232 protein-coding genes, 6 tRNA genes, 5 pseudogenes and 2 riboswitches (2 of these 245 cut by a window edge) are annotated in these 226,361 nt (G+C 66.8%); of the genes and pseudogenes, 125 read left to right on the top strand and 118 right to left on the bottom strand.

The window, feature by feature from the left end; genetic code table 11:
• The 4 genes from K6L26_RS07215 to K6L26_RS07200 form a co-directional block, all read right to left on the bottom strand.
• A protein-coding gene (locus K6L26_RS07215) for a flavin-containing monooxygenase (protein ID WP_064896861.1) crosses the window boundary here: on the bottom strand, positions 1–478 show its 5' portion. Its footprint begins 1,367 nt before the window's first position; 478 of the gene's 1,845 nt are visible here — the first part of the coding sequence; its start codon is at positions 476–478; the stop codon falls past the left edge of the window.
• Entirely contained in the window at positions 475–1,647 is a 1,173-nt protein-coding gene (locus K6L26_RS07210) for an LLM class flavin-dependent oxidoreductase (RefSeq protein WP_003881896.1), read from the bottom strand. Before K6L26_RS07210 ends, K6L26_RS07215 begins: the two co-directional genes overlap by 4 nt.
• A gap of 65 nt (positions 1,648–1,712) precedes the next feature.
• Positions 1,713–3,128: an aromatic ring-hydroxylating oxygenase subunit alpha gene (locus K6L26_RS07205; protein ID WP_064896863.1), complete on the bottom strand. Its 1,416-nt coding sequence runs from the start codon at positions 3,126–3,128 to the stop codon at positions 1,713–1,715.
• Complete coding sequence (locus tag K6L26_RS07200) at positions 3,128–3,973, bottom strand: SDR family NAD(P)-dependent oxidoreductase (protein WP_064896865.1); 846 nt, start codon at positions 3,971–3,973, stop codon at positions 3,128–3,130. The genes K6L26_RS07205 and K6L26_RS07200 overlap by 1 nt, the downstream gene beginning before the upstream one ends.
• Positions 3,974–4,127: 154 nt before the next feature.
• Between K6L26_RS07200 and K6L26_RS07195 the strand changes: the two genes are divergently transcribed.
• Genes K6L26_RS07195 through K6L26_RS07175 form a run of 5 tightly spaced genes read left to right on the top strand, consistent with a single transcriptional unit; the run spans position 4,128 to position 10,276 of the window.
• Positions 4,128–5,738 (top strand): SMP-30/gluconolactonase/LRE family protein, encoded by a 1,611-nt coding sequence (locus tag K6L26_RS07195; RefSeq protein WP_064896867.1) that lies wholly within the window; start codon positions 4,128–4,130, stop codon positions 5,736–5,738.
• Between the two features lie 4 nt (positions 5,739–5,742).
• Positions 5,743–6,480: a GntR family transcriptional regulator gene (locus K6L26_RS07190; protein WP_064896869.1), complete on the top strand. Its 738-nt coding sequence runs from the start codon at positions 5,743–5,745 to the stop codon at positions 6,478–6,480.
• Position 6,481: 1 nt separating this feature from the next.
• Entirely contained in the window at positions 6,482–8,038 is a 1,557-nt protein-coding gene (locus tag K6L26_RS07185; RefSeq protein ID WP_064896871.1) for an AMP-binding protein, read from the top strand.
• A 1-nt stretch (position 8,039) separates the two neighbouring features.
• The gene (locus K6L26_RS07180) at positions 8,040–8,813 is read left to right on the top strand and encodes an SDR family NAD(P)-dependent oxidoreductase (protein WP_064896873.1); all 774 of its coding nucleotides are present in this window, start codon (positions 8,040–8,042) and stop codon (positions 8,811–8,813) included.
• Positions 8,810–10,276: an acyl-CoA synthetase gene (locus tag K6L26_RS07175; RefSeq protein WP_064896875.1), complete on the top strand. Its 1,467-nt coding sequence runs from the start codon at positions 8,810–8,812 to the stop codon at positions 10,274–10,276. Before K6L26_RS07180 ends, K6L26_RS07175 begins: the two co-directional genes overlap by 4 nt.
• Positions 10,277–10,289: 13 nt before the next feature.
• Here K6L26_RS07175 and K6L26_RS07170 read toward each other — a convergent pair whose 3' ends face one another.
• A complete protein-coding gene (locus tag K6L26_RS07170) occupies positions 10,290–11,363 on the bottom strand; it encodes an NAD(P)H-dependent amine dehydrogenase family protein (protein ID WP_064896878.1) in 1,074 nt (357 codons plus the stop codon).
• 19 nt (positions 11,364–11,382) lie between these two features.
• Entirely contained in the window at positions 11,383–12,171 is a 789-nt protein-coding gene (locus tag K6L26_RS07165) for an SDR family NAD(P)-dependent oxidoreductase (RefSeq protein ID WP_064896880.1), read from the bottom strand.
• A 195-nt stretch (positions 12,172–12,366) separates the two neighbouring features.
• Here K6L26_RS07165 and K6L26_RS07160 point away from each other — a divergent pair, with 195 nt between their 5' ends.
• The 12 genes from K6L26_RS07160 (at position 12,367) to K6L26_RS07110 (ending at position 22,406) form a co-directional block, all read left to right on the top strand.
• On the top strand, positions 12,367–13,092 hold the full coding sequence (locus tag K6L26_RS07160; RefSeq protein ID WP_064896882.1) for a hypothetical protein: 726 nt from the start codon (positions 12,367–12,369) through the stop codon (positions 13,090–13,092).
• Positions 13,093–13,102: 10 nt separating this feature from the next.
• Complete coding sequence (locus tag K6L26_RS07155) at positions 13,103–13,711, top strand: TetR/AcrR family transcriptional regulator (protein WP_047038646.1); 609 nt, start codon at positions 13,103–13,105, stop codon at positions 13,709–13,711.
• A 112-nt stretch (positions 13,712–13,823) separates the two neighbouring features.
• Positions 13,824–15,356, top strand: a complete 1,533-nt coding sequence (locus tag K6L26_RS07150; protein WP_221852868.1) for a nitric oxide reductase activation protein NorD — start codon at positions 13,824–13,826, stop codon at positions 15,354–15,356.
• Between the two features lie 31 nt (positions 15,357–15,387).
• Positions 15,388–16,191 carry a CbbQ/NirQ/NorQ/GpvN family protein gene (locus K6L26_RS07145; RefSeq protein ID WP_221852867.1) on the top strand — a complete coding sequence of 268 codons (804 nt, stop codon included), beginning with the start codon at positions 15,388–15,390 and terminating at the stop codon, positions 16,189–16,191.
• Between the two features lie 17 nt (positions 16,192–16,208).
• Positions 16,209–16,337, top strand: a complete 129-nt coding sequence (locus K6L26_RS31880; protein ID WP_019349228.1) for a hypothetical protein — start codon at positions 16,209–16,211, stop codon at positions 16,335–16,337.
• Positions 16,334–17,032, top strand: coding sequence for a hypothetical protein (locus K6L26_RS07140; protein WP_047038649.1), 699 nt, complete (start codon positions 16,334–16,336; stop codon positions 17,030–17,032). Before K6L26_RS31880 ends, K6L26_RS07140 begins: the two co-directional genes overlap by 4 nt.
• An 11-nt stretch (positions 17,033–17,043) precedes the next feature.
• Positions 17,044–17,457: a hypothetical protein gene (locus tag K6L26_RS07135; protein WP_019347707.1), complete on the top strand. Its 414-nt coding sequence runs from the start codon at positions 17,044–17,046 to the stop codon at positions 17,455–17,457.
• Positions 17,458–17,468: 11 nt separating this feature from the next.
• On the top strand, positions 17,469–18,689 hold the full coding sequence (locus tag K6L26_RS07130) for a cytochrome P450 (RefSeq protein WP_064896888.1): 1,221 nt from the start codon (positions 17,469–17,471) through the stop codon (positions 18,687–18,689).
• Positions 18,686–19,735 carry an NAD(P)H-dependent amine dehydrogenase family protein gene (locus K6L26_RS07125; RefSeq protein ID WP_064896890.1) on the top strand — a complete coding sequence of 350 codons (1,050 nt, stop codon included), beginning with the start codon at positions 18,686–18,688 and terminating at the stop codon, positions 19,733–19,735. Before K6L26_RS07130 ends, K6L26_RS07125 begins: the two co-directional genes overlap by 4 nt.
• Positions 19,728–20,786, top strand: coding sequence for an NAD(P)H-dependent amine dehydrogenase family protein (locus K6L26_RS07120; RefSeq protein WP_064896892.1), 1,059 nt, complete (start codon positions 19,728–19,730; stop codon positions 20,784–20,786). Before K6L26_RS07125 ends, K6L26_RS07120 begins: the two co-directional genes overlap by 8 nt.
• Positions 20,783–21,196, top strand: a complete 414-nt coding sequence (locus K6L26_RS07115) for a VOC family protein (protein ID WP_064896894.1) — start codon at positions 20,783–20,785, stop codon at positions 21,194–21,196. Before K6L26_RS07120 ends, K6L26_RS07115 begins: the two co-directional genes overlap by 4 nt.
• Positions 21,189–22,406: a cytochrome P450 gene (locus tag K6L26_RS07110; RefSeq protein ID WP_064896896.1), complete on the top strand. Its 1,218-nt coding sequence runs from the start codon at positions 21,189–21,191 to the stop codon at positions 22,404–22,406. The genes K6L26_RS07115 and K6L26_RS07110 overlap by 8 nt, the downstream gene beginning before the upstream one ends.
• 7 nt (positions 22,407–22,413) lie before the next feature.
• Here the strand turns inward: K6L26_RS07110 and K6L26_RS07105 are convergent, their stop codons facing one another.
• From K6L26_RS07105 to K6L26_RS07085, 5 genes are all read right to left on the bottom strand, one after another.
• Positions 22,414–22,863, bottom strand: a complete 450-nt coding sequence (locus tag K6L26_RS07105) for a type II toxin-antitoxin system Rv0910 family toxin (protein ID WP_019347713.1) — start codon at positions 22,861–22,863, stop codon at positions 22,414–22,416.
• A 3-nt stretch (positions 22,864–22,866) separates the two neighbouring features.
• Complete coding sequence (locus K6L26_RS07100) at positions 22,867–23,046, bottom strand: antitoxin (protein WP_064896898.1); 180 nt, start codon at positions 23,044–23,046, stop codon at positions 22,867–22,869.
• A 58-nt stretch (positions 23,047–23,104) separates the two neighbouring features.
• Positions 23,105–25,597, bottom strand: coding sequence for a cation-translocating P-type ATPase (locus K6L26_RS07095; protein ID WP_064896900.1), 2,493 nt, complete (start codon positions 25,595–25,597; stop codon positions 23,105–23,107).
• Positions 25,598–25,663: 66 nt separating this feature from the next.
• Entirely contained in the window at positions 25,664–26,779 is a 1,116-nt protein-coding gene (locus tag K6L26_RS07090) for an MBL fold metallo-hydrolase (protein WP_047038655.1), read from the bottom strand.
• A 1-nt stretch (position 26,780) separates the two neighbouring features.
• Entirely contained in the window at positions 26,781–27,515 is a 735-nt protein-coding gene (locus K6L26_RS07085) for an enoyl-CoA hydratase (RefSeq protein WP_036392158.1), read from the bottom strand.
• A 26-nt stretch (positions 27,516–27,541) separates the two neighbouring features.
• On the opposite strand from K6L26_RS07085, the gene K6L26_RS07080 reads away from it, so the two are divergent.
• Both K6L26_RS07080 and K6L26_RS07075 read left to right on the top strand, forming a co-directional pair.
• Positions 27,542–29,014 (top strand): carboxyl transferase domain-containing protein, encoded by a 1,473-nt coding sequence (locus K6L26_RS07080; protein WP_064896902.1) that lies wholly within the window; start codon positions 27,542–27,544, stop codon positions 29,012–29,014.
• A gap of 97 nt (positions 29,015–29,111) precedes the next feature.
• Positions 29,112–29,948 carry a type IV toxin-antitoxin system AbiEi family antitoxin gene (locus K6L26_RS07075; RefSeq protein ID WP_221852866.1) on the top strand — a complete coding sequence of 279 codons (837 nt, stop codon included), beginning with the start codon at positions 29,112–29,114 and terminating at the stop codon, positions 29,946–29,948.
• 52 nt (positions 29,949–30,000) lie between these two features.
• Here the strand turns inward: K6L26_RS07075 and K6L26_RS07070 are convergent, their stop codons facing one another.
• The 6 genes from K6L26_RS07070 to K6L26_RS07045 form a co-directional block, all read right to left on the bottom strand.
• Positions 30,001–31,995 (bottom strand): YhgE/Pip domain-containing protein, encoded by a 1,995-nt coding sequence (locus tag K6L26_RS07070; protein WP_064896906.1) that lies wholly within the window; start codon positions 31,993–31,995, stop codon positions 30,001–30,003.
• Between the two features lie 14 nt (positions 31,996–32,009).
• Entirely contained in the window at positions 32,010–32,750 is a 741-nt protein-coding gene (locus K6L26_RS07065; protein WP_019343361.1) for an ATP-binding cassette domain-containing protein, read from the bottom strand.
• 223 nt (positions 32,751–32,973) lie between these two features.
• A riboswitch (M-box (ykoK) riboswitch) is annotated at positions 32,974–33,145 on the top strand.
• A gap of 444 nt (positions 33,146–33,589) precedes the next feature.
• The gene (locus tag K6L26_RS07060) at positions 33,590–33,988 is read right to left on the bottom strand and encodes a hypothetical protein (RefSeq protein ID WP_064896908.1); all 399 of its coding nucleotides are present in this window, start codon (positions 33,986–33,988) and stop codon (positions 33,590–33,592) included.
• Positions 33,989–33,991: 3 nt separating this feature from the next.
• The gene (locus K6L26_RS07055) at positions 33,992–35,938 is read right to left on the bottom strand and encodes a primary-amine oxidase (protein ID WP_064896910.1); all 1,947 of its coding nucleotides are present in this window, start codon (positions 35,936–35,938) and stop codon (positions 33,992–33,994) included.
• Complete coding sequence (locus tag K6L26_RS07050) at positions 35,935–37,398, bottom strand: APC family permease (RefSeq protein WP_064896912.1); 1,464 nt, start codon at positions 37,396–37,398, stop codon at positions 35,935–35,937. Before K6L26_RS07050 ends, K6L26_RS07055 begins: the two co-directional genes overlap by 4 nt.
• A gap of 82 nt (positions 37,399–37,480) precedes the next feature.
• Positions 37,481–38,980: an aldehyde dehydrogenase family protein gene (locus K6L26_RS07045; protein ID WP_064896976.1), complete on the bottom strand. Its 1,500-nt coding sequence runs from the start codon at positions 38,978–38,980 to the stop codon at positions 37,481–37,483.
• Between the two features lie 268 nt (positions 38,981–39,248).
• On the opposite strand from K6L26_RS07045, the gene K6L26_RS07040 reads away from it, so the two are divergent.
• Positions 39,249–40,688, top strand: a complete 1,440-nt coding sequence (locus tag K6L26_RS07040) for an APC family permease (RefSeq protein WP_064896914.1) — start codon at positions 39,249–39,251, stop codon at positions 40,686–40,688.
• A complete protein-coding gene (locus K6L26_RS07035) occupies positions 40,685–41,437 on the top strand; it encodes an IclR family transcriptional regulator (RefSeq protein ID WP_064896916.1) in 753 nt (250 codons plus the stop codon). Before K6L26_RS07040 ends, K6L26_RS07035 begins: the two co-directional genes overlap by 4 nt.
• A gap of 54 nt (positions 41,438–41,491) precedes the next feature.
• On the opposite strand, the pseudogene K6L26_RS07030 reads toward K6L26_RS07035, so the two are convergent.
• Positions 41,492–41,740, bottom strand: a pseudogene (locus K6L26_RS07030) (IS30 family transposase); the annotation flags it as partial.
• A 1-nt stretch (position 41,741) separates the two neighbouring features.
• Here K6L26_RS07030 and K6L26_RS07025 point away from each other — a divergent pair.
• Positions 41,742–42,512, top strand: a pseudogene (locus K6L26_RS07025) (asparaginase); the annotation flags it as partial.
• Here the strand turns inward: K6L26_RS07025 and K6L26_RS07020 are convergent.
• Complete coding sequence (locus tag K6L26_RS07020) at positions 42,509–44,125, bottom strand: AMP-binding protein (RefSeq protein WP_064896918.1); 1,617 nt, start codon at positions 44,123–44,125, stop codon at positions 42,509–42,511. The pseudogene K6L26_RS07025 and the gene K6L26_RS07020 overlap by 4 nt on opposite strands.
• A complete protein-coding gene (locus K6L26_RS07015; protein ID WP_064896920.1) occupies positions 44,122–45,819 on the bottom strand; it encodes an AMP-binding protein in 1,698 nt (565 codons plus the stop codon). The genes K6L26_RS07020 and K6L26_RS07015 overlap by 4 nt, the downstream gene beginning before the upstream one ends.
• 59 nt (positions 45,820–45,878) lie before the next feature.
• On the opposite strand from K6L26_RS07015, the gene K6L26_RS07010 reads away from it, so the two are divergent.
• From K6L26_RS07010 to K6L26_RS07000, 3 genes are read left to right on the top strand one after another with little or no spacing between them, the layout of a single operon-like run.
• On the top strand, positions 45,879–46,718 hold the full coding sequence (locus K6L26_RS07010) for a LuxR C-terminal-related transcriptional regulator (RefSeq protein ID WP_064896922.1): 840 nt from the start codon (positions 45,879–45,881) through the stop codon (positions 46,716–46,718).
• Between the two features lie 52 nt (positions 46,719–46,770).
• Positions 46,771–47,889 (top strand): epoxide hydrolase family protein, encoded by a 1,119-nt coding sequence (locus K6L26_RS07005; RefSeq protein ID WP_064896978.1) that lies wholly within the window; start codon positions 46,771–46,773, stop codon positions 47,887–47,889.
• 16 nt (positions 47,890–47,905) lie between these two features.
• Positions 47,906–49,213 (top strand): DUF1254 domain-containing protein, encoded by a 1,308-nt coding sequence (locus tag K6L26_RS07000; RefSeq protein WP_064896924.1) that lies wholly within the window; start codon positions 47,906–47,908, stop codon positions 49,211–49,213.
• 26 nt (positions 49,214–49,239) lie between these two features.
• Here the strand turns inward: K6L26_RS07000 and K6L26_RS06995 are convergent, their stop codons facing one another.
• The 3 genes from K6L26_RS06995 to K6L26_RS06985 are packed head-to-tail and all read right to left on the bottom strand — an operon-like array spanning position 49,240 to position 54,890.
• The gene (locus K6L26_RS06995) at positions 49,240–51,081 is read right to left on the bottom strand and encodes an ABC transporter ATP-binding protein (RefSeq protein ID WP_064896926.1); all 1,842 of its coding nucleotides are present in this window, start codon (positions 51,079–51,081) and stop codon (positions 49,240–49,242) included.
• On the bottom strand, positions 51,078–52,973 hold the full coding sequence (locus K6L26_RS06990) for an ABC transporter ATP-binding protein (protein WP_221852865.1): 1,896 nt from the start codon (positions 52,971–52,973) through the stop codon (positions 51,078–51,080). Before K6L26_RS06990 ends, K6L26_RS06995 begins: the two co-directional genes overlap by 4 nt.
• 36 nt (positions 52,974–53,009) lie before the next feature.
• Positions 53,010–54,890: an ABC transporter ATP-binding protein gene (locus tag K6L26_RS06985; protein ID WP_036392119.1), complete on the bottom strand. Its 1,881-nt coding sequence runs from the start codon at positions 54,888–54,890 to the stop codon at positions 53,010–53,012.
• An 85-nt stretch (positions 54,891–54,975) separates the two neighbouring features.
• Between K6L26_RS06985 and prrA the strand changes: the two genes are divergently transcribed.
• On the top strand, positions 54,976–55,695 hold the full coding sequence (gene prrA / locus K6L26_RS06980; protein WP_076112068.1) for a two-component system response regulator PrrA: 720 nt from the start codon (positions 54,976–54,978) through the stop codon (positions 55,693–55,695).
• A 4-nt stretch (positions 55,696–55,699) separates the two neighbouring features.
• Positions 55,700–57,040: a sensor histidine kinase gene (locus K6L26_RS06975; protein ID WP_019344026.1), complete on the top strand. Its 1,341-nt coding sequence runs from the start codon at positions 55,700–55,702 to the stop codon at positions 57,038–57,040.
• A gap of 17 nt (positions 57,041–57,057) precedes the next feature.
• Here the strand turns inward: K6L26_RS06975 and arfC are convergent, their stop codons facing one another.
• The 4 genes from arfC to K6L26_RS06955 form a co-directional block, all read right to left on the bottom strand.
• A complete protein-coding gene (arfC, locus tag K6L26_RS06970; RefSeq protein WP_064896930.1) occupies positions 57,058–57,687 on the bottom strand; it encodes a channel accessory protein ArfC, sunset domain variant in 630 nt (209 codons plus the stop codon).
• A complete protein-coding gene (gene arfB / locus K6L26_RS06965; RefSeq protein WP_019349024.1) occupies positions 57,684–57,839 on the bottom strand; it encodes a channel accessory protein ArfB in 156 nt (51 codons plus the stop codon). The genes arfC and arfB overlap by 4 nt, the downstream gene beginning before the upstream one ends.
• 11 nt (positions 57,840–57,850) lie before the next feature.
• Entirely contained in the window at positions 57,851–58,906 is a 1,056-nt protein-coding gene (gene arfA, locus K6L26_RS06960; protein ID WP_064896932.1) for a channel-forming protein ArfA/OmpATb, read from the bottom strand.
• Positions 58,907–59,024: 118 nt separating this feature from the next.
• Positions 59,025–59,387, bottom strand: coding sequence for an FKBP-type peptidyl-prolyl cis-trans isomerase (locus tag K6L26_RS06955; protein ID WP_019349026.1), 363 nt, complete (start codon positions 59,385–59,387; stop codon positions 59,025–59,027).
• Between the two features lie 31 nt (positions 59,388–59,418).
• On the opposite strand from K6L26_RS06955, the gene K6L26_RS06950 reads away from it, so the two are divergent.
• Both K6L26_RS06950 and K6L26_RS06945 read left to right on the top strand, forming a co-directional pair.
• On the top strand, positions 59,419–59,667 hold the full coding sequence (locus K6L26_RS06950) for a DUF2630 family protein (RefSeq protein ID WP_076112070.1): 249 nt from the start codon (positions 59,419–59,421) through the stop codon (positions 59,665–59,667).
• Positions 59,668–59,677: 10 nt separating this feature from the next.
• Complete coding sequence (locus K6L26_RS06945; protein WP_064896934.1) at positions 59,678–61,234, top strand: phytoene desaturase family protein; 1,557 nt, start codon at positions 59,678–59,680, stop codon at positions 61,232–61,234.
• Between the two features lie 16 nt (positions 61,235–61,250).
• Here the strand turns inward: K6L26_RS06945 and K6L26_RS06940 are convergent, their stop codons facing one another.
• Both K6L26_RS06940 and K6L26_RS06935 read right to left on the bottom strand, forming a co-directional pair.
• Positions 61,251–61,679 carry a MarR family winged helix-turn-helix transcriptional regulator gene (locus K6L26_RS06940; protein WP_019348750.1) on the bottom strand — a complete coding sequence of 143 codons (429 nt, stop codon included), beginning with the start codon at positions 61,677–61,679 and terminating at the stop codon, positions 61,251–61,253.
• Positions 61,669–63,123, bottom strand: a complete 1,455-nt coding sequence (locus tag K6L26_RS06935; RefSeq protein WP_064896936.1) for an MFS transporter — start codon at positions 63,121–63,123, stop codon at positions 61,669–61,671. Before K6L26_RS06935 ends, K6L26_RS06940 begins: the two co-directional genes overlap by 11 nt.
• Positions 63,124–63,632: 509 nt before the next feature.
• Here K6L26_RS06935 and K6L26_RS31960 point away from each other — a divergent pair.
• Together K6L26_RS31960 and K6L26_RS06925 are read left to right on the top strand one after the other, a co-directional pair.
• Positions 63,633–63,806 (top strand): GNAT family N-acetyltransferase, encoded by a 174-nt coding sequence (locus K6L26_RS31960; protein ID WP_308204252.1) that lies wholly within the window; start codon positions 63,633–63,635, stop codon positions 63,804–63,806.
• Between the two features lie 81 nt (positions 63,807–63,887).
• On the top strand, positions 63,888–64,352 hold the full coding sequence (locus K6L26_RS06925; protein WP_064896938.1) for a YbaK/EbsC family protein: 465 nt from the start codon (positions 63,888–63,890) through the stop codon (positions 64,350–64,352).
• Between the two features lie 55 nt (positions 64,353–64,407).
• Here K6L26_RS06925 and K6L26_RS06920 read toward each other — a convergent pair whose 3' ends face one another.
• The 4 genes from K6L26_RS06920 to pdxH all read right to left on the bottom strand — a co-directional run bounded on the left by K6L26_RS06920 (position 64,408) and on the right by pdxH (position 68,595).
• On the bottom strand, positions 64,408–65,712 hold the full coding sequence (locus K6L26_RS06920; RefSeq protein ID WP_019343535.1) for a citrate synthase: 1,305 nt from the start codon (positions 65,710–65,712) through the stop codon (positions 64,408–64,410).
• 93 nt (positions 65,713–65,805) lie between these two features.
• The gene (locus K6L26_RS06915) at positions 65,806–66,477 is read right to left on the bottom strand and encodes a TetR family transcriptional regulator (RefSeq protein ID WP_043367784.1); all 672 of its coding nucleotides are present in this window, start codon (positions 66,475–66,477) and stop codon (positions 65,806–65,808) included.
• A gap of 81 nt (positions 66,478–66,558) precedes the next feature.
• Entirely contained in the window at positions 66,559–67,875 is a 1,317-nt protein-coding gene (locus K6L26_RS06910; protein ID WP_064896940.1) for an MFS transporter, read from the bottom strand.
• A gap of 30 nt (positions 67,876–67,905) precedes the next feature.
• Positions 67,906–68,595 (bottom strand): pyridoxamine 5'-phosphate oxidase, encoded by a 690-nt coding sequence (pdxH, locus tag K6L26_RS06905; protein ID WP_036392096.1) that lies wholly within the window; start codon positions 68,593–68,595, stop codon positions 67,906–67,908.
• 41 nt (positions 68,596–68,636) lie between these two features.
• Between pdxH and K6L26_RS06900 the strand changes: the two genes are divergently transcribed.
• The 7 genes from K6L26_RS06900 to K6L26_RS06870 all read left to right on the top strand — a co-directional run bounded on the left by K6L26_RS06900 (position 68,637) and on the right by K6L26_RS06870 (position 74,385).
• A complete protein-coding gene (locus K6L26_RS06900) occupies positions 68,637–69,755 on the top strand; it encodes a citrate synthase 2 (protein WP_064896942.1) in 1,119 nt (372 codons plus the stop codon).
• A complete protein-coding gene (locus tag K6L26_RS06895; RefSeq protein WP_019343530.1) occupies positions 69,752–70,366 on the top strand; it encodes a maleylpyruvate isomerase N-terminal domain-containing protein in 615 nt (204 codons plus the stop codon). Before K6L26_RS06900 ends, K6L26_RS06895 begins: the two co-directional genes overlap by 4 nt.
• Before the next feature lie 121 nt (positions 70,367–70,487).
• The gene (locus K6L26_RS06890) at positions 70,488–70,940 is read left to right on the top strand and encodes a VOC family protein (protein ID WP_064896980.1); all 453 of its coding nucleotides are present in this window, start codon (positions 70,488–70,490) and stop codon (positions 70,938–70,940) included.
• 56 nt (positions 70,941–70,996) lie between these two features.
• Positions 70,997–71,614, top strand: a complete 618-nt coding sequence (locus K6L26_RS06885) for an ECF transporter S component (protein WP_019343528.1) — start codon at positions 70,997–70,999, stop codon at positions 71,612–71,614.
• Positions 71,611–73,095 carry an ABC transporter ATP-binding protein gene (locus K6L26_RS06880; protein WP_064896944.1) on the top strand — a complete coding sequence of 495 codons (1,485 nt, stop codon included), beginning with the start codon at positions 71,611–71,613 and terminating at the stop codon, positions 73,093–73,095. The genes K6L26_RS06885 and K6L26_RS06880 overlap by 4 nt, the downstream gene beginning before the upstream one ends.
• On the top strand, positions 73,092–73,847 hold the full coding sequence (locus tag K6L26_RS06875) for an energy-coupling factor transporter transmembrane component T family protein (RefSeq protein WP_064896946.1): 756 nt from the start codon (positions 73,092–73,094) through the stop codon (positions 73,845–73,847). The genes K6L26_RS06880 and K6L26_RS06875 overlap by 4 nt, the downstream gene beginning before the upstream one ends.
• Positions 73,834–74,385 (top strand): nucleoside/nucleotide kinase family protein, encoded by a 552-nt coding sequence (locus tag K6L26_RS06870; protein ID WP_064896948.1) that lies wholly within the window; start codon positions 73,834–73,836, stop codon positions 74,383–74,385. Before K6L26_RS06875 ends, K6L26_RS06870 begins: the two co-directional genes overlap by 14 nt.
• Here the strand turns inward: K6L26_RS06870 and K6L26_RS06865 are convergent.
• Together K6L26_RS06865 and K6L26_RS06860 are read right to left on the bottom strand one after the other, a co-directional pair.
• Complete coding sequence (locus tag K6L26_RS06865; protein ID WP_064896950.1) at positions 74,382–76,040, bottom strand: 4Fe-4S binding protein; 1,659 nt, start codon at positions 76,038–76,040, stop codon at positions 74,382–74,384. The genes K6L26_RS06870 and K6L26_RS06865 overlap by 4 nt on opposite strands.
• Positions 76,041–76,079: 39 nt before the next feature.
• Entirely contained in the window at positions 76,080–77,096 is a 1,017-nt protein-coding gene (locus tag K6L26_RS06860; protein WP_047038674.1) for an AurF N-oxygenase family protein, read from the bottom strand.
• A gap of 315 nt (positions 77,097–77,411) precedes the next feature.
• Here K6L26_RS06860 and serC point away from each other — a divergent pair, with 315 nt between their 5' ends.
• Positions 77,412–78,518: a phosphoserine transaminase gene (gene serC, locus K6L26_RS06855; RefSeq protein WP_019346690.1), complete on the top strand. Its 1,107-nt coding sequence runs from the start codon at positions 77,412–77,414 to the stop codon at positions 78,516–78,518.
• Positions 78,519–78,598: 80 nt separating this feature from the next.
• Positions 78,599–79,417, top strand: a complete 819-nt coding sequence (sepH, locus tag K6L26_RS06850) for a septation protein SepH (RefSeq protein ID WP_036392082.1) — start codon at positions 78,599–78,601, stop codon at positions 79,415–79,417.
• An 82-nt stretch (positions 79,418–79,499) separates the two neighbouring features.
• Here the strand turns inward: sepH and K6L26_RS06845 are convergent, their stop codons facing one another.
• Genes K6L26_RS06845 through K6L26_RS06835 form a run of 3 tightly spaced genes read right to left on the bottom strand, consistent with a single transcriptional unit; the run spans position 79,500 to position 81,045 of the window.
• Positions 79,500–79,775 carry a DUF2537 domain-containing protein gene (locus K6L26_RS06845; RefSeq protein WP_019346692.1) on the bottom strand — a complete coding sequence of 92 codons (276 nt, stop codon included), beginning with the start codon at positions 79,773–79,775 and terminating at the stop codon, positions 79,500–79,502.
• 20 nt (positions 79,776–79,795) lie between these two features.
• The gene (locus K6L26_RS06840) at positions 79,796–80,617 is read right to left on the bottom strand and encodes a TrmH family RNA methyltransferase (RefSeq protein ID WP_019346693.1); all 822 of its coding nucleotides are present in this window, start codon (positions 80,615–80,617) and stop codon (positions 79,796–79,798) included.
• Positions 80,614–81,045: an Rv0880 family HTH-type transcriptional regulator gene (locus K6L26_RS06835; RefSeq protein WP_019346694.1), complete on the bottom strand. Its 432-nt coding sequence runs from the start codon at positions 81,043–81,045 to the stop codon at positions 80,614–80,616. The genes K6L26_RS06840 and K6L26_RS06835 overlap by 4 nt, the downstream gene beginning before the upstream one ends.
• A gap of 85 nt (positions 81,046–81,130) precedes the next feature.
• On the opposite strand from K6L26_RS06835, the gene K6L26_RS06830 reads away from it, so the two are divergent.
• Positions 81,131–81,394 carry a DUF2530 domain-containing protein gene (locus K6L26_RS06830; protein ID WP_019346695.1) on the top strand — a complete coding sequence of 88 codons (264 nt, stop codon included), beginning with the start codon at positions 81,131–81,133 and terminating at the stop codon, positions 81,392–81,394.
• A 9-nt stretch (positions 81,395–81,403) separates the two neighbouring features.
• On the top strand, positions 81,404–81,856 hold the full coding sequence (locus K6L26_RS06825) for an SRPBCC family protein (protein ID WP_019346696.1): 453 nt from the start codon (positions 81,404–81,406) through the stop codon (positions 81,854–81,856).
• Between the two features lie 3 nt (positions 81,857–81,859).
• Here K6L26_RS06825 and K6L26_RS06820 read toward each other — a convergent pair whose 3' ends face one another.
• Positions 81,860–82,645, bottom strand: coding sequence for a DUF3027 domain-containing protein (locus tag K6L26_RS06820; RefSeq protein WP_043369497.1), 786 nt, complete (start codon positions 82,643–82,645; stop codon positions 81,860–81,862).
• Between the two features lie 150 nt (positions 82,646–82,795).
• On the opposite strand from K6L26_RS06820, the gene K6L26_RS06815 reads away from it, so the two are divergent.
• Together K6L26_RS06815 and K6L26_RS06810 are read left to right on the top strand one after the other, a co-directional pair.
• A complete protein-coding gene (locus tag K6L26_RS06815; RefSeq protein WP_234788486.1) occupies positions 82,796–84,406 on the top strand; it encodes an MFS transporter in 1,611 nt (536 codons plus the stop codon).
• Positions 84,403–84,915, top strand: coding sequence for a DUF2771 domain-containing protein (locus K6L26_RS06810; protein ID WP_064896954.1), 513 nt, complete (start codon positions 84,403–84,405; stop codon positions 84,913–84,915). Before K6L26_RS06815 ends, K6L26_RS06810 begins: the two co-directional genes overlap by 4 nt.
• On the opposite strand, the gene K6L26_RS06805 is transcribed toward K6L26_RS06810, so the two are convergent.
• Both K6L26_RS06805 and K6L26_RS06800 read right to left on the bottom strand, forming a co-directional pair.
• A complete protein-coding gene (locus K6L26_RS06805; protein WP_064896956.1) occupies positions 84,912–85,934 on the bottom strand; it encodes a glutathione S-transferase family protein in 1,023 nt (340 codons plus the stop codon). The genes K6L26_RS06810 and K6L26_RS06805 overlap by 4 nt on opposite strands.
• 83 nt (positions 85,935–86,017) lie before the next feature.
• Positions 86,018–86,428 carry a cold-shock protein gene (locus K6L26_RS06800; RefSeq protein ID WP_064896958.1) on the bottom strand — a complete coding sequence of 137 codons (411 nt, stop codon included), beginning with the start codon at positions 86,426–86,428 and terminating at the stop codon, positions 86,018–86,020.
• A gap of 162 nt (positions 86,429–86,590) precedes the next feature.
• Between K6L26_RS06800 and K6L26_RS06795 the strand changes: the two genes are divergently transcribed.
• From K6L26_RS06795 to K6L26_RS06780, 4 genes are all read left to right on the top strand, one after another.
• Positions 86,591–86,983 carry a YccF domain-containing protein gene (locus K6L26_RS06795; protein WP_064896960.1) on the top strand — a complete coding sequence of 131 codons (393 nt, stop codon included), beginning with the start codon at positions 86,591–86,593 and terminating at the stop codon, positions 86,981–86,983.
• Positions 86,980–88,053, top strand: coding sequence for a GTP 3',8-cyclase MoaA (gene moaA, locus K6L26_RS06790; protein ID WP_064896962.1), 1,074 nt, complete (start codon positions 86,980–86,982; stop codon positions 88,051–88,053). The genes K6L26_RS06795 and moaA overlap by 4 nt, the downstream gene beginning before the upstream one ends.
• The gene (locus K6L26_RS06785) at positions 88,054–88,317 is read left to right on the top strand and encodes a MoaD/ThiS family protein (protein WP_019346703.1); all 264 of its coding nucleotides are present in this window, start codon (positions 88,054–88,056) and stop codon (positions 88,315–88,317) included. It abuts the gene before it with no gap.
• 248 nt (positions 88,318–88,565) lie between these two features.
• Positions 88,566–88,750, top strand: a riboswitch (cyclic di-AMP (ydaO/yuaA leader).
• A gap of 8 nt (positions 88,751–88,758) precedes the next feature.
• A complete protein-coding gene (locus tag K6L26_RS06780) occupies positions 88,759–89,562 on the top strand; it encodes a transglycosylase family protein (protein ID WP_064964354.1) in 804 nt (267 codons plus the stop codon).
• A gap of 16 nt (positions 89,563–89,578) precedes the next feature.
• Here the strand turns inward: K6L26_RS06780 and K6L26_RS06775 are convergent, their stop codons facing one another.
• From K6L26_RS06775 to K6L26_RS06760, 4 genes are read right to left on the bottom strand one after another with little or no spacing between them, the layout of a single operon-like run.
• The gene (locus K6L26_RS06775) at positions 89,579–90,007 is read right to left on the bottom strand and encodes a molybdenum cofactor biosynthesis protein MoaE (RefSeq protein ID WP_019345943.1); all 429 of its coding nucleotides are present in this window, start codon (positions 90,005–90,007) and stop codon (positions 89,579–89,581) included.
• Positions 90,004–90,486 (bottom strand): MogA/MoaB family molybdenum cofactor biosynthesis protein, encoded by a 483-nt coding sequence (locus K6L26_RS06770; protein ID WP_036392048.1) that lies wholly within the window; start codon positions 90,484–90,486, stop codon positions 90,004–90,006. The genes K6L26_RS06775 and K6L26_RS06770 overlap by 4 nt, the downstream gene beginning before the upstream one ends.
• Complete coding sequence (gene moaC / locus K6L26_RS06765) at positions 90,486–90,956, bottom strand: cyclic pyranopterin monophosphate synthase MoaC (RefSeq protein WP_081281512.1); 471 nt, start codon at positions 90,954–90,956, stop codon at positions 90,486–90,488. The genes K6L26_RS06770 and moaC overlap by 1 nt, the downstream gene beginning before the upstream one ends.
• Before the next feature lie 2 nt (positions 90,957–90,958).
• Positions 90,959–91,156 (bottom strand): hypothetical protein, encoded by a 198-nt coding sequence (locus K6L26_RS06760; protein ID WP_019345946.1) that lies wholly within the window; start codon positions 91,154–91,156, stop codon positions 90,959–90,961.
• Between the two features lie 58 nt (positions 91,157–91,214).
• On the opposite strand from K6L26_RS06760, the gene K6L26_RS06755 reads away from it, so the two are divergent.
• The 3 genes from K6L26_RS06755 to K6L26_RS06745 are packed head-to-tail and all read left to right on the top strand — an operon-like array spanning position 91,215 to position 96,663.
• The gene (locus K6L26_RS06755) at positions 91,215–93,473 is read left to right on the top strand and encodes a helicase-associated domain-containing protein (RefSeq protein ID WP_064896695.1); all 2,259 of its coding nucleotides are present in this window, start codon (positions 91,215–91,217) and stop codon (positions 93,471–93,473) included.
• Between the two features lie 44 nt (positions 93,474–93,517).
• Positions 93,518–94,954 carry an alpha/beta hydrolase gene (locus K6L26_RS06750; RefSeq protein WP_064896693.1) on the top strand — a complete coding sequence of 479 codons (1,437 nt, stop codon included), beginning with the start codon at positions 93,518–93,520 and terminating at the stop codon, positions 94,952–94,954.
• A gap of 59 nt (positions 94,955–95,013) precedes the next feature.
• Positions 95,014–96,663, top strand: a complete 1,650-nt coding sequence (locus K6L26_RS06745; RefSeq protein WP_019345439.1) for a DNA repair helicase XPB — start codon at positions 95,014–95,016, stop codon at positions 96,661–96,663.
• Positions 96,664–96,776: 113 nt separating this feature from the next.
• On the opposite strand, the gene K6L26_RS06740 is transcribed toward K6L26_RS06745, so the two are convergent.
• Positions 96,777–97,121: a cupin domain-containing protein gene (locus tag K6L26_RS06740; protein ID WP_064896691.1), complete on the bottom strand. Its 345-nt coding sequence runs from the start codon at positions 97,119–97,121 to the stop codon at positions 96,777–96,779.
• Positions 97,122–97,264: 143 nt separating this feature from the next.
• Here K6L26_RS06740 and K6L26_RS06735 point away from each other — a divergent pair.
• A pseudogene (locus tag K6L26_RS06735) lies at positions 97,265–98,284 on the top strand (YbfB/YjiJ family MFS transporter); the annotation flags it as partial.
• 42 nt (positions 98,285–98,326) lie between these two features.
• Here the strand turns inward: K6L26_RS06735 and K6L26_RS06730 are convergent.
• Positions 98,327–99,259 carry a LysR family transcriptional regulator gene (locus tag K6L26_RS06730; RefSeq protein ID WP_081281513.1) on the bottom strand — a complete coding sequence of 311 codons (933 nt, stop codon included), beginning with the start codon at positions 99,257–99,259 and terminating at the stop codon, positions 98,327–98,329.
• Between the two features lie 127 nt (positions 99,260–99,386).
• Here K6L26_RS06730 and K6L26_RS06725 point away from each other — a divergent pair, with 127 nt between their 5' ends.
• Complete coding sequence (locus tag K6L26_RS06725) at positions 99,387–100,100, top strand: SDR family NAD(P)-dependent oxidoreductase (RefSeq protein ID WP_064896699.1); 714 nt, start codon at positions 99,387–99,389, stop codon at positions 100,098–100,100.
• Complete coding sequence (locus K6L26_RS06720) at positions 100,087–100,464, top strand: YybH family protein (RefSeq protein WP_308204251.1); 378 nt, start codon at positions 100,087–100,089, stop codon at positions 100,462–100,464. Before K6L26_RS06725 ends, K6L26_RS06720 begins: the two co-directional genes overlap by 14 nt.
• Before the next feature lie 31 nt (positions 100,465–100,495).
• Here K6L26_RS06720 and K6L26_RS06715 read toward each other — a convergent pair whose 3' ends face one another.
• Positions 100,496–100,882 carry a hypothetical protein gene (locus tag K6L26_RS06715; RefSeq protein ID WP_064964355.1) on the bottom strand — a complete coding sequence of 129 codons (387 nt, stop codon included), beginning with the start codon at positions 100,880–100,882 and terminating at the stop codon, positions 100,496–100,498.
• Positions 100,883–101,008: 126 nt separating this feature from the next.
• Positions 101,009–101,998 carry an LLM class F420-dependent oxidoreductase gene (locus tag K6L26_RS06710; protein WP_064896683.1) on the bottom strand — a complete coding sequence of 330 codons (990 nt, stop codon included), beginning with the start codon at positions 101,996–101,998 and terminating at the stop codon, positions 101,009–101,011.
• 56 nt (positions 101,999–102,054) lie between these two features.
• Here K6L26_RS06710 and K6L26_RS06705 point away from each other — a divergent pair, with 56 nt between their 5' ends.
• Together K6L26_RS06705 and K6L26_RS06700 are read left to right on the top strand one after the other, a co-directional pair.
• Positions 102,055–102,480, top strand: a complete 426-nt coding sequence (locus K6L26_RS06705) for a pyridoxamine 5'-phosphate oxidase family protein (RefSeq protein ID WP_064896681.1) — start codon at positions 102,055–102,057, stop codon at positions 102,478–102,480.
• Positions 102,481–102,484: 4 nt separating this feature from the next.
• Positions 102,485–103,078 (top strand): class I SAM-dependent methyltransferase, encoded by a 594-nt coding sequence (locus K6L26_RS06700; RefSeq protein WP_019345448.1) that lies wholly within the window; start codon positions 102,485–102,487, stop codon positions 103,076–103,078.
• Between the two features lie 34 nt (positions 103,079–103,112).
• Here the strand turns inward: K6L26_RS06700 and K6L26_RS06695 are convergent, their stop codons facing one another.
• Positions 103,113–103,658, bottom strand: a complete 546-nt coding sequence (locus K6L26_RS06695) for a TetR/AcrR family transcriptional regulator (protein ID WP_019345449.1) — start codon at positions 103,656–103,658, stop codon at positions 103,113–103,115.
• Positions 103,659–103,734: 76 nt separating this feature from the next.
• On the opposite strand from K6L26_RS06695, the gene K6L26_RS06690 reads away from it, so the two are divergent.
• Both K6L26_RS06690 and K6L26_RS06685 read left to right on the top strand, forming a co-directional pair.
• Positions 103,735–104,928 (top strand): FAD-dependent monooxygenase, encoded by a 1,194-nt coding sequence (locus tag K6L26_RS06690; RefSeq protein WP_064896679.1) that lies wholly within the window; start codon positions 103,735–103,737, stop codon positions 104,926–104,928.
• A 9-nt stretch (positions 104,929–104,937) separates the two neighbouring features.
• Positions 104,938–105,360 carry a PPOX class F420-dependent oxidoreductase gene (locus K6L26_RS06685; RefSeq protein ID WP_064896677.1) on the top strand — a complete coding sequence of 141 codons (423 nt, stop codon included), beginning with the start codon at positions 104,938–104,940 and terminating at the stop codon, positions 105,358–105,360.
• A 153-nt stretch (positions 105,361–105,513) separates the two neighbouring features.
• Here K6L26_RS06685 and K6L26_RS06680 read toward each other — a convergent pair whose 3' ends face one another.
• The 3 genes from K6L26_RS06680 to K6L26_RS06670 form a co-directional block, all read right to left on the bottom strand.
• Positions 105,514–107,673, bottom strand: coding sequence for a 3-hydroxyacyl-CoA dehydrogenase NAD-binding domain-containing protein (locus K6L26_RS06680; RefSeq protein WP_064896675.1), 2,160 nt, complete (start codon positions 107,671–107,673; stop codon positions 105,514–105,516).
• 15 nt (positions 107,674–107,688) lie between these two features.
• Positions 107,689–108,900 carry an acetyl-CoA C-acetyltransferase gene (locus K6L26_RS06675; RefSeq protein ID WP_036392021.1) on the bottom strand — a complete coding sequence of 404 codons (1,212 nt, stop codon included), beginning with the start codon at positions 108,898–108,900 and terminating at the stop codon, positions 107,689–107,691.
• 227 nt (positions 108,901–109,127) lie between these two features.
• Complete coding sequence (locus K6L26_RS06670) at positions 109,128–110,234, bottom strand: alkene reductase (RefSeq protein ID WP_036392018.1); 1,107 nt, start codon at positions 110,232–110,234, stop codon at positions 109,128–109,130.
• A 55-nt stretch (positions 110,235–110,289) separates the two neighbouring features.
• Here K6L26_RS06670 and K6L26_RS06665 point away from each other — a divergent pair, with 55 nt between their 5' ends.
• Positions 110,290–111,456, top strand: coding sequence for a pyridoxal phosphate-dependent aminotransferase (locus K6L26_RS06665; protein ID WP_064896673.1), 1,167 nt, complete (start codon positions 110,290–110,292; stop codon positions 111,454–111,456).
• Here the strand turns inward: K6L26_RS06665 and K6L26_RS06660 are convergent.
• The gene (locus tag K6L26_RS06660) at positions 111,453–111,767 is read right to left on the bottom strand and encodes a WhiB family transcriptional regulator (RefSeq protein WP_036392939.1); all 315 of its coding nucleotides are present in this window, start codon (positions 111,765–111,767) and stop codon (positions 111,453–111,455) included. The genes K6L26_RS06665 and K6L26_RS06660 overlap by 4 nt on opposite strands.
• A 155-nt stretch (positions 111,768–111,922) precedes the next feature.
• Positions 111,923–112,372 carry a hypothetical protein gene (locus K6L26_RS06655; protein ID WP_064896671.1) on the bottom strand — a complete coding sequence of 150 codons (450 nt, stop codon included), beginning with the start codon at positions 112,370–112,372 and terminating at the stop codon, positions 111,923–111,925.
• A gap of 30 nt (positions 112,373–112,402) precedes the next feature.
• Here K6L26_RS06655 and K6L26_RS06650 point away from each other — a divergent pair, with 30 nt between their 5' ends.
• The gene (locus K6L26_RS06650) at positions 112,403–113,917 is read left to right on the top strand and encodes a sensor domain-containing protein (RefSeq protein WP_221852864.1); all 1,515 of its coding nucleotides are present in this window, start codon (positions 112,403–112,405) and stop codon (positions 113,915–113,917) included.
• Here K6L26_RS06650 and K6L26_RS06645 read toward each other — a convergent pair.
• Positions 113,914–114,831: an LLM class F420-dependent oxidoreductase gene (locus K6L26_RS06645; protein WP_047038929.1), complete on the bottom strand. Its 918-nt coding sequence runs from the start codon at positions 114,829–114,831 to the stop codon at positions 113,914–113,916. The genes K6L26_RS06650 and K6L26_RS06645 overlap by 4 nt on opposite strands.
• A 459-nt stretch (positions 114,832–115,290) precedes the next feature.
• Between K6L26_RS06645 and K6L26_RS06640 the strand changes: the two genes are divergently transcribed.
• Entirely contained in the window at positions 115,291–116,532 is a 1,242-nt protein-coding gene (locus K6L26_RS06640) for a hypothetical protein (protein ID WP_064896667.1), read from the top strand.
• A gap of 56 nt (positions 116,533–116,588) precedes the next feature.
• Here the strand turns inward: K6L26_RS06640 and K6L26_RS06635 are convergent, their stop codons facing one another.
• The 4 genes from K6L26_RS06635 to K6L26_RS06620 form a co-directional block, all read right to left on the bottom strand.
• Positions 116,589–117,032 (bottom strand): SRPBCC family protein, encoded by a 444-nt coding sequence (locus tag K6L26_RS06635; protein WP_036392004.1) that lies wholly within the window; start codon positions 117,030–117,032, stop codon positions 116,589–116,591.
• A gap of 64 nt (positions 117,033–117,096) precedes the next feature.
• Entirely contained in the window at positions 117,097–117,972 is an 876-nt protein-coding gene (locus K6L26_RS06630; protein WP_019346302.1) for a universal stress protein, read from the bottom strand.
• Positions 117,965–118,870, bottom strand: a complete 906-nt coding sequence (locus tag K6L26_RS06625; RefSeq protein WP_043369211.1) for a universal stress protein — start codon at positions 118,868–118,870, stop codon at positions 117,965–117,967. Before K6L26_RS06625 ends, K6L26_RS06630 begins: the two co-directional genes overlap by 8 nt.
• Before the next feature lie 58 nt (positions 118,871–118,928).
• Complete coding sequence (locus tag K6L26_RS06620) at positions 118,929–120,011, bottom strand: CaiB/BaiF CoA transferase family protein (protein ID WP_064896665.1); 1,083 nt, start codon at positions 120,009–120,011, stop codon at positions 118,929–118,931.
• A 17-nt stretch (positions 120,012–120,028) separates the two neighbouring features.
• On the opposite strand from K6L26_RS06620, the gene K6L26_RS06615 reads away from it, so the two are divergent.
• Positions 120,029–121,696: an alpha-keto acid decarboxylase family protein gene (locus tag K6L26_RS06615; RefSeq protein WP_064896663.1), complete on the top strand. Its 1,668-nt coding sequence runs from the start codon at positions 120,029–120,031 to the stop codon at positions 121,694–121,696.
• A 106-nt stretch (positions 121,697–121,802) separates the two neighbouring features.
• Positions 121,803–122,281, top strand: a pseudogene (locus K6L26_RS32010) (Hcp family type VI secretion system effector).
• Between the two features lie 16 nt (positions 122,282–122,297).
• Here the strand turns inward: K6L26_RS32010 and K6L26_RS06605 are convergent.
• Positions 122,298–122,738: an SRPBCC family protein gene (locus K6L26_RS06605; RefSeq protein ID WP_019346297.1), complete on the bottom strand. Its 441-nt coding sequence runs from the start codon at positions 122,736–122,738 to the stop codon at positions 122,298–122,300.
• Between the two features lie 33 nt (positions 122,739–122,771).
• Here K6L26_RS06605 and K6L26_RS06600 point away from each other — a divergent pair, with 33 nt between their 5' ends.
• The gene (locus tag K6L26_RS06600) at positions 122,772–123,119 is read left to right on the top strand and encodes a UBP-type zinc finger domain-containing protein (protein WP_043369209.1); all 348 of its coding nucleotides are present in this window, start codon (positions 122,772–122,774) and stop codon (positions 123,117–123,119) included.
• Here K6L26_RS06600 and K6L26_RS06595 read toward each other — a convergent pair.
• A complete protein-coding gene (locus K6L26_RS06595; protein WP_019346295.1) occupies positions 123,116–123,715 on the bottom strand; it encodes a TetR/AcrR family transcriptional regulator in 600 nt (199 codons plus the stop codon). The two genes, K6L26_RS06600 and K6L26_RS06595, sit on opposite strands and share 4 nt — an antisense overlap.
• A 289-nt stretch (positions 123,716–124,004) precedes the next feature.
• The gene (locus K6L26_RS06590) at positions 124,005–124,574 is read right to left on the bottom strand and encodes a YdcF family protein (protein ID WP_019346294.1); all 570 of its coding nucleotides are present in this window, start codon (positions 124,572–124,574) and stop codon (positions 124,005–124,007) included.
• A 278-nt stretch (positions 124,575–124,852) separates the two neighbouring features.
• Between K6L26_RS06590 and K6L26_RS06585 the strand changes: the two genes are divergently transcribed.
• The 4 genes from K6L26_RS06585 to K6L26_RS06570 are packed head-to-tail and all read left to right on the top strand — an operon-like array spanning position 124,853 to position 127,664.
• Positions 124,853–125,761, top strand: coding sequence for a TIGR04222 domain-containing membrane protein (locus K6L26_RS06585; protein ID WP_043369215.1), 909 nt, complete (start codon positions 124,853–124,855; stop codon positions 125,759–125,761).
• On the top strand, positions 125,758–126,624 hold the full coding sequence (locus tag K6L26_RS06580) for an MbnB/TglH/ChrH family RiPP precursor modification enzyme (RefSeq protein ID WP_064897128.1): 867 nt from the start codon (positions 125,758–125,760) through the stop codon (positions 126,622–126,624). The genes K6L26_RS06585 and K6L26_RS06580 overlap by 4 nt, the downstream gene beginning before the upstream one ends.
• Positions 126,621–126,803 (top strand): SCO6045 C-terminal-like domain-containing protein, encoded by a 183-nt coding sequence (locus K6L26_RS06575; protein WP_174551515.1) that lies wholly within the window; start codon positions 126,621–126,623, stop codon positions 126,801–126,803. Before K6L26_RS06580 ends, K6L26_RS06575 begins: the two co-directional genes overlap by 4 nt.
• Positions 126,804–126,842: 39 nt before the next feature.
• Positions 126,843–127,664, top strand: coding sequence for a L,D-transpeptidase (locus tag K6L26_RS06570; RefSeq protein ID WP_043369205.1), 822 nt, complete (start codon positions 126,843–126,845; stop codon positions 127,662–127,664).
• Here the strand turns inward: K6L26_RS06570 and K6L26_RS06565 are convergent.
• The gene (locus tag K6L26_RS06565; protein WP_064897108.1) at positions 127,661–129,211 is read right to left on the bottom strand and encodes a DUF4132 domain-containing protein; all 1,551 of its coding nucleotides are present in this window, start codon (positions 129,209–129,211) and stop codon (positions 127,661–127,663) included. The two genes, K6L26_RS06570 and K6L26_RS06565, sit on opposite strands and share 4 nt — an antisense overlap.
• A 576-nt stretch (positions 129,212–129,787) precedes the next feature.
• Between K6L26_RS06565 and K6L26_RS06560 the strand changes: the two genes are divergently transcribed.
• Positions 129,788–130,066 carry an SseB family protein gene (locus K6L26_RS06560; protein ID WP_054603973.1) on the top strand — a complete coding sequence of 93 codons (279 nt, stop codon included), beginning with the start codon at positions 129,788–129,790 and terminating at the stop codon, positions 130,064–130,066.
• Between the two features lie 26 nt (positions 130,067–130,092).
• On the opposite strand, the gene K6L26_RS06555 is transcribed toward K6L26_RS06560, so the two are convergent.
• A complete protein-coding gene (locus K6L26_RS06555) occupies positions 130,093–130,584 on the bottom strand; it encodes a hypothetical protein (RefSeq protein WP_047038938.1) in 492 nt (163 codons plus the stop codon).
• Between the two features lie 52 nt (positions 130,585–130,636).
• On the opposite strand from K6L26_RS06555, the gene K6L26_RS06550 reads away from it, so the two are divergent.
• Positions 130,637–130,996, top strand: coding sequence for a DUF2200 domain-containing protein (locus tag K6L26_RS06550; protein ID WP_064897106.1), 360 nt, complete (start codon positions 130,637–130,639; stop codon positions 130,994–130,996).
• Between the two features lie 122 nt (positions 130,997–131,118).
• Here K6L26_RS06550 and K6L26_RS06545 read toward each other — a convergent pair whose 3' ends face one another.
• The 4 genes from K6L26_RS06545 to K6L26_RS06530 all read right to left on the bottom strand — a co-directional run bounded on the left by K6L26_RS06545 (position 131,119) and on the right by K6L26_RS06530 (position 132,228).
• Positions 131,119–131,754, bottom strand: coding sequence for a nucleotidyltransferase domain-containing protein (locus tag K6L26_RS06545; protein WP_064897126.1), 636 nt, complete (start codon positions 131,752–131,754; stop codon positions 131,119–131,121).
• A gap of 175 nt (positions 131,755–131,929) precedes the next feature.
• A tRNA-Phe gene (locus K6L26_RS06540) sits at positions 131,930–132,003 on the bottom strand.
• Positions 132,004–132,042: 39 nt separating this feature from the next.
• Positions 132,043–132,119, bottom strand: a tRNA-Asp gene (locus K6L26_RS06535).
• 36 nt (positions 132,120–132,155) lie between these two features.
• Positions 132,156–132,228 (bottom strand) — tRNA-Glu (locus K6L26_RS06530).
• 135 nt (positions 132,229–132,363) lie between these two features.
• Here K6L26_RS06530 and K6L26_RS06525 point away from each other — a divergent pair.
• From K6L26_RS06525 to K6L26_RS06500, 6 genes are all read left to right on the top strand, one after another.
• Positions 132,364–132,439 (top strand) — tRNA-Lys (locus K6L26_RS06525).
• 482 nt (positions 132,440–132,921) lie between these two features.
• Positions 132,922–133,233, top strand: coding sequence for a hypothetical protein (locus K6L26_RS06520; RefSeq protein WP_019347778.1), 312 nt, complete (start codon positions 132,922–132,924; stop codon positions 133,231–133,233).
• Complete coding sequence (locus K6L26_RS06515) at positions 133,230–134,471, top strand: C40 family peptidase (RefSeq protein WP_019347777.1); 1,242 nt, start codon at positions 133,230–133,232, stop codon at positions 134,469–134,471. Before K6L26_RS06520 ends, K6L26_RS06515 begins: the two co-directional genes overlap by 4 nt.
• 41 nt (positions 134,472–134,512) lie before the next feature.
• Positions 134,513–135,067: a hypothetical protein gene (locus K6L26_RS06510; RefSeq protein ID WP_019347776.1), complete on the top strand. Its 555-nt coding sequence runs from the start codon at positions 134,513–134,515 to the stop codon at positions 135,065–135,067.
• A 148-nt stretch (positions 135,068–135,215) separates the two neighbouring features.
• Entirely contained in the window at positions 135,216–135,551 is a 336-nt protein-coding gene (locus tag K6L26_RS06505; RefSeq protein WP_221852863.1) for a DUF732 domain-containing protein, read from the top strand.
• Positions 135,552–135,641: 90 nt separating this feature from the next.
• A tRNA-Ile gene (locus tag K6L26_RS06500) sits at positions 135,642–135,715 on the top strand.
• A 107-nt stretch (positions 135,716–135,822) separates the two neighbouring features.
• On the opposite strand, the gene K6L26_RS06495 is transcribed toward K6L26_RS06500, so the two are convergent.
• Positions 135,823–135,966, bottom strand: a complete 144-nt coding sequence (locus tag K6L26_RS06495; protein WP_019347774.1) for a hypothetical protein — start codon at positions 135,964–135,966, stop codon at positions 135,823–135,825.
• A gap of 456 nt (positions 135,967–136,422) precedes the next feature.
• Between K6L26_RS06495 and K6L26_RS06490 the strand changes: the two genes are divergently transcribed.
• Positions 136,423–136,749, top strand: a complete 327-nt coding sequence (locus K6L26_RS06490) for a DUF732 domain-containing protein (protein ID WP_019348994.1) — start codon at positions 136,423–136,425, stop codon at positions 136,747–136,749.
• A 34-nt stretch (positions 136,750–136,783) separates the two neighbouring features.
• On the opposite strand, the gene K6L26_RS06485 is transcribed toward K6L26_RS06490, so the two are convergent.
• Positions 136,784–137,794, bottom strand: a complete 1,011-nt coding sequence (locus tag K6L26_RS06485) for an oxygenase MpaB family protein (RefSeq protein WP_043371227.1) — start codon at positions 137,792–137,794, stop codon at positions 136,784–136,786.
• Between the two features lie 80 nt (positions 137,795–137,874).
• Here K6L26_RS06485 and K6L26_RS06480 point away from each other — a divergent pair, with 80 nt between their 5' ends.
• Positions 137,875–138,459 carry a TetR/AcrR family transcriptional regulator gene (locus K6L26_RS06480; protein ID WP_019348992.1) on the top strand — a complete coding sequence of 195 codons (585 nt, stop codon included), beginning with the start codon at positions 137,875–137,877 and terminating at the stop codon, positions 138,457–138,459.
• Positions 138,460–138,468: 9 nt separating this feature from the next.
• Here K6L26_RS06480 and K6L26_RS06475 read toward each other — a convergent pair whose 3' ends face one another.
• From K6L26_RS06475 to K6L26_RS06465, 3 genes are all read right to left on the bottom strand, one after another.
• Positions 138,469–138,909: a hypothetical protein gene (locus tag K6L26_RS06475; RefSeq protein WP_019348991.1), complete on the bottom strand. Its 441-nt coding sequence runs from the start codon at positions 138,907–138,909 to the stop codon at positions 138,469–138,471.
• A gap of 155 nt (positions 138,910–139,064) precedes the next feature.
• Complete coding sequence (locus K6L26_RS06470; protein ID WP_036391938.1) at positions 139,065–139,493, bottom strand: hypothetical protein; 429 nt, start codon at positions 139,491–139,493, stop codon at positions 139,065–139,067.
• 133 nt (positions 139,494–139,626) lie between these two features.
• Complete coding sequence (locus K6L26_RS06465) at positions 139,627–140,079, bottom strand: hypothetical protein (protein ID WP_019348989.1); 453 nt, start codon at positions 140,077–140,079, stop codon at positions 139,627–139,629.
• Between the two features lie 191 nt (positions 140,080–140,270).
• On the opposite strand from K6L26_RS06465, the gene K6L26_RS06460 reads away from it, so the two are divergent.
• The 4 genes from K6L26_RS06460 (at position 140,271) to phoU (ending at position 145,820) form a co-directional block, all read left to right on the top strand.
• Positions 140,271–141,272 (top strand): acyl-ACP desaturase, encoded by a 1,002-nt coding sequence (locus tag K6L26_RS06460; RefSeq protein WP_036391936.1) that lies wholly within the window; start codon positions 140,271–140,273, stop codon positions 141,270–141,272.
• 47 nt (positions 141,273–141,319) lie between these two features.
• Positions 141,320–142,453 (top strand): tRNA dihydrouridine synthase DusB, encoded by a 1,134-nt coding sequence (gene dusB, locus K6L26_RS06455; protein WP_036392919.1) that lies wholly within the window; start codon positions 141,320–141,322, stop codon positions 142,451–142,453.
• Between the two features lie 237 nt (positions 142,454–142,690).
• Complete coding sequence (locus K6L26_RS06450; protein ID WP_081281790.1) at positions 142,691–145,066, top strand: LCP family protein; 2,376 nt, start codon at positions 142,691–142,693, stop codon at positions 145,064–145,066.
• 85 nt (positions 145,067–145,151) lie between these two features.
• The gene (phoU, locus tag K6L26_RS06445) at positions 145,152–145,820 is read left to right on the top strand and encodes a phosphate signaling complex protein PhoU (RefSeq protein ID WP_036391932.1); all 669 of its coding nucleotides are present in this window, start codon (positions 145,152–145,154) and stop codon (positions 145,818–145,820) included.
• Between the two features lies 1 nt (position 145,821).
• Here the strand turns inward: phoU and K6L26_RS06440 are convergent, their stop codons facing one another.
• The gene (locus tag K6L26_RS06440; RefSeq protein ID WP_019345618.1) at positions 145,822–146,340 is read right to left on the bottom strand and encodes a MarR family winged helix-turn-helix transcriptional regulator; all 519 of its coding nucleotides are present in this window, start codon (positions 146,338–146,340) and stop codon (positions 145,822–145,824) included.
• An 80-nt stretch (positions 146,341–146,420) separates the two neighbouring features.
• On the opposite strand from K6L26_RS06440, the gene K6L26_RS06435 reads away from it, so the two are divergent.
• The gene (locus K6L26_RS06435; RefSeq protein ID WP_064897102.1) at positions 146,421–147,395 is read left to right on the top strand and encodes a quinone oxidoreductase family protein; all 975 of its coding nucleotides are present in this window, start codon (positions 146,421–146,423) and stop codon (positions 147,393–147,395) included.
• 17 nt (positions 147,396–147,412) lie between these two features.
• Here K6L26_RS06435 and pstB read toward each other — a convergent pair whose 3' ends face one another.
• The 6 genes from pstB to K6L26_RS06405 form a co-directional block, all read right to left on the bottom strand.
• Positions 147,413–148,189, bottom strand: coding sequence for a phosphate ABC transporter ATP-binding protein PstB (pstB, locus tag K6L26_RS06430; protein ID WP_019345620.1), 777 nt, complete (start codon positions 148,187–148,189; stop codon positions 147,413–147,415).
• A gap of 9 nt (positions 148,190–148,198) precedes the next feature.
• Positions 148,199–149,113, bottom strand: coding sequence for a phosphate ABC transporter permease PstA (gene pstA / locus K6L26_RS06425; protein ID WP_036391927.1), 915 nt, complete (start codon positions 149,111–149,113; stop codon positions 148,199–148,201).
• Entirely contained in the window at positions 149,110–150,165 is a 1,056-nt protein-coding gene (gene pstC, locus K6L26_RS06420) for a phosphate ABC transporter permease subunit PstC (RefSeq protein ID WP_036391925.1), read from the bottom strand. The genes pstA and pstC overlap by 4 nt, the downstream gene beginning before the upstream one ends.
• Positions 150,166–150,219: 54 nt before the next feature.
• Complete coding sequence (gene pstS / locus K6L26_RS06415) at positions 150,220–151,356, bottom strand: phosphate ABC transporter substrate-binding protein PstS (protein ID WP_064897100.1); 1,137 nt, start codon at positions 151,354–151,356, stop codon at positions 150,220–150,222.
• Positions 151,357–151,477: 121 nt separating this feature from the next.
• Positions 151,478–152,356, bottom strand: coding sequence for a mycothiol synthase (gene mshD / locus K6L26_RS06410; RefSeq protein WP_064897098.1), 879 nt, complete (start codon positions 152,354–152,356; stop codon positions 151,478–151,480).
• Positions 152,353–153,141, bottom strand: a complete 789-nt coding sequence (locus K6L26_RS06405; protein WP_036392913.1) for a response regulator transcription factor — start codon at positions 153,139–153,141, stop codon at positions 152,353–152,355. Before K6L26_RS06405 ends, mshD begins: the two co-directional genes overlap by 4 nt.
• Positions 153,142–153,305: 164 nt before the next feature.
• On the opposite strand from K6L26_RS06405, the gene lmeA reads away from it, so the two are divergent.
• From lmeA to K6L26_RS06370, 8 genes are all read left to right on the top strand, one after another.
• Complete coding sequence (gene lmeA, locus K6L26_RS06400) at positions 153,306–154,121, top strand: mannan chain length control protein LmeA (RefSeq protein WP_019345626.1); 816 nt, start codon at positions 153,306–153,308, stop codon at positions 154,119–154,121.
• Complete coding sequence (locus K6L26_RS06395; RefSeq protein ID WP_019345627.1) at positions 154,118–154,540, top strand: thioredoxin family protein; 423 nt, start codon at positions 154,118–154,120, stop codon at positions 154,538–154,540. The genes lmeA and K6L26_RS06395 overlap by 4 nt, the downstream gene beginning before the upstream one ends.
• A gap of 29 nt (positions 154,541–154,569) precedes the next feature.
• Entirely contained in the window at positions 154,570–154,659 is a 90-nt protein-coding gene (locus K6L26_RS32005; protein ID WP_350222965.1) for an Ms5788A family Cys-rich leader peptide, read from the top strand.
• Between the two features lie 90 nt (positions 154,660–154,749).
• Entirely contained in the window at positions 154,750–155,232 is a 483-nt protein-coding gene (locus K6L26_RS06390; RefSeq protein ID WP_036391915.1) for a DUF4395 domain-containing protein, read from the top strand.
• A gap of 46 nt (positions 155,233–155,278) precedes the next feature.
• On the top strand, positions 155,279–156,115 hold the full coding sequence (locus tag K6L26_RS06385) for a sulfurtransferase (RefSeq protein ID WP_019345629.1): 837 nt from the start codon (positions 155,279–155,281) through the stop codon (positions 156,113–156,115).
• Between the two features lies 1 nt (position 156,116).
• Positions 156,117–156,419: a DUF1416 domain-containing protein gene (locus tag K6L26_RS06380; RefSeq protein ID WP_003884652.1), complete on the top strand. Its 303-nt coding sequence runs from the start codon at positions 156,117–156,119 to the stop codon at positions 156,417–156,419.
• Positions 156,420–156,678: 259 nt separating this feature from the next.
• Complete coding sequence (locus K6L26_RS06375; protein ID WP_019345631.1) at positions 156,679–157,362, top strand: heme-binding beta-barrel domain-containing protein; 684 nt, start codon at positions 156,679–156,681, stop codon at positions 157,360–157,362.
• On the top strand, positions 157,362–157,610 hold the full coding sequence (locus tag K6L26_RS06370) for a hypothetical protein (RefSeq protein WP_019345632.1): 249 nt from the start codon (positions 157,362–157,364) through the stop codon (positions 157,608–157,610). Before K6L26_RS06375 ends, K6L26_RS06370 begins: the two co-directional genes overlap by 1 nt.
• Positions 157,611–157,879: 269 nt before the next feature.
• On the opposite strand, the gene K6L26_RS06365 is transcribed toward K6L26_RS06370, so the two are convergent.
• Entirely contained in the window at positions 157,880–158,758 is an 879-nt protein-coding gene (locus K6L26_RS06365; RefSeq protein ID WP_047038957.1) for an aminodeoxychorismate lyase, read from the bottom strand.
• A gap of 67 nt (positions 158,759–158,825) precedes the next feature.
• Here K6L26_RS06365 and K6L26_RS06360 point away from each other — a divergent pair.
• Together K6L26_RS06360 and K6L26_RS06355 are read left to right on the top strand one after the other, a co-directional pair.
• Positions 158,826–159,921 (top strand): annotated as a pseudogene (locus K6L26_RS06360) (YgfZ/GcvT domain-containing protein).
• 264 nt (positions 159,922–160,185) lie between these two features.
• Positions 160,186–160,359, top strand: coding sequence for a DUF3073 domain-containing protein (locus K6L26_RS06355; protein ID WP_019342977.1), 174 nt, complete (start codon positions 160,186–160,188; stop codon positions 160,357–160,359).
• An 82-nt stretch (positions 160,360–160,441) separates the two neighbouring features.
• Here the strand turns inward: K6L26_RS06355 and purM are convergent, their stop codons facing one another.
• Together purM and purF are read right to left on the bottom strand one after the other, a co-directional pair.
• The gene (gene purM, locus K6L26_RS06350) at positions 160,442–161,533 is read right to left on the bottom strand and encodes a phosphoribosylformylglycinamidine cyclo-ligase (RefSeq protein ID WP_019342978.1); all 1,092 of its coding nucleotides are present in this window, start codon (positions 161,531–161,533) and stop codon (positions 160,442–160,444) included.
• Between the two features lie 61 nt (positions 161,534–161,594).
• Positions 161,595–163,130: an amidophosphoribosyltransferase gene (purF, locus tag K6L26_RS06345; RefSeq protein WP_019342979.1), complete on the bottom strand. Its 1,536-nt coding sequence runs from the start codon at positions 163,128–163,130 to the stop codon at positions 161,595–161,597.
• Positions 163,131–163,341: 211 nt separating this feature from the next.
• Here purF and K6L26_RS06340 point away from each other — a divergent pair, with 211 nt between their 5' ends.
• Positions 163,342–164,694: a hypothetical protein gene (locus K6L26_RS06340; protein WP_019342980.1), complete on the top strand. Its 1,353-nt coding sequence runs from the start codon at positions 163,342–163,344 to the stop codon at positions 164,692–164,694.
• Position 164,695: 1 nt separating this feature from the next.
• Here the strand turns inward: K6L26_RS06340 and K6L26_RS06335 are convergent, their stop codons facing one another.
• Positions 164,696–165,082 (bottom strand): sterol carrier family protein, encoded by a 387-nt coding sequence (locus tag K6L26_RS06335; RefSeq protein WP_036391900.1) that lies wholly within the window; start codon positions 165,080–165,082, stop codon positions 164,696–164,698.
• An 18-nt stretch (positions 165,083–165,100) separates the two neighbouring features.
• Between K6L26_RS06335 and K6L26_RS06330 the strand changes: the two genes are divergently transcribed.
• Together K6L26_RS06330 and K6L26_RS06325 are read left to right on the top strand one after the other, a co-directional pair.
• The gene (locus K6L26_RS06330) at positions 165,101–166,309 is read left to right on the top strand and encodes an MCE family protein (RefSeq protein ID WP_019342982.1); all 1,209 of its coding nucleotides are present in this window, start codon (positions 165,101–165,103) and stop codon (positions 166,307–166,309) included.
• Positions 166,310–166,370: 61 nt separating this feature from the next.
• A complete protein-coding gene (locus tag K6L26_RS06325) occupies positions 166,371–167,639 on the top strand; it encodes an APC family permease (RefSeq protein WP_036391895.1) in 1,269 nt (422 codons plus the stop codon).
• Here the strand turns inward: K6L26_RS06325 and K6L26_RS06320 are convergent.
• Genes K6L26_RS06320 through K6L26_RS06305 form a run of 4 tightly spaced genes read right to left on the bottom strand, consistent with a single transcriptional unit; the run spans position 167,560 to position 173,457 of the window.
• Positions 167,560–168,210 carry an Rv0804 family intramembrane glutamic endopeptidase gene (locus K6L26_RS06320; protein WP_085143256.1) on the bottom strand — a complete coding sequence of 217 codons (651 nt, stop codon included), beginning with the start codon at positions 168,208–168,210 and terminating at the stop codon, positions 167,560–167,562. The two genes, K6L26_RS06325 and K6L26_RS06320, sit on opposite strands and share 80 nt — an antisense overlap.
• Positions 168,210–169,937: an alpha/beta hydrolase gene (locus K6L26_RS06315; RefSeq protein WP_019346124.1), complete on the bottom strand. Its 1,728-nt coding sequence runs from the start codon at positions 169,935–169,937 to the stop codon at positions 168,210–168,212. The genes K6L26_RS06320 and K6L26_RS06315 overlap by 1 nt, the downstream gene beginning before the upstream one ends.
• Entirely contained in the window at positions 169,934–172,252 is a 2,319-nt protein-coding gene (purL, locus tag K6L26_RS06310) for a phosphoribosylformylglycinamidine synthase subunit PurL (protein ID WP_019346123.1), read from the bottom strand. The genes K6L26_RS06315 and purL overlap by 4 nt, the downstream gene beginning before the upstream one ends.
• Positions 172,249–173,457, bottom strand: coding sequence for a cation:proton antiporter (locus K6L26_RS06305; RefSeq protein WP_036391882.1), 1,209 nt, complete (start codon positions 173,455–173,457; stop codon positions 172,249–172,251). Before K6L26_RS06305 ends, purL begins: the two co-directional genes overlap by 4 nt.
• 62 nt (positions 173,458–173,519) lie before the next feature.
• Between K6L26_RS06305 and K6L26_RS06300 the strand changes: the two genes are divergently transcribed.
• On the top strand, positions 173,520–175,334 hold the full coding sequence (locus K6L26_RS06300; protein WP_221852862.1) for a thiamine pyrophosphate-requiring protein: 1,815 nt from the start codon (positions 173,520–173,522) through the stop codon (positions 175,332–175,334).
• A 39-nt stretch (positions 175,335–175,373) separates the two neighbouring features.
• A complete protein-coding gene (locus K6L26_RS06295; protein WP_221852861.1) occupies positions 175,374–175,604 on the top strand; it encodes a hypothetical protein in 231 nt (76 codons plus the stop codon).
• On the opposite strand, the gene K6L26_RS06290 is transcribed toward K6L26_RS06295, so the two are convergent.
• Together K6L26_RS06290 and K6L26_RS06285 are read right to left on the bottom strand one after the other, a co-directional pair.
• Positions 175,601–175,954: a VOC family protein gene (locus K6L26_RS06290; protein ID WP_221852860.1), complete on the bottom strand. Its 354-nt coding sequence runs from the start codon at positions 175,952–175,954 to the stop codon at positions 175,601–175,603. The genes K6L26_RS06295 and K6L26_RS06290 overlap by 4 nt on opposite strands.
• 34 nt (positions 175,955–175,988) lie before the next feature.
• A complete protein-coding gene (locus K6L26_RS06285; protein WP_221852859.1) occupies positions 175,989–177,248 on the bottom strand; it encodes a M18 family aminopeptidase in 1,260 nt (419 codons plus the stop codon).
• Positions 177,249–177,298: 50 nt separating this feature from the next.
• On the opposite strand from K6L26_RS06285, the gene K6L26_RS06280 reads away from it, so the two are divergent.
• Together K6L26_RS06280 and K6L26_RS06275 are read left to right on the top strand one after the other, a co-directional pair.
• Complete coding sequence (locus tag K6L26_RS06280; protein ID WP_019346117.1) at positions 177,299–178,330, top strand: Dyp-type peroxidase; 1,032 nt, start codon at positions 177,299–177,301, stop codon at positions 178,328–178,330.
• The gene (locus K6L26_RS06275) at positions 178,327–179,124 is read left to right on the top strand and encodes a family 1 encapsulin nanocompartment shell protein (RefSeq protein WP_036391867.1); all 798 of its coding nucleotides are present in this window, start codon (positions 178,327–178,329) and stop codon (positions 179,122–179,124) included. The genes K6L26_RS06280 and K6L26_RS06275 overlap by 4 nt, the downstream gene beginning before the upstream one ends.
• Positions 179,125–179,216: 92 nt before the next feature.
• On the opposite strand, the gene purQ is transcribed toward K6L26_RS06275, so the two are convergent.
• From purQ to K6L26_RS06260, 3 genes are read right to left on the bottom strand one after another with little or no spacing between them, the layout of a single operon-like run.
• The gene (gene purQ / locus K6L26_RS06270) at positions 179,217–179,891 is read right to left on the bottom strand and encodes a phosphoribosylformylglycinamidine synthase subunit PurQ (RefSeq protein ID WP_019346115.1); all 675 of its coding nucleotides are present in this window, start codon (positions 179,889–179,891) and stop codon (positions 179,217–179,219) included.
• Positions 179,888–180,127, bottom strand: a complete 240-nt coding sequence (gene purS / locus K6L26_RS06265) for a phosphoribosylformylglycinamidine synthase subunit PurS (protein WP_003879889.1) — start codon at positions 180,125–180,127, stop codon at positions 179,888–179,890. Before purS ends, purQ begins: the two co-directional genes overlap by 4 nt.
• A gap of 10 nt (positions 180,128–180,137) precedes the next feature.
• Entirely contained in the window at positions 180,138–180,797 is a 660-nt protein-coding gene (locus K6L26_RS06260) for an ATPase (RefSeq protein ID WP_245008699.1), read from the bottom strand.
• Between the two features lie 19 nt (positions 180,798–180,816).
• Here K6L26_RS06260 and K6L26_RS06255 point away from each other — a divergent pair, with 19 nt between their 5' ends.
• On the top strand, positions 180,817–181,455 hold the full coding sequence (locus K6L26_RS06255; RefSeq protein ID WP_055117737.1) for an MBL fold metallo-hydrolase: 639 nt from the start codon (positions 180,817–180,819) through the stop codon (positions 181,453–181,455).
• A gap of 1 nt (position 181,456) precedes the next feature.
• Here the strand turns inward: K6L26_RS06255 and K6L26_RS06250 are convergent, their stop codons facing one another.
• The 4 genes from K6L26_RS06250 to K6L26_RS06235 all read right to left on the bottom strand — a co-directional run bounded on the left by K6L26_RS06250 (position 181,457) and on the right by K6L26_RS06235 (position 184,981).
• Positions 181,457–183,127 (bottom strand): FAD-binding dehydrogenase, encoded by a 1,671-nt coding sequence (locus K6L26_RS06250; protein ID WP_064897059.1) that lies wholly within the window; start codon positions 183,125–183,127, stop codon positions 181,457–181,459.
• Positions 183,128–183,148: 21 nt separating this feature from the next.
• Positions 183,149–183,853, bottom strand: coding sequence for a DUF2334 domain-containing protein (locus tag K6L26_RS06245; RefSeq protein ID WP_064897057.1), 705 nt, complete (start codon positions 183,851–183,853; stop codon positions 183,149–183,151).
• A gap of 74 nt (positions 183,854–183,927) precedes the next feature.
• On the bottom strand, positions 183,928–184,416 hold the full coding sequence (locus K6L26_RS06240) for a glutathione peroxidase (RefSeq protein ID WP_019346110.1): 489 nt from the start codon (positions 184,414–184,416) through the stop codon (positions 183,928–183,930).
• A gap of 19 nt (positions 184,417–184,435) precedes the next feature.
• Positions 184,436–184,981 (bottom strand): TetR/AcrR family transcriptional regulator, encoded by a 546-nt coding sequence (locus tag K6L26_RS06235; protein ID WP_064897118.1) that lies wholly within the window; start codon positions 184,979–184,981, stop codon positions 184,436–184,438.
• An 85-nt stretch (positions 184,982–185,066) separates the two neighbouring features.
• Here K6L26_RS06235 and K6L26_RS06230 point away from each other — a divergent pair, with 85 nt between their 5' ends.
• Positions 185,067–185,513: a DoxX family protein gene (locus tag K6L26_RS06230; protein WP_064897055.1), complete on the top strand. Its 447-nt coding sequence runs from the start codon at positions 185,067–185,069 to the stop codon at positions 185,511–185,513.
• Here K6L26_RS06230 and K6L26_RS06225 read toward each other — a convergent pair.
• Positions 185,442–187,589, bottom strand: coding sequence for a S9 family peptidase (locus tag K6L26_RS06225; RefSeq protein ID WP_064897053.1), 2,148 nt, complete (start codon positions 187,587–187,589; stop codon positions 185,442–185,444). The two genes, K6L26_RS06230 and K6L26_RS06225, sit on opposite strands and share 72 nt — an antisense overlap.
• Positions 187,586–188,473 carry a phosphoribosylaminoimidazolesuccinocarboxamide synthase gene (locus K6L26_RS06220; RefSeq protein WP_064897051.1) on the bottom strand — a complete coding sequence of 296 codons (888 nt, stop codon included), beginning with the start codon at positions 188,471–188,473 and terminating at the stop codon, positions 187,586–187,588. The genes K6L26_RS06225 and K6L26_RS06220 overlap by 4 nt, the downstream gene beginning before the upstream one ends.
• Positions 188,474–188,503: 30 nt before the next feature.
• Between K6L26_RS06220 and K6L26_RS06215 the strand changes: the two genes are divergently transcribed.
• Both K6L26_RS06215 and K6L26_RS06210 read left to right on the top strand, forming a co-directional pair.
• A complete protein-coding gene (locus K6L26_RS06215) occupies positions 188,504–189,127 on the top strand; it encodes a hypothetical protein (protein ID WP_055117747.1) in 624 nt (207 codons plus the stop codon).
• A 104-nt stretch (positions 189,128–189,231) separates the two neighbouring features.
• Positions 189,232–190,125: a type IV toxin-antitoxin system AbiEi family antitoxin domain-containing protein gene (locus K6L26_RS06210; RefSeq protein ID WP_221852858.1), complete on the top strand. Its 894-nt coding sequence runs from the start codon at positions 189,232–189,234 to the stop codon at positions 190,123–190,125.
• Here K6L26_RS06210 and K6L26_RS06205 read toward each other — a convergent pair.
• The 3 genes from K6L26_RS06205 to purB are packed head-to-tail and all read right to left on the bottom strand — an operon-like array spanning position 190,076 to position 193,284.
• Positions 190,076–190,651: a DUF1707 SHOCT-like domain-containing protein gene (locus K6L26_RS06205; RefSeq protein WP_076211782.1), complete on the bottom strand. Its 576-nt coding sequence runs from the start codon at positions 190,649–190,651 to the stop codon at positions 190,076–190,078. The two genes, K6L26_RS06210 and K6L26_RS06205, sit on opposite strands and share 50 nt — an antisense overlap.
• A 9-nt stretch (positions 190,652–190,660) precedes the next feature.
• Positions 190,661–191,863, bottom strand: a complete 1,203-nt coding sequence (locus tag K6L26_RS06200) for a cytochrome P450 (RefSeq protein ID WP_221853345.1) — start codon at positions 191,861–191,863, stop codon at positions 190,661–190,663.
• Between the two features lie 2 nt (positions 191,864–191,865).
• Positions 191,866–193,284, bottom strand: a complete 1,419-nt coding sequence (gene purB, locus K6L26_RS06195) for an adenylosuccinate lyase (protein WP_036392895.1) — start codon at positions 193,282–193,284, stop codon at positions 191,866–191,868.
• Between the two features lie 50 nt (positions 193,285–193,334).
• Between purB and relZ the strand changes: the two genes are divergently transcribed.
• Positions 193,335–195,056, top strand: coding sequence for a bifunctional ribonuclease/(p)ppGpp synthase (gene relZ, locus K6L26_RS06190; RefSeq protein WP_019343077.1), 1,722 nt, complete (start codon positions 193,335–193,337; stop codon positions 195,054–195,056).
• Here relZ and K6L26_RS06185 read toward each other — a convergent pair.
• Both K6L26_RS06185 and K6L26_RS06180 read right to left on the bottom strand, forming a co-directional pair.
• Positions 195,053–196,507 carry an APC family permease gene (locus K6L26_RS06185; protein ID WP_019343076.1) on the bottom strand — a complete coding sequence of 485 codons (1,455 nt, stop codon included), beginning with the start codon at positions 196,505–196,507 and terminating at the stop codon, positions 195,053–195,055. The two genes, relZ and K6L26_RS06185, sit on opposite strands and share 4 nt — an antisense overlap.
• Before the next feature lie 10 nt (positions 196,508–196,517).
• The gene (locus K6L26_RS06180; protein WP_036391843.1) at positions 196,518–197,156 is read right to left on the bottom strand and encodes a TetR/AcrR family transcriptional regulator; all 639 of its coding nucleotides are present in this window, start codon (positions 197,154–197,156) and stop codon (positions 196,518–196,520) included.
• A gap of 126 nt (positions 197,157–197,282) precedes the next feature.
• On the opposite strand from K6L26_RS06180, the gene K6L26_RS06175 reads away from it, so the two are divergent.
• A complete protein-coding gene (locus K6L26_RS06175; protein WP_047039015.1) occupies positions 197,283–198,116 on the top strand; it encodes an alpha/beta hydrolase in 834 nt (277 codons plus the stop codon).
• On the opposite strand, the gene purD is transcribed toward K6L26_RS06175, so the two are convergent.
• Positions 198,113–199,381 carry a phosphoribosylamine--glycine ligase gene (gene purD, locus K6L26_RS06170; protein ID WP_047038976.1) on the bottom strand — a complete coding sequence of 423 codons (1,269 nt, stop codon included), beginning with the start codon at positions 199,379–199,381 and terminating at the stop codon, positions 198,113–198,115. The two genes, K6L26_RS06175 and purD, sit on opposite strands and share 4 nt — an antisense overlap.
• A 109-nt stretch (positions 199,382–199,490) precedes the next feature.
• Between purD and K6L26_RS06165 the strand changes: the two genes are divergently transcribed.
• Positions 199,491–200,726: a cytochrome P450 gene (locus K6L26_RS06165; protein WP_174551518.1), complete on the top strand. Its 1,236-nt coding sequence runs from the start codon at positions 199,491–199,493 to the stop codon at positions 200,724–200,726.
• A 38-nt stretch (positions 200,727–200,764) separates the two neighbouring features.
• The gene (locus K6L26_RS06160; protein ID WP_019344168.1) at positions 200,765–201,394 is read left to right on the top strand and encodes a TetR/AcrR family transcriptional regulator; all 630 of its coding nucleotides are present in this window, start codon (positions 200,765–200,767) and stop codon (positions 201,392–201,394) included.
• Positions 201,395–201,621: 227 nt separating this feature from the next.
• Here K6L26_RS06160 and K6L26_RS06155 read toward each other — a convergent pair whose 3' ends face one another.
• The gene (locus K6L26_RS06155) at positions 201,622–202,335 is read right to left on the bottom strand and encodes a M15 family metallopeptidase (protein WP_043368057.1); all 714 of its coding nucleotides are present in this window, start codon (positions 202,333–202,335) and stop codon (positions 201,622–201,624) included.
• 117 nt (positions 202,336–202,452) lie between these two features.
• On the opposite strand from K6L26_RS06155, the gene K6L26_RS06150 reads away from it, so the two are divergent.
• The 3 genes from K6L26_RS06150 (at position 202,453) to K6L26_RS06140 (ending at position 204,424) form a co-directional block, all read left to right on the top strand.
• Positions 202,453–203,328 carry an EspA/EspE family type VII secretion system effector gene (locus K6L26_RS06150; protein WP_019344171.1) on the top strand — a complete coding sequence of 292 codons (876 nt, stop codon included), beginning with the start codon at positions 202,453–202,455 and terminating at the stop codon, positions 203,326–203,328.
• Between the two features lie 68 nt (positions 203,329–203,396).
• The gene (locus K6L26_RS06145; protein WP_019344172.1) at positions 203,397–203,951 is read left to right on the top strand and encodes a sensor domain-containing protein; all 555 of its coding nucleotides are present in this window, start codon (positions 203,397–203,399) and stop codon (positions 203,949–203,951) included.
• Complete coding sequence (locus K6L26_RS06140) at positions 203,951–204,424, top strand: hypothetical protein (protein ID WP_019344173.1); 474 nt, start codon at positions 203,951–203,953, stop codon at positions 204,422–204,424. The genes K6L26_RS06145 and K6L26_RS06140 overlap by 1 nt, the downstream gene beginning before the upstream one ends.
• Before the next feature lie 25 nt (positions 204,425–204,449).
• Here the strand turns inward: K6L26_RS06140 and K6L26_RS06135 are convergent, their stop codons facing one another.
• From K6L26_RS06135 to K6L26_RS06115, 5 genes are read right to left on the bottom strand one after another with little or no spacing between them, the layout of a single operon-like run.
• Positions 204,450–205,676, bottom strand: coding sequence for a hypothetical protein (locus tag K6L26_RS06135; protein ID WP_019344174.1), 1,227 nt, complete (start codon positions 205,674–205,676; stop codon positions 204,450–204,452).
• Complete coding sequence (locus K6L26_RS06130) at positions 205,666–206,109, bottom strand: carboxymuconolactone decarboxylase family protein (RefSeq protein ID WP_003879857.1); 444 nt, start codon at positions 206,107–206,109, stop codon at positions 205,666–205,668. The genes K6L26_RS06135 and K6L26_RS06130 overlap by 11 nt, the downstream gene beginning before the upstream one ends.
• Before the next feature lie 11 nt (positions 206,110–206,120).
• A complete protein-coding gene (locus K6L26_RS06125; protein WP_019344175.1) occupies positions 206,121–207,002 on the bottom strand; it encodes an NAD(P)-dependent oxidoreductase in 882 nt (293 codons plus the stop codon).
• Entirely contained in the window at positions 206,999–207,751 is a 753-nt protein-coding gene (locus K6L26_RS06120) for an SDR family oxidoreductase (RefSeq protein WP_019344176.1), read from the bottom strand. The genes K6L26_RS06125 and K6L26_RS06120 overlap by 4 nt, the downstream gene beginning before the upstream one ends.
• Positions 207,752–207,770: 19 nt before the next feature.
• A complete protein-coding gene (locus K6L26_RS06115; protein ID WP_043368063.1) occupies positions 207,771–209,240 on the bottom strand; it encodes an aldehyde dehydrogenase in 1,470 nt (489 codons plus the stop codon).
• A gap of 188 nt (positions 209,241–209,428) precedes the next feature.
• On the opposite strand from K6L26_RS06115, the gene K6L26_RS06110 reads away from it, so the two are divergent.
• The 9 genes from K6L26_RS06110 to K6L26_RS06070 all read left to right on the top strand — a co-directional run bounded on the left by K6L26_RS06110 (position 209,429) and on the right by K6L26_RS06070 (position 216,853).
• Positions 209,429–210,037 carry a TetR family transcriptional regulator gene (locus K6L26_RS06110; protein ID WP_019344178.1) on the top strand — a complete coding sequence of 203 codons (609 nt, stop codon included), beginning with the start codon at positions 209,429–209,431 and terminating at the stop codon, positions 210,035–210,037.
• Positions 210,037–211,239 carry a cytochrome P450 gene (locus tag K6L26_RS06105; RefSeq protein WP_019344179.1) on the top strand — a complete coding sequence of 401 codons (1,203 nt, stop codon included), beginning with the start codon at positions 210,037–210,039 and terminating at the stop codon, positions 211,237–211,239. The genes K6L26_RS06110 and K6L26_RS06105 overlap by 1 nt, the downstream gene beginning before the upstream one ends.
• A gap of 53 nt (positions 211,240–211,292) precedes the next feature.
• Positions 211,293–212,102 (top strand): SDR family oxidoreductase, encoded by an 810-nt coding sequence (locus tag K6L26_RS06100; protein ID WP_019344180.1) that lies wholly within the window; start codon positions 211,293–211,295, stop codon positions 212,100–212,102.
• Between the two features lie 6 nt (positions 212,103–212,108).
• A complete protein-coding gene (locus K6L26_RS06095; protein WP_019344181.1) occupies positions 212,109–213,470 on the top strand; it encodes a lanosterol 14-alpha demethylase in 1,362 nt (453 codons plus the stop codon).
• Between the two features lie 10 nt (positions 213,471–213,480).
• Positions 213,481–213,687, top strand: a complete 207-nt coding sequence (locus tag K6L26_RS06090; protein WP_019344182.1) for a ferredoxin Fdx — start codon at positions 213,481–213,483, stop codon at positions 213,685–213,687.
• Positions 213,688–213,689: 2 nt separating this feature from the next.
• Positions 213,690–214,229 carry a nuclear transport factor 2 family protein gene (locus tag K6L26_RS06085; protein WP_036391821.1) on the top strand — a complete coding sequence of 180 codons (540 nt, stop codon included), beginning with the start codon at positions 213,690–213,692 and terminating at the stop codon, positions 214,227–214,229.
• Between the two features lie 92 nt (positions 214,230–214,321).
• Complete coding sequence (locus tag K6L26_RS06080; protein ID WP_019344184.1) at positions 214,322–215,455, top strand: NDMA-dependent alcohol dehydrogenase; 1,134 nt, start codon at positions 214,322–214,324, stop codon at positions 215,453–215,455.
• A 103-nt stretch (positions 215,456–215,558) separates the two neighbouring features.
• Positions 215,559–215,996 (top strand): nuclear transport factor 2 family protein, encoded by a 438-nt coding sequence (locus tag K6L26_RS06075; RefSeq protein WP_043368059.1) that lies wholly within the window; start codon positions 215,559–215,561, stop codon positions 215,994–215,996.
• Positions 215,997–216,025: 29 nt separating this feature from the next.
• Positions 216,026–216,853 carry an SDR family NAD(P)-dependent oxidoreductase gene (locus K6L26_RS06070; RefSeq protein ID WP_047038985.1) on the top strand — a complete coding sequence of 276 codons (828 nt, stop codon included), beginning with the start codon at positions 216,026–216,028 and terminating at the stop codon, positions 216,851–216,853.
• Here K6L26_RS06070 and K6L26_RS06065 read toward each other — a convergent pair.
• A complete protein-coding gene (locus K6L26_RS06065; protein ID WP_019344282.1) occupies positions 216,850–217,170 on the bottom strand; it encodes a hypothetical protein in 321 nt (106 codons plus the stop codon). The genes K6L26_RS06070 and K6L26_RS06065 overlap by 4 nt on opposite strands.
• 110 nt (positions 217,171–217,280) lie before the next feature.
• Here K6L26_RS06065 and K6L26_RS06060 point away from each other — a divergent pair, with 110 nt between their 5' ends.
• Positions 217,281–217,697 carry an HIT family protein gene (locus tag K6L26_RS06060; protein WP_064897110.1) on the top strand — a complete coding sequence of 139 codons (417 nt, stop codon included), beginning with the start codon at positions 217,281–217,283 and terminating at the stop codon, positions 217,695–217,697.
• On the opposite strand, the gene K6L26_RS06055 is transcribed toward K6L26_RS06060, so the two are convergent.
• Positions 217,657–219,090 (bottom strand): sensor histidine kinase, encoded by a 1,434-nt coding sequence (locus K6L26_RS06055; RefSeq protein ID WP_081281785.1) that lies wholly within the window; start codon positions 219,088–219,090, stop codon positions 217,657–217,659. The two genes, K6L26_RS06060 and K6L26_RS06055, sit on opposite strands and share 41 nt — an antisense overlap.
• Positions 219,091–219,121: 31 nt before the next feature.
• A complete protein-coding gene (locus K6L26_RS06050; protein ID WP_019344279.1) occupies positions 219,122–219,841 on the bottom strand; it encodes a response regulator transcription factor in 720 nt (239 codons plus the stop codon).
• A 95-nt stretch (positions 219,842–219,936) separates the two neighbouring features.
• Here K6L26_RS06050 and K6L26_RS06045 point away from each other — a divergent pair, with 95 nt between their 5' ends.
• From K6L26_RS06045 to K6L26_RS06035, 3 genes are all read left to right on the top strand, one after another.
• The gene (locus tag K6L26_RS06045) at positions 219,937–220,752 is read left to right on the top strand and encodes a hypothetical protein (RefSeq protein WP_064897036.1); all 816 of its coding nucleotides are present in this window, start codon (positions 219,937–219,939) and stop codon (positions 220,750–220,752) included.
• A gap of 22 nt (positions 220,753–220,774) precedes the next feature.
• A tRNA-Thr gene (locus K6L26_RS06040) sits at positions 220,775–220,849 on the top strand.
• Positions 220,850–220,895: 46 nt separating this feature from the next.
• A complete protein-coding gene (locus K6L26_RS06035; protein WP_043368095.1) occupies positions 220,896–221,300 on the top strand; it encodes an HNH endonuclease signature motif containing protein in 405 nt (134 codons plus the stop codon).
• A 203-nt stretch (positions 221,301–221,503) separates the two neighbouring features.
• Here K6L26_RS06035 and K6L26_RS06030 read toward each other — a convergent pair whose 3' ends face one another.
• The 3 genes from K6L26_RS06030 to K6L26_RS06020 all read right to left on the bottom strand — a co-directional run bounded on the left by K6L26_RS06030 (position 221,504) and on the right by K6L26_RS06020 (position 224,193).
• On the bottom strand, positions 221,504–222,649 hold the full coding sequence (locus tag K6L26_RS06030) for a glycoside hydrolase 5 family protein (protein WP_055117755.1): 1,146 nt from the start codon (positions 222,647–222,649) through the stop codon (positions 221,504–221,506).
• A gap of 89 nt (positions 222,650–222,738) precedes the next feature.
• A complete protein-coding gene (locus tag K6L26_RS06025) occupies positions 222,739–223,443 on the bottom strand; it encodes a cutinase family protein (RefSeq protein WP_019344274.1) in 705 nt (234 codons plus the stop codon).
• A gap of 96 nt (positions 223,444–223,539) precedes the next feature.
• Complete coding sequence (locus K6L26_RS06020) at positions 223,540–224,193, bottom strand: M15 family metallopeptidase (protein WP_064897034.1); 654 nt, start codon at positions 224,191–224,193, stop codon at positions 223,540–223,542.
• A gap of 102 nt (positions 224,194–224,295) precedes the next feature.
• Between K6L26_RS06020 and K6L26_RS06015 the strand changes: the two genes are divergently transcribed.
• Positions 224,296–226,361 carry the 5' portion of a xanthine dehydrogenase family protein molybdopterin-binding subunit gene (locus tag K6L26_RS06015; RefSeq protein ID WP_019344272.1) on the top strand. The gene runs 316 nt beyond the window's last position, so 2,066 of the gene's 2,382 nt are visible here — the first part of the coding sequence; the start codon lies at positions 224,296–224,298; its stop codon lies beyond the right edge, outside the window.

Genomic DNA, 226,361 nt, shown 5'->3' with positions numbered 1-226,361 from the left:
ACAGGCCGAAATGCTTGCCGATGTTGCGGCAGTGCTGGAAGATCTCTGCCCCGTCGGCGAACTTCTTGCTCGGCATGAAATCGAGTTCTTCGAGCAGCGGGATATAGCAGTAGGCGTCGTTGTCGCACTGGATTCCCGGGAAACGGTTCCAGTACCACACCCCTCCGAAGTCGCCGGCCATCTCGATGACGCGGATGCCCTCGACGCCGGCCTTCTTCAGGTACGCCCCGGCCAGTAGGCCGGCGAAGCCGCCGCCGAGGATGACGACGTCGGAGTCCTCCACGATCGGGTCCCGCTCCGTCGGAGTGGTGTACGGATCGACCTCGTAGAACTCGGCGAACTCACCTTCCAGCTCCAGATACTGATCGGCGCCCTCGGGCCGCAGCCGCTTGGCACGCTCGGCGGCGTACTTCTCCCGGATCGCGTCGATGTCGATGTCGGTCGGCGTATCGGTGGGTCCGCACGTACTTTCGGTCATGCGTTGGCCTTCTCCGGCAGAGCGGCCGGGTGCAGCGGGGCGGGCATGTCGTGCACCGCGGGCAGCACTTCGGCGGCGAACAGCTTGGTGGACTCCATGGCCTTCTCGTACGGCATGGTGCCGAACTGCGGAACGATGGTGACCTCGCAGAACGAGCAGGCCTCCTGAGCGGCCTTGAGCTTTTCGAACACCGTCTCGGGGGTGCCGATCAGCAGGTTGGAGGCGTGGTATCCGGGCGGGCCGCCCTTCTTCTGGTTGCCGACTTCAGACGCCAGCACCGCCGTCGCACTGGCCTCGCGAGCAGCGTAGGCCTCATAGCCCTTGACGCCCTTGAAGTTCGACGCATCGGCAAAGCCGTAGTGCACGTTGACGTCGCGGTTGGCGGTCCAGATCCACTCCTCGGTCTGGGCCACCTCGTCCTCGGAACCCACGCAATACATGAACATCACGTTCTTCGGCTGACAGGGGCCGAGGCCTTCTTCGGCGCGGAAGGTGTTGACCTTGCGCACCTCTTCACCGGCGTCGGTGATCGGCTTGTTGCCGACGAACAGCGGCACCATGCCGCGCCGGGACAGGATCTCCAGCGACTCCGCCGTCGAGGACGAGCTGTAGATGCGGTCGAAGAGGTCGGTGCTGATCGGCTCGGGGCGCAGCGACATCTCCGGGAAGCTGAAGATCTTGCCGTCATAGGAGAACCGCTCACCGGAGAAAGCCAGCTTGAGGATGTCTAGCGTCTCGTTGAAGCGGTCGCGGCTCTCCTCGCGGGGAACGCCGACCGCGGCGAACTCACCCTTCGACACCCCGCGGCCCAGGCCGATCGTGGTGTAACGCCCGTTGGAGACGATGTCGAGATAGGCGATCTGGGTGGCCAACCGGATCGGGTTCCACCACGGCACCACCGCCACGAACGTGCCCAGGCTGACCCGTTCGGTGCGCCCTGCGAAGTAGGTCAGGGCCTGAATCGGGTTGGGTGTCATGCCATATGGCGTGCCGTGGTGCTCGGGAAACCAGATCCCGTCGAAGCCGAGCGGCTCGGCGAGGTCGCCCAGGGCCAGCGCGGCTTGCACACACTTGTAGTCCGGCGTGGCCGGCGGGGTACTGAAGTCACCGGCGAGCACGCGCTCCCAGTCGTGGGAGTTCTGCGCCCCGGTACCCAAATTGACTTTCATTACGGCTCCTTATCGGGCGATTTGTGTGCATCTGGTAACGCTGAGCGTTACTGGATGCACCCAAATCACTGGATGTCGGTGGGCGCTCCGGTGCCCATGTACTTGGAAAGTTGGTAGTGCAGGTTGACGGTGCTGCGTTCGCGGTAGGGGTTGGGCAGCGTTCCGGGGAAACCGGCCGATTTCATGCCCTGTTGCACCGCCGCCATATTCGAGAAGTCCTGCGGCAGCACCGAGAGCCAGTTCGGTGAATCCTTCGGGGTGTAGGCCCATTCGGTCTGCGGCTCTTCGCCTTTCGGGTACAGCTCGAAGACGGCAACCTCGAAGATGCACTTGTCCGGGTTGTAGCTCGGGTCAGGCCGCGCGCTGTAGCACAACGCACTGGTCAGCCCCTGCCCCACTTGGAAGTTCGGGAAGATCTGCCAGGCCGTGCCGCTCTGCCCGAGGATGTCGGGCGGGATCACCGGCCAGATCACCCCACGTGCTTCGTCGTCGCGACGTGCCGAGGAAAGCCAGTGCTGCAGCACCTCGTCGGCAGGTGTTCCCTCGGGCAGCTCGTCGACCAGCCGCTTGGCGGCGTCCACCAGAGTTTGCGTGGTGGTCGCGTTGGTCTCTTCCATGGTGTAGACCTGCATCTCGGCGGTGGAGATGCGCGGATCACCGGTTCCCAACCGGATCTTGGACTTGGTCTCGTCCAGCCCTTTCGGCGCGTCGTAACCGATGTTGGAATGCCGGCCCTGCGCCTTGGCCCAGCCCTTGAACTCTCCGAACTTGTTGAACTCCGGATGGGTGGTGAACACGTGGTAGGTCTCGTTGAAGGCCTCCATCGCGACCTTCCAATTGCAGTCGAAGTACAACCACTTGCGCCACTTGTAGCGCATGTTCTCCAACCCGAACGGGTCGAGGATCTTGGCCGCCGGGTGTAGATAGTCGATCAACGGCTCGCAGTGCGGATCCATGTTGATGAACAGCCACCCGCCCCAGGTATCCACCTGCACGGGCGCCAAATGGGTGTTGCTCGGGGTGAGTTTGCCCTGCCAGTCGTCCTGTTCCCGAATGTGGGTGCAGGCTCCGTCCAGACCGTAGGTCCAACCGTGGAATCCGCACACGAACGACTTCCGGGCCCGGCCGGTCGCGTTCTTGGCCCCCTCGGGATTGTCGATGAGTTTGCGGCCGCGGTGCATGCAGACGTTGTGATGGGCAGTAAATTCGTTTGGCCCTGTCCGTACCACGATGATGGAGTCATCGAGAATGTCGTAGGTCAGGTAACTGCCGACCTCGGGCAGTTCCTCGACCCGGCCGACTTGCTGCCACACTTTGCGCCACAGTCGATCTCGTTCGGCACGGGCGTAATCCGCGGAGATGTAGGCCTCGACCGGGATGGTGGTCGGCGCAGACAGGTCCTCGGCGATCTCTCCGGTCGACCCGTCCGGTTCCGCGTCGATCTCCATCGCGGCATCCAGATCGGTTTCGGTATGGGCCATTAGATCCTCCTGATGGCTTCGCGGAAGTCGTCGTCCTTGAGGAACAGCGAGGTGTTGTCGGCGCCGAGATGGGTCCACCTCAAGTTGAGCCCGCCATCGACCAGGATGGTCTGGCCGGTGATGTAGCTCGAAAGATCCGAGAGCAGGAAAAGAATGGCCCCGGCCTGCTCCTCGGGGGTTCCACGCCGGCCCATGGCGATCGCCCTCTGGTCGCGATCGGGGTCGGCGTCGACATACGTTGCCGAGGCCGCGGTTTCGGTCACGCCGGGCGCGACGGCGTTGACCCGGATACCGTCTGCGGCCAGCTCGGCGGCCATGGTGCGGGTGGCGGCGACGATCGCGGCCTTCGCGGTGCCGTAGGCGACGTGATACGGCGCGGTGTTCATCCCGCTGATCGAGGACACCGAGACGATCGAGCCGGGATTGCCCTGCGACCGAATCTCAGCAGCCACCGCCTGGCTCATGAAGAACATGGTTTCCAGGTTGGCGGTGAACAATTCGCGCCAGTCGTCCCGTGACACCCGGGTGGCGGGCATCCAGGTGGACGGGGCCGCCCCGCCGGCGACATTGACCAGTCCGTACAACACGCCGTCCGCACTCCGGGCCGCATCGAGCACCGTGGCGATGCCCTCGTCCGTCGCTGCGTCGGCGGCCACCGTCACCACGTTCAGCCCCTTGTCGGCTAGCGGAGCGACGTGGGTATCGAGGTTGTCCTGCGAGCGGCTCACTGCCACGACCGTGGCTCCGGCCTCGGCCACCATCCGCGTGACGGTGGTGCCGATACCGCCACCGCCGGCGCCCGACACCACCACGACCCGGCCGTCCAGGCTGAGGGAACTGTCCATTCGCAACCCTTATCGGCTCAATTGTCCGGACAATAAATCAGACTTTTCATATTGGAGAACACTATTCCGCAGCATTTATTCGCCCGTCAAGGGTGGATTCCAGGATCTCGCCGCCTATTGTCTGGACTACAGCGAGTTGCTAACGTCCGAGGTCATGAGCGCCCTATCGGCAAATCCCGGCATCGCCAATGCGCGGTACACCGCAAACACGTCCGTGGCCGAGAACTGGACGCTGCAGCAGGTCACGGGCCCCAGTCGACTGTTCGGCGCGAACGGCTTGCGGACCGGCCCGGACGGCCGCATCTACGTCGCCCAGGTCACCGGCAGCCAGATCAGCGCGCTCGACCTCGACACCGGACTACTGGAAACCGTCAGCGCGAAGGGCGGCGAGATCATCGCCCCCGACGACGTGGCGTTCGATTCGGACGGCAATCTCTATGCCACCGAGGTGATGGACGGCCGGGTCAGTGTGCGCGCGTCCGGCGGCGCCACCCGCGTCCTGCGCGACGATATCCCCTCGGCCAACGGCATCACCTTCCATCAAGGCCGGTTGTTCGTCGGCGAATGCCGCGAAGGTGGCCGGCTCATGGAGTTCGACCTGGCGGGCGGGGCCCCACGCATCCTGCTGGAGAACGTGCCCTCACCCAACGCGATGGAGGTCGGCCCCGATGGGCTGCTCTACTTCCCGGTGATGGGCGCCAACGAGATCTGGCGCATTGATCCCAACGGCGGCGAGCCCGAGGTGGTGGCCGGTGGGCTCGGCGTGCCGGACTCGGTCAAGTTCGACGCCGACGGCTACCTCGTCTCCACCCAGGTCGCCAGCGGCCAGGTGCTGCGCATCGACCCCCGCAACGGAGATCAGACGCTATTGGCCCAGCTGACCCCGGGCCTGGACAACTGCACCTTCGTCGACGGCCGGCTCTTCGTCTCGAACTTCACCGGTGAGATCACCGAGATCCTGTCCGGCGGCAGCCAGTCGGTGTTGCCGGGCGGATTGAACTGGCCGCTGGATCTGGCAGTCGGCCCCGACGGGGACCTGTATGTCGCCGACGGCACCTACTTCTACCGGGTCGGCCCCGACGGAAGCCTGCAGACCGTCGCGATGCTGTTCTCCCCCGGCTATCCCGGCTTCCTGCGCGGAGTGATCGCCTCGGGCCCAGGCGAATTCATTGTCTCCACTGCCGCCGACGCGGTCGCACGCTTCCGCCCCGGAGCAAGCGACGACGAGGTGAGCCAGGTTCTGGCCGGCGGCATCGACCAGCCCTACGGCGTGGCGCAGGCTCCCGATGGCTCCGTGGTGGTCGTCGAACAGGGTGCGGGGCGGCTGCTCTCCGTACGTGATGGTTCCGTGAGCGTGCTGGCCTCGGGTCTGGACACCCCGGTCGGTGTGGTGATCGGACCCGATGGCGCGCCGCTGGTGTCGGTGGCCGGTGCGGTAGTGCGGGTGAGTGACGGAGGTGTCGCGCCGCTGGTCGACGGATTGCACACGCCGCACGGCATTCTCGTGCGCGGCGGTGTGCTCTACATCGTCGACTCGGGTAGCAAGGAGCTGATCAGCTATGACCTGGCCGATGCGGCCCGCACGACGATCGCCACCGGGCTGCCCGTCGGACCACCGCCGGGGGTGACGCCCAAGCCACTCAAGGGGATGCCGCCGTTCTCCGGTCCGCAGGGCCCGTTCGCCGGGATCACCGCGGGAACAGATGGGACGCTCTATATTTCGGGCGACGGCGACGGCAGCGTGCTGGCGCTGAGCCGGAGCTGACACCGTGACCATCACGCCGGCCGACCATCGCTACCTACAGGTCGCGCGCACCCTACGCAAGGAGATCGTCGACGGGGTGTACCCGGTGGGCTCGCAGTTGCCCACCGAACATGAGCTGTGCGAGCGCTTCGAGGTCAGCCGCTACACCGTGCGTGAGGCACTGCGGCGGCTGCGCGACGACAACCTCGTCACGTCGCGGCCGCGGGCCGGCACCACCGTGGCGCCCCGCGCCGCGACGAATACCTATGCCCAGGACGTGGTTTCGATCAACGACCTGTTGGCCTTCGCCACGGGCGCACAGTTCACCATCGAGTCCAACGCCATGGTGACGATCGACGGCGAACTGGCCGAACGCACGGGCCTGCCGCTCGGCGAGCAGTGGTTGGCCGTGCGCGGCTACCGGCAGTCCGATGACGAATCCGCACCGGTGTGCCGCACCGAGTACTACATCAACCGCAGCTTCGCCGCCGTGGGGCGCCTACTGCAACGCCATTCCGGTCCGATCTTCCCGCTGATCGAGGATCTCTTCGGGGTCAGCATCGTCGAGGTGCACCAGGAGATTTCGGCGATCGTCACCCCGCCCGAGCTCGCCGCGGGCCTCAAGGTCAGCGCAGGCAGCGCGGCCCTGCAGATGCAACGCACCTACACCACCTCCGACGGGGAGGTCGCCCAGGTCACCGTCAACACCCACCCGTCCGACCGGTTCCGTCACTCCATGACGATGCGCCGGGTCAAGGGCTGACGTGACCCGACGCGACGAGGCCCGTGCGGCCGACGCTTACGCCCGTGGGCTCTGGGTCTCCACCACCCTGGCCGACGCGCTGGCCGATGCAGCGCGTGAAACCCCCGACCGGGTGTTGGTGGTCGACGGCGACACCGCCCTGACCGCCCGCGAATTACACGACCGGGCACGGGGTCTGGCGACGCTGCTGACCGAGTGGATGCCGGCGGGCAGCGTGGTGTCCTTCATGCTGCCCAACTGGCACGAGGCGGCCATCATCTACCTGGGTGCCACGCTGGCCGGGATGGTGGTCAACCCGATTCTGCCTTCACTGCGGGACCGGGAACTGTGCTTCATCCTCGACGACGCGAACAGCCGGGCGATCTTCATCCCTGCCGAGTTCGGTGGCCACGACTACGCGGCGATGCTCACCCGAGTGGTCGGTCAGATGGCCACACCTCCGCAGGTGGTGGTGCTGCGCGGAGACCCGGGCCTGCACCACGCTTTCGATGCCCTGCCGGCGGCGTCCGATCGCGACCTGCCCGCACTGGACCCGGACGCCATCCGGATGATCATGTACACCTCGGGGACCACCGGGCGCCCCAAAGGCGTACTGCACAGCCACAACTCGATCCATGCGTTGATCAGCCAGCTGCGCGATCACTGGATGATCGATCCGGGTGACACTTTTCTGGTGCCGTCACCGATCGCTCACATCGGCGGCTCCATCTATGCCTTCGAGTGCCCGTTGCTGCTGGGCAGCACCGCGGTGTTGATGGAGCGGTGGAACGCCGCGGATGGCGTGACCCTGATGACTGAACGCAGATGCACCCACATGGCCGGAGCCACCCCTTTTCTGGAGCAGCTTCTGAGTGCCGCCGAAAGAGCCGACACCCGACTGCCTGATCTGAAGGTGTTCATCTGCGGCGGTGCGTCGGTACCGCCATCGCTGATCCGGCGGGCATCGGACTACTTCGACCGTGCCGTGGTCAGCCGGGTCTACGGCTCCACCGAGGTTCCGGTGACCACCGTGGGTTCTCTGGCACCAGGAGGCGTCGAGCATGCTGCCGAGACCGACGGGTGTCCCGGCATCGCCGAGATCCGGCTGGTCGACGGCGAGATCCGAGCCCGGGGCCCGCAGATGCTGCTCGGCTACCTGCATCCGGAAGACGAGATCGAATCCTTCGACGAGAACGGGTTTTTCCGTACCGGAGACCTCGGCAGGTGGGTGGACGGCGGCTATCTGCAAGTCACCGGACGGGCCAAGGATCTCATCATCCGCAACGGCGAGAACATCTCCCCCAAAGAGGTCGAGGACCTCCTGGTCGGTCAGCTCGGCATCGTCGAGGCCGCTGTCGTCGGCGTGCCCGACGCCCGCACCGGAGAACGTGCCTGCGCCGTACTGGTGACCGTGGACGCAAGCCGGCCCGATGTGGCCGACCTGGGCCGGCTGTTGGCGGACCGCGGACTGGCCCGGTTCAAGACACCCGAGCGAGTCGAAATCTGGGATGCGCTACCGAAGAACGACGCAGGCAAAGTGTTGAAACATCAGATTCGAGCCAGGCTGAAGGGTGATTAGTATGCAGGTCGCGATCGTCACCGGGGCCAGCAGCGGAATCGGATGGGGCTGTGCCACCGCACTCGCCGCGGCGGGCATGGCGGTGCTCGGCACCGGCCGCGACGAAGACCGGCTCGCCGAACTGGAACGTGCGATCGGTGATCCCGAGCGGGTGCAGACCGTCTCGGTCGACCTGACCGCCGAGGACGGACCGGCCCGGGTGGTCGAGGCCGCCGTACAGCGCTGGGGCCACATCGACTTCCTGATCAACAACGCCGGCGTGGGCAGCCCCAAACCGCTGCACGAGACTGACGACGAAACCCTGGACTACTTCCTGGGGATCATGTTGCGTGCGCCGTTCCGGCTGGCCCGAGATGTACTGCCGCACATGGCACCCGGATCGGCAATCATCAACGTCACCTCCACTTTTGCCGTGGTGGGCGGCTTGCGCGGCGGCGCGTACTCGGCGGCCAAGGGCGGGCTGACGGCGCTGACCACTCACATCGCCTGCCAGTACGGTGCGCAAGGCATCCGGTGCAATGCGGTCGCCCCCGGTGTCACCGTCACCCCGATGGTCGAGCAGCGGCTCAACGATCCCGGCTTCCGCAAGATGCAGACCGAGATGACCCCGCACACCCGCCTGGGCCGGGTCGACGACATCGCCGCCACCGTGGCCTTCCTGTGCTCCGAGGGCGGCAGCTTCATCAACGGGCAGACCATCGTCGTCGACGGAGGTTGGAGCTCGACGAAGTACCTGTCCGAGTTCGCACTCGGTTCGGAATGGATTGCCCGATGAATGTTTTCGCGGTGCTCGATCAGGCTGCGACCCGGTTCGGCGACCGGGGCGCTGTGTTCCTGGGTGAACGCCAGCTGTTCACCTGGGCCGAGCTACGCGACCGGGCGCTGCGACTGGCCACCTCGCTCAAAGCGCTCGGGGATCGTGGCACCAGGATCGCCGTGGCCAGCGAGAACCGGCCCGAGATCGTCGAGCTGATGTTCGCCATCTGGGCCGCCGAATGCGTGTTCGTGCCGATCAACTACAAGCTGCATCCCCGCGAGATGGCCGACATCGTCGCAGATTCCGGTGCCGCCCAGGTGTTCGCCTCGGCCAAGATCGCGGCCGGGCTGGACCTGGACATCCCGGTCGAGACGATCGGCACCGATTCCTACGAGGTATGGTTCGGCGCCACCCCGACCGCTGCCCCGACCACCGATCCGAGCACCCTGGCCTGGCTGTTCTACACCAGCGGCACCACTGGAAAATCCAAGGGCGCCATGCTGTCCCACCGCAACCTCATGGCGATGACGCTGGCGCACCTGGCCGATTTCGATGACCCGGACGAGAACTGCAGCCTGATCCACGGCGCCCCGATGTCCCACGGCTCCGGTCTGTACATCCCGCCCTACGTGCTGCGCGGCGCCCGCCAGGTGGTTCCCGAATCCGCCGCCTTCGAACCCGACGAATTCCTGGATCTGTGCGGCCATCACCCCGGCAGTAGTGCCTTTCTGGCTCCGACCATGGTGCAGCGGCTGATTCAGACCGGCCGGCCCCGCCCCGCCAACCTGAAGACTGTGGTCTACGGCGGCGGGCCAATGTACGTCGACAGCCTCAAGAAGGCGCTGGCCGCCTACGGCCCGATCTTCGTGCAGCTCTATGGGCAGGGCGAGGCGCCGATGACGATCACCGGGCTGCGCCGCCGCGACCACATCGAGGCGAACGACGCGACGTTGGGCTCGGTGGGTTATCCGCGCTCCGGTGTCGAGGTCGCCGTGCTCAACGAGGACGGCACCCCGGCAGCCATCGACGAGATCGGCGAGATCGCCTGCCGCGGCGACGTCGTCATGTCCGGCTACTGGAACAACCCCACCGCCACCGCCGCCACGCTCAAAGACGGCTGGCTGCACACCGGCGACATGGGCTCCTTCGACGCCCGCGGCTACCTCACCCTGCGCGACCGATCCAAGGACGTGGTGATCAGCGGGGGCAGCAACATCTATCCCCGCGAGGTCGAGGAAGCCCTGCTGGAACACCCCGATGTGGTCGAGGCCGGCGTGGTCGGCGCGCCGGATCCCGAGTGGGGTGAAGTGGTGGTGGCGTTCGTGGTGGGCGAGGTATCTCCCGCAGACCTGGACGCGCATCTACTGGAGCGCATTGCCCGGTTCAAGCGGCCCAAACGCTACGAGTTCATCGATGCGCTGCCCAAGAACAGCTACGGCAAGGTGCTCAAACGCGAACTGCGGGAGCGGCTCACCCCTTAGCGCAAGGCGTCCCTCACCACATCAGCCCGCGGATCAGCTCCGTCGGCGGGATATCCTCGGCGGCAATCAATCCCGCCGGTGCCCGGCACACCCAATCGATCGCGTTCACGACGCGAGCCGCCGTGGACACACAACCGGCATCGGTCACGTCGAGAACGGGATGCGACAGCTCGGTACTGACCTCGATGCGCGGCTCACCCTCGATGATCACCTTGTGCACGCCGGACTGCCCCTCGGGCGGATACTCCCAATCGGGTGCGGCGGCCGGGGTGAGACGGGTGGTGTGCTCGATCGTGATGATCGGATCGCCACCGCGCACACCTTCGGCGGCAAATCGAGTGCCGGCCAATTGCCCTGGCTCCACAGTCATCATCGTGCACTCGATGCGCTCGGTGGCGTACCACGGCTCGAACCGCTGACGAACCTCCTCGAGTTCCACACCGAGATGGTGGGCCAGATTCCGCACCAAACCGCCGAACATCGCCGTGATCACGCCCGGCTGGAAGGCCATCGGCAGAGCATCGTCCGGGCTGGTGCCGAAACCCATGGCGGTGCCGGTGTATTCGTAGTCGTCGTAGTTGCCGTAGTCGAAGATCTCCTTGACCGTCACCGACTCGGCACGAGTCACCAGGCTCAATGCGGCGTATGCCGCCGTGTCACCCGAATAACCGGGGTCGATACCGTTGACGTACAGGGACGAATTTCCCTCTGCGCACGCCTTTTCCAGCGGTCCGAGCAGCCAGTCGTCGGCTTGGCGCGGTGTCACCAGCCACACCATCGAGGTTCCGACGACGTTGATCCCGGCTGCCAGGAAACGTGACATCTGGTCGATGGCCTCCATCGGCCGGGTCTCCCCCAGAGCCGTGTAGACCACGCAGTCCGGCGCCAGGGCGATGAGCGCGTCGATGTCGTCGGTGGCGATGACGCCCGTCGGCTCACTGTGCCCACATAGGTCAGCGGCGTCGCGCCCGATCTTGTCGGGGCCGGCGGCATGGACACCGACCAGCTTCAGGTCGGGCCGGCCGATGATCGCCGCCAACGAATGCCTGCCGACATTCCCGGTCGAGAATTGGACCACTCTGCGCATCGTTGCGTTCCGTCCTCACTCAGTAGTCGGGAATCGGCAGCGGCGAGTTGTTCGACTCGATACCGCCGTCCACATGGAAGATAGCGTTGGTCGCGTAGCAGTCGCGGGTAGACAGGTACACACACAGCCTGCCCAGGTCCTCCACGTCGCCCAACCGGTGCAACGGGGTCGCCTCGTTCATCTTCTCCAGCGAACCCGGCATCATGTCCAAGCTGCCCTGCAGTCCCTCGGTCGCGAACGATCCCAACGCGATCGCGTTCACCCGGATCTTGGGCGCCAGCTCCTGCGCCATCGCGCGCGTCAACGCCTCAAGGGCACCCTTGGCCGTGCAGTAGGCGGTCAACGCCCGGATGCCGAACCGGGCCGAGCCCGAGGAGATGTTGACGATCGAGCCACGCCCGGCCTCGATCATGTGCCGTGCCACGAGCTGGCTCATGATGAAAGCCGAAGTGACACACCAATCGAACGTGTGCCTGAAGTCCTCGTCGGTGATGTCGAGGAACCGTGCGTAGGTGGATCCGCCGACGTTGTTGACGAGGATGTCGATCCGGCCGAACCTGTCCATCGCGGTGTCGACGACGCGCTCGCCGTCCGATCGACTCATGGCGTCGGCCACGAGTGCCAATCCTTTTCCACCGGCGGCCTCGATGCCGGAGATGGTGCTCACGATGTCGGACTCGGTGCGGGCGGTGCCGACCACCGTTGCACCGGCTTCAGCCAGCACTCGCGCGATGCCCTGGCCGACACCTTTGCCCGCGCCGGTCACGACCGCAACCTGTCCACCGAGGTCGAACTGTTCCATTGCCATCGGGGATCCCCCTCTTGTCGAGAACAGCCTTCATCTAACGGACCATCCTGACTTGCGTCAATGACCGGATCTCGGTTGCGGGCCTGAGATTTAGTTTCTACACGCTGTTTCGGCAGCCAAATACCGAAGTACACGGGTTCAGCCTCCGACAGAAGGTGGTTGACTGCGGTCTTTAACTGACTATAGTCAGCATTCATGAACGCCCCCGGTTCCGGCAGCACGAGCACGCGCCCCGTCGCGGGACCCGCCTCGGCGAGTGGGCTTGACGAACACATGGAGGCCTCTCGGCTCGCGCAGCGCCAGGCCGACAAGTGGCTGATCTCCGGCAGCCTGCTGATCGGCACCGCCGCACTCGGAATCTTCGGCCTCCCACTGTTCCTGCGCGGGGTCTGGCTGCTGCGCAAGGCCCAACGAGACGGGCTGACCGTGCGCCCGATGCTGGTCACCCTGCTCGGGTACCTCGTCATCATCGACGCCGCGATCAACACCGTCGGCTGGGCGCTGGACACCATGGCCAGCCACACCATCCTCGCCCGAATCCTGTTGAACGGGTGGGGCGCGATGTTCGATGCCGGCTACTTCTGGCACTACAACGAGCTGTGGATCGGTGGTGCGGCCGGTCCGGGAGAGAAGGCGATGGAAGTGGGGATGATCCTCACCGTCTTCACGATGCGGATCGCCGCCGGGATCGGCTTCCTACAGATGAAACGCTGGGGACACCAGTGGATGATCGTCACCTGCTGGATGGGTGTGCTGATCTGGTGCGTCTACGTGTTCAACATGACCATGTACGCCGACGTCCGCTACGCCGGCGTGGTGCTGCCGGTCGTCGGCTGGTGGCTCTACGACATCTTCTACATCACGCCGTTCCTGACCATCCCCTACCTGCACTCGGTCAACCGTGAGATCTTCTCGGACTGAGGGCGACACCGTGGCACCTCAGGTGAAACCATCAGCGCGCGAACAGCGTCGGCGGCAGACCCGCGAGCGCATACTCGGCGCAGCGATCGCCGAGTTCACCGCGGCGGGCATGGCCGGTACCGACGTCGGCGCCATCGTCGCCGCGGCCGGAGTGGCACACGGCACCTTCTTCTTCCACTTCCCCAGCAAGGAGCATGTGCTGCTGGAACTGGAGCAGCGCGAAGAGGCCCGCATGGCAGCCGACTTCGCTCGCATTCTCGACGGCCCGCACGACCTCCCGACCGCGCTGGGCCAGCTGGTGGAATTGGTCAGCACCCTGGAAAAGCGCTTCGGTCCGATTCTGTTCAAGGAGCTGCTGGCGCTGCATTTCTCACCAACCCGTCCGACCAAGGACGAATGGACCGACCATCCGGTGATCGTGCTGCTGGTGAGCGAGATCGAAAGAGCCTGCGGCGACGGCGAAGTCCACCCCGAGGTCGACGCGTTCTACAGCGCCACGTTCTTCCTGCTGGGACTTTACGGAGTGCTGACCACAACTGAACACGGCCAGGCACGGGACACGATGCTGGCCAAACTCGTGACAACCGCCCTCCGGGGCCTGACCAACAAGGAGGTCTGACATGGATTGGATCTGGGAGATCCTGCGCTATGTTGCTGCCTGGGGCGGAACAGGTTTGGTGATCTGGTTCTGGTACTGGATGTTCTCCAATCTCGGCACCTTCTGAATCACGATGTCCGAACTCTCCGATGCGCACGCCTTGGCGCTCGAGCGCAGTTGCGCCGTGACGGCCGTCGCCCTCAGTGGGCAGCGCCGCACCGGTGTTCGCCTCGTCACGGGCGCGCAGCGCGCCTTCAGCGTGAGTGCGGCGCTCGACTATGTTCACGTGCCCTATCCGAATCTCGCTCGGGACTGGACCCGACGAACTTTCACCTGCGGTGTGGCACTGCAATGTTCGCCTTCCAAGGACCGGCTCGCCGGCTATCGACTCAACGAACTCTCTACTCGCGAACTGCGCGCCCTCACCATCGTCGAAGCTGGGGTCTCCCTCGGCTGGGTCGCGCAGAACTGGCCCGGGCTGCTCGGTGAGATCCAAAAGTTGGCACCCGCGTTGGAAGCGTTGCCCGCGACGTTGGATGCCGACGAGATGCTGCGCCGCGCAGTCGAAGCGGCGCGCGATGGCGACGTTCCCGACGCTCCCGCGATCGCAGGCCGGCTACCACGAGCCTTCACCACTCCACACGGCTTGACCGACAAGCTGCGCCGCAGTTTCGGCAGGATGCCATGGACCACGACGCAGAAGCGCCTTCCCCGACCGTATTCCGTGCCGGTGGGTGGTGACGGCGGGGTACGCAACCCCAACCTGCCACCCCCGAGTCGCCCGCACGACAACGATCTGGACATCACGCCAGAGCATCGACAGGGGATCCCCTACCCCGAATGGAACTCGTGGACACAGAGCTTCCTGCGCGATCACGTAGCGGTGCTGGAGCGACAGCACCGCAGCGAAAACCACCAACCGAACGCGGCTTCGGCCGAGCTGAGGAAGTGGTTCTCCGAGCACACCCACCGCGCCATGAAGAACCGCTTGGAGGACGGCTCCGATCTCGACGTCGAGCAGTACGTGAGCCACTACATCGACGTGACGACGGGCGAGGCGATCGAGCCACGAATCTTCCGTGAGCTGCTACCCAGCAGTCGCGACGTCACCACCGCACTGCTGCTCGACGGCAGTTCGTCGCTCGGCGTGCACGGTGGGCGGATCTTCCAGTTGGAGTTGGCCTGTGCCGACGCGCTGTCACGGGCCATGACGCTGGCCAGGGAACGCCACGGCATCTTCACCTTCACCGGGAACACCCGGCACCGCGTAGAAGTGAGCTGCCTCAAGGACTTCGAGGACCGCCGCTTCGTGCCGCCGAGTCTGCTCGGCCTGTCGACCGGTGGCTACACCAGGCTCGGTGCACCGCTGCGCCACCTCACCAGCCGGCTGTTGGCACAGCAGTCAGAGCGCCGGCTGCTCATCGTGATCGGTGACGGCCTGATCTCCGACGAGGGCTACGAGGGCCGGTACGCCTGGGCCGATGCCGCCCACGCCGTCGAAGAGGCCAACGAAGCCGGGGTGTCCGTCTACTACGTCGGTGTTGGTCCGGTGCGGGTCGACCCGCTGCCGGAGGTATTCGGAAACCGCCGGTCCCAACGCATCCGTCGCGTCGAGGACCTGCCCAGGGTTCTCGCGCATGTCCACCGGGAGCTGGTAACCGTATGACCACGAGCGAGCAGCCGGAGGCGGATCGCGCATGAGAACAGACACGTACTACGCAAACGGCAGTGAGATCAAGCTGTTCGAGCAGGCCTGCCGCCAGCGCCTGCCGGTGATGCTCACCGGCCCGACCGGATGTGGCAAGACCCGCCTGGTCGAACACATGGGACTGCTGCTCAGCCGTCCGGTCGTCACCATCAGCTGCCACGACGATCTCACCAGTTCCGATCTGGTCGGGCGGTTCATGGTGACCGGCGGCGATGTGGTCTGGACCGACGGGCCACTCACCCGTGCGGTCAAGGCCGGGGCCATCTGCTATCTGGACGAGGTGGTCGAGGCCCGCCACGATTCACTGGCCATCCTGCATTCGTTGACCGATCACCGCCGGGTTCTCTACCTCGACCGGGCCGGCGAAGTGGTCGAGGCACCGGAGACCTTCATGCTGGTGTGCTCGTACAACCCGGCCTACCGCAGCTCGCTCAAGGAGCTCAAACCGTCCTTCCGGCAACGCTTCGTCACGTTGCCGATGAACTACCTGCCGCCGGATCGAGAGGCCGAGGTGATCGTCGCCGAGTCGGGAGTCGCGTCGCCGACGGCCAAGCGACTCGTCCAGTGTGCGATGGCGATCCGGACCGCCGACGAGGCCTTCCACTTCGAACCGCCCTCGACCCGCGTCCTCGTCACCGCCGCACAGATGATCGCCGCGGGGGCAACGGAACTGGAGGCCGCGCAAGCCTGTGTCCTGGCGCCGTTGTCCACCGACGGAGCGATCAGCGACGGGTTGCGCGAAGTTGCCGTGGCCAGCCTGGCCACGGGCGAACCATCCACCACGCCGCGCTAGGAAGGAGTCTCGCCCACATGGACGAACAAGAACGCAAGCGCAAGAGAGCGCTCATCGTGCTGCAGATCGTCATCTACGGTTACCTGCTCGCGATGTTCGGGATACAGCTGTACATGTCGTTCACCCGAGGGTGGTGGGAGTTGTGACCGCCACCAAGGACACCCAACCGACCACGGTCGGCCTCGAGGAACACCACGAGGAATCGCGACTGGCCCAGCGCCGCGCGGACAAGTGGATGATCGTCGGCGCGGCGTTGATGGGCATGTGGGTTCCCGGTGTCATCGGATTCCCGATCTTCATGCGCGGCGTCTGGTTGCAACGGCAGGCACAGCGTGCCGGTCTGTCGGTGCGGCCGATGATCGTCACACTGATCGGTTATCTGGTGCTGATCGACGGGATGCTCAACAGCCTGGGCTGGGCACTCGACCTGGTGGCCAACCACACCCTGATCAACCGGGTGCTGATGATCGGCTGGGGCAACATGTTCGACGCCGGCTATTTCTGGCACTACAACGAGTTGTGGATCGGCGGCGCGGCCGGGCCCGGTGAGAAATCGATGGTGTTCGGCATGATCCTCACCGTCTTCGCCATGCGATGCGCTGCGGCGATCGGCTTCCTGCAGATGAAACGCTGGGGCCACCAGTGGATGATCATCACCTGCTGGATGGGCGTACTGATCTGGTGCGTCTACGTGTTCAACATGACGATGTACGCCGACGTCCGCTTCGCCGGAGTGATCTTCCCCGTCGTCGGCTGGTGGCTCTACGACATCTTCTACATCACGCCGTTCCTGGCCATCCCCTACCTGCACACCGTCAATCGCGAAATCTTCTCGGACTGAAGGAGACAACTGTGACTACCACAGAAGAAACGAAGGCCGAGGACCTGCCACCCGGCACCACGCCGTACTACGCCCGCATGCACAAATGGATCAAACGGGCCGTGCTGGTGTGCCTGGTGGCGTTGGTCATCGAAGGTGCGTTCACCCTGCCGTTCATGGCCGTGTACTACGGCTACCCGACCCTGAGCCTCACCGAGATCTGCAGTGAGCTTCTCAAGGTCCGCTACTCAGACGACACCCTCGAATGCAAAGTCCCCTACCCGCCGTTGGGCCCGCCCGAAGGTGCCGAAGGCAAGGACACCGCCCAGGACGAGTGGGGCATCCAACCGGTTCCGAAGTATCACCGGCTCGGTTTCCGCGAACTGGTCCGCATCCATCAAGAACGCGAAGCGCGCCAGGCCACCGAGCACCCGGCCGGTCCATAGGAGAACCCACCATGCCGGAATCACTCGAACGCCACGCCGCGAACTGGGACCTGCGCCACCAGGATTTCAACGACAACGACTTTCTGTACGACGTCTACTCGGTGATGCGGCAGCAATCGCCGTTCGCGCGCACCGACAATCCATTTCTCAGCGCGACCCCGGCAGGTGCCCGGGTGGCGGTGCGTTACGCGGAGTGCGTCAAGATCCTGCAGGACTGGGAGCACTTCTCCAGCAATCCGACGCCGGAGGGCGCCGAGCAGCTCGCCGGGGATCTGGTGATCACCCTCGACCCGCCGAGGCAGCAGAAGTTCCGCAAGGTGCTCAACCCCTACTTCTCCCCGGCACGGATGAAGGCACTGCGCCCCGAGATCGGTGCCGAGACCGACCGGCTCATCGACGAGTTCATCGAGAAAGGCTGCGGTGACCTCGCCCAGATCGCCTGGCGCCAACCCGGAATCGTATTCTTCAAGTATCTGCTCGGCATGCCGATAGAAGATGTCCCGCTGTGCATCGAGCTGACTGACACGGCGCTCAACGGCGCCACCGAGCAGGACCGGATGAGCGCCTGGGGCGGCCTGTATCAGCACCTGCACGACGCGGTGACGGCCCGCATGGATCAACCGCCCCGGCACGACATGATCGACGTCCTGCTCTGCGCCGAGATCGACGGGGAGAAACTGTCATTCGGCGATATCGTGTCCAACGCCATGCTCCTGGTTCAGGCCGGCCTCGAGACCACCGCCAGCGCAATGTCATTCGCGTACCACTACCTCGCGACCAACCCGGCCGAGCGCGACCGCCTGATCGGCGATCCCGAACTCCTCACCCGTGCGGTGGAGGAGTTCATCCGGTTCGCCGGGTCGATTCACGGCATCCCACGCACCGTCGCAAAAGAAGTTGAACTGAGCGGGTGCACCTTCTCGCCCGGCGAATCGGTCATCGTCAACTACGCCGCCGCCAACCGCGACGAGCAGGCGTTCCCCGACGCCGGCCGCTGCATCCTCGACCGTCGCGAGAACCGCCACCTGGGGTTCGGCGCCGGTGTACACCGGTGCCTCGGGTCCAGCCTGGCGCGACTGGAATTCCAGGTAGGTCTGGAGCGGGTACTGGCCCGGATGCCGGACTTCACCCTCGCAGGAGACGATATCGCACGATTTCATGGCAACTCGGTAACCCGCGGATTCCGGTCGGTCCCGGTCACTTTCGCACCCGGCGACCGGGCCATCACATGACCTACCGGGTGGTGCAGTGGACGACCGGCAACGTCGGGCGCAAGTCGGTCCACGCCATCGCCGCCAACACTGATCTCGACCTGGTCGGCTGCTACGCCTGGGCGCCCGACAAGGTCGGCCGAGATGTTGGTGAACTGTGCGGCATCGAGCCGCTGGGCGTGACCGCCACCGACGACATCGACGCGCTGCTGGCCCTGCAGCCGGACTGCGTCGTTTACAACCCGATGTTCGCCGACGTCGACGTACTGGTCCGCATCCTCGGTGCCGGCATCAACGTCGTCACCACCTCCGAGTTCATCACCGGCCAGCAGCTGGGTGATGGACGCGATCGAATCACTGAGGCATGCCGACTCGGCAACTCGACCATCTTCGGCAGCGGCATCAACCCCGGATTCATCCAGTTGTTCTCGATTGTCACCGCGGGGATTTCGGACCGGATCGATCGGATCTCCATCCTGGAGTCCTTCGACACCACGATCTACAACTCACCGGCCACCGAGATCCCGATGGGTTTCGGCTATCCCATCGACCATCCGGAACTTCTCGACATCACGACCAAGGGTTCCGGGATATTCCGCGAAGCCGTGCAGCTGGTGGCCGACGCACTGGGAGTCGACCTCGACGCCGTGCGCTGCGAAGCAGCGTATGCCCAAACTACCGAGGAACTGGCGCTTCCCGGCGAGTGGACCATCGCCGCCGGCTGCGTCGCCGGCATCGACGTCCGGTGGATCGGCACGACAGGTGGGCGCGACGTCATCGAGATCCGCGGTGTCTGGACGAAGGGCCAGACGCTGGACCCGGCCTGGTCGACCGCGTTCGGGTACACCGTCACCGTTGAAGGCCGACCAACCATCAAGAGCACCTTGAGCTTTGAACCTCCCCCGGACTTCGTGGCCGAAACCATCGAGGACTTCATCATGCTCGGGTTGACGATCACCGCCATGCCCGCAATCACCGCGATCCCCGCGGTAGTGGCCGCGCCCCCGGGCATCGCCACCTACAACGACCTGCCCCTACTACTGCCCCGAGGTGTGCTCCATGTCTGACAAGACCTACCGGATCATCCAGTGGATGACCGGCGACGTCGGCCGGGCCGGCGTGCGGCACTTCGCCCAGAGTCCGGTGTTCGACCTCGTCGGTGTCCTGGTACACAGCGAAGACAAGGTGGGCAAGGATGCCGGTGTGATCGCGGGTATCGCACCGATCGGTGTGCGGACCACCGACGATGTCGACGCCATGGTGGCGCTCGACGCCGACTGCGTGTTCTACACGCCGATCATCATGGACGTCGATACCGTGTGCCGGCTGCTACGGTCCGGCAAGAACGTGGTGACCACAAGCGGGTTCTTCCATCCCTCACCGGATTTCCGCGAGCCCGCCGAACAGATCCGGGCTGCCTGCGCCGACGGCGGCACCTCGTTCCACGGCGGTGGCATCCATCCCGGTTACGCCGGGGACATTCTGCCGCTCACCCTGGCCCGGGTGATGAGCAGGATCGACACCATCCACGTGTACGAGGTCGTCGACGTCCTGAAAGACGCGCCGATGGACCACATCGACTGGATGGGATTCGGCAAGGAAAAGGACAAGTTCCTCACCGAGCCAACAATTCTGGGCCTCGGCCTGCCGTTCTTCGCCCAGTCGATGCACATGATCGCCGACGGACTCGGCGTGACCATCGACGAGGTGACCGCCGCCGAGGTCGACGTCGCGACCGCCGCCGAGGACATCCCCCACGACGAGGGCGCGATCCCGAAGGGTACCGTCGCCGCGCAACGCCACGAATGGACCGCATGGGTGGGCGGACAGCCACTGATCGTCTTCCACGCGATCTATGTGACCGCCGGCCCCGACGAACTCGAACCGGCATGGGATTGGGGCGAGACCCGGTACGAGATCGTGATCGACGGCGATCCGCCCACCGAACTGACCCTCAAAGGGGTCCGGCAAGCCGACGGCACCGTGACCCATCCCGGCTACGACTGGACGGCCATGGGCGCCATCAACGCGATCCCCGACGTCTGCGATGCCCCACCCGGCTGGCACAACCACCTCGACCTCGGACTCATCCGGCCGCGCGGACTGGTCCGCCGATGACCTCGCAGCCGGCCCTGCACCACGTCGTGTTCGCGGTCGCCGCGGAGCGAACAGCCGACCTGGCGAAAATGTTCACCGACCTCGGATTCACCTTCAACGCAGCAGAACTCACCGACCTCGGCGTCCACGTTCACCTGGACTGGAACCGCGGCGTCGAGCTGATCAGCCCGCTGCCCGGCTCGACGGCCTCGGTTGCGGCCTCTGTCAACGACTTCCTCGACCGCCACGGCGACGGCGTCTACACCGTGGTGATCCGGGTGCCGGACGCCGGGGCGGCCGAGGCCGTGACACAGCGGTACGGATCGATGACCCGGTTCCGTCAGGGATTTTCCGGTGAAGGCTCCTACCTCGACGAGATCGACTTGTCCGTCCTGGGACTACCCCTGACGTTTCTGTCCACCAATGTGTAAGCCCAGTGTTTTCGACGCGGGTCTGCCGACCCTCGACTACTCCGTCACCGACACCCCGCAGCAGATCTACCCGCAGTTCCGGGCGGCACAGGAAACCGCACCGATCGCGCTCGGCCCGATCGGGCCCGAAGTGCTCTCCTACGAGATGGCCCGCGCCGTACTGCGCGATCCTCGGTTCGGTATCCCCCAGGGCATCCACCTGTCCGCCCACGGCATCACGTCGGGTCCGTTGTGGGACAGGGTGACCCGCAGCATCCTGAACATGGAAGGTGAGGAACACCGCCGGTTGCGCAGCCTGGTCGCCCGCGCTTTCACACCACGTGCCACCGCCCGCATGCACGACGCGATCCACGGCGTCGTCAACGAACTGCTCGACAGGATTCAAGACAGCGGCCGATGCGAGTTCGTGGCAGACGTCGCGCGGCCGTATCCGATTCCGATCATCTGCGCCCTGTTCGGCGCACCGCGCGAGGACTGGCAGCAGTTCTCCCGCTGGGCCGAGGACATCTTCAAAATCGTCAGCTTCGACTGCGACCTCGCCCAGGAGGAGCCGGCCGTATTGAAGGCATGGAACGAGTTCGACGATTACATCGACGACATGATCACCGACCGGCGCCGGCACCTCACCGACGACCTGCTGTCCGACCTCATCCGCATCGAAGACGGCGGCGACCGGCTGGACGCGGCCGAACTGCGAATGCTGGCCTTCTCCATCCTGATCGCCGGAACCGACACCACCCGCAGTCAACTGGCGGCCTCGATGCAGGTGCTCTGCGACCACCCCGACCAGTGGGCTCTGCTACGCGAGCAGCCCGGCCTGGCCATGCGTACCGTCGAGGAAACCATGCGGCATTCGCCGTCGATGTGCAGCACCGTGCGCAGCGTCGCCGATGACGCAGAGATCGGCGACTACTGTTTTCCCGCAGGAACATTCATCATCGTGAACACGTACGCGGCCAACCGCGACCAGACGGTCTACGACGACCCGGCCCGCTTCGACATCACCCGCGAGGACCCGCCGCCGATCCTGACCTTCGGTGGCGGCGTGCATTACTGCCTGGGCGCCAACCTGGCGCGGCTCGAGCTGTCCGAGGCACTCACGATCCTGACCCGGCGGCTTGCGAACCCTCGGGTCGCCGGACCCGTGCCGTGGAAGCCACTGCTGGGCCTCAGCGGCCCGACCAGCCTGCCGCTGGCGTTCGACCGCTGACGCCGGACTACGACGACGCGTAGAGCTCCTTGAACTTGTTCAAGGACTGCTGGATATCGCCCTTGAGCGCGGCCGCGACCACCATGCCGATCGGCCCGAACAGGGCAGGACCACCCAGATGCACGTCGAAGGAGACCTTCGCCCCGTCCGCACCGTCGACAGTGGCGGGCGTGATCTTTCCGATCAACTTGACCTTGACCCCGCCGCGGCCATCGCCGTTGAGCGTCAACGACTGCGGTGGCTTGTAGTTCACCAGCGTCCACTTGACGCGGTTCAACATGCCCTTGACCTCGACGATCGAGTCGATGACCGTGCCCTTTTCCAGAGTTTCGGGCAGCTTCGACCGCCAGGCTCGGTGGATGCTGAGCCATTCGTCGTACCGGGACAGATCTGAGGCGTGCTCCCACGCTTTGTCCGGCGGCAACGGAACTTCGACGGAGACAGACAATTTGGCCATAAGTTACTGCTGCGGTTCTTCCTTGTTGAGGGCGTTCTTCGCTGCTTCCTGCGCCTTGTCGACATGCTGGCTGTACTTGCCCTGCGTCTTCTCGTCGACGAGGTCGCCGGCCTTGTCGATGGCCTGCTCGACCTTGTCGGCGTTCTGCGACAGCAGGTCCTTGGCTTTGTCCAGGAATCCCATCAGCCCACCCTATCCTCTCGATTTTCGACTGAACGCTGGCCATTCTCCCCGCAGCCAGCTATCTCCACAACTGTCGCTTTTCGCCCAGCACCCTGCCCTGGCCCCACCACAGCGCCTCGATCAATACGGCTCCGACCAGGCCAATGCCCAGTGCAACACCGGTGACCTTGAGATTCGACGGATCCAACATGAACACACGCTGCGCCAGCGGCAAACAGAAGATCAGCACATATGCCAACCCGGACGCGGCAACCAGGCACACCCGCCACCACTCGTACGGCCGGGCCACCACCGACAGCACCCACAACGAGGACACCAGCAACGTGATCAGTGCCGCGGTCGAGGCCTGCGTCTGCTCGGCGAGGCTGGACTCCCGGCCTTGATAGGCCACCAGGTACGAGACGAACGTGACCGTACCGACCACCAGGCCCGACGGCAGCGCCGCCGTCATCACCCGCCGCACGAAGCCGGTGTGCGCTCGTTCGGTGTTGGGGGCCAGCGAGAGGATGAAGGCCGGGATACCGATGGTGAACCAGGCCGCGATGGTGACGTGGATCGGCTGGAACGGGAACAACAGCGGGTCGGTGCCGAACCACTTGGAGGACAGCCCCGCCAAGCCCACCAACACCGCCAGCAGCACCGAGTACACCGTCTTGGTGAGGAACAGGTTCGAGACCCGCTCGATGTTGCCGATCACCCTCCGGCCCTCACCGACCACGTAGGGCAGCGTGGCGAACTTGTTGTCGAGCAACACGATCTGCGCCACCGCCCGGGAGGCCGAACTTCCCGAACCCATCGCGACGCCGATATCGGCGTCTTTGAGGGCCAGCACGTCGTTGACGCCGTCGCCGGTCATGGCCACCGTATGCCCGCGCGACTGCAGCGCGTGCACCATGGCCCGCTTCTGATCGGGGCGGACCCGGCCGAAGGTGGTGTACTCGTCCAGCGCCTCGGCCAGCTGGTCCGGCTCGTGGGGCAGCCGGCGGGCATCCATCGTCTCACCGTGCAGGCCGAGCTTGCCGGCCACCGCACCGACCGAGACCGCGTTGTCCCCGGAGATCACCTTGACGGAAACATGCTGGGAGGAGAAGTAATCGATCGTGTCGGCGGCGTCAGGGCGGATCCGCTGCTCGAGGACCACCAATGCGACAGGGGTGACGGTGCCAGGTGCCTGCGGCGCGTCGACCGCCCGATCTGAGGACCCGATCAACAGTACCCGCAGGCCCTGGGCTCCGATCTGCTCGGCCTGCTCGGCCACCGGTGAGCCGGAATCCAACAGCACATCGGGCGCGCCGATCACCCAGTTCCCGTGCTCGCCATAGGACACGCCGCTCCACTTCGTCGCCGACTTGAAGGGAGCCGTCGCGGTGGCCTTCCAGCCCGGCGGCGACGCGAACGCCTCGGCGATGGCCAGCATGCTGGCGTTCGGCCGGGCATCGTCGGCGGCGAGCTGCGCCAGCGCGGAGGCGACCTCGGTGGTGGGACTCCCGTCGCACGCCTTCAGATCGCTCACCCGCATACCGTTTTCGGTGAGCGTGCCGGTCTTGTCCGCGCACACCACGTCGACCCGGGCCAAGCCCTCGATCGCCGGGAGCTCGTTGACGAGGCACTGACGCCGGCCCAGGCGCACCACCCCGACGGCGAATGCGATCGAGGTCATCAGCACCAGGCCTTCGGGCACCATCGGTACCAGTGCGCCCACCATGCGCAGCACCGGCTCGTGCCACACCGCATCCGTGGTGAAGATCTGGCTCATGATGATTCCCAAGGATTCTCGCCAACCGCCCTCGTTGTTGACGATGTCTTGGTAAGTCGCTTTGAGCGAATCCAGGATGCGCGGATCGGTGGTGAACAGCTGGGTGTAGATGGTGAGCAGGCCGGCGGGCACCAGCAGGTAGGTGATGAACTGCAGGATCTTGTTGATGCCGTTGCGCAGTTCCGATTTCACCAAGGTGAACTTGGAGGCCTCCTCGGCGAGCTTGGCCGCGTAGGCCTCGCGCCCTACCTTGGTGGCCCGGTACGCGCCGGAGCCCGCAACCACGAAACTACCCGACATCACCTGCTCCCCAACGCCTTTGACGATGGGATCGGCCTCACCGGTCAAAAGTGACTCGTCGACCTCAAGATTGGATTCCTCAATGACCTCACCGTCGACGACAATCTGATCACCGGGACCCAGCTCGATGATGTCGTCGAGCACCACGTCATTGGGTAGCACTGCGCGGCTTCCGGATTCGCGCCGCACGGTCGGCTTGGCCTGGCCGACGATGGCCAGCTTGTCCAGGGTCTGCTTGGCCCGGATCTCCTGGATTATGCCGATCGCGCTGTTGGCGATGATCAACAATCCGAACGCGCCGTTGATCAACGAACCGGTGGACAGCACGATCAGGAACAGCACGCCCAGGATCGCGTTGATCCGGGTGAACACGTTGCCGCGCACGATCTCCGAGATGCTGCGCGCGGCACGCGTCGGGACGTCGTTGCTCTTACCTTCCGCTACCCGCTGGGCCACCTCGGCATCGGTGAGACCAGTGACAGTGATCGTCGTCATGCGCGCGCAGTCCTCGTCCCGTCTCCAGTCGTGGTGATCAGACGTCAGTTTGCCATTGGAGGGCTACTAAAACTCCCACCACGGGTCGAGCGCGGCGGATTCGGCGTCGACCCGTTGCCCCGGCCGAGGCACTGCGATTTGAACACCGGCGGGATCGGCGGCCGAGAGCAACCTGCGTACCGGGTCGGCCCAGGGGTGCGGGGCGAGCCGGAAAGTCGCCCAGTGCACCGGCACCAGCAGCCCCGTATCGGTGACGTCCAGATGGGCTCGCACCGCTTCCTCTGGATTCATGTGAATATCGGGCCAGCTCGGGTGATACGCCCCGACCGGCAGCAGCGTCAGATCGAACGGCCCGTATTCCGAACCGATTTCGGAGAAACTCTTGGTGTAGCCGGTATCTCCGCCGAAGTAGGCACGGTGCTGCGGGCCGATGACCGCCCACGATGCCCACAGTGTGGTGTTGCGCTGGAACAACCGCCCCGAGAAGTGCCGCGCCGGTGTGCAGACCAGGGTGAGCTCGCCGATCCGGTGGCTCTCGTTCCAGTCCAGTTCGACGATGCGGTCTTCGGGTATCCGCCACTTACGCAGGTGCGCCCCGATTCCGAGCGGCACGACGAACGGCGCCCGCTGGGTGCGGGCCAGGCCCAGCACGGTCTCGATGTCGAGATGGTCGTAGTGATCGTGGCTGATCACAACGGCGTCGACGGCGGGCAGAGCCTCCAGCGGCAGCGGCGGCTCGTGAAGCCGCTGCGGGCCGACCACCCGCGACGGCGAACAGCGCTCGCTCCAGACCGGGTCGGTCAGCACGCGGTAGCCGTCGATCTCGATCAACGCGGTGGAGTGCCCGTACCAGGACACCGCGCACTCCTGGCCGGCGCCGTCGACCGGTACGGCCGGCTCGGCCACCGGGATCGGGCCGGGTGGCCGGCTGGCCGAGCGCGGGCCGAACATCTCGGTGATCAGCATGCGCCACTCCTCCCGGCTCATGCTGATCCCGGGCGAGGCGGGCTCGATGTTGACGAACACCCCGTCGGCGTACTGCGTGGACCGCTGCGCCACCGGCCGGATCGCGTTGGGCAGCGCTCCCACCGAGGCATACGTCCCGTTCAGTGCGCGCAGCAACCACCCGCCGGCCAGCAGTGACGCCGACCTGGAACCCAACCGCAGGGCCGCGCGCAGCACGTCAGGCCCCGGTGAAGTTCGGCGGACGCTTCTCGATGCGGGCCACCTGTGCCTCGATGACGTCCTTGGAAGCCCACGCCTTGTCGAACAGCTCCTTGTGGGCCGGCCAGGATTCCTCGTAGGCGCCGTCGTCGTTGAGTACGCGTTTGGCGTGCTGCAACGCCAGCGGGGCGAACCCGGCGAGCTCGGCCGCCCACTTCTGCGCGTCGGCCAGGGTGCCGATGCGGTTGGCCATGCCGGTCTGCAGCGCAGTTTCGGCAGTGAGCTTCTCGGCACCGAGCAGCATCCCGCGGGCCCGGCCGTAGCCGACGAGTGAGGTCAGCCGCCGGATGCTCCAGTTGTCCAAGGCCAGGCCGTACTTGGCGACCGGGAACTGGAAGTAGGCCTCGGGGGCGACGACCCGCAGGTCGCAGATCATGGACAGGATGACACCGGCCCCGATCGCCGGGCCGTTGATCGCGCCGATCACCGGAACCGGGGCGGCATCGATCGCCAGGTTCAGCGCCAGGGCCTTGTCCGGAAGTTTCTCCGCCATGCCCGCGGCGTCGGTGAGGTCGGCTCCCGAACTGAACACCCGGCCGGCACCGGTCAGCACGATGGCCCGGATGTCCTGCTCGGCGGCATGCTCGACGGCCTCCCGAAGGGCGTCGACAAGCTCGCAGTTCAGCGCGTTGCGCCGCTCCTCGCGCTGCAGTTCCAGGGTCAGGACATTGCCGTCTCTGGTCACACCAATCATGTGGTCAGCCTATATAGGCTGACGCCGTGAGTCGGATCGGCGCCCGCGCGCTTCGTGATGCAGTGCTCGACGAGGGCTCGTTCCGGAGCTGGGACGCCCCGCCGCTGGAGGTTGCCCGTTCCGAGGATTACCAGCGGGAACTGGCCGAAGCGAACGCGAAGACCGGGCTCGACGAATCGGTACTGACCGGCGAAGGCACGATCTTCGGCCGCCGCGTGGCCGTCGTCGTCTGCGAGTTCGACTTCCTCGCGGGATCCATCGGGGTGGCCGCGGCCGAGCGGATCACCGCCGCGGTGACGAGAGCCACAGCCGAGCGGCTGCCGCTGCTGGCGTCGCCGAGCTCGGGCGGCACCCGCATGCAGGAAGGCACCGTCGCGTTCCTGCAGATGGTCAAGATCGCCGCCGCCGTCGAGCTGCACAAACAGGCTCACCTGCCCTACCTGGTGTACCTACGGCATCCCACCACCGGCGGCGTGTTCGCGTCGTGGGGGTCGCTCGGGCACGTCACCGCCGCCGAGCCGGGCGCTCTGATCGGCTTCCTCGGGCCGCGGGTGTACGAACACCTGTACGGCGAACCGTTCCCGTCCGGCGTGCAGACCGCCGAGAACCTGCACGCCCACGGCGTCATCGACGGTGTAGTGCCGCTGGCGCTCCTGCGCGACACCCTCGACCGCACCCTGCGGGTGATCATGGATACGCCCGTCGATCCAGCCCCCGCTCCGACCCCCGAACCACTGCCCGATGTGCCGGCCTGGGATTCGGTGCTCGCGTCACGACGGCCGGACCGGCCCGGCGTCGGGTACCTGCTGCGGCACGGTGCCACCGACCCGGTGCTGCTCTCGGGGACCGAACGCGGTGAGGCCGCGACGATGCTGCTGGCGCTGGCCCGGTTCGGCGGGCAGCCCGCCGTGGTGCTCGGGCAGCGGCGCAGCGAGGGCGGGCTGGTCGGACCCGGCGCCTTGCGCGAGGCACGACGTGGCATGGCGTTGGCGGCCGGACTGCAGCTGCCGCTGGTACTGGTGATCGACACCCCGGGCCCGGCCCTGTCGATCGAGGCCGAGCAGGACGGGCTGGCCGGTGAGATCGCCCGCTGCCTGGCCGAATTGGTCACCCTGGACACGCCCACGGTGTCGGTGCTGATGGGTCAGGGCAGCGGTGGGCCGGCGCTGGCGATGGTGCCCGCGGACCGGGTCCTGGTCGCCGCCAACGGCTGGCTGGCGCCGCTGCCACCCGAGGGCGCCAGCGCGATCGTCTACCGCGACACCGCACACGCCGCCGAATTGGCTGCCGCGCAAGGGATTCGCTCCGTCGACCTGGTACGGGCCGGCATCGCCGACGCGGTCGTGCTCGAACATCCCGACGCCGCCGACGAACCCCGCGCCTTCACCGAGAGATTGTCGAGCGCGATCGCGAGCGAACTGGCTGCGTTACGTGCCGTGCCCGGCGAGCGGCGACTGCAGGCCCGGCTGGCGCGTTACCGGCGGATCGGGCTCGCCTGAGTTTCGCTGTATGTAACGCCACGGCGAAAATCAGGCGGAAATCTCGCCGTGGCGTTACGCACGCGAACCTGTCGGTGGCGGTCGGCACACTTCGGCCGTGGGGGAACCATTCATCGGCAGCGAAGCGCTGGCGGCGGGCCGACTGACCCGTTACGAGTTGCGGAGTCGGTTCGTAGCGGTGCACCAGGACGTGTATGTCGCGAAAGGCACCTTGCCCAACGCGGTTCTGCGCGCCAAGGCCAGCTGGTTGCGGTCGCGGCGGCGTGGCGTGCTGGCGGGCTTCTCGGCGTCCGCTCTCCACGGTGCACGCTGGATTGACGCAAACAAGCCCGCGTACATCATCGACAGCAATCGCCGGCCCGCCCGCGGAATCGTCACATGGGCAGACGCGATCGATGACGACGACATCTGCCTGATCGGCGGAATGCGGGTAACCACGCCTGTGCGTACCGCCGTCGACCTGGCGTGCAAGTTTCCGGAGGACACGGCGGTAGCCGCGATCGACGCCTTGGCAAGAGCTGCCCGGCTGAAAGCCGCTGACATCGCGTTGGCCGCCGAGCGCCATGTCGGACGAAAAGGCATCAGGCGGGCGCAGGCCACCATTGCGCTGGTCGACCCCGGCTCGGAGTCCCCGCGTGAAACATGGTTGCGGCTGTTGGTGGTTCGTGACGGCTACCCGGCCCCACAGACCCGGTACCCCATCTTCAACGAATACGGCGCACTGATCGGCGAAGCCGACATGGCGTGGCCGGAGCTGAAGATCGCTCTGGAATACGAGGGGCGCCACCACACCGACCCTGACCAGTTCCGAAAGGACATAGCGCGAATCGATGAGATGACCGACATGGGCTGGATCGTCATACGAGTCACCTCTCGTGACGGTGAAGCGTCGGTTCTCGGCAGGCTCCGTAAGGCCTGGGCATTGCGTGCGTAACGCCACGGCGAAAATCAGGCGGAAATTTGGCCGTGGCGTTACGCACGCGGCGTCACACTTCTATCGGCGGGTGCAATCTGTCCATGGTGTACTGCCGGTCTCTTCGCGCCGCCCATGAGCTGGCCGCCAACGAGACCACGAGCACGCCGGTCAGCACCGCGATCGCGATCCACAGCCGCGAATCGATGCCGCCCACGATCAACTGGCGAAGGCCGTTGACCGCGTATGTCATCGGATCGACCGGGTGCAGGATCTGGAACGGTTTCGCGGTGGTCTCCACCGGATAGATGCCGCCGGCCGAGACCAGTTGCAGCATCAGGAAGGCCAGCGTCACCACCCGGCCGACCGACACCCCGAACAGCGCGTTGAACGCCTGGATCAGGGCCAGGAAGGTGCCCGCGACCAACAGCAGGAACGCCACGGTGGCCAGCGGGTATTTGGCTTGCAGGCCGACCCCGAAGTGCACCACCGCATACATCACCACGACCTGGCAGAACACGATCAGCAGCGCGGGCCAGTACGAAGCCAGGACTACCCGCAGCGCCCCGAGACCGTTGACCACCGGCCGGGACTGCAACGGCTTCAACAACATCCAGATGATGAGCGCGCCGATGAACAACGCCAGCGGTAGGAAGAACGGCGCGAAACCGGTACCGAATGTGGCGGCCGGGTTGTGGGTCTGGATGTCGAGCGCCACGGGTGCGGCCAGCGTGCGGGCCACCTCGGTGCGCTGCTGCGGCGTCCATGACGGGACCTGGGTCGAGCCTTCCTTGAGGGCGGTGGCCAACTGCTGATTGCCGGCCTGCAGTTTCTCCGTGCCGGCCGCCAGTTCGCCTGCCCCGTTGGACAGTTGACGCCCACCGTTGGCCAGCTGCACCAGGCCGCTGTTGAGCTGCTGGGCGCCGGTGTTGAGCTGGTGGGCGCCGTCCCGCAGTTTGACGACGTCGGAACGCAGTCCGCCGGTAAGCGCCTTGGTGATGAACACCCGTAGCTTGCTGTTCGGGTCACCCAACTCGCTCTCCAACTGAGCGGCGTTGTCCCGCAGCCGGATCAGACCCTCATCCGTAGTTGGATCCAACCCGCGAGCCTGCAGCAACCGCTGGGCTCCGGCCAGAAATTCGCCGGTGTCGCGCACGGCAGGATCGGGGTTGTTGCGCAAGAACCCGACTGCCTGGTCGACGATCGCCGCGGCCTGGGCCTGATCGATGTTCAGCGCGGCAATCCGGTCGGTGGTCGAGCGCACCGCGCCTGACAGCCGCTGTGCGGCCAGGCCGACCTCGTTGGGGTCCAATCCGAGTCCGCTGACGCGGTCCAGCACGGTCAGCAGCGGGTCGGTGGCCGTGTCGACCGCCGTCGACAGCTGTCTGGTGCCCGCGGCCAGCTGGGCAGACCCGTCGCGCGCGGTGACCAGGCCCGCCGTCAAGTCGTTGGCGCCGGTGGACAACCGGTGCGCGCCGTCATTGGCCGCCGCGCTACCCGTGGCCAGCTGCTGCGCGCCGTCGGCCGCCTTCACCAGTCCTGTTCCGGCGTCCGTCAGCCCGGTCAGCACGGTGCCGAGGGTGCGCTCGCCGATCTTGGCGTTGATCTGGTTGATCACCTCACGGGCGGCGTTCTGGCCGATGATCGAGCCCAGGTAGTTGTTGGCGTCGTTGAAGGTGAACCGGATGTCGGCCTGGTGCGGCGAGCCGCCCGAGGGAGACGAGATGCTGGTGCTGAAATCCTCGGGCAAGGTGATCGAGAAGTAATACTTACCGCTGGCCACGCCGTCGGCCGCCTCCTGCGCCGAAACCCGGTGCAGCTGAAGCTGGCCCGAATCCACCAGCGCGTCGGAGACCTCGTCCCCGGCTTTGATCTGCTGACCCTCCGCGACGGTGCCGCGGTCCTCGTTGACCAGCGCCACCGGTACCTTGTCCACCTCGCCGAACGGGTTCCAGAAGGCCCACAGATACATCGCGCCGTACAGCAGTGGCAGCAGGATGACCGTGACGAGGGCGATCCGCGGCATCGTGCCGCGCGAGAAGCGTTTGAGGTCGGTACCCAACGACATTCCGGCTAGCACGGCTACTCGCCACCTTTCTGCGAACCGGCCAACTCGGCCACGGTTGTGTTCGGCACGGTCACCTGGGCCCGCATGGCCGAGGCCAGATGGTCGGGCACCCCGTTGACCGTCGCGGTGATCACTGTCTGCTTCTCCCCCAGCGCGATCAGACGGCCCAGCAGGATGTCGCGATTGCGGTCATCGGTGAGGTGATCGAGGTTGCCGACCACCAGCAGCGGCGGGCTCGCGGTGTTGGCCAGGGCGATCCGCAACAAGATCTGGTCGAGCTCGGTGAGCCCGTCGAAGTAGGACGTCAGCGACGGCAACGGCAACTCGCCGAACACCGGGGCGCACATGGCGGCCAAGTCGCCTTCGTCGGCGCGGCCCACCAGCGTGTACCACGGCGCATCCCATCGACGTTGCTCAGTCACCAGATCACGTACCGTCACCGACTCCGACACGTTGTCGAGCTCGTCGATCCCGGCCAGCGCTGCGCGTCGGAAGATGTCGGGCGCCCGCGTATGCCCGAACACGGTCAGCCGCCCGCTCGCCGTTCTCATCCGACCGGCCAGGGTCATCAGCAGCGCGGTGCGTCCGGTGCCCGCCGGGGCGACCAGCACCGTGACACCGCCCTCGTCGATGTCGAGGTCGATGGGGCCGTACACCGGCCCCCACGGTCCGCGCATCGCGATCGCCCGCGCAGTGATGGCCGGTGACTTTTGCTCGTCCTCACCGGTGTCAGGCTCGAGACTTTGCTCAGGCATAGGCACATCACAACACATCGGAGGCGTGGACACAGGCAACCGCAAACCCGGGCAGCCCGCCGATTCTCGGGTGAACCCTGCGCAAAAGCCGAGAGGCTTGCGGTGACGGCGATCACGATCACCACGTGAAGCGTCATTGCCGCACTGACACAACCGTTTTGGGGCCGCACGGACTGACGGTGAATTGTGTTGACAATTTCGCGGTGTAAGGTTTCTAATGAAAATCGCGCTTCGTTAGGTGAGGCTCCTACACGAACACAGGCCACTGATCCGACGACGTCGAGAGACGCCCAGGGTTAGGACAGGTCTTCCCGGCCTAAGGGATGACCCGAAGTGGCTTCCCGCCCTGGTGGGACACGTCGTGTAGTGCCAAAGCTCTGGTGAGGAAGTGCCCGCGCCGACCACGGTATTTGGTCGTGCGCTCAACTTCCTCTTCGGCATGGCCGCATCTGACGCCCCTGGCGCCCGACAGTGAGGAGGTGATGACGACATGACGTCAAGTGACAGTCCGTATCCCAGTCCGTTTCGAAAACGTCTGTCCATAAACCCCTTTCCGCTGTCGAAGACTGCGTAGATCCCCCACCCCGCACGCCCGCGGTGGGCGGTGGCCGCATGCCTGTCGATGCGGAGGGCTCCGATTCAACAGGAGATGATCCGATGCAGCGCAACACCTTTCTTCGTCACGTTCACGGTTTGGTCAGGGCACCGTTCGCGTGGATCCACACGCGGATGTCGCTGACCCCGCAGGAGCGCCACAACCTGAGGATGAGCAACACGCCGGTAGCGGTCCTGACCGCGTCTCTGGGCGGAGGATCACACACCGCTCGATAGCAGTCAGTTCATCCCGCCGACGGGCCGATCACCGAGCGGTGCCGGGTACGGACGGCAAGCACAGCCGTGGCGATGACCACCTCGACCAGAGCCAGCAGCGTCGCGGCCGACATCATCGCCGACGTGTGGACGGGAACCGCCATGCCGTGATGATGGGCGGGCATCGGGGTGTGCAAGGCGATCATCGCCAGGCTCATCAACCCGATCGTGCACCAGCCCGCTGCCGTGCCCCGCCGCCAAAGATGACTCGCGCAATACAGGCAACCGACGATCATCACGCCCAGCACCGCACCGGCGAACAGATTGCCCGACTCGCCGAGCATGACCGCATGCAAAGCCGCCGAGCAGGCCGCCAGTGCGGCGCATGCCCGCCGTCCGAGGACGGCGGGCATGCGAACGGCGGACATGACCTAATCCTCGCAGCAATGGGACTTCGGCGCTGCCGGAACGTTCAGGGCCGGATTGCGGTCGAAGAAGCTGACCGGCTTGAGCTTGAACCCGGCGTAGTCCACCGGCATCACCGGCCAGTCCTCGGGCCGCGGAAAGTGCGTCAGCCCGAAGGTGTGCCACAGCACGATGTCCTCGTTCTCGATGTTGCGATCGCCGGCGACGAACGCCGGCAGCCCATCGCCTCCGGGATGCTGGTTGACCAGATGACCGGCCGGGTACCGCTGGCCGGCATCGTATTTGGTCACCCAGAGATGCTTGGTGGTGAACGCGGCCCGAGCGGCTACCGAGCTCGACGGATCCGCCAGCAGAGTGGGCTGCCCCTCGGGGTACAGCGCATACGACACGTTCTGACCCAACCGGTTCTGCTTGTTCGGGTTGACGATGTGCCAGACGCGAGCCTTGAGATTGTCGGCGGTGCGCATCGCGCCCAACTCGTGGGTCAGCTTCGTCTTCTGCTGGGTGAACCCGTTGCCCCACGGGTTGTCGGGGCCCATCGGCGCGGCGACGGCGTCGACCTCCTCGACGGTGTTGCCATGCCCGTCGACGGCCATGTCCAACCGCGCCGAGAACAGGTGCTGGTGATACGGCGCCCCCAGCCCCGGCGCCAGCTCAGACGCGAACTGGTCCGGTGCCCGGTATCCCGACGCGAACACCACACCTGTGGCCTTGACCTCCATCTCGATGGTGCCGTCGAGGTACAGGTACCAGTAGAACCCATAGTCGTAGTTGCCGATGGTCAAGAAGAACGAGATCACCAGGCGCCGCGACCGGCGCACCTCGGACATGCCGTTGAACATGTCGACGTGCTTCCACAGCACGCCGTAGTCCTCCTCGTGCAAGCAGATGGCGTTCTTGATCACCCGCGGCTCGCAGTGCTCGTCGGCGATGGTGGCGTCGAAGTACTTGATCTCGCCGAGGCAATCACAGCCCAGCTCAAGGGAATTCGTGTACCGGGCGAACATGTACTCACCCTGGTCGAAATAGTTGATCCAGTACCGCGACGGCGACGGGTGGGCGTACGGCACCACCATCTCGGCGATGGACGCGCGGTAGATCACCGGGCGCTCGGCACCGCCGTCCTTGAGCGACAGCTGATGCAGCGTCAGACCCTCGCGGACATCGAAGCCGAACCGGAACGACCAATCCGCCCAGGTGATCTTGTTGCCTTCGACCGTGAAGCTGGGACCCTCGGGCTGGGTGATCTCGATCGGCTTGAGGTCGGTACGCGTCGGGGTCGCGTGTGGTTCGGCGTCCCACTCGGCCCGCTCGCTCGGGAAGGGCAGTTCATCGTGATCGATGACCGACATGACCTGCTTGGCCGTGAGGTCGATATGGGCGACAACGCCGTCGATGGGATGTCCCCACGGCAGATCGGCCTCGTCGAACTGATAGAAACCCAGCACGCGTGCGACACGTTTACCCACCTCGTCCTCGTGGCCGAATGCTCCGGCCGACAACGGAAGTGCGCGGACCTTGACCGGGTCCAAACCGCGCTTACGCATCGCGGCCAGCCATTCGTCGCACTCCAGCAGGATCGCCTCGACATCGCCGAATTCCTCGTCGAGCACCGGAACCTGGCCGTCGGTCACCGGATCGACGTCGTGGCGGTACACGATCTGCCCATCGGTGATCGACACGACCAGGTCGGTGCCCTGACCGCTGTCGCGGTCCAGCATGATCACCCGGGCGCGCCGCTCGATCGGATCGCCTGGCGTGAACGACAACACGACGTTCTTGTGCGGCTCCTCCAGGGCCGCGTAGACGAATCGGCCGCTCTCGCCCAACAGTCCGTTTTCTTCGATGATGCGGCGCACGGCGCGGATCTCGCCGGCGCTCAGTGGGGTGAGCGGATGGTCCGGCGCTGCGGTGTCGATACCGGCGCCCACCTTCTCGAACGTTGCGGTCATCGTGCAATCTCCTTTGTGATATCGGGGTTTTCGTCTTGGTGTCCGGCTTGCGGGCGGCTGATCGCGACCGCGATACCGCCGAGGAACGCGCCGGCCAGCAGCACGCCGATGATGGCGGCCAGGGTGGCGGAGCCACCGACCAGCAAGGGCAGATTCACCGCGGTCATCACCGACAGCACCGCCAGCCCGGCGAACCCGAGCAGCGGCGCGATCAGGGTGTTCCACGGCCGGGTGTCGACACGGGTGCGGCGGAAGTAGACGATGACGGCCGCCGACGTCAGCGTCATCAGCACCACGATGCCCACCGAGGCAGCTCCGACGAACCAGGTGAACACCTGGGTCACCGGATCCAGCCCGGCCATTACCGACGCGGCCACCAGGACGAGCGCCGTGACGGTCTGCACGACCGAGGCGACGTGCGGGGAATCGTGGCGCAGGTGTGAACGGCCGCACCGCTCGGGCAGCGCCCGGGTGTTGCCCAGCGAGAAGATGTAGCGGGCCAGCACGTTGTGAAACGACAGCAGCGCGGCGAAAAGGCTGGTGATCAAAAAGATCTGGACCAGGTCGCCGGCCACCGAGCCCAGGTAGTGGATCGCGGTATCGGTGAGCATGTTGGCCGGGTTGTCGGTGGCCTGGGCGACAGCACCCGCATCACCCCAGGCCGACACCATGGCCCAGCTGGACAGCGCGTAGAAGCCGCCGATCAGCAGCAAGGCCACGTAGGTGGCCCGCGGGATGGTGCGCGCCGGGTCACGCGCCTCGTCACGGAATACCGCGGTGGCCTCGAAGCCGATGTAGCCGGCCAGCGCGAAGATCAGGGCGATTCCGGGGGCACCCGAGAAGAAGTTGCCGGGATGCAGCACCGCGGTGGACAGTCCCTCGGCGCCGCCGCGGCCGATCACCGCGAGGTTGATCACCAGCACGATGCCGACCTCGCAGACCAGCAGGACGCCGAGCACCTTGCCGGACAGTTCGATGTGGCGGTAACCGAGTGTCGCGACGGTCGCCATCATCGCCAGCGCGTACACGTACCAGGGCACCGCCGGACCGCCGTGGCTGGTGACGAGTTCGCCCAGTGCGGCACCGATGTAGCCGTACACACCACCCTGTACTGCGGTGTAGGACAGCAGGGCCAGGAATGCCGCGCCCAGGCCCGCATGCCTGCCGAAGCCGTGCGCGATGTAGGTGTAGAAAGCGCCCGCACCGCGGATGTAGCGGGTCATCGCGGTGAACCCGACCGCGAACAGCAGCAGCACCCCCGTGCATACCCCGTACGACGCCGGGAAGGCCGCTCCGTTGCCGGCCGCGATCCCGATCGGGAAGGTGCCGGCCACGACGGTCAGCGGGGCGGCGGCGGCGACCACCATGAACACGATCGCGGTGGGGCCGAGCTTGCCCGCCAGCCGGTGGGTACGGCCACCGGTGTCCGCTCCCGGATCGAGCACTGCGTCAGTTGTCATCGCATTTCTTTCGGTGGTATTCGAGGGGACGAATTTTCATATGAGAATGGTCGTACTGCCGAATTCTCATTTGGCGCGGAAATCACAGCGCAATATTGACGGCTTTGGTCTGGGTGTATTCCGCGATCGCGCCCTCACCGAGCTCGCGACCCCAGCCGGATTGTTTGTAGCCACCGAACGGAAGGGCGGTATCGAACGCGTTGTGGCAGTTCACCCACACCGTGCCCGCCTTGATCTCAGCGGCAACCCGGTGCGCCGTCGACACGTCGCGGGTCCACACACTGGCCGCCAGCCCATACGGCGTGTCGTTCGCGGCTTGCCGCACCCCGCGTTCGCGGTTGAACGGAACCGCCACGGCGACCGGCCCGAAGATCTCTTCCCGGTACACGTCGAAGTCGGGCCGCACGTCGACCAGCAGGGTGGGCTCGACATAGAAGCCGGTATCACCGTGCCGGCCGCCACCGGTCAGCGCCCGGGCCCCCTGCTCGATCCCGCCGTCCAGATAACCCGTGACCTTGGTGAGCTGCTCACGTGAGACCAGCGGCCCGATGTCGTTGGCGGGGTCCAGGCCGGGACCGATCCGGAACCCGGCGGCGTGCGCGGCGACGCCCGCTGTGAACTCGTCGAAGATGGTGTCCTCGACCAGCAGGCGGGTGCCGGCCGTGCAGGTTTGACCGTGGTTGAACAAGAAACCGCCGGCTACTCCGGGAATCGCCGCCTCAAGATCGGCATCGGCGAAGACCACCTGAGGGCTCTTTCCGCCGAGCTCGAGCGACACCTTCTTGAGGTTGCCCGACGCCGCGTTGACGATCTTGCGGCCGACCTCGGTGGAACCGGTGAAGGCCACCTTGTCGACATCAGCGTGCGCGGACAGCGCGGCCCCCACGTCCCCGAAACCCGTCAACACGTTGACCACACCCGGCGGGATGCCGGCTTCGGCGATCACCTCGGCAAGGAGCAGCGCGGTCAGCGGCGTCTGCTCGGCCGGCTTGAGGATGACGGTGTTACCGCAGGCCAACGCGGGCGCGACCTTGAAAGCGGCCATCACCAGCGGAAAGTTCCACGGCGTGATCTGAGCGCACACCCCGACCGGCTCGCGCAGCGTGAAGGCATGGAATCTGGCCCCCGAAGCCCATGGCACCGACACCGGAATGGTGCGCCCCTCGATCTTGGTGGCCCAACCGGCGTAGTAGTAGAAGATCTCGGCGGCCCAGGTGACGTCGACGGCCTTGGCGACCGCCACGGACTTGCCGTTGTCGATGCTCTCCAACTGGGCGAACTGGTCGGCACGGGCCGAGATACCCTCGGCGACGCGCCACAGCATCCGCTGGCGCTCGGCCGGGGTCATCGCCGGCCATGGCCCGGTCTCGAAGGCCCGCCGAGCCGCTGCGACCGCCCGCTCGACATCGTCGGGGCCGCTGTGCGGCACCGTGGTGATCACCTGTTCGGTGGCCGGATCGAGGGTGTCGAACCGCCGCCCGGACAACGCGTCGACCCAGTGTCCGTCGATGAACATCTGGCGCGGCGCGGAGATGAAATCGACGGTGCGCGGGTCCAGTTCTGAGCTGAGCACGGATGTCATGGAAGTCATACTTACGCTGTGATGTGGTGCGCGTCACCACTTATTCGGAATGGGTATTTCGCCGTTTTTCATTCTCATTTGACTTCGTCCGGCAATTCTCATTCGAGCCGTTCGGAAAGCACAGCTGACTTGCTTCAGACGGGCCGGTAGCGGTGTCGCCAACTCCACGGATTCTCATTTGAAGTTTTTCTTGCATTTGCGCTGTCGGAGCACCGCTCGATGGGCTACCTTGCGACGGGTGAGACGGCAACCGGCGCCCCGAGAAGGGATGAAGAGCCGCTCGCCGGTCTCCGGCCTCCGGCGCGCGCAACTGTCATTCACGCAGGTGCTGGGCCAGTCCGTGTCGGCGGTGGCACCGTCGGCCGTCATGGTGACGTTGCCGGCGCTGGTCATGCCGGCCGCCGGTGGGGCGACACTGCCGGTTTTCGTAGTGACAGCGCTGCTGATGACCGCGGTCGGCTACTGCGCGACGCAGTTCTCGACCCGGATGGTCGCGGTCAGCGGCCTGTACAGCTACACGGTGAAGGGCCTCGGACCGCTTCCCGGCATCGCCGCCGGTTGGTCGGTGGTGATCGGATACGCGGGCGCGGCGATGGCCAGCACGCTCGGGGCCGCAAGCTATCTCACCGTCCTGTTGAGCCGGATCGGTGTGCCCGACACCGAGGTGACCGTGGCGGTATTGGCCGTCGTCGTCGGTGTGGTCGCACTGACTCTGATGGTGCGGGGCATCCGACTCTCCGCGCTGACCTCGCTGAGCGTCGAGGTCTTCGCCATCGCCGCTGCCGCAGCGGTGCTCGTGGTCGCTTTCAGCGGGTTGGTCGCCGGGGGCCATGACCCGCCGAAAGCGCCTGTCGGTGAACCGCATCCGGCGCTGGGCTTCGCCCTGCTGCTGGCCATCACGTCGTATGTCGGATTCGAGAGCGCGAGCACGGTGGCTCGGGAAGCCCAGCGCCCCTTCGTCACCGTTACGCGGGCCATCCGCTGGACTCCCCTCGCCCTCGGGGTGCTCTACACGTTCGCCGCCGCCATGCAGTCCACCGGAAGCATCCGCGCCGGAATCGGTTCGGTGCCCATCGTGCTGAGGCTGCCGGAATCGGCGGGCACCGCGTCGACCGCTCTGTCCATCGTGATGGAAATGGGTATCACCGCATCGTGGTTCGCCTGCGTGATCGGCTCGACGACCGCTTTGTCGCGCACGTTGTTCGCGATGGGCCGCGAAGGCGTCGTCTCCGAGCGGTTCGGGCGGGCCCACCCGGTATACCGAACACCGCACGTCGCGCTGTGCCTTGCGATGCCGGTCATCGTCGCGGTTCCGGTGGGCTATCTGTTCATCACCGGCTCCAGCCGAGAGGTGCTCGTCGGCCTGCTGGCCGTGTCGGCGCACGGCTACATCGGGGCATATCTGTTGGTATGTCTGGCCGCCCCGGCCTTCCTGCGGCGGATCGGCGAACTCACCCGGACACCACTTGTCCTGGGCCTGTCCACCGCCGCGATGATGGTCGCGATCATCGGCTGGGCCGCGCTGACCGTCGAATCACCGGTGTGGATAGCCACCGCCGTCTACGCTGGGCTGCTGGCAACGGGTTTCGCGGTTTTCACCATCAGGCGCCGCACCCTGCCGGACCTCACCGAACGCGTCGGCGTCTTCGACGAAACCGTTTCCGGCGACGTGTTCGCCGACTACAACCCGTGGGAGGTGCGCCGATGAGCCCGGCGGACGGCGCACTGTCGGGCCGGCAGCCCAAGGCCGTCCAGAGTGCGCTACAAGTGCTCGAGGCAGTCGCACTGGCCGGGGCCGGCGTGACCGCCAAAGAGATCGCCGCACGGCTGAACATGCCGTCAGCCACCACCTATCGGTTGTTGAATCTCCTTGTCGCCGACGGCTATATCGTGCGCCTTCCCGACCTGTCCGGGTTTTCGCTCGGACCGCGGATGGGCGTCCTGATCGACGCCGCGGTCTCACCGACCGTGTGCTCGGCCGCCCGGGACACGCTCGCCGACCTGCGCCTGTCCGTGCGATTCGGGGTACACCTGTTCTATTTCACCAACACCTCCGTGCGCATCGCCGATGCCGACACCGAATATCCGCCGCCGGCCGATGAATCGGTACTCAACCATCATCTGTACGCCTGCGCGGTGGGCAAGCTGCTGCTGGCCGAGAAGCGCGATGCCGATGCTCTGCTGACCTACCCGCTGAGCGCACTGACGGACCGCACCGTGACATCCAGGTCGGCGCTGACAGCCCAGCTGGAGTCCGTCCGCAGTGGCGACGCCGCCACCCAGAGCGGTGAATTGCGTGAGGAATCGGCGTGTGTCGCGGTGCCGGTCCGTTCAGCTGCCGGGGCGCTGGTGGCCGCGGTCGCGATGTCCGGACGAGCCGACCAGGAACAGCTGCTGGAACGCCAGATCCCGGTATTGCGGGAGTGTGCGACGCAATTGGGCCCACTGTTGGCGTGAGAGCGGGCCGAACGTCGGCTTGTGTGCGTAAATTCGCCCTTGGGTTCAAGGCGTCTATGCAACAGCGGTTGGATTGAGTGGGTTGCAGAGTAGTGCGTCGAGGGTTTCGGCGGGCGTTTTCCAGCCGAGGGTCTTGCGGGGTCGGGTGTTGAGTTTGGCGGCGACGTAGTCGAGGTAGTCGGCCGGGAAGATCGAGAGATCAGCGCCTTTAGCAAAGTACTGGCGCAGTAGTCCGTTGGTGTTCTCGTTGGTGCCGCGCTGCCATGGAGAGTGCGGGTCGCAGAAGTAAATGTCGAGGTCGGCGGACTGGGATGCGATCGGCGCCGCGGCCAAGAAGGCGGTGGCCGACGGCGCCTCCGGCGTGGTCATCACCCACGGCACCGACACCATGGAAGACACGGCGATGTGGCTGGACGTCACCTACAACGGGCCGGCACCGATCGTGCTGACCGGGGCGCAGCGCAGCTCCGACGCCCCGGATGCCGACGGGCCCACCAATCTGCGCAACGCGCTGACCGTGGCGTCCAGCCCCGCCGCCCGCGACCAAGGGGTGCTGATCGCATTCGCCGGAGATGTCTTTCAGGCGTTGGGAACCCACAAGGTGAACACCCAGGATCTCAAAGCGTTCGGCGGCACGGAACCGATCGGGTCGGTCGCCGAGGACACCTTCACGTTGGACCACCCCGCGCAACGGCCCTTCGTCGCCGACATCCCCGCGGCCAGTGCACCGAGGGTCAGTGTCGTCGCGGCCTACCCGGGCGATGGCCCAGGCCCCATCGATGCGGCCGTGGCCGCGGGTGCCCGCGGAATCATCTTGGAGGGCTTGGGATCCGGAAACGCCGGTGAGGGCGTAGTGGACGCGGTACGCCGGCACGCACCGGCCGGGGTGGCCTTCGGGATCTCCAGCAGAGTCCCCACCGGGGAGGTGATCGCCGAGTACGGTCCCGGCGACGACATGGTCAAGGCCGGCGCGGTGATGGTTCCCCACCTTCGGCCGAGCCAGGCGCGGGTGCTGATGATGGCCGCGCTGGCCACCGCAAAGCCGGTGGGCGACGTGATCAAACGCTGGGGCTAAGCGTCGCTGAGGCCGAGCAGCTTGACGCTCGCCTCGCGCATCTCGACCTTGCGGATCTTTCCGGTGACCGTCATCGGAAACTCGTCCACCACAACCACGTAGCGCGGAATCTTGTAGTGCGCCAGCTTGCCGGCGGCGAAGGCCCGCAACGCCTCGGCGTCCAGCGGCGTACGGCCTGGCTTCATGCGGACCCAGGCGCAGACCTCCTCGCCGTACTTGGCATCCGGCACACCGATCACCTGGGCGTCGTCGATGTCGGGATGGGTGTAGAGGAACTCCTCGATCTCCCGGGGATAGACGTTCTCCCCGCCGCGGATCACCATGTCCTTGATCCGACCGACCACCGTGCAGTAGCCGTCCTCGCGCATCACCGCCAGATCGCCGGTATGCATCCAACCGTCGGGGTCGATGGCCTCGGCGGTTTTGCCCGGCTCGTTCCAATAGCCCAGCATCACCGAGTAACCGCGGGTACAGAATTCACCGGGCTGCCCGCGCTCCACCGTCTCGCCGGTGCCCGGATCGACGATCTTGACCTCAAGGTGCGGATGGGCCCGCCCGATGGTCGCGGTACGACGTTCCAGGTCGTCGTCGACCAGCGTCTGACACGACACCGGCGACGTTTCGGTCATGCCGTAGCAGATGGCCACTTCGGCCATGTGCATGTCGGCCACCACCCGTTTCATCACCTCGACCGGACAGACCGAGCCCGCCATGATGCCGGTTCGCAGTGAGGACAAATCGAATTGGGCGAAATCGGGATGCCCCAACATGGCGATGAACATCGTCGGCACCCCGTACAACGCGGTGCACCGCTCGGATTCGACGGCGGCCAACGTGATGCCGGGATCGAAGCCCGGTGCGGGAATCACGATCGTCGCACCGTGGGTCAGCGCACCGAGGTTGCCCATAACCATGCCGAAGCAGTGGTAGAACGGCACCGGGATGCACACCCGGTCACCGCGGTCGAAATTGATCAGGCCGCCGACGAAGAACCCGTTGTTGAGGATGTTGCGATGGCTGAGCGTCGCCCCCTTGGGGAAACCGGTTGTCCCCGAGGTGTATTGGATGTTGATCGGGTCAGTGTTGGACAGTTCGCCGATCCGGGCCCGCAACGCGGCGTCGTCGGCTTGCTCGGTGCGCAACCGGTCCCAGTCCAGGGTGCCGAGAAAGATGACGTCTTTGAGCGCCGGGCAATCCGCCTGCACCTCGGCCACCATCGTCACGTAATCGGAGGACTTGAACGCGGTGGCCGACACCAAGGTCCGGATGCCGGATTGTTTGAGTACGTAGGCCAGTTCGTGGGTGCGGTACGCGGGGTTGATGTTGACCAGGATCGCGCCGATCTTGGCCGTCGCGAGCTGAAGCACGACCCATTCGGCGCAGTTCGGCGCCCAGATGCCGACACGATCGCCCTTCTGCACACCCGAAGCCATCAGACCCCGTGCCACCGCGTCGACTTCGTCGTTGAGCTCGGCGTAGGTCCAGCGCCGCCCCGTCGCCACCTCCACCAGCGCGTCCGCATCGGGCCCGGTCGCCACCATCCGCTCGAAGTTCACCCCGATGGTCTCTTCGAGCACCGGCAGCTCGGTCGGTCCGGCATCGTAGGATTTCATCCCAGTAGGTCCTCATATCGGAATTCGGTCGAAATCGGTTCGCCCGCTTGATGAGCCGCATCTTCACGCTTACGCAGCTCGACGCGGCGGATCTTGCCCGAGATCGTCTTGGGCAGGTCGAAGAACTCGACCCGGCGCACCTTGAGATACGGGGCGAGATGATCCCGGGCATAGGCCATGACGTCTTTCGCTGTGGCCGCATTGGCTTCCCAGCCGTCGGCCAGCGCGACGTACGCCTTGGGCACCGACAGCCGAGTGTCGTCGGGTTGCGGCACCACTGCCGCCTCGACCACGGCCGGATGCTCGATCAGCACGCTTTCCAACTCGAACGGCGACACCTTGTAGTCACTGGACTTGAACACGTCGTCGGTGCGGCCGATGTAGGTGATGTAGCCGTCGGCGTCACGACTGGCGACGTCGCCGGTGTGGTAGTAACCGCCGGCCATCACAGCTTCATTGCGTTGCGGGTCATCGAGATAGCCCGTCATCAGGTTGCGCGGCTGCTGTGCCAGGTCCAGGCAGATCTCCCCCTCGTCGGCCAGGTCGCCGGAGATCGGATCTACCAGCACCACCGGCACTCCCGGCATGGGCCGGCCCATCGACCCCGGCTTCACCGGCTGTCCCGGGGTGTTGCCCACCTGCAACGTCGTCTCGGTCTGGCCGAACCCGTCCCGAATCGTCAGGCCCCAGGCCTTTTCGACCTGGGCGATCACATCGGGGTTCAATGGCTCACCGGCACCGAGGATCTCCCGCAATCCCTCGGGACGCTCCCCCAGATCCGCCTGGATCAACATGCGCCATACCGTGGGCGGAGCACAGAACGTGTTGACGCGGGCGCGGCGCAGTTGACCCAACAGTGCTGACGCATCGAAGCGCGTGTAGTTGTAGACGAAGATCGTCGCCTCGGCGATCCACGGCGCGAAGAAGCAACTCCAGGCGTGCTTGGCCCAGCCGGGCGAGCTGATCGCCAGGTGCACGTCGCCGGGCCGCACCCCGATCCAGGCCATCGTCGTCAGGTGCCCGACGGGGTAGCTCACCTGGGAATGCTCGACCAGCTTGGGCTTGCTGGTGGTGCCCGAGGTGAAGTAGATGAGCATCGGGTCATCGACTGTGGTGCACGCCTCGAATCGACGCGCCGGCACGTCCTGCGCGTCGGCGTAGCTGTGCCACCCGGCAGGCGCCGTACCGACCGCAATCCTCACGTAGTCCCCGGCCACGTCGGCGAACTTGACCGTGTCGGCGGTGTTGACGATGACGAAGCGGGCCCCACCGCGCACGATGCGGTCGGCCAGATCGGCCGGCCCCAGCGCCCCGGTGGTCGGCATGATGACCGCGCCCAGCTTGGCGATGGCCAGCATGGCCTCCCACAACTCGACCTGATTGCCGAGCATCAACAGGACCCGGTCCCCCTTGGTCACCCCGAGCCCCTGCAGCCACGTCGCGACCCGGTCGGACCGCTGCGCCATCTCGGCAAAAGTCACCTGCTGCTCGGAACCGTCCTCCTCGACGATCCACAGCGCCGTGCGGTCGTTGCTCCTGGCGAAGGTGTCGAACCAGTCCACCGCCCAGTTGAAGGTGCCGCTGATCTGCGGCCAGGCGAAGTCCTCGACGGCCTTCTCGTAGTCCGCGATGCCGGCAACCAGCTGGTCACGGGCCCTGCGGTAGCGGTCTGTGTTGCTCGCGGCGGAATCCATGCCAGTTATGCTCTACGTCACACTGGCCCGCCCGCTACCCCCGAAAGTGTGTACCGACGATGCGCCCCTGGTTGCTCCGACCGCGTGACACCGACGCGGTGCGCGCCGAGCTGCGCCGGATGGCCACTGACACCGGCCTTCCGCTGGCCTTCGGCGGGGAGGTCCACGAGGACACCCTGCTGTTGAGCGAGTTCTTCGGCACCCGGACCGGCGCCATGCGCGGGCTGGCGGTGCTGCCTCGCGCCGGGCTGGGCGGAGCCAGCGTGGCGTCGCGGCGCCCCATCTCGGTCCCCGACTATCGGCGCGCGTCGACCATCACCCACGACTACGACGAGCCGGTGCTGTCCGAGGGCATCCGATCCATCCTGGCGGTGCCGGTAGTCGTCGACGGCCAGGCGCGGGCCGTGCTGTACGGCGCACACCGCACCAGTGCCCCGATCGGCGGACGGACCGCGGCCGCGATGGTGGCCTCGGCGCAACGGTTGAGCGAGGAGCTGCGGGTACGCGATGAGGTGGACCGGCGTCTGCGCATGCGCGAGGCCGCACTGACCAACTTCGCCGATCAGCCCGCGGATGCCGAACAGATCCGGGAAGTGCACGCCGACCTGCGCCGGCTGGCCGCCGACACCCCAGACCTGGCCGGGCCGTTGCGCGAGCTCGCCGACCGCTTGGCGGTAGCGCTGCGTGGCGACCCGCCGGCCAGCGCTCCGCTGACCGCCCGCGAGGTCGACGTACTCGCGCAGGTCGCCCTGGGCTGCACCAATGCCGAAGCTGCCCAGCGGCTTTCCCTCAAGCCTGAAACCGTGAAGAGCTATCTGCGCAGCGCGGCGGCCAAACTCGGAGCCCGCAATCGGCACGAGGCGGTGTCCAAGGCCCGCCGGCTGCGTCAGATCCCCTGACCGAACACATGCGCTGAAGATCGCGCCACTTCGCGCTGGCAGGATGGCCTGCATGACCTCCAGTGACCAATCGATCAATCCATTCCGCATCGCCATCCCCGACGCCGACCTCGACGACCTCAAGGCCCGGCTGAATCGAACTCGATGGCCTGAGGCGGAATGTGTCGAGGACTGGAACCAGGGCATCCCGCTGGACTACACCAAGGAGCTGGCCGCCTACTGGGCCAACGATTACGACTGGCGCGCCCGGGAGGCCGCGCTCAACCGCTTCGACCACTTCACCACCGAGATCGACGGCCTGGACATCCATTTCATCCACCAGCGGTCCGGACGCGAGGACGCTTTCCCGCTGGTCATCACCCACGGCTGGCCGGGATCCATCGTCGAATTCCACAAGGTGATCGAGCCGCTGACCGAGGCGGGATTCGACGTGGTGTGCCCGTCGCTGCCCGGGTACGGGTTCTCCGGCAAGCCCACTGCGACCGGCTGGGGCATCGAGAAGATCGCGCAGGCCTGGGACACCCTGATGACGCGGCTGGGCTACCAACGCTACGGCGCGCAGGGCGGCGACTGGGGTGCCGCGGTGACGACACAGATCGGCCGCAACGTCGGATCGTGCGTGGGCATCCACGTCAACATGCCGATCGCAGCGCCGCCGGCCGACGGCATCGGCGAGATGACCGAGGACCTGCAGAAGGCGCTGGCCCGCATCGACTACTACCGCAAATGGGACTCGGGCTACATGAAGCAGCAGTCCACCCGTCCGCAGACGCTCGGCTACGGCCTGGTGGACTCCCCCGTCGGGCAGCTGGCCTGGATCGTGGAGAAGTTCTGGTCCTGGATGGACTGCGACGGAAATCCCGAGAACGTGGTGTCCAAGGACGAGATGCTCGACAACGTGATGCTGTACTGGCTCACCGCCTCGGCGGCCTCGTCGGCCCGGCTGTACTGGGAGAGCCACAGCACCTGGGGCGGCGGCGAATACGTCAGCCTGCCGACCGGGATCGCGTCGTTTCCCCTGGAGATCCTGCGGGCTCCGCGCAGCTGGTGCGAGACGGGCTACAACGTCACGCACTTCACCACGATGCCGCGCGGCGGGCACTTCGCGGCCTTCGAGCAGCCCGAGTTGTTCGTCGAGGATGTGTCGACCTTCTTCGACACCGTGCGCTGAGACTAGCGTCTTCGGTATGGATCCTCTGGTGCGTGCGCGCGCTGTCCAGGCCGTCATCTGGGGTATGCCCGCCGTCAACTTCGAACTGCTGCGTGAGGCGGCGGCCGGTGTCGGCGCGGGCGACAACCAGGTGGTGTTCTGGTCCCGGCTGCCGGACTGGAAGAACCAGACCCTGACGCCCAACCCGGACACCCTCTACTTCTTCCCGTTCTACAACACCCAGGCCGGGCCGGTGGTGCTGGAAATACCTCCGGCCGAGGGTGGTTCGATCACCGGATCGGTGGACAACGGCTGGCAGGAAGCACTCGAAGACGTCGGGCCCGCCGGTGTGGACAAGGGCAAGGGCGGCAAGTACCTGATCCTGCCTCCGGGGTACGACGGCGCCGTCCCCGACGGCCATATCCCGCTGCAATCGGCCACCTACACCGGCTTCGGGGCGTTGCGCGCCAACATCGCATCCAGTGACGACGCCGACGTCGCCGCGGCAGCCGCCTACGGCAATCGGATCAAGTGTCATCCGCTGTCCGAGCCGGAATCCACCAGCTTCATCGACGCCGCAGATGCGGTGTACGACAGCACGATTCCCTACGGGTTCCGCTACTTCGAGCTGCTCGACCAGTTCGTGCAACGTGAGCCGTGGCTGCAACGGGACCGGGTGATGATCTCGATGCTCGCTTCGATCGGCATCGAGCAGGGCAAGCTGTTCGAACCCGACGACGAGTTGAAGGCGGTGCTCGAGGCGGCCGCCGCCGAGGCACACGACTGGCTCGACGCCAACTATCCGCGGTTCTTCACCTCGCCGTATTTCGAGGGGACCCACTGGGCCCTGCCCGCTTCACCCGAGGTGATCCAGGGCATGCAGACCGGATTCGCCGACCCGGCCGGCTACCCCGTCGACGACCGCGGAATCCTCTACTCCTTCATCTACTTCAGCGCCAAACACATTGGGCAGGGGCAGTTCTACGTGATGGCCATCGCCGATGCCGATGGGCAGGCGTTCGACGGAGCGGCCACCTATCGGCTGCGGGTGCCCGCCGACCCACCGGTCTCGCTCTACTGGTCGGCCACCGTCTACGACCGCGCCACCCACGCCCTGATCCGGGATCAACCGTACGGCAGCCGGTCATCGCACCGGCCTGACCTCGCCGTCAACCCGGACGGATCCATCGACATATTTCTCGGCGCCGAAGCCCCGAAAGGCCGGGAATCCAACTGGATTCCGACAAACCCGGGCGGCCGATTCGAGGTGCTGTTCCGGCTGTACGGGCCGAAACCGGCCCTGTTCGACAAAACTTGGACACTGCCCGACATCGAAAAGCTCTAGCCGGCTCACACCGCACACAGAGGGTGTCAGGCCAGGGAATCGACCCAGGCCCGGTGCAGCGCGGCGTAGGCGCCGTCAGCGCGGCCGATCAACTCCGCCGGTGCCCCGTCCTCGACGATGCGGCCGTGCTCGAGCACCAGCACCCGGTCGGCGATCTGCACAGTGGACAACCGATGGGCGATCACCAGGGCGGTGCGGTCGGCCAGCACGGTTTCCAACGCGCGCTGCACCATTCGTTCGCTCGGGATGTCGAGCGAGGACGTCGCCTCGTCGAGGATCAGCACCGCCGGATCCGCCAGGAACGCCCGGGCGAACGCCACCAGTTGACGCTGCCCCGCCGAGAGCCGGCCACCGCGCTTGGCCACATCGGTGTCGTATCCCTCGGGCAGCGTCTCGATGAACCGGTCGGCTCCGACCGCAGCAGCCGCCGCCCGCACCTGGGCATCGGTGGCCTCGGGCCGCCCGAACCGGATGTTGTCGGCGACCGTGCCGGAGAACATGAAGTTCTCCTGGGTGACCATCACGACGTGGCGGCGCAGCTCTGACTGCGCCAGCTCACGCAGGTCGACGCCATCGAGCGTCACCGAACCGGCGGTCGGGTCGTAGAACCGGGCGATCAGCTTGGCGATGGTGGTTTTGCCGGCACCTGTGGTGCCCACCAGCGCCACGGTCTGACCGGCGGGCACCGAGAGCTCCAACCCGGGCAGCACCGGGCGGCCCGGCGTGTACTCGAACCGGACGCCGTGAAACCCGATGTCGCCCTTGGGGTCCGGCAGCTCCACCGGCCGCTCCGGATCCGCGATGGCCGGCTGCTGCGCCAGCACCCCGGCCAACTTTTCCAGGGCCGAGGACGCCGACTGGAAAGTGTTGAAAAACTGCGAGATCTCCTGCATCGGCTCGAAGAACATCCGCAGGTACAGCAGGAACGCAGCCAGCGTGCCGATGGTCATCTCACCGTGCAGCACCCGGTAACCGCCGTAGAGCAACACCACCCCGGTGGTCAAGTTGCCGACCAGCTTGACCCCGGGCATGAAGACAGCCAGCAGTTTGAAGGTCTTCTCGTTGATGGCCCGGTACCCGTCGGCGACGTCGTCGAAGATCTCCTGATTGCGCGGCTCACGCCGGTAGGCCTGCACGGCCTTGATGCCGGTCATGGTCTCGACGAACTGCACGATCACCAACGCAGCGCTCTCGCGCACCAGGCGGTAGGTCTTGGCCGACTCGTTGCGGAACCACCACACCAGGGCCACCAGGATCGGGAACGCGGCCAGGCACATCAGGCCCAGCCGCCAGTCGAGCGCCACCAACAGGACCGCTGTGCCGAACAGCGTCAGCACCGCGGTGATCAGGCTGTCGAATCCGGTTTCCAGCATGTCCTGGATGGCCTCGACGTCATTGGTGGACCGGCTCACCACCCGCCCCGACGTGTAGCGGTCATGGAAAGCCACATCGAGCTTGCCGAAATGGCGGAACACGCGACGCCGCAACTCCAGCAACACCCGCTGGCCGATGCGTCCCGAGCGGCGCAGGAAGAACATCCGGCTGACCGCTTGCACGATCACCACCGCGCACAGCGTGCCGACGATCAGCATCAGTTCGCGGGCCGGGCCGCCCTGAAGAATCGGCGGGATGCCGCGGTCGATACCGCGCTGCACCAGGATCGGAACCGACAGCCGGGCAGCGTTTTCCACGATGACCACCAGCGCCAGTACCGCGACCGTCCAACGGTACGGGCGCAGCAACGAGAACAGCAGCTCACGGGCCTCACGGCGGCGGGGCACGCTCTCATCGATCGGCAGGGCGGAATTGCCGAGCGCACTGTCGGACTCGTCATCCACCACCTGGCCGCGCCATTCGGTCGTCGTCATCGACGCTGCACCTCCGCACCGAAGCGCGGCGGCTCGCCCGCCTCGTCGATGGCCGCACGTTCATCATGCCCGCGCTGCAACCGGCCCAATTCCTCGTCGTCCTCCCACTCGCAACTGCGCTCACACGCGTCGTCGAGTTGGTCGTCGGCGGCCAGCAGGTAGCGGTATTGCGGTACCTGCGCCAGCAGTTGGGCGTGTGTTCCGATGTGGGTGATGGTGCCGTTCTGCAAAAGCGCCACCTTGTCGGCCAGCAGCACCGTCGAGGCGCGGTGCGCGACGATGACGCCCGTGACCCCGCGCAGCACCCGGCCCAGCGCCTCGGTCACCACCGCCTCGGTGTGCACGTCCAGCGCTGACAACGTGTCGTCGAGCACCAGGATCTTGGGTGCGGCCAGGATCGCCCGAGCCAGCGAAAGACGTTGGCGCTGCCCACCGGACAAGCTCATACCTTGCTCGCCGATGCGGGTGTCCAGACCGAACGGCAGCTCGTAGACGAACTGCGCGGCCGCGATCTCGACGGCCTGCTCCAACTGCTCGTCGGTCGCGTCCGCCCGACCGAGCCGCAGATTCTCGGCCACCGACATCGAGAACAACGTCGGATCCTCGAATGCGGTGGCCACCGTCTGCCGCAGCGCCGGCAGGCTGAGCTCCCGGATGTCGCGACGGTCGATCAGGATCTGACCTTCGGTGACGTCGTAGAGCCGCGAGAACAGCGCGGCGAGAACCGATTCGCCCGACCCCGTGGCCCCGACCAGCGCCAGCGTCTGCCCGGGCTCGACCACCGCATCGACATGTCGCAAAGCCCAGTCATCCCCGTCGGGAAACTTGAAACCCACATCGCGCAGCTCCAGCCGGCCACCCCGCGGCGGTCGGGACACCGGGCCGTCGGCGATCTCAACCGGGGCGTCGAAGATCTCGGCGATGCGGTTGGCGGCGGTGAACGACTCCTGCGTCATCGAAAGCAGGAACCCGAGCGAGGCGATGGGCCACACCAACGACAGCATCATCGTGATGAAGGCGACCAGCGTGCCCATAGTGACGTAGCCGTGGCCCGCCGCATACGCACCGAAACCCAGCACCACGATCAGCGTGAGATTCGGGATCACCTCCAGCAGCGTCCAGAACTTCGCCGAGACGCTCACCCTGGCGAACTGGGTGTCGTACAGCTGGGTGGCCTGCTCGTCGAACCGGTCGAAGACGTAATCCTCCCGGCCGAATGCCTTGACCACCCGAAGCCCGAGCGCGGCCTCCTCGACATGGGTTGCCACGTGGCCCGTCTGGTCCTGCGCCAGCCGCGACAACCGGGTGTACTCGCGCTCGAAATGCAACACGGTGGCGGCGATGGGCACGATCGACACCAGCACCACCACACCCAGCGGCCAGTACATGGCCAGCAGGATCGACGTCACCACGATGATCTGCAGTGCGTTGAGGATCAGGAACACCAGCCCGAAGGACAGGAACCGGCGGATGGTCGACAGATCGTTCATCACCCGCGACAGCAGCTGCCCGGACTGCCAGCGGCCGTGGAAGCTCATCGGCAGAATCTGCAGCCGGGCGTAGAGATCCTTACGGATGTCGGCCTCAACCCCCATGGTGGCGCGGGCGACCATCCAGCGCCGGATGAACCACAGCACCGCCTCGGAGATGCCGACCGCCACCGCGGCCGAACCCAGCACCCACAGCCCGTGCTGATCCTGATGGCGCACCGGACCGTCGATCACGGCCTTCGTCATCAGTGGGATCGCCACCGTCGCGGCCAGGCTGACCACCGCGACCACGACCATCACGATCCAGCGGGCCCGGTACGGCAACAGGTAGGGCAACAGCCGCCGCAGATCTGAACTGGTCCGGATCCGCTTCGGAGACGGGGCGATCGCGGGGTGACTCACTGGATCAATCTTCCCATCAGGGGCAAGCGATTAACCTCACGCGGCGGGGACCTCCTCGGAGAACTGCGTGTCGTACAGCTCGGCGTAGCGACCGCCGCGGGCGAGCAGCTCGCGATGGGTGCCGCGTTCGACGATGCGACCACCCTCGACGACCAGGATGAGATCGGCGGCCCGGACCGTCGATAACCGGTGCGCGATGACGAGCGACGTCCGGCCGCCCAGCGCCTCGGCGAGGGCCTGCTGCACGGCGGCCTCCGAGGCCGAGTCCAGCGACGCAGTCGCCTCATCGAGCACCACCACCCGTGATCGTCCCAACAGCAGGCGCGCGATGGTCAACCGCTGCCGCTGCCCTCCGGACAGACGGTATCCGCGCTCACCGACAACCGTGTCCAAGCCGTCGGGCATCGCCGCCACCACCTCATCGAGCCGGGCCCGGCGCAGCGCCTCCCAGAGTTGGTCCTCGGAAGCGTCCGGCGCCGCCAGGAGCAGGTTGGCCCGGATCGACTCGTGGAACAGATGCCCGTCCTGGGTCACCATGCCGACGGTGTCTTTGAGCGACGCGAACGTCACGTCCCGCACATCGGCGCCGTTGAGCTTGATCGAACCGGAGTCGACGTCATAGAGCCGGGCCACCAGCGAGGCGATGGTCGACTTGCCGGCCCCCGACGATCCGACCAGGGCCACCATCTGACCGGGCTCGGCCGTGAACGAAATGCCGTGCAGCACCTCGTCGCCACCGCGGTCGTCCAGCGTCGCGACCTCTTCCAGCGACGCCAGCGACACCTTGTCCGCCGACGGGTAGGAGAACCTCACCCTGTCGAACTCGACCCGGACGGCGCCGGCCGGTACCTCGGCAGCGTCAGGCTCTTCGGCGATCAGCGGCACCAGGTCCAGCACCTCGAAGACCCGCTCGAACGACACCAGCGCGCTGGCGATCTCGACCCGCGCGTTGGCCAGCGCGGTGAGCGGCGCATACAGCCGGGTCAGCAGCAGCGCGAGCGATACCACCGCGCCGGCCTGCAACTGCCCGCCGATCGCCAGCACCCCGCCCAGCCCGTAGACCAATGCCAGGGCCAGCGCCGACATCAGCGTCAGCGAGTTCATGAACGTCGACTGCAACATGGCCGTACGCACCCCGATGTCACGCACTCGGTCGGCACGCACCGCGAACTCACGCGACTCGTTGTCCGGGCTGCCGAACAGCTTGACCAGGGTGGCGCCCGGGGCCGAGAACCGTTCGGTCATCTGAGTGTTCATCGTGGCGTTGTGGGCGGCCGCCTCACGGGACAGCCCGGCCATCCGGGCACCGATGCGCCGGGCCGGCAGCACGAACAACGGCAGTAGCGCCAGCGACAACAGCGTGATCTGCCAGGAGATGCTGAGCATCACCACCAGCGTCAGCGTCAGGGTCACGACGTTGGCGACGATGCCCGAGAGCGTGTCGGAGAACGCTCGCTGGGCTCCGATCACGTCGTTGCCCAACCGGCTGACCAGGGCACCGGTCCTGGTGCGCGTGAAGAACGCCACCGGCATGCGCTGCACGTGGTCGAACACCGCGGTGCGCAGATCCAGGATCAGGCCTTCGCCGATGTTCGACGACAACCACCTGGTCAAAAGGGCCACCCCGGCCTCGGCGAGCGCCACCGCCGCGATCACCGCGGCCAGGACCACGACCGTCGACGCCGGCCCGCCCTGGGTGATCGCGTCGACCACCCGGCCGGCCAGCACCGGCGTCGTCACCGTCAGGAGCGCACTGACCACGCTGATCGCGACGAACCAGCCCAGCCTGCGGTGGTGGCGGGCGGAGAACCGCCAGATCCGCGACAACAGCTTCCGATCGGCCAGCGCGCGCAGGTCACCCTCCCGAGCGTGGGCCTGCCGATACAGCGACTGCCTGGCCACCGTTTCCATACTCATGCGCATCACCGTAAAACCTGAACAATTATTGAGGTCAAAGACTTCCCTGGGTGCCTACGCGATTCGCCGCCCGTCATCGGGCAAGATGGCGGGCATGGATAGCGCTACCGGTGGCATGGCCTCGCCCCGGGTCCTCGTCGTAGACGACGACCCCGACGTGCTCGCCTCGCTGGAACGCGGGCTGCGGCTGTCCGGGTTCACCGTCTCGACGGCCGTGGACGGAGCCGAGGCGCTGCGCAGCGCCACCGAGACCCGCCCGGACGCGATCGTGCTCGACATCAACATGCCCGTCCTCGACGGCGTGAGCGTGGTGACCGCGCTGCGCGCGATGGACAACGACGTGCCGGTCTGCGTGCTCTCGGCCCGCAGCAGCGTCGACGACCGCGTGGCCGGCCTGGAAGCCGGCGCCGACGACTACCTGGTCAAACCGTTCGTGCTGCAAGAACTGGTGGCCCGGGTCAAGGCCCTGCTGCGCCGCCGCGGCGCGTCGGCCACCTTCTCCTCGGAGACCATCCAGGTCGGACCGCTCGAAGTCGACATCCCGGGCCGCCGCGCCCGCGTCAACGGTGTGGACGTGGACCTGACCAAGCGCGAGTTCGACCTGCTGGCCGTGCTGGCCGAGCACAAGACCGCCGTGCTGTCCCGCGCGCAGTTGCTGGAACTGGTCTGGGGCTACGACTTCGCCGCCGACACCAACGTGGTCGACGTGTTCATCGGCTACCTGCGCCGCAAACTCGAAGCCGGCGGCGCGCCGCGACTGCTGCACACGGTCCGCGGGGTCGGATTCGTTCTCAGGACGCAATAGCGACATGCGACCGCTGACCCGGATCTTCCGCCGCACACCGTCGCTGCGGACCCGGGTCGCGTTCGCCACCGCCATCGGTGCGGCAATCGTCGTCGTCATCGTCGGCACCATCGTCTGGGTCGGCATCACCAACGACCGCAAGGAACGGCTGGACCGCCGCCTCGACGAGGCCGCCGGATTCGCGATTCCATTCCTGCCCCGCGGCCTGGGCGAAATCCCCCGCTCCCCCAGCGATCAGGACGCGGTGATCACGGTCCGGCAGGCCGGGGACGTCTCGTCGAACTCGAACGTGGTGCTGCCCGAACTGCCCGACGGCTACGCCGACACCTACATCGACGGCGTGCGCTGGCGGGTGCGCACCGTGCAGATCCCCGCGCCCGGACCGATGTGGGTGGCCGTCGGCGCCACCTACGACGCCACCATCGCCGACACCAACAACCTGCATCGCCGGGTGATCATCATCTGCGTCTTCGCCGTCGGGGCGGCCACCGTACTGGGCTGGGTGCTGGCCGCATTCGCGGTCCGCCCGCTCAAACGACTGGCCGAGCAGACCCGCGAGATCGAGGCCGGCGACGAGGCTCCCGACGTCGAAGTACGCGGCGCCAGCGAGGCCGTCGAGATCGCCGACGCCGTCAACGGCATGCTGCAACGCATCTGGAAGGAGCAGGACCGCACCAAGGCCGCGCTGGCCTCGGCCCGCGACTTCGCGTCGGTGTCCGCCCACGAGCTACGGACGCCGCTGACCGCGATGCGCACCAACCTGGAAGTACTGTCCACCCTCGACCTGCCCGACGATCAACGTAAGGAAGTCGTCAGCGACGTCATCCGCACCCAGTCGCGGATCGAGGCCACCCTCGGCGCACTGGAACGCCTCGCCCAGGGCGAGCTGTCCACCACCGACGACCACGTCACCGTCGACATCACCGAGCTGCTCGACCGCGCCGCCCACGACGCCATGCGGGTCTACCCCGACCTCGAGGTTTCGCTGGCACCGTCGCCGACCGTGATCATCATCGGGCTGCCGACCGGCCTGCGACTGGCCGTCGACAACGCCATCGCCAACGCCGTCAAGCACGGCGGCGCCACACGAGTGCAGTTGTCGGCGGTGAGCTCCCGCGAGGGCGTGGAGATCGCCGTCGACGACGACGGGGTGGGAGTGCCCGAGGAAGAACGCGAAATGGTGTTCGACCGATTCTCCCGTGGATCGACGGCATCGCGGCTGGGGTCCGGGCTCGGTTTGGCGTTGGTGGCCCAGCAGGCCGAATTGCACGGCGGCACAGCATCGCTGGAATCGAGCCCACTGGGCGGGGCGCGCCTGTTGCTACGGCTGCCCGGCCCGCACTAGTTGTTTCGCGAGAGGGGTTACTTCTTCTCGCGTTGGGATTTGCCGCTGTCCCACCGGTTGAAGCCGGCTTTCTCGGCGGATTCCACATCGGCGAACCAGATCTCGGCGATGGTCACCGAGTAGGACGGGCTCTCCGGCGAGTGATAGAGCATCGAATCCTCGTTGCCCTTGATAAGATAGCCCTTCGGGGTGCCCGCACCCGAGACCCGGACCGAGCCGGCACCGTACGGCGTCTCCTCGACCACCTTGACGTCCTCGCCCGCTTCATCGTCGGGGGCCTCGTGGGCACCACCGCCGGAGGCGAACTTGGCCGCCCCCGCTGCCCCCGCCGCACCGGCGGCAGCCGCACCCGCCGCCGCGGCACCGGGGCTGGTGACCTTCGGCAGCTGCGTGGTGGGTTCGTCACCCGCACCGACCTTGGGCAGCCTGGTCGTCGCGTCATCGGTGACAGCCGTTGTACCGGCGGCAGTTCCACCGGCGGCTGCCGCCTTGGCCCCGGTGCCGGCTCCCGCCGCGGTGTCGGGACGACGACCGAGGGCACCGTAGACCGGCACTTCCCGCTTGACCCTGCGCAGGGTCAGCGCCAGCGTCAACACCAGCCCGAGCACGAAGGCCAGGGCCATCAACCACCAGTTCACATCACTCATCGTCCCGCTCCAATCTCACGCGAGCCGGGCAGTTCGGCGAACGCCTCTTCCTCACTGGTGGGCTTGACGGTCACCACGGTGATCAACCAGGCGACCAGCGATCCCACCACGAACGCGAGCAGATACCACAACCATTGGATTACGAAGTCCATGTCGAATCTCCCTAGTTGACCGTGATCTCGACGCGGCGGTTCTGCGCCATGCCTTCGGGCGTGTCGTTGCTGGCGATCGGATTCGCCGAACCCGCGCCCGACGACGTCACGTGATCAGCGGCCAGGCCTTGCGAAACCAGGTAATCGGCAACAGCTTTGGCGCGGTTACCACTCAACGGCACGTTGATCGCGTCGTTGCCCGAGCTGTCGGTGTAACCGGTGACGGTCACCCGCGCGCCCGCACACGACTTGAGCTTGTCGGCCACCTGCGTCAGCAGCTGCTGCGATGCCGGCGCCACGGCGAACCCGTCGGTGCTGAAATTGATCGGAGTCCGCAGCAGGGCACTCACATCGCCCTGCAGCGCCGCACAGGGTCCGGGCGTGCCACCCCGAGCGCCCGGTGCGCCAGGCGCCCCGGGGGCCGGAGGCGCGGGAGCAGGCGGTGCGGCTGCAATCTGAATGTTGTTGACCAGCTTGATGTTCGGCCACGCCTCCTTGGCGGCCGCCTCGACCGCATCCCGCACCTCCGCCGACGGCGCGGTACCGGTGAGCGTCAACGTGTCACCGTCGACGCTGAAGTTGAAGTCCGGAATGCCCTCGGCCGCAGCGTCGAACACCTTGCCCAGTGCCGACACGTCGGGGGTGTTCACACCCGGACGCAAGTTGAGGTTGTCGACGAGATTGACGTCGGCGCCGAATTTTCCGCGCAGCCAATCCAGCAATGCGGTTTTGGCAGCGGCATCCGGAAGGTCACCGGTGAGGGTGAAATCGTTGCCGTTACGGGCGATCGACAACGGCGCGAAGGAGAGATTCGGCAAATTGACATTGGGCGCGTTGGCGTCCGGGGCATTCACCTCTGGAGCGGTCAAGGTCGCTGTGGGATTCACGTCGGGAAGCGTGACATCGGCGTTCTTCTGCGAGCGGTCGAGCCCGCCCCAGCCGATCAGCCCCAGCAACAACGGAACTGCCGCAAGCGCCAACAACCAACCCACACCGGGTGGTCGCCGATATAACTTTGAGGCTGTTTGCCAGCCTGTGATTGTCCGAGATTCGTCCGAACTCGACATTTTGGGCACCCCCTGAAGTCGTCGAACAGTTATCTACAGCAGCGAAACAGGTTGACGGTAGCAGCAAATGGAAATCAACGGTTAGGTTCGGCCAACACTTTCCGAACCTACGGAAACGTCAACGGACGCCGAGCAGATCGATCACGAAGATCAGCGTCTTGCCCGAAAGTCGATGCCCCGAACCCGCAGGACCATAGGCCTGGGCAGGCGGAATGACGAGTTGACGACGACCGCCGACCCGCATGCCGGGAATTCCGTCCTGCCAGCCCTGAATTAGGCCGCGCAATGGGAATTCAATGGACTCTCCGCGATTCCACGAGCTGTCGAACTCCTCACCGGAGTCGTATTCAACACCCACGTAGTGCACCTCGACAGTGCCGCCGGGCACTGCCTCGGCACCGTCGCCGACCACCAGGTCGGTGATGACCAATTCGGCAGGGGCAGGGCCCTCGGGAAACTCGATGTCAGGTTTTGTACTCACCTGATCAACGGTAGTCCGGCAGACTGGGTGTGTGGCCAAAGATCAAGACATCCTCGCCGAAGTTCACCGACTCGTTGCCGAAGAGCAGGAGCTCCGGACCAAACTGCAGCGACGGGAAATCGACGAATCCGAAGAGCAGCAACGACTGAGATCGCTGGAAGTCGCCCTCGACCAGTGTTGGGACCTGTTGCGGCAGCGCCGCGCGCTGCGTGACACGGGACAGGATCCGGGCCTGGCCCAGAAACGCGGGGCCGACGAGGTCGAAGGCTATCGAGGCTGACCGGCCCGGCGTGACGGAAAAGGCGTTGGACGCCGTCATCATCGGCGGCGGGCACAACGGCTTGGTGGCCGCTGCCTACCTGGCCCGGGCAGGACGGCGAGTTCAAGTGCTCGAGCGCCTCGACCATGTCGGCGGCGCAGCGGTTTCGGCGCACGCCTTCGAAGGCGTCGACGCCCGGCTGTCGCGATACTCCTACCTGGTCAGCCTGCTACCCCAACGCATCATCACCGATCTCGGCGCGCGCATCCGGCTGTCGCGCCGGCGCATATCGTCCTACACCCCCGACCCGGCCACCGGCGGCGCCACGGGACTGCTGATCGGGCCGCAGCCGACCTTCGACGCGATCGGCGCCGGCACCGACGCATCCGGGTTCGGCGATTTCTACCGACGGTGCGCACTGGTCACATCGCGCATCTGGCCGACGTTGCTCCAACCGCTGCGCAGCCGGAGCGAGATGCGCCGAAACGTGCTCGGCGGACACGAAGCCGAGACCGCCGCAGCCTGGGAGGCGCTGATCGAACAACCGATCGGCGAGGCGATCACCACGGCGGTGACCGATGACCTGGTGCGCGGCGTGATGGCCACCGACGCGCTGATCGGCACGTTCGCCGCGCTGGATGATCCCTCACTGATCCAGAACGTGTGCTTTCTCTACCACCTGATCGGCGGCGGTACCGGCGACTGGGACGTCCCCGTCGGCGGTATGGGCGCGGTCAGCGGAGCTCTGGCGGCCGCCGCGGCCGGTTTCGGCGCCGAAATCATCACCGGTGCAGACGTTTACGCGGTCACACCCGACGGCGAGGTGCACTATCGGCACGGCGGGTCGGTGCGACACGTCTCCGCCGAACATGTGCTGGCCAACGTCACCCCGGCCGCACTGGCCGAACTGCTCGGTGAACCGGCACCTGAGACCGCCCCCGGGGCGCAGGTGAAGGTCAACCTGATGCTGCGTCGGCTCCCGCGCCTCCGGGACCAGCACGTCACGCCCGAGCAGGCATTCGGCGGCACCTTCCACATCAACGAGACCTTCAGCCAGCTGAGCACGGCCTACCGCGACGCCGCCGCCGGGCGGGTCCCGGACCCACTGCCCTGCGAGATCTACTGCCACTCCCTGACCGATCCCAGCATCCTGTCCGACGATCTGCGGGCCTCGGGGGCACAGACGCTGACCGTCTTCGGCTTGCACACCCCGCACGCACTGTCCGCGGGCGATCCCGACCGGGCCCGCGACCGGCTGACCTCGGCGGTGTTGACATCGCTCAATTCCGTTCTGGCCGAACCGATCCAGGACGTCCTCATGGAGGATGACGCGGGCCGGCTGTGCATCGAGACCAAGACCACCGCCGACCTGGAGCAGGCCCTGGGGATGACGGCCGGCAACATCTTCCACGGCGCACTGCGGTGGCCGTTCGCGGCGGACGATGCTCCGCTGGAGACACCGGCCCAGCGCTGGGGTGTGGCCACCGCCCACGACCGAATCCTGTTGTGCGGCTCGGGATCAGTGCGCGGCGGGGCGGTCTCGGGAATCGGTGGGCACAATGCCGCGATGGCGGTACTCGAGAGCTGAGTCTGCGCCGCACATGCTACGGCGCGGTGATCTTGCGCAGGATCCCTCGCAACGCTTCGAGGTCTGCGGTGTCGAGCGCTGCGAGCGCCTGCGGCGCCGGGTCCTCGACGTCGTTGAGGCGCGCCAGCAGCGCGCGGCCGTCATCGGTGAGCGAGACCAGCTTGCTGCGCCGGTTGGCGGGGTCGATTTCGCGCACCACCAACCCCCGCTCCTCGAGATCGTTGACCGCGACCGTGGCAGCCGGGGCGTCGACCGTCGCCGCGTAGGCCAGCTGCTTGACGGTCAGCGGTTCTCGCGCCAGGCGTTTGAGCACACGGATGCGGCTGAACGGCAGCCCGGTCCGTTCGATCACCGCCCGCCGCCAGCGGTCACGGTGGTCGAACACCAGTGTCGTCAACGCGCCCCACACTTCGTCGGCCAGCCGGTTCTGCGGGTCACCGGGCATGAGCCACCTCCGCGGCGTCGTGATGACCGATCAGCGGTGCCAACTTCTGCGCCGAACGCAGTGCCCACGGCGTGGTGGAGACGAGACCGAGGGCGAAGATCACCAAACCCAATGCGGCACAGATGAACCACAGCGGTCGAGCCGCTGTCGCGAAATCCGCCCCGGTCCCGGCCAGCGCGGCACCTGCCACCGAACCGCAGAGTGCCACACCGACACTCACACCGACCTGACGGCTGGTGGACGCGACCGCCGAGGCCGCACCCGCCCGATCGAGCGGCATCCCACTGACCGCCGTGGTGGTGATGGGAGCGTTGACCATGGAGAAACCGATTCCGAACACCGCGAACATGACCAGCAGCTGCCACACCGGAGTCTCACCCGTCAGCCGGGTCAACAGGATCGTGGCCACCGTGATCGTGGCTCCCGACACCAGAAGCGAGGGCCGGCTGCCGTAGCGCCCGACCAAGCGCCCCGACAGCGGTGAGAAGATCAGCGCGCCCGCAGCGACCGGAAGGTAGATCAAACCGGTGTGCATCGCCGAGTATCCGCGCTCGGTCTGCAGGTACAGCGACATCATGAACAGGAACGCCCCGTACGCGGCGAACGCACAGACCGCGATCAGGGTGGCCGAGGCGAACGGCACGCTACGAAAGAACCGCAGGTCGATAAACGGGTCCCGGCGGCGCGATTCGTAGCGCAGGAACGCCACCAGGGCGAAGAGCGCGGCAACGGCGACGGCCAGGGTGCGCGGGTCGGTCCAGCCGAAGCCCGGGCCCTCGATGAGCACGAAGACCACCCCGAACAGGAACCCCACCCCCAGCGCCTGGCCGATCGGGTCGAGATCGCGCATGGTGGCCGACTTGGATTCGGGCACGAAGATCGCGGTGAGGACGACGGCCAGGGCGCAGATCGGCAGGTTGATCCAGAACACCGCGCGCCAGTCGACGTACTCGATCAGCGCCCCGCCGACAATCGGGCCGAGTGCCATCGAGATGCCCACCACACCGCCCCAGACACCGATCGCGCGGGCCCGCTCGACCCGGCCGGTGAACACCTGGGTGATGATCGACATGGCCACGGGGTTCAGCATCGAACCGCCGATGGCCTGCAGGAAACGCGCGGCGATCAGCGTTTCGATGTTGGGCGCCAGGCTGCACAGCAGGGACGCGGCGGCGAAGATGGTCAGGCCGAGCTGGAATGTCCGCCTGCGGCCGAACCGGTCGCCGGTGGCGCCGGCCAGCAGCAGCAGCGACGCCAGCACCAGCGTGTAGACATCGACGATCCACTGCAACTGCGAGGGTGACGCGGCCAGGTCGTCACGGATGCTGGGGATCGCGACGTTGACGATGGTGGCGTCCATCGACACGATCAGCAGGCTCAGACAGCACGAGACGAGGATGATCGCCTTGCGACGCGCGCTGAGCGAGCCAACAGTTGTATTCACACAACTATTGTGAAACTACAACCGTTGATCAGGCAAGTCGGAACCAGAAACTCACTGGAACGCCTCAGCGCGTCAGCCCTACTATTCACCTTCGGCTTGAACGTCGCTTTTGGCTTGAACGTCGCTTTTGACTTGAACGTCGCTTTTGACTTGAACACGGAGGGGAAGCAACAGGGTGAGGACGTGGAGTACCCGAGTCGAACGTCCGGAGGACGCCCGGGCCATTCACTCCGTGAACGCATCTGCGTTCCCCACGGAATTCGAAGCCGATCTGGTCGACTCGCTGAGGGCGGATCCGGCGGCCTGGATCGAGGGATTGTCCGCCGTCACCCTCGACGAGAACGGCGCCATCGTGGGATACGCGTTGCTCACCGTGCACAGTCGGCGGTCAGCCCGCACTTGCGCTCGGCCCGTGCGCGGTTGTCCCCGCATCCCAACGCGGCGGCGCCGGCTCCGCGGCGATTCGCGCGGTACTGCAGCAGGCACGACACCGGGAAGAGAATCTGGTCGTGGTACTGGGCCACGCCGAGTACTACCCGCGGTTCGGGTTCACCCCGGCAGCTGAATTCGGCGTCACCGCACCATTTGCCGCACCTGACGAGAACTTCCTCGCGCTGGCCCTCAAACCCGATCAGACCACGCCACGCGGTGAGGTCGCCTACCCCGAAGCCTTCGGCGTATGACGTGCACGCTCCGGGCTACGACGATGAACGGCGTTGTCCGCCAGTAGAAATAGGCTTGCGCCGTAGGAGACACTCGGGACTGTGAACGAACGGAACGCACTCGTCGCCGCCGCGGTGGCCGCCGCCGGCATCGAACCGGCCATCAAGATTCTCGACGCCGACGCCAAGACCGCCGCAGCGGCAGCCGAACAACTGGGCTGCGAAGTCGGGGCTATCGCCAACAGCCTGGTGTTCGAATGCGACGGCGAACCACTGCTGGTCATGGCCAGCGGCGCCGCCCGGGTGGACACCGGCGTCGTCGCCGGCCATCTCGGGGCGACCGAGATCCGCAAGGCCGACCCCAAGCTCGTCCGCAGCGCGACCGGACAGGTGATCGGCGGCGTGGCGCCCGCGGGTCATCCGGAGCCGCTGCGCACCGTCGTCGACCAGACGCTGGCGTCCTATCCGACCATCTGGACCGCGGCGGGCACCGCCGATTCGGTGATGCCGCTGACTTACGCCCAGCTACTGGCCCTCACCGGCGGCGTCGCCCTGCCGGTGCGCTGACCCGGCATGGCAAAAGCCCGGGAGCACAGTGCCCCCGGGCTTTCGTCAGATGATCTCAGCGCTTGTTGATGTCGACGTAGCCGCGCTCGGTGTAACCGGTGTAGATCTGGCGCGGACGGCCGATCTTGTTGGGCTCCGAGTGCATCTCCCGCCAGTGCGCGATCCAGCCCGGCAACCGGCCCAGCGCGAACAGCACGGTGAACATGCGCGTCGGGAAACCCATCGCCCGGTAGATCACGCCGGTGTAGTAATCGACATTCGGGTACAGCTTGCGCTCGATGAAGAAGTCGTCGGTCAACGCGATCTCTTCGAGCTGCTTGGCGATGTCGAGCAGCTCGTCGTCGCCCCCGAGCTTGCCCAGGATCTTGTCGGCCTGCTCCTTGACGATGCGCGCCCGCGGATCGTAGTTCTTGTACACCCGGTGGCCGAAGCCCATCAGCTTCACACCGTCTTCGCGGTTCTTGACCTTCTTGACGAACGTCTGCACATCGTCGTCGCCGGTGCGGATCTTCTCCAGCATCTCCAGCACCGCCTGATTGGCGCCACCGTGCAGCGGCCCCCACAGCGCGTTGATACCACCGGAGATCGAGGTGAACAGGTTGGCCTGCGACGAGCCCACCAGCCGCACCGTCGAGGTCGAACAGTTCTGCTCGTGATCGGCGTGCAGGATCAGCAGCATGTCCAGCGCGCGGACGATCTCGGGGTCGACCTCATAGGGCTCGGCCGGGAAACCGAACGTCATCCGCAGGAAGTTCTCCACCAGCGTCAACGAGTTGTCCGGGTACAGGAACGGCTGCCCCTCGGACTTCTTGTAGGCATAGGCCGCGATCGTGGGCAGCTTGGCCAGCAAACGAATCGTCGACAGCTCGACCTGCTTCTTGTCCAGCGGATCCAGCGAGTCCTGGTAGTAGGCGCTCAGCGCGTTGACCGCGCTGGACAGCACCGGCATCGGATGCGCGTTGCGCGGGAAGCCGTCGAAGAACCGCTTGAGATCCTCATGCAGCAGCGTGTGCCGCTGAATCTGGGTGGTGAACGTCTCCAACTGCTCGGCCGTCGGCAGCTCACCATAGATCAACAGGTAGCTGACCTCGATGAAAGTGGAGTTCTCGGCCAACTGCTCGATCGGGATGCCCCGGTACCGCAGGATGCCGGCATCACCGTCGATATAGGTGATCGCCGACTTGGTGGAAGCGGTGTTGACGAAGCCACCATCAAACGTGGTGTAGCCGGTCTTGGCCAGCAACGGACCAAGCGCGATGCCGTCACTGCCCTCGGTGGCATGGACGATATCGAGATCAATCTCGCCACCGGGGTACTTGAGAGTGGCAAGCTCCTGCCCACTCGACGGGTTTTCGGCCACGGGAATCCCTTCATCGCGTCCTGGGAACCGACAACTGCTCTACAAAAGGTAGTCGCAATCGCTCGGCGCTGCCCGCGGGGGGTTACTAACGGGTCACCGCAAAGGGCTGAGCGCAGGTTCGGGCGCCTCCTGAACGCCCGCCGCGACCGCACGGAAATCGGCGTACGTCGCCTCGATCCGCGCCACGATGTCGTCCACGGTCACCGATCTCCAATTTGCCTGAGATCCCAGGTCAGCGATGGCAGTCATGATGATCGAACCCCACACCACGGCGGTCAGCTTGAGCCGGCGATCGCCGCCACGCACCCCCATCCGCTGCGCCAGCGCCGCGTTGACGGCATCCGCCCGGAACTCCGAAGCGGACTGCATCAGCGCCGGAGACGACGTGATGATGCGTGCCGAAGCCAGCAGCCGATCCGAGGTGAGCTGAGTGGGCGGTGCGGTCTTGGTCTTGAGGAACGCCTCGATATGCGCGTGGTACAGCGCCTCGATATGCGGGATCCCGGGCGGTTGCGCGGCGAGCGCGATCGCGACGATCTCGCTCACCTCATCGATGAAGGCCAACACGACGGCATCCTTGGTGGCGAAGTAGCGGCTGAACGTGCGCGGGGACACATCCGCGACCGCTGCGATCTGCTCGACGGTGGTGTGCTCGAAACCCTGGCGGTCACACAGGTCGATGGCCGCCTCGATCAACATCGCCCGGGTGCGTTGCTTCTTCCGTTCACGCAAACCCACTGCAGCCTGTCGCACAACGTCAACCACGAAATCGGATGCTAGCCACCAAAGGACTGTTTTTCGGTCCATTTCGGCAACTACGTGGCTCCGGACGCCATTCGCCGGTGGTCATACTTTGTCCGGTTCGGACTGTTCCTGCCGCGCGGCCGTGCTCACTCCACTCGCGCTCACCCGGTAGCGGACGAACGCAGGCACTGCCAGTGCCGCGATCAGCACTCCCCCGACCACCAGCACGCCGCCACCGGCCGCGGCGACGGTAGTCCCCACCGCGGCTGCCGCGGCCCCGTGCAAGGTGTCGGCCAGCCTCGGACCACCGGCGACGACGACCGTGAACACGCCCTGTAGCCGGCCCCGCAGCTCATCGGAGGCCGCCTGCTGCAGGATCGTCGATCGGAACGCAGCCGAGACCATATCGGCCGCGCCACCAATCGCAAGGAACGCCAAGGCAATCCACAACAGCAGCCCGGCCGTGCCGCCTGCCGCCCCGGCGGCGACGCCGAACCCGACCATCGCCAGGCCCCACACCACGATCGCGAGCACCACCGCCAGCCCCTGCCTGCGGATGCGCGGCAGCCAGCCGGAGAACACGCCGCCGGCCACCGCGCCGGCCGACATCGCCGCGGCCAGCAACGCCATCGCGGTGCCGCCCTCGACGGGGCCGCCGAAACTCTCGTGCGCCATCTGGGGGAACAACGCGCGCGGCATCCCGAAGATCATGGCCACCAGGTCAACGACGAACGACATCAACACCACCCGGTTGCCGGCCAGGTAGCGGAACCCGTCCAGCACGGCCGTCAGGCCCCAGCGGGAGACGCCCTGCTCGGTGCCCACCGGCGGGATCGGCGCGAGGCGGAACGTGGCCCAGATCGGCGCCAGACAGGTCACCGCATCGATCAGGTACAGCGTCGAAAGGTCCACCCAGTTGAGCAGGAAGCCGGCCATCAGTGGTCCGACGATCGCGCCGAACTGCATCACCGTCATGTTCAGCGAGTTCGCCGCGGGCAACTGCTCGCCGGGCAACATCCGCGGAATGGCGGCCGACCGCGTCGGGCTGTTGACGGCGTAGAACGCCTGCTGCACACCCAGCAGGCACAGCACCACCCACACGTTGTTCACCGCCAGCGCGGCCTGCAGCCACAACAGCACCGAGGCCCCGGCCAATCCGATCGAGGCGATGATCAACAACAGCCTGCGATCCATCGCGTCGGCCCAGGCGCCGCCCCACAGCCCGAAGACCACGAGCGGTACCAGCGCGAACAAGCCGGACAAGCCGACGTACCAGGAGTTCTCGGTGAGCACGTACAACTGCACCGGCACCGCGAAGATGGTCAGGTTGGCGCCGATGACCGTGGGGATTCCGGCCAGCCACAACCGCCGGAAATCCGGGGTGCGCAGCGGTGTGGTGTCGGCGAAGAACCTACGCACTACGCCGGGCGAGTGAAGCGAGGGGAACTGTCATGGCTGGAGGCGCTCGACCCGCGTGCCGGTCACGCGAATGCGGTTGTGCACCCGGCTTTCCCGGCCCTGCCAGAATTCGACGCTCTCGGGTGCGATCAGATACCCACCCCAGTTCGGCGGCGCCGGAACCGCTTCGAGGCCGGCGAACCGCTCCGTCACCTCGGCAAGCTTGTCCAGCAGTTCCCGACGCGACGCGATCGGCGCGGACTGCTGCGACGCCCAGGCACCCAGCTGTGAACCTCGCGGGCGCTTGGCCCAGTACGCCTCGGTCTCCTCACGGCTCACCATGGTCACCGAACCACGCACGTGCACCTGGCGCCCGAGGCCGTACCAGGGGAAGGTCGCCGACGCGTGCGGATTCACGGCCAATTGGGTGCCCTTGGCGGAGTCATAGTTGGTGTAGAACGTGATTCCGGTCTCGTCCATGCTTTTGCACAACACTGTTCGGGTGACCGGTCTTCCCTCATTGTCGGTGGTGGCCACCACCATGGCGTTGGGCTCAGCCACCCCGGCGCGGTACGCGTCGCTCAGCCAGGCGCGCAGCAGCGTCAGCCAGCCGGTCGCCGGGTCCTCACCGAGCCAATCGACATCCAGATCGCCGCAGCCGTCCTTTTCGACGTAATCCACGCGCATGGCAGCCAGGTCGTGCTCGTGGTGATCGGGGGTTGGTCCGGAAGGTCTTGCCACCGCGGTAACGCTACGCCTGCACTTGGTGCAAGAATCTGCACATGCCCGCTGTACCGGATGGCTTTGTTCCCGGCCTGGAAGGCGTCGTCGCCTTCACCACCGAAATCGCTGAACCGGACAAGGACGGCGGCGCCCTGCGCTACCGGGGCGTGGACATCGATGACCTGGTGAGCCACCGCGTCACGTTCGGAGACGTGTGGGGACTGCTGGTCGACGGCAGCTTCGGCACCGGGCTGCCCCCGGCCGAGCCGTTCCCATTGCCGATCCACAGCGGCGACGTGCGGGTCGACGTGCAGGCCGGGCTGGCCATGCTGGCACCGATCTGGGGTTACGCGCCCCTGTTGGACATCGACGACGACACCGCACGGGACCAGCTGGCCCGGGCTTCGGTGATGGCGCTGTCCTACGTCGCGCAGTCGGCCCGCGGCATCTACCAGCCCGCGGTTCCGCAGCGCACGATCGACGAATGCGACACGGTCACAGCGCGTTTCATGACGCGCTGGCAGGGCGATCCAGATCCCAAGCACGTCGAGGCGATCGACGCCTACTGGGTGACCGCCGCCGAACACGGGATGAACGCGTCGACGTTCACCGCCCGGGTGATCGCCTCCACCGGCGCCGACGTCGCGGCCTCGCTTTCGGGTGCGGTCGGCGCGATGAGCGGCCCGCTGCACGGCGGCGCCCCGGCCCGGGTACTGCCGATGATCGAAGAGGTCGAGAAGACCGGTGACGCCCGTGCGGTGGTCAAGGGCATCCTGGATCGCGGCGACAAGCTGATGGGCTTCGGGCACCGCGTGTACCGCGCCGAGGACCCCCGCGCCCGGGTGCTGCGCGCCACGGCCGAACGCCTTGGTGCACCCCGCTACGACGTGGCCGCGGCCCTGGAGCAGGCCGCGCTGGCCGAGCTGCGTGAGCGCCGCCCGGACCGGGCCATCGAGACCAACGTCGAGTTCTGGGCCGCCGTCATCCTGGACTTCGCCCAGGTACCCGCCTCGATGATGCCCGCGATGTTCACCTGCGGGCGCACCGCGGGCTGGTGCGCGCACATCCTGGAGCAGAAGCGGCTCGGCAAGCTCGTGCGTCCGGCTGCCATCTACGTCGGCCCCGAACCGCGCAGCGTCCAGGCGGTCGCCGGATGGGACAAGATCGCCACGTCATGACCGCCGGTCGCGACGTCTTCGCTTCTGCAGCACACGCTTTCGCCCGATTGGTGCAGGTGCTGCCGGCGGATTCGTTGGACGGCCCCGGTTTGGGCGAGTGGGATCTGCGCGCCCTGGTGGGCCACACCTCGCGCTCCCTGGTCACCGTCAGCACATACCTGCAATCCCCGGCGTCGACGGCCGACCTGGCCGGCCCGGTCGAGTACTACGCCGCCATGCGCGGATACATGTCCGACGCCGGCGCCGAGGCCATCGTCGAGCGTGGCAGGCAGGCCGGGCGTGACCTGGGTTCCGACCCCGCCGCCGCGGTGGACGCGCTGGCCAGCCGGGCCCTGGACGACATCGACGACGCGGGAGACCCGCTGATCACCGTCATCGGTGGGTACGGCATCCGGTTGAGCGGGTACCTGCCGACCCGCGTCTTCGAACTCGCTGTGCACAGCCTCGACATCGCCCGGGCCGCAGGCCTTTCGGCAGACCTGCCGAAAGAGGTGCTGGAGGCGGCCGGCGTCCTGGCCACCCAGATCGCCGTGGAACTGGGCCAGGGCGAGACCCTGCTGATGGCACTGACCGGCCGTACCGAGCTACCGAGAACCTTCTCGGTCACCTGATCTCTCTGCACCGTTGGTGCGCGTGTCAGACCCGGTGGTTGCATGGGACGTGGCCGCCGATGAGATCCGCCCGCCGCGCGGGTCTGCATTGAATCCGCTCAACCAACACCAGGAGAAGATCATGGCGATCGAAGTAACACCCGCAGTCCTGCCGCATCTGGTTGTCGACGATGCCGCTGCGGCAATCGAGTTCTACGTCAAGGCTTTCGGGGCCACCGAGCTGGGCCGAGTGCCCGGCCCCGACGGCAAGCTCGTGCACGCCGCCCTGACCATCAACGGCTCCACGGTCATGCTCAACGACGACTTTCCCGAGTACAACGACGGCAAGCCGTCGACACCCAAGGCGCTGGGCGGCACCCCGGTGACCATCCACCTCACCGTGACCGACGTCGAGGAGAAGTTCGCCAAGGCCGTCGAGGCCGGGGCCGAGGTGGTCATGCCGTTGGAGGACCAGTTCTGGGGCGACCGCTACGGCATGGTCCGCGATCCGTTCGGCCACCAGTGGTCACTCGGGCAGCCGGTCCGTGAGGTCAGCATGGACGAGATCGAAGAGGCGATGAAGTCGGGGCAGTAGCCTCACCTTCCCGCGGTTCATACTGGTCTCCTCGCGATACGCCACGAAGGAGACCGATGAGCACCCAGCCTGCCGACACCACGCCGGCTGCCCGCGCACTGACCTGGCGAGTCGTGGACATCGTCGTCGCCAGCGTCCTCGCAACGGCAGCCGGACTGGTGTTCGTGGTGTGGAACATCGCCTCCAACCCCATCAGCGCACCGTTGACGGCGGTTCTGCCGGGCCTGCAGGCACTGCTGGCCGGAGGCTGGTTGTTCGCCGGGGTGCTCACCGCCCTGGTGATCCGCAAACCCGGCGCCGCCCTGTACGGCGAACTCGTCGCCGCCACCGTCTCGGCACTGGTCGGCAACCAGTGGGGCGTGCTCACCCTCGAGTCGGGACTGGTGCAGGGCATCGGCGCGGAACTGGTCTTCGCGGCGTTCCTGTACCGCCGATGGGGCTTGCCCGTCGCATTGCTCGCCGGGGCCGTCGCCGGGTTGGCGCTGGCCATCAACGACCTCATCCTGTGGTACCCCGGTTCGGCGAACACCTTCGCCGCCATCTACACCGTCTCGGCGATCGTCTCCGGCACCCTCGTCGCCGGCCTGCTCTCGTGGTTCGCGGTCCGGGGTCTGGCCAAGACCGGAGCGCTGAGCCGGTTCGCCTCGGGCCGGATGAGCCCCGACGCTCGATGAGCGCACCGCACGGCACCGGTGCCAGTGTTACGGCGCAGAACTGGGGTTGGAGCCACGCCGGGCGCAGCGCCTGGGCCGTTCGCGACCTCACATTGGAGATCGAACCGGGCGAACGCGTGCTGCTGCTCGGCCCGTCCGGGGCGGGGAAATCGACTCTGCTGCACGGTATCGCCGGGTTGCTCGGCGGGGCGGACGAAGGCCGGCAGGCCGGCATTATCCAGGTCGACGGCCGCCCGCCGAGTGAACAGCGCCATCGAATCGGAATGGTGCTGCAGGATCCCGACTCCCAGGTGATCCTGTCCCGGGTCGGTGACGACGTCGCCTTCGGCATGGAGAACTTCGGCGTTCGACGCGAGCAGATCTGGCCCCGCGTGCACGCCGCACTGGACGCCGTCGGCCTGAATATCAGCTTGTCCCAAGCCACTTCGGTGCTCTCCGGTGGGCAGAAGCAGCGTCTGGCCCTGGCCGGGGTGATCGCCATGGATCCCGGCCTGATCCTGCTCGACGAACCGACGGCCAACCTCGACCCGGCAGGCGTGATTGAGGTACGCGATGCCGTCGCCGAATCGGCAGCGCGCACCGGTGCGACTCTCGTCGTCATCGAGCACCGCACCGAGATGTGGCTGCCGGTGATCGACCGGGTGATCGTGCTCGGCGCGGACGGCGAGGTGATCGCCGACGGCACCCCGGAGCAGACCATCCGGCACAACCACGACTACCTGGTCCGATCGGGAGTATGGGTACCCGACACCCCGCTGCCCGACATCGACCGCCACCGGTTTCCCGCAGCTGAATCGCTGCTGCAGGCAACGGGTCTGGCCTTGGCCCACCCCGGCGACCCGCCCATGCACATCGACTTGAACTTCGAGATCTCGGCCGGGCAGACCACCGTGATCACCGGTCCGAACGGCGCGGGCAAGTCGACGCTGGCGCTGACCATGGGCGGTCTCTTGCCGGCGCCGGCAGGCCGGCTCGAGGCACACGCCCGCTTCGCACCGTCCCCGTCGCGCCGGCAACCCGTCAAATGGCGGTCCAGGGAACTGCTCACCCGGATCGGCAGCGTGTTCCAGGACCCCGAGCACCAGTTCCTCGCCGGCACGGTCCGCGACGAGCTCGCGCTGGGGCCCAAGGCGATCAAGCTGGGCCACGCCGAGATCACCGAGCGCACCGACGAACTGCTGGAACGCCTGCGGCTCACCCACCTCGCCGAGGCGAACCCCTACACCCTCTCCGGCGGGGAGAAACGCCGCCTGTCGGTCGCCACCATGCTGGCCACCGCACCCAAGGTGATCATCCTCGACGAACCCACCTTCGGGCAGGACCGCCGGACCTGGGAGGAGCTGACCCGATTACTGGCCGAGATCGCCGACACCGGAACGGCCGTCGTGGCGGCCACTCACGATCTCGACTTCGCCGCGCTGCTCGCCGACGCCCGGATCGAGCTGCCGGACTGGGAGCCCACCGCGGAGTCGGCGTCATGACCGCACGCACGATCAACCCGGTCGCGCGCCTGCTCACCGCGCTGGTCATCGCGGCCGCACTGGTGTTCTCGGTGGACTGGGTGTCGGCGCTGACCGCGCTGATCGGTGAGCTCGTGCTGTTCGCCATCATCGGTGTCACGCTGCGTGCGGCGCTCACCCGCGCCGCCGTAGTCCTCGTCGCAGCCGCCCTCACCGGCGTCACCATCCTGCTCTACGGACAGACCAGCGGCACCGTGCACTGGCACTTCTTCCTGGTAACGATCAGCGACGGGTCCATCGCGCTGGCCCTGGCCACGTTTCTCCGCGTCCTGGCGATCGCGCTGCCCTCGGTCATCCTGTTCATCGACGTCGAATCCACCGAGCTGGCCGACGGTTTGGGGCAGGTGCTGCATCTGCCGGCCCGGTTCGTTCTCGGTGCGCTGGCCGGCCTGCGGATGGTCGGCCTGCTCGGCCAGGACTGGCGCTACCTCGGCTACGCACGCCGGGCCCGCGGTGTGGCCGACCACGCCAGGGTGCGGCGGATCGCCGGCCAGGCGTTCGCCCTGCTGGTATTCGCCGTGCGACGCGGATCGAAGCTGGCCACCGCGATGGAAGCACGCGGGTTCGGCGCCTACCCGACGCGCACCTGGGCCCGTCCGTCACCATTCGGGGGACGCGAGTTCGCCTTGATCGCAGCGGGATTCGCCATCGCCGCAGCCGCGATAGTGGTGTCGGTGGCGTACGGGACATGGAACTTCATTGGCTCTCGATGACCTCCTGCGCCGCCTCGGCGCGTCCGCGACGACGGTACTGATCGACGGCCGTTCGGGGTCCGGCAAGTCCACCCTGGCCGCCGAGTTGCACGACGTCTGGACCGAAAGCGTCGTCGTCCGGCTCGACGACATCTACCCGGGCTGGGACGGGCTGCTCTGGGCCGCCGACCATGTGCAGCGGTCACTGCTCGAGCCACGAGCGGCCGGGCACCCCGGACGCTGGCGGCGATGGGACTGGGCCGCAGCCGCACCGAGCGGCTGGCACAGCGTCGAGCCGGGGCAACGCCTGATCGTCGAGGGCATCGGCGCACTCACCCCCGCCGCCCGGGCGGACGCGGACCTGGGTATCTGGGTCGACGCCGACGATGCCGAGCGCAAGCGCCGGGCACTGGAGCGCGACGGGGACACCTACCGGCCGCACTGGGACCGGTGGGCCGCCCAGGAGGAGGAGTTCATCGCCCGGTTCCGGCCGAGGATGTGCGCCGATCTGATCGCGGTGCCCACGGCACACGGATTCGAATTCCGCGCGCCTGCTTAGCGTAGACCGGCCAGAACCCGTTGCCGGATTGTGGGTTTCGGCGCCGTCGCGGCGACCGCGACCATCTCGTCGACCGAGGTGAACTTGTCCCGCGGCCGGTCCTCGCCACCGCGGGCGATCTCGGCGGCGTCGATCGCCTGCCACCCGGCCGCGTCCACCATGGCGGGCTGGCGCGTCCGCACCAGCTTCTCCAAGGCGGCCTGCCTGTGCACCGGATCGGTCAGCACGCCGGCGTTGTAATCGTCGACCAACTGGTGCACGGTCTGGGCCGCACACGACTTGTTGGTACCGATGAAGCCGGTGGGTCCGCGCTTGATCCAGCCGGCCACGTAGGCGCCCGGCGTGTCCCGGACGCGTCCGGCGTCATTGGGCACAACAGCGGCATCGTCGTCGAACGGGAGATCGGCAATTGCCTTGCCGCGGTAGCCGATCGAGGTCAGCACCAGCCCCGCGTCGAGCGTGCACACGTCATCCGTTCCGGTGATACCGAATTCGATCCCGGTCACGCGCTGTTCGCCGAGCACGCGCTGCGGGGTGAGCCGATAGGCCAGCCGGATCCGCGGCCGGGTCAGCGGAGCCGAGGCATTACCCAGCTTGGCCAGGATCTCCAGCTTGTTGCGGGTCAGCGGGTCCGTGGCGCGGGCCAGATCTGCAGCTACCAGCTGATGGTCGGCCTCATCGAGCACGACGTCGCAGCTGGCGGTCAAACCGATCAGTTCAGGCAACGTGAAAGCCGACTCGGCGGGCCCGCGGCGGGCCGCGACCACCACCTCGGAGACCTTCGAGGTACGCAGGGCCGCCAGGGCATGATCGGAAATGTCGGTGCGGGCCAACACATCCGGATCCGTGGTGAGGATGCGGGCGACGTCGAATGCGACGTTGCCGTTGCCCACGATCACGACCCGCTCATGGCTCAGATCCACGGGCAGGTCGGTGAACTCGGGATGCCCGTTGATCCAGGCCACCATCTCGGTGGCGGTCCCGGTGCCGGGCAGGTCCATGCCCTCGATGGCCAGCCGACGATCGTTGGGCGCACCGACCGCATACAGCACGGCGTGATGATGCTCCAGCAGATCGGCGTGCGACAGGTGCTTGCCCACCTCGACGTTGAGGAAGAACTTGAACCCCGCGTGCTTGGCGATCACGTCGAACAGCCGAGTCACCCGCTTGGTGCTCTGGTGGTCGGGTGCGACGCCGGCACGCACCAGCCCGTAGGGCGTCGGCAGCTTCTCGAAGACGTTGACCCGCACGCCCCGCTGCGTCAACAGCTCGTCGGCCGCGTACATGGCGGCCGGACCGGAGCCCACGATCGCCACGGTCAGCGGCGCACCCCCGTGCGGTTCGACCTTCGGCGCCGCGATCACCGGCGCCAGCTTGGACGTCGGCGGCAACTTGCCTTCGCGCTTCGGATAGAAGGCCGCGTTGAGCTCGATGAACGGCAGCTGCTTCTCGGTCAGCCGGGTATCGGCCGCGATCGCGCCGACCGGGCACGCACTCACGCACGCGCCACAGTCCACGCAGGCATCGGGATCGATGTAGAGCATCTCGGCTGTCGCGAAGCCCGGCTCATCCGGTGACGGATGAATGCAGTTCACCGGACACGCGTAGACGCAGGACCCGTCGCTACAACACGACTGGGTGATCACGTGGGGCATTCAGAACCTCAGCAGACCTTGCGATTTTCGGGGCGAGCTTCAGGCGACCGAGACGAGGTGCTCGCGCTGCGGCTCGCTACGGTAGCGGCTCGGCGGACCGTCGATCTTGCAGATCTTCCACATCAACTTGGCGATGGGGTTCATCAAACCGGTGTCGTGGCAGAGCATCCGGACGTCGCCGAACATGTCCCTCAGCATCTTGCGCGATTCGGGTGCGCGGAAGAACAACTCCTTGCGCACCGAGCGCGGGATGTCGAATTCCTTCCAGAACGCGCGCGGCGGCACGATGATCGCCGAGCACAGGATCCGCATGGTCAGCGGCACGAACAGGGACAGGATCCAGCGCTGCCGGCGGCGCAGGTTCGGCACCCGCTTGTGCAGGTACTGGTGCGCGAACGAGATGTGCCGCGCTTCCTCGGCGACGTGGATGGCCATGACCCGCTCCATGATCGGGTGCAGGGCCTTGCCCTCGCGCAGCACGTTCTTCTGCGTGTGGTCGATCGGCTCCTCGCCGGCGAGCACGCCGAAGAAGAACGGAATCGGCAGCGGGCCGGCCGCCAGCGGGATCAGCGGCTGCAGCCACTTGAGCAGACGCGGCATGCCCGGCACGTCCATGCCGATGCGGTTCACCATCTCCTGGAACATCAGGGTGTGGTTGCACTCTTCAACGGATTCGTGCAGGCAGTACCGGTATTCCGGCGAGCCGTTGGGCACCCAGAACGAGTACTCCATCAGGCCGCGGATGAGGATGTTCTCGAAATGCAGGCCGACCTTGGCGACGTTGGCCTGCCGCCACATGCCGATCTCGATCTGACGCTCGACCGGCTGAGCCTGGTACCAGCGGTGACCACCCATGGGGTCGGTCGCCGGCAGGATCCAGCGCGGATCGTTGGGGATCACCGCGAACTCCGGCGAATCCCATTCGATGTCCTTGTACGGGTTGAAGTTCCGTCGCACCGAACCCTCGGAGAGCGTGGAGAGCATGTCGGTGTACTGAATGTCGTCGCTGACGTCCATGTTCTTGCGCCAACGCCTGACCATCTTGGTCCGAGCCATGTTGCAGACCTCTCTATACTCGTCTGAGGTTTACATCTACCCACTTCTTGTCCAAACGGTACCGCAGGTATCGAGTAAAAGTCCATGCCTGATTCGATTTGTTTGCCAATCGGCGGCCAACCGCAGCCGATCCGATGACAAACACCCAGTTAGAGGCGATGATCACACGCCGGACTGTGGTAGCCGACACACTGCGAAAGATTGCCGCTGCCGTCTAAGCGGCCTGACCACCGCATACAGCCTGCGCACTGTGGCCGCCACCACCGGCGGCGGCCGAATTTTGACGCGGAAACCGCCGACTTTAGGCTGGTCGGTATGGCTGAACTGATCATCCCTGCCGACCTTCTGCCCCGCGACGGCCGTTTCGGATGTGGCCCCTCCAAGGTCCGCCCCGAGCAACTGACCGCGCTGGCCGCAGCCGGAGATCTGTTCGGCACCTCCCACCGGCAGGCACCGGTCAAGAATCTGGTGGGCCGCGTCCGCGACGGCCTGCGCGCACTGTTCTCGGTTCCCGAGGGCTACGAGGTGATCCTCGGCAACGGCGGCTCGACCGCATTCTGGGACGCCGCGGCCTTCGGCCTGATCGACAAGCGCTCGCTGCACTTGACCTACGGCGAGTTCAGCTCGAAGTTCGCCTCGTGCGTGGCCAAGAACCCCTTCATCGGCGACCCGATCATCGTCAAGACCGACCCGGGTACCGCGCCGCAGCCGCAGTCCGACCCGTCCGTCGACGCCGTCGCCTGGGCCCACAACGAAACCTCGACCGGCGTCTCGGTGCCGGTACAGCGGCCCGACGGCGATGCGCTGGTTCTGATCGACGCCACCTCGGCCGCCGGCGGCCTGCCCGTCGACATCACCGAAGCCGACGCGTATTACTTTGCGCCGCAGAAGAACTTCGCCGGCGACGGCGGTCTCTGGCTGGCCATCCTCAGCCCGGCGGCGCTGGCCCGGATCGAGGCGATCGCCGCCACGGACCGCTGGGTGCCCGATTTCCTGTCGCTGCCCATCGCGGTGGAGAACAGCCTCAAGAACCAGACCTACAACACCCCGGCCATCGCGACACTGATCCTGCTGGCCGAGCAGCTCGACTGGCTCAACGGCAACGGCGGCCTGGACTGGGCGGTGAAGCGCACCGCCGACTCCTCGCAGCGGCTGTACACGTGGGCCGAGGCCTCGAGCTTCGCCACCCCGTTCGTCACCGACCCCGCCCTGCGCTCGCAGGTGGTCGGCACCATCGACTTCGACGATTCCGTGGATGCCGCCGCCGTCGCCAAGGTGCTGCGCGCCAACGGCGTCGTCGACACCGAGCCCTACCGCAAGCTGGGCCGCAACCAACTGCGGATCGGCATGTTCCCGGCCGTGGAGCCCGATGACGTCAGCGCGCTGACCAGCTGCGTCGACTGGGTCGTCGGCAACCTCTGAGTCAGTCTCTCTCCCGCCAGCGTGTCAGCCCGATCACGGGCTGATAACGCAGTAGGGTTCGCGCAGGAGGTTTGGTCGGTATGCGAGAACTCAGAGTCGTTGGTTTGAACGTAGACGGCAGGCGCATCATCTGTGAATCCGACGACTCCGCCAAGGACATGTTCAGCTTGCGTGTCGATGACCGGCTGCGCGCTGCCATGCGCGGCGACACGGTCGCCTCGAATCAGACCGAGATCGATGTAGAGGTGCAGAACGTGCTGCGACCCAAGGAGATTCAGGCAAAGATTCGCGCCGGGGCATCGGTGGAGCAGTTGGCCGAGGCAGCCGGGGTGCCGGTCGAACGGGTCGAGCGGTTCGCGCATCCGGTGCTGCTGGAACGCGCCCGGGCAGCCGAGCTGGCCACCGCGGCGCATCCGGTTCTCGCCGACGGCCCTTCGGTGCTGACACTGCTCGAAACCGTCACGCAAGCCATCGTGGCCCGTGGCCTCGACCCGGATTCCATCGCCTGGGACGCCTGGCGCAACGAGGACAGCCGCTGGACCGTGCAGCTGGCCTGGAAGGCCGGCCGGTCGGACAACGTCGCGCATTTCCGGTACTCCCCCGGAGCCCACGGTGGCACCGTCACCGCATCTGACGACGCGGCCCGGCAATTGATCAACCCCGACTTCGGTCGCCCGCTGCGCCCCGTCGCGGCGGTGCCGCACCTCTTCGACCATCAGGACACCCCTGAAGCTCATGAGGCCCCGGCCGCGGCGGTGCCCGACGAGTTCAGCCGGCCGGCCGATCCGGAACCGGCTCCTGCTCCGCCGGCGCCCAAGCGCAGCCGCAAGGCCCGCGCGACGGTCCCTGCCTGGGAGGACGTGCTGCTGGGCGTGCGGTCGTCCGGCACTCAGCCCTAGCCCTTCCCGCGTTTTGTGCACGATTTTCCGCGGCTACCGCGGAAAATCGTGCCCAAATCACACGTTGCGGGCCGGGCCGGCATCACCCCTGGGTGAACCCGATCGCCAGCAGCGCCAACCAGCCGCCCACCACCCCGACGCCCGAACCCAGGACGAACCAGCGCCACACCGGCCGGTGGCGCCAACCCCACACCGTGGGAGCCAAACCTCCGACGGCCACCATGTTCAGCCCGATCGCCAGGAGCGGGTGAACACGCAGCAAGCCGATCCCGAGCACCACGATCGCCGCACCGAGCACCACGGCCACGAAGCCGGCCACCGTCAGGCCTGTACCCCACGGCGTGGAATCGTCGGTCACAGAGCCAATCTAGCGCTATCTCAGCCTCTGAGCCTGGCGCGTTCGTAGAACGCGAGTGCGGCGGCAGTGGCGACGTTGAGCGAATCGGTGCCACGTGACATCGGAATGCGCACCCGGACATCGCTGGCCCGCATCGTGTGCTCGGCCAGGCCAGGACCTTCCGCGCCGACCAAGACCGCCACCCGATCCCCCTCAAGCTGTGGCATCGCCTCGGACAGCGTCGCGGCAGCCGGATCGGGCGTCATCGCCAGAACCCGAAACCCGTTGTCCTGCAACAGTCCGAGATCACCGGGCCACGACGCGGTCCGGGCGAACGGCACCAGCAGCGCATGCCCCATCGACACCCGCACCGCGCGCCGGTACAGCGGATCGGCACATCCCGCGCCGAACACCACCGCATCGACCGACAGCCCGGCGGCATTGCGGAAAATCGACCCGAGATTCTCGTGGTCGTTGACGCCTTCGAGCACCGCCACGGTGCGGGCGCCGGAAATCACCTCGGCCACCGACAACTCAGGTGCCCGGGACGCCGACGCCAGCACCCCACGGTTGAGGTGGAAGCCGACCGCGGCGGCCATGACCTCCGCGCTGGTCCGGTAGAACGGCACATCCACGCCCTCGAGATCAGCGGCGAGCTCGGCCAGACGCCGGTCGGTACCCAGCAGCGCCCGCGGCACGAACCGGGAGGCGAGCATGCGCTGTACGACCAGTACCCCCTCGGCGATCACCAGCCCCTTGCCGCTGGGCAGATCGGGCCGGCGGTCCACGCTGTTGAGATCACGGAAGTCGTCCAACCGGGCATCGGCCGGATCCTCTATATCGATAACCTGCAGCAGACTCACGCGCCTTCGAGAACCATCGCTGACATCAGATCGGTGGCAGTGACCAAAGTCTGACGTTCATCGGGATCCAACCGCAACAGCTGCGCCTTCAGCCACTCCTGGCTGGCCTTGCGCTCCGCCTCGACAACGGTGATCCCGGCCGGCGAGGCCGACACCACGATCTGGCGCCCGTCGACCGGATGGGCGGAACGAGCCACGAGACCCTGCTCGGCCAGTGAAGCGATCACCCGGGTCATCGACGGAGGGCGCACCCGTTCCCGCAACGCCAAGGCACCCGGCGTCATCGCCCCCTCCTTGGCCAACGTGGCCAAGGCCGAGAACTGGGTCAGCGAAACCGGGGATTCCGCACGCCGCGTACGCAATTGACGCGCGAGACGGACGACCGCCAGAGCCAGATCATTCGCGAGACGCGCCTCCGGATCTTTCACATCGGAAATAGTACTGAGGCTCACGCAGTAAAGGGCTAAAACCAAGACCAATGAATGCACACCCCATCGGATACGTTGGTCACCGATGACCGAGGACAGCAACCAAGCGCCGGAGCCCCAGCCACCGGCACTGCCCGCCGCACTGCTGGAGCCGTGGCCGGTGATCGTGGTGATCGCCACCGGCTGGTTGATCGCCACCATCGTGTCGTTCACCGTCAGCGGTCTGCAACACTGGCGGCCGTTCACACTCGCCGGGCTGGCGATCGGCGTACTCGGCACGACTATCTTTCTGATCCAGCGCCGTGCCGTGCGCCGCGGATCGCGCGGTGCACAAAGCGGATTGACCTGAGGAGACACCATGGCCGCACCACTTCTGCAAGCCACCGTCGACATCGACGCACCCGTCGACAAAGTGTGGGGGTTGATCTCGGACCTGAGCCGGATGCCGCAGTGGAGCCCGCAGTGCCGGTACATGAAGCCCCTCGGCCCGCTACGCCCCGGAACCCGCACCTTCAACCTCAACCGGCGCAAGTTCATGTTCTGGCCCACCACCTCACGCATCACCGAGGTCGTCGACAACAAGAAGCTCGCGTTTCTGGTCGAAGGCAACAACACCATCTGGAGCTACGAACTGGAACCGACCGCCACCGGCACCCGGGTGACCGAATCTCGCCACGCCGAGAACGGCACCACGGCCGTGTCCAACGCTTTGGTCGGCGCCTTGTTCGGCGGAGTCCCCAGCTTCGAGGACGAACTGGTCGAGGGCATGAACGCGTCGCTGGCGCGGATCAAGGCCGCCGCCGAGAACTGAGCCTTATTCGGCGGTGTCGAGCACGCCGTCGTCGTACGGCTCGTACATCGGCGACCCGGTGCCGGGCGGTTGCGGGGTGTCCGAATGGGCCCCGCAGCCGTACTCGGCCTCCACCACGTGCCCGTCGGCCGACAGATCGTTGGCGCACACGCCGAACATCACGCCCAGCGCACCACCGAGCGGCAGATAGAACCCGCAATCGCGGCACACCCGCCGCGTCGAGCGGGCCATCGCCGACCCCGGCCCGTATTCGCCGTCGTGCCACCGCTGCGCCGCCTGGGCCCGGCCCCACTCACTGAGCACCTGGCGCCGGCCGAGGCCGAGCTCAAGCGGGGCCTCGTCGATCAGCGGATCCCCGGTCGCCACGTAGCCCGGAACCAGACGAGGATCGTTCGGCGCCGGTGCCAGCAGGTCGCCCGGCCCGAGATCGCCCGGACGGATCCGGTCCTGCCACGGCACCCACTGCGGCGCCAGCAACGCCGTCGGGCCCGGAATCAAGACCAGCTCGCTGATGGTCACATGATCAGCACCGGGATATGCCGCCACCACGACAGCCCACTGCCAGCCGCGGTACCCGGGCAGATCAGCCAGGAATCGGTGCGTGGCCGAGGCGGCATCTTCGATGCTCACGCCGAGGTATTCACCCACGGCACTCTCGCCGCTGAACTCGATCAGTGCCGCGCGAGCCTGCTCGGCGGCGCCCGAGAGCAACGCCTCCTGCTCCGGCGACGGTGCCGCCGGGCCGGTGTCCCGGTCGGATTCGTAGGCCTGCTCGGCTGGTTCGGTCACGCTTTCCATCGCCTCCATAGTGCCTGATCGCGGCGACCGCGGGCCACACCGGTCGGCCATCGGCCACCCGCAGGCCGGATAAGAGAGAATCGAGGGGTGACCTACTACCCGCCGCGGCCCCCGGCCGATCACGGCGCGGAACATCCCGGAATGGCCAACTACCCCAGCGATGAGACGCCGCGCCGGCCACGCAGGCAGTCGGTGCCCAGCTCCAACCGCTGGCTGCCGCCGCTCGACGAGCAGCACACCGCCGCGTATTCGACACCCGACGATGCGCCGCCGTCCCGCGGGGTCGGGTCAGCGGCCGGCGAGCGGGTCACCGTCACCCGGGCCGCAGCGGCGCGCAGCCGCGAAATGGGTTCGCGGATGTACGGATTCGTGCATCGTGCGGCCACCGCCGACGGCGCCGACAAGTCCGGACTGACCGCACTGACCTGGCCGGTGGTGGCGAACTTCGCCGTCGACGCGGCCATGGCCGTGGCCCTGGCCAACACACTGTTCTTCGCCGCGGCCAGCGGTGAGTCCAAGGGCAAAGTGGCGCTGTATCTGCTGATCACCATCGCCCCGTTCGCGGTGATCGCTCCACTGATCGGGCCCGCGCTCGATCGCCTGCAGCACGGCCGGCGCATGGCACTGGCCGCGTCGTTCGCGTTGCGCACCGTGCTGATCATCGTGCTGATCGCCAATTACGACGGCGCCACCGGGAGCTATCCGTCCTGGGTGCTCTATCCGTGCGCGCTCGGAATGATGGTGCTGTCCAAATCCTTCTCCGTGCTGCGCAGCGCGGTGACCCCGCGCGTGCTGCCTCCGTCGATCGACCTGGTCCGGGTGAACTCCCGGTTGACCACCTTCGGCCTGCTCGGCGGCACCGTGGTCGGCGGCGGCATCGCCGCAGGCGCCGAGTACCTGTTCAACGTGGCCGAGTTACCCGGCGCGCTCTACGTGGTGGCCGCGGTCAGCGTCGCCGGAGCGGTGCTGGCCATGCGGATCCCGAAATGGGTCGAGGTCACCGAGGGCGAGGTGCCCACGACGCTGAGCTACCACGGTCAATCGGGCGGCCCAGGCGACCTGCGCCGTCACCCGGGCAAGCCCAAATCCGAACGTCAACCGTTGGGCCGCAACACCATCACCGCGCTGTGGGGCAACTGCACGATCAAGGTGATGGTGGGATTCCTGTTTCTCTACCCCGCATTCGTCGCCAAATCCCACGACGCCACTGGCTGGGAACAGCTGCTCATCCTCGGACTGATCGGGGCCGCGGCCGGGGTCGGCAACTTCGGCGGCAACATCGCCGCCGCGCGGCTCAAACTCGGTCACCCGGCGCAGCTCGTGGTGCGGGCCGCCGCCGCAGTCACCGTCGTCGCCCTGGCCACCGCACTGACCGGGAACCTTCTGGTCGCTGCCGGCGCGACCCTCGTCACCTCGGCCGCCAGCGCCATCGCGAAGGCCTCACTCGACGCGTCCCTGCAGGACGACCTGCCGGAGGCCTCGCGGGCCTCGGCGTTCGGCCGGTCGGAATCGGTGCTGCAGCTCGCCTGGGTGGCCGGCGGCGCCACCGGGGTGCTGATCTATACAGACCTCACAGTCGGGTTCACTACCATCACGGCGGTGCTGATACTGGGCCTGGCGCAGACCATCGTGAGCTATCGCGGCGAATCGCTGATTCCCGGCCTGGGCGGTAACCGCCCGGTCCACGCCGCACCAGAAGGCGGCAGCCATTCCGCCGCAGCCCCGACGACAGCACAGTGGGAGTCCCGATGAAACGCGCTCTGGCGGCCCTGGCCGCCGTGGTCGTGCTGGCGATCGCCGGCACCACGGTCGGGGTCTGGCGGCTGCACAGTTCACACGGCGACCAGCTGCCGGAGATCAGCGCGTACTCACACGGGCATACGGTGCGGGTCGGGCCGTTCCAGTACTGCGAGGTACTGAACCTCGACGACTGCAAGGAACCGCGCGATGCGGGCGAACTGCGGGTCACCAAGGAAAGCCCGGTCCAGCTCTCGGTGCCCACCTCGGTCGCCCGGGCGCCGTGGCGGCTGCTGCGGGTTTACGAGAACCCGATCGACACCACGGTCACGTACTACGCACCCAAGACGACGCTGGCCGTCACCATCCCGACGGTCGATCCCAACCGGGGCCGGCTCACCGGACTGGCAGTCCAAATGCTGACCCTGGTGCAGGACCAGAACGGCGAGGAGTTCGCGCTGCCGCACGCCGAGTGGTCGGTCAGCACGGTCTGGCCGGACCGCAACCAGGCGGACGTGCGCTAACCCGCCGAGTGCCCGGCCGGGACCCGCTCCCCCTCGGGCGTCGGCCCCGGCGGCGTACCATCGCCGAAAGGCCTGCCGCCCAACGATTCCCGGCCATGCGGCGTGAGCCAGTTGGCCAGGTCCGGACCCTTGGGCACGATCTGCGTCGGATTGATGTCCGAATGCACGATGTAGTAGTGCTGTTTGATCTGGACGAAGTCGATGGTGTCACCGAAGCCCGGCGTCTGGAACAGATCCCGCGCGTACGCCCAGAGCACGTCCATCTCCGCGAGCTTGGCCCGGTTGCACTTGAAATGGCCGTGATAGACCGGGTCGAACCGGGCCAGCGTGGTGAACAGTCGCACGTCGGCCTCGGTGATGGTGTCGCCCACCAGATAACGCTGGGTGCTCAGCCGATCGGTGAGCCAGTCCAGCGCGGTGAACAACCGGTCGTAGGCGGCGTCGTAGGCCTGCTGTGACCCGGCGAAACCGCATCGGTAGACACCGTTGTTGACCTCGGTGTAGATCCGCTTGGCGACGGTGTCGATCTCCGCGCGCAACGGCTCGGGATACAGCTGCGGGGCACCCTCGCGGTGGTATGCCGTCCACTCGGTGGAGAAGTCCAGCGTCATCTGGGCGAAGTCGTTCGTCACCACCGCGCCCGTGGCGACCTCGACGATCGCGGGCACGGTGATGCCCTTCGGATACTCGGGGTCACGCTTCAAGTACGCATCCCGCAACCGCGGGATCTTGAGCACCGGGTCGAGCCCATCGGGGTCAAGGTCGAAAGTCCAGCTGCGCGCATCGTGGGTTGGACCGCAAAAGCCAATGGACAGAACGTTTTCCAAGCCCAGAAGCCGCCGCACGATGATGGTGCGGTTGGCCCATGGGCAGGCCCGCGCGACGATCAGCCGGTACCGGCCCGGCTCGACGGGATAGCCGTCACTGCCATCGGCCGTGATCCGGGTGGTGATGTAGTTCGTGTCGCGGTTGAACTCACCGGAGGTGGACTTGTCGGCGACGTAGGTGCCCTGAGCCATGGACCCAGTGTGCCCGTCGAGCGTTGGCTCGTGTTCGAAAAAACAGCGGATCCTCGAACACAAGCCAGCGTTGGGCGCGCGTACTAGGCGTCGAGCTCCTGCGCGACGGCCTTGACCACCTCGGACACCCGGCGCGCGACCTTACGGTCGGGGTAGCGGCCCTTGCGCAGCTCGGGCTGCACGATGTCCTCGAGCAGCGTGATCATGTCCGAGACCATGCCGTGCAGCTCGTCGGGAGTGTGCTTGTGCTCGGGACGCTCGGCCTCGCGCCGGGACCGGCTCAGGCTCGGCGGCGGGTCGATGAGCTTGAGGCTCAACGCCTGCGGGCCACGACGGCCTGCGGCGACGCCGAACTCGACACGTTGACCGGCCTTGAGGCCTTCGACGCCCGCGGGCAGCGCCGAGGACCGCACGTAGACGTCCTCGCCGTCCTCCTGGGACACAAAGCCGAAGCCCTTTTCGGCGTCGTACCACTTCACCTTGCCGGTCGGCACTGCACTCACCCGCTCGTCTTGTCAGAACTACCTACACACATAAAGTTCGCGTCCCGTCAGCGCCGGGACGCGATGGAGCGATCTTACTCGGCCCTCCCTGGGTGCTTCACCCCTATTACTCGGTAGGCTTGAAACCACCTCTGGAAGAGAGATGCGCCGGTAATGCGAGTGATTCTGAACATCATCTGGTTGATCTTCGGCGGCCTGTGGCTGGCGCTGGGATACCTGCTGGCCGCGCTGATCTGCTTCGTGCTGATCATCACCATTCCGTTCGGCTTCGCCTCGCTGCGCATCGCCTCCTACGCCCTGTGGCCGTTCGGCCGCACGATCGTCGACAAGCCAGGAACCAGGCCGGGCGCGCTGGTCGGCAACATCATCTGGATCATCCTGTTCGGCTGGTGGTTGGCGCTCGGCCACCTGGTGAGCGCGGTGGCCATGGCGGTCACCATCATCGGAATCCCGCTGGCGCTGGCCGATCTCAAGATGATCCCGGTCTCCCTGGTGCCGCTGGGCAAGGAGATAGTCCCCGTCGACTCGCTGAAGGCTGCGGTATGACCCTGACCTCGCTCGGGCTGCCCTCGGTGAACAGGTCCGCCCCTCCTCTCGATCCGGCCCCGACAACGGGGCCGCTGGTGGACACCTACGGCCGCGCCGCCACCGACCTGCGGGTCTCGCTGACCGACAAATGCAATCTGCGATGCACCTATTGCATGCCCGCCGAGGGGCTGGACTGGCTGCCCGGCGAGGCGCTACTGAGCGCTGAGGAACTGAGCCGGCTGTTGCGCATCGCCGTCACCCGGCTCGGCATCACCAGCGTGCGGTTCACCGGTGGCGAACCGTTGGTGACCCGCCACCTGGAGGACGTGGTGGCCGCGGCGGCAGCGCTGCAACCACGACCGGAGATCACCCTGACCACCAACGGCATCGGGCTGGCCCGGCGCGCGGCAGGCCTCAAACAGGCCGGGCTGAACCGGATCAACGTGTCACTGGACAGCGTCGACGCCACCCACTTCGCCCGGATCACCCGCCGGGACCGGCTGGCCGACGTGCTCGACGGCCTGGCGGCCGCCAAGGCGGCCGGGCTGGAACCGGTGAAGGTCAACGCGGTGCTCGACCCCATCTCGGGACTCGACGACGTGGTGAGCCTGCTGGGCTACTGCCTGGATCACGGGTACCAGCTGCGGATCATCGAGCAGATGCCGCTGGATGCCGGGCACACCTGGCAGCGCGGCACCGTGATCGACGCCGAGGCGATCCTGACCACCCTGCGCCGCCACTTCGATCTGCGGCCCGATCCGAAGCCGCGCGGTTCGGCGCCGGCCGAGCTGTGGCAGGTCGCCGCCAGCGCCGGTCACCCGGCAGGCACCGTAGGGGTGATCGCCTCGGTCTCGCACGCCTTCTGTTCGACCTGTGACCGCACCAGGCTGACCGCCGACGGCCAGATCCGCAGCTGCCTGTTCTCCACAGAGGAGAGCGATCTGCGCGGGCTGTTGCGCGGGGGCGCCGACGACGATGCCATCGAGGCGGCCTGGCGGACGGCCATGTGGGCCAAGCCCGCGGGGCACGGCATCAACGACCCGGATTTCGTGCAGCCGGTGCGGCCGATGAGCGCGATCGGCGGCTAGATGACAGAGCACACCGTGGCCGTCACCGTCCGTTATTTCGCCGCTGCGGCGGCCGCGGCCGGAGTTGATACGGAAACGTTAGATTTGGCAAAGGATTCGACGATCGCGACGCTCGTCGAGCAACTCAGCGCTCGCGACTCGGATCTCGCTCGAGTGTTAAAGCGCTGCTCATACCTGTTGGACGGGGTCGCGGTCCGCGATTTGGGCAAGCCGGTATCAACGTCTCAGACGGTTGATGTGTTACCCCCATTCGCCGGCGGCTAACGTGATTTGCATCACATAACGAAATGGTCACGAGCTGGCTACAGCGCGGTGGAGCGCTTCGCCCACCTGCGACGACGCCGAAATAACCTGCGCCTTTAAACAACTTTTAGAGTTTGCTCAGCGCCAAAACGCCCGAGGCCGCCAAAAGTGACGGGATAGCGGAGAACCGTTACCGTTCATTCCCAAGTCAACCGACCCTAATCAGTTGACCCACCCCAAACCGGTAGCGCCGAGCTCCATCCATCGGGCAGGGGTTAACGACGAACAACAAGGATGGAGGCGGGGGACCCAACCGGTCCACCGATTTATTTCAGGACCAGGAGCCGCTTGCGGCCCCTTGGGGTGAAGCCGTCACCGTTTCGACGACGACGGCCGGGTGACCTCTCCCACCCGAACCCGACAGCTGACCTCGTGGGCGCATACGAGAGGACCTTCACGCTTATGAGTGGACGGCATCGCAAGCCTGCTTCCTCGTCTTCAGCAAAGAATGTCGCCAAGATCGCCTTCACCGGCGCCGTGCTCGGTGGAAGCGGCCTCGCTCTGGCCGGACAGGCCATGGCCGCCACCGACGGCGAGTGGGATCAGGTAGCCCGCTGCGAGTCCGGCGGCAACTGGGCGATCAACACGGGCAACGGCTATCACGGCGGTCTCCAGTTCTCCCCCAGCACGTGGCGTTCCCACGGCGGCGGCGAGTACGCACCGTCGGCCTTCATGGCCACCAAGGAAGAGCAGATCGCAGTCGCCGAGCGCGTTCTGGCCAGCCAGGGCAAGGGCGCCTGGCCGGTGTGCGGCCGCGGCCTGTCGGGGGCGACCCCGCGCAACGTCGTCGCCGAGCCCGCTCCTGCCCCGCTGGACGCGCCTGAGGTCAACGGTGAACTGCCGCCGCCGCCCCCTGAGGCCGCGCCGCTCGACGCACCGCTGCCGGCAGACGCCCCGCCGCCGGCCCCTGAGAACCTGCCGCCGGCCCCTGAGGCCCCGGCCCCGGCACCCGAGGCCGCCCCGATGGATGCCGCGCTCGCCCCGGCACCCGAGGCCGCCCCGATCGCCGACGCCGCACTGCAGGTGCCCGCACCCGAGGCGCCCGCCCCGGCTCCCGAGGCTCCGCCGGCCCCTGAGGCACCCGCTCCGGAGGCCCCGGCTCCCGAAGCGGCGCCCGCCCCGGTACAGCCGGTGAGCTACACCGAGAAGATCCAGCAGGCCATCGAGCAGCAGGGTCTCGACGGCAACATCATCATCAACGGCTGAGTTTCAGGCCGAGTTTTCAGGCCGAGCCGACCCACTCGTCGGTGCCGTCGGAGAAGTACTGGTGCTTCCACACCGGTAGCCGTTCTTTGACGGTGTCGACGAGGCGGGCACAGGTTTCGAACGCCGCCCCGCGATGGTCCGCTGCCACAGCGGCCACCAGGGCGGCGTCTCCTATTTGTAGGGTGCCGATGCGGTGGCTGACCGCGATGGCGCGCACGCCGGGCGACGCCGCGGCCACCTCGGCGGCCACTTCCCGCAAGGTCTCAAGTGCATTCGGGTGCGCGGAATAGTCGAGCCGGGTGACCGAGCGGCCCCCGTCGTGATCCCTGACGACCCCGGAGAATCCGACCACAGCCCCGGCCGCTTCGTGGGCCACGAGCGCCTCGTACTCGGTCAGCGAGATCGGCGTGTCAGTTAGTTCGACCCGTACGACGGTTGCGCTCATCTCGTCGGATGGTCCTTTCCGCTGAGCTGGTCGAGAGCGTGCTCCAGCACGCCGGCCAACACGCCCAGCCCGTCTTTGACCCCGCCGGGCGACCCGGGCAGGTTGACGATCAAGGTGCGGCCGGCCACGCCACACACGCCACGGGACAACACCGCGGTCGGCACCTTGTGCGCACCGGCCCGCCGGATGGCATCGGCCAACCCGGGAATCTGGTAGTCCAGCACCGCCACGGTGGATTCCGGTGTCGCGTCGGTCGGTGAGATACCGGTGCCGCCGGAGGTGATGATCAAGTCGACGCGCTCGGCCAGCGCGGCGCGCAACGCGTCGGCGACGGCATGCCCGTCGGGGACAACCATCTGCTCGGTGACGTCGTATCCACGATCGGCGAGCCAGCCGACGATGAGAGGTCCGGTCCGGTCGTCGTACACCCCTGCTGCGGCGCGGGTGGAGGCGATGATGACCCGCGCCGAACGCGTCACTATGTTGTTCTTTCCCACAATCCCGTTTTACCGCCTTCTTTGCGCACCACTTTGACGTCGTCGATGCGTGCGGCGGGGTCGACGGCCTTGATCATGTCGTACAGCGTCAGCGCGGCGACGCTCACTGCGGTCAGGGCTTCCATCTCGACCCCGGTGCGGTCGGTGCTGCGCACGGTGGCGGTGACGGCCACCGCGGCATCGCGGACGTCGAAGTCCACGTCGACGCCGGTCAGCGCCAGCTGATGGCACAGCGGGATCAGCTCGGGAGTCCGCTTGGCGGCCATGATTCCGGCCACCCGCGCGGTGGCCAGGGCATCACCTTTGGGCAGGCCGCCCGAGGCGATGAGGGCCACCACATCCGGCCGCGTGTGCAGGGTGCCCACGGCCGTCGCGGTGCGCAGGGTGACGTCCTTGGCCGAGACGTCGACCATGTGTGCCGCGCCAGACTCGTCGAGGTGCGACAGTCCCACTGTTACCTGTTGACGACGGTGGCCGACTGGATGAACGGCAGCTCTTCGGCCGGCAAGGGAAAGGTCACGTCACCGAACGGTGACAGTGCGCCGGTGCGGTCGGTGGCGAGCTCACTTACGGCGTGATCATCGCCGTCGGAGAGCACAGGCCAGCCGTTGTCGACGTAATGGTTCTTCTTGTTGTCAGCCACGCCCCACATTGTGGCAGGCTCCTCATCTGGTGGCGAGACCGGCGGGCTGCTTTACGCTGGTCAGGATATGACCGCCGCACAGACTCCCGGAATCCCGCTGGGTGCCTGGCTGTCCGAACTCGACGACTCGGGCCTCATCCGCCTGCTGGAACTGCGGCCGGACCTGAGCCAGCCGCCACCGGGAACGATTGCCGCGCTCGCTGCGCGCGCCACCTCCCGGCAGTCGGTCAAGGCTGCCACCGATTCCCTTGACTTCCTGCGGCTGGCCGTCCTGGATGCCCTGTTGGTCCTGCATGCCGACACCCACGCCGTCGCGGTGTCCGAGCTCGGTGAACTGTTCGGTGACCGTGTCGGCGCGGACGAACTGGCAGGCGCGCTGGAAGACCTGCGCGAGCGGGCCCTCGTGTGGGGCGAGGCGAGCCTGCGGGTGGCGCCTGAGGCGGCCGCCGGCCTGCCGTGGTTCGTCGGCCAGGCCGCGGTGGAGGTCTCCGAGCACAGCGCCGACGAGATCGCCGGTCTGCTCGCGGGCCTCGACGAAGCCCAGAGCGAGCTGCTGGCCCGACTGCTGGAAGGCTCGCCCATGGGCCGCACGCGAGACGCGGCCCCCGGTACCCCGCCTGACCGTCCGGTGCCGCGGCTGGTGGAGGCCGGGCTGCTGCGCCGGATCGACGACGAGACGGTGATCCTGCCGCGGGTGGTCGGGCAGGTGATGCGCGGCGAGGCCCCCGGTCCGGTGGAGCTGACCGCACCGGCACTTCAGACCACCTCGACGACACCGGCCGATGTGGACGCGGTGGCCGCCGGCGCGGCCATCGACCTGCTGCGTGAGATCGACCTGGTGATCGAAACCCTGGGCAGCGCACCGATTCCCGAGTTGCGCAGCGGCGGCCTCGGGGTGCGCGACGTCAAACGCCTGGCCAAGAACACCGGCGTCGACGAGCCACGGCTCGGTCTCCTGCTGGAACTGGCCGCGGGCGCGGGGCTGATCGCGGCCGGAATGCCCGATCCGGACCCGGGTGACGGGACGGGACCGTACTGGGCGCCGACGGTGGCCGCCGACCGATTCGTCGAGTCCTCCACCGCCGCGCGCTGGCACCTGCTGGCCGCCACCTGGTTGGACCTGCCGGCCCGGCCCGCCCTGATCGGCAGCCGTGGCCCGGACAACAAACCCTTTGCCGCACTGTCGGATTCGCTGTATTCGACGGCCGCTCCGCTGGACCGCCGGTTGCTGCTCGGCATCCTGGCCGAACTGGCGCCGGGCACCGGGATCGATGGCGACGAGGCATCGCGCGCCATGGTGTGGCGACGACCGCGCTGGGCGGCGCGGCTGCAGCCGGCGACCGTCAGTGGCCTGCTCGCCGAAGCTCACGCGCTGGGCATGGTGGGGCGCGGCGCGATCAGCACGCCCGCTCGCGGCCTGCTGGCCGGCGACCCTGACGAGGACGTACTGGCGGCGATGGAGAAGGCGCTGCCGAAACCGCTCGACCATTTCCTGCTACAGGCCGATCTCACGGTGATCGTGCCCGGTCCACTGGAGCGGGAGCTGGCCGAGCAGCTGGCGGCGGTGGCCACCGTCGAATCGGCCGGCGCCGCCATGGTGTACCGAATCAGCGAAGCGTCCATCCGCCGCGCACTCGATGCCGGCCGGACCGCCAGCGAGCTGCACACCCTGTTCGAAAAACACTCGAAAACACCGGTGCCGCAAGGGTTGACGTATCTCATCGACGACGTCGCGCGCCGCCACGGACAGCTGCGCGTCGGCATGGCCACGTCGTTCCTGCGGTGTGAGGATCCCGCGCTGCTGGCGCAGGCAGTCGCCTCGCCCGGCGCCGATCGCCTCGAGTTGCGGTTGCTGGCCCCCACGGTGGCGGTGTCCCAGGCGCCGATCGCCGACGTGCTCACGGTGCTGCGCGAAGCCGGATTCGCTCCCGCTGCCGAGGACTCCACCGGCACCGTCGTCGACATCAGGGCCCGGGGCTCGCGCGTCGTCGCCCCGACCCGTCGCCGCATCTACCGGCCACCCACCCCGCCGACCGCCCAGACTCTCGGCGCGATCGTCGCGGTGCTGCGCAAGGTGGCGTCCGGGCCGTTCGCCAGCGTCCGGCTGGACCCGGCCATGGCCATCACCCAGCTGCAGGACGCCGCGATCAACCAGACCTCTGTGGTGATCGGCTACGTCGACCCTGCGGGGGTGGCCACGCAACGCGTCGTCTCCCCCATCAACGTGCGAGGCGGCCAGCTGACCGCCTTCGATCCGGCCGCCGGGCGGGTCCGCGAGTTCGCCATCCACCGGGTCACGTCCGTGGTGTCGGCCGACGGCGACTAGCCACGGCACAGCGTGCTCACAGAGCCGTTCACCAATATGGCGATGTGACAACGACGTTGACCGCAGCGGATCAGGTGCCCGCCGCATACCGGGGAGTGTCGCTGCTGCACGGTTGGCTGCCGCCGACACTGTGGGCGTTGGCGGCCGTGGCGCTGATCGTGGCGATCGGATGGCGCACCCGGCGCTGGCGCACGATCTTTCTGCCGTGCGCGATCGCGGTCGGGGTTTGCCTGACGGTCTGGGCCCGCTGGTTCGTCCATTCCCAGGGCCTGGCCGGGGACCCCGCTCCGGCGGCCCTGTGGATCTGGATCGGCCTGACCGGATTGGCGATAGCCGTGCTGGCCCTGGGTTGGCGCGGCAGCCGGTGGCGCCGCCGCGCCGTCTCAGTGGCCGCGGTGCCGTTGTGCCTGCTGAGTGTGGGCGTCGCGGTGAACCTCTGGGTCGGCTACTTTCCGACGGTCACCGCGCTGTGGAACGAGGTCACCGCCGGCCCGCTGCCGGACCAGACCGATCTGGCCACCGCGCTCGGCCAGCGCCGGCGAGGTGAGATCCCGTCGCACGGCGAGCTGGTGTCGGTCACGATTCCGTCCGACCGGTCAGGCTTCAAACACCGCGACGAACTGGTCTACCTGCCACCGGCCTGGTTCGCCCCGTCCGCACCCCGGTTCCCGGTCGTGATGATGATCGCCGGCGAGTTCAACACCCCGGCCGATTGGGCGCGCAGCGGCAACGCGATCGCCACCATCGACGCCTACGCGGCCGACCACGGCGGAAACACCCCGGTGTTCGTCTTCGTCGACGTCGGCGGCTCCTTCAACAACGACACCGAATGCGTCAACGGTCCGCGCGGCAACGTCGCCGACCACCTCACCAAGGACGTGCCGCCGTTCATGACCGATACCTTCGGCGTGCGCGACGCCGGCTGGGGTGTCGTCGGCTGGTCGATGGGCGGGACCTGCGCGGTGGATCTGACCGTGATGCACCCCGAGTTGTTCAGCTCATTCGTCGACATCGCCGGTGACACCGGCCCCAACGCGGGCACCAAGGACCAGACCGTCGCCCGGCTCTACGGTGGGGATGCCGCGTCCTGGGCCACCTACGACCCGGCCACCGCGATCGGCAAGCACGGCGCCTACCAGGGCGTGTCCGGCTGGTTCGTGATCTCCTCGGACGCCCCCGTCAAACACGGGACGCACCCGGCCAATCCCGACGCCGTCGGCCTGGGCGGGCAGGACGCCGGAGGCAACCCCGGCGACCAGACCGAAGCCGCACACACCCTGTGCGACCTGGGGCGCAGCCATGGCATCCGCTGCGCGATCACCGCGCTTCCGGGCAAGCACGACTGGCCGTTCGCCGAGCAGGTGCTGACCACCACGCTGCCGTGGCTGGCGGGCGCCGTCGGGACCCCCGAGGTGCCGCCGGTGCCGCTGCCGTCCGGCGGTGCACCGCCACCCGCGCCGACGGCTGCCGCACCCCGCTGACCCGGATTCGGAATAATGGGCGGGATGAGTTTTCCCGCCGTGAGTGAAATGGACCCCGCATGACTGACGGCCCACTGATCGTGCAGTCCGACAAGACGGTGCTGCTCGAGGTCGACCATGAGCAGGCCGGTGCGGCGCGCGCCGCCATCGCACCGTTCGCCGAGCTCGAACGTGCCCCCGAACACGTGCACACCTACCGCATCACCCCGCTTGCGCTGTGGAACGCCCGCGCAGCCGGCCACGACGCCGAGCAGGTGGTCGACGCGCTGGTCAGCTTCTCGCGCTACCCGGTGCCGCAGCCACTGCTGGTCGACATCGTCGACACCATGGCCCGTTACGGGCGGCTGCAGCTGATCAAGCACCCGGCGCACGGGTTGACGCTGGTCAGCCTGGACCGCGCGGTGCTCGAGGAGGTGCTGCGCAACAAGAAGATCGCCCCGATGCTGGGGGCACGCATCGACGACGACACCGTGATCGTGCACAACAGCGAACGCGGCCGGGTCAAGCAGATGCTGCTCAAGATCGGCTGGCCGGCCGAGGATCTGGCCGGCTACGTCGACGGCGAAGCGCATCCCATCGAACTGGCCCAGGACGGCTGGCAGCTGCGCGACTACCAGGAGATGGCCGCCGATTCGTTCTGGGCAGGCGGCTCCGGGGTGGTGGTGCTGCCGTGCGGTGCCGGTAAGACGCTGGTCGGGGCGGCCGCGATGGCCAAGGCCGGCGCGACGACGCTGATCCTGGTCACCAACACCGTCGCCGGGCGGCAGTGGAAGCGGGAGCTGGTCGCCCGCACCTCGCTGACCGAGGACGAGATCGGCGAGTACTCGGGCGAGAAGAAGGAGATCCGGCCCGTCACCATCGCTACCTACCAGGTGATCACCCGCCGCAGTAAGGGCGAGTACAAGAACCTGGAGATCTTCGACACCCGCGACTGGGGCCTGATCATCTACGACGAGGTTCATCTGCTGCCGGCCCCGGTGTTCCGGATGACCGCCGATCTGCAGTCCCGACGGCGGCTGGGCCTGACCGCGACGCTGATCCGTGAGGACGGCCGCGAAGGCGACGTGTTCTCGCTGATCGGCCCGAAGCGCTATGACGCACCGTGGAAGGACATCGAGGCCCAGGGCTGGATCGCCCCCGCCGAGTGCATCGAGGTGCGGGTGACGATGACCGACAACGAGCGGATGCTGTACGCCACCGCCGAACCGGAGGAGCGGTACAAGCTGTGCTCGACGGTGCACACCAAGATCGCGGTGGTCCGCTCGATCCTGGAACGCCACCCCGGTGAGCCGACCCTGGTGATCGGCGCCTATCTGGACCAGCTGGAGGAACTGGGCCAGGAGCTGAACGCCCCGGTGATCCAGGGGTCGACGAAGAACTCCGAGCGCGAGGCGCTGTTCGACGCGTTCCGCCGCGGCGAGATCTCCACCCTGGTGGTCTCCAAGGTGGCGAACTTCTCCATCGACCTTCCGGAAGCCTCTGTCGCCGTCCAGGTTTCGGGCACCTTCGGCTCCCGCCAGGAAGAGGCGCAGCGCTTGGGCCGACTGCTGCGGCCCAAGGCTCATGGCGGCGGTGCGGTGTTCTACTCGGTGGTCTCGCGGGATTCGCTGGACGCGGAGTACGCCGCGCACCGGCAGCGCTTCCTGGCCGAGCAAGGCTACGGCTACGTGATCAAGGACGCCGACGACCTGTTGGGCCCGGCGATCTGACCCAGCAAGTCCGGCGGGTGACGGGTTGAGATTGCGTCCAGGGCTGTGGATTCGCCTGGATCACGACCCTGAGCGCATTTTCAACCGGGGTCACCGTCTGCAACCCCGACACGTCAGGTATGCGGCCCCATCGCCTTGACGACGGTCAGCAGCACCACCGAATCCTCGAGCGCGTGCAGGCTGTGCCGGGTCCGCGGGATCACGATGTGATCGCCCGGCGAACCTTCCCAGCTCGCTTCGGAATTGGTCAGTTTCACCCGGCCCTCGATCACCTGCAGCGTGGCCTCGCCCGGGCTCTCGTGTTCGTCGAGCCCGTTGCCCCCGGTCAACGCGATCAGAGTCTGGCGCAGCTGGTGTTCATGCCCGCCGTAAACCGTGTGGGCACTGCGTCCGCTGCTGGCAGAGCGGGCTGCGGCCAACTGCTGTCGCGCTATCGCGGTGAGCGAGATCTTCTCCATATCCACGATCGTGCCACCTCCCGTCGACCAACCGTGAGCGATATGTCCAACCTACTGAGGCCGGGCCGGTGAGAGCCACCACCTTCCAGCTGTGAGCGTTTCGGTCCTGGCGGCGCCGTGTCGGCGCACTCCACGATGGTCCGATGCGCACACATGGACATGTCGCCAGAACCGCGGCGGCACTGGCTTCTGCGATGGGAATCGGCCGCTTCGTCTACACCCCGATCCTTCCGCTGATGTCGGCGCAGGCCGGTCTCACCGCCCACGACGCCGCAGCCCTCGCCACAGCGAACTACGTGGGCTATCTGGCCGGCGCGCTGGCGGGTTCGATCTGGCCGCGACTGGCCCGCTCGATCACCGCATGCCGCGTGAGCCTGCCGGTGATGGCGGCCAGCCTAGCGGCGATGCCCTTGTCCACGAACACATTCGACTGGGCGGTGCTGCGCGGTGTCGCCGGATTCACCAGTGCGTTGGTGTTCGTGATCGCCGTCAACACCATGCTGGAGCACCTGCATGGGCATCCCGCGCACCTGGCCGGGTGGGGATTCGGTGGGGTGGGCGCCGGCATCGCGCTGTCGGCAGTGTTGGTACTGGCCGCCGGTGACTGGAAGGTGGCCTGGTGGGCCGCGGCCGCGGCGGCTGCCCTGCTCGGCGTCGGCGCCTGGTCGATGCCCGCCGCCCCGCACAGCCCCTCGGCCACACCGGCCGATGACTCCCGGCCGGCGCACGGCCCGTTCACCTTGCTGCTGACCAGCTACACGCTGGAGGGAATCGGCTACATCATCGCCGGAACGTTCCTGGTCGCGGCCGTCGCCCAGGGCGCCCCGGCGTGGCTCGGCGGAAGCACGTGGCTGGTGGTCGGGCTGGCCACGGTGCCCTCCGCCGCGTTGTGGGCGGCACTGAGCAGCCGATGGTCGCACCCTGCGCTGCTCGTAGCGGCGCTGGCCCTGCAAGCCGTGGGGATCGCCGTGGCCGGGATGGTCGGCGGCGTGACGGCCGCACTGGTGGGCGCGGTGCTGTTCGGCGGAACGTTCATCGGCGTCAGCACCCTGGCGCTGGCGGCCGGCCGGCTGCTGCGATACCCGCGCGCCGTCGCCCTGCTCACCACCGGCTATTCGGTGGGCCAGATCCTCGGGCCGCTGGTCGTCGCGCCGCTGCTGCACCGCGGTTTCGCGCCGGCACTGTTGGTCGGTGCACTGGTGGTGTCAGCTGCCGCCGTGGTGTCGGGGGTGATGCGGATCGTCGTCCGGCACCCAGACGCCGGGGACGTCCAGACCGAGATCACCGATGCCACGGGTGAACTCGTCGACGACGGCGAGGACAGCCGGGCTGCTCTCGTCGCGACGCCACACCAACGACCACGTCCATAACGGGGTAGGGGCCACCACGGCGCGACGCACCAGGCCGGCGGGCAGCGCCACGTCTTGACCCTTGGGGTTGTTGAGCACGGGCCGCCTCAGCCGCCGAACGTGCTCGAAAAACGTGGGACCGGTGACACCCCCGTCGTCGGTGCGCATCACGGGAGCCCCGACGGCCGCGGCGAACAATTCGCCATAGCGGTTCCACGACGACCAGCTCGCCACGTCCGTATCGACCAACACCGTGGTGTCGCGGGCATCGACCGGGGATTCGTCAGTACCGGCGCACAGGGCGTACAGCCGGTCCACCCCAATGAGCCTGGCGCACAACGACAACGAATCCAGGTCGGCGTTCTGAACCCAGCAGATCGCCAGGTCGAGGCTGCCGTCGGCCACCCGGGCCGCCTGGGTGTGCGACGGCATCACCCAGGTATCCACCCGCAGCTCGGCCACCCCTGCCGCCCGCTCGGCCCAATCGGTGGGACACCAGTTCACATACCCGATCCGGACCGGCTCCGACACCGCCAGACCCTGTGCACGCCTGCGTAATTCATCAGCCTGCCGAACCAGTGCCCGCGCCTCGGGCAACAGGGCGGTACCCGCGTGGGTCAGCGCCACCGAACGCCGGTCGCGGTCGAACAGGGTGACCTTCAGATCACGTTCCAACGCCTTGATCTGCTGGGACAGCGACGGCCCGGCGATACGCAGCCGCTCGGCCGCCCGGCCGAAGTTCAACTCCTCGGCGACGGTGACAAAATAGCGCAGCTGGCGTAGCTCCACCGTTACAGCGTAGTAGGCGCAGCCTCTCAGCAGAGAGCCGACAGGTCCCGCCGGGCGGACATGAACCGACCGGGCCTCCACGTTGAGCAGTGCATCAGACCACATGCTTGCGAAGAAGGAGCCTCCCATGAGCACCACACCACGCGTCGCAGTCATCACCGGCGCATCCCAGGGCATCGGTGAAGCCCTGGTCGCGGGCTACCGCAAACTGGGCTACGCCGTCGTCGCCAACTCCCGAAACATCAGTGAGAGCAGCGATCCCATGGTGCTGGCCGTGCCGGGCGACATCGGGCAGCCCGGCGTAGGCCGGCAGCTGATCGACGCGGCCCTGGCGCGATTCGGCCGTGTCGACACCATCGTGAACAACGCGGGAATCTTCATCGCCAAGCCGTTCACCGAATACACCGACGACGACTACGACGCCGTCACCGGAGTCAACCAACGCGGCTTCTTCGAACTGACCCGAGCCGGGATCGCCGCGATCGAGGCACAGGGCGAAGGCGGACACGTCGTCACCATCTCCACCAGCCTGGTGGACCACGCCAACTCGCAGGTGCCCTCCGCGCTGGCCTCGCTGACCAAAGGCGGCCTGAACGCCGCCACCAAGGCCCTGGCCATCGAGTACGCATCGCGTGGCATCCGCGCCAACGCGGTCGCGCTGGGCACCATCCGCACCCCGATGCATGCACCCGAAACCCACGAGTTCCTGTCGGCACTGCATCCGGTCGGCCGCCTGGGCGAAATCGACGACGTCGTCGACGCAGTGCTCTACTTGGAACGAGCCGGATTCGTCACCGGCGAGATCCTGCACGTCGATGGAGGTCAAAGTGCCGGGCATTGAGGAGAACACGGCGGCGATTCTGCGCGGAGTGCTCGACGAATGGCAGGCCGGCATCGCCGCCCACGATCCCCAGCGGGTGGCCGCCGTGTTCACCGACGATGCGATCTTCCAAGGGCTACGTCCCTACAGCGTCGGCCGGCAAGGCGTGTTCGACTACTACGACTCGCAACCCGTCGGTCTGACGGTCGACTACCGGATCGATGAGACCCGCCGGCCCGCCGACAATGTCGCGCTCGGTTACCTGCGCGCAGACTTCACCCGGCCCGACGGCACGGTGATCCCGCTGAATCTCAGCGTCCTGGTCACCCGCGCCGACACCGACTGGCGCATCAGCCACTATCAGGTCTCCGCCGTTCCCGACTGACAGCCCTGGCACCGCCGAACCGGTCCGGAATTCAAATCACCCGGAGTGAATCTCCGTCATAACCAAACCGGCACCGCAACTGCACCAGCAGACGCTCGGCTTCGGCGATACGCGAGTGCAGCCGAACCAGCGCTTCGGGCAGGGGCGCATCGGCCACTCGGCTGCGTTCCCGAAGCCGCCGCCACCGCAGTTCGGTGGCGGCGAGAAGGTCGCGCAGCTCGGCGATTTCACCGATCAGAATGTCCTCGAACAGCCGGGATTGTGCGATGTCAGCGCTGTGCACGGGCCGGGAACAGTCAGCCGGGGCGGCCGCGCGAGAAGCCGTGCGCGGCAGGGGGTTGAGCACCGTGGCCACCTCGGCCCCGACTGTGGGGGCAGAGCCGTTTCCGCTCCCGAACTCCCGTGATATCAGCGTCACGTGGGGATCATGAAGCACTCGCCCGGTTCCCAGCGACGACACAGGTTTAACCCGAGATACCGGCCCTGGCCATCTGCCGGTAAGGCGATGTACGTTTGACGGCCTTTGCGCGCGGCCGGCACACAACTAGCTCAGCGCGGGGATGACCTTCTGCTCGAACAGCTCGATGCCCGACCGGTCGTAGGCCGCTTCCGGGAAGTACAGGATGGCGTACTCGCAGCCGAGATCGCGCATCCGCTGCAGCTTCTCGACCACCTGTTCGGGTGTACCGCTGGCCGATTCGGGCGCGGTGGCGTTGGCCAGCATGGCGTCCACGGCAGCTTCACCGGCCACCGGCACCTGCCGGGCCCGCAATCGTGCTACCCGATCAGCGACATCTGCCTCGGAGTCGCCGATGACGGCGTTGAAGTTGGCCGATCGGACGATCGAGTCATACTCGGTGCCGACGTCGCGGCAATGGCCGGCCAGCACCTCGGACTTGTGGGCGAATCCGTCGGGCTCGGAGGTGAAGTTGGTGTACTGCGCGTACTTGGCCGCGATACGCAACGTCACCTTCTCTCCACCACCGGCGATCCACATCGGGATGCCGTTGTCCTGCAACGGCTTCGGGGCGACGATCGCACCGTCGACCTGGTAGTGCCTGCCATCGAAGCTGACCCGCCCGTCACGCCAGGCGTCACGCATGATCTGGACACCCTCGTCGAGGCGGCCCAACCGCACCCCGGCCGACGGAAATCCGTAGCCGTAGGCCCGCCACTCATGCTCGTACCAGCCGCCGCCGATGCCCATCTGCACACGGCCACCCGAGATGATGTCGGTGGTGGCGGCGATCTTGGCCAGATAGACCGGATTGCGGTAGCTCATCGCGGTGCACATCTGCCCGAGCTTGATCCGCGACGTCGTCGCGGCATAGGCCGACATCAGCGACCAGGCCTCATGGGTGGCCTCGTCGGTGGGCACCGGGACAGTGTGGAAATGGTCGTAGACCCACAGCGAGTCCCAGCTGCCCGCGTCGGCATAGGCGGCGAGATCGCGCATCACCGCCCAGTGGTTTTCGGTGGGAATGTCGACGAGGTCAAGGCGCCAGCCCTGCGGGATGAAAAGTCCGAAGCGCATGGACCCCGACTCTACGACGCCGACGCGTGTCGCGGCGGCGGTCTAGCCTGAGTTTTATGGCCCTTTCCAAGGAAGAACGCGAACAGTTTCTGGCCGAGCCGCACATCGCCGCCCTCTCGGTGTACGCCGGCGACAAACGCGGTCCGCTGACCGTCCCGATCTGGTACCAGTACACGCCCGGCGGGGAGCCGTGGGTGCAGACCGGCCTGGGTTCCCGCAAGCACCGGTTGATCGAGGCGGCCGGGCATTTCTCGTTGATGGCCGAACGCCTGGCGCCATCGGTGCGCTACGTGGCCGTCGACGGTGCGGTGAGCCGCATCGAACCGTCGACCGATGAGCAGCTGGTCGAAATGGTGAAACGCTATCTGCCGCCGGAGAAGGTGGAGCCGTACCTGGAGTTCGCCCGCCGCGAGCACGGTGAGGGCGTCACCATCTACCTCAAACCCGAGCACTGGCTGTCGGCCGACCTGGGGTCGCTCTGAGTCCATGAGCTCGCGCCAACGGCTCTTCCGGTGGCTCTACCGGCTGGGGTTCACGCCCTGGGACGGCCACCCGTTGGCGCACAGCCTGACCAAGCTGGTCGAGGGAGCCCATCCGACGTCGCCTCCCGGTACCGCGCTCGATCTGGGCTGCGGTACCGGGGACAACGCGGTGTACCTGGCCCGGCACGGGTGGCGGGTCACCGGTGTCGACTATGTGGCAAAACCGCTGAAGAAGGCCCGCGCCAAAGGCGCCGGGCTACCCGTCAACTTCGTCAAAGCCGATGTGACGCAACTGAGCTCATCGGGTATCGGGGCGGGCTACCAACTGATCCTCGACAGTGGCTGCCTGCACGGCATGAGCCCTGCCGACCGCGACGCCTATGTACGGGAAGTCAGCGCGGTGGCCGCCCCCGGCGCGCAGCTGCTGATCGTGGCGTTCATCCCGGGCGCGGCGATGGGCGTTCCCGGCATCGGATTCGACGAGGTGCAACGTCGCTTCAAGGACGGCTGGACACTGCTGTCCAGCGGAGACGAGCCCGCATTGGACCAGAACGGAACGAGCCGGGCACGGCATTACCTGTTTGCCCATTCGATCTGAGTGCCATCGCCACTCTGCGGCAACGCAATTCGAGTCACAACCCGAGTGCGGCCATGGCGCCGTCCACGGTGACTCTGCGCAGCTGCTCATAGGGAGTGTCGGGGAACTGCAGGCAACAGTCCTGCAGGCCGCCGAAGGCGATGACCGCGCGAGCCGACTGCTCGAGCGTGGGTTTGCGGCCGAACACCAGCACACCCAGCCGGGCCCGCCACGCCAGCAACTGGTCGATCAAGCCCAGATCCACCAGCGTGGTCAGCTCGGAAACGATCAGGATGAGATCGGCGCGGTGGCGGTAATGGAAGTCGAAGTAGCCCTCGAGGAGTTCTCGCGCCGAGGCGCGGGACGCGCCGCGTTTGCGTTCCTGCTCGGCGATGAAGGCCTCACCCTCGTCGATAAGAGGTTGCAGGATGCTGCGGACCAGATCCTCGCGTGACCGGAAGTGGTAGTACAGCGCGGGCTTGGTGATACCGAGACGGTCGGCGATGTCCTGCAGGCTGGTGCGCACCACACCCTTCTCGGCGAACAGTTCGCGTGCGACATCCAGGATGCGCTGTCGCGTATCCAATCCAGGCTTGGCCACGTAGCCACCCTAACTTACCTAACGATAGGTAAGCTCACGGGAGGAGCGCTTACCGACCGTTAAGTAAGGGGGAATCGTGAAAGTTCTCATCTCCGGCGCCAGCATCGCCGGGCCCGTGCTCGCCTACTGGCTGTCGCGGCACGGAGTCAACGTCACCGTGGTGGAACGCTCACCCGCACTGCGAAAGACGGGCGGTCACGCCGTCGACCTGTTCCGGCCCGCCATGGAGATCTCCGAACGCATGGGCGTGCTGGCCGAGATCGAGGCGCACGCCACCGGCACCACCGAGATGGTCATCCACCGGCCCGGCGCGTCGCGCCCCACCCGCCTGGACTACCTCAAGATCATCGGCGCGATGTCCGACCGGCACGTCGAGATCATGCGGGATTACCTCAGCGAGATCTACTACCAAGCCGGCCGAGCCGACGTCGAATACCTCTTCGGCGACACCATCACGTCGATCTCGTCCGATGGCGACGTGACCTTCGAGCACAACGCGCCGCGCCGTTTCGACGTGGTGGTCGGCGCCGACGGCCTGCACTCCGGTGTGCGTCGACTGACATTCGGCAACCACGTGCCCGAGAGCTTCCTCGGTGGATACCTCTCGGTGGTGTCGGTGCCGAAAGAGCTGGCCCGCGACGGCGAGATGACCGCCTACTTCAAGCCCGGCCACATGGCAGGCATCTACACCGCCGACCATCTGGATGACGCGCGCGCAGTGTTCATCTTCCGCCCGAGCCAACCGCTCGACTACGACTACCGCGAGGTGGAACGCCAAAAAACCCAGCTGCTCAACGCATTCCAGCACACCGCATCCGAGGTGGACCGCTGGCTCGACGAGGTGTCGCGGACACCGAGCTTCTATTTCGACGCCATCACGCAATTGCAGATGACGACGTGGTCGCAAGGGCGGGTGACTCTCGTCGGCGACGCGGGCTACTGCCCTGGACCCGCGGTCGGAGGTAGTACGAGCTTGGCGGTCTACGGCGCCTACGTGCTGGCCGCCGAGATGGTGCGGGCCGGTGACGATTACGCCTCGGCATTCGCCGCCTATGAACGCACAATGCTCGCGCCGGTGGTCAGCAGCCGAAAGTTGGCCCGGGTCAACGCCAAAACCGTGGTGCCCATGACTAGCCGGGGCATACGCACATTGGTGGGCGCCGGCCAGGTGATCTCGGCGCTACCGCTGGGCGTCACCCAGGCGTTGGCACGGCTCAACTCCAAAGGCGTTCGGCTCTACGACACCATGCCGTTGCCCGTCTGGGCGTAGCGTGGCCGCATGAGCGAACTTTCCGAGGATGTGATCGCTTTTCTCTCCGAAGGCACGCGCACCGCGGTGCTGGGTTGGGTCGCAGCCGACGGGCGACCGCTGGCGGCGCCCGTGTGGTTCGTGGTCGACGACGGCGAACTCGTCTTCAACACCGGCAGGGAGACCGCCAAGGGCCGAGCCTTGGCCCGTGACCCGCGGGTCGTCATGTGCGTCGACGATTCCAACCCGCCGTTCGCGTTCGTCCAAGTCCAGGGTGTCGCAGCGATCAGTGAGGATCCCCACGAGCTGCTCGACACCGCCACCCGCATCGGCGGCCGCTACATGGGTGCCGACCGTGCCGAGGAATTCGGCCGGCGCAACGGTGTCCCAGGTGAACTCGTGGTGCGCGTCAGGCCCACGAAAGTCCATGCGGCCTTCGACGTGGCGAAGTGAGGCGGCGCCGACGCGGGTGCACTCGAACCCGGGCTGGCATCGAGATTGCGCACAGGGTCGTGAAATCTCGAAATCAACAGCCCTGAGCGCAATCTCGATGCCCTCGCACGCAAAAGCCCCCGACTTACGCCGGGGGCTTTTGACGTTTGGTGCTTAGCTTTCCAGCGAAGCCGGCGGCAGGAAGCGGTCGCCGTAGCGGGCAGCCAGTTCCTTGGCCCGGGCCACGAAGGCCTCCTTGCCGACGCCGAGCTCACCCTGGTAGCCGACGATGAACTGCGCCGAACCACCGGTGTACGGCGGGAAGCCGATACCCATGATCGAGCCGATGTTCGCGTCAGCGGTCGAGGTGAGCACGCCCTCGTCGATGCACTTCTGGGTCTCCAGTGCCTCGGCGAACAGCATGCGGTCGATCATGTCCTGCAGCGGGATCTGCGAGGAGCCGGACTTGAACGTCTCGCGCAGGCCGGGCCACAGCTGGGTCCGCTTGCCGTCGACGTACTCGTAGAAGCCGGCACCCTTCAGCCGCGACGGGCGGCCGAGCTCGATCATCTTCTCCACGACGGCCTCGGCCGGGTGCGGCACGTGCGTGCCACCGGCGGCCTCGATGCCTTCCTTGGTGGCCACGGCGATCTTGTGCATGAGCTCCAGGTTGAGCTCATCGCTCAGCTGCAACGGCGCCGCCGGGTAACCGGCCTGCGAACCCGCCTGCTCGATCGACGCGGGCTCGACACCCTCGCCCAGCATGGCCAGCGCCTCGTTGACGAAGGTGCCGATGACGCGGCTGGTGAAGAAGCCGCGGCTGTCGTTGACCACGATCGGGGTCTTGCGGATCGCGAGGGTGTAGTCAAACACCCGGGCCAGCGCCTCGTCAGAGGTCTTCTCGCCCTTGATGATCTCGACCAGCGGCATCTTGTCGACGGGTGAGAAAAAGTGGATACCGATGAAGTCCTCCTGGCGCTTCACGCCGGTCGCAAGACCGGTGATCGGCAGCGTGGAGGTGTTCGAGCCGAGCAGCGCGTTGGGCTCGACGATGTCTTCGATCTCCTGGAACACCTTGTGCTTGAGTTCCTGGTTCTCGAACACGGCCTCGATCACGAAGTCGACGCCCTTGAGATCCTGCGGATCGGCCGTCGGGGTGATCTTGGCGAGCAGCGCCGCGGACTTCTCTTCGGTGGTCTTGCCACGCTTGAGCGCCTTGGCCTCCAGGCCCTCCGAGTACGCCTTGCCCTTCTGGGCGGCCTCGATGGTGACGTCCTTGAGGACGACGTCGTAGCCGGCCTTGGCCGACACGTAGGCGATACCGGCGCCCATCATGCCCGCGCCCAGCACACCGATCTTCTTGATCTCCTGCTTGGCGATGCCCTCGGGACGCGAAGCGCCACCGTTGATGGCCTGCAGGTCCAGGAAGAACGCCTGGATCATGTTCTTGGCGGTCTGACCGGTGACCAGCGAGACGAAGTAACGGCTCTCGATGCGGCTCGCGGTGTCGAAGTCGACCTGCGCGCCCTCGACAGCGGCGTCCAGGATGGCCCGCGGTGCGGGCATCGGGGCGCCCTTGAGCTGCTTCTTCAGCAGGGCCGGGAAGGACGGCAGGATCGCGGCGAGCGCCGGGGTGGACGGGGTGCCACCGGGGATCTTGTAGCCCTTGACGTCCCACGGCTGGGTGTGGGCCTCGGGGTTGGCCTTGATCCACGCCTTGGCGGCGGGAACCAGCTCGTCGACGCTGCCGACGAGTTCGTCGACCAGGCCGGTGTCCTTGGCCTTGGCCGGGTTGAACCGGGTGCCCTGGCTCAGGACCTCCATGAAGGCCTTCTGGATACCGAACATGCGCACGGTGCGGGCCACGCCGCCACCGCCGGGCAGCAGGCCCAGGGTGACCTCGGGCAGGCCGATCTGGCTGCCCTTGACGTCGGCGGCGATGCGGTGGTTGGTGGCCAGCGCGATCTCCAGGCCGCCGCCGAGCGCGGCGCCGTTGATGGCAGCCACGACGGGCTTGGGCAGGGTCTCCAGCTTGCGCAGGTCGGCCTTGATGGTCTCGACCATCTCGAACGCCTCGGCGGCGTCGTCGGGGCCGATGTTCATCATGCCCTTGAGGTCACCACCGGCGAAGAAGGTCTTCTTCGCGCTGGTGATCACCACACCGGTGATCGAATCTGGGTCTTCTGCTACAAGGCGTGCAAGCTCTTCTACAGCGTTATGCATCGATACCTTGTAGTGCTCGTTCATCACGTTGGCCGAACCGGTCGGGTCGTCCAACGTCAGGGTGACGATGCCGTCGGCATCCTTGTCCCACTGAATGGTGTTCTCAGCCATTGTTGTTCAGCCCTCTCAGACGCGCTCGATGATGGTGGCCACGCCCATGCCGCCGCCGATGCACAGCGTGACCAGCGCACGCTTGGCGCCACGACGCTCGAGCTCGTCGACCATGGTTCCGGTGATCATGGCGCCGGTGGCGCCCAGCGGGTGGCCCATCGCGATGGCGCCACCGTTGACGTTGAGCTTCTCGTCGGGGATGTTGAGGTCCTTCTGGAACTTCAGCACCACGGAGGCAAACGCCTCGTTGAGCTCGAACAGGTCGATGTCATCCACGGTCAGGCCGGCCCGGTCGAGCACCTTCTTGGTGGCCGGGGTCGGGCCGGTGAGCATGATGACCGGGTCGGCACCGCTGGTGGCGGTGGCCACGATGCGGGCGCGCGGGGTCAGGCCCTGGCTCTGGCCGGCCTTCTCGCTGCCGATGAGCAGCAGGCCGGCGCCGTCGACGATGCCCGAGCTGTTGCCGCCGGTGTGGACGTGGTTGATCTTCTCGACGTAGTGGTACTTCTGCAGCGCCACGTCGTCGAAGCCGCCCATCGCGCCGATGCCGTCGAACGCGGTCTTCAGCTTGCCCAGGCTCTCCACGGTGGAGCCGGGACGCATGTGCTCGTCGTGGTCGAGGACCACGAGGCCGTTCTGGTCCTTGACCGGCACGACCGACTTGGCGAAGTAGCCGCCGGACCAGGCCGCCGCCGCGCGCTCCTGCGACCGCGCCGCGTAGGCGTCGACGTCCTCGCGAGAGAAGCCCTCGATGGTGGCGATCAGGTCGGCGCCGATGCCCTGCGGGACGAAGCCGATGCGGTAGTTGGTCTCCGGGTCAGAGGCCCAGGCGCCGCCGTCGGAGCCCATCGGAACGCGGCTCATCGACTCGACACCACCGGCCAGCACCAGGTCGTCCCAGCCGGAACGAACCTTCTGGGCGGCCAGGTTGACGGCCTCCAGGCCCGAGGCGCAGAAGCGGTTGAGCTGGAAACCACCGGTGGTCTCGGGCAGCTTGGCCACCAGACCGGCGGTGCGGGCGATGTCGCCGCCCTGGTCGCCGACCGGGGAGACAACGCCCAGGATGACGTCGCTGATCAGCGTCTCGTCCAGGTCGGGGTACCGGCTGCGGATCTCCTCGATCAGGCCGACAACCAGGTTGACCGGCTTGATCTCGTTGAGTGCGCCGCCGCGCTGCTTGCCACGCGGCGTGCGGATCGCCTCGTAGATGAAGGCTTCTTCGGACATGTCTGCTCCCCTGCCGTATCGGCGTCCAGGTTCAGGTTGGGTTGTGGAACCGCCCAACGCGTGGACAGTCCTCTGAACGGCAGCGTATCAGCCTCGCCCAACCCGTTGGTTGGGCCTGTGCTCAGCATCTCCTGGAACCGGCGGTCGACCGACTCGTCGCGGATTTCGACATGAGGGCTGTTCACTACGCGGCGCAACGACCCAGACGCTCGAAAACGACGAGCACCTCAGGCCGAGCGGGGCTCCTCGAGTGCCATCAACGTCGGGTAGTCGGTATAGCCCACCGGGCCGGGCGCATAGAAGGTCGTCATGTCGGGCTCGTTGAGCTCGGCGCCCAGGATCAGTCGGTCGATGAGATCGGGGTTGGCCAGAAACGCCCGCCCGACCGCGGCCGCGCTGATCGCGCCCCACTGGGCATAGCCCTCCAACTGGGAGAAGTCCGTGCCGGAATTGCGGCCGGTGTTGAGGACGAAGGTGCCCGACCACAGCGCGCGGATGACACCGAACGTGTGCTCGGCCGGGTCGATCAGCACATGCAGATAGGCCAGCCCGAGCGGAGCGATGCGCTCCAACAACGCCTCGTAGGCACTGACCGTGTCGTTCTCGCGCATTCCACCGGCGGTGTTCCCAGGTGAGATACGCAGCCCGACCCGGCCCGCGCCGATCTCGTCGACGACGGCCTCGACCACCTCGGCGGTCAACCGGGCCCGGTTCTCCGGCGAACCGCCATAGGCGTCGGTGCGCTGGTTGACCACATCGGAGGCGAACTGGTGCAGCAGATAGCCGTTGGCGCCGTGGATCTCCACGCCGTCCATGCCCGCGTCGATCGCCCGGCGCGCGGCGGCCCGGAACTGCCCGACGATCACCGGGATCTCGGCGGTCTCGAGCGCACGCGGGGTCTGCAGCGGCTTCTTGCCGGTGGGCGTGTGGGTGAGCACATCGGCTGCGATCGCCGAAGGCGCGACCGGCTCGAACCCGCTGATATCGGGGTGCGCCATGCGGCCGACGTGCCACAGCTGGACGAACATCTTGCCGCCCGCCGCGTGCACCGAGTCCGCGATCTCGGCCCACCCGTGCTGATGGCGGTCGGTGTAGATGCCAGGGGTGTTCATGTACGCGCCGTTGGCGGTCTCGGCGACCGCGGTGGCCTCGCTGATGATCAGGCCGGCTCCCGCGCGCTGGCTGTAGTACTGCGCGGCCAGCGGTGAGGGGGTGCCGTCGGCGTCGGCACGTGAACGCGTCAGCGGTGCCATGAACAGACGGTTGGTAGCGGCGGTATCGCCAACCTGGATCGGCTGCAGCAGTGCGGCGTCGGCGTTCAGTTTGTAGGTCACGCCTCTTTTGAGCGCCCAGGGCACGGCAATCATTCCCGCACTAGCCTCATGCAACATGACTGTCACACGGCTGCAGCCCTTCGCCGTCACCATCTTCGCGGAGATGTCTGCACTGGCCAGCCGCCTGGGCGCGGTCAACCTCGGCCAGGGTTTCCCGGACGAGGACGGCCCGGCCGAGATGCTCAAAGTGGCGCAGAACGCTATCGCCGAAGGCCACAACCAGTACCCGCCCGGGCTCGGCATCCCCGAGCTGCGTCACGCCATCTCTGGGCAGCGCGAACGCCACTACGGCGTCGAGTACGACCCGGACACCGAGGTGCTGGTGACCGTCGGCGCGACCGAGGCCATCGCCGCGTCGGTCCTCGGCCTGGTTGAGCCGGGCTCGGAGGTACTGGTGATCGAACCGTTCTACGACTCGTACTCCCCGGTGATCGCCATGGCCGGATGTGAACGCGTCGCCGTGCCGCTGGTCGCAGACGGCGCCGGGTTCGGGATCGACATCGAGGGACTGCGTCAGGCCATCACGCCCAAGACTCGTGCGTTGATCCTCAACTCCCCGCACAACCCGACGGGTTCGGTGGCCTCCGATACCGAGTTGCGCGCCATCGCAGCGCTGGCCATCGAGAATGACCTTTTGGTGATCGCTGACGAGGTGTACGAGCAGTTGGTGTTCGGTGTCGAGCACCTACCGCTCGCCCGCTACCCCGGCATGGCCGAGCGCACCGTGACGATCTCCAGTGCGGCCAAGATGTTCAACGTCACCGGCTGGAAGATCGGTTGGGCCTGTGGCCCTGCCGATCTGATCGCCGGGGTGCGCGCCGCCAAGCAGTACCTGACCTACGTCGGCGGCAGCCCGTTCCAGCCCGCCGTGGCCCACGCGCTCAATCACGAGGACAGCTGGGTGGCCGACCTGCGCCGGTCGTTCCAGGCCAAGCGCGACCGGTTGGGCAGCGCATTGGCCGACATCGGGTTCGAGGTGCATGACAGCCGGGGCACCTACTTCCTGTGCGCCGACCCACGGCCGCTGGGCTATTCGGACAGCGCGCAGTTCTGCGCCGAACTACCACATAGAACGGGCGTGGCCGCGATCCCGATGTCGGCTTTCTGTGACCCGGAGGCCCCGCACGCCGACCTGTGGAATCACTTGGTGCGCTTCGCTTTCTGCAAGCGCGATGACACCATGGAGGAAGCGATCCGCCGCCTCGGATCGCTGCGGGTCTAGCGTTCGTCGCTCAGTGTGATGGCGCGCTCACGGGCCGTCATGGCACCCCAGATTCCGTAGGGCTCTGGAGCGGACAGGGCGTGCGCGCGGCACTGGTCCAACACTGGGCAGGTGCGACAGATCGCCTTGGCCGCGTCCTCCCGGCGGCGCAGCGGGCGGCCCCGGGCTTCCTCCGGAAAGAACACCTCCGCCGGATGGTCCCGGCAGAGGCCGCGCTGCTGCCAACTCCACTCCTCGAGCGACGGTGGTGGCAGGTTCCGCGGGGAGCGGTAGACCGGGATCGCCGGACGGGTTGCGACGGGATTGCTCATCTCTTGTCTCACAACGAATTCCGGCGATGACTGTCGGTCGAAAAGTGTGCGAGACAAGGTGTTCACCCCTTTGCGGAAAGTGGCGTTGGGCCTGCCATGCTGCCAGCCCGCCGGGCGGCGGCGGGGTTGTCACCTTGTAAGGAATCGACCACAGATCACGACACTTTGCTGCTCGATTCCGGCACGCCGCGGCCGATGGAGTGGTATGCGCTGCCGCCGGTCGGAGACGTCCGCGAATCGAGTAGCCGGATACTCGCGCGCAAGCCGCTTTGATTTGCCACCATCGTAAAGACACTGGTGGGAGGGCCGATGGACGTCAGATCGACGGTGGGACGCACGGCAGGGATCGCGGCGCTCGCGTTAGCGGTAGGACTGGCGGCGGCCTGTAGCGGACACCAGGACCACACCGACCCGACGACAACGCACACCCCGACGACCGGGACGGTTCCGCTGCCGTCGACGACCACCACGACTACGACCACCGCGTACTCGGACCCGACGACGACCTCGGGTGTCGGGTTCACGCACCCGACGACCACACCGCCGACGACGACGACAACGGTCGCGCCCACGACGACGACCACCACCCCCACGACCACCACCACATCCCCGTCCGCGCCGGCGACACCGCCATCGTGAGCGACGAGACGAAGTCGCTCACGCAGTCCGCCGAGCGGTGGCTGAGCCTGGCGGCCCTGGTCGTGGCCCCGGCATCACTGATCACCGGGTTGTGCTACTTCTACGGCCTACTGTTCATCCACGACCGGCTGCACTACTTCGGTGTCGATCCGTCGACGCTGGGATACACGTCGGCCGACTACGCCGTCACCACCATCAGGGTGTTCTTCTTCGCCGCATTTCGCGTACTCATCGTGATGGCATTGCTCGTCGTGCTGACTGTGGGCGTTCGGCGTTGGGCCGCCTCAGCACGCCGAATCCCCTTGCTACGCAGCATCGCATGGCTGGCAGCGGCCACAGGCGCGGCCGGGTTGATCGTCGCCGCGGTCTGGCTGACATCCGAATACAGCATGATCAACTGGGTCATCAAAGGTGCTCCGCCGATCTATATGGCAGGGCTGATCGTGGCGGGCATCGCGCTGCTCGTCGCAGGCTATTCGGTACTGGCCCTCACCGGTGGCGCCGGCAGCCTCGGCCGGCTGCCGAAGATCGCCGAACGAACGATGCTGGGGCTCGCGGTGATAACCACGGTGGGAGCCTTGTTCTGGGTGACGAAGATCTACGCGTCCGATCAGGGCAAGCAAGACGGGGCCTACGCCACGGGCAGACTGTGGGCCGCCGACGGTGAATTCACCGCAGTGCAACTCGACACCACTGAGGTACTGGGCATTCCGGCCTCCCTGATCAAGAAATCGACGCTGCCCGCCGAGGGCCCGCCGGCCGCGCCGGTCTATCGGTACCAATGCCTGCGTGTCCTGGAAGCGCACGGCGGTCGTTATGTGCTGGTACCGGCCCGGTGGTCGCGTGAGAACGGCTACGCCATCACCGTGACACCCGATGCGTCGCACCGCATCACCGGCGTCGTGAACTCGACCCCGGTGGCGAAAGGCGGCACCGTCGACCCGTACTGGCAATGCCCTGAGGTGGTGCGGGTCTTCCAGGCGCCTGATCTCGAAGCCGTCATGCTCAGCCCCGAGACCACCCAGACACTGGTGGAAGCAACGCACCTCAGCGTGAGCGGACCCGACACGATTACGCCTGCCCGCGACAACCCCGCGCACCCCAATGAGTGTGTCCCCGAAGATTTCCCGGAAAAGACACCGAGCGCGCGGGAACGGGAGTTCACCGGCGACGGCGCGTGGATACGCGAACGCGCGATGATCTTCGACAACCCCACTCAGGCAGAGGAGTTCATGGCCGGCGCCATGGACCGTTGGAATGCTTGCGCGGGAACGACTGCCCCGGTGCACCGTCGCGGCGAGGCACAACCCCGCACCCTCGGAACCCTGGGAGTCCAGGAGAACATCCTGTCCGTGCCCGATTCGGCGCCGGCGAGCAGGATTGCGGATTGCACGCAAGCGTTGACGGCCAAGTCCAACATCGTCGTCGCGGTCGACGTCTGCGGCACCAAGGATCCCTCGCGCGCAGTCGCCGTCGCCTACGCCATGCGAAACCGGATACCCACTGATTAGGGCAGCGTGGCCGCCACCGCCCACAGCGCCGCCAGATCCTCCGGATCCGTGCGGATCGGACTGAGTGCTACGTCCGTCGCACCGGCGTCGAGATACCGCTGCAGCTGCGCGCGCACCTGCTCCGGTGACCCGACCGCTGCCAGCTCGGCGACACTGGAAACTTGTTCGCGGGCAATGACTTTCTGATACGACGGGATCGTCGCATAGAACGCGAGCCGTTCCGCGGCGGCGGCCCGAGCCGCATCGGCGTCAGAGTCGACGAGCGCAGGCACCATGGCCACCACGCGCGGTTGCGGCCGGCCGACCGCTGTGGCCGCCGCCGTGATCGTCGGCACGATGAACTCCCCCACCGTGCGCGGCCCGGCCAGGTACGGCAGCGTCCCGTCGGCCAATTCACCGGTCACCCGAAGCGCTTTCGGCCCCATGGCCGCGACATACACCGGGACCGGAGTGCCGCCGGGGACGTGGACCGGCCACTCGGGGTTCGCGGTGAACTCACTGCCGTGAAAGTCGACCGCACCCTCGTCGAGGATCGCCCGCAGCACCTGCAGGTGTTCGCGTAACCGACCTACCGGGTTGCGCCACACCGTGCCGAATGCGCGCTGCTCGGGTGCATGCGAGCCGAGGCCGAGGCCCAACGTGAAGTTTCCGTGCGTGCCGGCCTGCGCAGTCTGCGCTGCGGACGCCACCACCAGGGGGTGACGCGGATTAAGTGGCACCACCGACGTGCCGACACCTAGGCCGGGCACTGCGGATCCGATCAACGCGGCCAAGGTGATGGCGTCGACGTCGAATTGCTGGGCCACCCAGACCTGACGGACTCCAGCGGCATACGCGGTGCGGGCCTGCGAGATGGCGGCATCCACCACATTGGGGGCGGACGGGTTGAGGGCGAGGATGACTCCGGTCGGCATATCGACACCAACCGCGACAGCAGTCGTGCCATTCCGTTTCGATCACGGTGCGCGATACCGGAGACAAGCCTGCAGCAAACTCTCGCAGAACAATTTGGCTACGCCGCACCAAGGCTGAGCTAAGTGACCGCAACCTGGCCAACCCGCGGCACTGGCCAGCAAAGGGTTTGCCAGCGACTTCACAGATGGACCGACAGCTCGGATCACCGATTCGTCTGCCACCTAGCTACGAAGCTTCCCAATGCAACGAGGTAACGCTTTGGTACGCCGATGTCTACAAATGCCCGTAACTTCTCACCGCAAGCCGCAGATGGCGCCGTTGAGCAGCAATAAATTGGCAGACACAGACGCCAATATCGGTGCGGACCGACTCCGGTACGAACACGTTCCATTTTGTGTTTTTCAGGCATTTCCCAGGTACTCTCCCGGTGTCCAAGATCACCCATCGAAGGGAACTAGATGACGGTCACACGTCGCGCATCTCTCATGTCGGGAATCGCCCTCGTGGGCGCCGGAGCCATCGCGCTCACTCCGATATCGGCAGTCCCCACGAACATCCCCACACCGGCAATCCAGTCAGCGGCCGTTCAGCTAACCACTGCGGTCGACCCGCTGGAAGCCTGGATCAAGGTGTTCACCAACACCGGGGTTAGCGCCACAACACTCGGCGAGCAGATCCTGGCCGACCCGGCCCCCATCCTGAATCAGCTGCTGCACAACGGAGCCGGCCACGCCCAGACGGTCGGCACCATCGTCCAAGGCATGGGCAGCGGCGTGGTGCAGTGGGTAAAGGATCTGCCGCTGTTTGAGGACATGGTGAAGACCGCTCTGGAGAACGGCCAGTACGACGCGGCCATCATGGGCGCGGTGATGCCGGTGTTCATGCTGGCGATCAATGCCGCGATGCCGCTGATGCAGATGTCGTCGGTCACCGTCGGTATCACCGCCAACCTCTACAACGTCGCGCAGACCATCGCCAACCCGATGACGTTGATGGGTACCGTACTCGGCACGCTGCAGATCATGTCGAGCACCGCCGGAAACCTCGGGATCGGCGTGCAGTCGTTCGCCGATGGGGCCAAAGCAGGCGATGTCGAGACCGCGGTCAAGGCCCTGATCGCGACCCCCGCCTTGGTCCTCGACGGCCTGATCAACGGCAACGGCAACACACCGGGGCTCCTGACCCCCGACAAGCCGCTATTCGAAGGTATGCCCGGCCCGATCGCCGGCGTGATGGTGCAGGTGCGCCAGGCGATCGCACAGGCACTCGGCGCCCCGGCACCCGCGGCGGCGGTGGCGTTGCGCGCCAAGCCCGATTCGGTGGCCCCCGAAAGCCCATCAGCCCTGCCGTCGGCCACAGTCAACACTGTCACCGTCAGCCTGACCACCGACACCGTGGTGAAGGCCGAAGTGACTGAGGCTCCGACCGAGAAGGTCGTCACCGACGCCACCGCCGACGCAACCAACACCGGCAGCGCCCGCATCGCGGCCAAGGTGCCGTCCACCAAGCCCGCCGAGAAGCTTCGCGGCGACGTCAGGAAGACTGCCGAATCAATTGGCAATAAGGTGAATTCGACGGTCTCCAAGATCCGCGACGGCCTGAAGAAGGGCATGTCCAAGCCCGCCAAGCCCAGCAAGAAGGCCGAGAGCAACGCCGGCGGCAGTAGCTCCAGCCCCGGACCCAGCAACAACAGCGAGTAACCAACCCCAAGCCGTCGGCCCCGCCATCCTCCACCGGCGGGGCCGACTTGCTGATATCACCGGTGCCGCGTTTTACTCATCACGCGCTGGCGCAACCGCTCGATGGCGACGTCGAGGACGACTGTCTTGGCGCGGTTGATGAGGAACTCCGGGATCGGCATCGCGAGGTCGACGATGACGTCGAACCGCACCCGCGTCCTGTCCACCTCGGGTGTCAGGTTGTATTCGATATGCTGCCCGCGCTGCTGCAGGTTGGGCTGGGCGTCCCAAACCATCCAGTAATCGCCCCAGTGAAATTCGAGAATTTCCTTGTCCGTGATCCCGAGCAGACGCATCGTCGCCTTGACGTGATGGGGCTTGCCGTCGGGATAGCGGTCGATGATCTTGACGCGCCGGTGCAACGCCGACCACGACGGGAGCGCGTCGACATCGGCGAGCACCTCCATGATCGCCTCCGGTGAGGCGTCGAAAACCGCCTCACGTGATGCCTGCACGGCCACGGACCAAATCTAGCGAAGTCCGGCGCCCGATGTTGCGATTCGCTGGATTGCCGCGCGGCACGGATCAGTTGGGTTGCCGCGCAACGATCACGGGTACCGGGGACGATTGCACCACAGCGGAACTGACCGAACCCAGTAGCAATCCAGCGAACCCACCACGTCCACGATTGCCGACCACCACAAGCTGTGCGGTTTCGGCCTGGGCCAGCAGCTGCCGGGCCGGCTTGTCGGGCATGACCACGCGCCGCACCACCACGTCGGGATACCGCTCGCACCAACCGGCCAACTGCTCGGAAAGTGCGCGCTCGGCTTCGGCGCTCAGGTCTTCCCACTTCACGTCCGGGAATTCGAAGTTCAGGTCGGTCCAGGTGTGAACCACCACGAGCTCCACACCACGGCGCGATGCCTCGTCGAAGGCGATCTCGGCGGCGAATGCCGAGGCAGGCGATCCGTCCACGCCGACCACCACCGGCCCGTTCGGCGGTTCGGTTTCGGGGATCACCGCCACCGCCCCGTGCGCATGAGCCGCCAGGCTCGAGCTCACCGATCCGAGCAGCCGACGACTCCACTTGCTCAGACCGCGCGAACCGACCACCACCAGATCGGCATTCCGCGAGTAGTCGATCAGGGTGGCCACCGCGTGCCCGGGTACCGCTTTGGCAATGATCCGCGGTTCCTGCTGGCCGGCGATGGCCTTGACCGCCACCCCGCGCGCGGCATCGAGAATTTCCCGACCACGCTGATCCTGATAGTCCCAATAGTCCTGGGGCAGTGCGACATCCAACCAGACCGGTGATGCGGCGCCCGGCAACGCGTATACCAGCGTGAGCCCGACACCCCGCAACACGGCGGCGTGAGCCGCCCAGGCCACCGCGGCATCCGACGAGGGCGACCCGTCAACGCCGACCACGATGCCGTGCCGGACGTCATGTTCACTCATGTGAATCTCCTTCTCGCGCAGCCCGGCAGATCATCACCGGCACCGGGCTGTGGTGCAGCAGGTTCAGGCTGGTCGAACCCAGCAGTACCCCGGCCAGCGCGTTGCGACCCCGGGACCCGACCACCACGAGTCCCGCGTCGGTGACATGTTTCAGTAGCGCTTTCCCGGGTGAGTCGGGCTCGATGAAACATTTGGCGTCGACATCCGGGTGTCGTTTGTTGTGGACGTCGACGGTCTCGGTGAGGTCGGCCAATTCGGCGGATTCGACGCCATCCCAGTCGATCAGCAGCGGGATGGTGACGCCGGTTTCGGCCGGTGCTGCCAAGGACAACGAGCGCACGGCGTCGACGCCGAGCCCGAACCGGTCGGCGAATTCGAACCCGAGTTCCAGGGCGGCCTGCGCGGCCGGGCTGTCGTCCACCCCGACGACGACACTGCCCTCACCCGGCGCCACGTTGTCTCCGCGGAAGGCGACCACCGGGCACGCCGCCCTGGTGGCCACCGACAGCGCTGTCGAGCCGAGCAGTAGCGCCGCGGCCGGAGTCACCTTCTTCCCGCCGAGGACCACCAGGCGCGCATCGGCACTGGCGTCGATCAACACCTGGTCGGCCGGTTCGTTGAACGAGACCGTGGACACCGAGAGCTCGGGCCTCTCGGCACGCACGGCCTCGTCGGCGGCCTTGAGGAACGCCTCGGCCATGTCGCGCTGATAGGACATCATCGCCGCGGTGAACGCGGCGGCGGTCTGGGTCAGATTGCGGCCGATCGACGGCAACGCGTGCACGATGCGCAGCGGTGCGCCGAACCGCTGCGCGACCGCGCCGGCCCACCGGGCCGCGTCCAGTGCGCCGTCGCTGCCGTCGATTCCGACCACTACGGGTGCGTTCGAAGGAGTCACACCTTCATGGTGGCGGCTGCGCGTCGCGATGGCCAGGGACCAAAGGCCTCGGGTCGTGTCAGGTCCAACCGATGTCGGCGATATCGGTGCTCGTCTGCGGGGGCCGCCCGGGCTCGCCCGACGGGGTTCGGGAGAACCGCGGGGCCGGAGCCGCCTGCGCGACCCCGTCGACGGTGACCAGTGTCGACCGGTCCAGCAGATGCTCACTCTCGGCGGCCTCACCCCAGGTGAGCACCGGTGTCACGCAGGCGTCGGTGCCGGCGAAGATCGCAGTCCACTCGTCGCGGGTCTTGGTGGCGAACCGCTCGGTGAAGATGGCCCGCATCTCGTCATACCGGGCCAGCTCGAACTGGCCGGGGATCTCGGCAGCATCCAGGCCGAGACCGGCGACCAACTGGGCGAAGAACTGCGGCTCGATCGACCCGACCGCCATATAGCCGCCGTCGGAGGTCTCATACGTCCGGTAATAGGGAGCACCGCCGTCGAGCAGGAACGACTCGCGTTCGTCGCGCAGCGATCCGGTGGCCCGCATGGTCCACATCATCTGCGACAGCATGCTGACCCCGTCGACCATCGCGGCGTCGATCACCTGGCCCTTACCGGATTTCTCGCGCTCGTACAGTGCGGTGACGATGCCGATCACGACGAGCATCGACCCACCGCCGAAATCGGCGACGAGGTTGAGCGGGGCCACCGGTGGGCGGTCCCGGTAACCGATCGCCGAGAGGGCACCTGTCTGCGACAGATAGTTGATGTCGTGGCCGGCGGTAGTGGCCAACGGCCCGTCCTGGCCCCAGCCGGTGATGCGGGCGAAGACCAGCCGCGGGTTGACGGCCTCACATTCGGCCGGGCCGATGCCGAGACGCTCACAGGTACCGGGCCGGAAACAGTCCAACAGCACATCGGCTTTGGCGACCAGCTCCAGCAGCTTGCCCGGTTCGCTCTTCACATCGAGGTCGACGATGCGCTTACCCCGGTGCAACAGGTCGACGTTCTCAGCGGGCATGGTCAGGCCACCCGGCCGACGCACGCGCACCACGTCGGCGCCCAGGTCCGACAGCATCATCGCGGCGTGTGGCCCGGGGCCGATGCCGCCGAGTTCGATAACTCGCACTCCGGCGAGCGGTCCGGTGTTGGTCATGCGAGGCACACTAAGGGATGGCCGAAAACCTCTACACCGTCGGTGACTATCTGCTGGACCGCCTCGCCGAACTCGGGGTGACCGAGGTCTTCGGTGTGCCCGGCGACTATCAACTGGAATTCCTCGACCACATCCTGGCTCACCCGACGCTCCGCTGGGTGGGCGGTGCCAATGAACTCAACGCCGGCTATGCGGCCGACGGCTACGGGCGGCTGCGCGGCATGGCGGCCCTGGTCACCACTTTCGGGGTAGGTGAACTGTCGGCGGCCAATGCGATCGCCGGGAGCTACGCCGAGCATGTTCCGGTGGTCCACATCGTCGGCGCCCCGTCCAAGGATTCGCAGGCCGCCCGGCGCATCGTGCACCACACGCTCGGCGACGGTGACTTCGAGCACTTCCTGCGGATCAGCCGCGAGATCACCTGTGCCCAGGCCAATCTCGCGCCCGCGACGGCGACCCGCGACATCGACCGGGTGCTCTCGGAGGTGCGTGAGCAGAAGCGGCCCGGCTACCTGTTGATCGCCACGGATGTGGCCCGCTTCCCCACTGAACCGCCGACCGCACCGCTGCCCCGCTACACCGGCGGCACGAGTCCGCGAGCGCTGTCGATGTTCACCGCGGCGGCCGCCGAGATGATCGCCGATCACCGGTTGACGGTGCTCGCCGATTTCCTGGTGCACCGGCTGGAATGCGTCGACGAACTCAACGCACTGTTGGCGGCTGACACCGTCGGCCACGCCACCCTGATGTGGGGCAAGAGCCTGGTCGACGAGAGCTCACCCAACTACCTGGGTATCTACGCCGGTGCGGCCAGCGAGGATTCGGTACGCGAGGCGATCGAGGAAGCCCCGGTGCTGGTGACTGCGGGCGTGCTGTTCACCGACATGGTCAGCGGATTCTTCAGCCAACGCATCGACCCGGCCCGCACCATCGACATCGGGGCAAACCAGAGCACCGTGGCCGGACAGGTCTACGCCCCGCTGGACATGGCGGCTGCGCTCGACGCCGTCACCGCGATCCTCACCGAACGTGGCATCACCTCTCCGGCGCTGCCGCCGTTGCCCGCCCGGATCTCGGCCGACCCGCCCGCCCCTGATGTGGCGCTGACCCAGGAAGCTCTGTGGGACAGGCTTTCTGAGGCATTGACCCCGGGGAACGTGGTCCTTGCCGACCAGGGCACGTCGTTCTACGGGATGGCCGGACACCGGCTGGCGTCGGGGGTGACGTTCATCGGTCAACCGCTGTGGGGTTCGATCGGGTACACACTGCCCGCTGCGCTCGGTGCCGGGCTTGCCGACCGAGACCGCCGCACAGTGCTGCTGATCGGGGACGGCGCCGCCCAGCTGACCATCCAGGAGCTGGGCACCTTCGGGCGCGAGGGCCTTTCGCCGGTCGTGGTGGTGGTCAACAACGACGGCTACACCGTTGAACGCGCGATCCACGGTGTCACAGCCGAATACAACGACATCACCGGCTGGCGCTGGACAGAACTGCCCGCCGCACTGGGTGTTCCCGATGCGCTCTCCTTTCGGGTCAGCACCTACGGCGAACTCGACGACGCGCTGACCCGCGCGGCGGCCACGCCCGATCGCATGGTGTTCATCGAAGTGATGCTCGGCCGCATGGACATCCCGCCGCTGCTGACCGAGTTGGCTCAGTCGGCCTCGGATGCCAATTCGAGCTGACGGTCCGATCAACCGGTGAATTCGAGTAGGTGACTACGCTATCCGCGGTCCCGCTCACCTGGGTGGAATAGCAGTTGGAACCGCTGACCTCACAGGGAGACCTCCGATGCCCACAGAAATTTTCGCGAAAATCGGTGACATCAAAGGTGAATCGACCGACGCCAGGCATCCGGACGAGATCGACGTGGTGTCGTTCTCGTGGGGCGTCGCCCACACCGGCTCCACGGGCTCGGGCGCCGGCGGCGGAGCCGGCAAGCCGACGTTTCAAGATCTGCTGATCGTCCACACCATCGACAGCGCCACCCCCGCGCTGCTGCTGCCTGCGCCACCGGTCGACACCTGCCGGAGGCGACGATCAGTCACCGCAAGGCGGGCAAGAACCAACAGGACTACCTGACGGTCAAGCTCTCCGATGTGACGATCACCGCCGTCACACAGGACGGCACAGAGGCCGAGCCGTACACCGAAACGGTCAGCCTGCGGTTCACCAAGGTTGATCTGCTCTACCGGGCCAGACGCCCTGATGGATCCTTCGACGAGGGCCGGCGTTTCACCTTCGACGTGCGAACCAACCAGGCCGGCTGACGCGGATCCCGAGTGTTCAGCCTTTCTTGACCTTGAGCACCTGCTTGCGCAGCCCTTCGGTGGCGGTTTCGACGCCGCCCTTCATGGTCCGCTTCAGGATGAATCCCGGCAGTGGCACCGACAGGTCGATCGTGATGTCGAACCGGACCTTGGTCTTGTCCCCGTCGGGAGTCAGGGTGTAGCTGGCGTCCTGGGCCTTGAGCTGGCCGGCGCTCACCAGCGTCCAACTGACCTTGTTCTCACTCCAGGTGTATTCGATCACCTGCTCATCGGTCAGCCCCGCGGCCTTGACCGTCATCTTGACCTGCTTGGGCCGGCCGTCGTCGTAGCTCTCGAGGATCTCGGCGCGCTGGTACTGCGGCGACCAGCTCGGCGTCGCCTCCACATCCGCCACCACGTCGAGGATCTCCTGTGGGGTTGCCTCGATGACTACTTCACGGGAATCACTGGTCGCCATGCGGTGAGGTTACTCGGGGCTACGCTCACGGATATGAGCAATGCCGTCGATCCCACTGCTCGGCCCAGCGGAACCGGATGTGCGGAGTGCACCGCGGCAGGTGGCTGGTGGGTGCATCTGCGGCGCTGTGCGGCTTGCGGGCACATCGGTTGCTGTGATGATTCGTTGGCCCGTCACGCGTCGGCGCATTGGCGCGAAACCGGACATCCGGTCATCCGCTCGTTCGAGCCGGGTGAGAGCTGGTTCTGGAACTTCGAGACCAACGACTACGCCACCGGGCCCGAGCTCGCGTCGCCGCAGCATCATCCGATCGATCAGCCGGTGCCCGGACCGAAGGGCCGGGTACCCAGGGACTGGGCCGAACAGCTGCGCAACCGCTAGCTGACCGGCATCAGCATGGCGGTGCACGCCTGCACCGCGTCCTCCGTGATCTCCCCCACCTGACCACCGCTTTCCACGGTCATCGCGGTGAGCTCGCGCAGTCCACCGATGATCATGATGATGCGGCGCCGGGAGACCGAGATTCCGGCCGAGCGGAACGCTTCGGTATTCGTCATGGCCTGCACCATCACGATGAATTTCTCCATCGACTCACGCTGCAGTGCACGTGCCGCGGTACCCAACGTGGGCAGATCGCGTATCCAGGCCAACATCAGCGCCGGGTGGGCCTCATACGAGGCGATCCACGCTTCGACGGCCTGCCGGACCTGGGTCTGCCAGGGCACGTCCTGGTCGACGGCGACCGCGATAGACCGCACATGCTTGGCGTTGATGCTGGTGAGCAGTGCCACGAAGCACTCTTCACGGCTGGCGAAGTGCTCGTAGAAGGTGCGGCGCGAAGTCTTGGCCCGGCGCACGATGTCGGCGACGGTGGTGTTCTGATAGCCGTCCTCGATGATCGATTCGATCATGGCGGCGAGCAGACGCGACCGGAACGTGCTCTTGTCGGCCTCAACCGACGTAGTGGGACTGTTCATCTCGGGCAGTCATGGTAATGCTGTTCAGCGCCTCACGGTGGGGCTGTGACCAACGATCGATCGAGCGCCCGCATTGGCCGCCGGCGGCCGGTTCTGCTTGAAACTCAGGCAGGCCCCCAGGTTGCCGCCCACGCACGGGACCCCGTTGACCGTAGGCGCCGGGCCGCCAGATCGATTGCCGGTGGGGTCGAAGGCCGCCGGCTCAGCACTGACCGACGGTGCGAGGACTACCGCCAATGCGCACAGACCGATGACCATCCGGTGCATACCTGCAGCGTAACGCCGTTGATCAGCCGATCGGCGTCAACGGGCTCAGCACATCGCGCACGAACTGGGCAATGTTCACCGACGGATTGCCGTCAGGGAAGCTCACTGTGGCCAGCACATTGCCGCCGGCATCGGCGAAATTCTGGTCAGCGCGGCCCTGATGCGTCGAGGAGGTCACCACGATGATGCCGGTGGCGCCCGCCTTCTTCGCCAACGGCACCGAGAACTGCGCGTTCTGCACAGTGCTGTTGGCCCGGTCCTCGACGATGATGCGGCTGGGCGGAAGGCCGAGCATGACAAGCAGATTGCGCATCTGTGCGGCCTCGGTCTGACCGTTCCGCGGGTTTCCACCGGTGACGATGACCGGTGCCTGCGGGAACGCCTGCGCGATCGCGAGGCCGGTGAGGGTGCGGTGGTACAGAATGGCCCGCATCGAGCCGTCGGGCTTCAGGCCGTAGCCGAGAATGACGATGGCGGGCTTGGTGAAGTCCTTGCCGGCCACCGGCGGGACGGCGTGCGCGCTCACCGGGCTGACAGTCAGGGTGAGCGCGCACGCCAGCGCCGCCACGAGAAGCCTCAGGCAGTTGCGCATACTCACCCCCGAACAGCTGCGACACCTGTGAATGTCGTTGCCAGTGGGATCGATGTTACCGATCTGGCGGATGTGGCATCAGCGCCAGTCGAACTGCACCCCGCTGCGGCCGAATTCCTCAGACAACCTCCACCAAGCCCTCACCACCTTCTGTTTCCCGGCGTGCACGCTGGCTGGTCCAGCGGGGCCGCGCCCTGGGTCTCGCCCGAAAGTTGTGACCGGTAAGGGGCTTTGACGCGAGCAAGGTGATGCAGAACCGAACAGCAGGAGGTGATGTGATGCCGATCGAGGACCTGATTGAGCGGTATGTCGAGGCGATAACCGCGCTGGGCTACGGATATCTGGCCGCATTGGCGACGACGATCGTCTTCGCGGTGGCCTGGCGGGCCGCCACCACTCCGCGGCGACGCGCGGTTACCGAACCGATCAGCGTGATCGAGCTGGCGTTCCTGCGTTCGGACATCGCCCCGGTGGTGACCTCACTGGCCGGCCTGCGCGCCAGTGGACGAGTCACCGCGGACGGACGGGTGGACCGGGACGCGAGCGGCCCGGAGACCGACCGGTTCACCGCGCGGGTACTCGAACGTGTCACCGCTGACCCTCAGCACACCGTGCCGGGCCTGTACACCGAGTCCAGCGAAGACCTCGCAGCGCTGGAAGAGCAGCTGAGCCGGCGCGGCCTGGTGCGGACCAGCGCCGAACGCGCCCGCATGCGCTGGGGCGCGGCACCGTCGATCATGGTGATGGCGCTCGGCGTCGGCTACAGCGTGTACCTGGCCACCCAGTTGACCGAACACCCCGTCTACACGGTGACACTCATGGCGATAGTGACCGCCACCGTGTTGTACGGGACACTGGTGCTGCCGCACCTGCTGGGGGCGAATCGCCTGACCCGCGCCGGCCGTCGCTTGCTCGCCTCCCGGCAGCATGAAATGGCTTATCTGGAGCCGGCGAAGAAACCCGCCTTCGACACGTACGGTCCCGCGGCGGTGGCGATGTCGGTCGCCCTGTTCGGCACCGGTGCGCTGTGGGCCATCGACGCCGACTACTCGACCTCGGTTCAGCTGGCCGGGAGCTCATCGGGCGGCGCCGACGGCGGCGGCTGCGGGGCTTCCTGCGGCGGCGACGGTGGCGGCGGGTGCAGCGGCTGCGGAGGCTGTGGCGGATGCGGGGGTTGCGGCGGATGAGCATCACAAGCCGTGCCGTGCCCGCCCTCGGCGATCTGGGCATCGGCTGGCGACGCGAGATCGCCGGCGTGATCGACGATCTGCGCCCCGGGTTCTGCGAGGTGATCGCCGAGTCGATCCCGCTCCGTCACCGCCGGGCCCGGCCAGACCCGGCGCTGGCCGGTCTGGTCGCCCGCGGCGTCCCCGTGATACCGCACGGCGTCGCACTCTCGCTGGGCGGCACAGAACCCGTGCAGCCCAAGCGAGTACGCCGGCTGGCGGCCTGTGCCCGAGCGCTTGGCGCTCCGGTGGTCAGCGAGCACATCGCCTTCGTCCGGGCCGGCGGGGTCGAGGCCGGACACCTGCTGCCGGTGCCGCGCACCCGGGAGGCCCTCGACGTGCTGGCGGCCAACATCGAGCGCACCCGGCGGGAGCTGCCGGCGCCGCTGGCCCTGGAGAACATCGCTTCCTTCGTGGAGTGGCCGGAGTCGGATCTCACCGAGTCGGAGTTCCTCACCGAGTTGGTGGAACGCACCGGGGTGCTCCTGGTTCTCGACGTGGCCAATGTGTATGCCAATGCGCGTAATCGTGGGCGGGATCCGCTGCGGGAGTTGGCGCGTCTGCCGGTCGAGCAAGTGGCCTACAGTCACGTCGCGGGCGGGCGAGAAGGCGAGGACTTCTATCACGACACCCACACCAATCGGACGCCACCGGAGGTGCTCGACCTGGTCACCGCGCTGCGCGAGCGAGCAGACACCCCGTTCATGTTGGAGCGCGACGGTCGGTTCCCTCCTGCCGCAGAGCTTTTCGACGAGTTGGACGCGATTGCGGCGGCCGCGGGAGCCGCTCCGATCACCACCGGGGCACGAGAGGTATGGGTATGACGGCAACGTTGGCGCAACGGCAGCAGGCGTTGGTGCGGGCGCTGGTGGCGGGCGGACCGGTACCAGCGGGATTCGACCCGGCCGCCGTGGCCGCCGCCGGAGAGGTGTGCCGCCACAAACGGGACGCACACTCCGCGGCGGTTACCCGTCGACGCCGGTGGTACCGCGCATGGCGGTGAGTTACCCGGCAGGATCGGCCCGCATGACACGATGGTGCGATGGGTGACTGGACAAGGACAAGGTTTCTCGGTGCGCTGAAAGCAGCCGGAGTGGCTTCGATGGTGGCCGCGGCGGCCGTGCTGGGCACCGGTGCCGCGCAGGCGGATCCGGCCCCGTTCGAGCCGCCGCGACTCATCCCCGCCGATGGCGCGACCGTCGGTGTGGCCCAGCCGATCATCATCAACTTCCCCGGGCCCGTCGACGATGCCGGTGCCACCGAGAACGCCATCCACATCTCGTCCGTCCCGGAAGTGCCCGGCAAGTTCTACTGGATCACGCCCACGCAGCTGCGCTGGCGTCCGCTGAGCTTCTGGCCCGCCCACACCACGGTCACCGTCGATGCCGGCGGGGTGATGTCCAACTTCACCATCGGAGACGCACTGGTGGCCACCGCCAACGACGCCACCCACCAAATGACCGTGACCCGCAACGGGGCCGTGGTGAAAACCATCCCGATGTCGATGGGCATGGCCTCGGGCGGCCACCAGACGCCGAACGGCACGTTCTACGTCCAGGAGAAAATGCCCTCGGTGGTGATGGATTCGTCCACCTACGGTGTCCCAGTCAACTCGCCGAACGGATACAAGCTGACCGTCGATCTGGCCGTCCGGTTCGACGACAGCGGCGACTTCGTCCACAGCGCGCCGTGGTCGGTGTCCGATCAGGGCAAGCGCAACGTCAGCCATGGTTGCATCAACATCAGCCCGGCCAACGCCCAGTGGTTCTTCGACAACGTCAAGGCCGGCGATCCCATCATCGTGCAGAACTCCGGCGGCGGCGCCTACCCCCGGTACGACGGCTCCAACGACTGGCAGATCTAGGTTTCGAGAAGCGCCACGACCGTTCCGATGATCGTCGTCAGCAGTCGGTCCGCGGCCGGTTGCCACACCCCGTGGCGCTTCTTCGGTGTGACCTCGACCGGGTCACCGTCCTTCGTGACACGGCCCGTGGCCAGGCTGATCCTGAATCCGTTGACCACCAGGTGCCTTTGATCGATCTGGACCGGCTCGGCCGACCTGAGTTCGGCCAGGATGTGCTCGAGAACCACCCGCCGCGTGGCGAGCACTCCCGCCGGTGACTGAGTCGAGGCGCCGCCGTCGTGCGCGACCGTGGAGGCGCTGAGGATCAGATCGGCCGAACGCATGATCTCCGACACGGCAGCCGCGTCATCGCATCCCTCGGCAGCAAGTGTCACCGAGCCGTCGGCGGCCATCCCCAAGGCGCCCACCCGCAGACCTACCGCACTGCACGTCTCCACGCCCGAGCCCGGGTACACCGGGCTGTCGAACCACACCTCCGCACCCACCATCCCGACCCGTCGGGTGATGGTCTCGTGGCCTTCGCTGGTCCACCCCTCTGCCCGATACAGACCGGACAGCTGTCGCACGTTCAGAACCGCGTGAGCCGCCACCAATCGGTCGGCGTCAGCACCGGAGTAATGCTCGCGGAACGCTTGCGCGAAAGGCTGTACCAGTTGCAGGCTTCGGACCCGAAGACGCCACGCATTCCGTTCGGCGGGAGCCGCCGCGGCGGGGTGCCAGAGCCGGATCCTGGCGGTGGTCGGGACAGTCACCGGGCGGCCCTCTGCGTCGGCGAAGTCGCCCGGCGCGCCGAGGAACGCCGACCCGTCGACGACCCGCCAGACCAGGCCGGCGCTGATCGGTGCGACCGGCGCGGCGAAGGCAGCGTCGACCCAGGTCTGATACGGCCACGATGCGCCGACGATCCACCCCGCCTCCAACGCCTTGGTCCAGGTCGTCAATTGGGCCTTTGTGGGCGCGGTTTCGAGGGGCAGGCGCAAGGCGACGTCCGGGCGCCCGCCGATCGCCCGGCGAGCCTCCTTCGTGTACCTGGTGAACTTCTTCTTGAGCCCGGCGTGCCGTACCTCGCGCGTGGTGTCCGCGAGGCCCGCCACACTCTCGGGTGTCGGCGCGGCCATGATGGCCCGAGCCAATGCGAAAGCGACCGCCTGCGACGGCGCCGATTTGGCTGCCGCCTGGGGTGCGATGGCGGCTCGGGCGAGTATTCGAGGGATCGGCGCGGCCCATTCGGCGTCCAGATTGAGCGCGACGAGCGCAGCGCGCTCGATCACCCGGGCGTCGGCCGCGGTGAACGCCTTGTCGGCTACGAACGGCTCGGTTCCCTCGTGGATAGCCGCCAGTCGCGAGTCCGCGAGGGTGAGGATGCGCTGCGCGAATTCACGGTATTCAGGGTCCTTGCCGAGCTGCTCGGTCAGCGCGCGCAGGACATCGTGGTCCTCGCCGACGAACACCCACCGATCCCGCAACATTCCCAATGCGTTGGCCGCAGGCAATCCGAGACGAACTTCGGCATGGGCTTCCAGTTCCTCGAGGAACCCGTCGGTCATGGTGCAGAGCGTACGACGACGCGGCGACGGAGAACCGCGCCAAAAGTGGCCGAGGGGTCCCGCAAGCTGGTTGCGGTGGTATACACAGCTGTGCGAGTGCCTGATGCGATTGCCACGCTTCCCGCTACGCCGGGAATCACCTACCGCGGCATGAGCGGCCCGCCGCCGCGGGAGTCTTTCACGGTGTCGGCGGTTCTTCCCACGTCGGCTGATCCACGGATCGCCACAGAGAACTTCACCGCAGACCGGGTCGCGGCGATCGTCACTGTCACAGGTCGGTTCGTCGGGCCGCTCTCACGCCACCCTGAGGAACGTGAGGTTGCCATCCTGCCGGGCACACTACTGACACCCGTCGGAACCGTGACGGTTACGGGGCTCACCAATCCTGTTGTGCTGCTTGCCGAACCCGGGCATGCGCCGGGATTGCCGCCTGGCCGTGACGAGTTGGAGCGGGTGGTGAGCGAGCAGGTCACCCATGCTCTTGCCGGCCCGCCGGCGCCTGTCCGCTCCCCTGGTCGCTTCACACCATCGGCGGGGACGCCCGTTCCACCCGCCGACGACGCTGATGTCTGGCGGCTGAAGGTGTTCTATTCCACGCCTTTCGGGGACACGAAGGACGGCCGGCAGAAACTGTTCCTGCTTGAACGGGACGGTGTGCGGTATGTCCCGGTTTTTCGGAGCTTGGACTCGATGAAGGCCTTCTACGAGCGGATGAACCGTGCCGCGTACATGGTGCTCGAGGGTGACGTGAAGACCGTGATGGACACCAACCGCTCGATTGAACTGATGAGAAGTACGGGGATCGTCATCGATCCCTTCGGTGACGATCCGGTTGAGATTCCGCCTACCGCGTGAGTTCGCCGTACTCGACGCCGGTCGCGTCAGTCGACGAGGCCCTCAAGTGCCGGATCGGCGAATAGCGCCGTCGGGATCCCGAGGACCTGCTTGGGGCGTACCCGCAGGACGATCAGCGCACCGGCCGCGCGGACCGAGATGATGTTGTCGCGGTCGATGACCAGAGTGGTCGCAGGAGTGTCGATACGGATTCGGGTTTCGTCGCCGCCGGCGGCCCACCGCGAACCAGTGCGCAGGACGCGCCGGTTGGGGATGTAGGCGCACACCAGACTGACCGCGACAGCGAAGGCTGCGTACACCCCGGCCGCCCCCGCGAATATCACGAACCCGGCCAGCCACCCGCTGCCGTTGACGATGCACACGCCTGCGGCGATCGCGGCGACCACTGTGGTGAATGTCAGCATCCGTTTCCACATCGCGGGTTGCCGCAGGATTGAAAGTGTTGCCCGGCGGGCGTCGCCGGCCTGAGCGGTCCACTCGGTGGTGGCCTTGGGAATCTGATCCACGCTGCCGGTCACGAACGAAGTCTGGCATGGCGGGCGAAAAGCCACCACGCCGTAGCCTCGACGCATGGAGCACCGGATCTTCGGCACCGCCGTGGCGGCGGTGTACCCGCACTACCTAGCGAAGGTGCAGCGCAGGGGTCGCACCCAGGCCGAACTCGACGAGGCCATCTGCTGGCTGACCGGGTTCGACGAGACGACGCTGCGGAACCACCTGGAGGACGAGACCACATTCGAGGAGTTCTTCGCCGACGCCTCGCTGAACCCGAACGCCTCGCTGATCACCGGTGTCGTGTGCGGGGTAAAGGTGCAGGAGGTCGAGGATCCGCTGATGCGCAAGATCCGCTACCTGGACAAGCTCGTCGACGAGCTGGCACGCGGCAAGCCGATGAACAAGGTGCTGCGCACGGCAGAGCCCGGCGCCTAGGCGATCAAATCCCGAATGGGTCGCTCTCGTCGGTTGCCCAGGCGGGGTTCGGGACGGGTCGGGTTGAGCTTGGGATTCATCCGGACGACCCGCGAACTATCCGCGGGCAGCGACCGCTTGTTTCAGGACTTTCTCGCCGCGCGCAGCTGCGCGTTGAACCAGGCCTGCCTCCCCGCGACGGTCTGGCCTTGCTTCGACACTTCCTGGAACAGAGGCTCACCTGCGGCGGCCGCGGCGCGGAACTCATCCTCGGTGTACTCGACGATTCGGCCGTCGTTTCCGGTCCACGCGGTGACCAGCCGGGCAAGTTCGGTCAACCGCTGGTCCCACGCATCGTCGTCCCCGGAATCGCCACGGCGGACCAAGAACAGGTCAATGTCGCTGTCGAGCTTCATGTGCCCGGTCGACGCGGAGCCGAACACCGCGGCGTACTTGAGATCCTCGCCCCACTTCTCGTCGAAGTGCTCTTCCAGTCTGCTGAGGAACGTGGAGTTCAGCCGCGACAGCATCCTGATGGGCTCGGCCGCGAGGTGCTCGGCATTGAGGCGGTAAGTGTGGGTTCTACCCACCTCGTCGTGCAGCACCACGCCCTGCGCGGTGAGCCGGTTGAGTACCTTGCGGATGCCTTCCCCCGACGCCTTGGTGAGGACGCGCTGGACCTGGCTGATCGTGAACGTGACGTCTGCACTCGCCAGGACAGCAAGCACGTCGCCGTCGAGCGTCGGCGTCACCGTTGCGAACGGCTTGTTCAGCTGCATGACCCGCATCCTTCTCTAACTAAAGTTAGAGTAATGCAACTATAGTTGGAGAAGCTCGAGTGGCAATCCGCCTGCCACGCCACGTACAGCCGATGTCTCCACATACCAGATTCGGGCTTCCGAGCAACATGCTCTGCAAATAGAAAAACCCACCGTCGCCAGTGGGTTCTCTCAGTGGCCAGGGCCGGGATCGAACCGGCGACCTTCCGCTTTTCAGGCGGACGCTCGTACCAACTGAGCTACCTGGCCGGAAGGCCGTCGGCCTTAGACCGAACTGCCTCGCCGTGATGGCGACCCTGACGGGACTCGAACCCGCGACCTCCGCCGTGACAGGGCGGCGCGCTAACCAACTGCGCCACAGGGCCTTACTTTTCCAGCATGCTCCACGTTTCCGTGTTGCGTACCCCCAACGGGATTCGAACCCGTGCTACCGCCGTGAAAGGGCGGCGTCCTAGGCCACTAGACGATGGGGGCCTAATCCGAATCTCTCCGGGGTACTCGTCAACCTCGTTCGTTGGGAGCTTCGATAGCTTAGGGTACGGATGCCCAAATCTTCAAACCAGGTGGTCGCGACACCAATTTGAGTCATCTTGTACCCTGTCTTCTCGCGCCCCTATAGCTCAGTTGGTAGAGCTACGGACTTTTAATCCGCAGGTCGTAGGTTCGAGCCCTACTGGGGGCACCAGATACCCGCGGGACCTCCTGGTCCCCCGGGTAGCTCGTCCCTGAGCTCCAGTCCGCCGCTTCGCGGCTCGGAATCTTCCCAGACAGCCTCCGCCGCTGGGAAAAGCCCAGCCGACGGACTCCGCACCCCCACCGGCTATCGCCGCTACGCCTCGGAGCGAACGCTATCCCGGCCCCGGGCGCTGTCTCGGACACCTTCGCCGCGCTCGAGTGCAGCACCGGTGCGGTAACACATCGAGATTGCCGCCGCGCCATAAGTTTTCACCCAGCTGGAGGTGACTCGGCAGCGCACGCCAGGGCCCCAGCTCTCGAGCCGTCCTCACCGAAGGTCCACACATTCAGAACTGAGCCACTTTGGAACTGTGAGTGCGCTGGCAAAGCAGAACTAGTGCCTTTTGGCACTGTCACAGCCCGCTACGGTTATGAGTAGCTGAGAGCTGTCAACAAGTTCGGCAGGGGAAGTCGGTAGTCGGGGGTTCAAAGATGGCTGAATTTCGGGGTGATCCGAAGAACCTGTACAACGCGGGTGAGCAAATGGTGGAGGCAACGCTGACCTCTACGGGCGATCACGTTCGAATCCACTCAGATATGGAGTCAGCGGCCAGCGGATTGCCCGTGGAAGCCGCTCCTGCACTGCAGGCCATGCTCACCTCATGGTCAGGCCAGCGAGCAGCGTTGCACGCGAAGATCGCCGACATGGGTGCCAACACTCAACAGGCCGCTGCCCAATACGCCAGCACCGATGGCGACAGCGGCCACGCCATAGAGAGCACTGTGCTGGATTTGGGCTTGTGACCACCTCTGATGAGCTTGAGCAGTGGAATCTGCGCTCGCTTGAGTTGATGATGGGCGCCACTCTGGAGTCCAACAAGAAGCTGAAACGCTTGGGCGACACGTTGGACGGGTCGAAAGCAGATCTGTCCGGCTGGGGTGGTGAAGCGGCCGAGGCGTGGAGTGAACTGCACGGCAAAGTGCGAGTGGACATCGACGAGCAGGGTCGGCAGGCCGACGCATTATTCAACAAGTTGGAGAAGATTTATCCCGAGTTTCGTAACGTCAAAAACGACTACGACGATCTCAAAGAACATGTGGCTGCCAACCACATGACGATCGTGCCGCCGGGCGTGGTGCAGGGCGAAGGGAATGCGCAAGCACCCCTGCAATACATGGCGGAACTACAGCTGTCTCAGGAGAAGCTGGATAACATCCTGGCGCGTGCCACCGCGGTGTCGGCCGAGATCGCTGACGCCATGTACGCCGCATGCGGGGTCGAAGAATCCGACCAGCACGAACCGGCATCTGAGAGTGCGCCCGATGGCCCCACCACGCCGGCCGACCAACTGCCCCTGCCGACGAAGGGAGGCCATGAACCGTTCCCCACTATCGCAACGCGGAATAACCACTCCCCCGACATCAGTCAGCATTTGGCCGACAATGCCCACCCGTCACCGCTGTTGGCCGGGCTGTCGGCTGGACAGTGGCGTGAACGGCTCGCCCATTTCCACCCGGGCGATCCACTGCCGGATCCGCGAACCCCGACTGGCGATAAATCAATCGACGCCCTGGCCCACGCGGCCAGCCAACAAAACTCCAGTTACGCCTGGGGTGGCAACAAGTCGAAAGACGGACCATCAGTGGGCCAAGGAGACACCGGCCAGGGGGCCAACCAATGGCACGACTGGGATCGCTACGGTTACGACTGCGGCGGGCTGGTGCGTTACTCGATCGAGCAGGGTGCGGGCCTCGATGTCGGCATGGGCACCAACAACATCGACACGAACCCCCGGCTCGACCATGTGGCGGGCGGCATACCAGGATCAGTCATCGATCAACATGCGCAGCCCGGCGACATCCTGATCTTCGGGCAGAACGCGGGCGACCCTTTCAGTGGATCCGATACCCACCACACGGGTCTCTATATCGGTAACGGCTACATGATCAATGCCCCAGAATCGGGCCAGCCGATACGGGTCGACGCTCTAGACGGCTACCAAGACGAGACCACCGACGTTTTACGAGCACCCTCACAATGACGCTGGGTCGCAGACCGAAGGATTTCACTATGAGACGCGCCGTGCTGCTCGCTCTGACCACAGTCGCCATCGCCGCATGCCAGACAGGAACGACGACCGGAATGCCCACAGCCAGCTCGCAACCACCGCCGGAAGATCTTCTCCCCGCATTCACCAACACGATTTGGCCCGCCATCGTCGACTACAACAAACACCGATCCCAAGGCGGTCCCGAATCAGAACGATTCCACGACATCATGGACCCCGACCTCAAAGGGGATAACGCGGGAATCGACGGTGTCCGAGCATATTCCGCGCTGAGAGACGCAGCGCAGAACCTGGGCCAGACTGACTACGACAACACGGCTAAGGTCCAACACTCCAGCAGTGACATCACCGCAGCTCACAGTGAAGTGAGTTCATTTACCAGCAACACCGCCGCGGTGAACGTCTGCTACACCTACACACACTCCTGGTACCGAGACGTCAAGGACAAGCAGCAGGCACCGGCCGCATCTGAGGCCACCGTGGAACTCGTCAACGTCGACAACACGTGGTACCTACGCGCCATTACCGACGACCATGTCGTTCCCAGTTGCACCAGTGGACGAGAATAGGGAAGGCCGTTCCGGCGCTGATCGAGGAGCCGGCCGTCGGCGGTGCAGGCCGTCCGTTGCGCCGCCAGCACGCACAGGTCGGTGGTTCGCATCACGGGTTGGACGCAACGAGGCCTGGTTGGGATCCGAGGAGTGCGATGATGACCTCATGAACACGTTCGCCGCAGCGACCGTGGTTGCCGCCGGGCTCGGGTTGGCCTTTGCGCCCGCAGCAGTCGCGGACGAAGCTGGCTTCCTCGACGGGATCCGGGCCCTCGACCACTACGCCCTCGACTGCCCAGGCTGCGCCCAAGATGCTGTCGATGTCGGACGCGAGGCCTGCCAAGCGTTCGACCTCGGAGGCGATCAGGCAGCGATTGCTGCGGTGCGCAAGGCGTACAACAGCGATGCCAGCGAATCAGCCGAGTACTACGCCACACTGTTCGCCCAGTCCGCGTCCTTCGAACTTTGCCCCGAGCACAGGGACGAGATTGGACAGATATAGCCGCCGGACGACTCGTTGGCGATATCCCGATAGACATGGCCACTTCTGGCGAAGATCATCCCGAATAGGCTGAACCGCACCGGTTCCCGAGGGGTGGTAGCTCAGCTGGTCAGAGCCACGTACTCATAATGCGTAGGTCGTGGGTTCAAGTCCCACCTGCCCCACCGCGTTCAGAAGCCCGCCTTCTTGTTCAGTGCATCAGCCGACATCGATCCCAGCGATCTGCCGTGGTGTCTACCACGCCGACCCGCTTGACCGTTTGGCGCAGCCACTATCCCTCGTCGTCGTTGAAACCGACTGGTGTGCCGAATATCTCGGCCTGATTCTCGAACGAGATCAAGTCCAAGACAGGCTCCAACGTCACCGCCATGGTGCCATCGTCGACTGCCACTGAGGTCGCCAACTCGGCAAGCATGACACCCGCGCTAACCCGCTCGGCGATCCATACCTCGAACGCATCTTGACCTCAGCATTGGTCGGCGCTCCCACACTCGCCGTAGTCACCTATGAAGTGCCTGTGAACATATCGATCGGCCTCAGCTTGACGGAGCACTCTGCCCCGTCGCTGACGCGCCGGAATCGATGCTTGAAAGCCTCAGGAGCGTGGTTCGCTGCGGTCACGCCGCACTCTCACGGGGAGAAGTGACGGATGTAAAATGGTATTTTGCCGGTCTAGCAATCCGCAGGTCGTAGGTTCGAGCCCTACTGGGGACACCAGAGCGCCGCCGCACGGCGGGTCACGGTGTGGTTCACAGGTGATGCGTGGCTCAACCCACGAGCACCACGGGCCACTCCCGTTTATCGTTGTGGCCGGGGATCAGTTGGAACGAAGGAGTCACCGATGTTGTCCCGGCGCCCGCACACTCGAGTCGTGGCCACCGCGGTCGGCGCGGCCATGCTGGCTGCAAGCGCCGCTTTCGGGGTCGCACCTGCCCACGCGGACGCTCAGGACGACCAGTTCTACGGCATCGTCAAAGAGCTGAACATCCCGACCAACTCGGCCGAGGAGGCCGGCCAGGTCGGTCGCGGGGTCTGCGATGCGCTCACGAAAGGCAAGATCGAGCCTGCCCGCACGGTGCGGGGTGTGATCAGCCAGTTGATGAACCAGGCAGGCATCGACAAGCACCAAGCGGCGAACCTGGTCAAGGGGGCGGTCAAGGTCTACTGCCCGCAGAACGCCCCGTTCGTCGGACGCTGAAGCACACCCGGGGGCTCAGGAGAGCCGCGCCGCGTCAAACCTTGGGGCAGTAATGCATCCCGTTGTCGCGGTGCCCGATCGGCGGCAGGTTGCGGGCCGGCGTGTGCACCAGCGGAGCGTCGGCCGGCAGCCGTCCCGTGACACGGTCCCACGCGGTGCGCGCTCGGGGATGCATGCGTCGCCGCCTGGGTACGAGCTTGAAGACGTGGCCGATCACCTTGCCCAGCAAGCGATGCCGTTTCTCGTCACGGTCCGACCAGGTGTATCCCATCAGCTCGCGCACCGCCGGGTGGTACAGCCCGACGGTGAACCATACGAACAACGGGTGCACCACGTACTTGCGCTGCAGCGCCCACATCCAGTCGGGTAGCTTGGCGGCAAACGGCGGCTTCGGCAGCTCACTGAGATCCAGCACGTCGCGGGCGGCCTGGTTGTTCTCTAATACGTTGCGGCACATGTGTTCCCAATAGACCTGGAAGTCTTCCCAGGTTTCCGGCACCGGCCGCATGCTCATGCCGTACATCGAGTACCACTGCTTGTGCTCTTCGAACAGCTGCCGCTTGTCGGCCTCGGAGATCCCGCCGGCGAGCCGGTCCGCGACGATGATCGTGCCGACGAAGAACGTCGAATGTGCCCAGTAGAAGACCTCGGGATTCAACGCGTGGTAACGGCGGCCCTGGGCGTCGACCCCTTTGATGTCGACGTGGTAGTCACGCACCTCGGCGCCGGTTTGCGGCGCGCGGTGGCCGTCGAACACCACGCCGCCGATGGGGTACAGCGAGCGCAGCAGGCGGGGCCAGCGTTCCTGGAAGAAGATCGAGTGCTCCATCACCGCCGCCCCCAGCTGGGGATGCATGTTCTGCATCGACCCGGCCCACGGCCCCTGCAGCATGCCTCGCCAGTCGCCGAAGTACTTCCAGGTCAGCGAATCCGGTCCGAGCGGGATCGGCGGCGCCTCATATCCGCCCGGGGCGGCCGGGCAACCCGCCGCCACCGCGGCGGATCCGCTGGTCACGGGGCATGTCTCAGAAGTATCTTGTGTCACAGGTGCGCTTTCTGCCGGCAAGACGGTGTCCTGTTTTCAAATGTGACTACACATGTTGTCATCGGAGCTTAGGAGTAGATGTGCCATCCGGTCAACGACGCGGCCGATGGTCGGGCGTTCCGCTTCAGGAACGCGCGGCACGTCGGCGCGACGACCTGATCGCCGCGGGCGTCACCTTGCTGGGCAAAGCCGACGGCCCGGCGTTGACGGTTCGGGCGGTGTGCCGGGCCGCCGAACTCACCGAGCGGTACTTCTACGAGAGCTTCGCCGACCGCGACACGTTCGTCCGGGCGGTCTACGACGACGTCTGCGCCCGGGCCATGTCAGCCCTGACGACGGCTGTCACACCCCGCGAGGCCGTCGAACAATTCGTCGCGCTCATGGTCGACGACCCCACCCGAGGCCGGGTGCTGCTACTGGCCCCGGAATCCGAGCCGGTGCTGACCCGCTCGGGCGCCGAGTGGATGCCGGACTTCATCGGCCTGCTGCAGCGCAAACTCACTCGCATCGCTGACCCGGTACGCCAAGCCATGATCGCCACCAGTCTGATCGGCGCGCTGACCGCGTTGTTCACCGCGTATCTCGACGAGCGGCTGCCGGCCAGCCGCGAACAGTTCATCGACTACTGCGTCGACCTGCTGCTGGGCCGGGTCGGAAGTTTCTGAGCGACGGGCCTACTCGTCCGGGGTGCTCGCCTCGGCGATCGGCTCTTGTTCGGCCGCGGCGGCCTCGTCTTCGGCGGCCTTGGCTTCACGCCCCGCCGGGCTGGCGATGGACGCACCAGGATGCGTCTCGGTGGCATGGTCGCCATCGCAGTTGAGCGACACCTCTGTCACGTCTTCGCGATATTCGTAGTAGGTGTCGGACGTCTGCGGCACCAATTGACGGACGGTCCAGGCATTGGTGACGATGCACTCGTCGCGCGGCAACCGGCTCCCCACGGTGACCGCGACGTGCGCCGTACCTCCGCCGTCCTCGATGGCGGTCACCGCGTCGCTGTACTTTTGCCCCACGACGTCGGGGGCAGCTTGGGCCGTCCCCGCGCCCATCACCGCGAACGCAAAACCCGCCGCGGACATCCCGATGACACTTCCGAACCCGATCGCGATCTTCATCTGGCCCGACCTTCCCCGTCCGGTGATCTCTCCCGGAAGTGGGGCGGCAGCGCTTTCGATAGTGCCTTGGGTCGCCCCACGGCTCGCGACGCATGTCACGAGCTTCGGGAGCTAGTTGAATTCTAGCTGTCCGGACGATTGACGGACGGCTACTGCTACTCGTCGGGCGTGCTGGCCTCGGCGAGTTCTTCCTGCTCGGCAGCGGCCGCCTCATCAGCGGCCTTCTTGGCTTCACGTCCGGCCGGGCTGGCTACCGAGGCACCAGAGTGAGTCGAGGAGGCGTACCCACCGTCGCAGTTGAGGGAGAGCATCACCTCGTCCTCGGCATGGGTGTACTCATCGCCGGCGTCGCGCACGAACGGGGCGTCCCAGACATGGGTGACCACACACTCGTCCTTGGCCAGCTTGCTGCCGACGGTGACCGCCACCTTGGCCGTACCGCCGTCGTCCTCTATCGCCGAGGCGGCGTCTTCGTACGTCTCACCCACCACGTCGGGGGCGGCAGCCGCCACCGCACCGCCGAACAAGCCGGATGCCATCACAGCGATCGCCACCCCGGCTCCGGAAACGACAAGTCTCTTCATCGCCTCGCACGACTCCTCACGGCCATCCCGACTACAGATTCAACCGGGAAGTTACCGAGAGAAGGACGAAAGCCGGTGGCGGAGAAGCGAATTGCGGGTTAACGCTATGCGTCGCGTCGTCGAACGCGTGCGCCTACTCGTCGGGTGTGCTGACCTCGGCGAGCTCAGCCTGCTCAGCGAGTTGAGCCTGCTGTTCGGCGTACTCCTGCTTCGCCGCCTCCAGATCATCGGCAGCCTTGGCCTCACGGCCGGCCGGGCTGGCCACCGAGGCGCCGGGGTGGGTGGCGGTGGCATGGCCGCCGTCGCAGTTCAGCGACACCATCACCTCACCGTCGGCATGGCTGCCGTCCCGGACGAACGGGGCATCCCACGCGTTGGTGACGATGCAATCGTCCTGGGACAGCTTGCTGCCGACCGTGACCGCCACCTTGGCGCTGGCCCCGCTATCCTCGATCGCGCTCGAAGCGTCCGAGTAGGTTTGGCCGACCACGTCAGGCGCGGCGGCGGCAACACCGGCGCCGAACAACAGGGATACGGCCGCACCGGCGGCAATTGCGGCTCCGGCACCAACGACAAGCTTTTTCACGTGTGCCCAACCTCCGAGCGTGGGTATCCGACAGATGTTCGTGCGGATCCTACAGTCGGCGCGGCCGCTCCGCAGGACTCACGAACGCGCCCGCGCGGCAACTTGATGTCACCGGGTTACACAGATATATTGACTGCAACCAACAGGTACAGATAACTGAAGCGTCTGCGGACGCGAGAGGGTGGAGGCATATGTCGCAGGAATACACAGACCTGCAGCTCCTGCACGAACTCGAGCCTGTCGTTGAAACCAGCATCAATCGCCACATGCGGATGCGCAAGGACTGGAACCCGCACGACTTCATTCCGTGGTCGGACGGCAAGAACTACTACGCACTCGGCGGCCAGGATTGGGACCCCGAGCAGTCCAAGCTGTCCGAGGTCGCCAAGACCGCGATGGTGCAGAACCTGCTGACCGAAGACAACCTGCCCTCCTACCACCGCGAGATCGCGATGAACATGGGCATGGACGGCGCCTGGGGCCAGTGGGTCAACCGCTGGACCGCCGAGGAGAACCGCCACGGCATCGCCCTGCGCGACTACCTCGTCGTCACCCGCGCCGTCGACCCGGTCGAGCTGGAAGAGCTGCGCGTCGAGCAGGTCACCCGCGGCTTCTCCCCCGGCCAGAACCAGCAGGGCGACCTGTTTGCCGAGAGCCTGTTCGACTCGGTGATGTACGTGTCGTTCCAAGAGCTCGCCACCCGCGTCAGCCACCGCAACACCGGCAAGGCTTGCGATGACCCGATCGCCGATCAGCTGCTGCAGCGCATCTCCGCCGACGAGAACCTGCACATGATCTTCTACCGGGACGTTTCGGCGGCCGGCCTCGACATCGCCCCCAACCAGGGCATGGCCTCGCTGCACCGCGTGCTCGACAACTTCAAGATGCCCGGCTACACGGTTCCCGACTTCCGCCGCAAGGCCGTCGTCATCGCCGTCGGCGGTGTCTACGACCCGCGCATCCACCTGGACGACGTGGTGATGCCGGTGCTGCGCAAGTGGCGCATCTTCGAACGTGAGGACTTCACGGGTGAGGGCGCACGGCTGCGCGACGACCTCGGCCGCATCGTCGAGGAACTCGAGGACGCCTGCGACAAGTTCGAGGTCGCCAAGGAGCGCCGCCTGGAACGCGAGCGCAAGGTGGCCGAGAAGAAGGCGATGAAGAACCTGCTGGTGTCGTCCTCGTCTTCATGACCCTGACCGCATCGCCCCCGGAAACGGCAGCGTCGGCCCGATCCCAGCTGCGGATCGGGCCGTTCGCGTTGCCCAGTCCCGTCGTGCTCGCCCCCATGGCCGGGGTGACCAACGTGGCGTTCCGCACGCTGTGCCGCGAGCTGGAGATCGCCCGCGCCGGCACCGTCAGCGGCCTGTATGTGTGCGAGATGGTCACCGCCCGGGCCCTGGTCGAGCGCCATCCGGTCACCATGCACATGACCACCTTCGGCCCCGACGAGTCGCCGCGGTCGCTGCAGCTCTACACGGTGGACCCCCAGACCACGTATCTGGCGGCCAAGATGATCGCCGACGAGGGCATGGCCGACCACATCGACATGAACTTCGGCTGCCCGGTCCCGAAGGTCACCAAGCGTGGCGGCGGATCGGCACTGCCCTATAAGCGGCGGCTGTTCGGCCAGATCGTGGCCGCTGCCGTGCGAGGTGTCGAGGGCACCGACATTCCGGTGACGGTGAAGTTCCGGATCGGCATCGACGACGCGCACCACACGCACTTGGACGCCGGGCGGATCGCCGCCGAGGAGGGCGCGGCAGCCGTGGCGCTGCACGCCCGCACCGCCGCGCAACGCTACTCGGGCACGGCCGACTGGGATCAGATCGCGGCGCTCAAAGCCCATGTCACCAGCATTCCGGTGCTCGGCAACGGCGACATCTTCGAGGCCGAGGACGCGCTGGCGATGATGGCCGCGACAGGATGCGACGGCGTGGTGATCGGCCGCGGCTGCCTGGGCCGGCCATGGCTGTTCGCCGAGCTGTCCGCCGCCTTCACCGGCCGGCCGGCCGCCACCCCGCCGAACCTGGGCGAGGTGGCCGACATCGTGCGCCGCCACGGCGAGCTGCTCAGCGAGCACTTCGGCGAGGACAAGGGCATGCGCGACATCCGCAAGCACGTCGCCTGGTATCTGCACGGGTTCCCGGCCGGCGCCGAGCTGCGCCGCGGGCTGGCCTTGGTCAAGACCCGCGCCGAACTCGACGAGCTGCTCTCCCAGCTGGACGGCGACGCCCCGTTCCCGCCCGCGGCGACCGGTCCGCGCGGACGGCAGGGGTCGGCCGCCTCCGTATCGCTGCCCGAGGGATGGCTCGACGATCCCGACGACTGCGCGGTCCCGGCCGGGGCCGATGTGATGCATTCCGGAGGCTGACCTGCGCTCGCGCCGAGATGACATCGAGACAGCTCTGTCACCTGGTTGGGTCTAGCTCAGTCTCAGGATGCGTCAGTACGATGAAAACCCTGTCGCGGCCGGCTCAGGTAGCCAGCCCGGCACTGTGCTGCTAGAAGAGATGAGGAGAAAAACCTCAGCAGCACCCAGATCACACCGCGGGAACGATGCGCACCGACGCGCACGCGCGAGTTCGAAGAGTCGGAGGCCGGTAAGGACATGAGTGACGCTGATAACGCCACTCCCGGCCGTCGCCACCGCTCGCCGGAGCAACCGTCGGACAACCAATGGATTACCCGATCCCGCCAGCCTTTGCCAGGCGCCGCGCCGTGGGAACGTCAAGATGCCGCGCTACCCGACGATTTACCACTCGATGAGCCCACCGGAAGCCACGCCGACGGAGTAACTGTCGCGGATCTGATCGCCAAGGTCGCCGGAACCGGCTTCACACCGACCCGCCACCGACTCGAGCCGGACGAGGCATACGAGGCTTACGAGCCGGAGCCAGAACTCGACGCGGCACCGGAACCTGAGCCCGCGTACTTCCAGGAGCCCGAGCCAGAACCAGAACCCGCGTACTTCTGGGAACCGGAACTCGAGCCGGAGCCGGAATTCGAGCCGGAGACCGAACCAGAGTTCGAGGCCGAGGTCGAGGTCGAAACAGAAGCCGAGCCCGAGCCGGACTACGCACCGGCCTACGCCCGTCCGCAGGTACCCGATCCGACCGACGTGATCGCCGCGGTACGGATCGACCCGGAGGCCGAAGAACCCCACGACGGGGCCGAGGATTTCCCGGCGCAGTTCGACGAGCCGCTCGAGGACCCGTCGGACCTGCAGATCGAAACCGAAAACGCCAACACCGACGTCCTGCCGGCGTTGGCCGTCTACGACTACGAAGCCCCCCAGCAGCGCCCCACGTGGCGCGCTCGCCCGACACCGCCGGACGAACACGATCCCGACGAAACCACTGTGCTCGAGGCAGTGCGGGTACCGATCAATCGCCGGGTGATGCTGGCCGGGCGGGCCGCCGCCGCCATGCTCGCGGTGCTCACCCTGGTGCTCACCGGTGGGGCCTGGCAGTGGCAGTCCTCCAAGAACGACAGCCTCAACAAGGTGGCCGCGCTCGACCTCAACTCGCGTGACATCGTCGACCCGAACGCCCAGTTCGGCGATGAGAACTTCCTGATCATCGGAACCGACAGCCGCTTCGGCGAAAACGGGGGCATGGGTGCCGGCGGCACCGAGGATGCCGGCGGCGCGCGATCGGACACGATCATGCTGGTGAACATCCCGGCCAACCGGGAACGGGTTGTCGCCGTGTCGTTCCCGCGTGACCTCTCGATCGAACCGATGAAGTGCGAGCCGTGGAACCCGGAAACGGCGACCTACGGTCCGCTGTACGACGAGGAGACCGAGACCTACGGTCCCGACGAGGTCTACACCGAGACCAAGCTGAACTCGGCCTTCGCCTTCGGCGGGCCGAAGTGCCTGGTGAAGGTGATCCAGAAACTGTCCGGGTTGTCCATCAACCGCTTCATGGCCGTCGACTTCTCCGGTTTCTCCAAGATGGTCGACGCGCTGGGCGGGGTCGAGGTGTGCAGCACCACCCCGCTCGAGGACTACGAACTCGGCACCGTCCTACCCAACGCCGGACGGCAGATGGTCGACGGGCACACCGCCCTGAACTATGTGCGAGCCCGGCAGGTGACCACCGAATACAACGGCGACTACGGTCGCATCAAACGTCAGCAGCTGTTCTTGTCCTCACTGCTGCGAGCGCTGATCTCCCGCGACACCTTCTTCTCGCTGAACAAGCTGAACAACGTGGTCAACATGTTCATCAGCGACAGCTTCGTCGACAACATCAGGACCAAGGACCTCGTTGACCTCGGCCAGTCCGTGCAGGGCGTGAACGCCGGCCGGATCACCTTCGTCACCGTGCCGACCGTCGGTTACGCCGACGAGTACGGCAACGAAGTCCCGCGTACCGAGGACATGCGGGCACTGTTCGACGCGATCATCAACGACGATCCGTTGCCCGGGGAGAAGAACCCGGACAACACCCCGGTGCCCGGCACCCCGGAATCGGCCACGTCGTCGGTGCAGGCGGCCGCCCCGTCGTCGACGCCCCAGTCGACCGCCCCGGCGCCCGCGCCGGAGGCGACGGACAGCGGCGAGATGGTCAACGCCGTCACCACCGATCCGCAGCAGGTCACGGTGCAGGTGTCGAACTCCACGGGCCAGAGCGGCCTAGCCTCGACTGCGGCCACCGAGCTGCAGGAACACGGCTTCAACGTCAACACCCCCGACGACTACCCGAGCACGCTGCCGGCGACCACGGTGTTCTTCTCCCCCGGTAACGAGGAGGCGGCCGCGACGGTGGCCAGTTCCTTCGCCAACCCCACCATCGAGCGGGTATCGGGCATGGGCGACGTGGTGCAGGTGGTGCTGGGCTCCGATTTCAACACCGTCAACGCGCCGACCCCGAGCGGGTCAGAGGTGCAGGTACATGTGCTGAAGGGCACCAGCAGCAGCCCGACCCATCTTCCCGAGGATCTGACCGTAACCAACGCGGCCGATACCACCTGCGAATAGGCCCCGGCACCCGGGAGGACGGCATTCACCGTTCGTTCATCGTTGCATCGTGACTACAGGCCTGCTGACCGCATAATCTTGCAGCATGCGTACCCAATACCACGAGCAGTTGCATTCCCTCACGGACCAACTCGGGCAGATGTGCGAGTTGGCGGGTAACGCAATGGAGCTGGCCACCCAGGCGCTCTTGCAGGCCGATCTCGCGCTCGCCGAGCAGGTGATCAGCGACCACGACAAGATGACGGTGCTCAGCACGCAGGCCGAGGAGTCCGCGTTCGTGCTGCTCGCGCTGCAAGCGCCCGTTGCCGGCGACCTGCGGTCGGTGGTTGGCTCGATCCAGATCGTCGCCGATGTCGACCGGATGGGCGCCCTGGCGCTGCACGTCGCCAAGATCGCGCGACGACGCCACCCCCAGCATGTGCTGCCGGAGGAAGTGAACGGCTACTTCGCCGAAATGGGTCGCGTGGCAGTCGAATTGGGGCACGCCGCACGCGAGGTGCTGCTCACCCGGGATCCGGAGAAGGCCGCCCGGATCCAGGAGGAAGACGACGCGATGGACGATCTGCATCGTCACCTGTTCTCGGTGCTGATGGACCGGGAATGGAAGCACGGCGTCACCGCTGCCGTCGATGTGACGTTGCTGAGCCGGTTCTACGAGCGCTTCGCCGACCACGCCGTCGAGGTGGCGCGGCGGGTCATCTTCCAGGTCACCGGCGCCTACCCGGACGGGGATTCGGCTTCCTTGAGCCAGTGACTCAGGGCTGGTCGGCCGGCGGCACCAGCCGGACGCCGTCTTTGTGCGCGCCGGCCAGGTCACCGAGCACCTTGACCAGCACCTGCAGGTCAGCCCCGCTGTAACGCAGCAGGAAATCACGCGTTCCGCGGTCCATCTCCTCGTGCAGTTCGCGATGCACGTCGGCGACGAGCCGACCGTCCGCGGTCAGGCCGAGCTCGATCTCCTTGCGGTTGCCCGGTACCGGCGTGCGGACCACCAGGCCGGCCTCGACCAGTCGCTGGACGTGCTTGGACACCGTGCCCTTGAGCCTGCCCGAGCGCGCCGCCAGCCCGACCACGCTGACCGGACCTTCGGCGATCTCGGCCAGCAGGTGCAGCGACGATGTCGGTAGTGATCGCATGGGCGTCTGCAACCGGGCAGGGATGCGGGCCGCCATGAAGTCGCGTTCCGCGTCGCCCTCCCCGTCATTCCCGAGCCGGTCCCCCACCGTGGCCAACAGCCCGGCGATGGCCTCGATCAGCTCAAGTTTGGTTTTCACGGAAACAATATTGCCATCCGGCACCGCCCACAGTTATTGTTTCCACAGAAACCATATTGATGGAAACCAAAGGAGTCGCCATGAAGGCCGCACTGGTCACCGAATGGGGCCGCGTCCCCGCCTACACCGACGTGCCCACGCCACAGGCCCACGAAGGCACACAGGTAGCCACCGTCGAAGCATCGGCCCTGACCAACCTCACCCGGGCACTGGTATCAGGGACGCACTACGCCAGCAAGGAAATCGCACTGCCGGCCATCCCCGGGGTCGACGGAGTGGCACGGCTCGCCGACGGCCGCCGGATCTATACCGGCGCCCTCGGTTACTCGGGCATGATGGCGGAGCAGGCCGTGGTCGATCCTCGCGGTGGCGTCGAAATCCCCGAGCACGTCGACTCGGTGACCGCCGCCGCCCTGCCCAACCCGGGCATCTCGGCGTGGACGGCCCTGTCACACGCCGCGGCGGTCAAGCCCGGCGATCATGTGCTGGTCTTGGGCGCCACCGGGGTAACCGGTTCCATGGCAGTGCAATTGGCCGGTGCCATGTTCGCGGCCGAGACGGTGGTGGCCGCCGGGCGCAACCCGGAACGACTGGAGTGGCTACGGTCGGCCGGCGCCCACGACACGATCGCCCTCGGCGAGCAGGATCTCAGTGCGCGGGTCGCCGAGATGCACGCCCGCAGACCGTTCGACGCGGTGCTCGACTACCTGTGGGGCGACCCGGCCGCCGAGGTGCTCACCGCCCTGGCCGCCAGTCATCCGGCCGCGCACTACCACCCGACCCGATTCGTGCAGATCGGGTCGATGACCGCGCCGACGCTGACGCTGGACGCAGCAGTGTTGCGCAGCACCGGGATCACGCTGTGCGGGGTCGGTATCGGCAGCGTGCCGCACGAGGTACTGGGCCGTGCCCGCACCGAGGCATTACCGAAGCTGTTCGATATGGCCGCTGCCGGCCAGCTCGAATTGCGCACTCAGCCAAGGGCATTGGCCGATGTCGCCGAGGTATGGGCCGGCGGCGAGCCGTCAGGCACCCGCGTCGTGCTCACTCCCTAGCGCGAGCGGGAGAGAACTCAGCCGAAGCGACCGGAGATGTAGTCCTCGGTCGCCTTCTGGGTGGGGTTGGAGAAGATCTTCTCGGTGTCGTCGATCTCGATCAGCTTGCCGGGCTTGCCGGTGGCTTCGAGATTGAAGAACGCCGTCTGATCGCTCACCCGGGCAGCCTGCTGCATGTTGTGCGTGACGATGACGATCGTGAAATCCTGCTTGAGCGTGGAGATCAGATCTTCGATGGCCAGCGTCGAGATCGGGTCGAGCGCCGAGCAGGGCTCGTCCATCAACAACACGTCGGGCTGGACCGCGATGGCGCGGGCGATGCACAACCGCTGCTGCTGACCACCCGACAGGCCGCCGCCGGGCTTGTCCAGCCGGTCCTTGACCTCGTTCCACAGGTTGGCGCCGCGCAGCGACCGCTCGGCGACCTCGTCGAGAGTCTTCTTGTTGCGCACGCCCTGCAACTTCAGCCCGGCCACCACGTTGTCGCGAATCGACATGGTGGGGAAAGGATTCGGACGCTGGAACACCATGCCGATGGTCTTGCGCACGCCCACCGGGTCCACCCCGGCGCCGTAGATGTCCTCACCGTCGAGCAGCACCGAGCCCTCGACGCGGGCCCCGGGAATCACCTCGTGCATGCGGTTGAGCGTGCGCAGCACGGTCGACTTACCGCAGCCCGACGGGCCGATGAATGCCATCACGCTGCGCGGCTGCACCGACAGCGATACGTCGGATACGGCGTGGAACGCACCGTAATAGATGTTGACGTCCTTGAGATCCAGCCGCTTGGCCATGGATAGCTCCTACACCTTCTTGGGGGAAAAGAATTTGGCGACCGCCCGCGCTCCCACGTTGAGCAGGGCGATCAGCAGGATCAGCGTCAGGGCGGCACCCCAGAGCCGGTCGGTGGGCACCGGGTTGGCTCCTGCCCCCGCTGAGATCTGGTCGTACATCATGCCCGGCAGAGAACCCATGAACCCGCCGAACATGTCGAAGTTCATCGCCTGCGCGTAACCGACGAGAATGAGCAACGGCGCAGTCTCACCCATCACGCGCGCCAGCGCCAGCATGACGCCGGTGACGATGCCCGACAACGCCGTCGGGATCACGATGCGGATGATGGTCTTCCATTTCGGTACGCCCAGTGCGTAACTCGCTTCACGCAGATCCATCGGCACGATGCGCAGCATCTCCTCGGTGGCACGCACGATCACCGGAATCATCAACAGCACCAGCGACAACGACACCGCGAAGCCCGACCGGCCGAACCCGAGCGTGGCCACCCACAGCGCGTAGATGAACAGTGCCGCGACGATCGAGGGCACACCGGTGAGGATGTCCACCATGAACGTGGTGACCTTGCCCAGCCGTGTCCCGCCGCCGTACTCCACCAGGTACACGCCCACCATCACGCCGATCGGAATGGAGATCAGCGAGCACACGATGCCCTGCAGCAGGGTGCCGACGATCGCGTGATACGCACCGCCGCCGGCGGTGAACGTCGTCATCCCGGCCTGCGAGTTGGTGAACCACGTGGCTGAGGTCAATGCGCCCCAGCCCCGGACGATCACCGAATACAACACCCACGCCAGCGGGACCAGGGCGACCAGCAACGACAAGGTCACCAGCACCGTGGCGACGTGGTTGGTCAGCTTGCGGCGCAGGCTGACACCCTGGAACGCGGGCGCCTTGACCGGCCGCTCAAGAGTCGAGGTCATGAGCGTCCCTTTCCGGCGACCGCGGCACGAGCCAGCGAGTTCACCACGAAGGTGAGGATGAACAGCACCAGACCGGCGGCAATGTAGGCCCCTGCCTTGTACTGGTCGTTGAATTCGCTTGCAGTGGCGGCGATCTTGCTTGCGAAGGTGTAGCCGCCGTCGAACAGCGTCCAACTGAACGCGGTCTGGGTGCCGCGCAGGATGATCAAGAGCGCGATGGTCTCACCGAGCGCGCGGCCCAGACCGAGCATCGCGCCACTGATGTAGCCGGACAACCCGAACGGCAGCACCGTCGTGCGCACCACTTCCCAGCGGGTGGCGCCCAGCGCCAGTGCGGCCTCGATCTGACCGCGCGGGGTCTGGGTGAACACCTCGCGGGTGACCGCGGTGATGATCGGCAGGATCATCACCGCCAGCACGATGCCCGCGGTGAAGATCGTGCCGCCGCCGGCCACCGAGGCGTTGCCTGTCTTGAACAGGAACAGCCAGTCCAAGTGCGTATTGAGCCACACCGCAAAGGGTTTGATCACCGGCGCCAGGACGTACAGGCCCCACACGCCGTAGACGATCGACGGCACCGCGGCCAGCAGATCCACCAGGTAGGCCAGCGGTCCGGCCAGCCTGCGCGACGAATACTGGGTGAGGTAGATCGCGATGCCCAGTGCCACCGGCATGGCCAGGACGAGCGCGAACACGGAGACGAACACGGTCACCTGAAGCAGCTCGAAGATGCCGAAGTGCATCGCCGAGGTGTCGGTGGTGATCCAGTTGCCGCCGTAGAGGAAGAAGTTCTCCTCGTTGCGGGTCAGGGCCGGGACGGCGCGCCACAACAGGAACACCCCGATCGCCGCGATGAGCGCGACGATCAGGATGCCCGAGCCTTCGGCAAGCCATCGGAAGATTCGGTCGCCGAGGCGAACCTTGGCTCCCCTGGACGGATTGGTAGAGATAGGTGCCGGTTCGGGGTGGGGGGACGCGAGCGTCTCCCCCGACCCCGAATCAGCTGGATTCGGCGTTGTCACTGTCGTCCCGTCGGGGCCCCTGGTCGTCATATGGTCGGTAAATCCATCCTCGCCCAAATCCGTCCTCTAATGCCAGTTCGGCTACTAGGCGATGGCCTCGACCGAGGTCAGCAGGCGCTGCTTGAACTCGTCGGGCAGTGCGATGTATCCGGCCTGCGACAGGCTGGCCTGGCCCTCGTTGGCGGCCACGGTCAGGAAGGACTTGACGGCCGCGGCGGTGTCGGCGTCGTAACCCTTGGAGCAAACGATCTCGTAGGTGGCCAGCACCAGCGGGTACACGCCGGCTTCCTTCGAGGCGTACAGCGCGTTCAGGTCGATGATCAGGTCCTTGCCGTCACCCTTGAACTTGGCGGCGCCGACGGCCTTGGTGGTGGACGCGTCGTCCAGCGCGACCGCGCCGGCTCCGCTGTCGATCTGGGCGTAGGGCAGGCCGGCCGCCGCGGCCGGGCTCTTCTCGACGTAACCGATGGAGCCGGGGGTGGCCTGCACGGCCTGCACCACACCGGAGGACTTCTGAGCGCCCTCACCGGCGCCGCCCTGGAACTCCTTGCCCGCACCCTTGGTCCAGGTCTGCGGCGCGGCCGCGGCCAGGTACTTCTGGAAGTTGTCGGTGGTGCCCGAGGAATCCGACCGGTAGATCGGCTTGATGTCCAGGTCAGGCAGGTTCGTGCCGGCGTTGAGCGCCGCGATCGCCGGGTCGTTCCACTTCTTGATCTGGCCTTGGAAGATCTTGGCGAGCACATCCGGGTTCACGACGAGCTTGTCGACGCCCTCGACGTTGTAGGCCAGCGCGACGGGGCCGAACACCAGCGGCAGGTTCCAGGCCTCGTTGCCGCCGCAACGCTCGGCGGCCTTGGCGACCTGATCGTCCTTGAGCGCGGAGTCGGAGCCGGCGAAGTCGACCTGCTTGGCGATGAACTGATCCACGCCCGCGCCGGAACCGGTCGGGTTGTAGGCGAGGTTCTTGCCGGAGCACACCTGGCCCCAGACCTTGTTGAACTCGGCAATGGCGTTCTGCTGAGCCGTCGAGCCTTCGGCGGTCAGCGAGTTCTTTCCGCCGCACTCGGCCGACGCCGAGCTGGCGCCCGAGGCCGCGGAGCTGGTGCCGGCGGCGTTGTTGTCGCTGCCGCACGCAGTCAGGGTGAGCGCCGCAATGGCCGTCGCGGACAGCGCGATGCCGAACGGCTTGCCTACACCCTTGCCAATGCTGATGAGCTTCACTTGTCCCACTTTCGGTTGACGGCTTCGAACTCTCCGGCAACGTATTCGGCCCCAGTGGACGGCTCGCGGACAGCAGGTGAATCAGCAGTGAATAGGTTCAGCGTGTTCACAGCTAAACGGGTTAACCGGCGGCGTACGCCACGTCGACGCCGAACACCTCAAAACCCAAGTTTCGATAGGTCGCCACGGCCGCCGAGTTATCTGCCTCGACGTAAAGCAGCACCGTCGGCAGGGACCGCTCGGCGAGGTGGTGCAAACCGACGAGAGTGAGCACCGAGCCTAAACCCCGTCCTTGCGCGGACGGGTCGACCCCGACGACGTAAACCTCGCCCAGGCCGTCGTCATGGGTTTTGGTCCAGTGGAAGCCCAGCAGCGCGCCGGTCTGCTCGTCGAACGCCTCGAAAAGCCCCTCCGGGTCGAACCATGGCTCGTTGCGCCGCTCTTCGATGTCCTGTTCGGTCCAGCCGCCCTGTTCCGGGTGCCAGGAGAAGGCGGCGTTGTTGACCCGAAGGATCTCGGCATCGTCGGCCGGCCCGGCGTACGTGCTGATCCGGACGCCGTCGACGCTGCGCAGCGGCGGCAAATCGGCCAGCGGGCGGCGCATCTGCAGCAGCTCCCGGGCCGGCTTGAGGTCCAGTGCGGCGGCCAGCGCGCGGGCCGCCTCCAGATTGCCGTGCGCCCAGATTCGGGTACCTGACGGCCCCTCGCCCAGCCCCGCGCGGGCCAGTGCTGCGCCGATGCCGCGGCGGCGGGCCCCCGGATGCACGACCAGTTCGGCCATCGCCGGGTCGCCGTCAACGGCTGGAGCCAGGTTCAGGTACCCGACGAGTTCTGCGTCGTCGAAGGCGAGGAGGTGCCGGGTGCGGTCATGGCCGAGCTCGCGCAGCACCTGATCACCGACGGGGGCGACGCCGTCGGTGGCGGTAGCGGCGGCAATGAGGTCACGGATCCCGGCCTGTTCGGCTGCTGACAGCCCGGTGCGCCAGTCGAGTTGGGTCACTGGCTGGGCAACCGCCCCGCCAGCGACTCGTCCGCGTCGGTCGCCGGGTCGTAGTCGTCACCGTCGTCCGGATCCGCCTCGGCGGCTGCGGCCGCGTCACCGGCCGGGGTGCGGCCACGGGACGGGCGCACCGCCTTGTAGCCGACGTTACGGACGGTGCCGATCAGCGATTCGTACTCGGGGCCGAGCTTGGCGCGCAGACGACGGACGTGCACGTCGACCGTGCGGGTACCGCCGAAGAAGTCATATCCCCACACCTCTTGCAGCAGCTGCGCCCGGGTGAAGACCCGGCCGGCGTGCTGGGCGAGGTATTTGAGCAGCTCGAACTCCTTGTAGGTGAGGTCGAGGGGGCGTCCGCGCAGGCGGGCGGTATAGGTGCCCTCGTCGATCGCGAGCTCGCCGAGGGTGATCTTGCCGACGTTCTCCTGGTTGCCGCCGCCACCGCGTCGGCCGACGAGCAACCGCAGCCGGGCGTCGATCTCGGCCGGGCCGGTACCGGGCAACAGGATCTCGTCGAGGCCCCATTCGTGGTTGACCGCCACCAATCCGCCCTCGTTTACGACTGCCACGACGGGCACAGAGGTGCCCGTCGTCCCCAACAGCCGGCACAGGCCACGCGCGGCCGCCAGGTCCGTGCGGGCGTCCACTATCGCCACGTCGGCACTGCCCGCTTCCAGCAGCGAGGACACTTCTGTCGGAGCCGTGCGCACGGTGTGGGCCAGCAGAGACAAAGAGGGCAGGACCGCCTCGGGATGCGGGTCGACGGTCAGTAGCAGTAGATCCAACAGGTCCTCCGGCGCGCCGGCAATCACTTCCCACGATCGCGGTGGACCCCGATGTCCACACGGTCGGATTCATGACTGACATGTAGCCGTTACCGGCCTTTAGTGTTCTAACGATAACGCCTCACCTGCTGATTAGCCGCGCCGAGCGCTTCGATCCGAGGGCAGTGGGCGACAATGTGCCGGTGCGCAAACTGCTGATCGGGCTCACCGCGACCGTGACCGCACTCGTCGTCGGGGTCGTCGGCACCGATTTCGGCTCGGCGATCTACGCCGAGTACCGCCTTGCCCGCAACGTACGGACCGCGGCCGGCCTGCAGTGGGACCCGTGGGTGGCCATCCTGGGGTTCCCGTTCCTCACCCAGGTCCGCAACCACCGCTACCGCGAGATCGAGATCCGGGCCGCCGGTGTCGACCATCCGGTGGTGGGCAAGGCCTCGCTGGAGGCCACGCTGCACGGAATCGACCTCATCGACTCGTCGTGGCTGATCCGTCCGGACGCGAAGCTGCCGGTCAGGAAGGCCGAGAGCCGCATCATCATCGACTCCACCCACATCGGCAGGTTCATGGGCATCGACGACCTGCTGGTCGAGGCGCCCTCGCGGGAGACCAACGACGCCACCGGGGGCACCACGGAGTCCGGTATCTCCAGCAGCCAGGGGCTGGTATTCACCGGAACGCCCAAGAAATCCGGGCTGGACAAACGGGTCAGTGTGGCGGTCGACCTGTCGTTCGCCGACGGCGACGACACCACCCTGGTGCTGACCGCGACCGGGATCCTGACCGGGCCGAATACCGCCGACGAGGCCGTTCCCGAGGACAAGACCGCCGCTGTCCTGGCGGAGTTCAGCGACACCATCACCGGCCAGAAGCTGCCGTTCGGCCTGGCCCCGACCACCGCGGGCGCGCGCGGCTCCGACGTGATCATCGAGGGCATCGCCGAGGGAGTAACGATCGACCTGGCGGGGTTCAGACAGTCATGAGCTCGTCGATGGTGCTGGTGATCGTGGTGCTGATCGCCGCACTCGGTATCGCCTACGTGATCGGCCGGCTGATCACCCTGCGCGCCGGCATGATCAGGGCGGGTGAGCAGGCCGCCGATGTCGACACCAGTGATCTCGGGCTGTCGCACACGGGCCCGACGGTCCTGCATTTCTCCGCCGAATGGTGCGGCCCGTGCGCCGGGGTGCGGCGAGTGGTCGACCAGGTTTGCGCCGAGCTCCCCGACGTCGCTCATGTGGAGATCGACATGGACGCCAATCCCGAAGCCGCCAGGCGGCTTTCGGTTCTGTCGCTACCCACCACCATCATCTTCGACCGCGACGGGCGGCCGCGATACCGCACCAGCGGGGTTCCCAAGGCCGCTGACCTGCGCTCGGCGCTGGAACCGCTGTTGGCCTGACCCCGCGGTTATTGGGTAAGCTGTCGCTCGTGTCAGCCCGCCTTGAGCTCGTGCTCACCAAGCGCCGCGCAGTTGATCTGTGCCGCGTCGCGGGTTGCTGCTGTTGTTGTTGCTGTTGAGGGCAGCCGCGCGCTGTTGTGCGTCCGCTCAGGCCTGGTACCTGAGTCTGCACACCATCAGACCTTCTACAACAACGGGAGTTCGTTTCCATGTCATCGACATCCACCCAGCCCATCGCCGACGGTCGGCCTGCCCAGGTCGACGTGCGGGGGCCCCGGTTCGCGGCCTGGGTGACCACCGCGGTGCTGATCGTGACCCTGCTGGTGGCGGGGGTCAGTGAGCCGGCGGCCGGAGCTTTGTTGGGCGTGCAGGCCGTGGTGTTCGCCATCGGTGCCGTCGCCGGGCCGCGCAAGCATCCGTACGGCCGGCTCTTCGCCACCTTCATCGCGCCGCGCCTGGCTGCGGTCACCGAGCGCGAGCCGGTGCCGCCGCTGAAGTTCGCCCAACTGGTGGGCTTCGTGTTCGCGGCCGTGGGCACCGCGGGTTTCGCGTTCGGTGTCACCGCACTCGGCCTGACCGCCACCGCGTTCGCGTTGGTGGCGGCCTTCCTCAACGCCGCCTTCGGCATCTGCCTGGGCTGCCAGCTCTACCCGTTGGTGGCCCGGCTGCGCCACATCCCAAGCCCTGCATGACCCCACAAGACATCTCAAATAGCAAGTAACCGAAAGGAATTCGTACATGGCACGTTCCGACGTCCTGGTCTCGACCGAATGGGCCGGGAACAACCTCGACACCCCCGGCGTGGTGTTCGTCGAGGTCGACGAGAACACCAGCGCCTACGACGACGAGGGCCACATTCCCGGTGCCGTCAAACTGGACTGGAAAGACGATCTGCAGGACGCCGTCAAGCGTGACTTCGTCGACCAGCAGCAGTTCTCGAAGCTGTTGAGCGACAAGGGCATCAGCAACGACGACACCGTGATCCTGTACGGCGGCAACAACAACTGGTTCGCGGCCTACGCCTACTGGTACTTCAAGCTGTACGGCCACAACGACGTGAAGCTGCTCGACGGCGGCCGCAAGCGCTGGCAGCTCGACGGCCGCCCGCTGGTCACCGACGCCGTCAGCCGCCCCGCTACGTCGTACTCGGCCAAGGCACCCGACAACAACATCCGCGCCTTCCGCGATGAGGTCATCGCCGCGATCGGCGAGAAGAACCTGGTCGACGTGCGTTCCCCTGACGAGTTCTCCGGCAAGATCCTGGCCCCGGCGCACCTGCCGCAGGAGCAGAGCCAGCGTCCCGGGCATATCCCCGGCGCCATCAACGTTCCGTGGAGCAAGGCGGCCAACGAGGACGGCACCTTCAAGTCCGACGAGGATCTGGCCAAGCTGTACGCCGAGGCCGGCCTCGACGGCAACAAGGAGACCATCGCCTACTGCCGGATCGGTGAGCGTTCCTCGCACACCTGGTTCGTGCTGCAGGAGCTGCTGGGACACCAGAACGTGAAGAACTACGACGGCAGTTGGACGGAATACGGCTCCCTGGTGGGCGCCCCGATCGAGTTGGGAAGTTGATATGTGCTCTGCACCCAAGCAAGGACTGACGTTGCCGGCCGGCGTCGACCTGGAGAAGGAAACCGTGATCACCGGCCGTGTGGTGGACGGCTCCGGCCAGGCCGTGGGCGGCGCCTTCGTGCGTCTGCTGGACTCCAGCGACGAGTTCACCGCTGAGGTCGTGGCCTCGGCAACCGGTGACTTCCGGTTCTTCGCCGCCCCGGGCACCTGGACGCTGCGCGCCCTGTCCCCCGCGGGCAACGGCGACGCCAGCGTGGCCCCGACCGGTGCGGGTATCCACGAGGTCGACGTCAAGGTCGCCTAGCGACGAAGGAGCTAGGCCATTCAGCTCGGCGTAGTTCCCTCTTTCGAACGTGAGCTTGTGTACGAGGATTCGCACGAATCTGACACACAAGCTCACGTTCGCGCGTATACAGGGCCCCCGACCCGGGGCGCCGACACCCTCGACAAGGAACTAGACTCACTCCCGTGGTGCTCTTCTTCGAGATAATGCTCGTCGCGGCCGTCGTGGTGATCACGTGGTTCGCGTTGTACGCGCTGTACCGCCTCGTCACCGACGAGTCGTGACCTCCGACCGAGACATTCCAGCCGAGGCCTCCGTCCCTGAGCGAGGCTCAGGCGACCGAGCCATAGCGGCCGCCGCTGAACGGGCCAAGGCCACCGCCACCCGTAACATCCCGGTCTTCGAGGATCTCCCGGTTCCCGCCGACACCGCCAATCTGCGCGATGGCGTGGAACTCAACGACGCGCTGCTGGCGCTGTTGCCGTTGGTCGGCGTGTGGCGCGGAGAAGGTGAAGGTCGCGACACCCATGGCGACTATCGGTTCGGCCAGCAGATCGTGGTCTCCCACGACGGCGGCGACTATCTGATCTGGGATTCCCGGTCCTGGCGGTTGACCGAGACCGGCGAATACGACTCCCCGGGCCTGCGCGAGACCGGCTACTGGCGATTCGTGACCGATCCCGAGGACCCGGCAGGCCGTGACGAGTCACAGGCCATCGAACTACTGCTGGCCCATTCGGCCGGCTACGTCGAACTGTTCTACGGCAAACCCCTCACCCAGGCGTCCTGGGAGCTGGTCACCGATGCGCTGGCCCGCAGCAAGTCCGGGCTGCTGGTCGGTGGCGCCAAGCGGCTCTACGGCATCGTCGAGGGCGGCGATCTGGGCTACGTCGAGGAACGAGTAGACGCCGACGGCGGTCTGGTACCGCACCTGTCGGCCCGGCTGTCACGGTTCGTCGGCTGATGCGCCGGCCGATCGTCGCGGCAGGTCTGCTTGCCGCAGCAGCTTTCCTCGGTGCGTGTTCGTCGGAGGGCCCGCAACCGGCGCCCACCTCGTCGCCGCCCGAGCACGGAACCTACGCCCACTGCCTTTCCGAGCACGGTGTTCCAGCGGCCGCCGGCCCGATCGCGGGTCCGCCTGCCGGCGTCGATGACCAGACGTGGCAGGAAGCCACCAAGGCCTGCTCGACACTGGCGCCCGGCCCGAGCTGATCTCACCGACCACCCTGGCTCGCCGGAGTAACAGACCCCCAGACATGGGGCAGCCCCCGAGCCTTGGTACCTGGTTGGACAGACCGGAGGGCTCGGGGGCCGGGTGACTGCGGGGAATTCGCCAGCGCGCGCAGGCTTTACCCCGGCGCTGCTAGCGGGCAGCCACCTCACATGTCCATAAATCACTCAATTTGTCGGACCACCTCCTTCCCTGTGTGCCCACGAAGGTACCCCCGTCCGAGCACCCCGACAAGCGATTTATTCGCAGCTCAGCGGTCGCTGACGATCGCTGCGTCGACCAGGCCGGCGAGGTCGGCATTCAGCGGCGCATCGGGCAGCGGCTGCCCGTCCAGGGTATGCACCCGAGCCGCCAGAGTGATGCTGGAAATCAGCCAAACACCTTGTGCGGTAAGCAAATCCGCTGGCTTCAGGGCGCGGAGGTCGCAGTCGTAGCCTTTGTTGCGAGCCACTTCGAACAACGCCTGCTGGGTGGTGCCACGCAGGATCGGATACCACGGCGGCGGCGTGAGCAACAGCGGCTGCCCGTGGTCGCCTTCGGTCGCGATCACCACAGTGGAACGCGGCCCCTCGAGCACATAGCCGTCGGAGCTGACGAAGATCACGTCACCGGCACCGTGGCGCTCGGCGTGCCGCAGCGCGGCCATGTTCACCGCATAGGACAGGGTCTTGGCGCCGGCGGCCAGCCACGGCATGTCGCTGGCGCTCAGCGGGAGCCCGCGGTCGAGGGTGATCGCCGCCAGCCCGTCGCGCCGAACCTTGGCCACGCGCTCGGCCAGTGCACCGATGGTGGCGAACGCGGTCGGCGGCCCGCCGCTCTCCCGCCCGCGGCTGTACACCAGGCGCAGCACGCCGTCGCCGTCGTTCTCTGAGGCCCAGCGCTCGGCCCCCACCGTCGCCGCCGCACGCCAAGCCGCCAAATCCGGCTCGGGCAGGTCCAGCATCTTGGCCGACTGGCTCAACCGGCCCAGGTGGGCCTCCAGCAGGCAGGGTCTGCCGTCACGCACCAGCAGCGTCTCGAAGACGCCGTCGCCGCGGACCGCGGCCAGGTCGTCGGCGTGCAGCAGCGGAGTGTCGGGGTCGTGGATCTTCCCGTCAAGGGTGACCAGCACGGCTGGTGGGCTCGCCATGGGCACCCAGCGTAGTTTGCGCCCGCGACCAGCTAGGGCGAAGAGCGACAAAAGTAGAGTTGGCCCTATGACTGCACTACCGCCAGCAGTTCCGGCGCCCGAAACCGGCCCTGATGCCGGCGCCGTCTGGCATTACGGTGATCCCCTCGGTGAACAGCGCGCTGCCGCGCGTGCCGCGGTCCTGGTGGACCGCTCCCACCGGGCAGTGCTCACCTTGACCGGCAAGGAGCGGCAAACCTGGCTGCACAGCATCTCCAGCCAGCATGTCAGTGCATTGCCGGACGGTGCGGTCACCGAGAATCTGAGCCTGGATCTGCAGGGCCGTGTCGAAGATCACTGGATCCAGACCGAGCTCGGGGGTACGACCTACCTGGACACCGAGCCGTGGCGGGGCGAGCCGCTGCTGACCTACCTGCGCAAGATGGTGTTCTGGGCCGACGTGCAGATCGAGCCGGCCGATCTCGCGGTGCTCTCACTCTTGGGGCCCGGGCTCGCCGATGAGCAGGTCATCAAGGCCTTGGGCGTCGAGGCGCTGCCGCAGGAGGCGACCGCGGTGGCGCTGCCCGGCGGCGGGTTCCTGCGCCGGCTGCCCGCCAGCGGCATCGAATTGGACCTGGTGGTGCCGCGCGAATCGATCGGCGAATACACCGGACGGTTGATCGCTGCGGGCGTGCAGCCGGCCGGCGTGTGGGCCTACGAGGCACACCGCGTGGCGGCCGGGCGGCCTCGGTTGGGCGTGGACACCGATGAACGGACCATTCCGCACGAGGTCGGCTGGATCGGCGGCCCCGGTGTCGGGGCTGTTCACCTCGACAAGGGCTGCTACCGCGGCCAGGAGACGGTTCGCGCGGGTGCACAACCTGGGCAAACCGCCCCGGATGCTGGTGATCTTGCAGCTCGACGGCTCCGCCGACCGGCCGGCGACCGGCGACACGGTGACCGCGGGCGGGCGCAATGTCGGCCGGATCGGCACGGTCGTCGAGCACGCCGACGAGGGTCCGATCGCGTTGGCGCTGCTCAAACGGGGATTGCCGGTCGATACCGCGCTGATCGCCGGGGAGCAGGCGCAGGCCCCCGCCGTGATCGACCCGGATTCCATGCCGGCAGCGGATGCCACCGCCGGGGCCGGGCGCGCGGCGGTCGAACGTCTCCGGGGGCGTTAAGGCGTGGAACTGCGCAGGAGCACGTAAACTCACTCGGTCACCGACGACGTGACGACCGTCTCTGCGCGGATACCGCGATCCTGGGGATGGTCGTGCTGCTGTGCAATGACGCACCGCAGCCGAGCCCCAGCCGCGCACCGTGAGGCAGGGCCTGACAGCACTTCGCGGGCGGGCACGGTAAAGTGTTGGCAGGACAATAAAGACACACAGATCGGAGCCGCCTAGCAATTGGGCCGCTCCGTTATTGCGCGAGGGGGTCCCCCCATGGGCCGCGGCCGGGCGAAGGCAAAGCAGACCAAGGTGGCACGTGAGTTGAAGTACAGCTCACCAAACACCGACTTCAGTCAGCTCCAACGTGAGCTGTCGGGATCTCCCGATTCCGGCGACGTCAATGACGACGCCGATGAATGGTCGGGTGAGGATGACTGGCGGCGCTGAGCCGCCCGCATTCCGTCCCAGGACTTAGACACGGGTCGCGCTGGTTGCGCCTGACGCTTACCAGCGCGACCTTGTCTACTGTCTAGAACCGCGGATGCTGGCCGACGAGCTGGGCGCGCACACTGTCCTTGCCGCCCTTCTTGACCGTTCCCAGCGTCCAGCAGTCCAGGTGCCGTGCGGTCAGGATGGCCAGCGCGCGATCGGTGTCCTCGGGTGCCACGACCGCGACCATCCCGATGCCCATGTTGAACGTCTTCTCCATCTCGGCGCGCTCGATGCGTCCGCGCTGGGCGATCATCTGGAACACCGGTGCCGGCGTCCACGTGCCGCGGTCCAGTTCCGCGGTCAGCCCGTGGGGCACCACGCGTTCCAGGTTGCCCGCCAAGCCGCCGCCGGTGACATGGCAGAACGTGCGCACCTGCGTTTCGGCGGCCAGCGCCAGGCAGTCCTTGGCGTAGATGCGGGTGGGCTCCAGCAACTCCTCGCCGAGTGTGCGGCCGAATTCCTCGACATGGCCGGCCAGGTTCATCCGGTCGATCTCCAGCAGGACCTTGCGGGCCAGCGAGTAGCCGTTGGAGTGCAGACCGCTGGAGGCCATGGCGATGATCACGTCGCCCGGCCGGACCCGGTCGGGTCCGAGTACGTCGTCGGCCTCCACGATGCCCACGCCGGTCGCGGAGATGTCGTAATGGTCGGGTTCCATCAGGCCGGGGTGTTCGGCCGTCTCACCGCCCAGCAGGGCGCAGCCGGCCTGGACACAGCCGTCGGCGATGCCGGACACGATGGCGGCGACGCGCTCCGGGACGGTGCGCCCGACGGCGATGTAGTCCTGTAGGAACAGGGGCTCGGCACCGCACACCACGAGGTCGTCGACCACCATGGCGACCAGGTCCACTCCGACGGTGTCGTGCTTGTCCATCGCCTGCGCGACCGCCAGCTTGGTGCCCACACCATCGGTCGAGGACGCCAGCACCGGCTCGCGGTAGCCGCCGCGTAAGGCGAACAGCCCGGCAAAGCCGCCCAGGCCGCCCCGGACTTCCGGACGGGTCGCCTTGGCGGCATGCGGTTTGAAGAGTTCGACAGCGCGGTCGCCGGCTTCGATATCGACCCCGGCTGACGCGTACGAAATGCTGTTGTGTTCGGCGATGCCGTGCTGTTCGGCGCCCTTAGTCATCGCAAGCAAGGCTACCGCCCCGCTGTTGAGGGGGTACAGCGCAGGAGGCGTTAAGACGCTCTCAGGGCCGACGGAGCGCCGAGGCGTTGTCGTTGTCCGCCGCCTGCAGCGGCACGCCGGTGCGGGCCGCGGTGGCCAGCATGTGCTCGACGACGTTCTTGCCCAGTGCGGTCTCGCCGGGCAGTTCGATCGGATAATTGCCGTCGAAGCAGGCCGAGCACAGCCGGGTCGGCGGCTGCTCGGTGGCCGCGATCATGCCCTGCTGGGAGATGTAGCCCAGGCTGTCGGCGCCGATGGCGTGCCGGACGGCCTCCAGCATCTCGCCCTCGTGTTCGGCCGAGGCCGCGTTGGCGATCAGTTCGGCCGGGGTGGCGAAGTCGATGCCGTAGAAGCACGGCCACTTCACCGGCGGGGACGCGATCCGGACGTGGACCTCCAGCGCTCCGGCCTCGCGCAGCATGCGTACGAGCGCACGCTGGGTGTTGCCGCGCACGATCGAATCGTCGACGACGATCAGGCGCTTGCCGCGGATCACCTCACGCAGCGGGTTGAGTTTGAGCCGGATGCCCAGCTGCCGGATGGTCTGCGAGGGCTGGATGAAGGTGCGGCCCACATAGGCGTTCTTCATCAGGCCCTGCCCGAACGGGATCCCGGATTCCTGGGCGTAACCGACTGCGGCCGGGGTGCCCGATTCCGGTACACCGATCACCAGGTCGGCGTCGATCGGGTGCTCGCGGGCCAGCCTGCGGCCGATGTCGACGCGCGTGGCGTGCACCGAGCGGCCCACGAGCGTGCTGTCGGGGCGGGCCAGGTAGACGTACTCGAAGACGCAGCCTTTGGGTTCGGGGTTGGCGAACCGGGTGGAGCGCACGCCGTCGGCATCGATGGCCAGCAGTTCGCCGGGTTCGATGTCGCGGACGAACGAGGCGCCGACGATGTCGAGGGCGGCGGTTTCGGAGGCGACCACCCAGCCGCGGTCGAGCCGGCCCAGGGCCAGCGGGCGCACACCGTGCGGGTCACGCGCGGCGTAGAGGGTGTTCTCGTCCATGAAGGTGAGGCAGAACGCGCCGCGCACGGTGGGCAGCAGTTCCAGGGCGGCCTGTTCCAGGGTGGCGTCGGCGGCCCCGTGCGCCAGCAGCGCTCCGAGGATGTCGGAATCGGTGGTGGCCGTCGGCGCACCCTTCATGTCGATCAGGCCGGCTTCACGGGCCCGGGCCGCCAGCTCGGCGGTGTTGACCAGGTTGCCGTTGTGGCCGAGGGCGACGCCGGTACCGGCAGCGGTGTTGCGGAACACGGGCTGCGCGTTCTCCCACGTGGTGGAGCCGGTGGTGGAGTAACGGCAGTGTCCGACGGCGACGTGGCCCGGCATCGCGGCCAGGGTCTGCTCGTCGAAGACCTGACTGACCAGACCGAGGTCCTTGAACACCAGAATCTGGGAACCGTCCGAGACGGCGATGCCGGCGGCCTCCTGGCCACGGTGCTGCAGCGCGTACAGGCCGTAGTAGGTGAGCTTGGCAACGTCTTCACCCGGGGCCCAGACCCCGAATACGCCGCACTCTTCGCGCGGTTCGTTTTCGTCGAGTTGCTGACCAGTCACGATAGGGCTGCTCCCGGGGCGGCGGTTGGTGACATAACCGAGTCTACGGTCCAGGCGGGCCAACAAAAGAATCGAATGGCCGTTCCGGCACCGGCTTTTCCAACGTCGGGCGGCGCGGTCGCCATTCCCGCACCCGGCCGCCGGGGTGAGGCAAGGACCACCGGGATGTGTCGGGATTACCCCATCGACCCACTACATGCCAACGGCAAGGATGTTTTTCGTGACGCGCCAACTCTCCGAGACACCGGCAACCGATCCCCGCGACTCCGAAGCCGAGGCCCGGCCGCACCCGTGGCCGGAGGTGACGAAGATCGCATTCCGGTTCTGCTTCTTGTACTTCGGTCTGTTCTGTCTGTTGTTCGCGCAGATCACGTTCGCCTTCCTGGGGATCGTGGGCCACTGGCTGCCGGACCGGGCGGTGATGTGGCAGATGACGGCGTTGGGCCCGGTGATCGGCTGGGTCGGCCGGCACGTGTTCGGTGTCGAGGCGGTGCTGCATCAGGACTCGGGCAGCGGGGATCAGGCCGCGATCTGGGTGATGATCTTCTGCCTGCTGGTGTTCTCGGTGGCCGGCACCGCGGTGTGGTCGTGGATCGACCGGCAGCGACAGGACTACTCGAGGTTGTGGGCCTGGTTCCTGACGTTCGTGCGGCTGTGCGTGGCCGGGCAGATGCTGTTCTACGGTTTCGCCAAGCTGATCCCGACGCAGATGCCGGCCCCGCCGCTGGCGGCGTTGCTGCGCCCGTACGGGGAATTCAGTCCGGCCTCGGTGCTGTGGCTGCAGGTCGGCAGCTCCTATCCCTATGAGATGGCGCTCGGGGCCGTCGAGGTCCTCGCCGGCCTGTTGCTGTTCTGGCCCCGGACGGCGACCCTGGGCGCCCTGCTCGGCGTGGCCAGCATGGCGCAGGTGTTCCTGCTCAACATGACCTTCGACGTGCCGGTGAAGATTCTGTCCGGGCATCTGTTGTTGATGGGTCTGGTGCTGCTCGCACCGCAGTACCGGCGGCTGGCCGACTTGCTGGTGTTGCAGCGCCCCACCGAACCGGCGGTACAACCCGAGCTGTTCGCCGGTGCCCGCGCCAACACCATCGCGGCCCGACTCCAGGCCCTACTCGGCGTCTGGATGGCAGCCGGTTGCATCCTGACCGGATGGCAGGGCTGGAACGAGTACGGCGGTGGCCGCGCCACACCCGAGTTGTACGGGATCTGGACGGTGAGCCGCTTCGATGTCGACGGCAGAACCGCACCACCGCTGACCACCGATCAGTCGCGTTGGCATCGCGTCGTGTTCGACCTGCCCGAGGTCCTCACCTACCAGCGCATGAACGGCGAATTGGTCGATGCACCGGTCAGGGTCGACGGCGACAACCTCACGGTGTCGGGCCCGGACGGCTCGCCCCTGGGCACGCTCACCGCGTCCCGCCCGACGCCCGAACGGTTACAGCTGACCGGCGAGCTGTCCGGCCGTCACGTCGCGATCTGGCTCGACCGGCTGGATCTCGACCAGTTCACCCTGCGTAACCGGGGCTTTCACTGGGTTCAGGAGTATCCGTACTTCCGGTGAGTCACGACCCCAGTGGCACCAACGGCAGCCACCGGGCCACCTCGCCGGCCCGCGACCCCGACATCTGCACCGCGGTACCGGCGTCTTCCAGGCCGAGCAACCCGGTGGCCAGCAGCAGCCAGGTGCGGGGATCGGTTTCGACGACGTTGGGTGGGTTGCCGCGGGTATGGCGGGGCCCTTCGATGCACTGCACTGCGACGAAGGGCGGCACCCTAACCTCGACGCTGGCGCCCGGCGCCAGCGCGGCCAGGGTGCGCGCGGTCAGCCGGACCGCCTCGGCCAGTTCGGCTCGGGCCGGTTCGGCGTGTGCCGGTTCGCGCAGCCAGTCGGCGACGACGGCCACCGCCGCCCGGGTCTTTTGCGGATCTACACTGCCTCGCGCGGCCATGTCATAGAGTCTCGCAAAGTGTTTGCCGATCACCGTAATCCGCCGTATCGCACGGCCGGCGCGGCGCTGTTGGCGATTCTCGCGCTGATCTTCGGCTTGATCGTGGCGCAGTTCCGGGGTGCTTTCGAGGCCAAGGCACCGCTGACGCTGCTGGCCTCACGGGCGGGCCTGGTTCTGGATCCGGGTTCCAAGGTGACCTACAACGGCGTTCCGATCGGCCGGGTGGGCGCGGTGACCACCGACGGCGGTGACCCGGTCCGGGCTCTGGTTCGCCTCGACATCAACCCGAAGTACCTGGACCTGCTGCCGGCCAACGTATCGGCCTCGATCCAGGCAACCACGGTGTTCGGCAACAAGTACGTGGCCTTCACTTCGCCGGAACATCCGAGCACGCAACGGGTTTCGACCTCCGAACCGATCGACGTCACGGCCGTCACCACCGAGTTCAACTCGTTGTTCGAAACCATCACCGCGATCACCGAACAGGTCGACCCGATCAAGCTGAACCAGACCCTGTCTGCCACCGCCCAGGCACTGACCGGACTGGGCGGTGCGTTCGGACAGTCGCTGGCAGACGGCAACACAATCCTCGACGACGTGAACTCACGTATGCCTGCGTTGCGCCACGACATCGCGGCACTGGCCGACCTCGGCGAGCGCTATGCCGAGGCCGGCCCTGACCTGTTCGACGGCCTGCGCGATGCCGCGCGCAGCGCGGCCACCTTCAACTCCCAGCGTGGACAGCTCGACGCCGCGCTGGTCGCGGCGATCGGTTTCGCCGGAACCGGTTCCGACATCCTCGAACGCGGCGGCCCCTATCTGCAGCGCGGTGCGCAGGATCTGATCCCGACCTCGAAGCTGTTCGACAAGTACCAGGGGCAGTTGTTCTGCACCATCCGTAACTATCACGACGTCGCGCCCGCGTTCTATGCGACGTTCGGGGGCGACAACGGATACTCATTCGAAAGCACGGGGACCTTGTCGAGCATCGGCGTGGGCAATACCTACGTGTATCCGGACAATCTGCCGCGGGTCAATGCCAAGGGCGGTCCCGAGGGCAAGCCGGGCTGCTGGAAACCGATCACGGCCGACCTCTGGCCCGCACCGTATCTGGTGATGGACACCGGTTTGTCGATCGCACCGTACAACCATGTCGAACTAGGCTCCCCGATCTTCACCGACTACGTCTGGGGGCGGCAGATCGGTGAGCCCACCATCAATCCGTGACGGCTTTACGATCTTGATTCGGGGATGCGGCTAGGAGGGGACTTCGTGAACGGTAGCGCCGATGCCTAAGCGCGCAGTCTCAGCGGGCCCGGAGCAGCCGGCCGCGTGGCCCCCGGTTCTGCCTGCATGGCGCGCCCTGGGCCTGTCCCTCGCACCGATCGCAGCCGCGGCCTTCAACGGTGTAGCGGGTATCTGCGCCGCGGTCGTCGCCGCCGTGTTGATCTTCGCGTTCGCCCGTCTGCACCGCCATGCACCGCGGGCGCTGTCGACGGGCGATCTGGTTGCCTCCACCGTGGGACCGGCTGCCGGGCGGTTCACCAGCCTCATCCAACTGGCGGCGTACGTGCTGCTGGGTGTGGGTGTCGCGCTCACGCTCGCACTGCAGCCGCTTTCCGGGGCACCTGACCTCGAGACCGCTCTGGCCGGATGGTGGTGGCCGGGCTGGTCGGTAGCCGTAGTGGTCATCGCCGGTGCGGTGGTGGCGTATCTGCCCACCCGGGCGGTGGGTACGACGGCTGCCGCTCTGACCGCCGTCGGGCTGCTGATTTTTCTCTACCTGTCTCTGGCGGTCATGGCGCGAGTGGCGGCCGGTACCCCGCCGATGCAGTTCGGCGGGCCCGCACCCGCAGATTCTGTCCTGTTGTTGACGGCAGCAGCGATTCCGCTCGGCCTGGGGTTGGTGGGCTTCGAGGCCGCCACCGTGGTCAGCGGTCGCCTGGAGTCGGTGGCGCGTCCGGTGGGGGCCGCGGTGGGGATTACCGCACTGGCCGCCTTCATCCTGCTGCTGGCCGTCAACGTCGGTGCGGCCGGCGGGTTCTTGTCCTCGGCCCAGACCTTGTCGTTGATCGTTTCGGAGTTCTACGCCGACGCCGGCTTCTACTGGTTCGCCACCGGCGCGTTGTGCCTCGGGTCGGCCGCGTTGCTGGGCCTGACCTGGGCGGCGACACGGGTGGCGGCACGGCTGTTCGGGGCCGGCCCAGACGTGGCGGTCCTGGTCCCCGCGGCGATGTGCGTGCTGGCAGTGGGGTTCTGCCGGTTCCAGAACCATATCGGCGGATTGCAGAGCACCATCGCCGCCGTTCTCCTGCTGGCCGTGTATACCCTTGTCACCGAGGCAAATTCACGAGTGGCAGGTACCGCGGTGGCACAGCAGGCGCCCCGGCTGATCCTGGTCGTGGTGGTGGTCTGCGTGGTGTTGATCCCGCTGCGCGTCACCGATTTCGCACTGTCCACGTTGTGGCCGCTGGCGGTCACGGCTGCGATCCTGGCACTGGCCGCGCTGCTGGCCCGGCTTGGCAGGCCAGCGCAGCCAGCGCTCCCGCCTCATTGATCGCCAAGTGCGCCAGCATCGGGGCAGCCAAGCTGGCCGAGCGCTGCGCAAGCCACCCGAAGACCCACCCGGCGGCACCGGTGGCCAGCACCGTCGGGACCACGGGCTGACCCGCGGCGCGGGCGTCGGCGATGTGCGAGAGCCCGAAGGCGCCGGCCTGCAGCACCTGGCCGCCGGCCGGTCCGAACGCCTCGGCACCGAGCTTGCCCAGCGCGCCACGAAAGGTCGCTTCCTCCGGCCAGACGGTGCCGAGCGGGATTCGCAGCGCCAGCCATCGGCGCGGTTCGTCCGGCAGCACCTTACGGCGCATTCCTGCGCGCACCGGCGGCACCGTTGAGGTCGCGGCCACACCTGCGCTCACCGCGGTGGCGGCCACGGCCCCGAGTCGCAGGCCGGACCACACCGCCGGAGGCCGTAACCCCGACCGGGCGCCCGTCGCGAACATCAGCACGCTGCCGAGCGCCGCGCGCGCCACCGGCTGCCAACGGGCCGGCAGCCTCGGATCCACCAGGCCGTTCCATCCGACGACGCCTGCGGCCAACGCCACCGCGCGGATACGTTTGGCGGCCATCAGTATTCGGGTCCGTCGTTGGCCTCGGTTTTCTCCAGTGCCATCCGGATGCGCGCGGTATCGTCGGGCGTCCAGCCCGCCGGCGGTGCCACCGCGACCCAGCCGTCGAGTACCGATTCGCCGTAGTTGTGCCCGTGCCCGGCCGGCACGCTCGACGCGTTGGTGATGTCCGCGGCCACCTGCCAGAACGTGATGATGGGGTACCAGCGCATCGAGGCGGTGCGGTCCGAGCCCGGCGGTTCGACCAGCCAATCCGGTTCGGAGAAAAGCAGATCCGTCGACCACCAGACGATCGGGTCTGACGGGTGCTGCAGGAACATGACCCGGGTGCCCTCCCACGGGGCGGCGGCGTCGGCGGCGATCTCGGCGGGGCCGGCCGCCTCGGAGAACCGCACCGTGCGGCCGTTGTCGTAACGGGGCCGGACCTGAGGGGTTCCGGGATCGCGGCGGGCCGTCAGCCCACTCCACAGCGGACTGGCATTGGGCGGGCCGACCCACAGCACCGATGAGAAGCCCATCCTGGCGATGTCAGGCAGCCAACTGAACGCGCCCTGGCCACCCATCGAACCCAAGCTCTCCCCGTACAGCACCAGCTTGGGCCGGTGTTCCGGCGGCCGCTGCTCCCAGCGCGCATGGATCGCGTCGATCATCAACCGCCCGATGTCCATGGACTTCTTCCGGTCGCCCATGAACGAAATCCAGCTCGGCAGATAGGAATACTGCATTCCGACCATCGCGGTGTCGCCGTTGTACATCAATTCCAACGCGCGAGCGGCCACCGGGTTGACCCAGCCGGTGCCGGTGGTGGGGACGATGATCAGCAGCTTGCGGTCAAAGGCATGGGTGCGCTCAAGCTCGCTGAGCAGCACCGCAATTCGCTGATCCACGGTCTCCGCGGTGTGCAGGCCGGCGTACACCCGGATGGGCTCTTTGGCCGGTGCATCGTTGACGCTTTCGAGCTCTGCGGCACGAGGTCCGGTCGCCACGAAGTTGCGGCCCTGAAAGCCGAGGGAATCCCACGCGGCGAAAGAGTCTGGGCTACCGGACCTTTCCGGTTCGACCGGCCGGCTGATGCCTTCGCGGGTGGTGGTGTTCTGCGGTTGGAAAACCCGGCTGGCCCCGGCGAGAAACCCGCGGTAGAGCACGCCGTTGACGAGCGTGACGACCAGCACCACCACGATCGCGGTCCCGATGAACTGGGCCACCTCCCGGTGCAGATGCCAGCGCCGGATGAACATCCGGGCCAGCAGCCGGACGGCGTCGCGCAGCATGCGCGCGGTCGCGATCAGGGCGGCGCCCACTGCCACGGTGATGATCAGGGTGCGCAGATAGCCCAGCGTGGCCGGACCTTCCATGCCCATCAAGGCCGAGACCTGCCGTTGCCAGGCGGCTGCGGGAACCAGCATCAGCACGCATGCTGTGATAGCGCCGGCCACAACGAGCGTCTTCAGCCAGTACAACGTCCGCTTCGACGGCGGCCACCACGCGCGGTTACGTAACACCAAGCGGTACAGCACTTTTCCCAGCAACAGCCCGATGCCGTAGCCGATGGCGGCGTTGATGCCGCCGATCAGCCCGGCGAACAGCCAGTCCCGCGGCAGCAGCGACGGGGTCAGCGACAGACAGAAGAACAGGGCTGCGACGGCGATGCCGGCGAAGTCCAGTCGCACCAGGCTCCAGGCCCAGCGCAGCAGGGGATGACGTTCGTCGAGGGGTTTTGCCGTCACCCGAACAGCCCGGGCAGCACGCCCTCCGACGTGCTCCGTAGCTCCGCGAGGGTGATGCTGAACTGGCCCTGGACTTCGATCAAGGGTTCTCCGCCCTCGGGCCCCTGGTCTACGACGCCTACCCGCGTCACCGGTAGATCTCTAGCCTCACACATCGACCGGAACCGGCTCTCCTCGGTGCGCGGCACCGCGACCAGCACGCGGCCGGCGGATTCGGAGAACAGGAACACGAAGGGATCGACATTCTCGGGAAGGATCACCCGGCAACCGGTTTCACCGGCCAGTGCGGCCTCGACCACGGCTTGGATCAGGCCACCTTCACTCAAGTCGTGCGCCGCGGAGATGAGGCCGTCGCGTGAGGCCGCGGTCAGCACCTCGGCCAGCAGTTTCTCGCGGGCCAGGTCGACCTTCGGCGGCACGCCACCGAGGTGATCGGCGGTGACCTGGGCCCAGACCGAGCCGTCGAACTCGTCGTGCGTATCGCCGAGCAGCAGCAGCGTCTCGCCCGGTTCGGTACCCAGCCCGGTGGGGATGCGTCGCTTCACGTCGTCGATCACGCCGAGCACACCCACTACCGGGGTCGGCAGGATCGCGGTGGAACCGGTCTGGTTGTAGAAGCTGACGTTGCCGCCGGTGACCGGAATGCCAAGGGCCGCACAGCCGTCGGCCAGCCCGCGAACGGCCTGGCTGAACTGCCACATCACGCCCGGGTCCTCCGGCGAGCCGAAGTTGAGGCAGTTGGTCACGGCGACGGGGGTGGCCCCGGTGACCGCGACGTTGCGGTAGGCCTCGGCCAGGGCCAGCTGTGCACCGGTGTAGGGATCGAGCTGGGTGTAGCGGCCGGAGGCGTCGGTGGAGACCGCGATACCGCGACCGGTGGTCTCGTCGATGCGCAGCACACCGCCGTCGGCATGCTCGGCCAGCACCGTGTTGCCGCGCACGTAGCGGTCGTACTGCTCGGTGATGAAGGCCCGGCTGCACAGGTGCGGGCTGCCGATCAGGGCCAGCAGAGTGGCTTTGAGCTCGTCGCCGGTCTTGGGCCGGGGCAGCTTGGCCGAGGTGTCGGCGACCAGCGCGTCCTGGCTCTCGGGCCGGGCCACCGGCCGCTGGTAGACCGGGCCCTCGTGGGCCACGGTGCGCGGCGGCACGTCGACGACGGTCTCGCCGTGCCAGGTGATCTGGAGCCGATCTCCGTCGGTGACCTCACCGATGACCGTGGCCAGCACCTCCCATTTGCGGCAGACGGCCATGAACGCGTCGACGTTCTCCGGTGTCACCACGGCGCACATGCGCTCCTGGGACTCGCTGGAGAGCACCTCGGCCGGGGTCATGTCCTTGGCGCGCAGCGGCACCTGATCCAGCTCGATACGCATGCCGCCGTCACCCGCGGAAGCGAGTTCGGATGTGGCACAGGACAACCCGGCACCACCGAGGTCCTGGATGCCGACCACGAGGCCGGCCGCGTACAGCTCGAGGCAACACTCGATCAGCACCTTCTCGGTGAACGGGTCGCCCACCTGAACGCTCGGCAGTTTCTTGCGGCCCGCGCCGCTCTCGTCCCCGCTGAACGTGTCCGACGCCAGCACCGAGACACCGCCGATACCGTCCAGGCCGGTGCGCGCACCGAACAGGATGATCTTGTTGCCGGTGCCCGACGCGAACGCCAGGTGCAGGTCTTCCTTGCGCAGCGCACCCACGCACAGTGCGTTCACCAACGGGTTGCCCGCGTAGGAGGGGTCGAAGATCGTCTCGCCGCCGATGTTGGGCAGGCCGAGCGAGTTGCCGTAACCGCCGACGCCGCGCACCACGCCGTCCAGCACGCGACGGGTATCGGGAGCGTCGGCCGCGCCGAAGCGCAGCTGGTCCATGACCGCCACCGGGCGGGCACCCATCGCCATGATGTCGCGGACGATGCCGCCGACACCGGTGGCCGCCCCCTGGTAGGGCTCGACGTAGGACGGGTGGTTGTGGGACTCGACCTTGAAGGTGACGGCCCAGCCGTCGCCGATGTCGACGACTCCGGCGTTCTCACCGATGCCGGCCAGCATGCCGGCGCGCATCTCGTCGGTGGTGGTCTCGCCGAAGTAGCGCAGGTGCACCTTGGAGGATTTATAGGAGCAGTGTTCGCTCCACATCACCGAGTACATGGCCAGCTCGGCGTCGGTGGGGCGGCGGCCCAGGATCTCGCGAATCCGCTGGTACTCGTCGTCCTTGAGACCGAGTTCGCGGTAGGGCTGCGGCTGATCAGGGGTGGCGGCTGCCCGCTCCACAGTGTCCTGGGTCGATGTACGGCCGTGGGTGAGCTCAGACGTCACGACCCCAGTTTAGTAGCTGCTCGCGCATAGGCGTGTGCCGCGGCCGGTGCGCTCACCCCGTGCAGCACGACGCTGCCGAGAACCGCCACCACCAGCACCTGGGCCACTGTGTGCTCGGCCACTCCTTCGAGGGCGTTGAAGGCCAGCAGCCCGAACACGATCGAGGTGGTGCCGCGAGGTCCGAGCCATCCCACGAGCAGCCGCTCACGCCAGCTCACCGGCGACCCCAGCATCGCCACCAACACCGGCAGGATGCGTACCACGGTCAGCGCGAGCAGGCAGAACACCACGGTGGCGGGCGAGACCCCGGCTCCCAGCGCCAGCACCGCCGTCAGGCCGAACACGAACCACATGACGGCCGCCAGAAGGAAGCCGACGTCGTCGACGAGTTCCAGCTCGGCCGCGAAGGTGTCCGAGCTCCGCAGATAGTTGAACGCGATACCGCAGACGAACGCCGACACGAAGCCGTTGCCGTCGATCAGCACGCTGGCGCCGAAGGCGAGCAGCGGCGCGGCAACCAGGATCACCCGCTTGGCCTGGTCGGTCATCAGGTCGCGCCGCTGGGCCCAGTTGGCCGCGACGGCCAGCCCGGCACCGATCAGCACGCCGACGATGATCGCCTTGACCGCGTGCGGAACCGCTGAGGCCAGCGCGTCGAGCGGAGTCTCGGCATGGGTGCGGTCGGCGGCCAGCACCACCGCGAAGATGAAGATCGGCGAGACGATGCCGTCGTTGTAGCCGGCCTCGACGTTGAGCAGGCCACGGACCCGCTCCGGCAGCCGGGCGTCACGCAACAGTGTGGAAGTCGGCGCGAAGTCGATCGGAACCACGACGCAGGCGATCACCAGCAGCACCGCCCAGGGCAGGCCGGGCAGCAGCCACAGCCCAATCAGCACCGAGCAGGCCAGCCCGAGCGGCAGCGCGATGAAAAGCAGCCGCAGGGCCGCGCGTGGGTTGGCACCGAGGAATCCGCCGCGAACGTCGGTGGCGTCGACGAACAGCAGTACGGCCAGGATGATCTCGGCGACGTGCTGGGCGCTGTCCGCGTTGAGGGTGTCGGCCAGCACATCCTGGGTACTGAAGCCGAGGGCCAGCCCGGCCAGGACCAACACCATCGGCGCCGTCAACCGCCGGCGTGCCAAGCCCTTTGACAGCAACGACCACCCGGCGAGTACGACGGATACCGCGATCAGTCCCAACACCACGGCGGAGATCTTTCCAGCGCCACCACAGGTTTTTCAGGCAGCGGGGCGGGTAACACCGCCAGATGAGTGAAACAGTCGCGGAGTTCGTCCTGGACCGGCTCCGCCAGTGGAACGTCGAGCAGGTTTTCGGTTACCCCGGCGATGGCATCAACGGCTTGGTGGCCGCATTCGGGAAGGACCGACGGGCCGGGCCGCAGTTCGTACAAACCCGGCACGAGGAGATGGCCGCCCTGGCCGCGACCGGCTACGCCAAATTCTCCGGCAACGTCGGGGTGTGCCTGGCCACCTCGGGGCCCGGCGCAATCCACCTGCTCAACGGCCTCTACGACGCCAAGCTGGACCACACGCCGGTGGTGGCGATCGTCGGGCAGACCGCGCGGAGCGCGATGGGCGGCAGCTATCAGCAAGAAGTGGACTTACAGGCCCTGTTCTCGGATGTGGCCAGCGATTTCCTGGTCGAGGTCAACGTGGCGAGCCAGCTGCCCAATGCGTTGGACCGGGCGTTTCGCACCGCCCGTGCCCGCCGGGCGCCCACTGCGGTGGTGATCCCGTCGGACCTGCAGGAGCAGCCCTATGAGCCACCCGACCACGCCTTCAAACAAGTACCGTCGAGCGGCCCGCACGACGCCGAACCGGTGCTGCGGCCGGATCCCGTGGCGTTGGAGACCGCGGCCGAGATCCTCAACGCGGGCTCCAAGGTGGCGATCCTGATCGGGCAGGGCGCCCGGCGTGCGGCCGACGAAGTGGCCCAGGTGGCCGAACTGACCGGAGCAGGCGTGGCAAAGGCGCTGCTCGGCAAGGACGTGCTGCCCGACGATCTGCCATATGTCACCGGGGCGATCGGTCTACTCGGTACCCGGCCCAGCTACGAGCTGATGCGCGAGTGCGACACCCTGTTGATCGTCGGGTCGAACTTTCCCTACAGCCAGTTCCTGCCCGAGTTCGGCGCGGCACGCGCCATCGAGATCGACATCGACGGAGCCAACATCGGCATGCGCTACCCCACCGAGGTCAATATCGTTGCCGACGCGAAAACCGCTCTGGCCGAATTGATTCCACACCTGAACCGAAAATCCGACCGGTCCTGGCGCAGCGCCGTGGAGGACGGCGTGAGCCGGTGGTGGGAGACGGTCGAACGGCAATCGATGTTGTCGGCGGATCCGATCAATCCCATGCGGGTGGTGTGGGAGCTGTCAGCCAGGCTGCCCGACTTCGCGATCGTCACCGGCGATTCCGGATCGTCGACCAACTGGTACGCGCGTTGCCTTCGGTTCCGGGACACCACCTCCGGGTCGTTGTCGGGCACCCTGGCCACGATGGGCTCGGCCGTGCCGTATGCGCTCGGCGCCAAGTTCGCCCAGCCGGACCGTCCGGTGATCGCGCTGGCCGGCGACGGTGCCATGCAGATGAACGGCTTGGCCGAGCTGCTGACCATCCGCCGCTACGCCGGGCAGTGGGCTGATCCCCGCCTGGTGGTGTGCGTGTTCCACAACAATGACCTGGCCCACGTCACCTGGGAGTTGCGCGCCATGGGCGGCGCACCGAAGTTCGAGGGCTCCCAGAACCTGCCGGAGGTGTCCTACGTCGACATCGCCACGGCGATGGGACTGCAGGCGATCACCGTCGACGACCCCGATCAGATCGGCGCGGCCTGGGATGCGGCGCTGAATGCCGACGGACCGGTGGTGCTCGACGTACGCACCGATCCCGAGGTACCGCCCATACCTCCGCACGTCACCTACGAGCAGGCCAAGTCAACCGCGCAGGCCGTCGCCAAGGGCGATCCGAACGGTTGGCACCTGATGGCCGAAATCGCGAAAAACAAGGTGGTAGAAGCGCTTACCGGTTCTGGTTTGCGCGCCAAACCCGGCGGGTAGCCGATCGGTCTCACGACAATGACAACAGAGGAGGCGGCAATGACTGCGAGCACCGAAGCCGGTCACATCACCGGCACCAAGGACAAGAACTACAACCTGATCTGGTACACCGAGCAGTGCCTGGAGAACGCGCTGCGGATGGAGACGTTCATCGCCGACGCCGAACGTGACGGCGACACCGAGGTGGTGGAGCTGTTCCGCAAGGCTCAGGCCGACAGCCGCAAGGGCGCCGAGATGGCCAAGCACATGCTGGCCAGCCGGATCAGCTAGCCCTGCTCGGACCCGATACAGAACGCATTGCCCTCGGGGTCGGTGAGGACCACCCAGCTGAAGTCAGGACCGAAGCTGTGCCGCTCGGTCTCGGCGGCCCCGAGGCCCACCAACCGCGCCACCTCGGCTTCCATGTCCGCGGCCGCGAGATCGAGGTGGACACGGTTCTTTCCCGGCGTCGGAGCCGGGACCTTCTGGAATCCCAGCCGCGGCCCGTCCGGCTGCACCAGCACCACGAACTCGCCTGGCATCAACGCATTCACCTCACCGCCGACGGCCTGCGCCCACCACCGGGCCAGCGCGTCGGGATCGGTGCAGTCGACAGTGATCATCTCCACGGACAGTGCCATGGCGCCGACCCTAGACCCGGGCGGTGACACCGCGTCAGTGTGGCGAAAGAAATGCCTGTAGGGCCGCCGAGTAGGCGGCGACGTCGTGGGCACCCATGAACTCCCGGGCGGAATGCATGGCGAGCTGAGCCGCGCCGACGTCGACGGTCGGGATCCCGGTACGCGCCGAGGTCATCGGCCCGATGGTGGAGCCGCACGGCAGGTCGGCGCGGTGTTCGTAACGCTGCAGCGGCACCCCGGCCTGATCACAGGCCAGCGCGAATGCCGCCGCGGTGCGGCCGTCGGTGGCGTACCGCAGGTTGGGCTGCACCTTGAGCACGGGTCCGGCGTTCACTTCGATGAGGTGGCCGGGCTCGTGGCGGTCCGGGTAGTTCGGGTGCGTCGCGTGCGCCATGTCTCCGGAAGCCACCATCGATCCGGCGGCCCTGCGCAGGAAATCCTCCCGCGAACCGCCCGCGGCGAGCGCGATGCGTTCCAGCACCGTCGGCAACAGCTCGGACTGGGCGCCGTGATCGGAGGTCGAGCCGACTTCCTCGTGGTCGAACAGGGCCAGCACCGGCACGTGCGTGCCGGCGGGTGCCGCCAGGAAGCCCTCCAGCCCGGCATAGCACGTGGCTTGGTTGTCCAGCCGGGGTGCGCTGACGAACTCCCCCTCGGCTCCGGTGATCGCCGACGGTGTCAGGTCGTGGGTCATCAGGTCGAAGCCCAGCACGTCCGCCTCGGCGACGCCGGCCCGCTCGGCGACATATCCGATGAAGGATCGGGGTCTATCCCCCAGGCCCCAGACCGCGTTGACGTGGCGCTGCGGGTCGGGGCTGACACCCTTGCGGTCCTCGGACAGGTGGATGGCCAACTGGGGTACGCGCAGGATCGGATCGTCGACCCGCACCAACCGGTGGTCGATCCGGTTGCCGTCGCGGACCGACAGCCGACCGCTGATCCCGAGGTCGCGGTCGAGCCAGGAGTTCAGCCAGGCCCCGCCGTACGGCTGTAGCGCCAGGACCTGCCAGCCCGCCACGACGCGGTCGGGGTGCTGTTTGACCCGCAGGTTGGGGCTGTCGGTGTGGCCGCCGACGACGCGGAACGGTGCGGCAGCGTCGGTGTTCTCTGTGTTCCACGCCACCAGCGAGCCCGCTCGCACCGTGAAGAACTTCCCCGTGCCGGGCCACGCGTCCGTTTCAGCGAGCTCGGTGAAACCGGCGCCACGCAGCCGTTGCGCGGCGGTGGCGCAGACGTGAAACGGTGACGGGGACGCGTCGATGAACTCGCACATGCTCTGGGCGCTGGCTGCCATATCTCTATCTTGACCGGGATTTCGACGCGCGCCGCGTTAGGGTCGACGTTGTGCCTGCACCACAGCCTCAACCGGTTCTGGCGCCGCTGACACCGGCTGCCGTGTTCATGGTCGCAACGATCGATCCGGGCGGTGAGGCGACGGTCCACGACGCGCTGGCCGACATTTCAGGTCTGGTGCGTGCCATCGGTTTCCGGGACCCGACCAAGCACCTGTCGGCCATCGTGTCGATCGGCTCCGACGCCTGGGACCGGTTGTTCTCCGGCCCGCGTCCCGCTGAACTTCACCCGTTCATCCCGCTGGAAGGTCCGCGGCACCGGGCCCCGGCGACACCGGGGGACCTGTTGTTCCACCTGCGTGCCGAGTCGATGGACGTGTGCTTCGAGCTCGCCACCAAATTCGCCGATGCCCTGGCCGGCGCCGTCACGATCGTCGACGAGGTGCACGGGTTCAAGTTCTTCGACAACCGCGACCTGATGGGGTTCGTCGACGGAACCGAGAATCCGGACGGCCCGGTGGCCGTCAATGCCAGCCAGATCGGCGACGAGGACCCGGATTTCGCCGGAGGCTGCTACGTCCACGTGCAGAAGTATGTGCATGACATGGGCTCGTGGAATTCGTTGTCCACCGAAGAGCAGGAGCGGGTGATCGGCCGCACCAAGCTCGACGACATCGAGCTCGACGACGCGGTCAAACCCGCCAATTCGCACGTCGCGCTCAACGTCATCGAAGACGACGAGGGCAACGAGCTGAAGATCATTCGGCACAACATGCCGTTCGGCGAGATCGGCAAGGGCGAGTTCGGTACGTACTACATCGGTTATTCGCGCACCCCGGCGGTCACCGAGCGGATGCTGAACAACATGTTCATCGGCGACCCACCCGGGAACACCGACCGGATCCTGGATTTCTCCACCGCTCTGACCGGAGGGCTGTTCTTCACTCCCACGATCGATTTTCTGGATGATCCACCGCCGCTGCCGTCGTTGGAAGAAACGGCGGCAGCACAGGAAGATTCACCCACGGAGGGCCACCGCGACGGCTCGCTCGGCATCGGCAGTCTGAAAGGAATCCCGCAATGAACAACCTGTACCGCGAGCTCGCTCCGATCACCGAGTCCGCCTGGGCCGAGATCGAACTCGAGGCCAGCCGAACCTTCAAGCGCCACATCGCCGGCCGGCGCGTGGTCGATGTCAGCGAGCCCAGCGGGCCGGTGACCGCGGCGGTCAGCACGGGCCATCTGCTCGACGTGCAGTCGCCCGGTGACGGTGTGGTCGCCCACCTGCGCGGCGCCCGACCGCTGGTGCGCCTTCGTGTGCCGTTCACGGTGTCGCGCACCGCGATTGACGATGTCGAGCGCGGCGCACAGGACTCCGACTGGGATCCGGTCAAGGACGCCGCCAAGAAGTTGGCCTTCGTCGAGGACCGGGCGATCTTCGAGGGCTATCCGGCCGCCGACATCGAGGGCATCCGCAGCTCGAGCTCCAATCCGGCGCTGGCCCTGCCCGACGACGCCCGTGAGATTCCCGACGTGATCGCACAGGCCCTGTCAGAGCTGAGGCTGGCCGGTGTCGACGGACCGTATTCGGTGCTGCTCTCAGCGGAGACCTACACCAAGGTCAGTGAGACCACCGCGCACGGCTACCCGATCCGCGAACACCTGAGCCGCTTGGTCGACGGGGAGATCATCTGGGCGCCAGCGATCGACGGCGCGTTCGTATTGTCCACCCGCGGTGGCGATTTCGATCTGCAGCTGGGTACCGATGTGTCCATCGGCTACCAGTCCCACGACGCGGAGAGCGTGCAGCTGTACCTGCAGGAGACCCTGACGTTCCTGGCCTACACGGCCGAGGCGTCCGTCGCCCTCACTGCCTGACCCGTTGCACCGCGAGCGTGCGTGTCTGCTGGTCGGCACGCCGCTCGCGGGCAGCACTGTGCGCACGCTCGCGGCGCACCAGAGTCAGTGGACTAGACCGACAGAACCGCGTCCAGCGCGGAGTAGAACAATCCGAGCCCGTCATCGGACGGACCGGTCAACGCCTCGGTGGCGTGCTCGGGATGCGGCATCAGGCCGACGACGCGACGGTTTTCCGAGCACACGCCGGCGATGCCGCGCATCGAGCCGTTGAGGTTCTCGCGGTAGCGGAAGACCACGCGGTCCTCGCCCTCGAGTTCATCGAGCACCGCTTCGGACGCGACATAGCGGCCCTCGCCGGACTTCAGCGGGATCAGCAGGTCGGCACCGGCGTCATAGCGGGTGGTCCAGGCGGTGGTGTTGGAGGCGACCTCCAGCCACACGTCGCGGCAGATGAAGTGCAGGCCGGCGTTACGGGTGAGCGCACCGGGCAGCAACCCGGCCTCGCACAGCACCTGGAAGCCGTTGCAGATGCCGAGCACAGGCATGCCCTTGCCGGCCGCCTCGACGACCGAGCCCATCACCGGGGCGAACTTGGCGATCGCCCCGCAGCGCAGGTAGTCACCGTAGGAGAAGCCACCGGGTACGACGACGGCGTCGACGCCCTTGAGGTCGGCGTCGGCGTGCCACAGGCTGACCGCCTCGGCACCGGCCAGACGAACGGCTCGGGCCGCGTCGACATCGTCGAGCGTCCCGGGGAAGGTGATCACCCCGACACGGGTGCTCACGCGTCCTCCCGGCTCACCGAGAAGTCCTCGATAACGGTGTTGGCCAGCAGAGACTCCGCGATCTCGGCCAGGGTTTCGTCGGCTACGGAGTCGTCGACTTCGAGCTCGAAACGCTTGCCTTGCCGGACGTCGGCGATACCGCCGTGTCCTAGCCGACCAAGTGCCCCGACAATCGCCTGACCTTGCGGGTCCAGGATCTCTGCCTTGGGCATGACGTGCACAACCACCTTTGCCACGGCGCACACTCTACCGGCACGACCCTATGTAAGCCGTGCACAGTGGGTCGGCCAGCGCATCGAGCACCTGAGGGTCCGGTGGCGCCGACCATGGAACTCTCGGTGGCGTGCTCGCCCACATGGCCAACTCGACCACCGTGCTGTTGTCCGGATCGGCGAGTAGGTACTGATGTAGCACCTGCCCGTCGGTGTTGACCACCGCCGCCAGCCGGCCCGGTCGGTCCGTCGTGATCGACGCCGCGTTCCCCGGGCAGGTCCGCAGCGCATCCACGGATCCCTGCACCACGGCCAGCGCGGTCTGTCCGCCCTGCCAGGTGTCCCCACGCCAGTGGAGTACCTGCACTCGCAGTTGCCAGTGCCCCTCGGGTTGGGAGACCTCGGACCGCGCCGCGACGGCGTAGTCGCGCGGATCCCCGGGTATGGGCGGTGACGCACACACCTCTTCGAACCGGAAGCGCGGTGTCACCGAGGTCACGGCCAAGCCGGCCAGGCCGGGCCAGCGGTACTCGCGGGCCAACGGGAGTTGCGACCCGCGCACCCATGCCGAATCCGGGATGCGGTCACACAGCGGCGGGCAGTCCGCGCCGGGTTCCGCCCACGCCGAAGGAGACCCTGCGGCCAGCCCGCAGAGCGCGATCGAGATCGCCACGATCACCCGCCATATCCCCACCGAGCGCCACAATATAGGTATGCAACTCACGCATTTCGGACATTCGTGCCTACTGGCCAGCATTTCGGATACCACGGTGTTGTTCGACCCGGGCAACTTCTCGCACGGTTTCGAAGGCATCACCGGTTTGTCGGCCATCCTGATCACTCACCAGCACCCCGATCACGCCGATACCGCCCGGTTGCCCGCACTGATAGACGCCAATCCGCAAGCAGCGCTGTATGCCGATCCGCAGACCGCCGCCCAGCTGGGCGCCCCCTGGAAGGCGGTGCACCCTGGCGACGAGTTCCGGATCGGCTCGCTCAACGTACGAGGGACCGGCGGTCGGCACGCCGTCATCCATCCCGAAATCCCTGTGATCGACAACATTTCGTACTTGCTGGGCGACGACGAGCACCCGGCCCGGCTGATGCACCCAGGTGACGCGCTGTTCGTCCCGGGGGAACCGGTCGACGTGCTGGCCACCCCGGCGGCCGCACCCTGGATGAAAATCTCTGAAGCCGTGGACTACCTGCGCGCGGTCGCACCGAACCGGGCTGTGCCGATCCACCAGGGCATCGTCGAGCCGAATGCGCGCGGGATCTACTACGGGCGGCTGGCCGAGATGACGAGTACCGAATTCCAGGTGCTCACCGAGGAAAACGGCACGGAATTCTGACTCAGGCGATATCGGCTGCCGCACCGCGTCCGGCGGCCCGGCCGGAGAAGATACAACCGCCCAGGAAGGTGCCCTCCAGAGACCGGTAGCCGTGGACCCCGCCCCCGCCGAATCCGGCCGCCTCACCTGCGGCATAGAGCCCGGCGAACGCGGTGCCGTCCTCTTTGAGCACCCGGGAGTCCAGGTCGGTTTCCAACCCGCCCAAGGACTTTCGGGTCAGAATGTGCAGTTTGACCGCGATCATCGGACCGGCCTTCGGGTCGGTGAGCCGGTGCGGGGCGACGACCCGGGTGAACCGGTCACCCAAATAGCTGCGCGCCCCGTGGATCGCGGTGATCTGGCCGTCCTTGGTGAACTTGTTGGCCACCTCGCGATCCCGCGCCGTGACCTCGGCGGCCACGGTGGCGTAGTCGAGTTCGACCACGTCGGGTACATCGTTCATGGCGGCCACCAGTTCGCGCAGCGAACGGGCGCTGACGAAGTCGACGCCGCGGTCGACGAACGCCTGCACCGGCGCCGGCGCACCGGGCTTGACCCGGGCCAGCACGTCACGCACGCTGCGTGAGGTCAGGTCGGGGTTCTGTTCCTGGCCGGACAGCGCGAACTCCTTGGCGATGATCCGCGCGTCGAGGATGAACCAGGTGTAATCCTGCCCGGTGCGGCAGATGTGTTCGAGGGTGCCGAGAGTGTCGAAGCCGGGATACAGCGGCCCGGGCAGTCGTCTCCCGTTGGCGTCCAACCACAATGACGACGGCCCGGGCAGGATACGGATCCCGTGGTCGGGCCAGATGGGGTCGTAGTTGGTGATGCCTTCGGTGTAGTGCCACATCCGGTCGCTGTTGATGACGCGTGCACCGGCGGCTTCGGAGATCCCGATCATCCGGCCGTCGACATGCGCGGGGACGCCGCTGAGTAGTTGTTCGGGCACCCGGCCCATGCGAGCCGGCCAGTTCTTGCGCACCAGGTCGTGGTTGCCGCCGATGCCGCCGCTGGCCACGATCACCGCCGATGCACGGAACTCGAACTCTCCGACGACGTTCCGTGACGACGCCGCACCACGAGGCGCCTCAGACGGCTCCAGCACCGCACCACGCACCCCGACCACAGCGCCATCGGAGACGACGAGTTCGTCGACGCGGTGCCGGTGGGCGAATCGCACCCGGGGCTCCCCCACCAACCGGCGGGCGAAGACGTCGACGATCGCCGGCCCGGTCCCCCACGTGATGTGGAACCGAGGCACCGAATTGCCGTGGCCCAGTGCACCGTAGCCGCCCCGCTCGGCCCACCCGACCAACGGGAAGGTCTGCAGGCCGCGGGCGCGCAACCAGCTGCGCTTCTCGCCGGCCGCGAAATCGACGTAGGCGTGTGCCCACTCCCGCGGCCAATGGTCCTCGGGCCGGTCGAAACCCGCGGTTCCCAGCCAGTCCTGCAGCGCCAGTTCCTGACTGTCGCGGATACCGAGCCTGCGTTGTTCGGGACTGTCGACGAAGAAGAGCCCGCCGAACGACCAGAATGCCTGCCCACCGAGGTTGGCCGCGTTCTCCTGATCCACTATCAGTACCCGGAGACCCCGGCCCGAGTTCCCGGCTCCGCCGGGGTGCTCGACCAGTTCGCACGCTGCGACCAACCCGGCGAGACCCGCCCCCACGACAATGACATCGGCGTCTGCCATGAGACGCAACACTAGCGCGTGTCAGGCGGCCTCGGTCAGAGCCGAAAAACCTCGCCACCGGTAAACCACCGGCTCACACTGGTGCAGCAAAGCCAGGTCGATCGCGTCGAGCATGGCTTGGCGGGGGCCGGGCCTGCGCAGGTGCTTGGCAGCGACCGCGACCCGCACGAGGCCTTCCCGTCGCGCGGTGCGCTCGGCGGCGAGCACCACGGTCCGGCACCACCACGGCTCGGACAGGAATCCCTCGCCGATACCGACCACGCGCGCTCGCGTCGTCGTCCCACGAACCAGGTCGGTGACGCCGTTGAGATCGGCAAGCAGTCGAAAACCGTTGCGCGGCAGTGCGGTCACCGTGCCGGGCGATACCGTCCAGCCCGGTGCGGCAAACAACCGGGTGCGGAGGCTCAGGTGTTCGAGTACCCGGTCGGCACCCATCAGCCGCAGGTTGGCCTCGTGGGCGGGCAAAGAGGCGAACTCGCCGCGACGCTTCTTGGTCGCGGCTTCGTCGTAGCCGTGCAGAACGATGGCATCACCGCCGCTGCGGCGACGGGCCAGCCATTCCACCGTGGCGGGGTCGCGGTCCAACCGGTAGCCGCCTTTGAGCCGGGGCGCCACCAACAACGAGGCCGGCACGCCACGGGCATCGAGCTCGGCGCAGAACGACGCGACATCGCCCAGCGTGCGATCGCTGATCTGCGATATCGAGACGATGAGTTGTCCGGTCACGCTGCCAGTGTGGCAACGTCACATGTCGGGACGGTGTCGAACACTCTGACGCCGAGTGTCCATTGGGCCAGGGATCAGGCCGGCAGGACCGCCTCGATGGCCGCGATCACCTCGGGTGCGTCCGGCTCGGTGCGGGGACGGAACCGGTTGGCCACCGTCCCGTCCGGGGTGAGCAGGAACTTTTCGAAGTTCCACTGGATGTCGCCGGCCTCACCGTCGGCGTCGGCGGCCTGGGTCAGCTCGGCGTACAGCGGGTGACGGTCGGCACCGTTGACGTCGGTCTTGGCCAGCAACGGGAATGTCACGCCGTAGGTGGTCGAGCAGAAGGTCTGGATCTCCTCGGCGGTGCCCGGCTCCTGGCCCATGAACTGGTTACACGGGACGCCGACGACGGTCAGCCCGCGAGCGGCGTAGTCCTCGGCCAGTTTCTCCAGCGCGGTGTACTGCGGCGTCAGACCGCATTTCGAGGCCACATTGACCACCAGCGCGGCGCCGGTGGCCAGTTCGGCCAGCGTCGTGGGATTGCCGTCGAGGGTGGTCAGCGGAATGTCCTTGAGGCTCATGCCTGGGACGCTACCGGACCTACCCGTCGAACAGGATCGCGGCCAGACTCTCCACCTTGGCGATCGGATCGCCCGCGGTGTCGATGGCGTCGTTGAGCCACAGCGTCGAAAAGCCGTGCACCAGAGACCAAGCCGCCAGCGCGGCGCCCGACGGGTCGGCGGCGGCCTTCGGGTCGGCCAGGGTCCCCACACCGCGGTTCAGTTCGGCGCCCGCCGCCGCGGCGGCGGCAACCAGGTCGGCGTCGGTGTCGTCGTAAAGCGACTTGTCGAACATCACCTCGTAGTGGCCGGGATGGTCGAGGGCGAACCGCACGTAGGCCTTGGCGGCGTCGATGAACTGCGGCCTGGCGTCGGTCAGGGCGGCGGCCAGGAGCTGGAAACCTTCGGTGGCCAGTGCGGTGAACAGCCCGCGCCGGTCGGTGAAGTGGTGCGCGGGCGCGGCGTGCGAGACGCCGGCGGCTCGCGCGAGTTCGCGTAGCGAGATGCCGTCGGCGCCGCGTTCGGCCACCAGCTCGGCGGCCTGCGCGAGGATCACGGCCTTGAGGTCGCCGTGGTGATAACCCATGCCGGCCATTCTAGATCGGAATCTTGACAGCGCCTAGATGCGGCGTAGCGTGAGCATCTAGTCAGCGACAAGATTGGAGCCCGCGGTGGCCGTCTTTCTCACTCTGGTCCTCGGCAGCGCCGCAGCCCGGGCGATCGGCCTGCTCGGCATTGGCTATGTCGACAGCTGGCCCGAGGCGATCGCGGTCGGGCTGGCCGCGATGTTCGTCATGACCGGCGTCGCACACTTCGTCAATCCTCTGCGGCGCGACATGATCGCGATCGTGCCGCCCTCGCTCCCCGCACCCGGCCTGCTGGTGACGGTCACCGGCGTGCTGGAGTTGGTCGGCGCCGTCGGCCTGCTCTACCCGGCCACCCGGATGGCTGCGGCGGTCTGCCTGTTCCTGCTCATGCTGGCGATGTTCCCGGCCAACATCTACGCGGCCCGGATGCCGAACCCGCCGAAATCGATGACCTCGCGGTTAGGCGTTCGGACCGCCGAAGAGGCTGTCTACCTGGCCGCTGCCATAGTTGTCGCCGTCGGCGGCGGCTAGCAGCCAGGCGTACTGGAACGCGGCTTCCTTCCAGCGCTCATACCGTCCGGACAGCCCACCGTGGCCCGCCACCATCTCCGTCTTGAGCAGTACGGGATGGCCGTCGGTCTTCGTGTGCCTCAGGGCCGCAACCCATTTGGCCGGTTCGACGTAATACACCCTGGTGTCGTTGAGCGAGGTCATCGCCAGGATGGCCGGATAATCCTGCGCCGCCACATTCTCATAGGGCGTGTAGGACTTCATGTAGCGGTAAACCTCGGGGTCCTCCAACGGATTTCCCCACTCGTCCCACTCAGTCACCGTCAGCGGCAACGACGGGTCCAGGATCGTCGTCAGCGCGTCGACGAACGGCACCTGGGCCAGAATTCCGGCGAACAGCTCCGGTGCCATGTTGGCCACCGCGCCCATCAACAAACCACCGGCACTGCCGCCGAGGGCCACCAGGTTCTGCGGGCGGGTCACCCCCGAGTCGACGAGATGCCGTGCCGCCGCGATGAAATCGGTGAAGGTGTTGGTCTTCTCCAGCAGCTTGCCATGCTCGTACCACGGCCGGCCCAACTCACCGCCACCGCGCACGTGGGCGATCACGAACACCATGCCGCGGTCGAGCAGCGACAACCGGGCGATGGAGAACCGCGGGTCCTCACACGACTCGTAGGCGCCGTAGCCGTAGATCAGCGCGGGTGCCGGGAACTGCAATCCGGCCCGGTGGATGATGGAGATCGGGATGCGGGCCCCGTCAGACGCAGTCGCCCAGTCCCGGCGCTCCACATAGTCTTCCGGCCGGTATCCGCCCAGCACCGGTTGCTCGCGCAACAGTGTGCGCTCACCGGTGGCCAGGTCCAGGTCGTAGATCCGCGCCGGCGTGATGAACGAGGTCGCACCGATGCGCAGCTTCGGGGTGGACCAGTTCGGATTGCCACCCATCCCTGCAGCGGTCAGCTCGGAGTCGAAGGTCAGCTCCTCGCGCGTGCCGTAACCGTCGGCGGTGAGCGGCCACAGCGCCATCTTCGGCAACGCCTCACTGCGGTAGCTGATCACCAGGAAACCGTCGAACGCGTCGACGCCGTCCAGACGCACGTCAGACCGGTGCTCGATCACGGTGCGGAAGTCGCTCGGGTCGCTGACCGGGGCGTCCACCAGCATGAAGTTCTCGGCGCCGTCGTTGTGCAGGATCAGGAACCGGTCCTCGCCCGCGATCACCGCGTGCTCGACGGAGTACTCCACCAGGTCACGACGCTCCCACACGGTGGTGAGCTCGGCCGTCGGATCATGGGCATCGACGTAGCGGACCTCGGTGGTGACGGCGCTGTCGGAGGCGACGAACAGATACTTGTCGCTGCGGCTGCGCCCGATCGCGACCCAGAACCGTTCGTCGGGCTCGTGATAGACCTTCTCTGACGGCAGGCCCGACGCCAGCCGGTGCCGCCACACCGTGTCGGGCCGCCAGGCGTCATCGACAGTGGTGTAGTACAGCGTGCGGCTGTCAGCCGCCCAGGTACCGCCGGCGCCGATCCCGGTGATGGTGTCGTCGTAGAGCTCGCCGGTCCGTAAATCCTTGAATTTCAAGGTGTATCGCTCGTCGCCCAAGACGTCCACCGAGTAGGCCAGGACGTTGCCGTCCAGGCTCACCGTGGCCGCACCGAGCGAGAAGTACTCGTGGCCGTCGGCCTCGACGTTCTCGTCCAGCAGCACCTGCTCGCCGGGGATCTCGGCGCCCTCGTCGAGTTCGGGCGGGGTCCAGTCGTCGGGATCGCCGATCGGACACCGGCAGTGGACTGCGTACTGCTTGCCCTCGAAGCTGCGGGCGTAGTACCACCAGCCGTTGCGGCGCATCGGTACCGACAGATCGGTTTCCTTGGTGCGGGCTTTGATCTCGTCGAAGATCTTCTGGCGCAACGGCTCCAGATGCGCGGTGGCGACCTCGGTATAGGCGTTCTCGGCCTCAAGGTGCGCGATCACCTCGGGGTTGTCCTTGTCGCGCAACCATTCGTAGGGGTCGATGAACACATCGCCGTGATGCTCGCGACGGTGGTTGCCGCGCTTGGCGACGGGCGGCTGCACGGACTGGCTCATGCGCCAATCCAATCGGCGAACCGCAGACCCGAAATCCGTTCATAGGCCTCGATGTACCGATCGCGGGTGGCGGTCACGATCTCCTCGGGCAGCGGTGGCGGCGGGGTGTCGCCGCGGCGGTCCCAGCCCAAGTCCGGCCCGGTCAGCCAGTTGCGGACGAACTGCTTGTCGAAGCTGTCCTGGACCACGCCCTGCTGATAGGTCTCGGCGCGCCAGTACCGCGACGAGTCGGGAGTGAAGACCTCGTCGGCCAGCACCACGGTGCCGTCCTGGTCGACACCGAACTCGAACTTGGTGTCGGCGATGATGATGCCCTTGGTCAACGCGTGGTCGGCACCTTGGATGTAGGTCTGCAGCGTGCGTTCCTTCAACTGATTCGCCAGCACCGGGCCGACCAGGTCGATCACATGGCCGAACGAGATGTTCTCGTCATGCTCGCCGATGTCCGCCTTGGTCGCCGGGGTGAACAGCGGCTCGTCGAACTTGCTCGCCTCACCGAGGCCGGGTGGCAGCGGGATGCCGCACACCGAGCCCGAGGCCTGGTAGTCGAGCAACCCGGAGCCGGTCAGGTAGCCGCGGGCCACGCATTCGACGGGCAGCATCTTCAGCTGCTTGACCACCAGTGCACGGCCCAGCACCTCGGCGGGGATGCGCTCGTCGTCGGGAGGCCCCGCCAGATGATTGGGCGCGCTGATCAAGTCGAAGAAGAACACACTCATCGCGGTCAGGATCCGGCCCTTGTCCGGGATCTGCGAGTCGAGCACGTAGTCGTAGGCGGAGATGCGGTCGGTCGCCACGAACAGCAGGTGGTCGTCGTCGATGCGGTACAACTCGCGGACTTTGCCGCTGGCCAGGTGCTGGTAGTCGGACAGAGCGGGGCGCATTGGGCCAGCCTATGTGTTGGGATCGGTCTCATGAGATCGCGGTACCTGCCCTATGCCAGCAGACCCGGCCGCTTGTTGGCCCAGTTGTTCAGCGACGTGGCCGTCATCACGTGGATCGCGGTGTGGATTCTGGTCGGGACGGCCGTCCATTCGGCGGTATCGACCATCGCCGAGGTCGGCAGGCAGGTCCAGAGCGGCGCCAACGGGGTTGCCGACAACCTCGGCTCCGCCGGTGACAGCACCGACCACGTTCCCCTGATCGGTGACACCTTGAGCAAGCCGCTGCGGGCAGCCAGCGACGCAGCCCTCGACATCGCCGGTGCGGGCGCCAACCTGGACAGCACCGCGAGCTGGCTGGCCTGGGTGTTGGCCCTGGCGGTGGCCGCCGCGCCGATCCTGTTCGTCGCGATGCCCTGGCTGTATCTACGGCTGCGGTTCTTCCGGCGCAAGTGGACCGCCATCACGCTGGCCTCGACCGCGGCCGGAGAGCAGCTGCTGGCGCTGCGGGCACTGGCCAACCGCCCGCTGGCCAAGCTGACCGCGGTGTCCGAAGACCCGGTCGGAGCGTGGCGCAGTCAAGATCAGCGGGCCATTCGCGGCCTGGCTGCCCTGGAGCTGCGTTCCGCCGGCATGCGTCTGCGCCGCATCGAGTGATCCCCCGAGTGATTTCGGTGCAATCAGCGGCGCGCACCGCCGCCAAACGCACCGAAATCGCAGGAGGGGGAACCGTTTGGTGGCCCCACCACATCCAATCGGATGTGCTTGAGGACTTTCTCCGGGATCACGATGGGGTGATCACCCTTGCTCACGCCAAGCAGGCGGGGCTCAGCCAAGATGCAGTCAATCGCAGAGTCCGTTCCGGGAAATGGCTCCGGTGCTCACGCGGGGTCTACTTCGCCGACGATCGCCCTTTCACCGACGCGGCGCGTATCCGCGCAGCCGTCTGGTCGGCAGGTCCGAACGCGGTGGCGAGCGGACTCGCCGCAGCCTGGTGGCATGAGGTGACGAAGTATGCGCCCGACCCGGTCGAGGTGACGATCCCTAGAAACGGCCACCACCCAAAGCAGCACGGCGTCACACTCCGCAGGCGTGACCTCGATCCGCAGGACGTCGTGGAACGCCGGGGCCTGCGAGTGACGGCGCTGCCGCTCACGGTCGTGGAAGCCGCTGCCCGCCGTGGCGGCGGCGCCAAACTCATGGACACCGCACTGCAGCGCCACACCGAGCTGCGTGACCTGTGGCGGGCGCATATGCGGAACAAGGGCCGACACGGCTCCCCCGCCGCCCGCAGATTGCTCACTGCAGCGGCCGACGGAGCCCGCTCGGAGGCCGAACGCCTGTTGATCAAGTTGCTCAGGGAAGCCGGCATCACCGGCTGGAAGGCCAACTATCGCCTGGGCCGGTACGTGATCGACGTGGCCTTTCCCGCCGACAAGGTCGCGATCGAAACCGACGGCTGGGCTTTCCACCACGACCAGGAGGTGTTCCAGAAAGACCGGGTCAAGCAGAACGAGATCGCGCTGATGGGCTGGCAGGTGTTGCGATTCACCTGGCTGGATCTGACCGAGTATCCGCAGCGGGTGATCGCCGAGATTCGTTTGGCTATCCGCTCAAGCGCCGCAGCCAGCTCCCGAACGGGTGCCGCACGGTGACAGAACCCATCCGCACACTGCCGCGCACGACGAGGTGCAGCTGCTCCGACGGCGGGCTGGTGCGCACCTTGACGGTGGCGCTGCCGGCGATGGCGTTGACGCCGTTGAGATCGGCGGTGGCCGAGGCAGGCACGATGAGTTCGGTTGAGCTGCAGTAATCGTCGATGACGATCTCCACTACCGGCCCCGACAGCACCGCTGAGGTGAAGTCCAGGGTGGTGCTGCACAGCCTGGTGGTCAGGTGCAGAGCGGGCGCCACCGTCCACTGCCCGCGCCGCACGACCGACGACATCCAGCCGCGTAGTTCCTCGGGTGCCGCACTCCGGACAGCGGGCCGGCCCATCGGCAGGTCCGCCAACACCGCATTCAGCTCGCCGCGGGTTCGGGCGGCCAGGGCAGTGTCGTAGCGTTCGCTGAACTCGTCGAGCGTGATCATGCCTTGGGCTACCGCGGTTTCGAGAAGTTGTCCCACCTTGGCGCGTTCGGCGTCTGAGACTCGCAGGTGGTCGTTCGGGCCTGAGTCCATGCTTCGAGGTTAGGTGAGCTCGACTACCAGATGCCGGATGCCGGTGTGCCGGTTGCTGCGGGTCCATTCGACGGGTTTGACCAGACGTGCCGACGAGAACCGCGCAAGCAGCTCCTCGAACAACACCCGCAATTCGAGCCTGGCCAGGTTGGCGCCCAGACAGTAGTGGATGCCGTAGCCGAAACCCAAGTGCGGGTTGGGTTTACGGGTGATGTCGAAAGTGTCGGGGTCGGAGAACACCAGCGGATCGCGGTTCGCCGACCCTTCCCAGACCTGCACCTTCTGCCCGGGCTCGATGTCGCAACCGCCCAGGGTCACCGCCCGGGTAGCGGTGCGGCGCTTGGACGGTGACGGCGAGGTCCAGCGCACCATCTCTTCGATGGCCGTGGGCAGCTCGCCGAGATCCTCACGCAACAACGCCAGCTGCGAAGGGTTTTCGATCAGAGCCAGCAGCCCACCGGCCACCGAGTTGCGGGTGGTCTCGGCGCCCGCGCTGAACAGCAGTGAAAAGAACAGATACAGCTCGAGGTCCGACAGGCAAGCTTCAGTCGCATTGGCCACCACCGACAGCATGTCGTCGGTGGGCTCGGCCCGCTTGGCCGCAATCAATTCGCAGCCGTAGCTGTACATCCGGGAGCCGGCCTCCTCGGCCGACATCTGGGCCATGGCTGCCGAACGCGAACCGCCGAAGTCGAACTGCGGCTCGATCGCCTGGAACAGCCAATGCCGTTCGGATTCAGGCACGCCCAGCAGAATGCAGATCATCTGCATCGGCAGCTCTGCGGCCACGTCAACCAGGAAGTCAAACGGTACGCCTGGCTCAACCGCGTCGAGGAGCCGGCGCGTGCGGGCCCGCAGATCGTCTTCGACCCGCCGGATCATCCGTGGGGTCAGTCCGGAGCTGACGAGTCGGCGGATCTCTGCGTGCCGCGGGTCGTCCATCATGTTGAGCACTTGTCCGGCGATGGACAGGTCCTGCAGCAGGGTGCCACCGTATGGCCGGGCGCCGCCGGTCACCGAGGAGTAGGTCTCCGCATCACGTAGCACCGCAAGGGTTTCGGCGTGGGTGGCCACCGACCAGAAGCCTTCGCCGTCGGGTGTGTGTTCGGTGGGCTCGTGCCAATACACCGGGGCCTCGCGACGGTGCACGGCGAACAACTCGTGCGGGAACCCGGCAGCGAAGTTGTCGAGGTCGGTGAGGTCGGCGGCCAAACTCACAAGATGGCGCCCGAGGTGTACTTGGCGGCTTCCGGGTAGCGGCTGACCAGTTCATCGACGGCCGAGACGACCCCGTCGACCTGGGCGCCGGCGGCTCCGGTGAAGGCCTGTTTGTCGGCCAGCGCGGCTTCCAGGGCAGCCCGGTCCAGCGGCAGCCGTGGGTCGGCGGCCAGGCGGTCCAGCAGGTCGGGTTCCTGCCCCTGCTCACGCATGGCCAAAGCGACCGCGACGGCATGTTCCTTGATCACCTCGTGCGCGGTTTCCCGGCCCACGCCGGCCCGCACCGCGGCGATCAGGATGCGGGTGGTGGCCAGGAACGGCAGGTAGCGGTCCAGCTCGCGCTGGATCACCGCCGGGTAGGCACCGAACTCGTCGAGCACCGTCAGGAAGGTCTCGGTCTGCCCGTCGATGGCGAAGAACCCGTCGGGCAGGGCGACGCGACGCACCACCGAGCAGAAGACGTCGCCCTCGTTCCACTGCGCGCCGGCCAGTTCGGCGGCCATCGACGCGTAACCGCGCAGCACCACCTGCAGGCCGTTGACCCGCTCACACGACCGGGTGTTCATCTTGTGCGGCATGGCCGAGGAGCCGACCTGGCCGGGCGCGAAACCCTCGGTGACCAGCTCGTGGCCGGCCATCAGCCGGATGGTGTGCGCCAGCGAGGACGGCCCCGCACCCACCTGCACCAGCGCGGAGAGCACGTCATGGTCCAGCGAACGGGGGTACACCTGCCCGACGCTGGTGAAAACCTCTGTGAATCCCAGGAATTGGGCGACCCGCCGTTCCAGCTCGGCGAGTTTCTCGGTGTCGCCGTCGAAGAGGTCGAGCATGTCCTGTGCGGTGCCCATCGGACCCTTGATGCCGCGCAGCGGGTATCGGTCGATCAGCTCGCGCAGCCGGGTCAGCGCGACCAGGGTCTCTTCCGCAGCCGAGGCGAACCGCTTGCCCAGCGTGGTCGCCTGCGCCGCCACATTGTGGGACCGGCCGGCCATCACCAGATCGCGGTAGACGACGGACCGTTCGGCCAGCCGAGCGACCACGGCCACGCCGTGGGAGAACACCAGCTCCAGTGACCGGCGGATCTGCAGCTGCTCGACGTTCTCGGTGAGGTCGCGGCTGGTCATGCCCTTGTGCACGTGCTCATGGCCGGCCAGCGCGTTGAACTCCTCGATGCGGGCCTTGACGTCGTGGCGGGTGACCCGCTCGCGGGCGGCGATCGAGGCGAGGTCGACGTTCTCCAGCACTCGCTCGTAGTCGTCGATCACTCCGTCGGGTACCGAGACCCCCAGCTCGGCCTGTGCGCGCAGCACGGCGAGCCACAGTCGGCGTTCGGCGACGATCTTGGCCTCCGGCGACCAGATCGCGAGCATTTCGTCGCTGGCGTAGCGGTTGGCCAGAACATTCGGGATCGTCACGAACACACAGCTTACGACCCGAGCGCCCGGACCAATGAGACAGTGGACGGATGTACTTCGTCGGACTCGACCTCGCGTGGGGCGAGAAGAACCAGACGGGTGTGGCTGTCATCGACGCCGGTGGGCGGGTTCTTCACGTCGGGGTGGCGCAGGACGACGACGACATCGCGGCGGCGATCGAGCCTTATGTCAGCGGCGACTGCCTGGTGGCCATCGACGCGCCGCTGATCGTGAAGAACCCGACGGGGCACCGCCCGTGCGAGCGCGAGCTGAACCGGGACTTTCAGCGGTTCGACGCCGGAGCCCGCCCGGCGTTCACCGAACGCCCGGAGTTCAAGCATCCGCGTGGCGCGCGGATCGCCGCCTCGCTGGGCCTCGACATGGATCCGTCGTCGCCGTCGAACCGGCGCGCGATCGAGGTTTATCCGCACCCGGCCACCGTCGCGCTGTTCGGGCTCGACAAGACGTTGAAGTACAAGCGCGGCGCGTTCGGCGACCGCCAGCGCGAGCTGTTGAGATTGATGACGTTCATCGACGAGCTCGACGGGGCGACACCGCGGCTGCGGGCGAACCGAAATGTCAGCTGGGTGGAATTGCGCAAGCGGGTGGAGGCCGCCACCCGGCCGGGTCAGCTCGACCGTGACGAGGATCCGGTGGACGCGCTGTTGTGCGCCTACATCGCGCTGTACTGGTATCACCGCCCTGAGGACGTGACGATCTACGGCGATGTCGCGTCGGGTTACATCGTCACCCCGTCGCTGCCGGCGGATCGGCTTCCCCGGCCTCGACCCGCGCCGGTGCGTGAGGCCCCGCCGTCGAACGCCGTCGCCGAGTACGCCGCCCGGCGTCCGGATCTGGTGGCCGCCACCGAGCTGTACCTCAAGCTGGTCACCAGTCTGCTCGACGAGGCGGGCATCAACTACCTGAGCATCACGGCACGAACCAAGAGCGTCGACTCGTTCGCGATGAAAGCCAATCGCCGGGCGCCCGACGGCACGCCGATGTACACCGATCCGCTGGTGGAGATCACCGATCAGGTGGGCCTGCGGGTCATCACCTATCTCCGTGAGGACGTCGACGCGGTGGCCAACCTGCTGGCCGAGGAGATGCGGTTGCTCGACGATCAGGACATGGGCCTGCAGACCGCTCGTCAGGGCCGGTGGGGGTACGCCAGCCGTCATCTGCTGTTCGGGATCGAGGGCGAGCAGTATCCGGCGTCCATCCAGGTGCGTACGGTGCTGCAGCACGCGTGGGCGGAGTTCGAGCACGACGTGCGGTACAAGGGCTCGATACCGGCCGAGCACGTCAGCGAACTGGACCGCCGGTTCACCCTGGCGGCCGGACTGCTGGAGTTGGCCGACCGCGAGTTCACCGAAATCCGGGAACGGCTGCGGCTGACCATGACCGGCGACGAGGCGGAGCCGCCGGGGCTGTCCAAGGACTCGCGCATTCCCACCCCGGTGCTCGCCACCTATCTGGGCAACCGCTTTCCCGACGCCGGCTGGTCACGCACCGACCACTACAGCTGGATCTCGGGATTGCTGCTCGAGCTCGGCATCACCACGCTGGAAACGCTGACGGGCGTGCTGGATTCGGTGGATACCGACGAGATCAACCGGCTGATGGATTATCGCTTCCCGCCGGGCGCGGTGCGTCGGCTCGACGACGCGTTGCTGGCGGTGTTCGATGACCGCTACATCGGCCTCGACGGCAACGCCCATCGGATCGCCTTGCTGCAGAACCGGGTTGAGAAGTTGCGCGCCGAGACCTAGGGCGCGTCGGCGAGGTGGGTGGGGTCGGTGATGCCGGGCCCGGTGATGCCGAGTTGCTTGTTGATGAGCTTGGTGATCAGGAACAGCACCACCCCGGTGGCAACCAGTGCGAGTGCCAGCAGATACTGCACCGCAGGCCGTCCCGACGTCGGCAGCACCAGATACAGCGAAGCGATGAAGCCGATGACGGGCAGCGCGGTCGGCGTCTTGAAGTGGCCGCCCTCTTCTCGCACGTCGCGACGCAGAACCAGCACCGCGACGTTGACCACCGAGAAGACGGCGAGCAACAGCAGCGAGGTGGTTCCGCCGAGGATCGCCACCGTGTCCCCGCTCGCGAACGCCGACACGTAGAAGATCAGTCCGAACGCGATCACGGTGGTGAAAACGATTGCCACCCAGGGGGTGTGGCGTTTCGGATGCACCGTGCCGAGCACCGGGGGCAACACGTGCTGACGCGCCATGCCGTAGATCAGGCGACTGGCCATCAGCATGTTGATCAAGGCGGTGTTCGAAACCGCGAACATCGAGATGACCGGAAGGATGTTGGAGAAGGGCAGTCCTGGCGCGGCCGCCTCCATCACCTTCACCAGCGGGGAGGAATCCGACTCGGCAAGCTCGCCCACCGGCACCAGTGCCACCGCGATGATCGCCACGATGACGTAGACCAGGCCGGCGATTCCCAGACCGGTCAGCAACACCTTCGGGAAGATCCGCACCGGATCCTTGGTCTCTTCGGCCATGTTGACCGAATCCTCGAACCCGACCATGGCGAAGAATGCCAGTGACGTCGCCGCGGTGACGGCGATGAAGGCGTTCTTCTCGCCGGAGGTGTCGAACGCGACGACGCGGGAGAAGTCGACCTCCACCCCGCTGACGATGGCCCACAATCCCACCGCGACCACGAGCACCAGACCGGTGATCTCGATGAATGTCAGGATGACGTTCAGCTTGACGCTTTCACTGACCCCGCGAAGGTTCACCGCGGCGATCAGGGCCATGAACAACAGTGCGAGCAGGATGACGCCGACGACTTTCAAGTGGGCGACATGATCGGTGAAGAACTGCCCGAAGTTGACTTCTATCGCGTCGAAGAAGCTGATCGCGAAGAACCGCGAAGCCGTTGAGGCAGAGGTGATTCCGGAGCACATCACGATGAATGCCACCAGGAACGTCACGAAGTGGATACCAAAAGCCTTGTGCGCGTACAGAGCTGCGCCGGCGGCCTGGGGATACTTGGTGACCAGCTCCAGATAGCTGAAGGCGGTGATGGTGGCGATCAGAAACGCGGCCAGAAACGGCACCCATGCGGCGCCGCCGACCTCCTTGGCGACCTGCCCGGTCAGCGCATAGACGCCCGTGCCGAGGATGTCGCCGACGACGAACAGTAGTAAGAGTCCGGGTCCCATCACCCGCTTGAGCTGTGGCGCCTCCGCGGTTGCAGGTTGCGACATTCCCCCTCCTTCAGCCGGTCAGCCGCGTACCTGCCCGTTCGTCGACGGGCGCCAGCACGTCGATGACGTCGATCAGCGTGGCGCGGGCACTGGCCCTGGGCCCCTCACCTTCGTCGACCAACGATGCCACAACCGCGCCGTCGACGGCACACACCAGGGCGGTGACGAGTTCGGCCCGGACCGACCGGCCGGAGCGTTCCACCACTGCTACCACGGCGTCGGTGCGCTGTTGCAGGATGCGGCGCTGGATATCGCGCAGTCCGGGCTGGCGGGCGCATGCGATGTAGCGCTCGTATCGCGAGATCAGTTCCTCGATCCCACGACGCTCCGGTGATTCCCCGAGCAACAAATCGACAAGAACGTCAGCGGTCGACTCGGCACCCCGACGCCGCCGCGAGAGGGCGGCCACACCGGCACTGAGTTGTTCGGCTTCGCGGGTCCCGATGTACTCGACCGCTTTTGCGATGAGGTCGTCGAGTGAAGAGAAATAGTAGGTCGTGGAGGCCAGCGGGAGACCGGCACGACGCGCCACGGCACGGTGCCGGACGGCGTCGAATCCGCCTTCGCAAAGCAATTCAGCGGCCGCCCGCACGAGGGCGTACCGCCGACGCTCCCCTTTAGGGGTGACCGCTGCCGTCACCTTCCACATGCTGCCAGCCGGGCCCCTTCAACATCGGGCTTTCGGCCAATCATCAGGCTCTACTCAGGTTTTTCCGCCGCGTCGGCGCTCCACCGAGAATGCCACTGGCCGATGCGATTGCCGGGCGATGGCAAGATGGCCCGCATGCCCAACTTGACCCGTCGCGCAGTTTTGCGCCTCGGCGTCGGTGCGGCTGCCGGCGCCGCCGGTGCTGTAGCCCTCGCCTCCGCCCCTGTCGCACCCGCCAGCCCCGTGGTCGCGCCTACATTCACCACCGGGTCGTTCGTGTCGGCCGCCCGCGGTGGCACGAACACCAACTGGGCCATCGCGCGCCCGCCGGGACAAACCGGCAAACTCCGTCCGGTGATCGCCCTGCACGGCAAAGGCCAAGATGCCGCCGGCGTGATGGCCGGTGGCGTGGAACAGGGCCTCGCGGAGGCGGTGGCCGCCGGGCTGCCGCCGTTCGCCGTGGTGGCCGTCGACGGCGGCGGAAGCTACTGGCACAAACGCGCATCTGGTGAGGACTCGGGCGCGATGGTGCTCGACGAGTTGATCCCCAGGCTCGGCGATCAGGGCCTGGACACCTCGCGGGTCGGATTCCTGGGCTGGTCGATGGGCGGCTACGGTGCGCTGCTGCTGGGTTCGCGGCTCGGCCCGGCCCGCACCGCGGCGATCTGCGCGGTCAGCCCGGCGTTGTGGACGTCATCGGGGGCCGCCGCGCCGGGCGCCTTCGACAGCGCCTCGGACTACGCCGCCAACAGCGTCTGGGGCCAGCCCGCCCTGGGGTCGATCCCGATCCGGATCGATTGCGGCAACAGCGATCCGTTCTATGCGGCCACCAAGCAGTTCATCGCCCAGTTGCCCAACCCGCCGGCCGGCGGCTTCTCCCCCGGCGGTCATGACGGCAGCTTCTGGAGTTCGCAACTGCCCGCCGAGATTTCCTGGATGGCTCCGCTGCTGGTCGCCTAGACGCTGATGCGGCCCTCGGCGGCGGCCAGCGCGATGTCGCTGCGGAAGTGGCTGCCCGGCAACCGTATCGACTTGGCGAGCGCATAGGCCGCCTGGCGCGCGGCGGGCAGGTCGGCGCCGGTGCCGACCACCGAGAGCACGCGGCCGCCTGAGGACACCACCTCACCGTCCTCACGGCGCGCGGTGCCGGCATGCAGCACCCCGTCGGCTTCGGATCCGTGGATGACGTCGCCGACGCGCGGCCGGCCGGGATAGTTCTCCGCGGCCACCACGACGGTGACGGCGTAACCGTCACGCCACTGCAGATCGCCGAACGAGGCGAGCTCACCGGTGGCCGCGGCCTTCAGCAGTTGACCCAGTGGCGAATCGAGCAGGGCCAGAACCGATTGCGTCTCGGGATCGCCGAAGCGGCAGTTGAACTCGACGACCGCCGGACCGTTCGAGGTGATGGCCAAACCGGCGTAGAGCAGGCCAGAGAACGAGCTGCCACGCGCAACCAGTTCCGCGGCAACAGGTTTGACGACTTCGTCGACGATCTGCGTCTTCACCGAGTCCGGCAGCCAGGGCAACGGCGCGTAGGCGCCCATGCCGCCGGTGTTCGGGCCGGTGTCCCCGTCGCCGACGCGCTTGAAGTCCTGTGCGGGCAGCAGCGGCACCACGGTGGCGCCGTCGACCACGCAGAAAAGTGACACCTCGGGGCCGTCGAGGAAGGACTCCAGCAGCACCGGGTGCCCGGAGTCGAGCAGGCTGGCGGCATGCGCGCGGGCCGCGTCGCGATCGGCGCTGACCACCACGCCTTTGCCGGCGGCCAGACCGTCGTCCTTGACCACCCAGGCGGCCTGGCCGGCCGGCGGACCGAAGCGGTCCAGTGCGGCGTCGAGTCGGGCCGGGTTGTCGACGATCTCGCTGCTCGCGGTGCGCACCCCGGCCGCGGCCATGACGTCCTTGGCGAACGCCTTCGAACCCTCGATGCGGGCGGCGTCCTTACTGGCGCCGAAGCAAGCGATGCCCGCCGCCCGGACGGCGTCGGCCACCCCGAGGACCAGCGGGACCTCGGGGCCGATCACCACCAGGTCGCTTTCCAGGCGCTTGGCGAGCTTCACCACGGCCTCACCGGAGGTGATGTCGACGTCGTATTGATCGGCAATGGTCTGGGTGCCGGCATTACCCGGCGCCACCGCCAACTCCTCCACCTGCGGATCGCGGCGCAGGGCCAGCAGCAGGGCGTGTTCACGGGCACCGGATCCGATAACGAGGACGCGCACGGTCGTAGCGTAGCCGGAAACCCGTGGGCATACACTTGACGCCACAGTGTATGGTCGAGGCAACGAATGTGCTCGCCGTCACACGAGGAGATGATCCGGCTTGACCACCATGAGCGCCTGCCCGTTCGGCGCGGGGTACGACTTCACCGATCCCGACGTCCTGCTCCGCGGTATCCCCGTCGAAGAGTTCGCCCAGCTGCGCAAGACCGCTCCGGTCTGGTGGAACGAGCAGGGCGAGTCGATTTTCAACGACGGCGGCTACTGGGTGATCACCCGCCACGAGGACATCAAGGCCATCTCCCGCAACGGCGGCGACCTGTGGTCCACCAACGCCAAGGGCGCGGTCATGCGGCTGCCGGACAGCGTCACCGCCGAGCAGCTCGACCTGACCAAGGCCCTGCTGATCAACCACGACGCCCCCGAGCACACCCGCCTGCGCAAGCTGGTGTCGCGGCTGTTCACCCCGCGTTCGGTCGCCGTGCTCGAAGAGAAGCTGGCCGTGGCGGCCCGTGACATCGTGGCCAAGGCCGCCGGGAAGGACACCGGCAACTTTGTCGACGACATCGCGGTGGGTCTGCCGTTGCTGGCCATCGCCGACCTGATCGGCGTCCCCGAGGAAGACCGGGAGAAGGTGTTCCACTGGTCCAACGCGATCATCAACACCGACGACCCCGATTTCGACGCCGATCCCACGATGGCCAACGCCGAACTGATGGGTTACGCCTACAACATGGCCGAGCAGCGCAGGAAGTGCCCGGCCGACGACATCGTGACGCGTCTGGTCCAGGCCGATCTAGAAGGCACAGCCGGCGAAGGCATTACTGACGTGGAGTTCGCGTTCTTCGTGATCCTGCTGGCCGTGGCGGGCAACGAGACCACGCGCAACGCCATGACCCACGGCATGAACGCATTCCTCGAAAACCCCGACCAGTGGGAGCTTTTCAAGCGCGACCGCCCCGATACCGCGGTCGACGAGATCATCCGCTGGGCCACCCCGGTGCACTGTTTCCAGCGGACGGCACTGGCCGACATCCAGGTCGGTGACGTCACCGTGAAGGCCGGGCAGCGCGTCGGGCTGTTCTACAGCTCGGCCAACTACGACGAAGAGGTCTTCGACAAGCCCTTCGAATTCGACATCCTGCGCAATCCCAATCCGCACCTGGCGTTCGGCGGCAACGGTGCGCACTTCTGCATCGGGGCCAACCTGGCACGGATGGAGATCAAGCTGATGTTCAACCAGATCGCCGATCAGATTCCCGACATCGCCAAGCTGGGTGAGCCGCAACGCCTCCGGTCCGGCTGGATCAACGGCATCAAGGACCTTCCGGTCTCCTACCGCGGTTGACCGGCTGACCGAAAGGTCCGTTGCTCTAGGATTCGCCCATGCGAACGCACGGGTGGTCCGGCTCGACGCCGGCCAGCGACGAGGAGGCGATTGCCCGCATCCTCGTCGCTGCGGGCAACGCCATCGATGAGCGCGGCGCCGATTTCTCCATCGCCGACGTGGCACGCACCCTCGGCGTCACCCGCCAGACGGTGTACCGCTATTTCCCGAGTACCGAGGCGCTGCTGGTGGCGTCGGCGGTGCACGCGGCCAGCGACTTCCTGGACCGGCTGGCGGCGCACGTCAAAGGCGTGACCGATCCGGTGGAGGCAGTGACCGAATGCATTGCCACCTCTTTGGAGTGGCTGCCCGAGGACAAGCACATCGGTTTGCTCGTGGCTCCTGGGCGCCCCAACGCCCACACCGAGTCCGTGACCTCGGATGTGGCGGTCGATTTTGCCCGGACGATGTTGCGCAGGCTTGACGTGGACTGGGCCGGGCTGGGGTACGCCGACGACTTTCTCGACGAGCTCGCCGAGCATGTGCTGCGGATCATCCAGTCCTTCGTGATCGACCCCGGCCGGCCGCCGCGCACCGGCGAAGCGCTGCGCAGCTATCTGCGCAGGTGGGTCGGCTCGGCCGTGGTGGCCGGGAAATTGGTGTCCGAGACGCCGGCCGCCGGGTTGTGAATGATCCTGATGCCGACGAAATGTTCGTCCCGGCTCGGGGTTGTCGCAGTGACACTCCGTATGACGGTGGCCTGTGCGTCACCCGGCGACCCGGTCGGGCGCATGCTCGGTTCCCGTGACGAGACTTCTACCCGTCCAGAATTGATAAGGCAGGCAAGCGAATTCGGTGGCATCGTCCTACCGCCGGGCGCCAGCGTCCGCTTCGTCCACCTGGTCATGCACACCACCTAGCCGGGTGGCCGCTCGAAATGCTGGTAGTCCACGGGATCACGCCAATGCCCGCCCCACCGCCAGCCACGTGCGGCGAAGGTCCGCACCACGATGTCACCGTCGCGGATCATCCCAGGGTCGGTGCGGGTGCGGTCCAGGTATGCCCGCGCGGTGGCCGGCTGCAAGTCACCGGAAGCCGAGATGTACGGGTTGATCAGCGGGTTGATGTCGACCGCACGGCCGTAGGCGTGCAATGACCACGACCCACTCGGGAGTGGCCGGCAATTGAATGCCGAGGTGTTGTTGTCCTGCATCGACAGCTCGTCGTCGGCACGCGGGTAGCGATCGGCCGTCCGCATCTTCTCGATCGGGAATCGCGCCGAGTACAAGCGCTGAAATACCGCGATCACATCGCTGACCGCGTCACGGTTCACCACCAACTCGCCGCGGTGCGATCGACCGTCGAAGCCGATGTACGACAGGGTGATTCGGCGCAGTTCGGCGGGTGGCACCGGGCATTCCGGTCGCCAGCTGCCACCCAGGCCGGCCGCGTTCACCGGCTGCACCCGGGCGGGTTCTTCTGGCTTTGCGCTGGGCGGCGGATCATGCGGTGCGCCGGAGCGGGCGTCCGGTGCCCGCACCGACTCCGGCGCTCCACCGGCACACGCCGTCGCGCCCCCGGTCAACAGACCCACCATCAGGGCACATACGCGGACTGTTGCGATGCCCACCCCCGCGACTCTAGATCCTCAAACCGGCAGACCAGCGTCGGCTCGAAGGTGGAATTGGCGCTCGAGGAGGGTTTGCCGGGATTTAGACTTGAGATCTCGATTCGTCCGGGGGTACTTGTGGGGGCACTCGACGCCTTTTACACGACGTGGTCGCAGGCACGCACCACGTTCGGTGAAGGTGCTCCGACCACCGGTGACTCGTTCGACGGCAGCGCACGACTCCGCGAGATGCAGGCCACGATCGCGTCCGCAGCGCCCGACGACCGATGGCAGGGCACGGCCTCGCAGGCCTACGCGGCAAAGAACGCCGAACATGCCGCTGTCTTCGGCAAGCTCGCGGATCTCGATCAGCGCATGGCCGCCGAGGTCAGCAATTCCGCGGCAGTAGTCTCGGCAGGCCGGCGTAACCTCGACGACCTGCAAAAATGGGTCGACGCCGCCGACGCTTCGATCCCCGGCGGACAGTCCGGCGAAACGATGCGGATGATTCTGGCCCGCAAGGGTCTCAGCCAGGTCAGCGACACCGTCCAACGGTCCACCGAGGAAATGCGCGCCATCGGACGCAAAGTCGACGATATCCGAGGGGAATACGACGCGATCAAAGGCGAAAGCAGGAAGGCCTCGGGCTTGAAGGAGAATCCGCCGCCGGTCACTGCAGACGACAATCGCACCCACGACGAGAAGGTCGCGGAATGGTTCGTGAAACTCAACGAGTGGAATCAGAAGGTTGCGAAACTCACGGCGACCAGGCCGCCGGAGAGCGCTCCTGAGGGGGTGAAGATCGCCTGGAATGAGGAGCGGAGGGCATTGGCCAAAGAACAGGCCGACCTGGCGCAGGAGGGTGTCGAGCTCGGTATCGAAGGAGCGGGAGTCCCACCCCCCGTTGCGCAGGGTGGCGGGCCGAGTAATCAACCGCGCTTTTCCGGTGCTACCGGGGTACCGACGACGCCCACGGCCGGCAATGTCGACATGCCGAGGACGAGGCGGCTGTGATCCGTTTCTGTACAGCAGCTTTCTGCTGTGTCACCTTCGCGATGACGGCTTGCGGAACTGACGGAGCCATGCCGTCAGCGCCCGTGCAGAGCACCAATGCACTTGCAGGCGTGGTACTTCCCGTCGAAGAGGTGCGGGCCATCTCCGGGGTTGCCGGATTTCACGACATACCGGAGTTGCGCGCCACCGCGCCCTCTGCAGTGCCGGACATCCCCGAACCATGTCGCGCGGTGTTCGACCCGCCCACCGTGTTCGGATCCGATTGGAAGCAGTTCGATGCCGCCGGTTACGGTGCCGATCTGGACGCTCCGGTGCTTCCCATCATGGCGGACGTCCGTCAGGCGATTGCCGTCTACCCGGACACTGCGACCGCACAGGCAACGTTCGACCGGCTCGCAGCGGCTGTACCCGGCTGCATCAGCACGGGTACCGGGTACTACCGCCGCACGGCGGAGAGCCCCGACCCGGGCACCCTGCTACTCAACAGTGAACGAGCCGACGGGGGCCACAGCGCGTATCGGCTCACCGGTACAGCGCTGATCAACTCAAGCGCACTCGGACTCCCCGACAGCGAGCGAGTCACTCTGGCGATACTCGACGGTCTCGAAAGAGCGGAGCACTGATGGGCGCCAACCGAGTGAATATCGTCAGGACCACAAGGATCACGTTCATCGTTGCGCTGCTCTGCCTCTCCCTGACCGGCTGTGACCTGGTCGGGCAGGCACTGAGGCCGTCGATGGATATCGACTACAACGACCAGAGGCTGAACGATGGCCTGGAAAGCCTTCTGCACGAGAAGAAGACAGGCCGACTCAGCGATTTCACCAGCTGGGATTGGGACGAGGTGCATCTCTTCCACGAATACACCAGCCGCGAGTCCATCGAAAAGACCGTGGGTTCACCCGTCATCAAGAGCAGCTCCTACGACTCGCAAGCAAGCCTGCTGGTCTTCGAGCAGAACGGGAAACCGATCAAAGCCGCTGGGGTCGAAGGCGATTACCTGCGGAGCCAGGGCCACCGCGCCACCTTCCCTGCCGACGTGATTGTGGAGCCTTGGGGTGACGGGTATCTGATGCTGGCTGTACCGGCCGACTAGAGAGCCTCTCGCCGGCCGGCGCCTCTCACACCACCGTCAGCGGCAGCGACTTCCGCGGCTCGAACACGAAGGACGCACCGCCACTGAACTTCACCACGGCTACCTCGCCGAGCTCCTTTGCCGCGGTGTCGGTTTCGACGATACGAGCAATCCACTCCTGATCGCTGCCGCCGACCTCGACGTCCAGACGAGGATCCACCGCCTGCACGATGGCCTGCAGCGGCCGCACCTCGGCCGGTGTCACCAGTGACACCCAGGCGCCGTCCTGGTGTGCCGCTGAGCGGCGCACCGTGATGACATCCGGTCCGAATTCGGTGTCCACGTAGGCGACAGGGTTGAACAGCGGATGCAGTTCGGCCACCTTGATCGCACCCTCGATGCCGCCGGGCAGATCCAGGGCCCGGTGGATCCGTTCGGCACCGATACCGGCGACGCCGATCAGCTGCTTGGTGCAGATGTCGGTGGCCAGCGCGGTGTCGGCGCCGGCGCGGGCGCCCACCGTGATGACGAACGACAGGTTCAGCAGGTGCATCTGCAGGCACACCTCGTCGGCCATCCGCACCAGGGCCGAATGGGAGAACGAGGCGAAGTCGAAGTCGGACACCAGCGGACCGGAGTAGTCGGAGGCGCCCTCATCGGACTCGTCGATCGGGTCGAGTTCCAGCTGAGCCGCCCTGGTCCGCCACATCACTTCCAGCGCAGGCAGATCCGGCACGTCGGGGTAGGACTCGTCGATCTTGACCGTCCACGCGCAGTGCGGATGCCGGTCCGCCGGAACCCGCGGAGGCCGGTGGATGGGCCGGATCTGCGCCTTGCGGTTGGTGGCCAGTGCGGTGGCGTCGAAGGTGGGGTCCTCGATGTCGTGGCACATGCCCCGCACGTACTCCTCGCCCATCGGCTCGACGTCGAGCAGTGCGCCGCAGTGATCGAGGTAGAACTCGCCGTTCCAGCGGTCGTGCACGATGTAACGGAAGTCCATGAACTGCGGCGGGGCGCCGATGTCGAGCTGGAGGCCCTTGAAGATCGTGATGACGTCGACGCCCTCGTACTTCAGCGCCTTCTGCATCCGCTTGGTGTAGATGGGGCTGGCCGCCATCCACTCCTCGATCGCGATCTGCAGCATCGCCTCGCGACCGAAACTGCTGATGCACCACGCCATTCCGGACCGGTCGATGAGCTGCCCCATCAGCAGCAGCTCAGGTACCAGTTTGACCAGCTGCTCACGGGTGAGCGAGGCGTACCTACTTGTCATCGAGCTCGCTCCCGGTGTTCATCTTGACTGCCGCATTCACATTGGCCTTGCGATCCTCGGCCAGTCCCTTCTCGGCGGCCTTGCGACGCTTGGCCACCACCTTGGACACCGTGCCGTTGAGCGCAGAACCGAGCGGGAAGCCCAGGTACTGCGTGAGGAAGATCGCGATGTCCTTGAGCTCTTCCTCGGTGAACTCACCGTTGAGCAACGCGGCATTGACCTGGATCTCGGCGAGGTCCTGCGAGCCGACCGCGGTCACCGCCGACAGCGTCATCAGCCGCTTCTCCCGCATCGACAGCCCGGGCTTGGTCCAGATGCTGCCGAACAGGTGGTCGACGGTGAGATCGAAGTAGGGATCTCCCTCGATGTTCGGCATCTCCCAGCCGTAGACCTCGTTCATCTTGGCCAGGCCCTTGGCGCGCAACTCGTCCATAGAAAGTTCTCCTAGTCGTTCTCGTGCGGTACGCCGAGGCCCTCAGCGAGCCGTTGCAAGGCCACCTGGGCCAACGGAAGATCCACTCCCACAACATCGCCCAGGCCGATGGCCAGGCTCAGGTCCTTCTCCCCCAGTCCCCGGGTGTGGGTGAAGGCGTCGTAGAGCCAGTGGTCCGGGGTCAGCTCGGCCATGTTCTCCCGCACGATGATGGCGCCCGGCCCGCTGGTCAGCGCGTCGGTGTGACGCACCACGCGGCCCAGCGCGCCGAGGTCCAGCCCAGCGGCCTCGGCCAGCTTCATCGCTTCGCACGCCGCGGCATACGAGGTGAAGGTCAGCATGTTGCGGGCCAGCTTCATCCGAGTACCGGCACCCGGTTCGCCGGCGTGGATCACCATCGAGCCGAACTGCTTGAGCGCGGGCTTGATCCGCTCGTAGACGGGCCGCTCCGCGCCGACCATGATGGCCAGCTCGCCCTTCTCGGCGGCCGCACCGCCACCGCTGACCGGGGCATCGACGATGTGGATACCCTGCGGCTGGTACTGCTCGGCCAGCTCGGCGGCGGTGGTGTCGCTGATCGTCGAGTGGATCACGATCACGGTCTCCGGCTTGACCTTTGGTGCCAAGTCGGCAATCACCGAACGCACCTGCTCGTCGTTGAGCACCGTGATGCTGATGATGTCGGCTTCGGCGACATCGGCCGCGCTGTCGGCCAGCGTCGCACCGAGCTCCTCGAACGGCGCCATGGATTCGGCACGCACGTCGTAGACAATGAACCCGCCGGGCCATTCGGCCAGCCGTTTGGCCATCGGGGCGCCCATGTTGCCCAGGCCGATGTAGCCGTACTTCGCAGTGCCCGTCGGCTCCTCGCGCAAGCGCTCGTCGGTGCTCATGACCGGATGATCTGTCCGCCGTCGACATTGAAGATCTGGCCGGTGATCCACTTGGCCTGATCGCTCAGCAGGAACAGGCACATGCCCACCAGATCCTCCGGCTGCCCCATGCGGGACAACGGGATTCCCTTGACGATGTCGTCCACCATCTCCTTGGGTGTGGTGGTGCGGTTGGCCTCGGTGTCGATGGGACCTGGCGCGATGGCGTTGATGCGGATGTTCTGCCCGCCGAGCTCGCGGGAAAGCTGCTGGGTCAGGCCGTTGATGCCCACCTTGGCCAGGCCGTAGTAGTTGGCGTACAGCCAGGCCGCCGTCGAGGACTGGTTGACGATCGCGCCGCCACCTCGCTTGGCCATCTTGCGGTACACCGCGCGGGTGCACACCAGCGCGCCGTCGAGGTTCACGCTCATGAACTTCTTGTAGTAGTCCCAGTCGACGGTGAGCAGGAAGTCCAGCTTCATGCCGCCGAAGATCGCGGCGTTGTTGACCAGGTAGTCGATGCCGCCGAACTCCGAAAGCGTCTGCGCCGCCATGTCCTTGGCCGAGTCGATGTCGGAGACGTCGACCCGCACGGCCAGCGCGTTGCCGCCCTCGCCCTTGATGCCGTCGGCGACCTTCTGCGCGCCTTCGGTGTTGATGTCGGCGACCACGACGGCCGCGCCTTCGCGAGCCAGCGCCTCGGCGTAGGCCTGGCCGATCCCGCCACCGGCTCCGGTGACGATGGCCACCTTGTTATCGAACTGTCCCATCGAAAATCTCCTCAGTCGTCTAGTTCGCGAGCGTCGCGACGCACTTGATCTCGGTGTACTCCTCGAAGCCGGCCACACCCATCTCGCGGCCGATCCCGGACTGCTTGTATCCGCCGAAGGGGGCATCTGCCGAGTACCAGATGCCGCCGTTGACGTTGACGGTGCCGACTCGCATGCGCGAGGCCACGGCCTGGGCGCGGGCGTCGTCACCGGAGAACACGGTGCCCGACAGGCCGTAGGGCGAATCGTTGGCGATGCGCACCGCGTCGTCGTCACCGTCGTGCGCGATCACGGTCAGCACCGGGCCGAAGATCTCCTCGCGGGACACCCGGGCGGTGTTGTCGAGGCCGGCGATCACCGTCGGCTCGATGAAGAATCCGGTATCCAGGTCAGCGGGACGCCCACCACCGCAAGCGAACCGACCGCCCTCCTGCAGAGCGAGATCCAGGTAGGACTGCACCCGGTCGCGCTGGCGCGCCGAGATCAGTGGGCCGCACACGGTGCGCTTGCTGTTGGGATCGCCGGGCTTGATGCCGCCCAACGTGGCCGCGGCGGCCTCGACGGCCTCGTCATACCGCGCCCGCGGGACCACCAGACGAGTCGTGATGGCGCAGCCCTGTCCGGCATGCATGGCCACCGTGAAGGCGGCCATCGAGCAGGCCCCGGCCAGGTCGGCGTCGTCGAGCACCAGGAAAGCCGACTTGCCGCCCAGCTCGAGGAACACCTTCTTGAGGGTGAGCGCCGCGTCGGTCATCACGGCCCGGCCGGTCGCGGTCGACCCGGTGAACGAAACCATGTCCACCCGAGGGTCTTTGGACAGCAGGGCACCGACAGCGTGATCGTTGGAGGTGACGATGTTGATCACCCCGGCCGGGAAGTCGGTCTGCTCGGCGATGATCTGGCCGACGGCCGCGGCCGCCCACGGCGTGTCGGGCGCCGGCTTGAGGATCAGGGTGTTGCCCGCCGCCAGGGCCGGGCCGACCTTGGCCAGGTTGATCTGGTGCGGGAAGTTCCACGGGGTGATGGCGCCGACCACGCCGACCGCCTCGCGGGCGATCTTGCGGTTGGTTGGGATGCCCTGCGGGGTGGCGTGGCCGAGATCGGTTGTCCACTCGTAGTTCTCGGCGGTGTCGGCCGAGAAGGCCAGATCGTCGATCGGGCCTTCCAGTTGGGCGCCCGCAGTGAGCATGCGGGGGGCGCCGACCTCGGCGATCGTCAATTCCCGCAATTCCTCGATATTTTCGCGCAACGCATCGCGCAGCTGGCGCAGGCAGTGCACCCGCAGCGCGTGGTTCGTCGACCAGTCGGTGTCGTCGAACGCCCGACGGGCCGCCTCGATGGCATTGCCCATGTCCTCGGCGTTCGCGTCGGCCGCAACGCCGAGCACCTCCTCGGTGGCGGGGTTGACGGTCTCGAATACGCCGCCACCGCCGGCGACGAGCTTGCCGTCGATAAGCAGTTGACTCTGGCGATCGGCCAGTACCGGCATCGGTGAACTCCACTTCACGAATTCTGGACAACTGTCCGGCTGTCTCGTGTCGAACGATAGCCGCAGACGATGTACACCCGCAAGGGTGCACCCTCCCGGCTGCGCCCCACCGGCAAAATATGCAGTTCATCATGGTCTTTCACCGTCCATACTTGCCCAACAGCGACATCGTCGGATAACTTGGACATGTGTCCAGCGATGCGGTGTCCGCAGTCACAGAACCAGCTCGGGAGCCAGGCAAGGAAGCTCCGCGCAATCGTCGGCAGGAGGAGACCTTCCGCAAGGTCCTGACCGCCGGGACGGAGATGTTGCGCGAATCGTCCTATGCCGACCTGACGGTGCGCGCGGTCGCCGCCCGCGCCGGGGTCGCACCGGCCACCGCCTACACGTACTTCTCGTCGAAGAACCACTTGATCGCCGAGATGTATCTGGACCTGGTCAGCCAGTGCCCGTATTTCACCGACGTCAACGACTCGATGACCACCCGCGTCGACAAGGCGCTGCGGGCGCTGACCCTGGTTGTCGCCGACGAGCCCGAGGTGGCGGCGGCCTGCACCACAGCCCTCCTGGGCGGGGGCACCGATCCCGCGGTGCGCAAAGTGCGTGACCGGATCGGCGCCGAGATCCACAAGCGCATCCGCTCGGCGGTGGGGCCGGATGCCGATTCCCGGATCGTGTCCGCCTTGGAGATGACATTTTTCGGCGCGCTGGTCAACGCAGGCAGCGGCGCCTTCACCTACCACCAGATCGCCGATCGGCTGACCTACGTCGTCGGCCTCGTCCTTGGAGAGCACTGATGAGCTTGGACATAGTCAAACCGATCCTCGATCCGTACGACTACGACTTCCACGAGGACCCCTACCCGTACTACCGGCGGCTGCGTGATGAGGCGCCCCTGTACCACAACGAGGACCTCAAGTTCTGGGCGCTGTCGCGACACAAGGACGTGGTGGCCGGGTTCCGTAACAGCGTCACACTGTCGAACAGGCACGGCGTATCCCTGGACCCGATTTCCCGCAACGACGAAGCCCACCGGGTCATGTCGTTCCTCGCCCTCGACGATCCCGGCCATCTCCGGCTGCGAACCCTGGTGTCCAAGGGTTTCACCCCGCGGCGCATCCGCGAGTTGGAGGGACGGGTCACCGAGATCGCTCACCAACACCTCGACGCGGCACTGCAGGACACCACCTTTGATTACGTCGACGATTTCGCGGGCAAGCTGCCCATGGACGTCATCTCCGAACTGATGGGCGTCCCGGAAGAAGATCGGGTGCGTATCCGCGCACTGGCCGACGGGGTCATGCACCGTGAGGACGGCGTCGCCGACGTTCCCGAATCCGCGATCGTCGCGTCCGGGGAATTACTGGTCTACTACGCCGACATGGTGAAGCAGCGCCGCAAGAACCGCACCGACGACCTGACGTCGGCACTGGTGGATGCCGAGATCGACGGTGACCGGCTCACCGATGACGAGATCATGGCCTTCCTGTTCCTGATGGTGGTCGCCGGAAACGAGACGACCACCAAACTTCTTGCCAACGCCGCATATTGGGGCTACAAGAATCCCGACCAGCTGGCTCCGGTGTTCGACAACCACGAGCTGGTCGTGCCGTGGGTAGAGGAGACCCTGCGCTACGACGCCTCCAGCCAGATCCTGGCCCGGCTGGTCGTCGAGGACCAGACGTACTACGACACCACGGTGCCCGCGGGCGACGTGCTGGTGCTGCTGATCGGCTCGGCCAACCGCGACGAACGGGTCTTCGAGAATCCCGACGAGTACCGCATCGATCGCGAGATCGGCCCCAAACTGGTGAGTTTCGGCAGCGGCGCCCACTTCTGCCTGGGCGCGCACCTGGCGCGCATGGAGGCCCGGGTGGCGCTGACCGAGTTGTTCAAGCGAATCCGCGGATACGAAATAGACGAATCCGCGGCTGTGCGGGTGCATTCCAGCTCCGTCCGCGGATTCGCTCACCTTCCCGTCACCGTCCAGCCCCGCTGAAGCCCCATTGCGGTGTCCCACCGCTGAAAACCCGACCAGTAAAGGCACGCTAAATGGCCCGTTTCGAACCCCATCCCGACCGCCGACCGGCCATCGTGGCCGGCGCGTCGTCCGGCATCGGCGCCGCCACGGCGACCGAACTCGCCGCGCACGGCTTCCCGGTGGCCCTCGGCGCCCGCCGCGTCGAGAAATGCCAGGAGCTCGTCGACCAGATCACCGCCGCCGGCGGAGAGGCGATCGCACTGCCCCTCGACGTCACCGACGCCGAGTCGGTCAAGTCGTTCGTGCACAGTGCCACCGAAGCGCTCGGCGATATCGAGCTGCTGGTGGCCGGCGCGGGTGACACCTTCTTCGGCCAGCTCCACGAGATCAGCACCGACGAGTTCGAGAACCAAGTTCAGATTCACCTCATCGGCGCCAATCGTCTTGCCACCGCGGTGCTTCCGGGCATGGTCGAGCGGCGGCGCGGCGACATCATCTTCGTCGGCTCTGACGTCTCCCTGCGGCCGCGGCCGTACATGGGCGGTTATGGCGCCGCAAAAGCCGGCCTGCTGGGCATGGCCAAGACCCTGCAGATGGAACTGGAGGGCACCGGTGTACGCGCCTCCGTGGTCCATCCCGGGCCCACCAAGACCGCCATGGGCTGGAGCGCGCCCATGGACAAGGTCGGCGAAATGCTCGAGGACTGGGCCAAATGGGGCCAGGCCCGGCACGACTACTTCCTGCGCGCGGCGGATCTCGCGCGGGCCATCACCTTCGTCGCGGAAACCCCCCGCGGCGGCTTCATCGCCGAACTGGAGATTCAGCCCGAAGCTCCGCTCGCCGATGTCAAGGACCGCCAGAAGCTGAGAGTGGAAGGCTGAAAGAACATGACGAGCTCTGAACTCAAAGAAGTACAGCGCGTTTCGGGTGGCGAAGAAGACGAACACGGCCACCTGGAAGAATTCCGCACCGACCCGATCGGCCTGATGCAGCGCGTCCGTGACGAATGCGGCGACGTGGGTTGGTTCCAGCTGGCCGACAAGCAGGTGGTGCTGCTGAGCGGCGCGGAGGCCAACGAGTTCTTCTTCCGCTCCAGCGACAGCGAACTGAACCAGGCCGAGGCCTACCCGTTCATGACCCCGATCTTCGGTGAGGGCGTGGTGTTCGACGCGGACCCCGAGCGCCGCGCCGAGATGCTGCACAACACCGCGCTGCGCGGTGAGCAGATGAAGGGCCACGCGGCCACCATCGAGAACGAGGTCAAGAAGATCATCGCCGATTGGGGCGACCAGGGCGAGATCGAACTGCTCGACTTCTTCTCCGAGCTGACGATCTACACCTCGACGGCGTGCCTGATCGGGCTGAAGTTCCGCGAGCAGCTCGATCGTCGGTTCGCCGAGTACTACCACCAGTTGGAGCGGGGCACCGACCCGCTCTGCTACGTCGATCCCTACCTGGACATCGAGAGCTTCCGCATCCGCGACGAGTCGCGCGTCAAACTCGTTGCGCTGGTGCAGGAGATCATGGACGGTCGCATTGCCAATCCGCCGAAGGGCAAAGAGGACCGCGACCTGCTCGACGTACTGGTGTCGATCAAAGATGAGGAGGGCAACCCCCGGTTCACGGCCAACGAGGTCACCGGGATGTTCATCTCCCTGATGTTCGCCGGGCACCACACCAGTTCGGGTACGTCCTCGTGGACGCTCATCGAGCTGCTGCGCAACCCCGACGTGTACGCACAGGTGCAGCAGGAGCTCGACGACCTCTACGCCGACGGCCAGGAGGTGAGTTTCCATGCGCTGCGGCAGATTCCGAAGCTGGACAACTCGCTCAAGGAGACCCTGCGCCTGCACCCGCCGCTGATCATCCTGATGCGGGTGGCACAGGACGAGTTCGAAGTGCAGGGCTTCCCCATCCACAAGGGTCAGATGGTGGCCGCATCCCCGGCGATCTCCAACCGGATACCGGAGGATTTCCCCGAACCGGATGCGTTCGATCCTGCCCGCTATGAGAAGCCGCGCCAGGAAGATCTGATCAACCGGTGGACCTGGATCCCGTTCGGCGCCGGTAAGCACCGCTGCGTGGGTGCGGCTTTCGCGCAGATGCAGATCAAGGCAATCTTCTCGGTTCTGCTGCGCGAGTACGAGTTCGAGATGTCGCAGCCGGCCGAGAGCTACCAGAACGACCACTCCAAGATGGTCGTGCAGCTGGCTCAGCCGGCGAAGGTCCGTTACCGGAAGCGGGTTTAGGAGCGTACCCATGGGTTGCTACCGCGTCGAACTCGACGAGGATCTGTGCCAGGGCCACGCCATGTGCGAGCTCGAAGCGCCGGACGTGTTTCGGGTTCCGAAGCGCGGCGTCGTCGAGATCCTCGATCACGAACCACCCGACGAGCTACGTGATGCCGTCGAGATGGCTGTCGATATGTGTCCCACCCGTGCTCTATCCATCACAGAGAAGGAATGACAATGGCGTCAAGACAACAATTGGAAGACTGGTCCGATCGCTGGCTGAAGGCCAACCAGGAGGCCGAGAAGGCCGGTGACTGGAAGCCGCTGGCCGACTTCTACACCGAAGATGCCACCTACGGCTGGAACATCGGGCCCAAGGAAGACGTGATGTGCGTCGGTCGCGACGAAATCCGCGACGTGGCCCTCGGTTTGGAGATGGAAGGCCTGGAGAACTGGGTCTACGAGTACCAGCGCGTGTTGATCGACGAGAAGCAGAACGAGATCGTCGGCTTCTGGAAGCAGATCGCCAACAGGAGCGACGGCACCACGAGCGAGATCTACGGCATCGGCGGTAGCTGGTTCCGGCTCAACGATGATCTGCTCATCGAGTGGCAGCGCGACTTCTTCGATTTCGGCCACGTAGCCAAGGGCTACGCGAAGCTCATCGAGTCCGGCGACCTCACCCCCACCATGCAGAAGCGCATCGAGCGTTCGCTGTCCGGTGAGAAGCTGCCCGGCTACTACCCGCTCGGCGAGGCCCCGGTCAAAATCTGGTAGTTCCCGGCCAAGCAGTTGCTTGGGGGTGGGTGTGACCCACGCAACTAATGGCTCTAGTCTGTGGTCACCGGCTCTAGTGGAAGGCACACGCGATGAAGACCAAAGGCGCTCTCATCTGGGAGTTCAACCAACCGTGGTCGATCGAGGAGATCGAGATCGGTGACCCCGTCAAGGACGAGGTCAAGATTCAGATGGAAGCCTCGGGCATGTGCCATTCCGATCACCACCTGGTGACCGGTGACATCCCGATGGCAGGTTTCCCGGTGCTCGGCGGCCACGAAGGCGCCGGCATCGTGACCGAGGTCGGCCCGGGCGTCGACCACATCAAGCCCGGCGACCACGTCGTGCTGTCGTTCATCCCGTCCTGCGGTGAGTGTCCGGCATGCCAGGAGGGTCTGCGCAACCTGTGCGACCTGGGCGCGATGCTGTTGGCCGGCACCGCGGTGTCCGACGGCACGAACCGCATCCACGCGGTCAAGAACGGTCAGCCCGTCATCCCGATGACGCTGCTGGGCACGTTCAGCCCGTACATGGTGGTGCACAAGAGCTCGGTCGTGAAGATCGACCCGTCCATCCCGTTCGAGGTGGCCTGCCTCGTGGGTTGCGGTGTGACGACCGGCTACGGCTCGGCCGTGCGCAGCGGTGACGTCCGCCCCGGGGACGACGTCGTCATCGTCGGCGTCGGCGGTGTCGGCACCGGCGCGCTGCAGGGTGCGCTGAATGCCGGTGCCCGCAACATCTTCGTCGTCGATCCCGTTGAGTTCAAACGGGACAACGCACTCAAGTTCGGCGCCACCCACGCCTACCCGGACATCTTCTCCGCGATGGCCGGGGTCGCCGAGGTCACCCAGGGCCGGATGGCGCACAAGACGATCGTCACCGTCGGCGAGCTCAAGGGCGAGGACATCGACCACTACATGAACATCACCGCCAAGGGCGGCACCGTGGTGGCCACCGCCGTCGCCAACATGGCCAGCAACGACGTCAAGCTCAACCTGTCGATGCTGACACTGCTGCAGAAGCGCCTGCAGGGCACCATCTTCGGCGGCGGCAACCCGCACCACGACATCCCGCAGCTGCTGAGCATGTACAAGGCAGGCCGGCTGAACCTCGACGACATGGTCACCCGGCAGTACAAGCTCGAGCAGATCAATGACGGTTACGCCGACATGCTCGAGGGCCGCAACATCCGCGGCGTCATCCGCTACACCGACGCCGATCGCTGACCCACCCGCATCTCACGCCGAATGTCACGCCAGCGTGGCTCTCACCACCGAGAGCCACTCCAGCGTGACATTCGGCAGGTGAGCACGACCCGCCAGGAGCGTCATGACCGAAACAAGCACCGAGACAAGCACCGAGACACCAGTTGTCCTCGCCTCTCGATCGTCGTGGAAGTGCGTGCAGTCCGGTGACCGTGAGGGCTGGCTGGCGCTCATGGCCGACGACATCGTGGTCGAGGACCCGATCGGCGAGGCCGTCACCAACCCCGACGGCACCGGTGTCAAGGGCAAGGAAGCCCTGGGTGCTTTCTATGACGCCAACATCGGGCCCAACGAGCTGACCGTCACCTGCGAGGAGACGTTCCCCTCGAGCTCGCCGAACGAGATCGCCTACATCCTGGTGCTGCGCACCAAGTTTCCCAACGGGTTCACCGCGACCGTGCGCGGTGTCTTCACCTACAAGGTGAACGACGACGGACTGATCACCAACCTGCGCGGCTACTGGAACATGGACGCCATGGCATTCGCGCAGGAAGACAACTGACCGGCGGAACGCTCGCCGGCCGCGGCGCGATCGTGGTCGGCGGCACCCACGGCATCGGCCTGGCTGTCGCAAAACTCCTCGCGGCCGAGGGTGCGGGTGTGGTGGTCAACGGTCGCGACGCTGAGGCCGCAGACGCTGCCGCACAGCGCATTTCCGGTGTCGCTCATGCCGGTTCGCCCGCCGACCCCGACGTGGCTGACGCGCTCGTCGACACCTGCACACGCGAGTTCGGCCGCGTCGACATCCTGGTCAACTGTGCCGGCACCGCCGAACCGGCAGGGTCCTCCATCCTCAATGTGACCAGTGCCGAATTTCACGAACTGCTCGACGCGCACCTGGGCACGGTGTTCGAAACCTGCCGCGCGGCAGCGCCGAAGATGGTTGCCCAAGGCGGCGGCGCGATCGTCAACACCAGTTCTTTCGCCTTCCTCGGCGATTACGGCGGCACCGGTTACCCGGCCGGCAAGGGAGCGGTCAACGGGCTGACCCTGGCGATCGCCGCCGAACTCAGAGAACACGGGGTCCGGGCCAACGTGGTGTGTCCGGGCGCCCGCACCCGGCTGTCCACCGGATCGGACTACGAGCAGCACATCGCCGAGCTCAACCGGCGCGGCCTGCTCGACGACGTCAGCATGCAGGGCGCGCTGGACGCCGCCCCGCCGGAGTATGTCGCCCCGACCTACGCCTACCTGGTCGGCGATCAAGCCAAGGACGTCACCGGCCGCATCTTCATCGCGGCCGGCGGGTTCGTCGGCGAATTCGCCCGGCCGTCACCGGGTTTCATCGGCTATCGGGACCACCACAGCGCACCGCCGTGGACATCGGCCGAGTTGCACGAGCTGATCGGGAAGAGCTAACCGCAGAAACCGCGGCCGGATCGGCCGCCGCGCGAAGCCCCTCGCCCCAACCGGTTGCTCAGGCCACGTGTGTGCACGGCAGGCACATTGAACGGCCGGTAGTAGGTGAGCACCACGCGGTCCTCGCCCTGCGGCGAGGGGGCGCAGGAGTGGTAGTTCCAGCCGTGGGGTCCGCGCTCGGCGACCTCGGGATGGTCGATGATCTCCCACCAGTTCTCGGCGGGCACGTCCAATTCGATCCACTCGAACAGCTCGGGTTCACGGTCCGACAGGGCTGGATCGTCACCGTCGGCTTCCCACTTGACCGCGTCGGTCACGAGGCATTCGCCCTTTCACGCAAGATTACTAAGCTCTACTAGTCAACCTGGTAGTGCTTACCTGCGCAACGAGATCGGCGTCTCATCCGGCGCTCACTATGCTCGTGGTCATGGCATCCGTCTTCACCAAGATCATCAACGGAGAACTGCCCGGGCGTTTCGTCTACTCCGACGATGACATCGTCGCGTTCCTCACCATCGCGCCGATGACGCAGGGCCACACCCTGGTCGTTCCCCGGGCCGAGATCGACAACTGGCAGGACGTCGAGCCCGCGGCCTTCGGCCGGGTGATGGAGGTGTCACAGCTGATCGGCAAGGCTGTGTGCCAGGCCTTCGGGGCGCAGCGCGCCGGCGTCATCATCGCCGGCCTTGAGGTACCGCACCTGCATGTGCACGTGTTCCCGGCGTACAACCTGGCCGACTTCGGTTTCGCGCACGTCGACAACAACCCGTCGCCCGAGTCTCTCGACGAAGCTCAGGCCAAGATCAAAGCCGCGCTGGCAGATCTGCAATCCGCGGCAAGCTGACGGTGAACCGGCAGCCCTGACCGGGCGCGGTGGTGACCGTGACCGTGCCGCCGTGAGCCAGCACCAACGAATGCACGATCGACAGGCCCAACCCCGTCCCCCCGCTGGCACGGGTGCGGGAACTGTCGGCGCGGTAGAACCGTTCGAATACCCGCCGCGCGTCGTCGGTGCTCATTCCCGGGCCTTCGTCGCACACCTCGATGATGGCGTTATCGTCGGCGGTGCCCACCCGCACCGTGATCCCCGCGGTTTCCGGGGTGTGCTGCACCGCGTTGGCCACCAGGTTGCTCAGCACCTGACGTAAGCGGGCCTCGTCACCGAGCACCTCGGGGGTGCCGGGACCATCGAACACCTCCATGCGCACCCGACGGCCCGGCGCGATCGACTGCGTGTCGTGCACGGCGTCGGTGGCCAGCGTCAACAGGTCGACGCGATGCTGATCCAGCGGCCGCTGCGCATCGAGCCGGGCCAGCAGCAGCAGGTCTTCGACCAGCAGGCCCATCCGCCGGGACTCGCTCTCGATCCGGCCCATCAGCATCTCGACGTCGCGGGCGGCGCCCTGCCGGTACAGCTCGGCGAATCCGCGGATCGTGGTCAGCGGGGTCCGCAGCTCATGGCTGGCGTCGGTGATGAAGCGGCGCATCCGTTCCTCGGACGTGCGCGCCTGCTCGGCCGACGCCTCCGAGGACGCCACCGCCCGCTGGATCTGCGCCAGCATGCCGTTGAGCGCGGACGACAACCGCCCCACCTCGGTGCGCGGATCCCGTTCGGGGACACGGCGATCCAACTGGCCGGCCGCGATCGCCGCGGCCGTACGTTCCACCTCCACGAGCGGACGCAGGCTGCGGTGCACGACGGCGTAGCCGACGATGCCGAGCACCAGCAATACGACCGCGCCGATGCCGACCTGCGACCAGATCAACGCACGCACCGACGACTGCACGTCGGACAGGTCGATCGCGACGGTGGTGCGCTCACCGTTCGGGCCCTCGACCGTCATGGCCCGCCATTGCACATCGGAGGTCCCGACGGACTCGACGGTCACCGGGGCGGGGCCGACGTCGTTGTCGTCGGGCAGCTCGGGTTCGGCCTCACGGTCGTTGATCGCGATCCAGGTTCGGCCGTCCTGGTCGACACCGCGAACGTAGAAGTTCGACGGCGGACGCGCCGGGTTCGGCCCTTCCAGGGGAGTCGAGGGCAGTTGGCGCGGCTCTTGCGCCCAGCTCCCAGCGGCGTCGAGCAACGTCTGATCGATGCGACTGACCTCGGTGTGCCGCATGATCGAGGTCACCGCGACGCCAGAGGCCAGCAGCCCGCAGGCCACCAAAACCAGCGCGACGGCCACCAGGCTGACGCGCAACGGCACTCCACGCCGTTCTACCCGGTCCAACACCGGTTAAAGTATGCCGCTGCCGGGCTGACCGTCAGCGCGGCTCACGCAAAACGTAACCGACCCCGCGCAGGGTGTGCAGCAAGCGCTTGTCGCCGGTGTCGATCTTGCGGCGCAGGTAGGACACGTAGGACTCGACGACGTTGACGTCGCCGCCGAAGTCGTAGCGCCACACATGGTCGAGAATCTTCGGCTTGGACAGCACGGTGCCCGCGTTGATGATGAAGTACCGCAGCAGGGTGAACTCCGTGGGCGACAGCGAGACGGGCTCCCCGGCCTTCCACACCTCGTGCGTGTCCTCGTCCAGCTCGATGTCGGCGAACGACAGCTTGGCGCTGCGCGGTTCCTCTACTCCCCGGCCGGACCGGCGCAGGATCACCCGCAGCCGGGCCACCACCTCTTCGAGGCTGAAGGGCTTGGTCACGTAGTCATCGCCGCCCAGGGTCAACCCGGCGATCTTGTCCTGCAGGCTGTCGCGGGCGGTGAGGAACAGCGCCGGCGCGTCGATACCGTCGGCGCGCAACCGGCGCAGCAGCCCGAAGCCGTCCATGCCGGGCATCATCACGTCCAGGATGACGGCGTCGGGCCGGACTTCTCTGGCCTTGTCCAAGGCGGCGGCACCGTTGGACGCGGTGTGCACCTCGAAACCCTGGAACTTCAAGCTGACGGACAACAGCTCCACGATGTTGGCCTCGTCGTCGACGACGAGGATCCGAGCTTCGGGGACGCTCTCAGGTAGTGCAGGCATGGCCATTCCCTGATGTTGAAGGTGCCCGGTGTACTCAACCTGCATGCACGCTGTGCACTTCCTGTGAGTTTAGCTGTGACGCGGGTAACTACACTGACGCCATGAACCTCGGCAAGACGCTGGTCCAGGTTGCTACCGCGCCCGTGCGCATCGGGTTGGCCGTGGCCGACGTCGGCCTCGGCATCGCCAACGAGACCCTCACCGCCGTGCAACGCGGCATCGGTGATGCCAATCCACTCACCGGCAGGTCATCGATGGCCTCGCTGTTCGGCATCGATGACGCGGTCGAGCGGGCCAACCGGCTGGCGCGACTGTTGGACGACGACGCCCCGCTGGGGCGGGCGCTGGCACCCGACGGCCCGATCAACCGTTTGCTGCGACCGGGCGGGCTGGTCGATCAGCTGACGGCCGAGGGCGGCATGTTGGACCGTCTGACCGCGGAAAACGGTGCCGTGGCCCGGGCCGTCGCCCCCGGTGGGCTGGTGGACCAGGTCACCATGGAGGGTGGGCTGCTGGACCGGCTGACCACCGACGACGGCGCTCTGTCGCGCGTGGTGGCACCGGGCGGGCTGGCCGACCAGCTGCTGGCCAACGACGGCCTGATCGAGCGGGTGCTGCGTGAGGACGGCGTGGCCGACCGGCTGCTGGCCGAAGGCGGCCTGCTGGACACCCTGACCGATCCCGACGGCCCGCTGCTCAAGCTCGCCGATGTGGCCGACACGTTGAACCGGCTGGCGCCGGGACTCGAGGCGCTGGCACCCACCATCGATGCACTGCACGACGCGGTCATCACGCTCAGCCAGGTGGTCAACCCACTCAGCAGCATCGCCGACCGTATCCCGCTGCCCCGGCGCTCGTCGCGGCGGAGCTCTCCGCGGCCGGTCAGTTCCCAGCGAGTTATCGACGCCGACGACTGACCCGCTAGACTGCTGCCCGCAGGCCCCCTTAGCTCAGTGGTAGAGCAACATACTTGTAATATGTAGGCCATCGGTTCAATCCCGATAGGGGGCTCCACCTTTCGCATCGGCCACTTGTCGGTGCCTGCCCGTAGCTTCCATCCATGAGGCTCTGTCGCGGCTGTAGTTCACCACTCTCAAAGCGCAGCCAAAAGATCTACTGCGGTAATGCGTGTCAGGCAGCCAGCCGCCGAAAGGCCATGACCGAGCGCTGGCTCACGTCCGGCGAGGCCCGAGTCCGCGGCGAGCAAGGCAACTACATCCGGCTTTACCTCATCGAAGCCCAGTCTGGCTGTTGCGCGATCTGCGGCGCGCCCAGCGTGTGGCAGGAGCTACCCCTGACCTTGATCATGGACCACATCGACGGGAACCCGACGAACAATCACCGGGAGAACCTGCGATTGGTCTGCCCGAACTGCGACTCTCAGCTACCCACATACAAGAGCCGCAACCGCGGCAACGGACGCTTCTATCGCCGTCAGCGGTATGTCAATGGGCAGTCGTTCTGACACCCGGCCTCAGGTCTCGTCGGCGATGTTCTCGTGGCTTTCGTGCAGTCCCGGCCCCTCGGGATCCTCGCCCCGACGGTCGAATTCGTCCTGCAGTTCTTCTTGCCCTTCGGTCACTTCACGAGCGTCCTTCGGTATCGGCCGGCCGCCGTCACGTTGATCCATAGACCATGGAGTCACCCGCATGCTCGAAGCTCAAACACCTACACGCGAGTGGTCAGCTTCTTGAATGCCTGGTATTCGCTTTCCTTGTAGGGCCGTCCGTCGGGCTGCAGGAGATCGCTGAACCACACGTTCGGCACTTTGGTGTAGGGCTTGTCCCAGGAATCCCACGGGAAATACGTCTGGGTCTTGCCGGCCACCAGGCCCCAGCTGTAGGCACCGACGTTGTGCCGCTTGGCAACCGGCAGCACACCCTCGACCGTGCTGCCCTGGTCCCGGGCCAGGTATTCGGTGCACAGGATCGGCCGGCCCAGCGGGGCGAGCTCGGCGATGCGGGCCTCGAATTCGGCGGGACCGGCGTAGGAGTGAAAGGAGATCACGTCGGAGTTGTCGAGCTGGAAACTGTCCATCTCGCTTCGGTTTCCGCGATCCCAGCTGCCTTGCCACACTCCACTGGTCAACGGCTGCACGGCATTGACCGAACGCGCCCAGGCGAATACCTGGGGCAGCAAGGCTCCCACCGCGTCGATCTTGTCCTTGCGCTCGATCTTGCGGTACTGCTTGGCGGGGTTGTCCGGCTCGTTCCACAGATCCCAGCCCAGCACCCGGTTGTCGTTGCGGAACTGGCTCATCACCCCGACCACGTAGTCGCGCAGCACGGGGCGGTAACGCGGGTCGTCGATGCGTTGCGCGCCCGGGCTCTGGACCCATCCGGAGTTGTGCACGCCGGGCGTCGGCGCCCGTTGCGCTCCGAGCTGCGGGTTCGGATCCCAGCACGAGTCGAAGAAGACGAACAGCGGCTTGATTCCCTGTCGGGCCGCGATCCCGACGAATTGGGCCAGCCTGCTTTGGAATCCGGCACGGTCCTGGGCCCACAGCAGATCGTGCAGGAAGACCCGGACGGTGTTGAACCCGAGTAGCCGGCATGCCTGCAGTTCGCTGTTGATGCGCCGGGCGTCGTAGGTGGCGGCGGAGAACATCTCGATCTGGTTGATCGCGTTCGAGGTGATGAAGTTGGTGCCGACGAGCCAGCCCTGCGCCTGGTACCACGCGTTGGCGCGCTCAACCGGCCATTGGCCTGGGGCTGCGGTGGCGCGTGGGATTACCGGAAGAGGGGCCAATACTTGCGGGAGAGCCGCTGCTGCTGCCAGTACCAGCGGGATCTTGAGGGCCGTTCGACGGTGCACTTAGTGAACATAGTGGCCCCCGGCAAAGCTCCCCGGCTCACGTATCACATTGCAACCATTGAGGTTTCATATCGTTATCAACCGGCCCGTCAGAGCCGGCCGACGGTGAAGTCAGCGGCCTGCCCCGGCATCCCGTTGAGCACATATGCGGTGTGGGCGAAGTTGGGGACGCCGGCGGGGGTTCCGTCGCAGATGGTGTCGCCGGGCTCGCAGAGTTCGATCGTCTTGTCCTTGTACCGCGGACCGATCACCATCTGCGGTGCGCCGATGTCGCGCATGAACTCCTCGGACGGTGTCCCCAGCAACACCACCGATGCCACGTGGTCGGCGACCTCGGCCGGCATGGGCTCGGGGATGTACTGCTTGTACTCGGCCGGAATACCGTCGGGCACCGTGGCGGCGGTCGTGTAGCCGGCTACCACCGCGCCTTGGGAGTAGCCGCCCAACACCACCTTCGTCTTCGGGCAGTCTCGGGCCGTCGCCTTGATGTGGTCGGCCGCATCGCGGATGCCGTCGACCACTGTTCGGGCGAACTCGATCCGGTCACCGAAGTTTCCGCTGGCCTGGTAGTTGACCGGGTACACCTCCACGGAACGTTCCCCGACGCGGGCACGCAGCGCGTCGACGAAGGACTGCCCCGGTCCGCCGACCCCCGGCGGCTCGTAGGTACCGCGAGCGAAGACCACCTCGACGTCCGGGCACGGCGGTTGCGCCGAGGCGACGGGCATGGGTGCGATCGGAACGGCGCAGGCGGCAATAAGCGTCGCACCCTGAAGCAGTTTGAGGACGTTCATTTCGACTCCACGCCTACCGGATCGTGACGAACGTTACGGTTCCCTATGCTGGCACATTCCAAACGCCGGCAAAAGGCCCAAGTACCCAGGGGAAACTTATTCCAGCGGGACGTCCAGGTAGGGGCGCGGATCAGCCGCACCGGGGCCGTCGAAATGCCACCACTCCCCTGAGTACACGGTCAACCCGCCGGCACCCATCGCCTCACGCAACCGGGTCCGGTTGGCGCGGGCGGCGGGGCTGATTCCGTCGGTTGCGTACGCCCGGCTGCGTTCGGTGAAGTCGTCGAATCCCGTGCCCATCTCGGCCCCGGCGATCGTCACGTCCACGGATCGGCCCGCCTCGTGGCTGCGGGCGTACGGCCCCGGTCGCGCCACCCAGTTGGGATTGGACACCACCTCGAACATCCTGACTTGCACCTCGTGCGGCCTGTAGCAGTCCCAGAACACCAGGGTCTGTGGTCGCAGTACGGCCGCCGCGGTAGCCAACCCGGCGGCCATCGATTCGTGTACCAGGCAGGGCGCCCCGGGAGGGTAGAGCCGCTGCCCGACGAAGTTGTCGGCGGTCGCGTACCGCAGGTCGATCACCGCGTCAGGAACCACGGTGCGCACATCGACCAGTCCGGCGTCGGCGGCCGGCCTGGCAGCCGATGTCGGCGCCAGGACCAGTGGAACGACGACGGCCGCCGTGGTCAGTACCGCGCCCGCACAGGACCGAAATCCTGCGGAAATGACACTCTCTTCTTCAGGCATGTTGCTTTCCGATGTACGATAACCACACTCTTGATACGGCGTCGGAGCCTCCGGCGGCCAATTACTTACGCGCAGAAGTAACCGACGGATTGGAGCGATCCTATGGCGTCAGCCGTACCGGAGACCGTCGCAACCCGCTATGCCGGGCGACGGGTCGAACGGGTCGAGGACACCCGCCTGCTCACCGGACGCGGCACGTACGTCGACGACATCACCCGGCCCGGCATGCTGCATGCCTGCTTCGTCCGCAGCCCCTATGCGCACGCAAGGTTCACTCGCATCGACGCAGCCGCCGCCCTGGCACTGCCCGGGGTGCACGCGGTGCTCACCGCCGCGGATCTCAACCCAGAGGTCAAAGAGGCGTGGCATGCCGTCGCGGGCAAGGACGTTCCCGACACCCCGCGTCCTCCCCTGGCCGAGGGCGAGGTGAAGTTCGTCGGCGATCCGGTGGCCCTGGTCATCGCCGAGAGTCGCTACCTCGCAGAGGATGCCGTCGACCTGGTCGACGTCGACTACGAACCCCTGCCCGCGATCGCCGATTTCCGGCAGGCGCTCACCTCGGAAGTGTCCGTCCACGAAGCATTTCCGGACAACAACGCCGGCGGGATGGCCGGCATGCCGCCCGACGAGGAAGTCTTCGGCTCGGCCGCGCATGTGGTGAAAGAACACATCTATCAACAGATGCACGTGCCGGTGCCCATCGAGTGCCGCGGCATGGTCACCGAATGGTCGGCGACCTCCGGTGAGCTGACCATCTGGGCGTCCACCCAGACCCCACACGAACTGCGGGCGTTCGCGGCCCGCCTGCTCGGCATCCCGGCCCAGCACGTACGCGTCATCATGCGCGACACCGGCGGCGGGTTCGGCCAGAAGGTCGTCCCGATGCGCGAGGACATGTGCATCATGCTGGCCGCACGAAAAGTTTCTTCTGCGACGTCGAACGCGCGATCGGGCACGGCGCTGAAGTGGATCGAAGACCGCCGCGAGAACCTGATGTCGGCCGGCCAGTCCCGCCATGTCGACGGCGACGTGCGGATGGCCTTCGACGCCGACGGCACCATCCTGGCCGCCGACATCGACTTCATCCAGGACGTCGGCTCCTACCCGACCCCATATCCGGTGCTGACCACCGCGGCCATCGGCATGTTCTTCCCCGGCCCGTACCGGGTGCCCAAGGCCAGCTTCAACTACAAGACGGTGTTCTCCAACACCGCGGGCCTGCACGCCTACCGCGGCCCTTGGCAGTACGAAACCCTCACCCGCGAAATACTTCTCGACATCGCCGCGCGCAAGATGGGCGTGGATCCGGTCGAGCTGCGACGCAAGAACCTGCTCCGCCGCGACGAGATGCCGTACTTCAACCCCAACGGCATGCCGTATGACCACGTCGCCCCGATCGAGACGTTCGAGCAGGCGGTCAAGATCCTCGACCATGAGGGCTTCCGCAAGGAGCAGGCCGAGGCGCTGGCCCAGGGCCGCTACCTCGGCCTGGGTTTCTCGGCCTACATCGAGCCGACCGGCGCGGCCACCGGCCACCTGGCCAGCGAGGGCTGCACCATCAGGATGGAGCCGACCGGCAAGATCAACGTTTACGTCAACGGCGGATCGACGGGAAACAGCCTGGAAACCACCGTTATTCAGCTGACCGCCGACGCGCTGGGCGCCGACATCGACGACGTCGCCACCATCCAGGGCGACACCGCGGTGACGCCGTACGGCGCGGGCACCCAGGGCAGTCGCAGCGCCCCGATGACCGCGGGTGCGGTCAACGAGGCCGGCACCATCCTGCGCAAGCAGCTGGTCGCGATGGCCGCGGCCCGGCTGGAGGTGGACGAGTCCGAGATCGAGCTCGGCGGGTCGAAGGCGACAGCCCGCAACGACCCCGAAAAGAGGGTCAGCTTCGCCGATCTGGCCTACCGCGCACACTACGAGCCGCAGATGCTCCCGCCCGGCATGTCAGCCTCGCTGGAGGCGACCGCCCGCTACACCGCCCCGCCGACCGCGCCAATCCACTGGGCCAACGCCACCCACGCCTGCACGTGTGAGGTCGACGTGGTCACCGGGCACGTCACCCTCACGCGCTACATCGTCAGTGAGGATGTGGGCCCGATGATCAACCCCAACGTGGTCGAAGGCCAGATCGCCGGCGGCACCGTGCAGGGCATCGG

Source organism: Mycobacterium farcinogenes (genome assembly GCF_019739075.1).
Lineage (GTDB): Bacteria > Actinomycetota > Actinomycetes > Mycobacteriales > Mycobacteriaceae > Mycobacterium > Mycobacterium senegalense.
This window is presented reverse-complemented; position numbering and strand designations above follow the sequence as displayed.

Coding starts and splice junctions, on each gene's coding strand:
- K6L26_RS07210 (WP_003881896.1), bottom strand. CDS start 1,647: ATGAAAGTCAATTTGGGTACCGGGGCGCAGAACTCCCACGACTGGGAG.
- K6L26_RS07205 (WP_064896863.1), bottom strand. CDS start 3,128: ATGGCCCATACCGAAACCGATCTGGATGCCGCGATGGAGATCGACGCG.
- K6L26_RS07200 (WP_064896865.1), bottom strand. CDS start 3,973: ATGGACAGTTCCCTCAGCCTGGACGGCCGGGTCGTGGTGGTGTCGGGC.
- K6L26_RS07195 (WP_064896867.1), top strand. CDS start 4,128: ATGAGCGCCCTATCGGCAAATCCCGGCATCGCCAATGCGCGGTACACC.
- K6L26_RS07180 (WP_064896873.1), top strand. CDS start 8,040: ATGCAGGTCGCGATCGTCACCGGGGCCAGCAGCGGAATCGGATGGGGC.
- K6L26_RS07175 (WP_064896875.1), top strand. CDS start 8,810: ATGAATGTTTTCGCGGTGCTCGATCAGGCTGCGACCCGGTTCGGCGAC.
- K6L26_RS07170 (WP_064896878.1), bottom strand. CDS start 11,363: ATGCGCAGAGTGGTCCAATTCTCGACCGGGAATGTCGGCAGGCATTCG.
- K6L26_RS07165 (WP_064896880.1), bottom strand. CDS start 12,171: ATGGCAATGGAACAGTTCGACCTCGGTGGACAGGTTGCGGTCGTGACC.
- K6L26_RS07160 (WP_064896882.1), top strand. CDS start 12,367: ATGAACGCCCCCGGTTCCGGCAGCACGAGCACGCGCCCCGTCGCGGGA.
- K6L26_RS07150 (WP_221852868.1), top strand. CDS start 13,824: ATGTCCGAACTCTCCGATGCGCACGCCTTGGCGCTCGAGCGCAGTTGC.
- K6L26_RS07145 (WP_221852867.1), top strand. CDS start 15,388: ATGAGAACAGACACGTACTACGCAAACGGCAGTGAGATCAAGCTGTTC.
- K6L26_RS31880 (WP_019349228.1), top strand. CDS start 16,209: ATGGACGAACAAGAACGCAAGCGCAAGAGAGCGCTCATCGTGCTGCAG.
- K6L26_RS07130 (WP_064896888.1), top strand. CDS start 17,469: ATGCCGGAATCACTCGAACGCCACGCCGCGAACTGGGACCTGCGCCAC.
- K6L26_RS07125 (WP_064896890.1), top strand. CDS start 18,686: ATGACCTACCGGGTGGTGCAGTGGACGACCGGCAACGTCGGGCGCAAG.
- K6L26_RS07120 (WP_064896892.1), top strand. CDS start 19,728: ATGTCTGACAAGACCTACCGGATCATCCAGTGGATGACCGGCGACGTC.
- K6L26_RS07115 (WP_064896894.1), top strand. CDS start 20,783: ATGACCTCGCAGCCGGCCCTGCACCACGTCGTGTTCGCGGTCGCCGCG.
- K6L26_RS07110 (WP_064896896.1), top strand. CDS start 21,189: ATGTGTAAGCCCAGTGTTTTCGACGCGGGTCTGCCGACCCTCGACTAC.
- K6L26_RS07105 (WP_019347713.1), bottom strand. CDS start 22,863: ATGGCCAAATTGTCTGTCTCCGTCGAAGTTCCGTTGCCGCCGGACAAA.
- K6L26_RS07100 (WP_064896898.1), bottom strand. CDS start 23,046: ATGGGATTCCTGGACAAAGCCAAGGACCTGCTGTCGCAGAACGCCGAC.
- K6L26_RS07095 (WP_064896900.1), bottom strand. CDS start 25,597: ATGACGACGATCACTGTCACTGGTCTCACCGATGCCGAGGTGGCCCAG.
- K6L26_RS07085 (WP_036392158.1), bottom strand. CDS start 27,515: ATGATTGGTGTGACCAGAGACGGCAATGTCCTGACCCTGGAACTGCAG.
- K6L26_RS07070 (WP_064896906.1), bottom strand. CDS start 31,995: ATGTCGTTGGGTACCGACCTCAAACGCTTCTCGCGCGGCACGATGCCG.
- K6L26_RS07065 (WP_019343361.1), bottom strand. CDS start 32,750: ATGCCTGAGCAAAGTCTCGAGCCTGACACCGGTGAGGACGAGCAAAAG.
- K6L26_RS07060 (WP_064896908.1), bottom strand. CDS start 33,988: ATGTCCGCCGTTCGCATGCCCGCCGTCCTCGGACGGCGGGCATGCGCC.
- K6L26_RS07055 (WP_064896910.1), bottom strand. CDS start 35,938: ATGACCGCAACGTTCGAGAAGGTGGGCGCCGGTATCGACACCGCAGCG.
- K6L26_RS07050 (WP_064896912.1), bottom strand. CDS start 37,398: ATGACAACTGACGCAGTGCTCGATCCGGGAGCGGACACCGGTGGCCGT.
- K6L26_RS07045 (WP_064896976.1), bottom strand. CDS start 38,980: ATGACATCCGTGCTCAGCTCAGAACTGGACCCGCGCACCGTCGATTTC.
- K6L26_RS07040 (WP_064896914.1), top strand. CDS start 39,249: ATGAAGAGCCGCTCGCCGGTCTCCGGCCTCCGGCGCGCGCAACTGTCA.
- K6L26_RS07035 (WP_064896916.1), top strand. CDS start 40,685: ATGAGCCCGGCGGACGGCGCACTGTCGGGCCGGCAGCCCAAGGCCGTC.
- K6L26_RS07020 (WP_064896918.1), bottom strand. CDS start 44,125: ATGAAATCCTACGATGCCGGACCGACCGAGCTGCCGGTGCTCGAAGAG.
- K6L26_RS07015 (WP_064896920.1), bottom strand. CDS start 45,819: ATGGATTCCGCCGCGAGCAACACAGACCGCTACCGCAGGGCCCGTGAC.
- K6L26_RS07010 (WP_064896922.1), top strand. CDS start 45,879: ATGCGCCCCTGGTTGCTCCGACCGCGTGACACCGACGCGGTGCGCGCC.
- K6L26_RS07005 (WP_064896978.1), top strand. CDS start 46,771: ATGACCTCCAGTGACCAATCGATCAATCCATTCCGCATCGCCATCCCC.
- K6L26_RS07000 (WP_064896924.1), top strand. CDS start 47,906: ATGGATCCTCTGGTGCGTGCGCGCGCTGTCCAGGCCGTCATCTGGGGT.
- K6L26_RS06995 (WP_064896926.1), bottom strand. CDS start 51,081: ATGACGACGACCGAATGGCGCGGCCAGGTGGTGGATGACGAGTCCGAC.
- K6L26_RS06985 (WP_036392119.1), bottom strand. CDS start 54,890: ATGAGTATGGAAACGGTGGCCAGGCAGTCGCTGTATCGGCAGGCCCAC.
- prrA (WP_076112068.1), top strand. CDS start 54,976: ATGGCGGGCATGGATAGCGCTACCGGTGGCATGGCCTCGCCCCGGGTC.
- K6L26_RS06975 (WP_019344026.1), top strand. CDS start 55,700: ATGCGACCGCTGACCCGGATCTTCCGCCGCACACCGTCGCTGCGGACC.
- arfC (WP_064896930.1), bottom strand. CDS start 57,687: ATGAGTGATGTGAACTGGTGGTTGATGGCCCTGGCCTTCGTGCTCGGG.
- arfB (WP_019349024.1), bottom strand. CDS start 57,839: ATGGACTTCGTAATCCAATGGTTGTGGTATCTGCTCGCGTTCGTGGTG.
- arfA (WP_064896932.1), bottom strand. CDS start 58,906: ATGTCGAGTTCGGACGAATCTCGGACAATCACAGGCTGGCAAACAGCC.
- K6L26_RS06940 (WP_019348750.1), bottom strand. CDS start 61,679: ATGCCCGGTGACCCGCAGAACCGGCTGGCCGACGAAGTGTGGGGCGCG.
- K6L26_RS06900 (WP_064896942.1), top strand. CDS start 68,637: ATGCCCGCTGTACCGGATGGCTTTGTTCCCGGCCTGGAAGGCGTCGTC.
- K6L26_RS06895 (WP_019343530.1), top strand. CDS start 69,752: ATGACCGCCGGTCGCGACGTCTTCGCTTCTGCAGCACACGCTTTCGCC.
- K6L26_RS06890 (WP_064896980.1), top strand. CDS start 70,488: ATGGCGATCGAAGTAACACCCGCAGTCCTGCCGCATCTGGTTGTCGAC.
- K6L26_RS06885 (WP_019343528.1), top strand. CDS start 70,997: ATGAGCACCCAGCCTGCCGACACCACGCCGGCTGCCCGCGCACTGACC.
- K6L26_RS06880 (WP_064896944.1), top strand. CDS start 71,611: ATGAGCGCACCGCACGGCACCGGTGCCAGTGTTACGGCGCAGAACTGG.
- K6L26_RS06875 (WP_064896946.1), top strand. CDS start 73,092: ATGACCGCACGCACGATCAACCCGGTCGCGCGCCTGCTCACCGCGCTG.
- K6L26_RS06865 (WP_064896950.1), bottom strand. CDS start 76,040: ATGCCCCACGTGATCACCCAGTCGTGTTGTAGCGACGGGTCCTGCGTC.
- K6L26_RS06860 (WP_047038674.1), bottom strand. CDS start 77,096: ATGGCTCGGACCAAGATGGTCAGGCGTTGGCGCAAGAACATGGACGTC.
- serC (WP_019346690.1), top strand. CDS start 77,412: ATGGCTGAACTGATCATCCCTGCCGACCTTCTGCCCCGCGACGGCCGT.
- sepH (WP_036392082.1), top strand. CDS start 78,599: ATGCGAGAACTCAGAGTCGTTGGTTTGAACGTAGACGGCAGGCGCATC.
- K6L26_RS06830 (WP_019346695.1), top strand. CDS start 81,131: ATGACCGAGGACAGCAACCAAGCGCCGGAGCCCCAGCCACCGGCACTG.
- K6L26_RS06825 (WP_019346696.1), top strand. CDS start 81,404: ATGGCCGCACCACTTCTGCAAGCCACCGTCGACATCGACGCACCCGTC.
- K6L26_RS06815 (WP_234788486.1), top strand. CDS start 82,796: ATGGCCAACTACCCCAGCGATGAGACGCCGCGCCGGCCACGCAGGCAG.
- K6L26_RS06810 (WP_064896954.1), top strand. CDS start 84,403: ATGAAACGCGCTCTGGCGGCCCTGGCCGCCGTGGTCGTGCTGGCGATC.
- K6L26_RS06805 (WP_064896956.1), bottom strand. CDS start 85,934: ATGGCTCAGGGCACCTACGTCGCCGACAAGTCCACCTCCGGTGAGTTC.
- K6L26_RS06795 (WP_064896960.1), top strand. CDS start 86,591: ATGCGAGTGATTCTGAACATCATCTGGTTGATCTTCGGCGGCCTGTGG.
- moaA (WP_064896962.1), top strand. CDS start 86,980: ATGACCCTGACCTCGCTCGGGCTGCCCTCGGTGAACAGGTCCGCCCCT.
- K6L26_RS06785 (WP_019346703.1), top strand. CDS start 88,054: ATGACAGAGCACACCGTGGCCGTCACCGTCCGTTATTTCGCCGCTGCG.
- K6L26_RS06780 (WP_064964354.1), top strand. CDS start 88,759: ATGAGTGGACGGCATCGCAAGCCTGCTTCCTCGTCTTCAGCAAAGAAT.
- K6L26_RS06775 (WP_019345943.1), bottom strand. CDS start 90,007: ATGAGCGCAACCGTCGTACGGGTCGAACTAACTGACACGCCGATCTCG.
- K6L26_RS06760 (WP_019345946.1), bottom strand. CDS start 91,156: ATGTGGGGCGTGGCTGACAACAAGAAGAACCATTACGTCGACAACGGC.
- K6L26_RS06755 (WP_064896695.1), top strand. CDS start 91,215: ATGACCGCCGCACAGACTCCCGGAATCCCGCTGGGTGCCTGGCTGTCC.
- K6L26_RS06745 (WP_019345439.1), top strand. CDS start 95,014: ATGACTGACGGCCCACTGATCGTGCAGTCCGACAAGACGGTGCTGCTC.
- K6L26_RS06740 (WP_064896691.1), bottom strand. CDS start 97,121: ATGGAGAAGATCTCGCTCACCGCGATAGCGCGACAGCAGTTGGCCGCA.
- K6L26_RS06725 (WP_064896699.1), top strand. CDS start 99,387: ATGAGCACCACACCACGCGTCGCAGTCATCACCGGCGCATCCCAGGGC.
- K6L26_RS06710 (WP_064896683.1), bottom strand. CDS start 101,998: ATGCGCTTCGGACTTTTCATCCCGCAGGGCTGGCGCCTTGACCTCGTC.
- K6L26_RS06705 (WP_064896681.1), top strand. CDS start 102,055: ATGGCCCTTTCCAAGGAAGAACGCGAACAGTTTCTGGCCGAGCCGCAC.
- K6L26_RS06700 (WP_019345448.1), top strand. CDS start 102,485: ATGAGCTCGCGCCAACGGCTCTTCCGGTGGCTCTACCGGCTGGGGTTC.
- K6L26_RS06685 (WP_064896677.1), top strand. CDS start 104,938: ATGAGCGAACTTTCCGAGGATGTGATCGCTTTTCTCTCCGAAGGCACG.
- K6L26_RS06680 (WP_064896675.1), bottom strand. CDS start 107,673: ATGGCTGAGAACACCATTCAGTGGGACAAGGATGCCGACGGCATCGTC.
- K6L26_RS06675 (WP_036392021.1), bottom strand. CDS start 108,900: ATGTCCGAAGAAGCCTTCATCTACGAGGCGATCCGCACGCCGCGTGGC.
- K6L26_RS06665 (WP_064896673.1), top strand. CDS start 110,290: ATGACTGTCACACGGCTGCAGCCCTTCGCCGTCACCATCTTCGCGGAG.
- K6L26_RS06660 (WP_036392939.1), bottom strand. CDS start 111,767: ATGAGCAATCCCGTCGCAACCCGTCCGGCGATCCCGGTCTACCGCTCC.
- K6L26_RS06645 (WP_047038929.1), bottom strand. CDS start 114,831: ATGCCGACCGGAGTCATCCTCGCCCTCAACCCGTCCGCCCCCAATGTG.
- K6L26_RS06640 (WP_064896667.1), top strand. CDS start 115,291: ATGACGGTCACACGTCGCGCATCTCTCATGTCGGGAATCGCCCTCGTG.
- K6L26_RS06630 (WP_019346302.1), bottom strand. CDS start 117,972: ATGAGTGAACATGACGTCCGGCACGGCATCGTGGTCGGCGTTGACGGG.
- K6L26_RS06620 (WP_064896665.1), bottom strand. CDS start 120,011: ATGACCAACACCGGACCGCTCGCCGGAGTGCGAGTTATCGAACTCGGC.
- K6L26_RS06615 (WP_064896663.1), top strand. CDS start 120,029: ATGGCCGAAAACCTCTACACCGTCGGTGACTATCTGCTGGACCGCCTC.
- K6L26_RS06605 (WP_019346297.1), bottom strand. CDS start 122,738: ATGGCGACCAGTGATTCCCGTGAAGTAGTCATCGAGGCAACCCCACAG.
- K6L26_RS06600 (WP_043369209.1), top strand. CDS start 122,772: ATGAGCAATGCCGTCGATCCCACTGCTCGGCCCAGCGGAACCGGATGT.
- K6L26_RS06595 (WP_019346295.1), bottom strand. CDS start 123,715: ATGAACAGTCCCACTACGTCGGTTGAGGCCGACAAGAGCACGTTCCGG.
- K6L26_RS06590 (WP_019346294.1), bottom strand. CDS start 124,574: ATGCGCAACTGCCTGAGGCTTCTCGTGGCGGCGCTGGCGTGCGCGCTC.
- K6L26_RS06585 (WP_043369215.1), top strand. CDS start 124,853: ATGCCGATCGAGGACCTGATTGAGCGGTATGTCGAGGCGATAACCGCG.
- K6L26_RS06580 (WP_064897128.1), top strand. CDS start 125,758: ATGAGCATCACAAGCCGTGCCGTGCCCGCCCTCGGCGATCTGGGCATC.
- K6L26_RS06575 (WP_174551515.1), top strand. CDS start 126,621: ATGACGGCAACGTTGGCGCAACGGCAGCAGGCGTTGGTGCGGGCGCTG.
- K6L26_RS06570 (WP_043369205.1), top strand. CDS start 126,843: ATGGGTGACTGGACAAGGACAAGGTTTCTCGGTGCGCTGAAAGCAGCC.
- K6L26_RS06565 (WP_064897108.1), bottom strand. CDS start 129,211: ATGACCGACGGGTTCCTCGAGGAACTGGAAGCCCATGCCGAAGTTCGT.
- K6L26_RS06550 (WP_064897106.1), top strand. CDS start 130,637: ATGGAGCACCGGATCTTCGGCACCGCCGTGGCGGCGGTGTACCCGCAC.
- K6L26_RS06545 (WP_064897126.1), bottom strand. CDS start 131,754: ATGCAGCTGAACAAGCCGTTCGCAACGGTGACGCCGACGCTCGACGGC.
- K6L26_RS06520 (WP_019347778.1), top strand. CDS start 132,922: ATGGCTGAATTTCGGGGTGATCCGAAGAACCTGTACAACGCGGGTGAG.
- K6L26_RS06505 (WP_221852863.1), top strand. CDS start 135,216: ATGAACACGTTCGCCGCAGCGACCGTGGTTGCCGCCGGGCTCGGGTTG.
- K6L26_RS06495 (WP_019347774.1), bottom strand. CDS start 135,966: ATGCTTGCCGAGTTGGCGACCTCAGTGGCAGTCGACGATGGCACCATG.
- K6L26_RS06475 (WP_019348991.1), bottom strand. CDS start 138,909: ATGAAGATCGCGATCGGGTTCGGAAGTGTCATCGGGATGTCCGCGGCG.
- K6L26_RS06470 (WP_036391938.1), bottom strand. CDS start 139,493: ATGAAGAGACTTGTCGTTTCCGGAGCCGGGGTGGCGATCGCTGTGATG.
- K6L26_RS06460 (WP_036391936.1), top strand. CDS start 140,271: ATGTCGCAGGAATACACAGACCTGCAGCTCCTGCACGAACTCGAGCCT.
- K6L26_RS06450 (WP_081281790.1), top strand. CDS start 142,691: ATGAGTGACGCTGATAACGCCACTCCCGGCCGTCGCCACCGCTCGCCG.
- phoU (WP_036391932.1), top strand. CDS start 145,152: ATGCGTACCCAATACCACGAGCAGTTGCATTCCCTCACGGACCAACTC.
- K6L26_RS06435 (WP_064897102.1), top strand. CDS start 146,421: ATGAAGGCCGCACTGGTCACCGAATGGGGCCGCGTCCCCGCCTACACC.
- pstB (WP_019345620.1), bottom strand. CDS start 148,189: ATGGCCAAGCGGCTGGATCTCAAGGACGTCAACATCTATTACGGTGCG.
- pstA (WP_036391927.1), bottom strand. CDS start 149,113: ATGACCTCGACTCTTGAGCGGCCGGTCAAGGCGCCCGCGTTCCAGGGT.
- pstC (WP_036391925.1), bottom strand. CDS start 150,165: ATGACGACCAGGGGCCCCGACGGGACGACAGTGACAACGCCGAATCCA.
- K6L26_RS06395 (WP_019345627.1), top strand. CDS start 154,118: ATGAGCTCGTCGATGGTGCTGGTGATCGTGGTGCTGATCGCCGCACTC.
- K6L26_RS06390 (WP_036391915.1), top strand. CDS start 154,750: ATGTCATCGACATCCACCCAGCCCATCGCCGACGGTCGGCCTGCCCAG.
- K6L26_RS06385 (WP_019345629.1), top strand. CDS start 155,279: ATGGCACGTTCCGACGTCCTGGTCTCGACCGAATGGGCCGGGAACAAC.
- K6L26_RS06380 (WP_003884652.1), top strand. CDS start 156,117: ATGTGCTCTGCACCCAAGCAAGGACTGACGTTGCCGGCCGGCGTCGAC.
- K6L26_RS06370 (WP_019345632.1), top strand. CDS start 157,362: ATGCGCCGGCCGATCGTCGCGGCAGGTCTGCTTGCCGCAGCAGCTTTC.
- K6L26_RS06365 (WP_047038957.1), bottom strand. CDS start 158,758: ATGGCGAGCCCACCAGCCGTGCTGGTCACCCTTGACGGGAAGATCCAC.
- K6L26_RS06355 (WP_019342977.1), top strand. CDS start 160,186: ATGGGCCGCGGCCGGGCGAAGGCAAAGCAGACCAAGGTGGCACGTGAG.
- purM (WP_019342978.1), bottom strand. CDS start 161,533: ATGACTAAGGGCGCCGAACAGCACGGCATCGCCGAACACAACAGCATT.
- K6L26_RS06340 (WP_019342980.1), top strand. CDS start 163,342: ATGTTTTTCGTGACGCGCCAACTCTCCGAGACACCGGCAACCGATCCC.
- K6L26_RS06335 (WP_036391900.1), bottom strand. CDS start 165,082: ATGGCCGCGCGAGGCAGTGTAGATCCGCAAAAGACCCGGGCGGCGGTG.
- K6L26_RS06325 (WP_036391895.1), top strand. CDS start 166,371: ATGCCTAAGCGCGCAGTCTCAGCGGGCCCGGAGCAGCCGGCCGCGTGG.
- K6L26_RS06320 (WP_085143256.1), bottom strand. CDS start 168,210: ATGGCCGCCAAACGTATCCGCGCGGTGGCGTTGGCCGCAGGCGTCGTC.
- K6L26_RS06300 (WP_221852862.1), top strand. CDS start 173,520: ATGAGTGAAACAGTCGCGGAGTTCGTCCTGGACCGGCTCCGCCAGTGG.
- K6L26_RS06295 (WP_221852861.1), top strand. CDS start 175,374: ATGACTGCGAGCACCGAAGCCGGTCACATCACCGGCACCAAGGACAAG.
- K6L26_RS06290 (WP_221852860.1), bottom strand. CDS start 175,954: ATGGCACTGTCCGTGGAGATGATCACTGTCGACTGCACCGATCCCGAC.
- K6L26_RS06285 (WP_221852859.1), bottom strand. CDS start 177,248: ATGGCAGCCAGCGCCCAGAGCATGTGCGAGTTCATCGACGCGTCCCCG.
- K6L26_RS06275 (WP_036391867.1), top strand. CDS start 178,327: ATGAACAACCTGTACCGCGAGCTCGCTCCGATCACCGAGTCCGCCTGG.
- K6L26_RS06255 (WP_055117737.1), top strand. CDS start 180,817: ATGCAACTCACGCATTTCGGACATTCGTGCCTACTGGCCAGCATTTCG.
- K6L26_RS06250 (WP_064897059.1), bottom strand. CDS start 183,127: ATGGCAGACGCCGATGTCATTGTCGTGGGGGCGGGTCTCGCCGGGTTG.
- K6L26_RS06240 (WP_019346110.1), bottom strand. CDS start 184,416: ATGAGCCTCAAGGACATTCCGCTGACCACCCTCGACGGCAATCCCACG.
- K6L26_RS06235 (WP_064897118.1), bottom strand. CDS start 184,981: ATGGGTTATCACCACGGCGACCTCAAGGCCGTGATCCTCGCGCAGGCC.
- K6L26_RS06225 (WP_064897053.1), bottom strand. CDS start 187,589: ATGAGCCAGTCCGTGCAGCCGCCCGTCGCCAAGCGCGGCAACCACCGT.
- K6L26_RS06220 (WP_064897051.1), bottom strand. CDS start 188,473: ATGCGCCCCGCTCTGTCCGACTACCAGCACCTGGCCAGCGGCAAAGTC.
- K6L26_RS06215 (WP_055117747.1), top strand. CDS start 188,504: ATGAGATCGCGGTACCTGCCCTATGCCAGCAGACCCGGCCGCTTGTTG.
- K6L26_RS06205 (WP_076211782.1), bottom strand. CDS start 190,651: ATGGACTCAGGCCCGAACGACCACCTGCGAGTCTCAGACGCCGAACGC.
- relZ (WP_019343077.1), top strand. CDS start 193,335: ATGTACTTCGTCGGACTCGACCTCGCGTGGGGCGAGAAGAACCAGACG.
- K6L26_RS06185 (WP_019343076.1), bottom strand. CDS start 196,507: ATGTCGCAACCTGCAACCGCGGAGGCGCCACAGCTCAAGCGGGTGATG.
- K6L26_RS06180 (WP_036391843.1), bottom strand. CDS start 197,156: ATGTGGAAGGTGACGGCAGCGGTCACCCCTAAAGGGGAGCGTCGGCGG.
- K6L26_RS06175 (WP_047039015.1), top strand. CDS start 197,283: ATGGCCCGCATGCCCAACTTGACCCGTCGCGCAGTTTTGCGCCTCGGC.
- K6L26_RS06165 (WP_174551518.1), top strand. CDS start 199,491: ATGAGCGCCTGCCCGTTCGGCGCGGGGTACGACTTCACCGATCCCGAC.
- K6L26_RS06160 (WP_019344168.1), top strand. CDS start 200,765: ATGCGAACGCACGGGTGGTCCGGCTCGACGCCGGCCAGCGACGAGGAG.
- K6L26_RS06145 (WP_019344172.1), top strand. CDS start 203,397: ATGCCGTCAGCGCCCGTGCAGAGCACCAATGCACTTGCAGGCGTGGTA.
- K6L26_RS06140 (WP_019344173.1), top strand. CDS start 203,951: ATGGGCGCCAACCGAGTGAATATCGTCAGGACCACAAGGATCACGTTC.
- K6L26_RS06135 (WP_019344174.1), bottom strand. CDS start 205,676: ATGACAAGTAGGTACGCCTCGCTCACCCGTGAGCAGCTGGTCAAACTG.
- K6L26_RS06130 (WP_003879857.1), bottom strand. CDS start 206,109: ATGGACGAGTTGCGCGCCAAGGGCCTGGCCAAGATGAACGAGGTCTAC.
- K6L26_RS06125 (WP_019344175.1), bottom strand. CDS start 207,002: ATGAGCACCGACGAGCGCTTGCGCGAGGAGCCGACGGGCACTGCGAAG.
- K6L26_RS06120 (WP_019344176.1), bottom strand. CDS start 207,751: ATGGGACAGTTCGATAACAAGGTGGCCATCGTCACCGGAGCCGGTGGC.
- K6L26_RS06115 (WP_043368063.1), bottom strand. CDS start 209,240: ATGCCGGTACTGGCCGATCGCCAGAGTCAACTGCTTATCGACGGCAAG.
- K6L26_RS06105 (WP_019344179.1), top strand. CDS start 210,037: ATGAGCTTGGACATAGTCAAACCGATCCTCGATCCGTACGACTACGAC.
- K6L26_RS06100 (WP_019344180.1), top strand. CDS start 211,293: ATGGCCCGTTTCGAACCCCATCCCGACCGCCGACCGGCCATCGTGGCC.
- K6L26_RS06095 (WP_019344181.1), top strand. CDS start 212,109: ATGACGAGCTCTGAACTCAAAGAAGTACAGCGCGTTTCGGGTGGCGAA.
- K6L26_RS06090 (WP_019344182.1), top strand. CDS start 213,481: ATGGGTTGCTACCGCGTCGAACTCGACGAGGATCTGTGCCAGGGCCAC.
- K6L26_RS06085 (WP_036391821.1), top strand. CDS start 213,690: ATGGCGTCAAGACAACAATTGGAAGACTGGTCCGATCGCTGGCTGAAG.
- K6L26_RS06080 (WP_019344184.1), top strand. CDS start 214,322: ATGAAGACCAAAGGCGCTCTCATCTGGGAGTTCAACCAACCGTGGTCG.
- K6L26_RS06075 (WP_043368059.1), top strand. CDS start 215,559: ATGACCGAAACAAGCACCGAGACAAGCACCGAGACACCAGTTGTCCTC.
- K6L26_RS06060 (WP_064897110.1), top strand. CDS start 217,281: ATGGCATCCGTCTTCACCAAGATCATCAACGGAGAACTGCCCGGGCGT.
- K6L26_RS06050 (WP_019344279.1), bottom strand. CDS start 219,841: ATGGCCATGCCTGCACTACCTGAGAGCGTCCCCGAAGCTCGGATCCTC.
- K6L26_RS06045 (WP_064897036.1), top strand. CDS start 219,937: ATGAACCTCGGCAAGACGCTGGTCCAGGTTGCTACCGCGCCCGTGCGC.
- K6L26_RS06035 (WP_043368095.1), top strand. CDS start 220,896: ATGAGGCTCTGTCGCGGCTGTAGTTCACCACTCTCAAAGCGCAGCCAA.
- K6L26_RS06025 (WP_019344274.1), bottom strand. CDS start 223,443: ATGAACGTCCTCAAACTGCTTCAGGGTGCGACGCTTATTGCCGCCTGC.
- K6L26_RS06020 (WP_064897034.1), bottom strand. CDS start 224,193: ATGCCTGAAGAAGAGAGTGTCATTTCCGCAGGATTTCGGTCCTGTGCG.